General features: G+C 69.4%; 161 protein-coding genes, 2 pseudogenes and 1 riboswitch (2 of these 164 cut by a window edge). Of the genes and pseudogenes, 95 read left to right on the forward strand and 68 right to left on the reverse strand.

Annotated elements, in window-relative coordinates:
- A protein-coding gene (locus IG04_RS0110110; protein ID WP_030476312.1) for a helix-turn-helix transcriptional regulator crosses the window boundary here: on the forward strand, positions 1 to 10 show its 3' portion. Its footprint begins 962 nt before the window's first position; 10 of the gene's 972 nt are visible here — the last part of the coding sequence; its start codon lies off the left edge, out of view; the stop codon is at positions 8 to 10.
- Positions 1 to 813: the 3' portion of an aldo/keto reductase gene (locus tag IG04_RS0110115; RefSeq protein WP_030476313.1), read on the forward strand. 3 nt of this gene lie to the left of the window's left edge; the window shows 813 of its 816 coding nt (coding positions 4–816); its start codon lies off the left edge, out of view; the stop codon is at positions 811 to 813. The genes IG04_RS0110110 and IG04_RS0110115 overlap by 13 nt, the downstream gene beginning before the upstream one ends.
- A gap of 18 nt (positions 814 to 831) precedes the next feature.
- Here IG04_RS0110115 and IG04_RS0110120 read toward each other — a convergent pair whose 3' ends face one another.
- From IG04_RS0110120 to IG04_RS0110135, 4 genes are all read right to left on the reverse strand, one after another.
- A complete protein-coding gene (locus tag IG04_RS0110120; protein ID WP_030476314.1) occupies positions 832 to 2,538 on the reverse strand; it encodes a vWA domain-containing protein in 1,707 nt (568 codons plus the stop codon).
- A gap of 63 nt (positions 2,539 to 2,601) precedes the next feature.
- Positions 2,602 to 3,474: a hypothetical protein gene (locus tag IG04_RS0110125; protein ID WP_030476315.1), complete on the reverse strand. Its 873-nt coding sequence runs from the start codon at positions 3,472 to 3,474 to the stop codon at positions 2,602 to 2,604.
- A 19-nt stretch (positions 3,475 to 3,493) separates the two neighbouring features.
- On the reverse strand, positions 3,494 to 3,739 hold the full coding sequence (locus IG04_RS0110130) for a hypothetical protein (RefSeq protein WP_084401880.1): 246 nt from the start codon (positions 3,737 to 3,739) through the stop codon (positions 3,494 to 3,496).
- 10 nt (positions 3,740 to 3,749) lie between these two features.
- The gene (locus tag IG04_RS0110135; protein WP_030476317.1) at positions 3,750 to 4,178 is read right to left on the reverse strand and encodes a winged helix-turn-helix transcriptional regulator; all 429 of its coding nucleotides are present in this window, start codon (positions 4,176 to 4,178) and stop codon (positions 3,750 to 3,752) included.
- 82 nt (positions 4,179 to 4,260) lie between these two features.
- Here IG04_RS0110135 and IG04_RS0110140 point away from each other — a divergent pair, with 82 nt between their 5' ends.
- A complete protein-coding gene (locus IG04_RS0110140; RefSeq protein ID WP_030476318.1) occupies positions 4,261 to 4,917 on the forward strand; it encodes an SDR family oxidoreductase in 657 nt (218 codons plus the stop codon).
- Positions 4,918 to 5,001: 84 nt separating this feature from the next.
- Here IG04_RS0110140 and IG04_RS0110145 read toward each other — a convergent pair whose 3' ends face one another.
- The 4 genes from IG04_RS0110145 to IG04_RS0110160 all read right to left on the reverse strand — a co-directional run bounded on the left by IG04_RS0110145 (position 5,002) and on the right by IG04_RS0110160 (position 9,174).
- Positions 5,002 to 5,598, reverse strand: a complete 597-nt coding sequence (locus IG04_RS0110145; RefSeq protein WP_030476319.1) for a dihydrofolate reductase family protein — start codon at positions 5,596 to 5,598, stop codon at positions 5,002 to 5,004.
- Between the two features lie 118 nt (positions 5,599 to 5,716).
- Positions 5,717 to 6,742, reverse strand: coding sequence for a hemolysin family protein (locus tag IG04_RS0110150; protein ID WP_030476320.1), 1,026 nt, complete (start codon positions 6,740 to 6,742; stop codon positions 5,717 to 5,719).
- Positions 6,739 to 8,049: a hemolysin family protein gene (locus IG04_RS0110155; RefSeq protein WP_030476321.1), complete on the reverse strand. Its 1,311-nt coding sequence runs from the start codon at positions 8,047 to 8,049 to the stop codon at positions 6,739 to 6,741. Before IG04_RS0110155 ends, IG04_RS0110150 begins: the two co-directional genes overlap by 4 nt.
- A gap of 108 nt (positions 8,050 to 8,157) precedes the next feature.
- Positions 8,158 to 9,174, reverse strand: coding sequence for a LacI family DNA-binding transcriptional regulator (locus IG04_RS0110160; RefSeq protein ID WP_030476322.1), 1,017 nt, complete (start codon positions 9,172 to 9,174; stop codon positions 8,158 to 8,160).
- 123 nt (positions 9,175 to 9,297) lie between these two features.
- On the opposite strand from IG04_RS0110160, the gene IG04_RS0110165 reads away from it, so the two are divergent.
- Positions 9,298 to 10,440, forward strand: coding sequence for a Gfo/Idh/MocA family protein (locus IG04_RS0110165; protein WP_030476323.1), 1,143 nt, complete (start codon positions 9,298 to 9,300; stop codon positions 10,438 to 10,440).
- A 152-nt stretch (positions 10,441 to 10,592) separates the two neighbouring features.
- Here the strand turns inward: IG04_RS0110165 and IG04_RS0110170 are convergent, their stop codons facing one another.
- Entirely contained in the window at positions 10,593 to 11,627 is a 1,035-nt protein-coding gene (locus tag IG04_RS0110170) for a serine hydrolase (protein ID WP_030476324.1), read from the reverse strand.
- Positions 11,628 to 11,677: 50 nt separating this feature from the next.
- Here IG04_RS0110170 and IG04_RS0110175 point away from each other — a divergent pair, with 50 nt between their 5' ends.
- Positions 11,678 to 12,361, forward strand: coding sequence for an SDR family oxidoreductase (locus IG04_RS0110175; RefSeq protein WP_030476325.1), 684 nt, complete (start codon positions 11,678 to 11,680; stop codon positions 12,359 to 12,361).
- A gap of 18 nt (positions 12,362 to 12,379) precedes the next feature.
- Here the strand turns inward: IG04_RS0110175 and IG04_RS0110180 are convergent, their stop codons facing one another.
- On the reverse strand, positions 12,380 to 12,805 hold the full coding sequence (locus IG04_RS0110180) for a MarR family winged helix-turn-helix transcriptional regulator (RefSeq protein ID WP_030476326.1): 426 nt from the start codon (positions 12,803 to 12,805) through the stop codon (positions 12,380 to 12,382).
- Between the two features lie 83 nt (positions 12,806 to 12,888).
- On the opposite strand from IG04_RS0110180, the gene IG04_RS0110185 reads away from it, so the two are divergent.
- The gene (locus IG04_RS0110185; protein WP_051769468.1) at positions 12,889 to 13,764 is read left to right on the forward strand and encodes a hypothetical protein; all 876 of its coding nucleotides are present in this window, start codon (positions 12,889 to 12,891) and stop codon (positions 13,762 to 13,764) included.
- Positions 13,765 to 13,792: 28 nt separating this feature from the next.
- On the opposite strand, the gene IG04_RS0110190 is transcribed toward IG04_RS0110185, so the two are convergent.
- From IG04_RS0110190 to IG04_RS0110200, 3 genes are read right to left on the reverse strand one after another with little or no spacing between them, the layout of a single operon-like run.
- Positions 13,793 to 14,596 (reverse strand): alpha/beta fold hydrolase, encoded by an 804-nt coding sequence (locus IG04_RS0110190; protein ID WP_030476328.1) that lies wholly within the window; start codon positions 14,594 to 14,596, stop codon positions 13,793 to 13,795.
- 19 nt (positions 14,597 to 14,615) lie between these two features.
- Entirely contained in the window at positions 14,616 to 15,047 is a 432-nt protein-coding gene (locus tag IG04_RS0110195) for a cupin domain-containing protein (RefSeq protein ID WP_030476329.1), read from the reverse strand.
- Positions 15,044 to 16,528: a GGDEF domain-containing protein gene (locus tag IG04_RS0110200; protein ID WP_030476330.1), complete on the reverse strand. Its 1,485-nt coding sequence runs from the start codon at positions 16,526 to 16,528 to the stop codon at positions 15,044 to 15,046. Before IG04_RS0110200 ends, IG04_RS0110195 begins: the two co-directional genes overlap by 4 nt.
- Before the next feature lie 137 nt (positions 16,529 to 16,665).
- Between IG04_RS0110200 and ruvC the strand changes: the two genes are divergently transcribed.
- The 7 genes from ruvC to IG04_RS0110235 all read left to right on the forward strand — a co-directional run bounded on the left by ruvC (position 16,666) and on the right by IG04_RS0110235 (position 22,945).
- The gene (ruvC, locus tag IG04_RS0110205; protein ID WP_030476331.1) at positions 16,666 to 17,235 is read left to right on the forward strand and encodes a crossover junction endodeoxyribonuclease RuvC; all 570 of its coding nucleotides are present in this window, start codon (positions 16,666 to 16,668) and stop codon (positions 17,233 to 17,235) included.
- A 106-nt stretch (positions 17,236 to 17,341) separates the two neighbouring features.
- Complete coding sequence (ruvA, locus tag IG04_RS0110210; RefSeq protein WP_030476332.1) at positions 17,342 to 17,923, forward strand: Holliday junction branch migration protein RuvA; 582 nt, start codon at positions 17,342 to 17,344, stop codon at positions 17,921 to 17,923.
- Complete coding sequence (ruvB, locus tag IG04_RS0110215) at positions 17,920 to 18,933, forward strand: Holliday junction branch migration DNA helicase RuvB (RefSeq protein WP_030476333.1); 1,014 nt, start codon at positions 17,920 to 17,922, stop codon at positions 18,931 to 18,933. The genes ruvA and ruvB overlap by 4 nt, the downstream gene beginning before the upstream one ends.
- A 94-nt stretch (positions 18,934 to 19,027) precedes the next feature.
- Complete coding sequence (gene yajC, locus IG04_RS0110220) at positions 19,028 to 19,378, forward strand: preprotein translocase subunit YajC (protein ID WP_030476334.1); 351 nt, start codon at positions 19,028 to 19,030, stop codon at positions 19,376 to 19,378.
- Positions 19,379 to 19,507: 129 nt separating this feature from the next.
- Positions 19,508 to 21,274 (forward strand): protein translocase subunit SecD, encoded by a 1,767-nt coding sequence (secD, locus tag IG04_RS0110225; RefSeq protein WP_030476335.1) that lies wholly within the window; start codon positions 19,508 to 19,510, stop codon positions 21,272 to 21,274.
- Between the two features lies 1 nt (position 21,275).
- On the forward strand, positions 21,276 to 22,430 hold the full coding sequence (gene secF, locus IG04_RS0110230) for a protein translocase subunit SecF (RefSeq protein ID WP_030476336.1): 1,155 nt from the start codon (positions 21,276 to 21,278) through the stop codon (positions 22,428 to 22,430).
- Between the two features lie 23 nt (positions 22,431 to 22,453).
- Positions 22,454 to 22,945: an adenine phosphoribosyltransferase gene (locus IG04_RS0110235; protein ID WP_144065519.1), complete on the forward strand. Its 492-nt coding sequence runs from the start codon at positions 22,454 to 22,456 to the stop codon at positions 22,943 to 22,945.
- A gap of 21 nt (positions 22,946 to 22,966) precedes the next feature.
- On the opposite strand, the gene IG04_RS0110240 is transcribed toward IG04_RS0110235, so the two are convergent.
- Positions 22,967 to 23,248, reverse strand: coding sequence for a hypothetical protein (locus IG04_RS0110240; protein ID WP_030476338.1), 282 nt, complete (start codon positions 23,246 to 23,248; stop codon positions 22,967 to 22,969).
- 43 nt (positions 23,249 to 23,291) lie between these two features.
- A complete protein-coding gene (locus tag IG04_RS0110245; RefSeq protein WP_144065520.1) occupies positions 23,292 to 23,567 on the reverse strand; it encodes a hypothetical protein in 276 nt (91 codons plus the stop codon).
- A gap of 281 nt (positions 23,568 to 23,848) precedes the next feature.
- Between IG04_RS0110245 and IG04_RS42440 the strand changes: the two genes are divergently transcribed.
- The 4 genes from IG04_RS42440 to IG04_RS0110265 all read left to right on the forward strand — a co-directional run bounded on the left by IG04_RS42440 (position 23,849) and on the right by IG04_RS0110265 (position 28,546).
- Positions 23,849 to 25,069, forward strand: a complete 1,221-nt coding sequence (locus tag IG04_RS42440; protein WP_051769471.1) for an HNH endonuclease signature motif containing protein — start codon at positions 23,849 to 23,851, stop codon at positions 25,067 to 25,069.
- A 66-nt stretch (positions 25,070 to 25,135) separates the two neighbouring features.
- The gene (locus IG04_RS43865) at positions 25,136 to 25,987 is read left to right on the forward strand and encodes a helix-turn-helix domain-containing protein (protein WP_030476341.1); all 852 of its coding nucleotides are present in this window, start codon (positions 25,136 to 25,138) and stop codon (positions 25,985 to 25,987) included.
- Entirely contained in the window at positions 25,962 to 26,138 is a 177-nt protein-coding gene (locus IG04_RS45105; protein ID WP_084401810.1) for a DUF397 domain-containing protein, read from the forward strand. Before IG04_RS43865 ends, IG04_RS45105 begins: the two co-directional genes overlap by 26 nt.
- A gap of 122 nt (positions 26,139 to 26,260) precedes the next feature.
- Positions 26,261 to 28,546 (forward strand): RelA/SpoT family protein, encoded by a 2,286-nt coding sequence (locus tag IG04_RS0110265; protein WP_030476342.1) that lies wholly within the window; start codon positions 26,261 to 26,263, stop codon positions 28,544 to 28,546.
- Positions 28,547 to 28,618: 72 nt separating this feature from the next.
- Here the strand turns inward: IG04_RS0110265 and IG04_RS0110270 are convergent, their stop codons facing one another.
- Complete coding sequence (locus IG04_RS0110270; RefSeq protein WP_030476343.1) at positions 28,619 to 29,476, reverse strand: peptidylprolyl isomerase; 858 nt, start codon at positions 29,474 to 29,476, stop codon at positions 28,619 to 28,621.
- A gap of 114 nt (positions 29,477 to 29,590) precedes the next feature.
- On the opposite strand from IG04_RS0110270, the gene IG04_RS0110275 reads away from it, so the two are divergent.
- The 3 genes from IG04_RS0110275 to IG04_RS0110285 are packed head-to-tail and all read left to right on the forward strand — an operon-like array spanning position 29,591 to position 32,180.
- Positions 29,591 to 30,304, forward strand: a complete 714-nt coding sequence (locus tag IG04_RS0110275) for an MBL fold metallo-hydrolase (RefSeq protein WP_030476344.1) — start codon at positions 29,591 to 29,593, stop codon at positions 30,302 to 30,304.
- Positions 30,301 to 31,557, forward strand: coding sequence for a histidine--tRNA ligase (hisS, locus tag IG04_RS0110280; RefSeq protein WP_030476345.1), 1,257 nt, complete (start codon positions 30,301 to 30,303; stop codon positions 31,555 to 31,557). The genes IG04_RS0110275 and hisS overlap by 4 nt, the downstream gene beginning before the upstream one ends.
- The gene (locus IG04_RS0110285) at positions 31,554 to 32,180 is read left to right on the forward strand and encodes a hypothetical protein (protein WP_030476346.1); all 627 of its coding nucleotides are present in this window, start codon (positions 31,554 to 31,556) and stop codon (positions 32,178 to 32,180) included. The genes hisS and IG04_RS0110285 overlap by 4 nt, the downstream gene beginning before the upstream one ends.
- A 6-nt stretch (positions 32,181 to 32,186) precedes the next feature.
- Here the strand turns inward: IG04_RS0110285 and IG04_RS0110290 are convergent, their stop codons facing one another.
- Positions 32,187 to 33,023: a spermidine synthase gene (locus IG04_RS0110290; RefSeq protein WP_030476347.1), complete on the reverse strand. Its 837-nt coding sequence runs from the start codon at positions 33,021 to 33,023 to the stop codon at positions 32,187 to 32,189.
- 46 nt (positions 33,024 to 33,069) lie between these two features.
- Here IG04_RS0110290 and IG04_RS0110295 point away from each other — a divergent pair, with 46 nt between their 5' ends.
- Complete coding sequence (locus tag IG04_RS0110295) at positions 33,070 to 33,423, forward strand: DUF1304 domain-containing protein (protein ID WP_030476348.1); 354 nt, start codon at positions 33,070 to 33,072, stop codon at positions 33,421 to 33,423.
- Here IG04_RS0110295 and IG04_RS42450 read toward each other — a convergent pair.
- Positions 33,344 to 34,666, reverse strand: a complete 1,323-nt coding sequence (locus IG04_RS42450; RefSeq protein WP_063758240.1) for a YibE/F family protein — start codon at positions 34,664 to 34,666, stop codon at positions 33,344 to 33,346. The two genes, IG04_RS0110295 and IG04_RS42450, sit on opposite strands and share 80 nt — an antisense overlap.
- Before the next feature lie 171 nt (positions 34,667 to 34,837).
- Here IG04_RS42450 and IG04_RS0110305 point away from each other — a divergent pair, with 171 nt between their 5' ends.
- Entirely contained in the window at positions 34,838 to 36,814 is a 1,977-nt protein-coding gene (locus IG04_RS0110305; RefSeq protein WP_036014253.1) for an intein-containing Rv2578c family radical SAM protein, read from the forward strand.
- Between the two features lie 35 nt (positions 36,815 to 36,849).
- On the opposite strand, the gene IG04_RS0110310 is transcribed toward IG04_RS0110305, so the two are convergent.
- Both IG04_RS0110310 and IG04_RS0110315 read right to left on the reverse strand, forming a co-directional pair.
- On the reverse strand, positions 36,850 to 37,197 hold the full coding sequence (locus tag IG04_RS0110310; protein WP_051769478.1) for a hypothetical protein: 348 nt from the start codon (positions 37,195 to 37,197) through the stop codon (positions 36,850 to 36,852).
- A 19-nt stretch (positions 37,198 to 37,216) separates the two neighbouring features.
- Positions 37,217 to 37,948: a putative protein N(5)-glutamine methyltransferase gene (locus IG04_RS0110315; protein WP_030476352.1), complete on the reverse strand. Its 732-nt coding sequence runs from the start codon at positions 37,946 to 37,948 to the stop codon at positions 37,217 to 37,219.
- A 126-nt stretch (positions 37,949 to 38,074) separates the two neighbouring features.
- On the opposite strand from IG04_RS0110315, the gene IG04_RS0110320 reads away from it, so the two are divergent.
- The 8 genes and pseudogenes from IG04_RS0110320 to IG04_RS0110355 all read left to right on the forward strand — a co-directional run bounded on the left by IG04_RS0110320 (position 38,075) and on the right by IG04_RS0110355 (position 47,317).
- Complete coding sequence (locus IG04_RS0110320) at positions 38,075 to 38,602, forward strand: TetR/AcrR family transcriptional regulator (protein WP_084401882.1); 528 nt, start codon at positions 38,075 to 38,077, stop codon at positions 38,600 to 38,602.
- Positions 38,599 to 39,333: a TIGR03084 family metal-binding protein gene (locus tag IG04_RS0110325; RefSeq protein WP_030476354.1), complete on the forward strand. Its 735-nt coding sequence runs from the start codon at positions 38,599 to 38,601 to the stop codon at positions 39,331 to 39,333. Before IG04_RS0110320 ends, IG04_RS0110325 begins: the two co-directional genes overlap by 4 nt.
- Before the next feature lie 47 nt (positions 39,334 to 39,380).
- Positions 39,381 to 40,867: pseudogene (locus IG04_RS42455) on the forward strand (acyclic terpene utilization AtuA family protein).
- Positions 40,864 to 41,976: an acyl-CoA dehydrogenase family protein gene (locus IG04_RS0110335; RefSeq protein ID WP_030476355.1), complete on the forward strand. Its 1,113-nt coding sequence runs from the start codon at positions 40,864 to 40,866 to the stop codon at positions 41,974 to 41,976. Before IG04_RS42455 ends, IG04_RS0110335 begins: the two are co-directional and overlap by 4 nt.
- Complete coding sequence (locus IG04_RS0110340; RefSeq protein WP_051769481.1) at positions 41,976 to 43,526, forward strand: acyl-CoA carboxylase subunit beta; 1,551 nt, start codon at positions 41,976 to 41,978, stop codon at positions 43,524 to 43,526. The genes IG04_RS0110335 and IG04_RS0110340 overlap by 1 nt, the downstream gene beginning before the upstream one ends.
- 5 nt (positions 43,527 to 43,531) lie before the next feature.
- Positions 43,532 to 45,364, forward strand: a complete 1,833-nt coding sequence (locus IG04_RS0110345; protein WP_030476357.1) for an acetyl/propionyl/methylcrotonyl-CoA carboxylase subunit alpha — start codon at positions 43,532 to 43,534, stop codon at positions 45,362 to 45,364.
- Complete coding sequence (locus tag IG04_RS0110350) at positions 45,361 to 46,500, forward strand: acyl-CoA dehydrogenase family protein (RefSeq protein ID WP_030476358.1); 1,140 nt, start codon at positions 45,361 to 45,363, stop codon at positions 46,498 to 46,500. The genes IG04_RS0110345 and IG04_RS0110350 overlap by 4 nt, the downstream gene beginning before the upstream one ends.
- 13 nt (positions 46,501 to 46,513) lie before the next feature.
- Positions 46,514 to 47,317, forward strand: a complete 804-nt coding sequence (locus IG04_RS0110355; RefSeq protein WP_030476359.1) for an alpha/beta fold hydrolase — start codon at positions 46,514 to 46,516, stop codon at positions 47,315 to 47,317.
- Here IG04_RS0110355 and IG04_RS0110360 read toward each other — a convergent pair.
- On the reverse strand, positions 47,257 to 48,162 hold the full coding sequence (locus tag IG04_RS0110360; RefSeq protein ID WP_051769484.1) for a helix-turn-helix domain-containing protein: 906 nt from the start codon (positions 48,160 to 48,162) through the stop codon (positions 47,257 to 47,259). The genes IG04_RS0110355 and IG04_RS0110360 overlap by 61 nt on opposite strands.
- A 180-nt stretch (positions 48,163 to 48,342) precedes the next feature.
- Here IG04_RS0110360 and IG04_RS0110365 point away from each other — a divergent pair, with 180 nt between their 5' ends.
- The 7 genes from IG04_RS0110365 (at position 48,343) to IG04_RS0110395 (ending at position 57,232) form a co-directional block, all read left to right on the forward strand.
- Positions 48,343 to 49,503, forward strand: a complete 1,161-nt coding sequence (locus IG04_RS0110365) for a S8 family peptidase (protein ID WP_084401812.1) — start codon at positions 48,343 to 48,345, stop codon at positions 49,501 to 49,503.
- A 77-nt stretch (positions 49,504 to 49,580) separates the two neighbouring features.
- Complete coding sequence (locus IG04_RS0110370; protein WP_338043519.1) at positions 49,581 to 50,654, forward strand: S8 family peptidase; 1,074 nt, start codon at positions 49,581 to 49,583, stop codon at positions 50,652 to 50,654.
- Between the two features lie 119 nt (positions 50,655 to 50,773).
- On the forward strand, positions 50,774 to 51,943 hold the full coding sequence (locus IG04_RS0110375) for a S8 family peptidase (RefSeq protein WP_420843983.1): 1,170 nt from the start codon (positions 50,774 to 50,776) through the stop codon (positions 51,941 to 51,943).
- A gap of 73 nt (positions 51,944 to 52,016) precedes the next feature.
- Positions 52,017 to 53,060 carry a hypothetical protein gene (locus tag IG04_RS0110380; RefSeq protein ID WP_030476364.1) on the forward strand — a complete coding sequence of 348 codons (1,044 nt, stop codon included), beginning with the start codon at positions 52,017 to 52,019 and terminating at the stop codon, positions 53,058 to 53,060.
- Positions 53,061 to 53,126: 66 nt separating this feature from the next.
- A complete protein-coding gene (aspS, locus tag IG04_RS0110385) occupies positions 53,127 to 54,926 on the forward strand; it encodes an aspartate--tRNA ligase (protein WP_030476365.1) in 1,800 nt (599 codons plus the stop codon).
- 468 nt (positions 54,927 to 55,394) lie between these two features.
- The gene (locus IG04_RS0110390; protein WP_338043520.1) at positions 55,395 to 56,405 is read left to right on the forward strand and encodes a hypothetical protein; all 1,011 of its coding nucleotides are present in this window, start codon (positions 55,395 to 55,397) and stop codon (positions 56,403 to 56,405) included.
- A 53-nt stretch (positions 56,406 to 56,458) separates the two neighbouring features.
- Entirely contained in the window at positions 56,459 to 57,232 is a 774-nt protein-coding gene (locus IG04_RS0110395; RefSeq protein ID WP_245816436.1) for an SGNH/GDSL hydrolase family protein, read from the forward strand.
- 3 nt (positions 57,233 to 57,235) lie between these two features.
- On the opposite strand, the gene IG04_RS0110400 is transcribed toward IG04_RS0110395, so the two are convergent.
- From IG04_RS0110400 to IG04_RS0110415, 4 genes are read right to left on the reverse strand one after another with little or no spacing between them, the layout of a single operon-like run.
- A complete protein-coding gene (locus IG04_RS0110400) occupies positions 57,236 to 59,035 on the reverse strand; it encodes an ArnT family glycosyltransferase (RefSeq protein WP_030476368.1) in 1,800 nt (599 codons plus the stop codon).
- Positions 59,032 to 60,753 carry a glycosyltransferase family 39 protein gene (locus IG04_RS0110405; protein ID WP_030476369.1) on the reverse strand — a complete coding sequence of 574 codons (1,722 nt, stop codon included), beginning with the start codon at positions 60,751 to 60,753 and terminating at the stop codon, positions 59,032 to 59,034. The genes IG04_RS0110400 and IG04_RS0110405 overlap by 4 nt, the downstream gene beginning before the upstream one ends.
- Positions 60,754 to 60,771: 18 nt before the next feature.
- Positions 60,772 to 62,166: a sensor histidine kinase gene (locus tag IG04_RS0110410; RefSeq protein WP_030476370.1), complete on the reverse strand. Its 1,395-nt coding sequence runs from the start codon at positions 62,164 to 62,166 to the stop codon at positions 60,772 to 60,774.
- Complete coding sequence (locus IG04_RS0110415) at positions 62,144 to 62,869, reverse strand: response regulator transcription factor (protein ID WP_276326666.1); 726 nt, start codon at positions 62,867 to 62,869, stop codon at positions 62,144 to 62,146. The genes IG04_RS0110410 and IG04_RS0110415 overlap by 23 nt, the downstream gene beginning before the upstream one ends.
- A 109-nt stretch (positions 62,870 to 62,978) precedes the next feature.
- On the opposite strand from IG04_RS0110415, the gene IG04_RS0110420 reads away from it, so the two are divergent.
- From IG04_RS0110420 to IG04_RS0110445, 6 genes are all read left to right on the forward strand, one after another.
- The gene (locus tag IG04_RS0110420) at positions 62,979 to 63,461 is read left to right on the forward strand and encodes a hypothetical protein (RefSeq protein WP_030476372.1); all 483 of its coding nucleotides are present in this window, start codon (positions 62,979 to 62,981) and stop codon (positions 63,459 to 63,461) included.
- A 65-nt stretch (positions 63,462 to 63,526) separates the two neighbouring features.
- On the forward strand, positions 63,527 to 65,203 hold the full coding sequence (locus tag IG04_RS0110425) for a bifunctional metallophosphatase/5'-nucleotidase (protein WP_245816437.1): 1,677 nt from the start codon (positions 63,527 to 63,529) through the stop codon (positions 65,201 to 65,203).
- Between the two features lie 56 nt (positions 65,204 to 65,259).
- Positions 65,260 to 65,736, forward strand: a complete 477-nt coding sequence (locus tag IG04_RS0110430; RefSeq protein WP_030476374.1) for a hypothetical protein — start codon at positions 65,260 to 65,262, stop codon at positions 65,734 to 65,736.
- 10 nt (positions 65,737 to 65,746) lie between these two features.
- Positions 65,747 to 66,058 (forward strand): sunset domain-containing protein, encoded by a 312-nt coding sequence (locus IG04_RS0110435; protein WP_030476375.1) that lies wholly within the window; start codon positions 65,747 to 65,749, stop codon positions 66,056 to 66,058.
- Positions 66,059 to 66,083: 25 nt separating this feature from the next.
- Entirely contained in the window at positions 66,084 to 66,578 is a 495-nt protein-coding gene (gene mug, locus IG04_RS0110440) for a G/U mismatch-specific DNA glycosylase (protein ID WP_211257728.1), read from the forward strand.
- Between the two features lie 193 nt (positions 66,579 to 66,771).
- Positions 66,772 to 69,606, forward strand: coding sequence for an AfsR/SARP family transcriptional regulator (locus IG04_RS0110445; protein WP_030476377.1), 2,835 nt, complete (start codon positions 66,772 to 66,774; stop codon positions 69,604 to 69,606).
- Here IG04_RS0110445 and IG04_RS42460 read toward each other — a convergent pair.
- Positions 69,596 to 70,147 (reverse strand): NlpC/P60 family protein, encoded by a 552-nt coding sequence (locus IG04_RS42460; RefSeq protein WP_051769495.1) that lies wholly within the window; start codon positions 70,145 to 70,147, stop codon positions 69,596 to 69,598. The two genes, IG04_RS0110445 and IG04_RS42460, sit on opposite strands and share 11 nt — an antisense overlap.
- Before the next feature lie 138 nt (positions 70,148 to 70,285).
- Here IG04_RS42460 and IG04_RS0110455 point away from each other — a divergent pair, with 138 nt between their 5' ends.
- The 4 genes from IG04_RS0110455 to IG04_RS0110470 all read left to right on the forward strand — a co-directional run bounded on the left by IG04_RS0110455 (position 70,286) and on the right by IG04_RS0110470 (position 72,732).
- Positions 70,286 to 70,756, forward strand: a complete 471-nt coding sequence (locus IG04_RS0110455) for a hypothetical protein (protein ID WP_030476379.1) — start codon at positions 70,286 to 70,288, stop codon at positions 70,754 to 70,756.
- A 41-nt stretch (positions 70,757 to 70,797) separates the two neighbouring features.
- The gene (locus tag IG04_RS0110460; RefSeq protein ID WP_030476380.1) at positions 70,798 to 71,556 is read left to right on the forward strand and encodes an LLM class flavin-dependent oxidoreductase; all 759 of its coding nucleotides are present in this window, start codon (positions 70,798 to 70,800) and stop codon (positions 71,554 to 71,556) included.
- A 75-nt stretch (positions 71,557 to 71,631) separates the two neighbouring features.
- Positions 71,632 to 72,261, forward strand: a complete 630-nt coding sequence (locus tag IG04_RS43870) for an SNIPE associated domain-containing protein (RefSeq protein ID WP_159460491.1) — start codon at positions 71,632 to 71,634, stop codon at positions 72,259 to 72,261.
- A 21-nt stretch (positions 72,262 to 72,282) separates the two neighbouring features.
- On the forward strand, positions 72,283 to 72,732 hold the full coding sequence (locus IG04_RS0110470) for an SRPBCC family protein (RefSeq protein WP_030476382.1): 450 nt from the start codon (positions 72,283 to 72,285) through the stop codon (positions 72,730 to 72,732).
- Positions 72,733 to 72,756: 24 nt separating this feature from the next.
- Here the strand turns inward: IG04_RS0110470 and IG04_RS0110475 are convergent, their stop codons facing one another.
- A complete protein-coding gene (locus tag IG04_RS0110475) occupies positions 72,757 to 74,295 on the reverse strand; it encodes a phytoene desaturase family protein (RefSeq protein ID WP_030476383.1) in 1,539 nt (512 codons plus the stop codon).
- A complete protein-coding gene (locus IG04_RS0110480; protein ID WP_051769501.1) occupies positions 74,292 to 75,161 on the reverse strand; it encodes an NAD-dependent epimerase/dehydratase family protein in 870 nt (289 codons plus the stop codon). The genes IG04_RS0110475 and IG04_RS0110480 overlap by 4 nt, the downstream gene beginning before the upstream one ends.
- 198 nt (positions 75,162 to 75,359) lie before the next feature.
- On the opposite strand from IG04_RS0110480, the gene IG04_RS0110485 reads away from it, so the two are divergent.
- Positions 75,360 to 76,598 (forward strand): ABC transporter substrate-binding protein, encoded by a 1,239-nt coding sequence (locus IG04_RS0110485; protein WP_051769504.1) that lies wholly within the window; start codon positions 75,360 to 75,362, stop codon positions 76,596 to 76,598.
- A 54-nt stretch (positions 76,599 to 76,652) separates the two neighbouring features.
- Here IG04_RS0110485 and IG04_RS0110490 read toward each other — a convergent pair whose 3' ends face one another.
- A complete protein-coding gene (locus IG04_RS0110490) occupies positions 76,653 to 78,986 on the reverse strand; it encodes a Tex family protein (protein ID WP_030476386.1) in 2,334 nt (777 codons plus the stop codon).
- A gap of 49 nt (positions 78,987 to 79,035) precedes the next feature.
- Between IG04_RS0110490 and IG04_RS0110495 the strand changes: the two genes are divergently transcribed.
- Together IG04_RS0110495 and IG04_RS0110500 are read left to right on the forward strand one after the other, a co-directional pair.
- The gene (locus IG04_RS0110495) at positions 79,036 to 80,133 is read left to right on the forward strand and encodes an alkaline phosphatase family protein (protein ID WP_051769506.1); all 1,098 of its coding nucleotides are present in this window, start codon (positions 79,036 to 79,038) and stop codon (positions 80,131 to 80,133) included.
- A 45-nt stretch (positions 80,134 to 80,178) separates the two neighbouring features.
- The gene (locus IG04_RS0110500) at positions 80,179 to 81,039 is read left to right on the forward strand and encodes a patatin-like phospholipase family protein (RefSeq protein ID WP_030476388.1); all 861 of its coding nucleotides are present in this window, start codon (positions 80,179 to 80,181) and stop codon (positions 81,037 to 81,039) included.
- Here IG04_RS0110500 and IG04_RS0110505 read toward each other — a convergent pair.
- Positions 81,028 to 81,951, reverse strand: a complete 924-nt coding sequence (locus tag IG04_RS0110505) for a phosphotransferase (protein WP_030476389.1) — start codon at positions 81,949 to 81,951, stop codon at positions 81,028 to 81,030. The two genes, IG04_RS0110500 and IG04_RS0110505, sit on opposite strands and share 12 nt — an antisense overlap.
- Before the next feature lie 108 nt (positions 81,952 to 82,059).
- On the opposite strand from IG04_RS0110505, the gene IG04_RS0110510 reads away from it, so the two are divergent.
- On the forward strand, positions 82,060 to 82,974 hold the full coding sequence (locus IG04_RS0110510; RefSeq protein WP_051769508.1) for an alpha/beta fold hydrolase: 915 nt from the start codon (positions 82,060 to 82,062) through the stop codon (positions 82,972 to 82,974).
- Here the strand turns inward: IG04_RS0110510 and IG04_RS43875 are convergent.
- Both IG04_RS43875 and IG04_RS0110520 read right to left on the reverse strand, forming a co-directional pair.
- Positions 82,884 to 83,387, reverse strand: coding sequence for a hypothetical protein (locus IG04_RS43875; RefSeq protein ID WP_144065521.1), 504 nt, complete (start codon positions 83,385 to 83,387; stop codon positions 82,884 to 82,886). The two genes, IG04_RS0110510 and IG04_RS43875, sit on opposite strands and share 91 nt — an antisense overlap.
- A gap of 50 nt (positions 83,388 to 83,437) precedes the next feature.
- Positions 83,438 to 84,835, reverse strand: a complete 1,398-nt coding sequence (locus tag IG04_RS0110520; RefSeq protein WP_036014262.1) for a WS/DGAT/MGAT family O-acyltransferase — start codon at positions 84,833 to 84,835, stop codon at positions 83,438 to 83,440.
- Between the two features lie 221 nt (positions 84,836 to 85,056).
- Here IG04_RS0110520 and IG04_RS0110525 point away from each other — a divergent pair, with 221 nt between their 5' ends.
- Entirely contained in the window at positions 85,057 to 85,875 is an 819-nt protein-coding gene (locus IG04_RS0110525; RefSeq protein ID WP_030476393.1) for an esterase/lipase family protein, read from the forward strand.
- Positions 85,876 to 85,959: 84 nt separating this feature from the next.
- Here the strand turns inward: IG04_RS0110525 and IG04_RS0110530 are convergent, their stop codons facing one another.
- Both IG04_RS0110530 and IG04_RS0110535 read right to left on the reverse strand, forming a co-directional pair.
- Complete coding sequence (locus IG04_RS0110530; protein ID WP_030476394.1) at positions 85,960 to 87,234, reverse strand: hypothetical protein; 1,275 nt, start codon at positions 87,232 to 87,234, stop codon at positions 85,960 to 85,962.
- A gap of 433 nt (positions 87,235 to 87,667) precedes the next feature.
- The gene (locus IG04_RS0110535) at positions 87,668 to 88,636 is read right to left on the reverse strand and encodes a DUF2332 family protein (protein WP_051769516.1); all 969 of its coding nucleotides are present in this window, start codon (positions 88,634 to 88,636) and stop codon (positions 87,668 to 87,670) included.
- Between the two features lie 102 nt (positions 88,637 to 88,738).
- Between IG04_RS0110535 and IG04_RS0110540 the strand changes: the two genes are divergently transcribed.
- Positions 88,739 to 89,497, forward strand: coding sequence for an enoyl-CoA hydratase/isomerase family protein (locus tag IG04_RS0110540; RefSeq protein WP_030476396.1), 759 nt, complete (start codon positions 88,739 to 88,741; stop codon positions 89,495 to 89,497).
- Between the two features lie 4 nt (positions 89,498 to 89,501).
- On the opposite strand, the gene IG04_RS0110545 is transcribed toward IG04_RS0110540, so the two are convergent.
- The 7 genes from IG04_RS0110545 to trxA form a co-directional block, all read right to left on the reverse strand.
- Positions 89,502 to 90,101, reverse strand: a complete 600-nt coding sequence (locus tag IG04_RS0110545; protein WP_030476397.1) for an MBL fold metallo-hydrolase — start codon at positions 90,099 to 90,101, stop codon at positions 89,502 to 89,504.
- On the reverse strand, positions 90,101 to 91,189 hold the full coding sequence (locus IG04_RS0110550; protein WP_030476398.1) for an S-(hydroxymethyl)mycothiol dehydrogenase: 1,089 nt from the start codon (positions 91,187 to 91,189) through the stop codon (positions 90,101 to 90,103). Before IG04_RS0110550 ends, IG04_RS0110545 begins: the two co-directional genes overlap by 1 nt.
- Before the next feature lie 12 nt (positions 91,190 to 91,201).
- Entirely contained in the window at positions 91,202 to 91,720 is a 519-nt protein-coding gene (locus IG04_RS0110555) for a VOC family protein (protein ID WP_030476399.1), read from the reverse strand.
- Between the two features lie 89 nt (positions 91,721 to 91,809).
- Positions 91,810 to 92,079 (reverse strand): DUF4235 domain-containing protein, encoded by a 270-nt coding sequence (locus IG04_RS0110560; protein ID WP_030476400.1) that lies wholly within the window; start codon positions 92,077 to 92,079, stop codon positions 91,810 to 91,812.
- The gene (locus IG04_RS42475) at positions 92,076 to 92,396 is read right to left on the reverse strand and encodes a DUF3618 domain-containing protein (RefSeq protein WP_036014264.1); all 321 of its coding nucleotides are present in this window, start codon (positions 92,394 to 92,396) and stop codon (positions 92,076 to 92,078) included. The genes IG04_RS0110560 and IG04_RS42475 overlap by 4 nt, the downstream gene beginning before the upstream one ends.
- Positions 92,393 to 92,782 carry a phage holin family protein gene (locus IG04_RS0110570; protein WP_030476402.1) on the reverse strand — a complete coding sequence of 130 codons (390 nt, stop codon included), beginning with the start codon at positions 92,780 to 92,782 and terminating at the stop codon, positions 92,393 to 92,395. The genes IG04_RS42475 and IG04_RS0110570 overlap by 4 nt, the downstream gene beginning before the upstream one ends.
- Before the next feature lie 33 nt (positions 92,783 to 92,815).
- Positions 92,816 to 93,196, reverse strand: a complete 381-nt coding sequence (gene trxA / locus IG04_RS0110575; protein ID WP_030476403.1) for a thioredoxin — start codon at positions 93,194 to 93,196, stop codon at positions 92,816 to 92,818.
- A gap of 134 nt (positions 93,197 to 93,330) precedes the next feature.
- Here trxA and IG04_RS0110580 point away from each other — a divergent pair, with 134 nt between their 5' ends.
- The 4 genes from IG04_RS0110580 to IG04_RS0110595 are packed head-to-tail and all read left to right on the forward strand — an operon-like array spanning position 93,331 to position 97,464.
- The gene (locus IG04_RS0110580) at positions 93,331 to 94,233 is read left to right on the forward strand and encodes an ABC transporter substrate-binding protein (RefSeq protein WP_030476404.1); all 903 of its coding nucleotides are present in this window, start codon (positions 93,331 to 93,333) and stop codon (positions 94,231 to 94,233) included.
- Positions 94,223 to 95,053, forward strand: a complete 831-nt coding sequence (locus tag IG04_RS0110585; protein WP_030476405.1) for an amino acid ABC transporter permease — start codon at positions 94,223 to 94,225, stop codon at positions 95,051 to 95,053. The genes IG04_RS0110580 and IG04_RS0110585 overlap by 11 nt, the downstream gene beginning before the upstream one ends.
- Positions 95,040 to 95,798 (forward strand): amino acid ABC transporter ATP-binding protein, encoded by a 759-nt coding sequence (locus IG04_RS0110590; protein ID WP_030476406.1) that lies wholly within the window; start codon positions 95,040 to 95,042, stop codon positions 95,796 to 95,798. The genes IG04_RS0110585 and IG04_RS0110590 overlap by 14 nt, the downstream gene beginning before the upstream one ends.
- 1 nt (position 95,799) lies before the next feature.
- Complete coding sequence (locus tag IG04_RS0110595; protein WP_030476407.1) at positions 95,800 to 97,464, forward strand: aminotransferase class V-fold PLP-dependent enzyme; 1,665 nt, start codon at positions 95,800 to 95,802, stop codon at positions 97,462 to 97,464.
- On the opposite strand, the gene IG04_RS48890 is transcribed toward IG04_RS0110595, so the two are convergent.
- Together IG04_RS48890 and IG04_RS0110600 are read right to left on the reverse strand one after the other, a co-directional pair.
- On the reverse strand, positions 97,442 to 97,501 hold the full coding sequence (locus tag IG04_RS48890) for a hypothetical protein (protein WP_084401885.1): 60 nt from the start codon (positions 97,499 to 97,501) through the stop codon (positions 97,442 to 97,444). The genes IG04_RS0110595 and IG04_RS48890 overlap by 23 nt on opposite strands.
- A gap of 53 nt (positions 97,502 to 97,554) precedes the next feature.
- Positions 97,555 to 98,370, reverse strand: a complete 816-nt coding sequence (locus IG04_RS0110600) for a helix-turn-helix domain-containing protein (protein ID WP_030476408.1) — start codon at positions 98,368 to 98,370, stop codon at positions 97,555 to 97,557.
- Between the two features lie 216 nt (positions 98,371 to 98,586).
- Here IG04_RS0110600 and IG04_RS0110605 point away from each other — a divergent pair, with 216 nt between their 5' ends.
- The 5 genes from IG04_RS0110605 to IG04_RS0110625 all read left to right on the forward strand — a co-directional run bounded on the left by IG04_RS0110605 (position 98,587) and on the right by IG04_RS0110625 (position 104,090).
- On the forward strand, positions 98,587 to 101,070 hold the full coding sequence (locus IG04_RS0110605) for a chitobiase/beta-hexosaminidase C-terminal domain-containing protein (RefSeq protein ID WP_159460492.1): 2,484 nt from the start codon (positions 98,587 to 98,589) through the stop codon (positions 101,068 to 101,070).
- A gap of 69 nt (positions 101,071 to 101,139) precedes the next feature.
- Positions 101,140 to 101,529 carry a TIGR03618 family F420-dependent PPOX class oxidoreductase gene (locus tag IG04_RS0110610; protein WP_144065523.1) on the forward strand — a complete coding sequence of 130 codons (390 nt, stop codon included), beginning with the start codon at positions 101,140 to 101,142 and terminating at the stop codon, positions 101,527 to 101,529.
- Complete coding sequence (locus IG04_RS0110615) at positions 101,510 to 102,655, forward strand: bifunctional cobalt-precorrin-7 (C(5))-methyltransferase/cobalt-precorrin-6B (C(15))-methyltransferase (protein ID WP_030476411.1); 1,146 nt, start codon at positions 101,510 to 101,512, stop codon at positions 102,653 to 102,655. Before IG04_RS0110610 ends, IG04_RS0110615 begins: the two co-directional genes overlap by 20 nt.
- Positions 102,652 to 103,392, forward strand: coding sequence for a precorrin-4 C(11)-methyltransferase (gene cobM, locus IG04_RS0110620; RefSeq protein ID WP_030476412.1), 741 nt, complete (start codon positions 102,652 to 102,654; stop codon positions 103,390 to 103,392). Before IG04_RS0110615 ends, cobM begins: the two co-directional genes overlap by 4 nt.
- Positions 103,389 to 104,090, forward strand: coding sequence for a cobalt-precorrin-6A reductase (locus IG04_RS0110625; RefSeq protein ID WP_030476413.1), 702 nt, complete (start codon positions 103,389 to 103,391; stop codon positions 104,088 to 104,090). The genes cobM and IG04_RS0110625 overlap by 4 nt, the downstream gene beginning before the upstream one ends.
- Here IG04_RS0110625 and IG04_RS0110630 read toward each other — a convergent pair.
- The 3 genes from IG04_RS0110630 to IG04_RS0110640 are packed head-to-tail and all read right to left on the reverse strand — an operon-like array spanning position 104,062 to position 107,203.
- On the reverse strand, positions 104,062 to 105,513 hold the full coding sequence (locus IG04_RS0110630; RefSeq protein WP_030476414.1) for a precorrin-2 C(20)-methyltransferase: 1,452 nt from the start codon (positions 105,511 to 105,513) through the stop codon (positions 104,062 to 104,064). The genes IG04_RS0110625 and IG04_RS0110630 overlap by 29 nt on opposite strands.
- Positions 105,510 to 106,130, reverse strand: coding sequence for a precorrin-8X methylmutase (locus IG04_RS0110635; RefSeq protein ID WP_030476415.1), 621 nt, complete (start codon positions 106,128 to 106,130; stop codon positions 105,510 to 105,512). Before IG04_RS0110635 ends, IG04_RS0110630 begins: the two co-directional genes overlap by 4 nt.
- Positions 106,127 to 107,203 carry a hypothetical protein gene (locus IG04_RS0110640; RefSeq protein WP_030476416.1) on the reverse strand — a complete coding sequence of 359 codons (1,077 nt, stop codon included), beginning with the start codon at positions 107,201 to 107,203 and terminating at the stop codon, positions 106,127 to 106,129. The genes IG04_RS0110635 and IG04_RS0110640 overlap by 4 nt, the downstream gene beginning before the upstream one ends.
- A gap of 8 nt (positions 107,204 to 107,211) precedes the next feature.
- Positions 107,212 to 107,346, forward strand: a riboswitch (cobalamin riboswitch).
- A gap of 35 nt (positions 107,347 to 107,381) precedes the next feature.
- On the opposite strand from IG04_RS0110640, the gene cobN reads away from it, so the two are divergent.
- Positions 107,382 to 110,945 carry a cobaltochelatase subunit CobN gene (cobN, locus tag IG04_RS0110645; RefSeq protein WP_030476417.1) on the forward strand — a complete coding sequence of 1,188 codons (3,564 nt, stop codon included), beginning with the start codon at positions 107,382 to 107,384 and terminating at the stop codon, positions 110,943 to 110,945.
- On the opposite strand, the gene IG04_RS0110650 is transcribed toward cobN, so the two are convergent.
- Positions 110,906 to 111,583 (reverse strand): helix-turn-helix transcriptional regulator, encoded by a 678-nt coding sequence (locus tag IG04_RS0110650; RefSeq protein ID WP_030476418.1) that lies wholly within the window; start codon positions 111,581 to 111,583, stop codon positions 110,906 to 110,908. The genes cobN and IG04_RS0110650 overlap by 40 nt on opposite strands.
- A 54-nt stretch (positions 111,584 to 111,637) precedes the next feature.
- On the opposite strand from IG04_RS0110650, the gene folE reads away from it, so the two are divergent.
- The gene (gene folE / locus IG04_RS0110655; protein ID WP_051769518.1) at positions 111,638 to 112,186 is read left to right on the forward strand and encodes a GTP cyclohydrolase I FolE; all 549 of its coding nucleotides are present in this window, start codon (positions 111,638 to 111,640) and stop codon (positions 112,184 to 112,186) included.
- Here folE and IG04_RS0110660 read toward each other — a convergent pair.
- Together IG04_RS0110660 and IG04_RS0110665 are read right to left on the reverse strand one after the other, a co-directional pair.
- Positions 112,174 to 112,689, reverse strand: coding sequence for an EF-hand domain-containing protein (locus tag IG04_RS0110660; RefSeq protein ID WP_030476420.1), 516 nt, complete (start codon positions 112,687 to 112,689; stop codon positions 112,174 to 112,176). The genes folE and IG04_RS0110660 overlap by 13 nt on opposite strands.
- Before the next feature lie 57 nt (positions 112,690 to 112,746).
- Positions 112,747 to 115,302 carry an AAA family ATPase gene (locus IG04_RS0110665; protein ID WP_030476421.1) on the reverse strand — a complete coding sequence of 852 codons (2,556 nt, stop codon included), beginning with the start codon at positions 115,300 to 115,302 and terminating at the stop codon, positions 112,747 to 112,749.
- Positions 115,303 to 115,582: 280 nt separating this feature from the next.
- On the opposite strand from IG04_RS0110665, the gene IG04_RS0110670 reads away from it, so the two are divergent.
- A complete protein-coding gene (locus tag IG04_RS0110670) occupies positions 115,583 to 118,207 on the forward strand; it encodes a helix-turn-helix transcriptional regulator (RefSeq protein ID WP_144065524.1) in 2,625 nt (874 codons plus the stop codon).
- Here IG04_RS0110670 and IG04_RS0110675 read toward each other — a convergent pair.
- The 3 genes from IG04_RS0110675 to IG04_RS0110685 all read right to left on the reverse strand — a co-directional run bounded on the left by IG04_RS0110675 (position 118,161) and on the right by IG04_RS0110685 (position 120,099).
- Positions 118,161 to 118,559 (reverse strand): LapA family protein, encoded by a 399-nt coding sequence (locus tag IG04_RS0110675; RefSeq protein WP_084401824.1) that lies wholly within the window; start codon positions 118,557 to 118,559, stop codon positions 118,161 to 118,163. The genes IG04_RS0110670 and IG04_RS0110675 overlap by 47 nt on opposite strands.
- Before the next feature lie 49 nt (positions 118,560 to 118,608).
- On the reverse strand, positions 118,609 to 118,959 hold the full coding sequence (locus IG04_RS0110680; RefSeq protein WP_030476424.1) for a DUF742 domain-containing protein: 351 nt from the start codon (positions 118,957 to 118,959) through the stop codon (positions 118,609 to 118,611).
- 216 nt (positions 118,960 to 119,175) lie between these two features.
- Positions 119,176 to 120,099: an anti-sigma factor RsbA family regulatory protein gene (locus IG04_RS0110685; protein WP_030476425.1), complete on the reverse strand. Its 924-nt coding sequence runs from the start codon at positions 120,097 to 120,099 to the stop codon at positions 119,176 to 119,178.
- A 101-nt stretch (positions 120,100 to 120,200) separates the two neighbouring features.
- On the opposite strand from IG04_RS0110685, the gene IG04_RS0110690 reads away from it, so the two are divergent.
- Complete coding sequence (locus tag IG04_RS0110690; protein ID WP_030476426.1) at positions 120,201 to 121,022, forward strand: MerR family transcriptional regulator; 822 nt, start codon at positions 120,201 to 120,203, stop codon at positions 121,020 to 121,022.
- Positions 121,023 to 121,030: 8 nt separating this feature from the next.
- On the opposite strand, the gene IG04_RS0110695 is transcribed toward IG04_RS0110690, so the two are convergent.
- Genes IG04_RS0110695 through IG04_RS0110705 form a run of 3 tightly spaced genes read right to left on the reverse strand, consistent with a single transcriptional unit; the run spans position 121,031 to position 123,216 of the window.
- The gene (locus IG04_RS0110695) at positions 121,031 to 121,660 is read right to left on the reverse strand and encodes a GTP pyrophosphokinase (protein WP_030476427.1); all 630 of its coding nucleotides are present in this window, start codon (positions 121,658 to 121,660) and stop codon (positions 121,031 to 121,033) included.
- 22 nt (positions 121,661 to 121,682) lie between these two features.
- Positions 121,683 to 122,654 (reverse strand): D-cysteine desulfhydrase family protein, encoded by a 972-nt coding sequence (locus tag IG04_RS0110700; RefSeq protein WP_030476428.1) that lies wholly within the window; start codon positions 122,652 to 122,654, stop codon positions 121,683 to 121,685.
- 31 nt (positions 122,655 to 122,685) lie between these two features.
- Complete coding sequence (locus IG04_RS0110705) at positions 122,686 to 123,216, reverse strand: NUDIX domain-containing protein (protein WP_030476429.1); 531 nt, start codon at positions 123,214 to 123,216, stop codon at positions 122,686 to 122,688.
- A 177-nt stretch (positions 123,217 to 123,393) separates the two neighbouring features.
- Here IG04_RS0110705 and IG04_RS0110710 point away from each other — a divergent pair, with 177 nt between their 5' ends.
- Both IG04_RS0110710 and IG04_RS0110715 read left to right on the forward strand, forming a co-directional pair.
- Positions 123,394 to 123,744 carry a hypothetical protein gene (locus IG04_RS0110710; RefSeq protein ID WP_144065525.1) on the forward strand — a complete coding sequence of 117 codons (351 nt, stop codon included), beginning with the start codon at positions 123,394 to 123,396 and terminating at the stop codon, positions 123,742 to 123,744.
- Between the two features lie 83 nt (positions 123,745 to 123,827).
- Positions 123,828 to 124,841 (forward strand): hypothetical protein, encoded by a 1,014-nt coding sequence (locus IG04_RS0110715; RefSeq protein ID WP_036014269.1) that lies wholly within the window; start codon positions 123,828 to 123,830, stop codon positions 124,839 to 124,841.
- On the opposite strand, the gene IG04_RS0110720 is transcribed toward IG04_RS0110715, so the two are convergent.
- Positions 124,831 to 126,174, reverse strand: coding sequence for an IucA/IucC family protein (locus IG04_RS0110720; RefSeq protein ID WP_030476432.1), 1,344 nt, complete (start codon positions 126,172 to 126,174; stop codon positions 124,831 to 124,833). The genes IG04_RS0110715 and IG04_RS0110720 overlap by 11 nt on opposite strands.
- 22 nt (positions 126,175 to 126,196) lie before the next feature.
- On the opposite strand from IG04_RS0110720, the gene IG04_RS0110725 reads away from it, so the two are divergent.
- Together IG04_RS0110725 and IG04_RS0110730 are read left to right on the forward strand one after the other, a co-directional pair.
- Positions 126,197 to 127,636, forward strand: a complete 1,440-nt coding sequence (locus IG04_RS0110725) for an IucA/IucC family protein (protein ID WP_211257729.1) — start codon at positions 126,197 to 126,199, stop codon at positions 127,634 to 127,636.
- Positions 127,637 to 127,703: 67 nt separating this feature from the next.
- The gene (locus IG04_RS0110730) at positions 127,704 to 130,379 is read left to right on the forward strand and encodes an AfsR/SARP family transcriptional regulator (protein WP_211257735.1); all 2,676 of its coding nucleotides are present in this window, start codon (positions 127,704 to 127,706) and stop codon (positions 130,377 to 130,379) included.
- A 60-nt stretch (positions 130,380 to 130,439) separates the two neighbouring features.
- Here the strand turns inward: IG04_RS0110730 and IG04_RS0110735 are convergent, their stop codons facing one another.
- From IG04_RS0110735 to IG04_RS0110750, 4 genes are all read right to left on the reverse strand, one after another.
- Positions 130,440 to 131,873 carry a WGR domain-containing protein gene (locus tag IG04_RS0110735; RefSeq protein ID WP_030476435.1) on the reverse strand — a complete coding sequence of 478 codons (1,434 nt, stop codon included), beginning with the start codon at positions 131,871 to 131,873 and terminating at the stop codon, positions 130,440 to 130,442.
- 62 nt (positions 131,874 to 131,935) lie between these two features.
- A complete protein-coding gene (locus IG04_RS0110740; RefSeq protein ID WP_030476436.1) occupies positions 131,936 to 132,373 on the reverse strand; it encodes a hypothetical protein in 438 nt (145 codons plus the stop codon).
- 42 nt (positions 132,374 to 132,415) lie between these two features.
- Positions 132,416 to 132,874: an antitoxin YezG family protein gene (locus IG04_RS0110745; RefSeq protein ID WP_036014270.1), complete on the reverse strand. Its 459-nt coding sequence runs from the start codon at positions 132,872 to 132,874 to the stop codon at positions 132,416 to 132,418.
- Positions 132,843 to 136,913 carry a hypothetical protein gene (locus tag IG04_RS0110750; protein ID WP_157512898.1) on the reverse strand — a complete coding sequence of 1,357 codons (4,071 nt, stop codon included), beginning with the start codon at positions 136,911 to 136,913 and terminating at the stop codon, positions 132,843 to 132,845. Before IG04_RS0110750 ends, IG04_RS0110745 begins: the two co-directional genes overlap by 32 nt.
- Before the next feature lie 258 nt (positions 136,914 to 137,171).
- Between IG04_RS0110750 and IG04_RS0110755 the strand changes: the two genes are divergently transcribed.
- The 3 genes from IG04_RS0110755 (at position 137,172) to ligD (ending at position 139,714) form a co-directional block, all read left to right on the forward strand.
- On the forward strand, positions 137,172 to 137,864 hold the full coding sequence (locus IG04_RS0110755; RefSeq protein ID WP_030476439.1) for a GAF and ANTAR domain-containing protein: 693 nt from the start codon (positions 137,172 to 137,174) through the stop codon (positions 137,862 to 137,864).
- 36 nt (positions 137,865 to 137,900) lie between these two features.
- Complete coding sequence (locus tag IG04_RS0110760; protein ID WP_063758247.1) at positions 137,901 to 138,626, forward strand: GAF domain-containing protein; 726 nt, start codon at positions 137,901 to 137,903, stop codon at positions 138,624 to 138,626.
- Positions 138,627 to 138,718: 92 nt separating this feature from the next.
- A complete protein-coding gene (gene ligD, locus IG04_RS0110765; protein ID WP_245816438.1) occupies positions 138,719 to 139,714 on the forward strand; it encodes a non-homologous end-joining DNA ligase in 996 nt (331 codons plus the stop codon).
- A gap of 40 nt (positions 139,715 to 139,754) precedes the next feature.
- Here ligD and IG04_RS0110770 read toward each other — a convergent pair whose 3' ends face one another.
- The gene (locus tag IG04_RS0110770; protein ID WP_245816439.1) at positions 139,755 to 141,911 is read right to left on the reverse strand and encodes a transglycosylase domain-containing protein; all 2,157 of its coding nucleotides are present in this window, start codon (positions 141,909 to 141,911) and stop codon (positions 139,755 to 139,757) included.
- A gap of 284 nt (positions 141,912 to 142,195) precedes the next feature.
- Between IG04_RS0110770 and IG04_RS0110775 the strand changes: the two genes are divergently transcribed.
- Entirely contained in the window at positions 142,196 to 142,936 is a 741-nt protein-coding gene (locus IG04_RS0110775) for a lysozyme (protein ID WP_051769566.1), read from the forward strand.
- 423 nt (positions 142,937 to 143,359) lie between these two features.
- On the opposite strand, the gene IG04_RS46395 is transcribed toward IG04_RS0110775, so the two are convergent.
- Entirely contained in the window at positions 143,360 to 143,728 is a 369-nt protein-coding gene (locus IG04_RS46395) for a hypothetical protein (RefSeq protein ID WP_084401830.1), read from the reverse strand.
- Positions 143,729 to 143,892: 164 nt separating this feature from the next.
- Here IG04_RS46395 and IG04_RS0110785 point away from each other — a divergent pair, with 164 nt between their 5' ends.
- Genes IG04_RS0110785 through IG04_RS0110800 form a run of 4 tightly spaced genes read left to right on the forward strand, consistent with a single transcriptional unit; the run spans position 143,893 to position 147,287 of the window.
- Positions 143,893 to 144,513 carry an SPFH domain-containing protein gene (locus tag IG04_RS0110785; protein WP_144065526.1) on the forward strand — a complete coding sequence of 207 codons (621 nt, stop codon included), beginning with the start codon at positions 143,893 to 143,895 and terminating at the stop codon, positions 144,511 to 144,513.
- On the forward strand, positions 144,510 to 145,220 hold the full coding sequence (locus IG04_RS0110790; RefSeq protein WP_030476446.1) for a hypothetical protein: 711 nt from the start codon (positions 144,510 to 144,512) through the stop codon (positions 145,218 to 145,220). Before IG04_RS0110785 ends, IG04_RS0110790 begins: the two co-directional genes overlap by 4 nt.
- A 16-nt stretch (positions 145,221 to 145,236) precedes the next feature.
- Positions 145,237 to 146,115 (forward strand): DUF3152 domain-containing protein, encoded by an 879-nt coding sequence (locus IG04_RS42480; RefSeq protein ID WP_051769537.1) that lies wholly within the window; start codon positions 145,237 to 145,239, stop codon positions 146,113 to 146,115.
- Complete coding sequence (locus IG04_RS0110800) at positions 146,112 to 147,287, forward strand: glycosyltransferase (protein ID WP_030476448.1); 1,176 nt, start codon at positions 146,112 to 146,114, stop codon at positions 147,285 to 147,287. Before IG04_RS42480 ends, IG04_RS0110800 begins: the two co-directional genes overlap by 4 nt.
- A gap of 82 nt (positions 147,288 to 147,369) precedes the next feature.
- On the opposite strand, the gene IG04_RS0110805 is transcribed toward IG04_RS0110800, so the two are convergent.
- Positions 147,370 to 147,936, reverse strand: coding sequence for an RDD family protein (locus IG04_RS0110805; protein ID WP_030476449.1), 567 nt, complete (start codon positions 147,934 to 147,936; stop codon positions 147,370 to 147,372).
- A gap of 363 nt (positions 147,937 to 148,299) precedes the next feature.
- Between IG04_RS0110805 and IG04_RS0110810 the strand changes: the two genes are divergently transcribed.
- Positions 148,300 to 149,526, forward strand: coding sequence for an acyltransferase family protein (locus IG04_RS0110810; protein WP_084401833.1), 1,227 nt, complete (start codon positions 148,300 to 148,302; stop codon positions 149,524 to 149,526).
- A gap of 10 nt (positions 149,527 to 149,536) precedes the next feature.
- Here the strand turns inward: IG04_RS0110810 and IG04_RS0110815 are convergent, their stop codons facing one another.
- Positions 149,537 to 150,028 (reverse strand): NAD(P)-binding protein, encoded by a 492-nt coding sequence (locus IG04_RS0110815; protein WP_084401835.1) that lies wholly within the window; start codon positions 150,026 to 150,028, stop codon positions 149,537 to 149,539.
- A 340-nt stretch (positions 150,029 to 150,368) separates the two neighbouring features.
- On the opposite strand from IG04_RS0110815, the gene IG04_RS46400 reads away from it, so the two are divergent.
- The 9 genes from IG04_RS46400 to IG04_RS0110860 are packed head-to-tail and all read left to right on the forward strand — an operon-like array spanning position 150,369 to position 160,385.
- Positions 150,369 to 150,518 (forward strand): hypothetical protein, encoded by a 150-nt coding sequence (locus IG04_RS46400; RefSeq protein WP_157512900.1) that lies wholly within the window; start codon positions 150,369 to 150,371, stop codon positions 150,516 to 150,518.
- Positions 150,515 to 150,616 carry a K(+)-transporting ATPase subunit F gene (gene kdpF / locus IG04_RS0110825; protein WP_030476452.1) on the forward strand — a complete coding sequence of 34 codons (102 nt, stop codon included), beginning with the start codon at positions 150,515 to 150,517 and terminating at the stop codon, positions 150,614 to 150,616. The genes IG04_RS46400 and kdpF overlap by 4 nt, the downstream gene beginning before the upstream one ends.
- Complete coding sequence (gene kdpA / locus IG04_RS0110830) at positions 150,616 to 152,238, forward strand: potassium-transporting ATPase subunit KdpA (RefSeq protein WP_030476453.1); 1,623 nt, start codon at positions 150,616 to 150,618, stop codon at positions 152,236 to 152,238. Before kdpF ends, kdpA begins: the two co-directional genes overlap by 1 nt.
- Entirely contained in the window at positions 152,235 to 154,292 is a 2,058-nt protein-coding gene (kdpB, locus tag IG04_RS0110835) for a potassium-transporting ATPase subunit KdpB (RefSeq protein ID WP_030476454.1), read from the forward strand. The genes kdpA and kdpB overlap by 4 nt, the downstream gene beginning before the upstream one ends.
- A 5-nt stretch (positions 154,293 to 154,297) precedes the next feature.
- The gene (locus IG04_RS0110840) at positions 154,298 to 154,825 is read left to right on the forward strand and encodes a potassium-transporting ATPase subunit C (protein WP_030476455.1); all 528 of its coding nucleotides are present in this window, start codon (positions 154,298 to 154,300) and stop codon (positions 154,823 to 154,825) included.
- Positions 154,803 to 157,352: a sensor histidine kinase gene (locus tag IG04_RS0110845; protein WP_030476456.1), complete on the forward strand. Its 2,550-nt coding sequence runs from the start codon at positions 154,803 to 154,805 to the stop codon at positions 157,350 to 157,352. Before IG04_RS0110840 ends, IG04_RS0110845 begins: the two co-directional genes overlap by 23 nt.
- Positions 157,349 to 158,026 carry a response regulator gene (locus IG04_RS0110850; protein WP_030476457.1) on the forward strand — a complete coding sequence of 226 codons (678 nt, stop codon included), beginning with the start codon at positions 157,349 to 157,351 and terminating at the stop codon, positions 158,024 to 158,026. Before IG04_RS0110845 ends, IG04_RS0110850 begins: the two co-directional genes overlap by 4 nt.
- A gap of 53 nt (positions 158,027 to 158,079) precedes the next feature.
- Positions 158,080 to 158,457 carry an ArsR/SmtB family transcription factor gene (locus IG04_RS0110855; RefSeq protein ID WP_030476458.1) on the forward strand — a complete coding sequence of 126 codons (378 nt, stop codon included), beginning with the start codon at positions 158,080 to 158,082 and terminating at the stop codon, positions 158,455 to 158,457.
- Positions 158,458 to 158,459: 2 nt separating this feature from the next.
- On the forward strand, positions 158,460 to 160,385 hold the full coding sequence (locus tag IG04_RS0110860; protein ID WP_084401840.1) for a heavy metal translocating P-type ATPase: 1,926 nt from the start codon (positions 158,460 to 158,462) through the stop codon (positions 160,383 to 160,385).
- Here IG04_RS0110860 and IG04_RS0110865 read toward each other — a convergent pair.
- From IG04_RS0110865 to IG04_RS0110880, 4 genes are all read right to left on the reverse strand, one after another.
- A complete protein-coding gene (locus IG04_RS0110865; RefSeq protein ID WP_030476460.1) occupies positions 160,369 to 162,732 on the reverse strand; it encodes a non-ribosomal peptide synthetase in 2,364 nt (787 codons plus the stop codon). The genes IG04_RS0110860 and IG04_RS0110865 overlap by 17 nt on opposite strands.
- Positions 162,729 to 163,730 carry an ABC transporter ATP-binding protein gene (locus IG04_RS0110870; protein ID WP_030476461.1) on the reverse strand — a complete coding sequence of 334 codons (1,002 nt, stop codon included), beginning with the start codon at positions 163,728 to 163,730 and terminating at the stop codon, positions 162,729 to 162,731. The genes IG04_RS0110865 and IG04_RS0110870 overlap by 4 nt, the downstream gene beginning before the upstream one ends.
- Before the next feature lie 3 nt (positions 163,731 to 163,733).
- On the reverse strand, positions 163,734 to 165,158 hold the full coding sequence (locus IG04_RS0110875) for an ABC transporter permease (RefSeq protein ID WP_245816440.1): 1,425 nt from the start codon (positions 165,156 to 165,158) through the stop codon (positions 163,734 to 163,736).
- Positions 165,159 to 165,244: 86 nt separating this feature from the next.
- Entirely contained in the window at positions 165,245 to 166,255 is a 1,011-nt protein-coding gene (locus IG04_RS0110880) for an iron ABC transporter substrate-binding protein (RefSeq protein ID WP_245816442.1), read from the reverse strand.
- A gap of 398 nt (positions 166,256 to 166,653) precedes the next feature.
- On the opposite strand from IG04_RS0110880, the gene IG04_RS0110885 reads away from it, so the two are divergent.
- From IG04_RS0110885 to IG04_RS0110915, 7 genes and pseudogenes are all read left to right on the forward strand, one after another.
- On the forward strand, positions 166,654 to 168,177 hold the full coding sequence (locus tag IG04_RS0110885; protein WP_245816443.1) for a DUF4331 domain-containing protein: 1,524 nt from the start codon (positions 166,654 to 166,656) through the stop codon (positions 168,175 to 168,177).
- Between the two features lie 83 nt (positions 168,178 to 168,260).
- Entirely contained in the window at positions 168,261 to 169,556 is a 1,296-nt protein-coding gene (locus tag IG04_RS0110890; RefSeq protein WP_030476465.1) for a tetratricopeptide repeat protein, read from the forward strand.
- The gene (locus tag IG04_RS0110895) at positions 169,553 to 170,953 is read left to right on the forward strand and encodes a nickel transporter (protein WP_030476466.1); all 1,401 of its coding nucleotides are present in this window, start codon (positions 169,553 to 169,555) and stop codon (positions 170,951 to 170,953) included. The genes IG04_RS0110890 and IG04_RS0110895 overlap by 4 nt, the downstream gene beginning before the upstream one ends.
- 8 nt (positions 170,954 to 170,961) lie before the next feature.
- The gene (locus tag IG04_RS0110900; protein ID WP_030476467.1) at positions 170,962 to 171,285 is read left to right on the forward strand and encodes a hypothetical protein; all 324 of its coding nucleotides are present in this window, start codon (positions 170,962 to 170,964) and stop codon (positions 171,283 to 171,285) included.
- A gap of 77 nt (positions 171,286 to 171,362) precedes the next feature.
- Positions 171,363 to 171,968, forward strand: a complete 606-nt coding sequence (locus IG04_RS0110905) for a sigma-70 family RNA polymerase sigma factor (protein WP_084401845.1) — start codon at positions 171,363 to 171,365, stop codon at positions 171,966 to 171,968.
- Positions 171,965 to 172,702 carry an anti-sigma factor gene (locus IG04_RS0110910; protein WP_030476469.1) on the forward strand — a complete coding sequence of 246 codons (738 nt, stop codon included), beginning with the start codon at positions 171,965 to 171,967 and terminating at the stop codon, positions 172,700 to 172,702. Before IG04_RS0110905 ends, IG04_RS0110910 begins: the two co-directional genes overlap by 4 nt.
- Positions 172,703 to 172,959: 257 nt before the next feature.
- A pseudogene (locus IG04_RS0110915) lies at positions 172,960 to 173,322 on the forward strand (fasciclin domain-containing protein); the annotation flags it as partial.

Consider the following 173,322-nt stretch of genomic DNA (forward strand, 5'->3'; position numbering starts at 1 on the left):
GTTCCGCTGATTGCGTTGAACAACGGAGTACGGATCCCCCAACTCGGCTTCGGCGTCTACCAGGTGCCGGAGGACCAGGTGGCCGGTGCGGTCACGACGGCCATCGAGGCCGGCTACCGCAGCATCGACACGGCCGCGGCCTACGGCAACGAGTCCGGCGTCGGCGACGCGATCGCCGGCGTGCCGGACCTGTTCATCACGACCAAGCTGTGGAACGCCGACCAGGGCCACGACGCCACGCTGCGCGCGTTCGACGAGAGCATGCGCCGCCTGCGCCTCGACGTGCTCGACCTCTACCTCATCCACTGGCCGACGCCCAAGCGCGACCTCTACGCCGACTCGTGGCGCGCCTTGGAGAAGCTCTACGCCGACGGCCGCGTGCGCGCGATCGGCGTCTCGAACTTCCACACACCACACCTGCAGCGCCTGTTCGACGAGTTCCCGACCACCCCGGCGGTGAACCAGATCGAGCTGCATCCGTTGCTGCAGCAGGAAGAGATGCGCAAGGTGCACGCGACGCACCGCATCGTCACCGAGGCGTGGTCACCGCTGGCGCAGGGCGGAGCGTTGCTGCGAGAGCCCGACATCGCGGGCCTCGCCGACAAGTACGGCAAGACCCCGGCGCAGATCGTGCTGCGCTGGCACGTCCAGCTCGGCAACGTCGTGATCCCGAAGTCCGTCACGCCGTACCGGGTCAAGGAGAACATCGACATCTTCGACTTCGAGCTGGCGCAGGACGACATGCTCGTGATCACCGAGCTCGACAACGGGACCCGCACCGGTCCGGACCCCGACCGCTTCAACGCCGCCTGAGCGACCGGTCGCGCTCGGTCAGGCCTTCGTCGACAGCACCTGACCGAGCGCCGCCTCCACGCCGTCCACGTTCTCCACCACCGACACCGACCCGCCGGTCGTCTGCGCGATGTCCGTCAGCGCCGCCTTGTCCACCTCGCCGCCGATGGCGATGAAGCTGACCGGCAGGTCCGTCCCGTGCAGCTGCGCCTTCAGCGCCGCCAGGTCGATCCCGCCGTCCGAGGTGCCGTCGGTGATCACCACGACCCGGTTGACCCGCCCGGCCACGAACCCGTCGTGCGCCGTCTCGTAGCAGGCCGCCAGCGCGCTGTAGAGCTGCGAGCCGTCCGCCGTCTTGAGCGCGTCGATCGACCTGCGCAACGCCTCGCGCTTCTCGCTGACGGGACCGGTCGCGACGAGCTGCTTGTGCGGCTTCGACCCGTCGAGGTCCCGGGCGAACTCCCACAGCCCGAACGACCCCGACACCGACCTGTCGACCTGGCCGAGCAGGGCCGCCTTCACCTTGTCCAGCCTGGGTTTCATCGACGTCGAGACGTCCGTCAGCACCGTGACGACCTGCCCGCCGCGGTCTGCCGACGCCCACGCCGAGGAGATCTGCTGCGTGGTCGTCGCGTCGGCGGCGACCAGGTTCTCCGTGACGGGAGACCAGGACACGCCCGGCGAAGGCGACGGACGGTCCTGAGTGGACTCCACCCGCAAGCCGCCGCGCGCCAGGATCGCCTGCTGCGGGGGATCGGTCATGAAGTCGCGGAACGCCTGCGCCGCACGCACTTCCGCCTCGCCGACCTCGCTGCCGCCCAGTGCGACGTACGGGAAGTCCGCCATCGGAGCCGGTCCGGTGGGCAGCACGCCCACCAACGGCTTCGACGGGGCTTCCTTGCCCGTGTTGTGCTTGAACAGGTCCACTTCGGACACCGGCGTGGCGGAGAAGCCCGCCGCGTTGACCGTCGCGCTGTCTCCCAGGCGCCGCAACGCGTCCCGTGTCGTCGGCGGAACCTCCGGCGGCACCGTGGCGGCGAGCTTGGACAGCGCGGCCTTCGCGGCGTCCGATCCGAGCGACTCCGCGGTGACCGGACCCTTGCCGCCGGCCAGCGCCGCCTGGATCGCGAGCGCGGACGCCGTGTTCGCGGCCGGATCGGGCATCGCGACGCTGAACCGGCCCCAGGACTGGCCGTACTTCGTCCAGTCCGTCACCTCGGGCAGGTCCGACCAGCGGAAGTCCTTCAGCACCGGCGCGGCGGCCTCGGGAGCCGCGAGCAGCACCGGCGACGTGCCGACGGACTTCGGCGCGGAGCCGACCAGCTTCGCGTTCAGCGCGGACAGCCGGTTCGCCCAGAGCGTCGAGTCGGGCAGCCACGCGTGCGGGCGCTTGCCGAGCTTCTGCTCGTCCCACGCCGTCGTCAGGCCTTCCAGCACCGCGGAGGAGTCCGCGGAAGTCACTTCGATCGCGATGCAGTGGTCGTACACAACGGGCCGTGTCGCGCTGTACGCGTGTGCGACGTCCCGCACGGCCTCCGCGACGCTGGGCGTCACGGAGATGCGCAGCACGGAGTCGCCCTCGCTGCAGTTCTCGGCCAAGGCCTGCGAGCGCTTGTCGAGCACGCCGCCGGCCCACGACAGGGCCAGCCAGCTGAGACCAAGCAGCACCACGAGCACGACGATGAGCACGGGCCATTTGGCGATTCCGCGCTTCACCTTCGCCCGCAGAGCGCGGTGTCGAGACATCGATCCCTCACAACTACTCAGCGGCCCCCGACGACCGCCAATCACGCTAACAGGTGAACTTCGTCAGCGAAGTGAAGTCACTCCATGTATCGACTGGCAAACGAAGATGAGCCGTTCTCGCAACGGTCGTGCCTGCTCAGCGAACTCGGCCTGCCGCCGGACGTACTCCGCGCGCCCCTCCGGCGTCTCGATCCGCACCGGGGAGTACCCGAGCCCGGCCAGGTCGTACGGGGAGGCCTGCATGTCGAGTTCGCGCACGTCAGCGGCCAGTTCGAAGCAGTCGGCGACGAGATCGGACGGCGTCGCCGGTTCCAGTTTATAGGCCCACTTGAACAGGTCCATGTTCGCGTGCAGGCACCCTGGCTGTTCGTTCAGCAACTGCTCGTCACGAGTGGGCTGCAGAGCGTTACGCGGCCGAGCGGGTGGCGTGAAGAACCGGAACGCGTCGAAGTGCCCGCACTGGATCCGGCTCGCCTCGACCACCTGGTCCGTGCCGTCGCTGTCGAGCCTGAGCGGCCACGCGTTGTGCCGGACCTCCTCGGGCTGCTGCCGGTAGACCATCGCCCACTCGTGCAGTCCGAAACAGCCGAGGCGGGCAGGCCTGCTCAGCGTCGCCGTGAGCAACCCCTGGACGAACTCCAGCGTCTTCGCCCGCTGTCCCACGAAGCTGTCGACGTCGAGCGTGACGCCCTCGGACGTGGCTTTGTAGTGCGGGAACTCCAGGTACTCCGCCGCGTCCTCGAGAACGACGCCGGGCCCCGGATGCCAGCGTTCGAGCCGCACGGGCCGATGGCTGTAATAGGTGAAGAGGAAGTCCATGACCGGGTGCTTCTCTTTGCGAAGCTTCCGCTCCTGATGCGGCCCGGTGAACCTGCGCATGCGTGCCACGTGCGAGTCGCGCAGATGGTGCCATTCGGCTCGGGTCAGGACTTCCACGGGCGGTTACCGTACAGGGCTAAAGCGGCGGCACGAGCCCGGTGAACGTCCGCGCGCCGTTGCAGTGCGGGCACTCCCGCCCGTTGTCGACGGTCCGCGGCGCACCACCGATGATCGCCAGCGTCGGCGCGGCGATGTAGCTCGCGCCCCCGCACAGGTGGCACACCGTGCGCGGCTCGGGCGTGACGGCGAAGAGGTCGTCCGGGTCTTCCTCGTCCTCGAAGTCGTCGTCCTCGGCGAACTCGTCCTCGTCGTCCTCACTCATGCCGCCCAACTTAGTGGGTCAGCTCCGGCGCACGAGTCAGTGACTCGGATGTGGCTTCCTCGCCGCACGCCGCGCACACCACCCGTGGCTCCAGTACGGCGCCGCACGAGTGTTCCCACACGAGGGGGAGAGGCCCCTCCGTCACGTACGCGTCGCCCCACTCCTTGAGCATGAGCATCACGTTGTGCAGCGCGCGCCCCGAGTCCGTGAGCAGGTACTCGTGCCGTGGCGGGTGCTCGGAGTACTGGTGCTTCTCCAGCACCCCGGCGGCGACCAGCTTCTTCAGCCGCACGGTCAGCACATCGCGTGAGGCGCCGGTGTTCGCGGCGATCTGGTCGAAGCGGGTGACACCGAGGAAGACCTCGCGCAACGCCAGCAGCGACCAGCGTTCGCCCACGACTTCGAGTGCGTTCGCGACGGAGCAGCTTCGAGGTGCCATGTGACCATCCTATCAGTGAGTTGGAAAATCAAACTTACGTCGCTAACGTGAGTTGGGAAAGCCAACTTAGGAGGTAGGGGTCATGGACTTCAACGGTGTGGCAGTGCTGGTGACCGGAGCCAACCGCGGGCTCGGCCGGGCGTTCGCGCAGGAGTTCGCGAAGCGCGGGGCGAAGGTCTACGCCGGTGCGCGCAACCCGGCGTCCGTCGTGGACGAGGGCGTCGTCCCGGTCCAGCTGGACGTGACCGACGACGCCTCCGTAGCGGCCGCGGCGAAGGAGCTCGGAGACGTCTCCATCGTCATCAACAACGCCGGCGTGCTCGTCGCGGGCGAGGACGTGGACAGCATCAAGGCGGAGTTCGAGGTCAACTTCTACGGCCTCGTCCGCACGACGGACGCGTTCGCGCCCATCCTGAAGGCCAACGGCGGCGGCACCCTCGTCAACGTCCTGAGCATCCTGTCGTGGTTCGGCCACCCGGCCTGGCGCGGCTACGCGGCGTCGAAGGCGGCGGGCTGGTCGCTCACGAAGTCGACGCGGGAAGCGTTGCGGGAGCAGGGAACCAACGTCATCGGGGTGCACGTGGGCTTCATCGACACCGACATGACGGACGGCCTCGACGCACCCAAGATCGCGCCGGAGGACGTCGTCTCCCAGGTGCTGCAGGCTATTGAGAACGGTGACGAGGAAGTGCTCGCCGACGACGGCACTCGCGCGGTGAAGGCTTCACTGGCCTCTTGAGGCGTAGGTGCTCAAGATCCCGAGGAGGGCAGGGCCCCGTCCTCCTCGGGGGCAGACCACATCAGCCTGTTCGCGAGATCGGCGTCACGAGCTCTCCGGAGCTTCGTACTTGACTTTGTAGCGCAGGTGCGTGACCGAAGCGCTCTCGATCACCGAGAGCGGACCCTCCAGCTCGTACCCCTTGCCGGGCGCGAAGAACGGCGTTCCCCCGCCGAGGATCACCGGCACCAGGTCGAGGAAGATCTCGTCCACCAGGCCCGCGTCGATGGCCTGCCGCGCGATCTCGCCCGAGTTCAGGCCGACGGCTTTCTCTCCGGCGTGCTTCTGTGCCACCGCAACGGCTTCCTCGATGCCGCCGCTGACGAACGTGAAGTGTTCGTTGTCCTCCAACGGCCGATGGGTGAGCACGACGGTGTGCACGCCCATCGGATGCTGGCCATCCCAGCCGTTGGTGAAGTCGTAGAGCCTGCGCCCCACGACCAACGCGCCGGTCGTCTGGATCAGCCCGGCGAAGTAGGCGGCGCTGGCCGGCGTGAGGTTGACGGTCATGGCGCCGGTCGGGACCGTGAACGCCACGTCGCCCGCGTCGTACCAGGCGAACAGCTTGTCGAAGCCGGAGAAGTCCGGGCCCGAGACGTAGCCGTCGATCGAGGTGCTGGCGCCCGTGTAGACCTTGCTCATCTTGTGCCTCCCTGTTGTGGTCCTTCGCAGGGACGTCGAACGCCGCCGTCCCCGGATCGACATGGGTCGGAGAGGCACATACCGGGGCTCGGGCAGGACGCCTGCTCGACGCCCTCGTCTAGACCCAGCGCACGTGCGTGCCGTCCCGCACCGTGCCCACGTACTCCTCCAACAGGTCCTCCATCGCGACGACACCGAGCACGGTGCCGTCCGCGCTCACCGCGCGCGCGAGGTGCGACTGGGCCCGGCGCAACGCGGTCAGCGCCTCGTCCAGACGGGCCTCGGCAGGCACCTCGGGCAGCCCGCGCACCCGGTCACGCGGCACCGACGTCTCCGCGCCCTCCAGGTCCAGCACGTCCTTGACGTGCAGGTACCCGATCAGCCCGGCGTCGGCGAGCACGGGGAACCGCGAGAACCCGGTCTCCGCGACGGCGGCCTCGATCTCGCCCACGGTCGGCGACGCGGACACCGTCGTCAGCCGGTCCAGCGGAACCAGCACGTCGGCCACCGTGCGCGCGGCGGACGACAACGTCTGCGCCAGCCGCCGGTGTTCCGAGTCCTCCAGCAGGCCCTCGGAGCGGGACTGGGCGATCAGCAACGCCAGTTCGTCCGGCGTGTAGGCCGACTCCAGCTCGTCGACCGGCTCCACGTCGAACCGGCGCAGCACCCACCGTCCCACGGCCGTGAACAGGGCCAGCGCGGGCGCGATCATCCGCGAGAACCCGTAGTGCACCGGGACCAGCCACACCGCGGCCCGCTCGGGACCGGCGATCGCCAGGTTCTTCGGCACCATCTCACCGAGGATCGTGTGCAGCGCGACGACGATGACCAACGCCACCGCGAACGCCACACCGTGCACCACGGCCAACGGCAGCCCAACGGCTCTGAGGGGCCCCTCAAGAACGGAAGCCAGCGCGGGTTCGGCGATCGCGCCGAGCCCGAGAGAGCACAGCGTGATGCCCAGCTGCGCGCCCGCGATCAGCAACGGCAGCTCCTGCGACGCCTTGATCGCGGTACGGGCGCGGGCGGACCCCTTGTCCGCCAGCGACTCCAGCCGGTCCCGGCGCGCGGTGATCACCGCGAACTCGGCACCGACGAAGAACGCGTTGCCGGCCAGCAGGAAGGCGATGATGAGGAAGTTCACGAGGACGCCACCACCCGAAGCTCGGCCACGCGGTGCTTGTCCATCCGCATGACGGTCACCCTCCACCCGTCGACGCGAATCTCGTCGCCGACGTCCGGAATCCGGCCGAGCCGCGCCAGCACCAGGCCGGCCAGCGTCTCGTAGTCGCCCTCGGGCATCTGGAACCCGGTCGCGTCGGCCACCTCGTCGTCGCGCAGCAGCCCGGACACGATCCAGCTGTCCGAACCCAGCGACCGCACCGGTGCGGCCTCACCGCGGTCGTGCTCGTCGCGCACGTCGCCGACGATCTCCTCGATCACGTCCTCCAGCGTCACCATCCCGGCCGTGCCGCCGTACTCGTCGACGACCAGCGCCGTCTGCAGCCCGGAGGCCCGCAGCCGGTCCAGCAGGGCATCGCCCTCCAGCGACTCCGGCACTGAGTACACGGGCCGCGTCACCGCCGACAGCGGCGTGGACGTGCGCAGAGCGGCAGGCACCGCGAACGCCTGCTTCACGTGCACGATCCCGCTCACCTCGTCCAGGGAGCCGTTGTGCACGGGGAACCGGGAGAAACCGGTCTCCCGAGCCTTCAGCACGAGGTCCGCGACCGTCGCGTCGCCCCGCAACGCCTCGAGCCGCACGCGCGGCGTCATCAGCTCGCCGGCCGTCCGGTCACCGAAGCGCAGCGACCGGTCCAGCAGCACCGCGGTGCTCCGGTCCAGCGTGCCGTGCTCGGCCGACGTGCGCACCAGCGCGCCCAGCTCCTCGGGTGACCGCGCGGACGCCAGCTCCTCGACCGGCTCGACACCCATGCGCCGCACCAGCCAGTTCGCAGAGTTGTTCATCCAGCTGATCAGCCAGCGGAAGACCGTGGAGAACCCGGCCTGGAGGCCGACCACGCTCCGCGCCGTCTCCAGCGGCCTCGCGATCGCCAGGTTCTTGGGCACGAGCTCGCCGAACACCATCGACAACGCCGTGGCGATCGCCAGCGCCAGGGCCAGCGACACACCGTCGGCCACGGTCGCGGACGCGCCGAGCGCCGTGAGTCCGGGCTCGATCAGGTTCGCGATCGCGGGCTCCGCGATGTAACCGGTGATCAGCGTGGTCAGCGTGATGGCGAGCTGTGCGCCGGAGAGCTGGAACGAGAGAGTGCGATGCGCACGGTCGATGGTGTGCGCCTTGGCGTCGCCCACCTCGGCCACGTGACGTTCGACGGTGCTTCGTTCCAGCGCGGTCAGCGAGAACTCCGCCGCCACCGCGATGAAGGTGCCCGCGGTCAGTGCCACGACGGCGACCAGACCGAGCACGCTCAGAAGTATTCCGGTCACCTACGCGCTCCAAGCGAGCGGATGACCGGGTTGGTATGCCAGCCAGGGCCAGACCCCATGGGGACGGCTCAACTCCTCATGACTAAGTACGTGAACAGCCAGATGAGTCTAATTGTGAGCAGTGGAGGCCCTGAGCACCACCTCACCCGCCACCCGGACGGTGCGTGCCTCGTCACCCCCGGCGTCCAGCACGAGACCTGCGGCGATCTCGCCCATCTCCTCCAGCGGGAGTCGCACCGTGGACAGCGCCGGAACCGTGTCGCGCAGCGTCGGGATGTCGTCGAACCCGGCGATCGAGATGTCCTCCGGAATGCGCACGCCACGTTCGCGCAGCGCGGCCATGGCCCCCATCGCCATGACGTCCGTCACGGCGAACACGCAGGTGGAACGCGACTTCGACGCCAGCAGCTCCATCGCCGCGGCGTACCCGCCGTCACGGGTGAAGGCGCCGTTGATCACCACGGGCGGCGCGATCCCGACGTCGGCGAGACCCGCCTTGAACCCCGCGAGCCGGTCGCGGGCCACCACGAGTTCGGAAGGACCACCCAATACGGCGAACTTCCTGTGGCCGAGCTCGGCCAGCGCACGGGCCAGGGCGCGACCACCCGCGCGGTTGCCCGGAACGACCGTGTCGGTGCCGAGCTTCGCCTGCGACACGCACGCGACACGCCCGCCCTGCTCGCTGAACGCGTCGATCTCGGCCGCCAGCCGGGACTGCGCGGCGCGGTCCGTGGTGCGGGATCCGGCCAGCACCACCGCACGGGCCCGATGCGCACGCAAGGTAGAGAGCAGCTCCGCCTCACGCTCGGGACGGCGCCCGGTCGTGCCGAGGACGACCGAGAGCCCGGCGGCCTCGGCCACCCGCGTCACCCCCGCCGCGATGCAGGAGAAGTACGGGTCGGTGATGTCGTGGACCACCAGCCCGACCAGCGAGCTGGAGTTGCGGGCCAGCGCCTGCGCGGACGCGTTCGCCACGTAGCCGAGCTCCTCCGCGGTGCGCAGGACGCGTTCGCTCAGGTCCTCGCTCACCTGCCGCGTGCTGCCGTTGAGCACGCGAGAAGCGGTCGCCAACGACACACCCGCCTGCTTCGCCACCTCGGCGAGCGTCACCTGTCGGGCGGACACGACCACCTCCGTCAAACCTGCTTGTGAGCGCTGAGACTAACTCGCGAGGAGGTTGACGTCCGTCAAGCGCCGCGATTAGCGTGGCGGGAAAGCGCTTTCCGGCGCTGCTGTCAGGGAGGTGCGATGGCGGAACGGAGCATTGGCGTGGCGGTCAACGGCGTCACCGGGCGGATGGGATACCGCCAGCACCTGGTCCGTTCGCTGCTGCCGTTGCGCGAGGAGGGCGTGCGGTTGCGGGACGGGACCGTCCTGAAGGTGGAACCGGTCCTCGTGGGCCGCAACGCCGACAAGCTCAAGGAGATCGCCGAGCGCCACGACCTCGCGCGCTGGACGACGGACCTCGACGGGGCGCTCGCCGACCCGTCGGTCGAGATCTACTTCGACTCGCAGGTCACGTCGAAGCACGTCGAGTCGATCACCAAGGCGATCGAGGCCGGCAAGCACGTCTACACCGAGAAGCCGGTCAGCGAGACGGTCGAGGAAGCGCTGGGGCTCGCGCGGCTGGCCGAGACAAAGGGTGCGAAGCACGGTGTGGTGGCGGACAAGCTGTACCTGCCGGGCATCCGCAAGCTCAAGCGGCTGATCGACGGTGGCTTCTTCGGCCGGATCCTCAGCGTGCGCGGCGAGTTCGGGTACTGGGTCTTCGAAGGCGACTGGCAGTCCGCGCAGCGCCCGAGCTGGAACTACCGGGCGGAGGACGGCGGCGGCATCGTCTCGGACATGTTCTGCCACTGGAGCTACCTGCTGCACGACCTGTTCGGCCGGGTCGACGCCGTCACCGCGAAGGCCGTGACGCACATTCCAACCCGGTGGGACGAGCAGGACAACGCCTACGAGGCGACCGCGGACGACGCCGCGTACGGGATCTTCGAGATCGCCGGCGGCGTCATCGCCCAGATCAACTCGTCCTGGTGCGTGCGGGTGCGCCGCGACGAGCTCGTCGAGTTCCAAGTGGACGGCACCGAGGGGAGTGCGGTCGCGGGGCTGCGCGAGTGCTTCGTGCAGCCCCGCGCCGTCACGCCGAAACCCGTGTGGAACCCGGATCTGCCGGTCACGCACCCGTTCCGCGACCAGTGGCAGCAGGTGCCGGACAACGAGGAGTTCGACAACGGCTTCAAGGTGCAGTGGGCGGAGTTCCTGCGCCACGTCTACGAGGGCGCGCCGTTCCCGCACGACTTCCGCGCCGGGGCACGGGGCGTCGCGCTGGCGGCGGCCGGCCTGCAGTCCTCTTCGGAGGGTCGCCGGGTGGAGATCGCCGATGTCTGACACGCGGGGACCACGACGTTGTGGAACCGGCGGTCTGACTCCGGCGCGGGGAAGCCGGTCGTCGACGGCGGCGACGACCGACCCCGGCGTTGCTGTCTGTATATCCGAAAACCAGTGCCGGTTGCTCGATGTTTCAGGCAAATCTCAGGAAATCAGCCACCGTTGAAGAACCTGTAAACCTTTGCGCGGTGCTTCGGGCGCGTGGTCGTGATCTTGATGACCGCGTCGAACATCGACCGTCCGAGCTCCGCGCGGGCCGCGACGGCCGGGTGCGTGGCGCTGAAGTCCTCGTCGTTCACGGCCTTGTCGCCGGAGAACTCACCGGACGCGAAGATCGAGTAGATCAGGATCGCCCGGTTGTCCGCGCTGAACATGATCCCGGCCTCGTTGCGGCCGTCGGAGAACCAACCGGCCTTCGTGGCGACGCGCAGGCGCTCGTTCGTCGTGAGGTTGAGCCGCACGCCGTCGGTGAAGCTGGCCGTGGCGCGCAGGATGTTCAGCAGGTACGCGGTGGACGCGGCCGAGAGCAGCTGACCATCGACCAGCTTCTGCAGCAACGTGTGCGTCTCGCGCGCCGTCGTGGTGCCGAGGAAGAACCGGTTCGGGTTCGCGACCGGGACGACCTGGGTGTGCACGAAGCCCTTGGACCGCAGGATCTCGTTGAGCTCCAGCGCCGGCACGACCAGCCCGCACAGGCGGACCGCGGTGTTGTCCGACACGGTCAGCAGGTTCGCGAGCGCGTGGCCGACCGTGACCTCGCTCGGGTACGCGCCGTCGAGCGCGAAGATGCCGTCGGTGTCCTGGATGACGATCGCGGACGACACCGTGACCGTCTGGTCGAGCTTGATCAGCCCGCGGTCCACCTTGTCCAGCACAGCGACGGCGACGGCGATCTTGTTGACGCTGTAGGCCTCGACGACCGTGTCCGCGTTCTCGTCGACGGCGGGCTTCGTCGCCCCGTCGAGGTCGGCGACCGTGATCAGCGACGACCAGCTGCCCCGGGCCTTGCGGGTCTGCCGCCGGTAGATCTGGGCCACGCGCTTGCGCGACCGGTCGGCCGTCGCCGGGGAGCGTTCGATCTCTGCCTCCGCGTCTTCCTGCGCTTGCGCTGCGCCGTTGGAGCCGAGCACGGCCGTCGCGGCCGCGACGGTTCCCAGCCCGAACACGGACCTGCGGTTCAAAGTCATGCGCGACATCAAAACAGGCGGCACTGACGTTTCTCTGACTAGGGTTCCGGATCATGGAAAACGTCTTCGTGGTGACCGGTGCTTCCCGCGGAATCGGGGCGGCGACCGCGTCCCTGGCCGCCCAGGCGGGGTATCGCGTGGTCAGGGCCTCGCGTTCGGCCGAAGAATCCGTCGGTGATCGCGGCTGGGACGCCCGATGCGACGTTTCTTCCTGGGATTCCGTGCAGGATCTCATGTCACGAGTGGAGTCCCGCTGGGGCCGGATCGACGTCGTCTTCGCCAACGCGGGCGTTTCGGTGGACACGTCGTTCATCTCTTCGGCGGGCGCCGAGCCTTCCGAGTGGACCGACATGGTCGTCACGAACGTCTGCGGACCGGCCTTCACGGCCCGTGCCGCGATGCCCGCGCTGATCCGCACCGGCGGCCACCTGGTGATGACCGGGTCCGCGGCCGGCCGCGGCGTCCGCCCCGGCAACCTGTACTCGGCGACGAAGTGGGCGATCACCGGCCTGGCACAGGCGATCCGAGCCGAAGCCGTGGGCACCGGCGTCAGGGTGACGGTGGTGCAGCCGGGACTCGTCGACACCGACGCCATTCCGGCGTCGCGGGCGGATGACCCGAAGCTGGCACCGGAAGACGTGGGCAGGGCGGTGCTCTACGCCGTGTCCCAGCCATCCACTGTGGACGTGAACGAGATCCTGCTGCGGCCGACCGGACAGGCCGCGCATCGCTGAGGGAGAACTACGAGTTCGTCACTTCTCGTTGAGCACGTCCGAACATCGCTGCAGGAGTGCGCGCAGCTGTGCGCGCTCCTCCTCGGTGAACGCGTCCGCCAGCCTCTGCTCCACCGCCACGGCGGCCCTGTCCGCCTGGTGGAACCTCGCCTGCCCCGCCTCGGTCAGCCGGTTCTCCAGGACGTTGCGCTGCCAATGGTGGGACGTGCGCTCCACGAGACCCAGCGCGACCAGGTTCTGCAGGATGGTCGTCATCGTCTGAGGTGTGGTCAGGCACAACCGCGCGAGCGTCGCCGCGGGCGCACCGGGGTGCTCGCTCAGGGCCAGTAGCGCCGAGTACTGAGGCACGGTCAGCCCCGCGGGCTTCACGGCCGCCGACTTCGCGGCCACCAGGTCCAGCTCGGCGCGCTTGATGTCTCCGCCGATCCGATCACCGCTGCGCATCCCTCCAGCATAGGAGTATGATAAGACTATGGATGGATATCAGAGCTCTGATATCCATCAGTGCTCGTACTGGAGGGAAGTAGATGCGCGTCCTGCTCGCCGCCATGGCGGTGTTGGTGCTGTTCACGGGCACGGCCCAGGCCAAGCCGAGGCACATCGAGGCACGCTCACCGTCACTGCACCCCGAGGGCGTGGCCTGGGACCTGAGTCGCGGCCAGTTCCTCGTCAGCTCGCTGCGCCACGGCACCGTGTCACTGGTCGGCACGAACGGCCGAGTCCGCCCGCTCGTCACCGGAACCCACATGGTGTCCACGTTCGGCCTCCAGGTGGACGGCGGCCGGCTGCTGGTCGCCTACGGGGACATCGGCTTCGGCGAACGATCGGTACCCGGCCAGTCCGGTCTCGGCATCTTCGACCTGCGCACCGGCCGCGCGCTGAAGTACGTCGACATCCCCAACGGCGCCAACGACATCGCGGTCGACCCACGCGGCAACGCCTACGTCACCGGCGCGCTGGGCGACACGATCTGGAAGGTCGGCCGCGACGGCACCGTGACACCGTTCGCCCGAGACTCCCGGCTGGGCGGGCCGTCGATCGGCAACAACGGAATCGCCTGGGACCCCAGGGGATTCCTGGTCACCGGCCACTACACCGACGGCACCCTGTTCAAGGTCACGCAGAACCATGTCGAGGAACTGCCCGCACCGAAACTGCCGGGCGCGGACGGCCTCACCCTCACCCCGCAGGGTCTGGTCGTCGTGACGAACGGACTGGCCGCGCCGGGCAGGAACGCCGTGACGCTGCTGGACACCCGCACGTGGCAGGTGAAGTCCCAGCGGGACTGGAAGACGGCCCCGACCACGGCGGCCCGCACACCGCACGGCACCTACGTGCTCAGCGGCCGCGTGGACCTGCTGGTGAGGGGGGAGACGACGGACGAGTTCAGCCTCGACCGGTAGCCACCGCTCGTGCGGGACTCCCGCGGAGTCACGCGCCGCCCAGGAACTCGACCAGCAGCCGGTTCACCTCGGCCGGCCGCTCCAGGTACCCGACGTGCCCGGCACCCGCGACCTCGGCGTACCGCGCGCCGGGGATCGCGTCCGCCACCTCGCGCGACAACCGCGGCGGCAGCACGACGTCGTCGGCGAACCCGATCACCAGCGACCGCACGGCGATGTCGCGGTAGGCGTCCAGGCGCGTGTCGTACTCGCCGAGGCCGAGCTGGATGCGTTCGCCCGCACCGAGCGTGGCACCGGCGAACTCGTACATCTGCAGCCAGTCGCGGGCGACCACCGGGTCGGCCAGCGTCGTCTGCGACAGGTTCCTGACCACCGACGCCACCGAGTAGAACTGCAGCGGGATCTCGACGCCCTTGTCGTGCAGGTCGCACACCGCCTGCGACCACGCCTGCGACACAGGTTCGGGCCGGCCGGCGGTCGCCATCATCACCGCCGACCGCACCAGCGCCGGACGTGTCAGCGCGAGTTCCTGGGTGATGCGGCCGCCCAGCGACGTGCCGATCACGTGCGCCGGGCCGCCCAGGTGCTCGATCAGGGCGGCGGTGTCGGCGACCATGTCGTCGAGCGTGAAGCCCTCCGCGCACTCGGACGACGGCCTGATGCCGCGGTTGTCGAAGTACGCGACGCGGTAACCGGCCTTGACCAGCGCGGGCACCTGGTAGGAGCGCCAGACCCTGCCGGGACTGCCGGTACCCATCACGAGCACGACGAGATCGCCGGAACCCTCGGTCTGGACGTTCAGCTCGATGCCGTTGAGCGGGACAAGCGCCATTCCGAAGATCTTAGAGAGGCTAGAACCTGCACAGGGGCCGAATGAGAGCAGCGTGTGAGGGATAACGCGCACACAGGTCGTCCGCGTGCCCGAACTCCACGATGTCGTCGGTGTACGGCGGCACCACCACCGTGCCGACCAACGACCAGTCGCCGGCCGGCGTGCTGCCCTGCCACACGCCCGCGGGCACCACGACCTGCGGGTTCGACGCGCTCAGCATCGGCTCGGTCACCGTGCCGTCCGGGTGCAGCAGCAGCATCCGCAACGGCGCCCCGGCGTGGAAGTGGTAGATCTCCAGGTGCTTCAGCACGTGCATGCCGGAGAAGTCCGGGTGGCGCAGCAGGTACGCGATCGCGGACACCTCGTCCGACCGGTGTGTCTGCGCGAAGTACCCGCCCTCGACGGGCAGCTCCTGCAGGCCGAGGTCGCTGATCAACTGCTCAGGGGTCACGTCATCTCCGGAAGCGGTGAACCGTGCACGACGACCATGCCCTTGCCGAGCCGCTTCGCCGTGTACATCGCGGCGTCCGCGGCACCGAGCACGTCGTCGGCGGTGATCATGGGATCGTACGAGAACCGTTGCGCCACACCGATGCTGGCGTGCACCCGGTGCACCCGGCCGTGCACCTCGTGCGGATGTCCCAGCACCGTCAGCAGCCGGTCGCCGATCTCGTCGGCGTCACCGCCGTCGACCAGCACACCGAACTCGTCACCGCCGAGCCGCGCCACGGTGTCCTCCGGCCGCACGCTGTTCACCAGCCGTGCGGCGACGTTGCGCAGCACCATGTCGCCCTCGGCGTGCCCGTTGTTGTCGTTGACCGCCTTGAACCCGTCCACGTCGATGAACAGCAGGATCAACGGCGTGGAGCGGTCACGGACCGAAAGCGCGCGCTCCAGCCGTTCGCGGAAGAGCGACCGATTCGCGACGCCGGTCAACGGGTCGTGCGTCGCCTCGTGCCGTAGCTGTTCGCGAGAGACGCGCAGCTGATCCATCAGCCGGATGTTGTCCATCATCGTGAACAGCTGACGCATGATCACGAGACACACGATCAGAAGCCCGACGTAGATCTCGACCGGGTTCAGCCGCCCGCCCGTCGCGGTGTTCCAGCTGACGAACAGCCCGGTGATCGCGAGCGGCAGGTACGGCACGAGCAGGTGCAGCAGGTCGGCCATGCGCATGCGGCCGGGCGTGGGGTCGAGGTTGCGGACCGGGGCGAGCGCGCTCAGCAGGAAGAACGCCGGGCACAGCATGAAGCCGATGTCCGCGGTCGCCGGGATCGCCGTGTTGCCCTTGGAGATGTAGAACGCGAACACCCAGCCCGACGACGACTGCGCGATACCGGCCAGTGCCACGAAAAGCATCGGCCACTGACGCACGGCCTGGTGCGTCCACGACATCACCACGATCGCCACGAGCAGCACCAGGTACGCGGCGGGATGCGCGACGACCGTGGCGAACCCGGGACCTTCGGTGGCCCACGCGCGGGTCAGCGACTCCAGCGCCGACACCCACGTCAGCACGAACAGCGACCCGATCACGATCAGTCCGTCGAGCACGATCACCGTGCGGCTGCGGTAGTTCGGCAGCAGGTCGTCGGAGCGCCGCTTCTGCGCCTTCGCGATCACGGCGGCCAGGCAGAGCACCGGCACCATCGTGAAGCCGATCGGCGCGATCGTGGACGACGGCAGTTGCACGCCCATGATCTGCTGGCCCCAGATCCACGCGGACAACCCGATGCTGAGGCTGACCATCGCCGCCGTCATCCACCGGTCCCGCGACCGCGCGTAGGCGATCAACGCCGCGACGGCGAAGACGAGCTGCACGACCTTGTCGATTGCGATACCGATATCGCGGGGCGCGGCCAGGGCGGTGAGGATGGCGATCGCCATGAAGACGCCGACGCATCCCGCAACGGCCCAGAACCTCTTCACCCGTCACTCCCGTGATCGAAACCCGACCACCGTAGTAACGGTGGAGTGGCCTTGTCGAACCGTGTCGGTGACTGTCACCTATAGGTGCACCGGATATGGTTCGAACTGTTGTTCGTTCGGCGATGCGGGGAGCTGTTGTGCGGGTGTTCGGGGTCGACCCCGGTCTGACCAGGTGCGGCTTCGGTGTGGTGGACGGCGGGCCGGGCCGGGTCGTGCGCGCCGTGGCCGTCGATGTCCTGCGTACCCCCGTTGACGCTCCGCTGTCCGTGCGCCTGCACGAGCTGTACGACGGCGTTTGTGTGTGGCTGGACCGTTACGAACCACAGGTCGTGGCCATCGAACGCGTCTTCGCGCAACACAACGTCCGCACCGCGATGGGAGTCGCGCAGGCGTCGGGCGTCATCGCTTTGGCTGCCGCGCAACGAAACCTGCCGGTCGAGTTCCACACGCCGTCCGAGGTGAAGGCCGCCGTCACGGGATCGGGCCGCGCGGACAAGGCCCAGGTGACCGCCATGGTCACCAAGCTGCTCGGCCTGAAGGTCGCGCCGAAGCCGGCCGACGCGGCGGACGCGCTGGCCCTCGCGATCTGCCACCACTGGCGCGCGCCGATGCGCAACCGGCTCGAGGAGGCGCAGGCCCGCGCCGCCGAGCTCGCCCGCGTGCACAAGGCGAAGCTGGCCGAGGCGGCGCGGCGGAGCGGGTCATGACGGCTTCAGTGCGCGCCGAAATTGTCAGGGTCGGCTGGAAGAATGAAATCAAGGGGTCCCCTTCGCGAGGGGACGCCTGCGTGAGCGTGAAGTCCGGAGGACAAAGGTGATCTCGTCACTGCGCGGCCAGGTGCAGCACGTCGGCCTCGACCACGCCGTCGTCGAGGTGGGCGGCGTCGGGTTCGCCGTCCAGACGACCCCGGCGACGCTCGCCACGCTGCGCCGCGGCGAGGAGGCGAGCCTCGCCACCACCCTGATCGTCCGCGAGGACAGCCTCACCCTGTTCGGGTTCGCCGACACCGAGGCCCGCGAGCTGTTCGGCCTGCTCCTGACGGTCAGCGGCATCGGCCCGCGGATCGCGCTGGCCACCCTCGCCGTCCTGGAGCCGGACAAGCTGCGCCACGCGCTCGCCGAAGGCAACATCACCGTGCTCACGCAGGTTCCGGGCATCGGCAAGAAGGGCGCGGAACGCCTCATCATCGAGCTGCGCGACAAGGTCGGTCAGCTGCCCTCGCCCACGACGCCCGTGCACAGCCAGACGCGCGACCACGTCGTCGAGGCGCTCCTCGGCCTCGGCTTCCCGGCCAAGTCCGCGGAGGCCACGGTCGACGGCGTGCTCGCCGCGAACCCCGACCAGTCCACGTCCGCCGTCCTGCGCCGAGCGCTCGCGACCCTGGGGCGCAAGTGACCGAGGACGAGCTCAGCCCGTACGTCGCGCCCGCCGAGCGCGACCTCGAGACCAGCCTGCGCCCGGCCGACCTGCACGAGTTCGTCGGCCAGCAGCGCGTCCGCGAGCAGCTCGAACTCGTCCTGCAAGGCGCGATGAGGCGAGGAACGGCCCCGGACCACGTCCTGCTCAGCGGCCCGCCCGGTCTGGGCAAGACCTCCCTCGCCATGATCATCGCGAAGGAGCTCGGCGCGGCCATCCGCATCACCAGCGGCCCGGCTCTGGAGCGCGCGGGCGACCTGGCCTCGATGCTGTCCAACCTGGTCGAGGGCGACGTCCTGTTCATCGACGAGATCCACCGCATGGCCAGGCCGGCGGAGGAGATGCTCTACCTCGCGATGGAGGACTTCCGCGTCGACGTGATGGTCGGCAAGGGCCCCGGCGCGACCAGCATCCCGCTCGACATCGCGCCGTTCACACTGGTCGGAGCCACGACGAGGTCCGGAGCGCTGACCGGCCCGCTGCGTGACCGCTTCGGCTTCACCGGCCACATGGAGTTCTACAGCGCCGACGAGCTCGACCTCATCGTGAAACGCAGCGCGAAGATCCTCGGCGTCGACATCGCCGAGGACGCCTCCGTCGAGATCGCCGGCCGCTCCAGGGGCACCCCCCGCATCGCGAACCGCCTGCTGCGCCGCGTCCGCGACTTCGCCGAGGTCAGGGCCGACGGCAGGGTCACCGAGGACATAGCCAAGCAGGCCCTGGCGGTCTACGACGTCGACGAGCTCGGCCTCGACCGGCTCGACCGCGCGGTGCTGAACGCCCTGGTCAAGAGCTTCAACGGCGGCCCGGTCGGCGTCTCCACCCTCGCGGTCGCCGTCGGTGAGGAACCGACCACCGTGGAAGAGGTGTGCGAACCGTATTTGGTGCGGGCTGGCATGCTGGCCAGGACACCGCGCGGCAGAGTGGCGACACCCGCCGCGTGGTACCACCTGGGGCTGGAGCCGCCCGCCGGTGATCAACTGTGGTGACCTGGCACAATTCGGTGAAAGCACCTGGACATATCGGACGTGCGTCGAGGCATGTCCACCTGATCGGAGAATGATGGGCAACCTTTCGTCTTTGATGTTCCCGTTGCTTCTGGTTCTGCTGGCGGTGCCGCTGTTCCTCAGCGCGCGCAAGCAGAAGCGGGCGATGGCCGAGCAGAAGAACCTGCAGGACTCGCTCGCCCCTGGTGACAAGGTGATGACGACGTCCGGCCTGTACGGCACCGTTGCCGACGCGAGCCACGAGACCACCATCGACATCGAGATCTCCGAGGGTGTCGTCACGCGCTGGCTGCGTGCCGCCATCCGCGAGAAGGTCGCCGAGACCGATGAGGCCGTGGCCGAGGACAGGGCCGACGACGCCGGGGAAGAGGTGCCCGCGACGACCGCACAGGTCGCCGAGCCCCTGGACCACAGCGCCAAGAAGTAACCGACAGGCTCGTGACACCTGGAGTTGGCAACTGTGAACACCGCCAACTCCAGGTAGTGACGCGCAGCTCACGCGGCGCGCGTTACGCTGCGCGCTCGGAAACCATAGCTACTAGGAGACGGACGGATCGTGGCACCTCCGGCCGGGCAAATTCGCCCTGCGAAGTATCTGGCGAGTTTTGTCCTCATCGTGGTCGCGCTCTACGCCCTGGTGTTCTTGACCGGGAACGGTTCGGCCAAACCCAAGCTCGGAATCGACCTCCAGGGCGGCACGCTCGTCACCCTGACGGCTCGGCAGGAAGACGGCGCACAGCCGAGCGAGGAAGCGCTCATCCGCGCACGTGACCTCATCGAGGTCCGCGTGAACGGTCTCGGCGTCTCCGGTGCCGAGGTCGTGCGAGACGGCAACAACCTGGTGATCACGGTCCCGGGCGCGGACGGCGAAGGCGCGAAGGGCCTCGGCCAGACCGCTCGCCTCGCGTTCCGCAAGGTCATCGGCCAGCCGGTTCCCGCGGGCGCCGTGCCGCAGACCCAGACGAGCACGCCGCCGTCCGGTGACGCGAGCACGCCTCCGTCGACGCCCCCGAGCCAGAGCGCCGGCAGCACGCCGCCGTCGAGTGGTGCCCCGCAGGGCCGTCCCGCGCCGAACCTGGCCGCGCAGCCCTCCAGCACCCCGCCGTCGAGCACCGCGCCGAGCACGCCGTCCGCCCCCTCCAACGTCGACCCGAGGGTCGCGAAGGAGATCCAGGAGGCGAAGGCACTCCGCCAGAGCACGGACCCGCAGGTCCTGCAGCAGGCCGCTCTCCTGCTCGACTGCACGAAGGCCGACCCGCTGCGCGGCAACGACGACCTGGACAAGCCTCTCGTCACCTGTGACGAGAAGGGCGAGTTCAAGTACACGCTGGCCCCGGTCAACCCTCCCAAGGAGGACACCCAGACCAAGGCCGACGACTATGCGAACTACTCCCGCCTGACCGGTGAGGACATCAGCAACGCCGCCGCGAACAGCAACCCGAACGGCACCGGCTACGTCGTCAACCTCGACTTCAAGTCCGAGGGCGGCACCAAGTGGGGCGCTTTCACCGCGGCCAACGTCCAGCAGGCCGTCGCGGTCGTGCTCGACGGCGAGGTCATGTCCGCGCCGACCATCCAGGCGGCCATCTCGGGTGGTTCCACCGAGATCAGCGGCAAGTTCACGCTGAAGGAAGCCCAGAACCTCGCGAACACGCTGAAGTACGGCGCATTGCCGCTGTCCTTCGACGCGTCCGAGGCGCAGACGATCTCCCCGACGCTCGGCCTGCAGTCGCTCAAGGCGGGTCTCATCGCCGGCGGCATCGGCCTCGCGCTGGTCTTCGTCTACTGCATGTTCTACTACCGCCTGATGGGCGTCCTGACGATCCTGTCGCTGGCCCTGTCCGCGCTCGTCATCTACGCCGTGCTGATCCTGCTCGGCCGGGTCATCGGCTTCACGCTCGACCTCGCCGGCATCGCGGGCTTCATCGTCGCGATCGGTATCACAGCCGACTCGTTCATCGTCTTCTTCGAACGATTGAAGGACGAGGTGCGTGAGGGCCGCACGTTCCGTTCGGCCGTGCCACGTGCGTGGGTTCGTTCCCGCCGCACGATCCTCTCCGCCGACGCGGTCAGCTTCATCGCCGCCGCCGTGCTGTACGTCATCGCGATCGGCCAGGTGAAGGGCTTCGCGTTCACCCTGGGCATGTCGACGGTCCTCGACCTCGTGGTCGTGTTCCTCGTGACGCACCCGCTGGTCGCGATGGCGTCGAAGTCCAAGTTCCTGTCCAACCCGCGCCTGTCGGGTCTGGGTGGTGCCGCCCGCGAGGGTGCCGCGCACCGCGCGACCACGACCGGCAAGACCACCGCCGTGAAGGAGGCCTGACGTGAGCAGCGTGTTCTCGCGCCTTTACGTGGGCAACGGCGCCTTCGGCATCGTCGGCAAGCGCGTCCGCTGGTACATCGTGTCGGCCATCATCCTGCTGGTCTGCATCGGCTCGATGGTGTTCAACGGCTTCAACCTGGGCATCGACTTCAAGGGCGGTACGAAGGTCTCGATGCCGTCCGTCTCGGCGAGTGGGCAGAACATCACTACGAACACCGTCGAGGACGTGTTCGCCAAGGCCCTGCCCGGCAAGAAGCCGAACGCCGTGCAGGCCGTGGGCTCCGGTGCCAGCGCGACGATCCAGATCAAGTCGCCCGCGCTGACCATCCTGGAGGTCGCGACCCTCAAGACCACGCTCGCGCAGGACCTCCAGCCGCAGGGCGGTCAGACGGCGATCTCCGACAGCGCCGTCTCCGCGTCCTGGGGCGGTGAGATCAGCGTCAAGGCTCTGTGGGCCCTGTTCTGGTTCTTCGTCGCGGTGACGCTGTTCCTGACGTTCTACTTCGAGTGGCGAATGGCCGTCGGTGCGCTCGTCGCCGTGTTCCACGACATCATCATCACCGCGGGCGTGTACTCGCTCATCGGCTTCGAGGTCACGCCGGCCACGGTGATCGGTCTGCTCACCATCCTCGGCTTCTCCCTGTACGACACGGTCGTCGTGTTCGACAAGGTCAAGGAGAACACCCGAGGCCTGCTGGGCCTGACCCGCCGCACGTACGCCGAGGCAGCGAACCTGGCGCTGAACCAGACCCTGATGCGCTCGATCAACACTTCGCTGATCGCGTTGCTCCCGGTGATCGGCCTGCTGGTCGTCGGCGTCGGCGTCCTGGGCGTCGGCACGCTGCAGGACCTGGCGCTCGTGCAGCTCGTCGGTATCTTCATCGGCGCCCTGTCCTCGATCTTCATCGCCACCCCGGTGCTGGTGGACCTGAAGATGCGCGACCCGAAGTACATCGCGCAGGCCAGGCGCGTGGCCGCCCGCCGTGCCAAGGCCGCGGGCCCGCAGATCGCCGAGGGCATCGAGTCGGTGGACGACGACGCGCTCTCCGCCGACCTGCGCAAGGAGGAGGCGTACGCCGCCGCCGCGTCGGTGCCCCACCGCACCGCCAAGGCAGGCGACGCCCGCCGCCGTCCGACCGGAAAGCGCCAGCGTTGAAACTGGATCGTGCTCTGGGACTGATGCGTGAAGTCCCGGACTTCCCCCAGCCGGGGGTCGTCTTCCGGGACTTCACGCCGGTTCTCGCCGATCCCGACGCCCTGCGCGCCGTGGTCGACGCTCTCCAGGACAAGATCGACGACAGCACCCAGGTGATCGCCGCCATCGAGTCGCGCGGCTTCCTCCTGGGTGCTGCCCTGGGTTACGGCTGGCGCTACGGCGTCGTGCCGCTGCGCAAGCCGGGCAAGCTCCCGGTCGTGGCCGACTCGGTGTCCTACGCGCTCGAGTACGGCGAGGCCTCCCTGGAGCTTCCCGCGGACGCCATCCAGCCGGGCCAGCGCGTGGTCGTGGTGGACGACGTGCTCGCCACCGGCGGCACCGCCGAAGCCGCGTGCACGCTCGTCGAACGGGCCGGCGGCATCGTGACGGGTGTGTCGGTGGTGCTGGAGATCCAGGCTCTCGGTGGCCGTACGCGCCTCGCGGGCCGTGACGTACAGGCACTGATGACCGTGTGACTGCGTCTCCTTGCCTCCAGGTCAGCCGGTGACCGGCACGATGAACCGGTAGGCGACCACGACGGTGATCGCCCACAGGAAGTAGAAGATCGGCAGCCCCAGCAGGATCAGCTGCCAGGCCTTCATGTCACCGTGCCCGACCCGCATCAGGGCAGCAGAGGCACCGAACCACGGCACCACCCCGAGCATGGCCGCGCGGGCACCCTCGTCGCCGCCGTTGGTGACGAGGTTGAGCAGGACGATCGCGGCGTACCAGATGCCCGCGAACGCCAGGCAGTGCCAGATCGGCCGGTGTGAGTGCATGGGTTCAGCTTGTCAGCCTGCGATCAGCATCCGGAACAGGGCGTCAGGCGATCGGCGGGGGCGCCACGAAGGCGGCACCGACGCTGACGAAGACCAGCGTGACCAGCGACGCCGGGGCCGTCACGACCGCGATCTCCCACAGCTTCGGCGCCTTCGCACGGCGCAGCACCAGCCAGCTCAGGGTGGTCGCGACCACCCAGCCGACCGACGAGCCGATGATCGACCGCGGGTCGATGTAGCCGGGGTCGTCGAGGGCGAGGTACGCCATCGTGCCGAGCCACACGAACGTCATGGCGGCGCACCAGAACAGAGTCCTCACGTGGCCGAGTCTGTCAGGCGTCCTCGGCCGCGCCGATCCGGCACATGTCTCCTTCGTCGGGCGTGCGCCGGAACGAATTTCTGTGGCCCTTTGTGTGGGTGGTTGCGGGGCGCGGTTGTTGTGCCTTATTCGCGTTTTGTTGCGTGCGTGGTTGCTCGTGGTTGCGTTGCGTCTAGAGAGATGTGCACTAACGACACCTATGGCTCCTGTCCAGTTCAATCACCCGAACGTGTGACCGCTGACGTGCATTTATCAGGTGATCCTGCGGTACTGTCGAACGCATGAGCGAACCGGACTTCCGCCTCCTGGCTACCGACGAACTGCTTGCCGCAGTCGTCGGAGACGTGGTGGAAATTCGCGTTCTTGAGAATGTGATGATGCACAAGATCGCCGAGCTGGAGCGGCGCGGTGCGGCGTCCGAGCTGGGTTATCGGAATGTGGCGCACGTGCTGCGCCATGCGGTGCGGTGGGACTTGAAGACCGCGCGTCAGTGGGTCGCCCGCGCCGAGTTGCTGGCGCGTGAGCTCACGCCGACCGGCTCGCTCCTGGAGCCGGAGCTGCCGATCGCCGCCGCCGCGATGGCGGAGGGGGCGCTCTCGGGCGACCACATCTCGGCGGTGGCCGAGGTGATGAAGGCGCTGCCGCCCGAAGCGGAGCAGCCCGTGGTGGAGTTCGCCCAGGCTCATGAACCCAGCGCGGTGCGCGCGTTCGGCAAGGAGCTGGCGTACCGGCTCTACCAGCAGGACGCGGAGCCGAGCGATTTCATCGAGCCGGTGCGCCCGGCCAACCGTCTCCGCATGGAGTGGAGGGGCGACCAGCTGGAGGTCTCGGCGAGGCTCGACAAGATCGCCGGCGCGAAGTTCGAAGCGATGATCGACCCGCTGGCGAAACCCCGCCCGACCACACCCGAGGAAGGCCCGGACGTCCGCTCCCGGGCCGAACGCGAGGGCGACGCCTTCGCCGACCTGATCGACCTGATGCTGCGAGCCGACCGCCTCCCCGAGCACGGCGGCGAGCCGGTCACCCTCACCCTGACGATGTCGTACGCCGACCTGGCCGCTCAGACGGGCGTGGCGGTGCTCGACAACCACGCTCGCGTCCCCGCCACCCTGGTCCGCCGCCTCGCCTGCAACGCGGGCGTGATCCCGGTGGTCCTGGGAGGCCGTTCCGAACCGATGGACATAGGCCGCAAGGCAAGAACCTTCCCCGCGGCCATCCGCCGCCTGCTGGTGGCCAGAGACCAGGGCTGCACCTTCCCGGGCTGCGACCGCCCGCCGAAGCACTGCGACGCCCACCACCTCAGATTCTGGTCGGCGGGCGGCGAGACCTCAGTGAGCAACGCCGCCCTGCTGTGCCGCCACCACCACACCTTGATCCACCAAAGCGATTGGGAGGTAAAGCTCCACGATGGGACCCCGACCTTCATCCCGCCGGCATGGCTCGACCCCGCCCGCACTCCGAGAACCAACACCAGGCTCCACACCGGCCGCCACGTCGCCTAGCAGCGCTCCCGTTTTCATCCGAACGAGCTGGTTCGTGGAGGAGGGGCAATGCCTACCGTCGGACGAATGACTGCGATCACCTCCACCGCGTACAGCCGCGACCTGGGCGACGAACTGCGCCGCCTCCGCGAGAAGTTCACCGGCCTCACCGGGCACGCCTTCGCGGAACAACTGGGCTGGGACCCGAGCAAGGTCTCCAACATCGAGAAGGGCAAGGCGCGCGCGAGCGAGATCGACCTCGTGCAGTACCTGATGACGTGCGGCCGCGACAGCCACCACTTCGAGGCGTTCCGCGAGCGCTACCGCTACGCCTTCGACCCGTACGTCGTGACGGTGCCAGACAACCTGCGCACCCTCGCCCTGGCGGAGGCACAGGCCGCGAAGATCACCTGCTACGACGTGGTGAACGTGCCCGGCCTCATCCAGACGCCGGAGTACGCCCGAGCCTTGCTCATCACCTTCGGAAACACGCCGGAAGACGTCGAAAGGTTTCTCCGGTGGCGCATGGACCGGCAGGCCATTTTGAAGCGGCAGAACCGGCCGGAGTGTCTGTTCTACGTGCATGAGCTCGCACTGAAGCTTCGTGTCGGCGACGACAAGATCATGGAAGAGCAGTACCTGCGCATGCTGTTCCACACGCACATCCTTCGGATCGTGCCGATGTCGGCCGGGCCGGCGCCTGCCATGAAGTCCGCACGAATGTTGTTCAGCTTCGAGAAGATGGTTCCGGTGGCCTACAGCGAGACCGATCTCGCCAAAGTCTTCGCGCACGACGGCCAGGCGATCGCCCGCAGCCGGGAACACTTCAAGTGGTTGGATGCCTGCGCTTTGGATGAGGGACAATCTCGGAGCCTGCTGGCGAACTACGTCAGCGGACTGCGAGAGGACTCTCATGACCGCCGAGCGGACCTGGCGTAAGAGCACCTGCAGCAGCGGCGAGGGTGACAGCGCCTGTGTCGAGGTGTCACTCTCCGTAGATGCGCTCGTGCGTGATTCGAAGGCCGCCGGCGGTGACGTCCTGGCGTTCTCCGTCTCCGCCTGGCGGGCGTTCGTGGTGAGCGTCGCCTGATCGGCCCAGCGGTAGTTTGCGCGGCGTTCACCGTGTGAGCTGTGCCGCTCAGCGCGCCACCGGAAGTTTCCGCATCGTAAACGCGTTATCCTCGGTACTCGCGAGACCCGAGGAGCGTGGGGTTGAGTCAAGACACCGAACCCGCTGCGACGGTTGTTCAACCGTCGGCGACCCGGCGTGTGCGCGCCCGCCTTGCGCGGCGTATCACCGCCCAACGTGCGGCCCCGGTGAAGCAGGTCCTCGAACCTCTCGCCGCCGTGCACCGTGACCTCCATCCCAAGGCCGATCTGGCGCTTCTGCAGCACGCGTACGACGTTGCCGAGGAGAAGCACCGCCCGCAGCGCCGCAAGTCCGGCGACCCGTACATCACGCATCCGCTCGCCGTGGCGACCATCCTCGCCGAGCTGGGCATGGACACCACGACGCTGGTGGCAGCGCTGCTGCACGACACCGTGGAAGACACCGACTACTCGCTCAACCAGCTCAAGGAAGACTTCGGTGAAGAAGTCGCCCGGCTGGTCGACGGGGTCACGAAGCTCGACAAGGTCAAGCTGGGGGCAGCGGCCGAGGCAGAGACCATTCGCAAGATGGTCATCGCGATGGCGAAGGACCCGCGGGTCCTGGTCATCAAGCTCGCCGACCGGCTGCACAACATGCGCACCATGCGGTTCCTGCCGCCGGAGAAGCAGGCCCGCAAGGCCCGTGAAACGCTCGAAGTGCTCGCGCCGCTCGCTCACCGGCTGGGCATGGCGACGGTCAAGTGGGAGCTGGAGGACCTCGCGTTCGCGATCCTGCAGCCCAAGAAGTACGACGAGATCGTGCGCCTGGTCGCGAAGCGCGCGCCGAGTCGCGACACGTACCTGAGGTCCGTCGTCTCCGAGCTGAACACCCAGCTGGAGAGCGCGCGGATCGTCGCGAAGGTCGAGGGCAGGCCGAAGCACTACTACTCGATCAACCAGAAGATGATCGTCCGCGGCCGGGACTTCGACGACATCCACGACCTCGTGGGCGTCCGGATCCTCGTGGACGAGGTGCGTGACTGCTACGCCGCGATGGGCGTCGTGCACGCCGCCTGGCAGCCCATGCCCGGGCGGTTCAAGGACTACATCGCGCAGCCCCGGTTCGGCGTGTACCAGTCGCTGCACACGACCGTCATCGGTCCCGACGGCAAGCCTCTCGAGGTGCAGATCCGCACCTCGGAGATGCACCAGCGGGCCGAGTACGGCATCGCGGCGCACTGGCGCTACAAGGAGACCAAGGGCACGCACAACGGCAAGTCCGTCGAGATCGACGAGATGGCGTGGATGCGTCAGCTCCTCGACTGGCAGCGGGAAGCCGCGGACCCCGGTGAGTTCCTGGAGGGGCTGCGCTGGGATCTTGCCGCGCGCGAGATCTTCGTTTTCACCCCCAAGGGTGACGTCGAGACGTTGCCGACGGGCTCCACGCCTGTCGACTTCGCCTACTCGGTGCACACCGAGGTCGGTCACCGCTGCATCGGCGCCCGGGTGAACGGTCGTCTCGTCGCTCTGGAGCGCAAGCTCGAGAACGGCGAGGTCGTCGAGATCTTCACCTCCAAGGCGGAGGGTGCGGGCCCGTCCCGCGACTGGCTGAGCTTCGTGGCGTCCCCGCGCGCCAAGGCGAAGATCAAGCAGTGGTTCGCCAAGGAGCGCAAGGAAGAGGCGATCGAGCAGGGCAAGGACTCGATCACCAAGGAGGTCCGGCGCGTCGGGCTGCCGATCCAGCGCCTGGTCAGCGTCGACTCGATGCAGGCCCTCGCGAAGGAACTGCACTACCCGGACATGAGCGCGCTGTACGCGGCGGTCGGCGAGGGGCACACCTCGGCCCGCCACGTCGTGCAACGGCTCGTCGCGCAGCTCGGCGGTGTCGACCACGCCGAGGAGGAACTGGCCGACCGCGCCACCCCGTCCACGGTCACCCGGCGCCGCCCCACCGGCGACGCGGGCGTGATCGTCAAGGACGCGGGCGACGTGTGGGTGAAGCTCGCCCGGTGCTGCACTCCGGTGCCGGGCGACGACATCCTCGGCTTCGTCACGCGTGGCGGTGGCGTCTCGGTGCACCGCACCGACTGCACGAACGCGGAGGAGCTGCTGAAGTCGCCGGAACGGCTCCTCGACGTCGAGTGGGCGCCGTCGTCCTCCAGCGTCTTCCTGGTCGCCATCCAGGTGGAGGCGCTCGACCGGCACCGGCTGCTCTCGGACGTCACGAAGGTGCTGGCCGACGAGCGCGTGAACATCCTGTCGGCGTCGGTGACGACGTCGCGCGACAGGGTGGCCGTCAGCCGGTTCTCGTTCGAGATGGGCGACCCGAAGCACCTCGGCCACGTTCTGAAGGCCGTGCGCGGCATTGAGGGCGTCTACGACGTGTACCGAGTGACGTCGGCGTCGTAACTGGGGCAAGTCGCACGAAAGGGCCCCCGGAGCGAACGCTGCGGGGGCCCTCTCACGTGGTGCGGGTGGCGACTAGTTCGCGACCAGTGCCGACTTGATGTCGACCGGGGTCTTCGGCTTGCCGTCGCCCTGGCCGGGCTGCTGGGAGATCGTGCCGGTCTTGGCGACCTCGTCGACCTTCTTCAGCGACTCCTCGTCGACCGTGCCGAAGATGTTGTACTTCGCCTGCAGGTTCGAGGCGTCGCCGTAGACGATGAAGAACTGCGAGCCGTTGGTGTCCGGGCCCGAGTTCGCCATGGCGAGCACGCCGCGGCCGTAGGTGAGCTCCGGGTAGACCTCGTCCTTGAACGAGTAGCCGGGGCCGCCCATGCCGTTGCCGCCGGGGTCGCCGCACTGCAGGACCTGGATGCCGGTCACCGTGAGGCGGTGGCAGGTCGTGTTGTCGAAGTACTTCTGCTTCGCCAGTTCCACGAAGTTGTGAACGGTGCACGGCGCGAGCGAGCGGTCCAGGTTCAGCTTCAGGTCACCGATCGAGGTGCCGAGCGTGACGCCGACCGTGCCGGTGGTGGGCTGTTCGCCGTTCGCGGGAGGAGTGTTCGGCTTGGCCGCCGGCTCCTGGCCCTTCGTGTATTCACAATTCACTGTCGCCGGAAGCGCGGCGGTGCGCTTCGGGATCTGGTGCATCGCGGTGGGGATGTTCTCCGCCTTGTCCACCGACTCCTGGGCAGGAGTCTCCGACGCGGCGGCGTCGCCATTGCCGAAGACGTTGTTGGTCGCGAGGAACCACACGCCACCTCCGACGAGCGCAACAACGACGACCGTCGACACGACGGCGATGATGCGACGCTTCTTGGCCCGCTCATGGCGGTAGACCATCTGACGCTCAAGCTTGCGCTTGGCTGCCGCGCGTCGCTGCTCGTTGGTGGGCACGTGCTCCCTCCCCAGGGACTCATGCGAATAGGGCGGTCGGCTCGGCAGTCTAGGGCCTGGGCATATGAGCTTTGTGTGGTGGTTAGGCTGTCGTTGAACAGGGAGGTCATTTTCGTGCTCGTGATCGGGTTCCCGACTGGTGCGCTCCAGGCGAACTGCTTCGTCCTGGCGGCCGGTGAGGGCGAGCCCTGCGTGATCATCGACCCCGGTCAGGACGCGGTCGAGCCGATCGAACAGGCCCTGCGCCAGCACCGTCTCGCGCCGGTCGCCGTGCTGCTCACGCACGGGCACTTCGACCACACGTTCTCCGTCACCCCGGTCTGCGACGGCAACGACATCCCCGCGTACATCCACCCGGATGACGTAGCGATGCTCGCCGACCCGTTGAAGGGCATCAGCCGCGAGTCCGCCGCGTTCTTCGGGGGCAACCTGGAGATGCGGGAGCCCTCCGAGGTCCGCGAGCTGGCCGACGGCGCCGCGCTCGACCTCGCCGGGCTGCAGATCACCGTCGACCACACGCCGGGCCATACCGGCGGGTCGGTGATGTTCCGGTCCGGTGTGCAGGAAGGCGGTCGCCTGGTGATCTCGGGTGACACGCTCTTCGCCGGTTCCATCGGACGCACCGACCTGCCCGGCGGTGACCACTCCCGAATGCTGTCGTCTCTGCAGAACAAGGTCATGACCTTGCCCGATGACACAGTGGTGCTGCCCGGCCACGGCCCGACGACGACCATAGGCCGCGAACGTGCGACGAACCCCTACCTGCTCCAGCTGCAGGATGCTGTTCAGACGAACGACGCGCCGGCCGCCCCGCACCGAGGACTTTGAGAAACGTGTTTTCCGCACCCAAAGGCGTTCCCGACTACATCCCGCCGACGTCCGCCGCGTTCGCGCACGTCCGGTCGACGCTGACCCGTGCCGCCGAGCTCGCGGGCTACGGCTACATCGAGCTGCCGGTCTTCGAGGACACGGCGTTGTTCTCGCGCGGCGTCGGCGAGTCGACCGACGTCGTGACGAAGGAGATGTACACCTTCCTCGACCGAGGTGACCGCTCCATCACGCTGCGCCCCGAGGGCACCGCGGGCGTCATGCGGGCCGTGATCGAGCACAGCCTCGACCGCGGCTCGTTGCCGGCGAAGCTCTACTACGCCGGCCAGTTCTTCCGTGCCGAGGCGCCGCAGGCCGGCCGGTACCGGCAGTTCCACCAGGTCGGCATCGAGGCGATCGGCATCGACGACCCGGCCCTGGACGCCGAGGTCATCGCCGTCGGCGACGCGGGGTTCCGCGCGATCGGCCTCACCGGCTACCGCCTGGAGCTCACGTCGCTGGGCGACGCGAACTGCCGCCCGGCGTACCGGGAGCTGCTGCAGGCGTTCCTCGCGAAGCTGCCGCTGGACGAGGCGACGCAGCAGCGGGCCGAGCTGAACCCGCTGCGCGTGCTGGACGACAAGCGCCCCGAGGTGCGCGCGCTCGTCGCCGAGGCGCCGCTGATGGTGGACCACCTGTGCGACGCATGCCGTGAGCACTACGAGCTCGTCAAGGGGTACTTGACCGAGCTGGGCGTGAAGTTCGTCGAGAATCCGCGCATGGTCCGCGGTCTCGACTACTACACGAAGACGACGTTCGAGTTCGTCCACGACGGCCTCGGTGCCCAGTCGGGCATCGGCGGCGGCGGTCGCTACGACGGCCTGATGGCGCAGCTCGGCGGTCAGGAGCTGTCCGGTGTCGGGTTCGGTCTCGGCGTCGACCGCGCGCTGCTCGCGGCGCAGGCCGAGGGCGTGCTGCCGGAGTTCAGCAGGGTCGACGTGATCGGCGTGCCGCTGGGCGAGGCCGCACGGGCCCGTCTGGTCGCGATCGCCGGTGAGCTGCGCGCCGCGGGCGTCCGGACCGACCTGGTCTACGGCGGCCGCTCGATGAAGGCGGGCTTCAAGGCCGCCGACAAGTCGGGCGCGAAGCTGGCGCTGGTGCTCGGTGAGCGCGACCTGGAGGCCGGCAACATCGGGGTCAAGACCCTTGCGACCGGCGAGCAGGTCACGGTGCCGCTGGCGGACGTGGTCGAAGAGGTGCGGAAGGCGCTGTGAGCGACGACAAGCTCGTTCTCGACCTGCTCGACAAGGCGACGGTCCGCAAGCGTGCGCGCATGGTGGCGATCGGCGGCATCATGGTGGCCCTCGCCTTCGGCGCGATCGTGGGTCTGATCGGTGGCCGCTGGCCCGGTGTCATCGCCGGGGCGATCGTGTCGGTGCCGGTGATCCTGCTGGCGATGTCCGAGGCGCGCCGCACGGTGTGGCTGGCGGGCACGACGGTGTACGTGCGGGCGTTCGGCACGCGCAAGGTCGACCTTGCGGTGGCGGACGGCCTGGACCTGCTGGTCACGGACCTGCGCGGCGCCCGGACCGTCGGCCTGTTCGTGCGCGGCGGCAAGAAGGCGATCAACATCGCCCTGTCGATGTACGCGGGCACGGGCGGCCGCGAGCTGGGCGTCTACCAGCTCCGCCGGCTCGCTGACGCGCTGGCCGCACGCGGGGACACACCCGGGCTGGTGTTCTCGGAGCTGCTCGTCGCCCAGCTGCGCGCCGAGGCGCGCGGGATGGCGGCGGCGGAACGGCCGCTGTACCGGCTCGGCTCGCTGGCCCCGGCCGGGCGGATGGCGCAGAAGCTCCATCCGGATGCCGTCTCGAAGTTCGTCACGTCGCTGGACTGAAGCGGCTCAGGTGCCCCAGAGCCCCGAGGGCGGGGCGGGGGAGAGGGTCGCGGTCGCATCGGTGGTGACCGGCGCGCCACCGATGAACTTCGTCAGCCCCGTCCCGTGCTCCACCCGGCCCGGGAACGGGTCGCCGGCCGTCGCGCGGGTCAGCTGCTGCATCGGCAGGCCGTTGTGCGAGGCCATGATCACGAAGTTGCCGAAGCGCCTGCCGCGGAACACGCCCGGCTCGGCCATCACACAGACGTGTTCGAACACCGAGCGCACGGTCGCGCACTGGGCGCGGGCGAACTGCAGGCCGTTGCCGTCGCCGATGTTCGCCGCGTAGATGCCGTCGCCGGCCAGCGCGGCCGACGCCTGCTCCACGAACTCGACCGACGTCAGGTGCGCGGGCGTGCGGGCTCCGGCGAAGCAGTCGGTGATGATCAGGTCGAACGAGCCGGGGCGGGCCTTGACGAGCACGGCGCGGGCGTCGCCTGTGGTGATCTTCACCCGTGGAGGTGGCGGAAGCTCGCGGCGGACGAACGCGATCAGCCCCGCGTCGATCTCGGCCACCTGCTGAGACGCCCGGGGGAGTAGGCCGGCCACGTAGCGCGCTAGCGTGAGAGCGCCACCACCCAGGTGGAGCACACGCGAAGGCGCGGTGAGATCGACGATGTGACCCAGCCGGCGGACGTACTCGAACTCCAGGTAGGTCGGGTCGTCGAGGTCCACATGCGACTGTGGGGTTCCGTTGACCCGCAACGTCCAGGAGTTCCGTCCACCGAGATCGGGGACCAGTTCTGCGACGCCGGAGTCGATCGACTCGGTGATCGCCTCTGTGTCGGGCCGCTGTCTTCCCACTGCTCTATTGTCCCATCGCGTGTGTCAGCTCTGAGGAGGAACCCAAGTGCAGGTCATCGCAGGCGTTCTGCTCGCCCTCGTGGCGTTGATCCATCTCTACATCGTGGTGCTGGAGATGTTCCTCTGGACGACGCCGCGCGGCCAGAAGGCGTTCGGCCTCACGCCCGAGTTCGCGCAGGCGTCGAAGGCCCTCGCTGCGAACCAGGGTCTCTACAACGGGTTCCTCGCCGCCGGCCTGATCTACGCGCTGATCCGCCAGGACTTCGGCGCGTCCGTGCTGTTCACGGTGTTCGTGATCGTCGCCGGTGTCTACGGCACGTTCACGGCGAGCCGGAAGATCTTCTTCGTGCAGGTGGTGCCGGGCGTGCTGACCCTGCTCTTCGTGCTCTTGGCTCACTAGGACGTTCCCACGGCCCCTTGTCGGGGTCGTAGCCGATGAAGAGGTCGCCCTCGATGCGCGCCGGCCGTGGCTTCACGGGCTTCGCGGCGCGCTTCTCGGTCTTCGGTTCGGGCTCCGGCTCGGGGGCCGGTGCGGCGATGGGGGTGACCTCCTGGCGTGCCGCGACCAGGGCGGCCAGCGCGGTGGTCACCGGGATCGCCGCCACCAGGCCGATGCTGCCCACGAGCGTGCGGACGATCTCCTGCGCGATCTGCTGCGACGTCAGGATCTCGCCCATCGACCGCCCGGCCAGCGAGATCGCCAGCAGCAACGGCAGCGCCGCGCCCGCGTAGGCCATCACGAGCGTGTTCACGACGGACGACATGTGGTCGCGCCCGATCCGCGAGCCCGCCGCGAAGAGCTCGCGCCACGTCAGTTCCTCGTTGGCCCGGCGAAGCTCCCACACCGCACTCGTCTGCGTGACCGTCACGTCGTCCAGCACGCCCAGCGCGCCGATCAGCGTGCCCGCGAGCAGCAGTCCGCGGGTGTCGATGTCGGTGCCGAGCAGCGTGACGAGGTTCGTCGTGTCCTCGTCCAGGCCGGTCAGCTTCGACACGGCCGAGAACAACGCGCCCAGCACACCGATCAGCGCGAGGCTGACCAGCGTTCCGAGCACCGCTGTCGACGTGCGCGCCGATATGCCGTGCGTCAGGTACAGCACCATGAACATGATCAGTCCGGCGCCGACCACCGCGACCATCAACGGGTTCTCGCCCGCGAGGATCGAGGGCATCACGAACAGCACCAGCACCACGAAGCTCAGCAGCAACGCGCCCAAGGCGGCGAGTCCCTGCCATCGGCCGAGCAGCAGCACGGCGCCCGCGAACAGCAGCGCCAGCACGGCGAGCGACCAGCCGCGCTGGAAGTCGACGATCTGGTACGACTCGGCGGCCTGGGGCTGGCTGCCCGCGTAGGACAGCACCACCTCGTCGCCGATCTGGAAGCTCGGCGCTCCGGGGCCCTTCACGGTCGGGATCGTGATGCTCTGCCCGCTCGCGGCGCCGTCGCTCATCTGCACGGTCACCGCGACGCACTTCTCACCGCAGTCCTGGGCCAGGCCGGTGACGACGGCCTCGACCGGCGTCTGGTGCAGGCCGATCTCCGCGCCGGTCTTCTGCTCGTGCCCGAAGGGGTACAGCAGCGCCGCGCCGACGATGGTGGCCAGCGCGAACGGCACCAGCAGCCACATCAGCAACGTGCGCACGCGCTGTGATGCCGGTTCCTCGTTCAGCGCGTGGCTATGCCCGTGACCGTGACCCACGCGCGACATCCTGCCCCATGAGGTGTTCGACGGCGGTTACAGCCCAGTAGCTACCCCACTGGGTGACCCGTGTGCTCCTTGACCGCTGTTCGAACATGTGTTCGAATCGACGGTGTGCGATGGGACGGACAGAAACTCGAGGCAGAGCCGCAGCAGGCGCTACCGGGGCTACCGGGACTGGTGCGCAGCGTACGAACTCCTGAGTTCGCGGACGTGGTGTTCCACGAGGTCCGCGCCAAATCCGTGCTCAACGGGGTACCGGGTTCGTCGTTGCCGTTCTCGTGGACGGTGAACCCGTATCGCGGCTGCTCACACGCCTGCACCTACTGCCTGGCCGGTGACACGCCGATCCTCATGGGCAACGGTCGCACGAAGCCGTTGTCGGAGCTGCGTGAAGGCGACGAGATCTACGGCACCGAGCTCGTCGGCAACTACCGGCGCTACAAGCTCACGACCGTTCTCGCCCACTGGGAGACCCGCAAGACCGCGTACCGGCTGACGCTGGAGGACGGCACGACCGTCGTCGCGTCCGGCGATCACCGGTTCCTCACCGACCGCGGCTGGAAGCACGTGACGGGCGAAACCGCGGGCGTCGGCCGGCGTCCGCACCTGACGACCGGCAACAAGCTGATGGGCACGGGGGCGTTCGTCGAGCAGCCCTCCGTGACCGACGACTACCGCCGCGGCTACCTGCGCGGCATGGTGGACGACGAGACCGAGTTCCACATCCCCCTGGCCGACATCGAGGCCATGGACCGCACACAGGAGTATCTCGACTACTTCGGTGTGCGAGAAGGGAGGGGATTTCTGCACCAGGTGCGCGAGCTCGCGCACTGGCAGATAGCCCCGAACCCTGACTGGCTCAAGGGATTCCTGGCCGGCGCGTTCGACTACCTCGGGACCTGCTCGCGCAGCATCCTGCGGATGTCGACGCGCAACGCCACCGTGCTGGAAGCGATCTGCCTGGCGCTCAAGCACTTCGACTTCGACTTCGCGATCGAGGAGCTGCGCCGCCGGCGTGGCGTGCGGGTCGTGCGGCTGCGCGGCGGGCTGCGGGAGAACCTGCGCTTCTTCCACACCGTCGACCCGTCGATCACCCGCAAGCGCGACATCGACGGCGTGGCGATCAAGTCGCGGCAGCCGCTGGGTGTCGTGTCCGTGGAACCGCTGGGGGAGATGACCCTCTACGACATCTCGACCGGCACCGCGGACTTCATCGCGAACGGGATCGTGTCCCACAACTGCTTCGCCCGCAAGACACACTCCTATTTGGACCTCGACACCGGCAAGGACTTCGACAACCAGCTGATCGTCAAGGTCAACGCGGGGGAGGTGCTGTCGCGCCAGCTGCGTTCCGCCCGCTGGAAGCAGGAGCACGTGGCGCTGGGCACGAACACCGATCCGTACCAGCGGGCGGAGGGGCGGTACGCCTTGATGCCAGGGATCATCGAGGCGCTGACCGCCTCCCGCACGCCCTTCTCGATCCTCACGAAGGGCACGCTGCTGGCACGTGATCTGCCGTTGCTGACGGCGGCCGCCGAGGTCGTGCCGGTCGGGATCGCGGTGTCGCTCGCGTTGATGGACCGGGACCTGCACAAGTCGCTGGAGCCCGGCACGCCGACGCCCGCCGCCCGGCTCGACCTGGTGCGCAAGGTGCGCGAGGCGGGCCTGCCGTGCGGGGTGTTCGTGGCCCCGGTGTTACCGGAGCTGACGGATTCCACCGAGCAGCTGGACTTCCTGCTGGAGCAGATCGCGGCCGCCGGTGCGACGGGCGTGACCGTGCTGCCGCTGCACCTGCGTCCGGGTGCGAAGGAGTGGTTCGCGGCCTGGCTCCGGCGCGAGCACCCGGACCTGGTCGAGACGTACCGGTACCTGTACGGCAACCGGTCCTATGTGGACAAGCGGTATCGCGCCCGGCTCGCGGCGCGCGTGGTCCCGTTGATCGAGAAGCACGGCCTCGCACCACGCGGCCGTTCCACCGACGCCGTCACCGGTGTGCCCGGTGACGACGAAGGTGTGTGGCCCGACGGCAGCCTGCCGGTGGGTGTGCCGGCGCCGCGCGTCGATCAGGAACAACTCACACTGCTGTGATCCTCAGTGGGACGCCCTCTTCCCCAGGGTGTCCTTCACTCGGCCCACCCGCCCTGGGCCATCGTCTGGAACTTCCACTCGCCGCCGACCTTCGTGAGCAGGTCGCCGTAGCGCACCGTGATCCCGTTGATCGTGCCGTCCGTGATCACGAAGACCAGGTTGTCGTTGATGAAGTGCGGCGTCCTGGTGGACTCCATCTGCACCTCACCGCCCAGCTGGGCCCCCATCTCCTTCAGGAACGTCTCGCGGTCCCACGACGTGGCCGAACCGTCGGTGACCGTGTTGACCGGGAACAGCGCCATGTCGGCCATCGCCTCGACGTCGCCCTTGACCGCGAGCTCGTCCCACTTCGCAAACCACTGCATGACCTCGTCGTACGACATACCGTACATTGTACGGAACTTAGCGCCTGCCGACCACTGCGGTGGTGTCTTCGCTGGTCACGAGCTTGGCGTTGAGTCCGGCGGCGGTGAAAGCGACGAGCGCGGCCGGTGCCTGGCGTTCGCTGGTCTCCGACAGCAGGTGGCCGCCAGGGCGTAGCCAGGTCGCTGCCTGGGCCGCCACGCGGCGCATGATCTCGAGACCGTCCTGGCCGCCGTCGAGCGCCACCCGTGCCTCGTGGTCGCGGGCTTCTGGCGGCATGAACCGGATGTCGTCGGTCGGCACGTACGGGACGTTGGCCACCACGACATCGATGCGTCCGCGCAGGTGTGTGGGGAGGGCGTCGAACAGGTCGCCTTCGAACACGTTGGTGAGGTTTTCCCGCGCGCAGGCGACCGCTGCCGGATCGATGTCGGCGGCGTAGACCGTCGCGGACGGCAGACGGTGTTGCAGGACCGCGCCCACCGCGCCGGAGCCGCAGCACAGGTCGACGACGGTGGCGGGCTTCAGTTCGGTGGCGAGGTCCACCAGCAGTTCGGTGCGGTGGCGGGGGACGAAGACACCCCTGGTGACCACGATCCGCTGCCCGCAGAACAGCGCCCAGCCCACGGCGTGCTCCAGCGGCAGACCGTCGGCCCGTTGCCTGACCAGGTCTTCCAGGTGCTCGGCGTCGCGAGCGGCTTCTTGCAGCAGTGCGGCCTCTTCTTCGGCGAAAACGCAGCCGGCGGCCCGCAGTCGTTCCACGATGCTCATCGCTCGCGGACGCTAGCAGCGTGATTTACAAGCAGGCTTGACTGTTTGTTTGTTCGCCGGAACACTCGGGGCGTGGAGACGAGGCAGCGCCAGGCCGACCGCACGCGCGAGACGAAGCGGAAGCTGATGGAGGCGACCGTCGAGTGTCTGGTGGAACGCGGCTGGTCAGGCACGACGACGACCGAGGTGGCCGAGCGGGCAGGGGTGTCGCGCGGCGCGCAGCTGCACCACTTCCGCACACGCGGTGAGCTGGTCGCGGCGGCCGTGGAGCACGTGGGCGCGGAGAGCGTCGAGGTGCTCAAGCGGCGCGCCGATGTCGCCGAGAAGACCACGCACGCCGTGGTGGAGCTGATCGCGGACTTCCACGCCAGTGACCTGTTCACCGCCGCACTCGAGCTGTGGGTGGCCGCGCGCACCGACCCGGAACTGCGCGAGCAGGTGCTGGAACTGCAGGCACGGCTGGGCCGCGAGGTGTACGGGCTGGCGCTGGAACTGCTCGACGTGGACGACTCGAAGCCGGGGGTGAGGGACGCGGTGCAGGCAACCCTTGATCTTGTGCGCGGGCTGGCGCTCGCCAACCAGCTCGCCGACGACGCCAAGCGCCGGGCGCACGTCGTGCGCTACTGGGCGCGGATGCTGGAGGAACAGCTGTGATCACGGAACTGCTGGCCGACCTCGACGCCGAGTCGCGCTCGCTGGACGAGATCGTCGCGGCGGCGGACGACTGGTCGGTACCCACTCCCGCCGAGGGGTGGACCGTGGCGCACCAGATCGGCCATCTCATGTGGACGGACAAGGCGTCGATCCTCGCCATCACCGACCCCGAGGCGTTCCAGGCGCAGCCGCTGACCGCCGACATCGTCGACCGCACCGCGGCGGAGGCGGCGGCGTCGCCGAACCTGCTGGAGCTGTGGCGGGACGGCCGGAAGTCGTTGCTGGAGCACCTCGCCCAGGCGTCCGGGAAGATCCTGTGGTTCGGGCCGCCGATGAGTCCGGCGTCGATGGCCACCGCGCGGATCATGGAGACCTGGGCGCACGGGCAGGACGTGGCGGACGCGCTCGGGGTGGTGAGGGAGCCCACCGCGCGGATCAGGCACGTGTGCCACATCGGCGTGCGGACGATGGGGTTCGCGTTCCTGCTCAACGGGCTGGCGCAGCCGGAGGCCGAGGTGCGGGTCGAGCTGACCGGCCCCGGCGGTGAGTCGTGGACCTGGGGGCCGGAGGACGCGGAGAACCGGGTTTCCGGGCCGGCGCTGGACTTCGCGTGGCTGGTGACGCAGCGCCGCAACCGCAAGGAGCTCGCGATCGAGGCCTCCGGCCCAGTGGCGCAGGAGTGGGTGCCGATCGCGCAGGCGTTCGCGGGACCGCCCGGAGGTGGCCGTTGATCAGGATCGGCAACGCGTCCGGGTTCTACGGCGATCGGCTGTCCGCGATGCGCGAACAGCTGGAAGGCGGCGAGCTCGACGTCCTGACCGGCGACTACCTCGCCGAGCTGACCATGCTCATCCTCGGGCGCGACCGCATGAAGGACTCGTCGCTGGGATACGCGAAGACGTTCCTGCGGCAGATGGAGGACTGTCTGGCGCTGGCGCTCGACAAGGGCGTCAGGATCGTGGTCAACGCCGGTGGCCTGAACCCCGAGGGGCTGGCGCGCAAGCTCGGCGCCAAGGTCGGCTACGTCACGGGTGACGACCTCAAGACGCGGTTCCCCGAGGCGTTGACCGCCAACGCCTACCTCGGCGCATGGGAGATCGCGGAGTGCCTGGACCAGGGCGCGCAGGTCGTGGTCACCGGGCGCGTCACCGACGCGAGCCTCGTGGTCGGGCCTGCAGCGGCGCACTTCGGGTGGGCGCGCGACGACTGGGACCGGCTGGCCGGGGCCACGGTCGCCGGGCACGTGCTGGAGTGCGGGACGCAGGCCACGGGCGGCAACTACTCGTTCTTCACCGAGATCGACGTGACCCGGCCCGGGTTCCCGATCGCGGAGATCGACGAGGACGGCTCGTGCCTGATCACCAAGCACGACGGCACGGGTGGCGCGGTCACCGTCGACACCGTGACGGCGCAGCTGTTGTACGAGATCGGGGCGCCCGAGTACCTGGGGCCGGACGTCACCACGCACTTCGACACGATCAGGCTCGACGCGCACGAGCGCGGGGTCAGGATCAGCGGCACCAAGGGCAGTCCGCCTCCCGGCACGCTCAAGGTCTGCCTGAACACGCTGGGAGGGTTCAGGAACTCCACGACGTTCGTCCTCACCGGACTTGACGTCGACGCCAAGGCCGACCTCGTCCGGCGGCAGCTCCACGACGCCATCGGTGAGGAAGGTCTGACGTGGACGCTGGCGCGGACCGATCAGCGCGACGCGACCACCGAAGAGCAGGCGAGCGCGTTGCTGCACGTCACCATCAAGACGGCGGACCCCAAGCGGGCCAAGGGGTTCAGCCGGGCGGCCATCGAGCTGGCGCTGGCGAGCTATCCAGGGTTCCACGTCACGGCGCCGCCCGGCGACGGAACGCCGTTCGGGGTCTACCGGGCGGCTTACGTGAATCGTGACGAGGTCAGTGCGAAGGCGGTGTTGCTGTGAGCCGTGTTTGTCGAAAGAGGCCGCTGGGAACGATCGTCGGCGCGCGCAGCGGTGACAAGGGCGGGGACGCGAACCTCGGTGTGTGGGTGCGCGGCGACGAGGCCTTCGCGTGGCTGAACGGCTTTCTCACCACCGAGAAGCTCAGGGAGCTGCTGCCGGAGGCGACCGAGGTCAGCAGGTACGAACTGCCGAACCTCAGGGCGCTCAACTTCGTGCTGCACGGCCTTCTCGGTGACGGGGTGGCGAGCAGCACGCGGTTCGACCCGCAGGCCAAGGCACTGGGCGAGTGGCTGCGCAGCAGGGAAGTAGAGATCCCGGAGGAGCTCCTGTGATCACCAAGGATCTGTACGAGCGGAAAGAGCTGCGGCAACTCGTCCGCGACTTCACCCGCAGGGAGATCGCGCCGCACCTCGACCAGTGGGAACGCGACGGCGAAGTTCCGCGTGAGTTGCACAAGAATGCGGCGGAACTCGACCTGCTCGGCATCGGGTTCGAGCACGGTGACCTGCTCGACTCGGTCGCGCTGACCGAGGAGATCATCCAGAACGGCGGGTCGTCGGGTCTGATGGCGGCGCTGTTCACGCTCGGCATCGCGATCCCGCACATCTGGCAGAGCGGGAACGAAGACCTGATCGAGAGGTTCGCCAAGCCCGCGATCCGGGGCGAGAAGATCGGCAGCCTCGCGGTCACCGAACCCGGAGCGGGGTCCGACGTCGCGGCGATCAGGACCAAAGCGGTCAGGGACGGCGACCACTATGTCGTCACCGGCGAGAAGACGTTCATCACCTCGGGCTGCCGGGCGGACTTCGTCACGACCGCGGTGCGGACCGGTGGCGACGGCTACCAGGGCATCTCGCTGCTGGTCATCGAGGACGGGTTCACGCGGCGCAAGCTCGACAAGATGGGCTGGCACTGCAGCGACACCGCCGAACTGCACTTCGACGGCGTGCGCGTGCCGGTGGCGAACCTGGTGGGCGAGGAGAACCAGGGGTTCGCGCTGATCATGCAGCAGTTCCAGGTGGAACGCGTGACGATGGCGGTCGAGGCGTACGCGACGGCGCAACGGGCGCTGGACCTGACCGTCGAGTGGACCCGTAACCGCGAGACGTTCGGCAAACCGCTGATCAAGAACCAGGTGGTGCGCCACAAGCTGGCCGCGATGGCGCAGAAGATCGACCTGGCGCGGACCTACACGCGTGAGGTCGCGGCCAGGATCAACCGCGGCGAGGACTGCGTCACCGAGGTCTGCTTCGCGAAGAACGCCGCCGTGGACGCCTGCTCCGAGGTGGTCGACGCGGCGGTGCAGTTGCACGGAGGCATGGGCTACATGCGGGAGTCCGAAGTGGAGCGTCACTACCGGGACGCCCGCATCCTCGGCATCGGGGGCGGGGCGAGTGAAGTGATGACCGAGCTCGCGGCACGACGATTGGGGTTCGCCTGATGGGCAACAGGGAGGCGCTGCTCGCGAAGATCGCGGGACTGGACGCCGAGCACGCCAAGGCGCTCGCGGGAGGTGGGCCGAAGTACGTCGAGCGGCACCACAAGCGCGGCAAGCTGCTCGCCCGCGAACGGGTCGAGCTGCTCGTCGACGAGGACAGCCCGTTCCTGGAGCTGTCCCCGCTCGCGGCGTGGGGCACCGACTTCCCGGTCGGCGCGTCGGTGGTCACCGGCATCGGGCGCATCGAGGGCGTCGAGTGCGTGATCGTCGCGAACGACCCGACGGTGCGCGGTGGCTCGTCGAACCCGTACACGCTGCGCAAGTCGCTGCGGGCCAACGACATCGCGCTGCAGAACCGGCTGCCGCTGGTCAGCCTCGTCGAGTCGGGCGGCGCGGACCTGCCGACACAGAGCGAGATCTTCATCCCCGGCGGCCGGGCGTTCCGCGACCTGACCCGGCTGAGCGCGGCCGGGATCCCGACGATCACGGCGGTGTTCGGCAACGCGACGGCCGGTGGCGCGTACGTACCGGGCATGTCCGACTACGTGATCATGATCAAGGACCGCTCCAAGGTGTTCCTGGGCGGTCCGCCACTGGTCAAGATGGCGACCGGCGAGGACTCCGACGACGAGTCGCTGGGCGGCGCGACCATGCACGGCGCGACGTCCGGGCTCGCGGACTTCGTGGCGGAGGACGAGACCGACGCGATCCGGCTGGCGCGCAGGGTCGTCGCCCGGCTGAACTGGCGCAAGCAGGGGCCGGAGCCGGCACCGGTGGAAGAGCCGCTGTTCGACGCCGAGAGCATCCTCGACATCGTCTCCGAGGACCAGCGGGTGCCGTTCGATCCTCGTGACGTCATCGCGCGACTCGTCGACGGGTCGCACTTCGACGAGTTCAAGCCGTTGTACGGCAACAGCCTCGTCACCGGGTGGGCCCGCGTCCACGGCTACCCGGTCGGCATCCTCGCCAACGCGCGCGGCGTGCTGTTCAGCGAGGAGTCGCAGAAGGCCACGCAGTTCATCCAGCTCGCGAACCAGAGCGACACCCCCTTGGTGTTCCTGCAGAACACCACCGGCTACATGGTCGGCGCCCAGTACGAGCAGGGCGGCATCGTCAAGCACGGCTCGATGATGATCAACGCGGTCTCCAACAGCCGGGTCCCGCACCTGACGATCACGATGGGCGCCTCATACGGCGCGGGCAACTACGGCATGTGCGGCAGGGCGTACGACCCGAGGTTCCTGTTCACCTGGCCCAACGCCAAGTCGGCCGTGATGGGCCCGGCGCAGCTCGCCGGTGTGCTCTCGATCGTCGGACGGCAGGCCGCGATGGCCAAGGGGCAGGAGTACAACGAGGAGCACGACGCCGCCATGCGCAAGATGGTGGAGGCGCAGATCGAGGAGCAGTCGCTCGCGCCGTTCCTGTCCGGGAAGCTCTACGACGACGGCGTGATCGACCCTCGCGACACCAGGACCGTGCTCGCCCTCTGCCTCTCCGCTGTCCACAGCGGACCGATCAAGGGCGCCGACGGCTTCGGCGTCTTCCGGATGTGAGCCCCGTGATCAAGACTCTCCTGATCGCCAACCGCGGCGAGATCGCCCGCCGGATCATCCGCACCTGTCGTGACAACGGAATCCGCACGGTCGCGGTGTTCTCCGACCCGGACGCCGATTCGCCGCATGTTCGCGAGGCCGACTTCGCGGTGCGGTTGCCCGGCGCGTCACCGTCCGAGACCTACCTCCGTGCCGGCCTGCTGGTCGAGGCAGCGGTCAAGGCGGGCGCGGACGCCGTGCACCCCGGCTACGGATTCCTGTCCGAGAACGCCGATTTCGCGCGGAAGGTCCAGGCCGCGGGCCTGGCCTGGGTCGGCCCGGAACCGGACTCCATCGAGGCGATGGGCTCCAAGGTCGCCGCGAAGAAGCGAATGGCCGCCGCGGGTGTGCCGACGCTGCCGGAACTGGACCCGGAGACCGTCACCGAGTTCCCGGTGCTGATCAAGGCGTCGGCCGGCGGTGGTGGCCGCGGCATGCGGATCGTGCGCGAGAAGGCCGAGTTCGCCGACGCGCTGGCGAGTGCGCGGCGCGAGGCCGAGTCGGCGTTCGGCGACCCGACGGTGTTCTGCGAGCCGTTGCTGGAGCACGCTCGGCACGTCGAGGTGCAGATCCTCGCCGATACGCACGGCACGGTCTGGGCGCTCGGTGAACGCGAGTGCTCGATCCAGCGCAGGCACCAGAAGATCGTCGAGGAGTCGCCCAGCCCGGCGGTCACCGACGACGTGCGCAAGCGTTTGTTCGCCGCGGCGACGGCGGCGGCCGAGTCGATCGGGTACGTCGGCGCGGGCACCGTCGAGTTCATGCTGAAGGGCGAGGACTTCCACTTCCTGGAGGTCAACACGCGGCTGCAGGTCGAGCACCCGGTCACGGAGTTCGTCTACGGCGTCGACCTGGTCGAGTGGCAGCTGCGGATCGCCGAGGGTGCCAAGCTTCCGGTGGACGTGCCGGAACCGCGCGGTCACGCGATCGAGGTCCGCCTCTACGCCGAGGACCCGGCGAACGACTGGCGCCCGGCGAGCGGCACGCTGCACCGGTTCCACGTGCCCGGCGACGTCCGGCTCGACAGCGGTGTCGAGGACGGGTCCGTGGTCTCCGTGCACTACGACCCGATGCTGGCCAAGGTGATCGCGTACGCGCCGACGCGCCGCGCGGCCGCCCGCAAGCTCGCGACGGCGTTGCAGAGCGCTCAGATCCACGGCCTGGTCACGAACCGCGCACTGCTCGTGGACATCCTCGGCAACGAGGCTTTCCTCAACGGTGACACGCACACCGGCTTCCTGACCGAGCACGACTTCACCAGGACCGTTGACCCGCAACCGTTTGCGCTCGCGGCGGCACTGGCGAGCGCGGCCGGTCGCAGGATCGGGCACCTGCCGCTCGGCTGGCGCAACGTGCGTTCTCAGCAGCCGAAGGCGAAGTTCCTGTTCGGTGAGGAGCTGATCGAGGTCGAATACGACCCGAAGCAGGCGACTCCCGGAGTGGTCACGCTCGACTTGGACGGCGTGCGCACGCCGTTCAGCGTTGCCCGGTACGGCGATCTGGTCGAGGTCGACTCGCCGCGCGGCTCGGTATCGCTGAAGGTCGTGCCGCGCTTCCCCGAACCGGAGACCAAGCTCGCGCCCGGTGCGACCGTCGCCCCGATGCCAGGAACTGTTGTCAGGGTGTCGGTCCAGCAGGGCGATGTGGTCGAAGCCGGTGCCGAACTCCTGGTACTGGAGGCCATGAAGATGGAACACCGTGTGCTCGCGACCAGTGCGGGCACCGTCACCGAACTCCTCGTCTCGCAGGCACAGCAGGTCAACGCCGGCGACGTCCTGGCCGTAGTGGAGGAACTGTGAGCTTCGTCGAGTCCGAAGAGCGGATCGCGCTGCGCAAGGCCGTCGCCGAGTTCGGCGCCCAGTACGGCCACGACTACTTCATCGCCAAGTCCAGGGCGGGGGAGAAGACCACCGAACTGTGGGAGGAGGCCGGCAAGCTCGGCTACCTCGGCGTGGCCGTGCCGGAGGAGTACGGCGGCGGTGGCGGCGGCATCGGTGACCTGGCGGCGGTGTGCGAGGAGCTGGCGGCGGCGGGATGTCCGTTGCTGCTCATGGTGGTCTCGCCCGCGATCTGCGCCACGGTGATCGCGCGGTTCGGCACCGAGGAGCAGAAGTCGAAGTGGCTGCCCGGTTTCGCTGCCGGCACGCTCAAGATGGCGTTCGCGATCACCGAGCCGGACGCGGGTTCCAACTCGCACAAGCTGAAGACCCACGTCAAGCGCGACGGTGAGGACTGGATCCTCAAGGGCACCAAGACCTACATCTCCGGCGTCGACGAGGTCGACGCCGTGCTCGTGGTCGCGATCCAGAAGACCGGGCCGGTGCTCGTGGTCGTGCCGACGAACTCCGAGGGCTTTACCTGGCACCAGATCGAGATGGACCTGGTGGCGCCGGAGAAGCAGTTCACGTTGTTCTTCGACGATGTCAGGCTGCCCTCGGACGCTGTGGTCGGCTCCCCGGACCAGGGGCTGCTGCAGGTCTTCGCCGGCCTCAACCCCGAACGGATCATGGGCGCGAGCATGGCGACGGGCTCCGCCCGCCTCGCGATCGGCAAGGCCGTCTCCTACGCCCAGCAGCGTCAGGTGTGGGACAGCCCGATCGGCGCGCACCAGGGCCTCTCGCACCCCCTGGCGAAGATCCACATCGAGATCGAGCTGGCCAGGCTGATGACGCAGAAGGCCGCCGCGCTCTACGACTCCGGCCGTGACAAGGAGTCAGGTGAGGCCGCGAACATGGCCAAGTACGCGGCGGGCGAGGCCATCGCGGCCGCGGTCGACCAGGCCATCCAGACGCACGGCGGCAACGGGCTGAGCTCCGAGTTCGGACTGGCGTCGATGCTCGGCATGTCCCGGTTGTCCCGGATCGCGCCGGTCTCGCGGGAGATGGTGCTCAACTTCGTCGCACAAAACTCGCTGAAGCTCCCGCGCTCGTACTGACACACTGCGGGACATGGGGACTTTCACGAACGCGGACGGGCTCGGCCTCGCCTACCACGGTGGGGCCGGGGACCCGCTGATCTGCCTGCCGGGCGGGCCGATGCAGGATTCGTCGTACCTGGGCGGGTTGCCGCTGGACGACGTGATCAGGCTGGACCTGCGCGGCACGGGCGAGTCGGAGAAAGCGGACGACTACCGCGTCGATCATCAGGTCGGCGACGTCGAGGCGCTCCGGCGGCACCTGGGCCTGGAGAAGATGCGGCTGCTCGGCCACTCCGCCGGTGGCACCCTGGCGATCCTCTACGCGGCGCGCTTTCCCCGGCATGTCGAGGAACTCGTGCTCGTCGCGCCCAGTCCGCGAGTGGTGGGCATCGACGTCACCGACGACGATCGCCGCGAAGTCGCTCTGCGGCGCAGTGGGGAACCCTGGTACGCCGAGGCAATCAAGGGGTTCGAGGAGATCTGGGCCGGCGACTTCTCCGACGAGGCGTTCGCGAAGATCGCCCCGTTCCACCACGGGCGCTGGGATGACGCGGCGCGGGCGCTGGAGGACCACCCGTCCAACGACGACGCCGCCCGCGAGTACTACGCCGAGGGTGCGTTCGACACCGGGCAGGTGCGGGCCGGGCTCGCGAACCTCGACGTGCCAACGCTTTTCGTCGTGGGCGAGCACGACGTGGCTCTGCCGCCCAAGCGCGCGCGGGAGTATGCGGACCTGTTCCCACGCACGCGGTTCGTGGTGCAGCCCGGTGCCGGTCACTTCCCCTGGGTGGACGACCCCGAGGCGTTCGCGGCGACGGTCCAGCGCATCCCGTAGAGACCGGGACCGAAGTCGAGCGCGGCGGCGTGCGCGTAGCCCCCGTCGTCCACCGGGGCGGGGCGGGCGCCGCCGTGCATTTCCGTTCCGGCCGGGCCGGACGAGAATTGTTCGCAGGAGGCGGGCGGGGACCCGTCCGCGAATTTGATCTCCAGCACGTAGTCGTGCACGCGGTCGCCGAACCGCCGGAAATGCGTGTGCTCGACAGTCGGATGTGGATAGATCAATTCGTACTCGATCGCGATCGAGTCGCCGGCGGAGATCGGTTCGTCGAACAACATCTCCGCGACGAGCACGCCGTTCGTGCGTTCCCTGGCGATCCGGCCGACCCGGCAGGAACGGACGGCCGTGAGCGCGGGCTGTGCGGAACCCGTTTCCTGGCAAAGGATCCAGCGGTCCACACCGGCGGTGCTCGCCTGCATGACCTGCCGTGACCGGATGCCGCGCACGCCGCCGCAGGGCGCGACGTCGACCCGGTCGTGCTGGGCGGTCAGCACCAGCCCGGAACCGTCCCACGCGGCCCGTGAGTCCTGCTCCCGCCTGCGGGAACGGCCACGCGGCCGGGGCGGCCCCAGCAGGCGGCTCAGGGCGGCCGGGGGCAGCCCGAGCACGTCCTCCAGGTGCGCCAGCGCCATCAGCGACTCGGGTCGCTCGGGTCTGCGCCGGCCCGACTGCCAGTAGCTCAGCGCCGTCACGCTGATCGGCGCGCCCCGCACCTTCAGGCGGTGCTGCAGCCGTTCCAGACTGAGTCCCCGAACCTGGATCGCGACCCGCAACGCGTCCGCGAACGGACCCGTCACGAGAAGGTCGGCGAGCTCCTCGCGCGGTGGGTAAATCGTGAGCATCCACTCCTCCGTTTCACGGAGTCAAGCTCGGAAGGCTATCGGCAGCAAAGGGAACGCGGTACAGCCGATCGGCGGTTTTGTCCCGGTTCGAAACTCGGCAGGTTCAGATCTCGGGACTATTACGCCGCCAATAGCCCCGGTCAGGTTCCTGAGCATCCCTGCGACGAACAGGACTGCACAATGCGCAAGACTGCAACTCTGCTGGGCTCGGCGGTCATGATCGCCGCGTTCGCGGCACCGGCCACCGCCGCGGCAGGCGAGATCCGCGTCTCGCCCGGTGAGAACATCGCCGGCAGCTTCATCGTGAAGCTGAAGGACAACGGGGTCACCGCGAGCGCGCAGACTCTCGGTTCCCGGTTCGGCGGTCAGGTCGGGCACGTCTACGACACGGTCTTCCAGGGCTTCTCGGTCAGGATGAGCGACGCGCAGGCGCGCAGACTGGCCGCTGACCCCTCGGTCGAGTACGTCGAACGCGACCAGGTCGTCAGCATCCAGGCCACGCAGGTCAACCCGCCGTCGTGGGGGCTCGACCGGATCGACCAGCGCAACCTGCCGCTCGACCGGCGCTACACCTACAACAGCACCGGCTCCGGCGTGAACGCCTACATCATCGACACCGGTGTCCGCATCACGCACCGCGACTTCGGCGGCCGTGCGAAGAACGGCTACGACTTCGTGGACAACGACGCCGTCGCGCAGGACGGCAACGGGCACGGCACGCACGTCGCCGGCACCGTCGCGGGCACGCTGCACGGTGTCGCGAAGCAGGCGAACATCATCGGCGTCCGCGTGCTGAACAACTCCGGCTCCGGCACCATCGCCGGTGTCGTCGCCGGCGTGAACTGGGTGGCGTCGAACCACGTCAAGCCCGCTGTCGCCAACATGTCGCTCGGCGGCGGCGCCAACACCTCGCTCGACAACGCCGTGTCCGGCGCGATCACGCGCGGCGTGACGTTCGCCGTCGCGGCGGGCAACTCCAACACGAACGCGGCGAACACCTCGCCCGCGCGCGTGGCGGCGGCGCTGACCGTGGGCTCCACCGAGCGCACCGACGCCCGCTCCTCCTTCTCCAACTACGGCCCCGTGGTGGACGTCTTCGCGCCCGGCGGTGGCATCACATCCACGTGGCACACCAGTGACACGGCCACGAACACCATCTCCGGCACCTCGATGGCGGCGCCGCACGTCGCCGGCGTGGTGGCCCGCTACCTGCAGGGCAACCGGAACGTGACGCCCGCGCAGGTAGCGACCGCGATCACGACCAACGCCACCAACGGCAAGGTGACCAACCCCGGACCGAACACGACCACGAGGCTCCTGTACTGGGCCCCGACCAGCTGAGCGCAGCCCTGAGATGTGCGGCCCCGGTTCCCTGCGAGCCGGGGCCGTTTTCCCTGCGAAAGAAAGGAAGTCTGCCCGTGAGAGCCCTGCTGGCAGTCGCCGCACTCGCGGCAACGGTCGTGGTCGCCCCGGCGTCCGCGGCCACGTCGTCGTACATCGTCGTGCTGAAGGACGGCACGGTGTCATCGTTCAACGTCGCCGTCGAGCACAGGTATTCGAGTGTCTTGAACGGTTTCAGTGCCCGGCTGACATCGGCACAGGTCAAGGCCCTGAAGGCCGACTCGAACGTGTCCTTTGTGGAGCGTGACGGCATCGTGCACGCCAACAGCGTCCAGCTCAACCCGCCGTGGGGCCTGGACCGCATCGACCAGCGCGCGTTGCCGCTCGACCAGCGCTACGCGTACACCACCACCGGCCGTGGTGTGAACATCTATGTGATCGACACCGGCCTCCGCGTGACGCATGCGGACTTCGGCGGCCGGGCGCGCAACGGCTGGGACACCGTCGACAACGACGCGGTCGCCCAGGACGACAACGGCCACGGCACGCACGTCGCCGGCATCGCGGCGGGCACGAAGCACGGCGTCGCCAAGCAGGCGACGGTGTGGGGCGTGCGTGTGCTGAACGGGTCGGGTTCCGGCACGATCTCCGGTGTCATCGCGGGCGTCGACTGGGTGACGCGCAATGCCGTGAAACCCGCGGTGGCGAACATGTCGTTGGGCGGCGGTGCTTCCGTTGCGCTGGACACGGCGGTGAAGAAGTCGATCGACTCCGGTGTCTCGTACACCGTCGCGGCGGGAGGCAGCAACACCGACCCGGTGAACTCGTCGCCGCAACGGGTTTCGGCCGCGATCTGCGTGGGCGCGTTGACGCAGAACGACACCAAGGCCTCGTCGTCGAACTTCGGGCCCCTGGTGGACATCTGGGCTCCGGGCGTGAGCATTCCCTCGGCCTGGAACACTTCCGACACGGCGACCGCGACGCTGAGCGGTTCGTCCATGGCCGCACCGCACGCGGCCGGTGTCGCGGCCCGGTTCCTGGAACGCAACCGCGCCGCCACGCCCGCGCAGGTCGAGCGCGCGCTGGTTACCACGGGCACTCCGGGGACGCCACCCGTCAGTCGTATCCTCTACTGGCCGCCATTCCTGTGAAAGGTCAATTGTTCGGCAATACAAGTGCGTCCTAATCCGTAGGACACCCTTGGCAGGAACCGGATCTCTCCATAACGTCGAAAGCGCTTCGTTCCCCTGCAAAGAACGGAATGCACATCATGACGCGAAAGATCCGGTTCCTGGCCGGTGCCGGCGCGGCGACTCTCGCCATGTCGGTTCTGATGGTTCCCAACGCCTCCGCAGCGGTTGGCGAGGTGCTGTCGCTCAACTCCCCGGAGAAGATCGCCGGCAGCTTCATCGTGAAGCTGAAGGAAGGCAAGACGAACGGGCACGCCCTCGCTTCCCGTTTCGGCGGCTCGGTAGAGCGCGAGTACAAGACCTTCGGCGGCTTCAACGTGAAGCTGACCGAGAAGCAGGCCAAGCGCCTGGCCGCCGACCCGTCGGTGGACTTCGTGGAGGCCGACCAGGTCGTCCACACGCAGGCGACGCAGACGAACCCGCCGTCGTGGGGTCTCGACCGCATCGACCAGCGCAACCTGCCGCTGAACCAGTCCTACAGCTACACCTCGACCGGTTCCGGCGTGACGGCGTACGTCATCGACACCGGCGTCCGCGTCAGCCACTCGACGTTCGGTGGCCGCGCCACCAACGGCCGTGACTTCGTGGACAATGACAACGTTGCCCAGGACGGCAACGGCCACGGCACGCACGTCGCCGGCACCATCGCGGGCTCGCAGTACGGCGTCGCGAAGGCCGCGAGGATCGTCGCCGTCCGCGTGCTCGACAACAACGGCTCCGGCACCCTCGCCGGTGTCGCGGCCGGCATCGACTGGGTGGGCGCCAACGCCGTCAAGCCGGCCGTCGCCAACCTGTCGCTGGGCGGCGGCGCCAACGCCACCCTCGACACGGCCGTCCGCAACGCCGTCGCCAAGGGCGTCACGTTCGCCGTGGCCGCGGGCAACTCCAACGCCAACGCGTCCGGCTTCTCGCCGGCCCGCGTGACCGAGGCGATCACGGTCGGCTCCACCGACCGCAACGACGCCCGCTCGTCGTTCTCGAACTACGGCTCGGTGCTCGACATCTTCGCCCCGGGCCGCGACATCACGTCGTCCTGGCACACCTCCGACAGCGCCACCAGCACCATCTCGGGCACGTCGATGGCCGCCCCGCACGTCGCGGGTGCCGCCGCTCGCTACCTCTCGACGAACCGCGCGGCGACGCCGGCCCAGGTCGCCTCGTACCTGGTCGGGCAGTCGACGCCGGCGAAGGTGACGAACCCGGGCACCGGTTCGCCGAACCGCCTGCTGTACCTCGCGCCGTCCGCGTGAGCTGAGCACTGAGTACAGCGCCTGATCGATCGGGCCGCGACTCCGGTCGCGGCCCTTTCCTATTGTTGGGTACATGGTGGAGGGTCTGAAGAGCATCGACTGGTACCGGTTGCGCGGTCACGACGGGTACGCCGACGACCTTCCCAGGTTGCTGAGGCAGGCCCGGACCTCCGTCGAGCCGCACGAGGAGCTGGTACGCCACCTGTGCGCCGACGAGTCCGCCGTCAGCGAGGCGACGGCGGCGGCGTGGCCGTTCCTGCTGGACCTGGTCGCCCACGACAACACTCCCGGCCGCGAGTGGCTGCTCGAGAACCTGTGCGGCGGCATCGCGGCCGCCGCCGGCAGCCTCCCCGACGGCGTCCACCCGAGCTGGCCACCCGCGTGGGAGGCGTCGAAACCGGCTCTGCTGGCATTGCTCGACCACAGCTCGGCGACGGTGCGGCGGGGTGTGTTGTTCGTGCTCGGGCAAGGGCGCGGGGACAGTGCGCCGGTGCTGCCCGCCCTGACGCGGCGGTGGGAACTGGAAACCGATCCGGCCACGCGGTTGTGCCTCGTGCTCGTCGCGACGGAGTTCGCCGGGCGGGGCGACGAGGCCGCGGCCTCGTGGCTGCTGGAGTTGCCGGTTACCGGCGACGAGCCGCAGGCGCGGCTCCTGGTGTCCGCGGCGACCAGGCCGGACGCCGACGTGATCCTGCGCGGGCTGACCGGGGACCTGGAGCTGTTCCTGAGTACCGGGTCGTTCGAGATGGGCTACGAAGAGGTGCTGGAGCACGTGCTCTGGCTGGTGGGGCCCAAGGACTTCGAGGGCATGGACCTCGTGCTGGCGCTGGTGGACGTGCTGCCGTGGCGGACCGAAGCGCTCGACCACCTGCGCCGGCTCTTCGAACGCGACACGACGGACGTGGGCCTGGTCGTGCCGTTCGTGCCGGTGTGGGCGGCCGACCCGGACGTGCGGCTGCGGGCCTTCGCGGTGTGGCTGGTCGGCGTCGCGAGGGCCCGGGAGTACACCGATGTCGTCGCCGCGGCGGTGCACGACCACGCCGTGACCTCGTTGGGCCAGCGGGTGTCGACGCTGGCCACGTCGGTGCTGCTGGAGCTGCGAGAAAGCCCTGCCTGAAAATCTGTCGGTGGCTGCAGCTAGCCTTGACGGCAAAGATGACTTCGTCTACAAGGAGCCACCACCGTGTTGCGCACGCACGAGGCCGGATCACTCCGGGCCGAGCACGCCGGGCAGTCCGTCACCCTCACCGGGTGGGTCGCTCGCCGGCGGGATCACGGCGGTGTCATCTTCATCGACCTCCGCGACGCCAGTGGTGTCGCCCAGGTCGTGTTCCGCGAGGGCGAGATGGCCGAGCGCGCGCACCGGTTGCGCAGCGAGTACGTCATCAAGGTCACCGGTGAGGTGAGCAAGCGTCCCGAGGGCAGCGACAACCCCGAGCTGGCCACCGGTGCCATCGAGGTCTACGTGAGCGAGCTCGAGGTCCTCAACGAGGCCGCGCCGCTGCCGTTCCAGGTCGAGAGCGACGTGGAGCCCGGCGAGGAGGCCCGCCTCAAGCACCGCTACCTCGACCTGCGCCGGTCCGGTCCGGCCACGGCCATCCGGCTGCGCAGCGAGGTCAGCCGCATCGCCCGCGAGGTGCTGCACGGCGAGAAGTTCGTCGAGATCGAGACGCCGACGCTGACCCGTTCCACGCCCGAGGGCGCGCGTGACTTCCTGGTGCCGGCGCGGCTGCGTCCGGGCAGCTGGTACGCGCTGCCGCAGTCGCCGCAGCTGTTCAAGCAGCTGCTCATGGTCGGTGGCATGGAGCGCTACTACCAGATCGCGCGCTGCTACCGCGACGAGGACTTCCGCGCCGACCGCCAGCCGGAGTTCACCCAGCTCGACCTCGAGATGAGCTTCGTCGAGCAGGACGACGTCATCGGCCTGACCGAGAAGCTGCTCGCCGCGATCTGGAAGGAGACCAAGGGCGTCGACCTGCAGTTGCCGTTCCGCCGGATCTCCTACGCCGACGCGATGGCCAAGTACGGCTCGGACAAGCCGGACCTGCGCTTCGAGCTCGAGCTCACCGACCTGACCGAGTACTTCAAGGACACGACGTTCCGCGTGTTCCAGGCGCCGTACGTCGGTGCCGTCGTCATGCCGGGTGGTGCCTCGCAGCCGCGCCGCACGCTCGACGCGTGGCAGGAGTTCGCCAAGCAGCGCGGCCACAAGGGGCTCGCGTACGTGCTGGTCGGTGAGGACGGCACGCTGGGCGGCCCGGTCGCGAAGAACCTCACCGACGCCGAGCGCGAGGGTCTCGCGAAGGCCGCCGGCGCCAACGCGGGCGACTGCATCTTCTTCGGCGCGGGCGACCCGCGTGACGCGCGTGCCCTGCTGGGCGCGGCCCGGGTCGAGATCGCGCACCGCGTCGGCCTGATCGACGAGAACGCCTGGGCGTTCGGCTGGGTCGTCGACTTCCCGATGTTCGAGTCGGTCGACAAGCTCGAGGCCGGCGACGTCGCCGTCGGCGGCAGCAACTGGACGGCGCTGCACCACGCGTTCACCTCGCCGACCCCGGAGTGGATCGACACCTTCGAGGAGAACCCCGGCAACGCGCTGGCCTACGCCTACGACGTGATCCTCAACGGCAACGAGCTCGGCGGTGGCTCGATCCGTATCCACCGCGCGGACGTGCAGCAGCGCGCGTTCAACGTCATGGGCATCGGTGCCGAGGAGGCGCAGGAGAAGTTCGGCTTCCTGCTCGACGCGTTCAAGTTCGGCGCGCCGCCCCACGGCGGCATCGCGCTCGGCTGGGACCGCCTCTGCATGCTGCTCGCGGGTGCCGACTCGATCCGCGAGGTCATCGCGTTCCCGAAGTCGGGCGGCGGCTACGACCCGCTGACGGCCGCTCCGGCGCCCATCACGGCGCTGCAGCGCAAGGAGGCCGGTGTGGACGCGAAGCCCCAGGAGAAGGCGGAGCAGAAGGCCGAGCCGAAGGCCTGACGATCTTTCGGCGGCGTGTCCCGGAACGTGGCCGGCGCGGAGGCAACCTGCCGGACGCCTCCGCGCGTCCCAGAACATGAGACCGGTTCGCCCGATCGAGCAACTACTTGATCGGTATTGAGGAGCGCGGGCCGATCGATCCGCTTGATCGGCCCGTAGCGGGCAACGGAAGGTGTTTCCACACGTCCACACCTCGGAGGGGTCTCCGGGAACAGTGCGAGCCGTTACCAACGAGTGGTGGTGGTCGAGGCCTGGCCCGGTTAGCGTCGGTCCGGCTCACGGACATGGGGAGTAGGGTCGGAGGGGATGAGCGTGGAGATCACCGCGGGCCCTCCTGACACGACTTCACCTGAGATCGCAGACGCTGTCGTGGCGGCTGAGCGGGTACTGACCAAGCGACTGGGCGCACAGGTGCGCCTCGCTGACCCCGAGGCTCTCGGGGGTACCGGTCGTTCCGTCGTCATTCGCGTGAGAGTCGCTTCCTCGCCGTTCTCGATGCCACGCACGCTGGTCGTGAAGCGCTATCCCGCCGGTACCGGCGACCGCGATCCGTGGGCGCACGAGGCCGTGAGCCACCAGCTGCTGACGGCCCTGCCGGCCGAAGAACGCGCCACCCCCGAACTCTTCGCCCACGACGCGGCGTCGCGTCTCGTCGTGCTGGAAGACCTCGGTCGTGCGCCGAGGCTGTCCGAGAAGCTGCACGCCAAGGACGCGCGCGCCGCCGAACGTGGCCTGCTCTCGTGGGCACACGCCATGGGCCGCCTGCACGCCACGACGGCGGGCCGTGACGCGGACTTCGACGCGTTGATGCGCCGCGCCGGTGCGCAGTGCTGCCAGGACCCGATCGCGGTCGACGTGCACGCGGCGATCGCGGGCTTACCGGCGCTGCTCGAGTCCACTGTGGGCGTCGGCACGTCCACGCAGGCCATCGAGTACGCCGCCGGCGCCGCACGGGCGTTCAGCACCTCGCGGCGGCGTGCGTTCAGTCCGTCGTCGTCGTGCCCGGACAACCACCTGGTCACCTCGCGCGGCGTCCGGTTCGTCGACTTCGAGGGCGGTTGCGTCCGCGACATCGTGTTCGACGCCGCCGCGTTGCGCGTGCCGTTCCCGTCCTGCTGGTGCGGCTGGGGCCTGCCACCGGGGATGTCCGAGGCCATGGTCGCCGCCTGGCGCGCGGAGGTCGGGTCGGTGTGGCCCGAGATGGACGACGACGCGGTGTTCTTACCGCGGCTGCTGGAGGCCCAGCTGCTGTGGGTGTGGCTCGCGACGTGGCGGGCGCTGTCCAAGCCCATGCCGATCGTCGCCGACGCTCCGCCGCGCAGCGTCGTGCTGACGGGCCGGTGGATCCGGTTGCGGTCCGACGCGTTGCTGCTGGGCGAGAAGACGGTTGCGTCGCACGCCGACGCGGTGATCGGCGCCCTGGCCGACCGCTACGGCCCCGAGGTGCTCGAACTCCCGCTTTACCCTGCATTTCGCTGAACCGTTCCCGCACGGTCATTCGCGGATCACCGGGCCAGCTGATGCTGTTTCGCGTGCTGGTGTTACTCGGTGACTCGACAGCGGTCGGGATCGGCGACCTCGTGCCCGGCGGGTGGCGCGGCTTCGGCCCGATCCTCTCCTCCGCCTACTCGGACAGCGGCTATCGCAACCACGCCGTCTCCGGCGCGCGGCTGGCGGACGTCAGACGCACCCAGCTGCCGCGGGCGTTGCGGGACAGGCCCAGTGCCGCCGTGGTCATCGCCGGTGTCAACGACACGCTGAGGTCGGACTTCTCCGTGCGGCGCATGCACGAGGACCTCGACCACGTCTGCCGCGAGCTGACCGAGGCCGGGGTCTCCGTCGTCACCGTGCGGTTCCACGACCAGGGCCGCGTGTTCAAGCTGCCCGGCAAGCTGCGGCGGGTCCTGAAGGACCGCATCGACGAGTACAACCGCGTGGTCGACGTGGTGGTGGCGCGGCACGGCGTGCGGTGCGTCGACCTGCACACGATGCCCGGCGCCTATGAGCTGGAGACGTGGGCGGTCGATCGGCTGCACCCGTCGGAGCGTGGTCACCGGATGCTGGCGCGGGCGTTCGCGACGGAGCTGCGCGCGCTGGGGCACCAGTTCGGCGAGATCAGCCTGGAGTGCTCCGGCGGGCGCGAGCTGACGGTGTGGCACCACATGGCGTGGTTGGTGCTCAAGGGGATTCCGTGGGTGTTCCGGCGGGGCACCGACCTGGTTCCGTTGCTGTGGAACGACGAGACGCCGGCCGAGGCGTGGCCGGTGCCGGGGGAGGTGTTCCCCGCCGACACCGGCCGCCTCTGACGATCAACCCAGGTCGTAGAGCGTCTGGCCGCCGGCCGTGGTGGCCTCGAAGTTCGCCGCGACCCACTCGCTGATGTCGCTGCCGCCACCGCCCCGGCCGCCCTCGACGTAGTAGCGCACCTTGCCGGCCGCGACGAGCGCCTTGAACTGGTCGAGCGTGGGCGCGGGATCGCTGCCGTTCCAGCCGCCGATCGCGATCACCGAACGGCCGGACGCCAGCTGGAGCGACGCCGCGTTCTGGGCGCCGGTCGTCGCGGCCGCCCACTCGGTGCCGGTGGCCTTGAGCAGCTGCACGACCTCCGTGGACGACGTGCCCTCCCGCATGCCACCGCCCTGCTGGGAACGCGGGCCGGACAACGGGATCGAGCCGCTGTGCGTGACCGACGCGGTCGCCACGGCGTAGCCGGAGCTGCCGAGGAGCGCCGCCACGACCAGAACGCCCGCGAGCCGGCGCCGGTTCAGGCCGAACAGCAGCGCTGCTACGGCGATCGCGGTGACGGCCAGCAGGGCCCACCGCAGCCACGGCGTCCAGTCCGGGGTGCGGTCGAGCAGGATGAAGCCCCACACGCCGGTCGCCGCAACCATCGCTGTCAGCGCCATCCGTACCGGGAAGTGGCCGCGGCCACGCCACAGTTCGCTTCCCGCGATGCCGGCGACCGCCGCGATCGCGGGGGCGAGCGCCACCGTGTAGTAGGGGTGCGTGATGCCGCTCATGAAGCTGAACACCGCGCCGCTCACGAGCAGCCAGCCACCCCAGACCACCAGCGCCGCACGGGTGCGGTCGGTGCGGGGTGCGCGGCGCAGGAACCACAGCCCGGCGCCGAGTCCGATCAGCGCGGCGGGCAGCAGCCAGGAGATCTCCGGGCCCATGCTGGCGCCGAACAGCCGTCCGATGCCCGTTTCGCCGCCGAAGCCGATGTTCCCGTTGCCACCGCCCATTCCTCCGCCGCCGGGCCCACCACCCGAACTGCCGAAGATGCGGCCGAGACCGTTGTAGCCGATGGCGAGTTCCCACAGCGAGTTGTTGGTGGAGCCGCCGATGTACGGGCGGCTGTCCGCCGGCCACAGCTCGACCAGCGCGATGAACCACCCGGCCGAGACGACGACCGCGACACCGGCACCGAGCAGGTGCAGCAGCCGCCTGAGCGGCGAGGTCGGGGCCGCGATCAGGTAGGCCAGCGCGAGGGCGGGCAGCACCAGGAACGCCTGCAGCATCTTGGTGAGGAACGCGAAACCGATCGCCGAGCCCGCGAGCGCCAGCCACAGCGGGCTCGCCTTCTCCAGCGCCCGCACCGTGCAGTACGCGGCCGCGACCATCAGCAGCACCAGCAGCGCGTCCGGCAGGTTGAACCGGAACATCAGCGTGGCGACGGGGGTGAGGGCGAAGGCCGCGCCGGCGAACAACGCCGCCGCCGGGCCGGAGGTGCGTTTGACCGTCGCGTACAGCAGTCCTACCGCCGCAACGCCTTCCAGCGCCTGCGGGGCGAGCACGGCCCAGCTGGAGAAGCCGAACACCTTCGCGAACAGGCCGCTCACCCAGAGGAACGCGGGCGGCTTGTCGACCGTGATCGTGTTGCCGGGGTCGAGCGAACCGAACAGCAGCGCCTTCCAGCTCTGCGACGCCGCCTGCGTCGCCGCCGCGTAGAACTCGTTGCCGTAGCCGGAAGCGGTGAGGTTCCACAGGTACAGCACGGCGGTCGCCGCGAGCAGGCCGAAGAAGGCGAGGCGGTGCAACGTCTTCGTGTCCCGGCGCTGCTGAGGCTTCGGTGGAGTGACGGAAGCGGGGGCGAGCGTGGCGGTCATGACGCGTCCAGTTCGTAGAGGGTGGCACCGGCGACGGTGGTCGCGGTGTAGTTCTCGGCGACCCACGCGGCGATGTCGTGGGCGGCGTCGCTGCCGGTCTCGCCCTGCATCATCCGGCCGGCGGCGACGTAATAGTGGATCTGTCCACTTCGGACCAACTCCTGGAACTCAGCCAGGGTCGGTGCGGGATCGGTGCCGTTGAAGCCGCCGAGCGCCATGACCGGCTGCCCGCTGGCGAGTTGGAGCCCGGCGGCGTTGTTGGAGCCGATCGTCGCGGCGGCCCACATGTAGGTGCTCGCGTTGTCCTGCAGGAGGGTCACGACCTCGGTGTCCGGTGTCGTGGCGTCGAGGAGTCCGCCGCCCATGCCGCCCATCCGGCCGTTCGACGGGCCCGCGACGGGCAGCGCGCCGGTGTGCGGGGTGCTGACGGTGGCGAAGGAGTACGTGGTGGGACCGAGCAACGCGGCGATGAGCGCGACCGGGACGGCCCAGCGCATCGACAGCACCAGGCCGACCGCGGCGATCAGTCCCGCCATGAGCACCAGCACCGCGACGGGCGTGGAGAACTCGTTGATCAGCACGTAGCACTGCAGCGCGCTCAGCGCGACGGAGCCCGAGAGCACCGCTGCCGCAACGGGTTCGCTGCGACGCTCCCAGAGCTCGGTGGCCGCGATGCCGACGACGGCGGCGATCGCGGGAGCCAGCGCCACGGTGTAGTAGGAGTGGATGATCCCGTTCATGAAGCTGAACACCCCGGCGGTGACGACGAGCCAGCCGCCCCACAGCGCGAGTGCGGTGCGGGCGCGTCCCTTCGTCAGCCACAGCCCGGCGACCAGCAGCACCACGGCGGCCGGCAGCAGCCACGCGATCTGACTGCCCATCTCGGCGCTCAACAGGCGGCTCCACCCGGCGGAACCCCAGCCGCGCCCGCCGCCGACGCTGCCCACCTCGTCACCGGTGAGGCGCCCGAAACCGTTGTAGCCCAAGGTCAGTTCGAGGACGCTGTTCGTCTGCGAGCCGCCGATGTAGGGGCGGTCCGGCGTCAGTTCGACGGCGGCGATCCACCAGCCGCCCGCGACGATCATGGCGCCCAGCGCACCGGTCAGGTGCAGGATCCTCCTGCCGACCGTGGCGGGTGCGAAGATCAGGTACACCAGCGCGAACGCGGGCAGCACCAGGAACGCCTGCAGCATCTTGGTGAGGAAGCCGAATCCGATCGCCACGCCGGCGAGCGCGAGCCAGAACGGGCCGGCGTTCTCCACGGCGCGGGTCACGCAGTAGGCGCCCGCGATGAGCAGCAGCACCAGCAGAGCGTCCGGGTTGTTGAAGCGGAACATCAGCACCGCGACCGGGGTCAGCGCGAGCACGGCGCCGGAGATCAGCGCGGCCGCGGGGGAGAACCAGCGGCGCACCGTCGCGTACAGCAGCCAGACGCTGCCGACGCCCATCAACGCCTGCGGTACCAGGATGCTCCACGCGTTCACGCCGAACAGCCGCGCGGACAGGCCCATCACCCACAGCGAGGCGGGCGTCTTGTCGACGGTGATCGCGTTCGAGGCGTCCGAGGAGCCGAAGAACCACGCCTTCCAGCTCGTCGCACCGGCCTGTGCGGCGGCGGAGTAGTAGGCGTTGGCCCAGCCCGAGTCCCCCAGCCGCCACAGGTACAGCGCGCCGGTCGCGATCAGCAGGACCGCCAGCGCCAGGCGTTCTCGTCTCATGGGGACGAGAATCGCGGCCTAGTCTGGGTCGGTCGTGTGCTCCCGCTGTGAACGAGCTGTGTGCAGCGAGACGGTGAACGTGGTGTTGCCCGGCTTGCTCGTGACGGACACGTCGCCGTCGTGCGCGCCGACCACGGCCGCCACGATCGACAGCCCCAGCCCGGTGCTTCCCGCCGCACGCGAGCGCGAGGAGTCGCCACGCGCGAACCGTTCGAAGACCTCCAGGCCTTCGGGGACGCCCGGACCGTCGTCGGTGACGCTCAGGTCGACGCGTCCGTTGTGGACGGACAGGCCGGTCGTCACGGTGGTGCCCGGCGGGGTGTGCGCGCGGGCGTTGGACAGCAGGTTGCCGATGACCTGGTGCAACCGTTGCACGTCACCGGGAACGACCACGGGATCCGCCGGCAGCGCGAGCTTCCAGCTGTGGTCAGGGCCCGCGATCCGGGCGTCGCCGACCACGTCCAGCACCAGCCGCGACAGGTCGACGTCCTTGCTCTCCAGCGGCCGGCCCGCGTCGAGGCGGGCCAGCAGCAGCAGGTCCTCCACCAGCGACGTCATCCGCACCGCTTCGGACTCGACGCGGCCCATCGCGTGCGTGACCTCGGGCGGCAGGTCCGCGCCGGTCCTGCGGGTCAGTTCCGCGTAGCCGCGGATGGCGGCAAGGGGTGTTCTGAGCTCGTGCGAGGCGTCGGCGACGAACTGCCGGACCCTGGTCTCGCTGTCGTGCCTGGCTTTCAGCGCCTCGCCGACGTGACCGAGCAGCTTGTTCAGCGCGAGGCCGACCTTGCCGACCTCCGTGGCCGGATCGGTGTCCTCCTCCGGCACGCGTTCGGCGAGCGCGACCTCGCCCTCGTGCAACGGGAGCTCGGAGACACGGGTCGCGGTGCCGGCGACCCGGTCGAGCGGCACGAGTGCGCGCCGCACGATCACCCTGCCCGCCAACGCGACCGCCGCCGCTCCAGCGACGATGAGCCCGCCGAGGATCCAGACCATCTGCCAGACGATGTCCGTGACAGGCGCGAGCGGCAGGCCCTTGATGCCCATCCGGTCGGTGACCACACGGAACTCGCCGGCCTCACCCAGGTCGACGGTGTGCGGCGTCGACGGTGCGGCCGCCAGCACCTCGATCTCGTCGGCGGTGAGCCGGCGCGGCGCCTGCCAGCCGGGCAGCTCGACCGTGCCGCTGATGCTGCCGTCGGGGAAGATCCTCGCGTTGATGCCGGGGGGACCGTACGGCGAACCGGGCGGCGCCGGCCGCAGCGTCGTGACCTCGCGGTCGAGGTTGCTCATCAGGAACGAGTGCAGCGCGAGCACCGAGATCCCGCCGATCACCAGGCACAGCGCGGTGAGCAGGACGATCTGGCCCGAGACCAGCTTCGCCCGCAGCGTTCTAGGTCGCAGGCTTGAGGACATATCCGGCGCCTCGCATCGTGTGGATCATCGGGGTGCGCCCGGCGTCGATCTTCTTGCGCAGGTACGAGATGTAGAGCTCGACGATGTTCGCCTGACCACCGAAGTCGTAGCTCCACACGCGATCCAGGATCTGGGCCTTGCTCAGCACGCGCTTCGGGTTGCGCATCAGGTAGCGCAGCAGCTCGAACTCCGTCGCGGTCAGGTCGATCGAGGTGCCGGCGCGTTCGACCTCGCGGGTCTCCTCGTTCAGCGACAGGTCGCCGACGATCAGCCGGGTGCCCGCGTCCGCGTCGGTCACGCCGGTGCGGCGCAGCAGTGCGCGCAGCCGCAGCACGACCTCCTCCAGCGAGAACGGCTTGGTGACGTAGTCGTCGCCGCCCGCGGTGAGTCCGGCGATGCGGTCCTCCACCGCGTCCTTCGCCGTCAGGAACAGCACCGGCAGAACCGGTGCCTCCGCGCGCATCCGGCGCAGCACCTCGAAGCCGTCGAAGTCGGGCAGCATCACGTCGAGCACCACGACGTCCGGGCGGAACTCGCGCGCGGTCCGCACCGCCGTCGTGCCGTCGAGCGCCGTGCGCACGTCCCACTTCTCCATGCGCAGCGCCATCGACATCAGCTCCGCGAGAGTGGACTCGTCGTCGACGACGAGCACCCGGACGGGCTGCCCGTCCGGCCTGCGGAGTTCGGTCTTCATCGCGCGCATGGCTCCCATCGTGAACGCGGACCCTGTGTACCAGCTGTGAACGATGCGCACAGCTCAGGCCTACTGCGCTCACAGGTTCGGCACAGCGGGCACCGGCACGGTGGCTCTCATGACCGAACAACAGTCCCCGGAGTGGGGCGCAGCCCAGCCCGCCGAACCTGCCGGGCGCCCGGCATGGACCGTGAAGAAGACGGTGGCGGCCGTGGCCATCGCCGTCGCGATCGCCGGTGCCGGTGGCGTCGCGATCTACGCCGCCAGCGGCACGAACCAGCAGACCGGCGCCGGCGGCATGGGACCCGGCGGCATGGGCGGCATGCGCGGCGGCTTCGGACTTGGAACCGGCACCACGACGCACGGCGAGTTCCAGACCGGTGAGGTCACCGCGATCAGCGACTCGTCCGTCGAGGTGAAGTCCACCGACGGCTACACGAAGGCCTACGTGATCGACGCCGACACCGTGGCCGAAGGTGTCGAGAAGGGGGACACCGTGACGGTGATCGCCACCACAGAAGACGGCAGGTCCGTCGCTTCCAGCGTCGTCGAACCTGGTCAGCGTGGTCAGCGGGACGGACAGGCCCCTCCCACGAGGTGATTTGGGGTCAAGTGTGAGCGGTTATGGTCGGGTGATCAGCCCGACCACAACCGGAGGTGAGCGGCGTGCGCACGTTCACACTGACTGTGATGGGGTCGACCGACCTGCACGGCAACCTGTTCAACTGGGACTACTACCTCAACCGCGAGTACGACGACTTCGCGCACAACGACGTCGGGCTCGCGAAGATCTCGACTCTGGTGAACGACGTTCGTGCGGCTGTGGGGCGCCATCGCACGTTGCTGCTCGACGCCGGTGACACCATCCAGGGCACGCCGCTCGCGCACTACTACGCGAAGGTCGAGCCGATCACGCGCGGCGCGCACACGCACCCGATGGCCGCCGCGATGAACGCCATCGGCTACACCGCCGCCGCGTTGGGCAACCACGAGTTCAACTACGGGCTGTCCGTGCTGCGGACCTTCGAGCGGCAGCTGGAGTTCCCGCTGCTGGCGGCCAACGCGCTGGACGTGGCGACCGGCCTGCCCGCGTTCCAGCCGTACGTGGTGAAGACGCTGTGGCGGACGGGCGGGCCGCCGTTGCGGGTCGGCATTCTCGGGCTGACGAACCCCGGCATCGCCGTGTGGGACCGCGCCCACGTCGACGGGGTGCTGACGTTCCCGGGGCTGGTCGAGCAGGCGCTGCACTGGGTGCCGGAGCTCCGGCAGAAGTCCGACCTGGTGATCGTGGTGGCGCACTCCGGGGCCGACCTGTCGTCGTCGCTGGGCGACCAGGTGCCGTTCCCGGAGAACTGCTCCGAACTCCTCGCCGAGACCGTGCCGGGCATCGACGCGATCCTCGTCGGGCACGCGCACGTGGAGATCCCCTCGCGGTTCGTGACGAACAAGGTGACCGGGCGGCCGGTGCTGCTCACCGAGCCGTTGTTCTCGGGCAAGCGGTTGTCGGTCATGGAGTTCGACCTGCGCCACGACGAGCACTGGGAGCTGGTGACGTCGCGGTCGTCCGTGCTGTCGTCGGCGTCGGTGGAGGAAGACCCGCGGATCGTGCGGCTGCTGCGGCACGACCACGAGCGGGTCGTGTCGTACGTCAACGCGCGGATCGGGACCTGCGCCACGGCGATGTCGGCCGCGCGGTCGCGGTTCGAGGACACGCCCGCGCTGCGGTTCATCAACCACGTGCAGGCGCTGGAGGTCGCGAAGTCCACCTCGCTGCCCGTGCTGTCGCTGTGCGCGCCCTTCAACCGGGCGGCGGCGATTCCGGCGGGAGAGGTGTCCATCCGGGACGTCGCCGGGCTCTACATCTTCGACAACACGCTGGTGGGCGTGCGGATGACCGGCGGGCAGGTGCGCGACCTGCTGGAGGAGTCGGCGCGGTACTTCCGGCAGGTGTCCTCGGCCGGACCGTTCTCCGCGGCCGAGATCTCGAACGACGTGCCCGACTACAACTTCGACATCGCCTACGGGCTGACCGAGCCGCTGACCTACGACATCGACATCTCGCGGCCGGCCGGGTCGCGGATCTTGGGGTTGTCGTACGGCGGCGTGCCGGTCGCGGACTCGTTCGAGTTCGCCGTGGCCGTGAACAACTACCGGCAGGCGGGCGGCGGCGACTTCCCGCACATCGCCTCGGCGCCCGTACTGCACAACCAGCAGCAGGAGGTCCGGGAGCTGCTGATCGACTGGGTCAAGGCAGCGGGCGTGCTGGACCCCGCCTCGTTCGCGGGTGCGGACTGGTGCCTCGTGGCCGGTGGCGAGCCGGTCATGGTGTCCACGAACGAGTGAATTCGGGCGTGGTGTCCTGGGAGTTCCGGCAGAGGCGGTAGCACGCGATCGGCCGGATGGGATACTCCAAGCGCGTGCAGTTGCCGCAACGCGTTGTCGTCGGCGCATTCGTCGTGTCGGCCTTGCTCGCCTCGGTGGGTCTGGCGGTGCGTCCCGCACCCGCCGTGCCACCCGGCCGGCTGGTGTTCGCGGTGCGGGCGTCGGAGATCATGCTGGCGGGCACGGCGTTCTCCGCCGGGGAACGGCAGGAGGTCGTGGACGCCGTGCGCGCGCTGACCGCCGCCCACCGCATCACCGACGTGATCACCCCCGACGCGGGCGAACACCTGCCCGTCTCCCCGGCCGCGGCCGCGTCGCTGCTCGCGGCGGTGCTCGACCACGACGTCACCGACTTCACCGGTGTCGTCCACAAAGGACACCTGACCGCGTCGGCACGCGTCGCGGACCCGGAGCGCGCGGGCTCCCTGAGCGACGCCCTGCGCTCGGCCGCTCCAGGACTGCGCGTCGACGAGGACTTCACGACTACGGGCTAGGAGCTGTTCGGTGTTCGGGTTCTTCTTCCAGATGTTCGTGCTGTGCGCGGGAGCCTTCCTCGCCGGCGTCCTGCTGACCTGGCTGACCATGCGCCCGCGCGAGTCCCCGGCCGTCGAGGTCCAGCCCCTGTCGATCATGGAGGAGCCCGCCGCCGCCGCGCCCGCGATCAAGGCGAACTCGCGCACGATGATGTTCCACACCCCCGAATCGCCGTACTACAAGCGCATGAAGGGTGACGCGTTCTTCCACTCGCCGGAGGACGCCCGCCGGGCGGGCTACACGATGTGGACGCCACGCCCGCGCGTGCCGGCCAACGCCTAGTGGCGTGGCTCGTAGGCTTGGCCACGTGATTGTGGACGTGATCAAGCCCGGCCTCGAAGTGCTCTTCTGCGGCATCAACCCGGGCCTCGTGTCGGAGGCGACGGGACACCACTTCGCGCGGCCCGGAAACCGCTTCTGGCCCGCACTTCATTTGTCCGGCTTCACTCCGTCTCAGTTCGCGCCCGCCGAGCAGGAGAAGCTGCTCGAACTGGGGCTCGGCATCACGAACGTCGTCGCGCGGCCCAGTGCCAGGGCCGACGAATTAACAATTGACGAAATGCGGCAAGGTGCGATCGAGCTCGCGGAAAAGGTCGAGCGGTATTCACCGAAGGTTCTCGCGGTACTCGGGGTGACGGTGTACCGGGCGGCCTTCGGCCGCAAGAAGGCGCAGGTGGGGGCGCAGGAGGACACCGTGGGCGGCGCGCGGCTGTGGATCCTGCCCAATCCGAGCGGCTTGAACGCGCACTGGCAGTTGCCGGCGCTGGCCGAGGAGTTCGGGCGGCTCAAAGCCAGCGTCTAGAAACCGCGACGAAAGTTCACATTCATGCCCACTGAAAGTGGGCTGGACGGAGTGAGCCGGGGTCTGGTTGCATCCAGATCTGCGTCCGTTCGAGTGCATTCACCCAGAAGTGGAACCCGGGAAAGCCGCGCTGCGTCAATATTTGGCAACGCCGTGCAGAACTCGGTGAATCTTCAACACTGGTGGGGGCACAGTGGAGATCAGGATTCTCGGGCCGGTCGAGCCTTCGGTGCCGCCGAAGCCCGCGCAGGTCCTGGCTGTCTTGGCGGTCGAATGCGGGAAGATCGTGCCCGTCGAACGGCTCATCGACCTCATCTGGGGCGAGGAGCCGCCGCCGCAGGCGCGCAAGTCGCTGCAGGTGCACATCTCCAGCCTGCGCCGGGCCGGGCTGCCGGTCGAGCACCGCGCGGCGGGGTACGTGCTCAGCGCCGAGCCCGGGAGCGTCGACCTGCACGCGTTCCGCAAGCTCGTGAGCAGAGCGGGCGACGAGCCCGACCTCAGGGTGAAGGCCGACCTCCTCGGGCAGGCCCTGCAGCTCTGGCGCGGCACGCCGGTGGTGTTCGCGCAGACGCTCGACGTGCAACGGCTCGCGGCCGCCGAGGCGTGGGTCGACGCCGAACTGGCGCTCGGCCGGCACGCCGGGCTGATCGACCGGCTCGGCACGTTCGTCACCGAATACCCGCTGGCCGAACGGCTGCGCGGGCAGCTCATGACGGCGCTCGCCAGGGCCGGGCGCCGGGCGGACGCCATGCGGGTGTTCCGCGAGACGCGCAAGGTGCTCGTCGACGAGCTCGGGGTCGAGCCGGGCGAGCAGCTGCAGCAGCTCTACCGCGACGTCCTGGAGGGTTCGCGGGACAGCCGCCGCAACTACCTGCCGCGCGACGCGGGCGACTTCACCGGGCGCGACCGGGAGCTCGGCAGGCTGCTCGACAGCGACGGCGGCGTGTGGTGGATCGAGGGGCCGGCGGGTGTCGGCAAGTCGGCGCTCGCGGTGCACGCGGCGCACCGGCTGGCCGACCGGTATCCGGACGGGCAGCTGTTCGTGGACCTGCACTCGCCGTCCGGCGCGCTGGACGCCTTGCTGCGCGCGATGGACGTGCCGAGCGAACGGATCCCGGAGTCCGTCGAGGAACGGGCGGCGCTCTGGCGCGCGAGGGTCAGCGGGCGGCGGGTGGTGATCGTGCTGGACGGCGTCACGAGCGTCTCGCAGGTCAGGTCGCTGCTGCCGGGCAGTCCCGGCTGCCTGACGCTGATCACCAGCCGCAGCAGGCTGTGCGGGCTCGAAGGCGTGCGCCGCGTCCCGCTGGACGTGCTGAGCAGCGACGAGGCCGTCACCCTGCTCCAGCGCATCCTCGGCGACGACCGGGTCTCCGCGGAGCCCGACCAGGCCCAGGAGGTGGCGCGGCTGTGCGGGTACCTGCCGCTCGCTGTGCGGATCACCGGCGCGCGGCTGGCCGGGCGGGCGCACTGGCCGGTGTCAAAGCTGGTCAGGAGGCTGTCCGACGAACGGTCCCGGCTCGACGAGCTCGTCGCGGACGACCTCGCGGTGCGAGCCGGGCTGGAGCTGACCTACCGGGCGCTCGACGAGAACGCCCGCCGCGCGTACCGGATCTTCGGGTTCCTCGGGCTGCCCGAGGTGCCGAGCTTCCTGTGGGCGCACCTGCTGGACGAGGACGTGCTCGACCAGCTCGTCGACGCACGGCTGCTCGACGTCATCGGCAGCGCGCGGTACCGGATGCACGAACTGGTGCGGCTGCACGCCCGCGAGCTCGCCGAGGCGGAAGACCAGGAGCAGGAACGCGAGGACGTGGTCAGAAGGGCCGTGGTCGCCGCACTGTCCACTGTGGACGGGCTGACCGAGCAGCTCTTCCTGGCCGTGCCGCGCATGCAGGATTCGCTGGGCATAGTCACGTCCGCGGCGCGCCCGACCGACAAGGACGCCTGGTTCGCGCGCGAGGAGTCGTTGCTGACCAGGCTCGTGGAACGCGCCGCCGAGCTGGGGCTCGCAGAGATCGCGTCACAGCTGGCCGAGGTGCTGGTGTTCGCGTGGTTCGGGCTCAGGAACCGTTACGAGGCTTGGGAACGAACACACACAGCGGCACTGGAAGCCGTCTGGAAAACCGGGGACGTGCGGCTGGAGGCGGTGCTGCGGTGCAGCCTCGGCCAGATGCACTACAAGCGGGACAACCTGGCGCAGGCGCGGTCGTGGTTCGACACCGCGCTGACGCTGTTCGTGGACCTGGGCGACAAGCGCGGCGAGGCCGTCGCGATGAACGGCATCGGCATGGTGTGCCGCGATCTGGGCGAGTACCCGTGCGCGCTGGAGGCCCTCGGCCGGGCCCGTGAACTGCTGGAGTCCCAGGACCTCGAAGGCGAAGCGCACGCGCTGTACGGAATCGGCTCCGTCAAACGGGAACTCGGCGACGACGAGGGCGCGTTCGGCACGCTGCGGCTCGCCGAGACCGTCTACCGCCGGGCGCGCAGCCGGCGGGGTGAGGCGCTGGCCGCCCGTGGGATCGGGCTGGTCCACCGCGCTCGCGGTGAGCTCGACCTCGCCGAGGACCACATCCGGCGCGCCCACGAGATGGTCGCGGGCATCGGCGACGAACTGCTCGGCTGCTACACCGCGCAGGCGTGGGCGAAGGTGCTGCTGCGCAAGGGTTCTCTCGATCCCGCCGCGGAACTGATCCAGCAGGCACTGGACGGCTGCCGTGACGTCGGCGACCGGTTCGGCGAGGCCCTCGTGCGCCGCACGCTGGGCGAGTGGCGGCTCGCGGCGGGCGACCACGCCGGCGCGCGGGTGGTGCTGACCGACCTGCTGCCGGTGTGGAACGACCTGACCCTGCCGCTGTGGCGGGCCAGGACGCTCCGGGACCTGGGAGCGGTCCACGCCAGTCTGGGGGACGTCGAAGGCGCGGACCGCTCCTGGCGCGAGGCCGCCGGCCTGTTCACGCGACTGGGCACCAGGGAGAGGGAGGAGGTGCGCCAGTGGCCGGCTCAATGGGCCCCGCCGGCACTCAGCCGGTGATCTTCTTGTACTTCCACGGGGCGTAGCCACCGCTCTTCAGCGAGGAGATGCTGACGGTCTCGTGGTCCATGTCCGTCGCGGTGCTGCCCTGTTCGTAGATCCACGCCGACGTCTTCGCCGAGTTGGCCCACTTCTCGAACAGCTTCACGTGGCCGTTGCGCAGGATCATGTCGCCCGGCTTGAGGTTCGCCCAGGAGATCTTCGTGGCGACCTCGTCCAAAGTGGACGTGTTGCGGCTCGTCGTGAGCTTCCACGCCATGGACACGAAGCCGGAGCAGTCCGTGCGGTACTTCTTGCCCTTGTTGATGTCCCAGGCGTAGGCGGACTGGCTGTAGGGAACCTTGCGGTCCCACCAGTTCTTGGCGCGCTTGATGACCTCGGTGCGGCTGATCGAACCGCCGTACCCGGCCGCCGCCTCGACCTGCGAGATGGCGGTCTCCTGCTGGGCAGGACCCTCCGGTGCGGCCTGGGCGATGCCACTCAGGCCACCCAGCAGGCCCAGCGAGATCGCGGTCGCCGCGACTGCGTGGCGAATGCGCATGGTGTAGCTCCGATCGACTTGCAGTTGGTGATGACCGGAACTGTCCACGGTGGCGCCAAAGAACGGCCTAAGGCCGATTTAGGCCTTCCTTTACCGCTCCTTCCTAGCGTCGCCGCACCTTGGGCATAAGGAGAGAGCATGTTCGTTCGCACGATCGCAGCCGTGGTCGCGATGTTCGCCGCTCTGATCATGGGCGCGTCCGTCGCGTCGGCGGCCCCGGCGAAGTACACCCACTCGCAGGCGACCGCACAGCTGCGCGCGGCCGGCATCACCTGGACGTCGAGCGGCGGCTGCAGTGACCGCAACCGTCCGAACTGCACGTCGTTCGAGCAGATCAACCGGACGACCATCGCGGGTGCCAAGACGTTCAAGAGCGCGTCGGGCTGTGCGCTGACCATCACCGGTGGCACGGAGACCGGCCACGCGTCGGGCACGTACTCGCACTGGAACGGCTACAAGGTGGACTACCGGCTGTCCAGCTGCGTCACCAACTACATCAAGCGCAGCTTCGCGTCCATCGGCGGCAACAAGTGGAAGTCGAACGCGGGCAACATCTACTACCTCGAGTCGAACCACTGGGACGTCACGTACCACAACTGCGGTTGCTGAGGTTGTTGCTGATCTGAGGTGAGGCCGGTAGTAGTTGACGGGTGATCACACTCGGCGCCGTCTACCGGCCCCAGCTCCCTCCCGAGAACCTTCGTTCCGTCGTCCTCGCGGCCGAGGAGTCCGGTGTGGACTCGCTGTGGCTGTGGGAGGACTGCTTCCTGGAGAGCGGTATCGCCTGCGCCTCGGCGGCCCTGGCCTGGACCTCGCGGTTGAAGGTCGGCGTCGGCCTGCTGCCGGTGCCGTTGCGCAACGTCGCCCTGACGGCGATGGAGGCGGCGACGCTCGACCGGTTGTTCCCCGGTCGCGTCATGATCGGCGTCGGGCACGGCGTGCAGGACTGGATGGGGCAGGTCGGCGCGCGGGTGGCGTCGCCGCTGACGTTGCTGCGCGAGTACACCGACGCGCTGAAGGCGCTGCTGGCCGGTGAGCGGGTCACGGTCGAAGGCCGGTACGTGAAGCTGACCGGCGTCGCGCTGGACTGGCCGCCGTCCGCGCCGATGCCCGTCTACGTGGGCGGGCTGGGTGCCAAGACCCTGGACCTGGCGGGCGAGGTCGGCGACGGCACGATCCTCGACGCGTCGGCCGACCTCGACCGCGTCCGGGCCGTCAGCGCCACCCGCGAGCACCCCGTGATCGTCTACGTGGAGACGGACTCGCGGGACCGCGCGTTCGTCACGGACCTGGTCACCTCGGTGGCCGCCGCGGGCGCTACCAGCGTGATCCTGCAACAGTCAGCCACGAGCGAGGACCCGGAAGGGTTCGTTCGTTTCGTGGGATCACTCGATGGAGTGAGTGCATAGCGTCGTAGATAACGGCGGATTCCTCCTTGCGATGGAACGGTCATGGGCCTTTTGTCGCCGATCGGGGAGGTAAGCATGCTCGGGCGCAAAGACCGCCGGATCGCTGAGCTGGAGCGGGCCGTGGAAGGCCTGCAGGAACTCCTCGCCCGGATCGGTGACGCCCGATCGGCGCAGACCGAGGCGCTGGAAGAGGTCGACAGAGCCGGTGCCGAACTCGTAGCGCTGCGGCACCGGATCAACAACGCACGCGCCGAACTGCAACCGTTGAAGGACGAACTGACCTTGCAACGGGCAGGCGTGTTCCGCACCGACGCCACCGCGGACCACCAGGCGCAGCTGGACCTCATCCACGACGAGATGAAGACCCTGATCAAGACCGGCGCGGCGATCGAGGGTGGCGGGCAGGTCACCTACAACGGATCGGACGCGACCGGTCGCAGGCTCGTCGAGGACTGGTCTGCGCTGATGCTCCGCTCGTACAACTGCGAGGCCGAGAACTGCCTGCGCATGCTGCGAGCCGGTGGCCTGGACGCGGCGAGGAGGCGGCTCGATCGCTCGGCGTCGGCGATCGACCGCCTCAGCGGGACGTTCGCGCTCCGCATCTCGCCGCGTTACCAGGCTTTGCGCGCGTACGAGCTCGAACTGACCGCCGATCACCTGCAGCGCAGGGCCGAGAGCCGCCGGACTCGCCGGATTGCTTCCTGACCCACTGGGTATCTGTCAGGTGTGGCCGAAGTTTCTCTGAACGTCGAAGCACCCCTCGAAGCCGTGTGGGCGGTACTCGCCGACGGCTGGTCGTACGCGGGCTGGGTGGTGGGCGCGTCGCACATCCGCGACGTGGACACCGGCTGGCCCGAGCCGGGCACGCGCATCCACCACAGCGTGGGGCCGTGGCCGATGGTCGTCCAGGACGTCACCGAGGTGGTCCGCTGCGAGCCGTCCCACCTGCTCGAACTCGACGCACGGCTGTGGCCGGCGGGGGCGGCGCGGATCACCTTCACGCTGCGTCCGCGTTCCGAGTCGCTCACCGAGGTGCGGATGGTCGAGAGCGTGGTGCGCGGCCCTTCGGCCGTGCTGCCGAACGTCGTGCAGGACCTCATGCTGACCCCGCGCAACAAGGAGACGCTGCAACGCCTGAACGCGCTGGCCAGGGGACGTGCAGCACCCTTTGACTAGGTAACGCACCCGAAGGCTGGCCCGTCAGTAGATGGCTTTCTGGGCTCCCTGGATCAGAGCCCGGTACAGGCCGCCCGCCACGCCCCAGCGCGCCAGCGCCGCCCGTGCCGCGTTCGCACCCGCCGCACCGTGCACGCCGCCGCCCGGCCACGCCGACGAACCCGTGAGGTAGAGCCGGTCGAACGGGGTGTCCGCGCGGCCGAGACCGGGCACGGGCCGGAAGACGAGCTGCTGGTGGATCGCCGCCGTGCCGCCGTTGACCGAACCGATGTCGTCAGGGCCGAGCACCGAGCGTCCGAGGATGCGCGAGCGGAAGCCGGGCGCGCGTTCCTCGATCATCAGCTCGAGGCGGTCGGCGCGGCGCTTCAACCGGTCCGGTGTCCAGTTCCCGCCCAGCGGCACGTGGGTGTAGGCCCAGGCGGCCTCGGTGCCGGCGGGGGAGCGGGTCGGGTCGGTCGTCGTCATCTGGCCCAGGATCATGAACGGGTTGCGCGGCACCTTGCCGCACGCCAGTTCGTGGGCCACGCCGGCCAGGCCGTTGACGTCGCCGCCGAGGTGGATCGTGCCCGCCTGCGAGGCTTCCGTGTTGCGCCAAGGGATCGGGCCGGACAGCGCCCAGTCGACCTTGATCGTGTCGCCGTCCCACTGGAACCTCTTCAGGTCCTGCGCGAGCTTGGCCGGCAGCGCGTTGCCGCCGATCAGGTCGAGGTAGAGGCTGGGCGCGGGTACGTCTGCCAGGACGGCGCGTCGTGCGCGCACAACGGAACCGTCTGCCAGACGCACGCCAACGGCGACACCGCGCGCGTGCAGCACTTCGGTGACGCGAGCACCGGTCTCGATGCGTCCGCCGAACCTGCGGACCAGGGACGCGGTCAGCTCGCCCGCTCCGCCCCGTGGCACGGGGTTGCCGACGTCCTGGGCGAGCATCGCCAGCAGCCAGCCGAAGCCCGCGCCGCCGGCCTGGTCCGGACCGAGGTCCGAGTGCATCGTGTTGCCCGCCAGCAACAACCGGGCGCCCTCACCGGCGAAGAGCTCCTCGCCGAGGCGGCGCACGGGCAGTGTCAGCAACCGCGTCAGCCGCAGCGCGTCACCGGCGCCGAGCGTCCTGAGTAACGACAGACCGCCGCGCACGGGCGGGAAGGGCCGAAGCAGGCTGTCCAGCACGGCGCCGCGCACCTGCCGCCAGCGGGCGTACTCGGACTGCCAGGCGTCGGCATCCGAATGGGCGAAGGAGCCGACGGACTTCGCGGTGACGTCCACGTCACGGGAGAGGAGCGCGACACGGTCGTCCGGCAGCACATGGGCCAGCACGGCAGGTGCGTGTTGCCACTGCACGTCGAGGTTCAACGCGCCGATGACGGGCGAACCGAGGCCGAGGGGGTAGAACGCGCTGTAGACGTCGTTCGTGAAGCCCGGAGCGGTGATCTCGGCCGATGTCACGGCGCCACCGGCCTTCTCGCGCTGCTCCAGCACGACCACGTCCCAGCCCGCGTCCGCCAGCAGGGTCGCGGCGACCAGCCCGTTCGGGCCGGAGCCGATGACGACCGCGTCGACCTCGTTCACGCACGCCCTCCCATTGCAACGATGACCTCGCGCAGCACATCACGCGCGTCGTGTTCGGGCCACCATTCCAGATCTTCATGTGCTCGTGTGGCGTGCACGAGAGGCGCCTGATCGGCCATCTGGACCCACTCGGGCGTCAGGGGCTGCAGCCCGAGCCGCGCCGTGGCGCCCGCGAGCTTCTTGATCACCGGGTACGGCACCGGCACCCGGACGGCGCCGACGCGTCCGGCGATCATCGGCGCGGTCAGCACCGGTTCGGCGGCGAGGTTGAAGGCGCCCAGCGCGGTGCGGCGGATGATCTCGACGATCGCGCGCGCCACGTCGTCCGCGTGCACGAGCTGCAGGCGCAGGTCGTTCCACAGCGGAACCGGCAGGAACGGCAGCAGCCCCGGCGGGAGCAACGGGCTGAGCAGCCAGCGGCGGATCTTCTCCGCGGCGGACGCCTGCCCGATGCCGCACGGCCGGATCACCGTGCACGGCAACGGATAGCGCTGGACCATCTCCTCCAGCCGCACCTTGTGCGCGCTGTACGTGCTGCCGGCGATGCCCGTCAGCGCCCACGACTCGTCGACCCTCGACCAGCGTTCCGCCGGGCCGTAGGCCGCGACCGAAGAGGCGAGGACGAGGTGACCGACTGCTTCTTTGGCGCACGCGGCGAGCACGTGCTCGCTGCCGTCGACGTTCGTCTCGTGATTCGTCGGCTTGATCGCCCACGCGAGGTGCACCACGACGTCGGCACCCCGGAACGCGTCGCACAGGGACGAGAGTGCGCGCACATCGACACCGGCGTCTTCGAAGTCCAAGTGGCGGCGCAGCGCGGTGCCGACGTTGCCGGACGCGCCGGTGACGACGATTTTCACCCTCACCGGATACCCGTGATGTGACCGATCACGCGTATCTCATTTCGTTCGGTACCGAAGAGCTAGCACACTCCGTAGTCGAGCGGTAGTCACATGAACCCGATGAGGCTGTGTTCCGTAGCACATAAGGGGCCATTCGTCAGGGCTCCGCCCAATACTGAGCTACCGCTTAGTATGGCTCGATCTTCCGGACAAGGACCCTGCATGCCCCTTCGCCGTGTACTGCCCACCGCCGCTTTGGCGCTCGCCGTCCTGGTGGCCGGCTGCGGTGCCAAGACAGACGAGAAGGCCCAGGTCAAGACCGGTCCGGGCGTTACCGGCGACACGATCTCGCTCGGCATCCTCACGGACATGACAGGCCCGTTCAAAGCCTCCGCGCTGACCCGCATGAAGGGCTACGAGCTGTACCTGAAGCAGGTCAACGACCGCGGCGGCATCTGCGGCCGCCGGGTCGAGCTCAAGCTGAAGGACCACGCGTACGACGTGCAGAAGGCACTCGACGCCTACTTCGACCTGGAGCCGCAGGTCCTCGGCCTGCTGGAGCTCGCGGGCACGCCGATGACCGCCGCGATCGAGCCCGACATCATGCAGACCCGCACGCTGACCGCTCCCGCCTCGTGGGCCGCGTCGCTGCTCGGCAACCCGCACATGATGATCGTCGGCACCACGTACGACCTCGACGTCATCAACGGGCTTGACCACTACAAGCGCAAGGGCGTGATCAAGGAAGGCGACACCGTCGGCCACGTCTACGTCCAGGGCAGCTACGGCGACAACGCCGTGGAGGGCAGCCGGTTCGTCGGCACGCAGTGGAACATGAGGATCGCCGAGCAGCCGATCAGCGAGACCACGGCCGACCTCGCGCAGCAGATCGGCGCGCTCAAGGCGGCGGGCGCCAAGGCCGTCGTGCTCAGCACCACCCCCGCCCAGACCGCCGCCGCCGTCGGCGTGGCCGCGGCGCTGAAGTGGGAGGTGCCGTTCATGGTCAACGTGGTCGGCTTCGACACCGCGATCCTCGACTCGCCGGTCGGCCCGGCCGTCGAGAAGCAGGTGTCCGTGGTGACGTCGGTGGCGCCGTTCACCGGCACGCAGCCCGGCCCGCGCGAAGTGGCGGCGGCGTTCAACAAGTACTACCCGAACGACAAGCCCGCGATCTACGTCGACCACGGCTACACCGTCGCGAAGGTGTTCCTGTCCGTTGTGGAGAAGGCCTGCCAGGAGGGCGACCTCACGCGGGACGGCGTGCTGAAGGCGTTCCACAGCACCAACGGCCTGGACACCCAGGGCCTGACCAGCGCGCTGCACTACTCGCTCGTCGGACGGCCGTCCGCGACGCAGTCGTACATCACCAAGGTCGACTCGAAGGCGCCCGGCGGTCTCACGACCGTCGAGGAACTGTTCGAGTCGGAGCTGGTGAAGATCAAGGGCACCCGAGCCAAGTAGCGGCCAAATGAGAAATGGCTCCTCCCGGCTTCGGGAGGAGCCATTTTCTCTTGTCTACTTGCCGAAGCCGGCCTTGCGGAGCGCTTCCGCCATCGAGCCGCTCGCGGGCGGCGCGGCGGTGCGCTGCTGGCCACCACGCTGCGGCTGCCCGCCGCGCTGCTGCGGACGACCGCCGCGGTCACGGCCTCCGCCGCCACCGCCCTGCTGCTTCGGAGCGGGCTTGCCCGGCTCGTCGGTCAGGCGCAGCGTCAGGCCGATGCGCTTGCGGGCCTCGTCCACCTCCAGCACCTTCACCCGCACCACGTCACCGGACTTCACGACGTCGCGCGGGTCCTTCACGTAGGTGTTGGACAGGGCCGAGATGTGCACGAGACCGTCCTGGTGCACGCCGATGTCCACGAACGCGCCGAACGCGGCCACGTTCGTCACGACGCCCTCCAGCACCATGCCGGGCTTGAGGTCGGCGATCTTCTCGACGCCGTCCGCGAAGGTCGCCGTCTTGAACGCCGGGCGCGGGTCGCGGCCGGGCTTCTCCAGCTCGCGCAGGATGTCCGTGACGGTCGGCAGGCCGAACTGCTCGTCCACGAACTTCTCCGGCCGCAGCTTCGTCAGCACGGCCGAGTTGCCGATCAGCTCGGCGCCCGCCTCGATCTGCATCTTCCGCACGACCGGGTACGCCTCGGGGTGCACCGAGGAGGCGTCCAGCGGCTCGTCGCCACCGCGGATCTTGAGGAAGCCCGCGCACTGCTCGAACGCCTTCGGGCCGAGCCGCGTCACGTCCTTCAACGCCTTGCGGGACTTGAACGGACCGTTGGCGTCGCGGTGCAGCACGATGTTCTCCGCGAGACCGGCGGTGATGCCGGAGACGCGGCTCAGCAGCGGCACCGAGGCGGTGTTCAGGTCGACGCCGACCGCGTTCACACAGTCCTCGACCACCGCGTCCAGCGACCGCGAGAGCTTCGACTCGGCCAGGTCGTGCTGGTACTGGCCGACACCGATCGACTTCGGGTCGATCTTCACGAGCTCGGCCAGCGGGTCCTGCAGACGGCGGGCGATCGACACCGCGCCGCGGATCGACACGTCCAGCTCGGGCAGTTCCGAGGACGCGTAGGCCGAGGCCGAGTACACCGAAGCGCCCGCCTCGGACACCACGATCTTGGTCAGGCCGAGCTCGGGGTGGCGCTTGATCAGGTCGGCGGCCAGCTTGTCGGTCTCGCGCGAGGCCGTGCCGTTGCCGATCGCGATCAGGTCGACGTTGTGCTGCTTGGCCCACACCGCGAGCTTCGCGATCGACTCGTCCCAGCGGTTCGCGGGCACGTGCGGCTGGATGACGCCGTGCGCGACGACCTTGCCGGTGGCGTCGACGATCGCGACCTTCACGCCCGTGCGGTAGCCGGGGTCGAGGCCCATCGTGGCGCGCGTGCCGGCCGGGGCGGCCAGCAGCAGGTCACGCAGGTTCGAGGCGAACACCTTCACGGCCTCGTCCTCGGCGAACGAGCGCAGCCGGCCGCGCAGGTCGATGCCCAGGTGCACGAGGATCCGGGTCCGCCACGCCCAGCGGACGGTGTCGGTGAGCCACTTGTCGCCGGGACGGCCCCGGTCGTCGATGCCGAAGCGGGAGGCGATCCGCACCTCGAACGTCGAGGGACCCTCCTCACGCGGCTCCTCCGGCTCCAGGACGAGGTCGAGGACCTCCTCCTTCTCGCCGCGGAACAGCGCCAGGATGCGGTGCGACGGCAGCTTCGCGAAGGGCTCGTCGAACTCGAAGTAGTCGGAGAACTTGGCGCCCTCCGTCTCCTTGCCCTCGCGGACCTTGGAGACCACGCGGCCGCGCGTCCACATCTGCTCGCGCAGGTCGCCGATCAGGTCGCTGTCCTCGCCGAACCGCTCGACCAGGATCGACCGCGCGCCCTGCAGCGCGGCCGCGGCGTCCGCGACCTCCTTCGCGGGGTCGACGAACTTCGCGGCCTCCTCCTGCGGGTTCAGCCCGGGATCACCCAGAAGTGCGTCGGCCAGCGGTTCGAGACCGGCCTCCTTCGCGATCTGGGCCTTCGTGCGGCGCTTCTGCTTGTAGGGCAGGTAGAGATCCTCGAGCCGCGCCTTGGACTCGGCGGCGAGGATCTGCGCTTCGAGGGTGTCGTTGAGCTTGCCCTGCTCTCGGATGGAGTTGAGGACGGCAGCCCGGCGCTCTTCCAGTTCGCGCAGGTAGCCGAGGCGTTCCTCGAGCGTGCGCAGCTGGGTGTCGTCGAGACCGCCGGTCGCCTCCTTGCGGTAGCGGGCGACGAACGGGACGGTCGCGCCACCGTCGAGCAGTTCGACAGCAGAGCCGACCTGGCCTGCGGCCACTCCGAGCTCGTCAGCGATCTTCTGGTGGATGAGCGTTGTCACAGCGCGCCATTCTGCCCGTTGTCCGATCCGGCGTGGCACGGTGTCCGTCATGACCATCGCCGAGGTCGTCCCATCACTGCTGTCGGGCCTGGACGTGCCGGGTGCCGACAACACGCTCGGCCTGCCACGGGCCCGGCGTGTCGTACTGCTGCTCGTCGACGGTCTGGGCCACGAACTGCTGCGCGCGCACGCCTCGCACGCGCCGTTCCTGTCCTCGTTGCCGGACCGCACGATAGATGCCGGGTTCCCGTCCTCGACGGCCACGAGCCTCGCCTCGATCGGCACCGGGATGCAGTCCGGTGAGCACGGCATCGTCGGGTACACGTTCGAGGTCGGGGACGAGGTGCTCAACTCGCTGACCTGGACGCGGGCGAGCGAACGCGACCACGACCTGCGCAGGACGCTCGTGCCGGAGGTCGTGCAGCCGCACCCGACGCTGTTCGAGCGCGCGGCGGCGGCCGGGGTCGCGGTCAGCACGGTCGCGCCGTTGCTCCAGCGGTCCTCCGGCCTGACGCGGGCGGTGCTGCGCGGTTCGTGGTTCCGCGGCGCCGCCGGGTTCGGCGACCTGGCGCTGGGCGCGGTGGCGGCCGTCGAGCAGGACCGTTCGTTCTGCTACGCCTACCACGCCGACCTCGACACGATCGGGCACATCTACGGGCCCGATTCCGAGGAGTGGTTGCTGCAGCTGGAGTTCGTGGACTCGCTGGCCGCCCGGATCGCGTCGCGCATGCCCGCCGGCTCGCTGCTCGCCGTCACGGCGGACCACGGCATGGTCACCGCGGGCGAGCGGATCGACTTCGACACCGAACCGCTGCTGTGGCAGGGAGTCCGGGTGATCGCCGGTGAGCCCAGGGTGCGTTACCTGCACACCGAGAGCGACGAGGTGCTGTCCGTGTGGCGGGAGTTCCTCGGCGGCCGCGCGGACGTGCTGACGCGGGACGAGGCGGTGGACGCCGGGTGGTTCGGCCCGGTCAGCCCTCTCGCCGTCGACCGCATCGGGGACGTCGTGGTGGCGATGAAGGACGCCCACGTGGTGGTGCGCAGTCAGGCGGAACCGGTGCTGAGCAGCCTGACCGGGTTCCACGGGTCACGCACCCGCGCGGAACTGGCGATCCCGTTGCTCGTTCACTCAGTACCTTCAGTGTAGATTGAAGTCAGCCCTTTCCATTGCCTCGCTTTAGGATCACCGGACGTGACGATCGAACTGCCAGGACCAGTCGGGTTCGTGCTCGGAGGCGGGGGAAGCCTCGGCGCCGCGCAGGTCGGCATGCTGCGCGCCCTGCGCGAGCACGGGGTCCGGCCGGACCTCGTCGTCGGCACCTCGGTCGGCTCGGTCAACGGCTCGCTGCTCGCGCTGGACCCCGACAAGGCGGCCGAGCGGCTGGGCGTGTTGTGGGAGGGCATGACGCGGCAGCGGGTGTTCCCCGGCGGGCCGATCGCGCAGCTGAGATCGTTGCGCACCAACAAGACCTACCTCTTCCCGAACACCGGTCTCGCGCACGTGCTGGCCGAGGGCCTCGGCGGCTGTTCGTCCTTTGAGGACCTCACGCTGCCGTTCGGCGCGGTGTCGGTGAACGGCGTGACCGGCGAGGCCGTGAACATCACCGAGGGCGAGCTGGTTCCCGCGATCCTCGCCAGCGCGGCGATTCCGGGCGTCTATCCGCCGGTGCGCATCGGTGACCAGGTGCTCTACGACGGCGGCGTGCTGGCGAACGTGCCGATCCGGCAGGCCCTGGCGATGGGCGCGAAGTCGTTGGTGGTGCTGGACTGCGCGTTCCCCGGCCATCTGCCGACCGTGCCGGAGACGCTCGCCGAGACCCTGCTGTTCTGGGCGACCCTGGGCATGCGCAACCAGGCCGTGCTGGAGGTGGAGCTCGCCTCGCAGAGCGCTCCGGTGCTCTACCTGCCGGGCCCGCCCGTGCAGGCCGTGACACCGCTGGACTTCTCGCACACCGCGGAACTGGTCGAGGCCTCCTATCAGGCCTCGGCCACGTTCCTCACGACGCTGGAGGTTGCCGGCGTGGGGCTCTACGGGCACCCGTCACACGGATAGCCCGGACAGACAGTCCAGCACCCGCCCGATGTTGTGCTCGGCGATCTCCTTCATTGCGTCCCGGTGCGGGAAGTCGCCGTCCAGCAGCCGGAGCGGACCCTCCACAAGGGACAGGTGCTGGGCGAGCCGGTACAGCGACATCCGTGCCGGGTCGAGGCCGGGGACCGGCCGGTAGTGCGGGCCGAAGCGCAGTTCCAGGAACACGTGCTCCCACTCGACGTCGAAGAACATCACGCCCTCGATGTCGATCAGCACCGGCCGTCCGTCTGCCACGAGCACGTGGTCGGGGCCCAGTTCGCCGTGGATCAGCCCGTACTCCGCGCGCGGCTCGACCGCGGCATGTCGTTGCCGCAGCTCGGCTTCCAGGCGGTCGCGCTCGGCGGCGATGCGCGGCACCCGTTCGCAGCAGGCGTCGAGGTGCCCGAGGGCCCGTTGCAGCACCACGTCCGGCACCGGCGGCGCGTCCACGGGTTGCAGTGCGCTCGGGCGGCCGTAGCGCGGGCTGGTGTGCTGGTGCACGGCGGCCAGGTCTTCCCAGAGTCGTTCCAGGGCCTCGGTGTCGCGGTCGAGCAGCTTTTCGAGGAACTCGCCCCCGAGGTCCTCGACCACGATGACGTCGTTGTCGACCAGCACCAGCCTTGGCACGCCGGCCCCTGCCTCGGACAGCGCGGTGTGCGCGGTGAGGAACAGGTCGCGCCCGCTCGCGTTGCCGAACAACGGGTCCTGTTCGTGCGCGGGCCAGTAGTCCTCGCTCGTGCGCCACACGTAGGCGATGCCCGTCGTGCCGTCGTCGAGCGTCAGGCGGTAGACGCCCTTCTTGCTGCCGCCGTGCAGACGGACCACGTCGCGCAGTTCACGGCCGTACGCCGCCTGCGCGATGTCCGCGAGGTCGGCCACCCCCAGATGTGCCACGTTCCGCGACGTTAGTGGTGGGCGCGTGAAACTGGTGCCAACACTTCTGGGCTGAGCGGACACGAACGTCACTACCGACCGGTCGCTCCAAGCGACATACTGGTTGGTATGACGACTGTGGCGAACTTCGGCGGCATCAGTCACCACGCGGACCTCGGCGGGCCCGTGCACTGGGTCGACTTCGGCGGACCGGCGGACGGTCCGCGCATCGTGCTCGTGCACGGGCTCGGCGGCTCGCACCTCAACTGGGTGCTGCTGGCACCGTTGCTCGCGAGCAGGGCCCGCGTCACGGCCGTCGACCTTGCCGGACACGGCCTGACGAACCCCGAGGGGCGGCAGACCACGGTCCAGGCCAACACGCGGCTCCTGGGCCGGTTCCTGCGGGAGGTCGTGGGGGAGCCGGCGATCCTGGCCGGCAACTCGATGGGCGGGCTGATCTCGCTCTTCCAGAGCGCCTACGACCCCGAGCTGGTCAGGGGCCTGGTGCTGGTCGACCCCGCGCTGCCGATGGTGTTCGGGACCCGGCCGGACCCGACGATGCTCAGCACGTTCTTCCTGTACTCGGTGCCGGGCCTGGGGGAGCGGTTCCTGGCCAGGTCGAGGACTGTTCCCGCGCGCCGGCAGGTCGAACGTCTGCTGGAGCTGGTCTGCGCGGACCCGTCGGGCATCCCCGAGGAGCTCAAGCAGGCCAGCGAGCACCTGATCGGCGAGCGCGCCAAGGTCGAGGGCCTGGACAAGGCGTTCCTCGCGGCCGCGCGCAGCGTCGTCTTCACGACGTCGAAGCGCGGCGCCTACTACGCGGCGATGGCCAAGGTCCGGGTGCCGGTGTTCCTGATGAGCGGCGACCGCGACCGGCTGGTCAACGTCGCCGCCGCACGGTCCGTGGCGCGCCGGTTCCCGCACTGGCGCTACGACGAGTACGCGAACGTCGGTCACGTGCCCCAGATGGAGATCCCCGAGGTCGTGTCGGAGCGGGTCCTGGACTGGATGGACGCCAACCGCCTGAGCACGTCCGCGAGCTGACCCAGGGTGAGCCGCTCCCGCAGCACGGGGGCGGCGCCGGTCAGGACGAAGTGGTCGTCGCACTGCTCGACGCCCGTCAGTTCGATGCCGCGCGGCAGTTCCGGCACCGCGAACACGCGCGCCGGCAACCATTTGTGCAGCCGCACGTGCAGTTCCGTGCCGACCAGCCGGACGGTCAACGGCATCCAGCTGACCGGTTGTAGTTCCGGAATGTCCGCGAAGTCCACTTCCACGCGGAACTCGACCGGCGAGGCCACCAGGACCGCGGGCGGGTTCACGTGCACGTCGTGACAGACGACGGTCGCGCGGCGAGCACGCCAGCGCGACCACCGCACGTCCTCCAGTTCGACGCGGACGTCGTCGAGCTGGCCGAGAGCCAGTCCCAGGGCGCCCAGCCGTGCGTCGAGTCCCACCACGGTCAGGCTCAGGTCGTGCGCGCCTGCCTGGACCGTCAGGTCGTGTCTCAGACCGTCCTCTCCGCCGCCTCGGCGGCCAGCGCCACCATCTCGTCGAAGCCCGCGCGGATGCCGTCCGCGAGCAGCTGGACGTCCGGCACGCCGTCGAAGTCGGCGTTGATGCCGAAGGTGAACCTGTCGAGGTAGGAGAAGATGCCGACGGTGATCCGGATCGTCGAGGCGATCGGCACGTACGGGAACATCTCGACCAGCGGGCGGCCGAGCATGTAGAGCGGGATGCGCGGGCCGGGCACGTTGGTGGTGACGGTTTGCAGGATCTGCTGCGGGAACCGCATCGCGGTCCGCGAACCCAGCGCCATCAGCGTCGGCGCGGCGAAGTTCGACAGGTTCGTGAGGACGTCGGCACCGGCGGCCTGGCGCGAGCTCTTCAGGTCGTCCATCTGCGCGCGGATCGACGCGAGGCGCTTCACCGGGTCGGCCTCGCCCACGGGCAGGTTCACGAGCACGGCGCTGACGCGGTTGTTCAGCTCGTTGTGCTGATCGGCCTTGCGCATCGACACCGGAACCATGGTCCGCACGACCATGCCCTCGGTCAGTTCGCCGCGCTTCTCCAGCAGATCCCGGAAACCACGCGTGATCGCCGCCAGGATGACGTCGTTGACGGTGCCACCCGCCGCGGTGCGGATCTGTTTGATCTCAGCCAGGTTCGCGCGCGCCCACACCCAGCGGCGGTGTGGCCCGATAGGACCGTTCAGGGACGTCGCCGCACGCGTGGCCAAACGCCGTGCCGTAGCAGGAAGAGAACCGAGAACGGACTTGCCGAAGTCCACGATCTCGCTGAAGGAACGCACGTTCCGCGCGACGGCGGGCAACGCGGACAGGTGCTGCACCGGCGTCACGATGGCGTCACGCACGCCGTCGACGACCAGGTCGAGCGTGGAGGGCTGCGGCTGCGGCTTCCACTCCTTCGGCTCCGGCAGCACACTCTCCTGCCTGAAGTCCAGGATGAGCTGCAGCATGTCCGAACCGGACACTCCGTCGATCATGCAGTGGTGGACCTTGGAGATGATCGCCCAGCGGCCGCCTTCGAGGCCCTCGACCAGCCAGGCCTCCCACATCGGCTTGGAGTCGTCGAGCTTCTGCGCGAAGATCCGGCCCGCGAGGTTGCGCAGCTGGTCCTCCCCGCCCGGCGACGGCACCGCGGTGTGGCGCACGTGGTAGAGGATGTTGAAGTGGTCGTCGTCGACCCAGACCGGACGCCCGACGTGGAACGGCAGCGCCTTCACCTTCTGCCGGTAGCGCGGAACCTGGTCCATGCGCGCCAGGAAGAGGCGGATCACGTCTCCGTAGGACGGGGCCGGCCCGTCGAAAACCAGGACGGAACCGACGTGCATGGGCACGTTCTCGTCCTCGATGAAGTAGAAGCTGGCGTCCAGAGAGCTCATCCGATCCACTCGAAAAAGAGTAGAGGAACCGAGCGTCTCAATCGACGTCCATGCAGGTGAGAGGCACTGCACAGCTGTGAGGTTGCCAACGTGTTACCTGTAGGTGGCGAATCGAGACTCGAAAGTACTGGCGAAAAGATCGTTCACGAAACATCATGGACTCACTGGGCAACGCTGCCCAGGGCGCCGGCTCGGGGTTGTCGACGTGTGGGGAGGCTCCTATGTCTGCCGTACCTTCGGACGAAGTCTTCGAAGTGCCTGCCGCTTCGCCCCTTCACCTCGTCAGAGGCTCCGCGCCCGGTTTGTTCTGGTACCTCACCGAGCCCACCCGCTGCGCGCTCGACGTCAGCGAGTTCGTGGCCACCCGCTCGATGTTGCGCGGCGCGCCGTCGGGTGACGGCCATCCGGTGCTCGTCTTTCCCGGCCTCGGAGCCGCCGACTCGTCCACGGTGATGCTGCGCCGTTTCCTGTCCGGTCTGGGCTATCAGGTGAACCCGTGGGGCCTGGGCCGCAACATCGGGCCCACGCGCAAGGCAGTGGACGGCATGCACGCCTTGGTGAAAAAGGTTTCCGACGCCCATGGCGGGCCGATCTCCATCGTCGGCTGGTCGCTGGGCGGGATCTTCGCGCGCGAGATGGCACGCGACCACCCGCACCGCGTCCGCCAGGTGATCACGATGGGTTCGCCGTACAACATGAGCGATCCCGTGCAGTCACGGGCGATGCCCGCTTTCGCGTTGTTCTCCCGGCTGCACATCCCGAAGGACGAGTTCCCGCCGCTGGAGTCGACGCGGCCGCCGATCCCGGTGCCCGCCACGTCGATCTACTCCAGGACGGACGGCATCGTCTCGTGGGAGTCGTGCGTCGAGGAACCGGGGCCGCGCAAGGAGAACGTCCAGGTGTCGTCCTCACACCTGGGATATGGCTTCAACTCGAGCGTGCTGTGGGTCGTCGCGGATCGGCTGGCACAGGCGGAGGGCACGTGGGCGCCCTTCGCCGCGCCACCGGGGATGGCCCGCCTCTACCCGCGCGCGGCCTAGAACCCTTTACCGCACCCGGAAAGCGGGTGGAATCGGCAACCCGATCCCACCCGCTCAGCGGATGATCGCCCTACCGGGCTTCGGTCAGTCGTCCTCCCCCTCGTTCAGGTCCGTGGCCATCGCGTCGGCGTCGCCGCCGTTGCCGCCGTGGCCGGTGTCGCCACCGTTGGTGCTGCTGTTGTTGGTCGCGTTGCCGGTGTCGCCTGTAGACGTGTCGCCGGAGTCGCCGGAATCGGTGCTGGTAAGGCAAATGGAGTGGGCGCACATCACCCATGCGGAGTTGTGGCCGGTGTTGCCGGAGTCGCCCGAGTCGCCGCTGTCGCCGGTCGTGGCGGTGTTGACACTGACGGCGTCGCCGCCCGCACCGGAAGATCCGCCGTTGCCGGCGGTGGCGGCAGCCGTGGCTTCGCTGTCACCGTGCGCGGCGTTCTCGTCGTCATCCCACTCGACTGCGGTGGAGGTTCCTGCTGCTGCGTCGGCGTCGCCACCGTTGCCGCCGTGGCCGGTGTCGCCACCGTTGGTGCTGCTGTTGTTGGCGGCGTTGCCGGTGTCGCCTGTGGACGTGTCGCCGGAGTCGCCGGAGTCCGTGCCGACCTCGCAGTCGGAGTGGACGCACATCACCCATGCGGAGTTGTGGCCCGTGTCGCCGGAGTCGCCCGAGTCGCCGCTGTCGCCGGAGGTGGCGGTGTTGCTGCTGACGGCGTCACCGCCGTCGCCGGAATCCCCGCCGTGCCCGGCCGTGGCAGAGGCCGTGGCCTCGTTGTCGCCGTGGTGCGTCGAGTCGCCGTGGTGCGTCGAGTCGCCGTGGTGCGTCGAGTCGTCGCCGTGGGTGGAGTCCTCGCTGTGGGCCGAGCTGTTGTCCTCGTCCCCGTGTTCGCCGTCCTCGTCCCAGATGGTCGCGACCGCGTTCTCCGCGTCGGCGTCGGCGTCGCCACCATTGCCGCCGTGGCCGGTGTCGCCACCGTTGGTGCTGCTGTTGTTGGCGGCGTTGCCGGTGTCGCCTGTGGACGTGTCACCGGAGTCGCCGGAGTCCGCGTCGGCCTCGCAGTGGGAGTGGACGCACATCACCCATGCGGAGTTGTGGCCGGTGTCGCCGGAATCTCCGGAGTCGCCGGAGTCGCCCGTCGTGGCGGTGTTGGCGCTGCCGGCATCGCCACCGTCGCCGGAATGCCCGCCGTGTCCGGCCGCGGCGTAGGCCGCGGCCTGATGACTGAACCACTCCCAGGCCATCTGATGTTCAGTGCCGCCCATCCCGAAGGGGTGGAACGCACTGGTGTTCGCGCTGGCGGTCGGCCCCGCCAGCACGAGGCCAGTGGCCACGGCTGCGGCCAGGAGGCCGGTTTTGACGTTCTTGCGCATGTTCTTCCTTCCTTGACGACAACTTCTCTCGAACGTGGACTCACGTCGGCGGCCGGAGGCGCTGCCGTGGGCCACGCCCATCCGAGGCGGACTGTCGTGGTGGATGCCCTGCCGTCTCGTTCCTCCACGGGCCGGAGTACGCCGGCATCCGGGCCGCGGGGTTGACGTTCGAGCTGGGGAACAGGACTTGCCGCCTACGTCGCGCCGGCGTTCCGGACCCAAGCACCTCCCTCAGCGGAACGCCCTCGTTGCGCCGTTTGGAGTAGCCGGAGTCGGCGGCGAAAAACCTGCCGGACGTCTGCTAGCTGATCGGGCGACATCCGGTGCGTCTGCGCCGATGCCGGCGGCCACCTGACGGGGGAAGCACACCTCGGACAGGGGATGCGCAAACGGATGACCCGTCACCGGCAGGTACCGGGGCCCCGCCACAGCGCTAGCTGTAGATGGTGACCGTCAGGCGGGGGTTGGAGCGAAAATCCGTCGACTCGTAGGCAACGCGCGCGAGTGGCATCGAGCCGGCCGCCGCGGTCAGCGTCGTCTCGATCTCGTTGCGCTCGTCCTCGGTCAGGTACGCCCAGAACGAGCTGTGCCAGATCACCGTGTACGTGCCGCGGTCGTCAGGTGGCACGAGGTTCTCCCGCAGCCACCGCCCGGCGGGGGAGCGCGCGACCTTCACGCCGACCTTGGTGGCGAGCTCGACGGCGTCGTCGAGGTCCCACCGCAGCGCGTCGTGCTCCGGCGGGATGAACGAGTGCAGGATCATCGCGTGCTTGGGGTCGGCGGGGTCGCGCGGCTGCAGGTCGCAGCCGGCCCTGCCGACGATCTCGAGGTTCGGCGGCTGCGGCCCGACGGCGGCCAGGCGCACCGGCGAGTCCTTGTCGCCCCATTCCCAGCCGAGGCCGAACCAGCGGTAGTGGTCGAGGATCAGGTTGAGTCCCGCGCAGGCGCCGAGTTCGAGCAGCCGGACCTTCGGTGCGCCGATCATCGTGAGGCCCCGCAGCAGGAACGCGGCCGTCTTCGGCTGGTGCTGCTGCACCGTCCGGTCGAGCGCCGCGAGGATCTCGCCCGCGTTCTCCACGATCGCGCGTCGTGCCGCCAGCCATGCCAGCAGCGCCGTCGAGTCGGACTCGCCGGCCATCGCGGCCGCGTGTGCGCTGGCGAACCGCTGGCTGAGCTCCGGGGCCTTCCCCGACAGCATCAGCAGCCGCACGCCCGCGAGCGCCTGGACGCCGAACAACGGGCTGTGCACGGCGCTGTGCGAACACAGCAGGTCCGCCACCGGCCCGCCCTTGTCGAGTTCGCTGGCGAGTTCGGAGAGGATGCGCGCGGACACCGGCGCGCTGGTGCGCAACCGCACCGAGAGCGTGCGCAGCGTGGAAGCACCGATGGCAGCCGCCGTCACGTTTCCTCCCCTCTTCGGCACCGGACTTTACAAGGAGGTGAACGCATTGCTACCCATCCGATACCGCGCGTGCCGCAGGAGGCGGTGGGTATCGTGCGGCGGGTGAGCGAGTTCCTGGAGCTGTCCGCGGCCGGTCCGGTCGCCACGTTGACGATCAACCGCCCGGCCAAGCGCAACGCGATGTCGTACGACATGTGGTCCGCGCTCCCAGGACTCCTGGCTCAGGTTTCCGCAGATGAGGACGTGCGGGTGCTCGTGATCCGGGGCGGGGATCACTTCTCCGCCGGTGCCGACATCGCCGAGTTCTCGACGCTGCGCCGGGGTGCCGAGGGCGCTGCCCATTACGGCGAAGCTGTCCACAACGGTGAACGTGCGATCGCACAACTGGACAAACCGACGATCGCCGCGGTCTCCGGGTTCTGCGTCGGCGGCGGCTGTGAGATCGCCCTCGCCTGCGACATCCGGGTGGCGGCCGCGGACGCCCGCTTCGGCATCACCCCGGCGAAACTCGGCATCGTCTACAACTTCACCTCCACCAAGGCGCTGGTGGACGCGGTGGGGCCGGCGTGGGCGAAGCAGATCCTGTTCTCGGCCGACCTGATCGATGCCGCGACGGCCCTGCGGATCGGCCTCGTGAACGAGGTCGTCGAGTCGCTGGACGCCCGCGTGAAGGAGCTTTCCGAGCAGATCGCGGGCCGCGCGCAGGTCTCCGTGCGGGGCGCCAAGAAGATCATCAACTCGATCACGGACGGCGGCCGCGAGGACGACTTCGTGCGCGCGCTGTACGCGGAGGCCGCCTCCAGCGCCGACTACGCCGAGGGCGTGACGGCGTTCCTGGAGAAGCGGCCTCCGCGGTTTTGACGTCCTAGAACACCTCGGCGGCGATCGTGGTGTCGGCGCCGTGGCCCGTGTGCACCACCGTGTCCCCAGGCAGCGTCAGCAGTTTCGCCCGGATCGATGCCTCGATCGTCGGCCGGTCCGAGAACGACCGGCCCGTCGCACCCGGCCCGCCCTGGAACAGCGTGTCGCCGGTGAACACCGCGCCCAGTGACGGCACGTAGAAGCACACGGCGCCAGGGGAGTGCCCTGGCGTGTGCAGCACGTGGATCTCCTCGCCGGCGACGGTGAGCACCTGGCCGTCTTCCAGCGACTGGTGCGGGATCACGCCGGTGTGCGTCAGGTTCCACACCACGTGGTCGGCCTGGTGCAACGCCATCGGCGCGCCCGTCGCGTGGGCCAGGTCCGGTGCTACGCGGACGTGGTCGTCGTGCGCGTGGGTCAGGAGGATCGCCACGACACGACGGCCGTCGACGGCCTTCAGGATCGCGTCCACGTCGTGCGGCGCGTCGATGACGACGCACTCCGAGGAGTCGCCGACGACCCAGACGTTGTTGTCGACGTCGAAGGTCTCGCCGTCCAGCGAGAAGGTGCCGGAGGTGACCGTGTGGTCTACGCGCAGCGGCATCAGAACACCACCACCGATCGCAGCACTTCGCCGTGGTGCATCTTCTCGAACGCGCCCTCGACGCCGTCCAGCGGGATCTCCTCGCTGACGAACGCGTCCAGGTCGAAGCGGCCCTGCTGGTACAGGTCCACGAGCATCGGGAAGTCGCGCGTCGGCAGGCAGTCGCCGTACCACGAGGACTTGAGCGAGCCGCCGCGCGAGAAGAAGTCGATCAGCGGCATGTCGAGCCGCATGTCCGGCGTCGGAACACCCACCAGGACAACGGTTCCGGCGAGGTCGCGGGCGTAGAACGCCTGCTTCCACGTCTCCGGGCGGCCGACCGCGTCGATCACGACGTCCGCGCCGAACGAGTCCGTCAGGTCCTGGATCGCCGTGACGACGTCGTCGACCTCGCGGGCGTTGATGGTGTGCGTGGCGCCGAAACCCTTGGCCCACTCCAGCTTCCGCGGGTCCGTGTCGACGGCGATGATCTTCGCGGCACCGGCGAGGCGGGCGCCCGCGATGGCGCCGTCACCGACACCGCCGCAGCCGATCACGGCCACCGAGTCGCCGCGGCCGACGCCACCGGTGTTCATCGCGGCACCGACGCCGGCCATGACACCGCAGCCCAGCAGACCCACGGCCGCGGCACGGGCGGACGGGTCGACCTTCGTGCACTGTCCGGAGTGGACGAGCGTCTTCTCTGCGAACGCGCCGATGCCCAGCGCGGGCGAGAGCTTGGTGCCGTCCACCAAAGTCATCGGCTGCGACGCGTTGAACGTCGAGAAGCAGTACCAGGGCTTGCCTCGGCGGCACGCGCGGCACGTGCCGCAGACCGCGCGCCAGTTCAGCACGACGAAGTCGCCGGGCTCCAGGTCCGTGACGCCGGAACCGACCGACTCCACGACACCCGCGGCCTCGTGACCCAGCAGGAACGGGAAGTCGTCGTTGATGCCGCCCTCGCGGTAGTGCAGGTCGGTGTGGCAGACACCGCACGCCTGGATCTTCACCACTGCCTCGCCGGGACCGGGATCGGGGACCAGCACCGAGGTCAGCTCGACCGGTTGTCCCTTGCCCCGGGCGACGATGCCCTTGACCTCTTGCGCCACTGCGACTCCGTCCTAGTTGATCAGTGTCGTGCCTTCGAACTCGCCGAGTTCTTCCCGGTAGAACTCAATCCCTACACCGTTGGGGTCGCGGATGTACAGGCTGTCCTCGACGCCGCGGTCGGGGCCCAGGTACTCCATCCCGGCCTCGTCCAGCTTGGACCGAATCTCGTCGAACCGCTCGGGGGAGGTCGAGAGGGCCAGGTGCTGAACGGCACCGATCGTCTCGGAGAACGCCGGGTGGTCGTGGCCCGGGAAGTCGAAGAACCCCAGCAGGTTCTTCGCGCCGAGGTCGAAGAAGAAGTGGCTGGAGCCGTTGTAGTCGCGGTTCTCCACGAGCTCGACCAGCGGGAAGCCGAGGAACTCCTGGTAGAACCGGATGGTCTCCTCGACGTCCTTGCAGATCAACGCGATGTGGTGAACTCCGCGCGTCGGCGACCCGCCTCGCTCGGCGAGTGGCTTCACGTACTGCTCGCGCAGCTCGTCGCGCTTGGCGCGGATGGCGGCGAGCTCTTCACCCTCTGGCTGTGGCATGGGGTCAGAGTAGTTGAGGATTCAAACGTTCGCAGGTACGGACGCCGATGCCCGGCCCGCGTACGGGCCGGGCGTCCGGATCGGCTCTGTCAGTCTTCCTCGTCGCCGGGCCATTCACCGGTGAGCTTCTGGAAGCCCTTGGCGCCACCGCGGTCGATGGCGGCCTTGACCAGGCCGAAGATGGCGCCCTGGATGGCCGCGGCCATCAGTACCTCGGTCCAGGCGCGGTTGCGCATGGTGGCGCTGGGCGCTTCCTTGTCGCCCGCCACGAGCTTCCAGATCTGACCGAAGATCGCGGTCGCGAGGAAGCCTCCGAGCGCACCGAACAGCATTCCCAGCGGGCGGTACAGGAGCTTCATCGGTTCCTCCTCGAGATCGCCCAGATCGCGACGATCAGTGCGATCAGCGCGGCCGCGAGGGCACCGGGATGCCGGCGCGCCTTCTCGACCTGCTCGGCGACGGGCTCGGGCAGCGAGCCGATCGCCTGGTCGGTCGCGGCGGTCATCTTCGCGGCCGTCTCGTGTGCCTGTTCCCTGACCCGCCCGGCCGTCTCGTGCGCCTGCTCCTTCACGCGCCCGGGCACGTCTGTCTTGTGCGCCAACGCTTCCACCGTCTCGCCCAGCTCACGCCGCGTGCGTTCGACATCGCGCTGCAGCTGGTCCTTGGGTTCGGTCATCGGTGCGCACTCTCCTTGATCGTCGCGACGTCCCGCTGGACGTTGTCCATCGCCTGCCTCGGTACCGGCGGAGTGGCCTGCTTGACCTGGCCCTTGCCCACGAGCGCGAAGATGCCCGCGAACAGCAGAAGGGCGGCCGCGACGATCAACGCGGCCGCCCACGGCGGTACTACGAGTGCCAGCAGCAGGATCAGGCCCGCGACGACGCTGAGCCCGCCCCACCACGCGAACACGCCGGCCGCGCCGAACATCCCGGCGCCGACACCGGCGTGCTTGCCCTTGTCCTTCAGCTCCGCGACGGCGAGACGGATCTCATCGCGCGCGAGCCTGCTCACCTGCTCGGACAGCTGGTGCACCAGCTGTGCGGTCGACGTGTCGGTGTTCATGCACGTCAGGTACCCACAGGTGTGGTGGACCAATCAGCTCTGCTGTGCCTGGGCCTCCGCGACCTTCGCGTGGACCTCTTCCATGTTCACCTCGCGCGCCTGCTGGATCAGGTCGTTCAGCGCGGGGGCGGGCAGCGCGCCCGGCTGCGAGAACAGCACCACACCTTCGCGCACGATCATCAACGTCGGGATCGACCGGATGCCGAACGTGGCCGCGAGCTCCTGCTGCGCCTCCGTGTCGACCTTGCCGAACACGATGTCCTCGTTCTTGTCCGACGCGGCCTCGTAGGTCGGTCCGAACGCGCGGCACGGACCGCACCACTCGGCCCAGAAGTCGACCAGGACGATGCCGGAGCCGTCGGAGTCACCGACCACCTCGTCGAAGTTCTCCTTGGTCAGCTCGACCGTCGCCATGTTGGTCCTCCTCGTTCGCTGGGGTCACCCCGCCCAACGGAGCAGACCCCGATGGAATTCCCCGCGTGCCCCCGGTCACGCTGGATTTCAACTTTTTGTGGACGTCTTCAACTCGACGTTGTACGGTCCCCGCCATGAAGCCGCGCCTGCTCGTGACCTCGTTGCTCGTACTGGGGCTCGCTGCCTGCGGGTCCACGCCTGAGTCCACTCAGACGTCCACTCCGCCGTCGTCCGACCTGTCCTCGGTCAAGAAGGACGACGCGCTCGCCGCGCTGCTGCCGCCCGAGATCGCCTCGGCCGGCACGTTGAAGGTCGGGTCGAACATCCAGAACCCGCCGAACAACTTCTACGACCAGGACGGCAAGACCCCGATGGGGTCCGAGGTCGACCTGATCAAGGCGATCGCCGCCAAGCTGGGGCTCAAGGCCGAGCACAGCGACATGGCCTTCAGCTCGCTGATCACGAGCCTCGAGACCGGGCGCGTCGACGTGACGATGGCCGCGATGAACGACACCGCCGAGCGCCAGCAGAAGATCGACTTCGTCGACTACTTCACCTCCGGCATCACGATCATGGTGCAGAAGGGCAACCCGCAGGGCGTCAAGTCGGTCGACGACCTGTGCGGCAAGGGCATCGCGGTGAACCTGGGCAGCTCGCAGGAGCAGTTCGGCAAGGAGCAGAGCCAGAAGTGCCTGGCCGCGGGCAAGCCGGAGGTCACGCTCAGCGTCACCGACAGCGACACCGGCAACCAGAACCAGCTGCGCACCGGCCGCGTCGCCGCGATCCTCAACGACCTGCCGACCGCCGTCTACGTCGCGAAGACCGCCGGTGACGGCAAGTACTTCGAGGTCGTGCCGCTCGCGCCGATCAACGGCGGCCCGTACGGCATCGGCGTCGCGAAGAAGAACGCCAAGCTGTCCGAGGCGATCAAGGGCGCGCTGCAGTCGCTGATCGACGACGGCACCTACGACAAGATCGTTACCACCTGGGACATCAAGCAGGGTGCGATCACGAAGGCCACCATCAATGGCAAGTGACACCGCCGTGAACGACGTCCGCGAGGAACTGGTCGTCGTGCCGCTGCGCCACCCCTGGCGGTGGTTCAGCGGCGCGGTGATCCTGCTGGTCATCGCGGGTCTGGGCTGGTCGATGTCCGAGGCCCAGATCCAGTGGGAGCACGTGCCGGGGTTCTTCACGCACCCCGTGATGCTCGAAGGCCTGCTCAACACCATCGTGCTCGCCGTCGCCGCGCAGGGCGGCGCGATCGTCCTCGGCGTGGTCGTCGCGCTGATGAGGCTGTCGGCGAACCCCGTCGCGCGGTGGTTCGCGGTCGGCTACATCTGGCTGTTCCGCGGCCTGCCGGTGCTGCTGCAGATCCTGATCTGGTTCAACCTCGCGCTGGTGTTCCAGGAGATCAGCATCCCGATGCTGTTCTCGGTGCCCACCAACGTGGTCATGACCGCGTTCGTCGCGGCGCTGCTGGGACTCGGTCTGAACGAGAGCGCCTACATGGCCGAGATCGTCCGCGCCGGTCTGAGCAGTGTCGACGAGGGGCAGACCGAGGCGGCCAAGTCGATCGGCATGACGCCGTTGACGACGCTGCGCCGAGTCGTGCTGCCGCAGGCGATGCGTGTGATCATCCCGCCGACGGGCAACAACTTCATCAACATGATCAAGGGCACCTCGATGGCGTCGGTGATCGCCTTCCTGGAGCTCATCCACGCCGCGAACAACATCTCGTCGCGCAACCTGGAGATCATGGAAACCCTGTTCGCCGCCGCGGCCTGGTACCTCGTGATGGTGTCCGTCGCGTCGATCGGGCAGCACTACCTGGAGCGTGCTTATGGCCCTCGTTGAGGCGATTGGGGTCCGCAAGTCGTTCGGCCACACCGAGGTCCTCAAGGGCATCGACATGGAGGTCGAGCGCGGCGAGGTCGTGTGCCTGCTCGGTCCGTCCGGTGCCGGCAAGTCGACGTTCCTGCGCTGCGTGAACCACCTGGAGACCATCGACGCCGGCAGCATCTGGGTCGACGGCGTGCCCGTCGGCTTCCGTGCCGCGGGCGGCAAGCTGTACGAACTGCGCGAACGCGACGCCGCCCACCAGCGGCGCGACGTCGGCATGGTGTTCCAGCGGTTCAACCTGTTCCCGCACCGCACGGCGCTGGAGAACATCATGGAGGGCCCGGTCCAGGTCCTCGGGCGCGGCCGGGCCGAGGTGCGCGCGGAGGCGCTGACGTTGCTGGAACGAGTGGGGCTCACCGAGAAGGCGTCGGCCTACCCCGGGCAGCTCTCCGGTGGTCAGCAGCAGCGTGTTGCGATCGCGCGCGCTCTGGCGATGAAGCCCAAGCTGATGCTGTTCGACGAGCCCACGTCCGCGTTGGACCCGGAGCTGGTCGGCGAGGTGCTCGACGTGATGACCTCGCTGGCCCGCGACGGCATGACGATGATCGTGGTCACCCACGAGATCGGCTTCGCCCGCTCGGTCGCCGACCGCGTGGTGTTCCTCGTCGACGGCGCGGTGGTGGAGTCCGGCACACCGTCCGACGTGCTGGACAATCCGCAGCAGCCGCGCACGCAACAGTTCCTCGCAAAGGTGCTCTGACTTGATCGACGCCTCGTACCTCGCCCAGTTCCGCGAACCGGAGGGGTATCTCGACTTCGCCCGCTTCGGCCCGCCTTCCCTGCCGGTGGTCACGGCCACCGCGCGGTTGATGGAACAGGCCTCGCTCGCCGGTCCATCCACTGTGGACACCCTGATGCGCGAGGAACAACGGGTGAAGGCCGCCGTCGCGCGGCTCTGCCGTTCGGACACCGACCATGTGGCTTTGGTGCCGAACACCTCGATCGGCCTGTTCCAGGCGGCCTTCGGGCTGTCGGGCTCGGTCATGTACTCGGCGGCGGAGTTCCCGTCCAACACCTACCCGTGGGTGCGGGCGGGCCTCCCTTCTGTTCTCTTGGACGGCCCGGTGCACCCAGCGGCTGTGGCAACCCACCTGACCGGTGACGTATCGGCCCTGTCGGTGTCCGCTGTGGACTTCCGCACCGGCTACCGCGCGGACCTGGCGGCGTTGCGCGAGGTCGTCGGCGACCGCCTGCTGGTCGTGGACGGCATCCAGGGCTTCGGCGTGGTCGACGAACCGTGGGAACTCGCCGACGTTCTCGTGGTCGGCGGCCAGAAGTGGTTGCGCGCCGGGTGGAGCACCGGTTTCGTCGTCCTGTCGGACCGCGCCCTGGAACGCCTTTCGCCGGTGCTGTCGGGCTGGACGGGTGCGGTGGACGCCGGCCTGTTCGACGACTCGGTCCACGACGCCGCCCCGGACGCCGCCTCCTGGAGCATCACCAACCTCTCGCCGGTCGTGTCGGGCGCCTTCGCGGAGGCGCTGGAACTGGTGGAGCTGGCCGGAGTCGCCGCGCTGGACTCGGCGGTGGGCGAGATCGTCGCCGAGGTAGAGGAGATCGTGCTGTCGAGCGGCGGCAAGATCGTCTCCGCGCGCGAACGCCGGGCCGGCATCCTGGCGTTCACCATGCCCGAGGCCGCCTCGGTCGTCGGAGAAGCGTTGAACGCCTTCGGGATCACCGCCACGGTCCGCCCGGAGCACGTCCGCCTGTCACCGCACGCCACCACGTCGCGGGGGACGTTGGAACGCCTGCGCGCAGCCCTGAAGTCGTTGTCCGGCACAGCTTCCTCGCCGATCCCGGCCGCACTGTCGGCGCTGGTACCGACCATCGACAGCCTCGCCTCCGCACTGGGCCAGGACACCGAGGTCGTCGTGCACGACCTGACCAGGCTGCCGAACTCGATCATCGCGATCGCCGGTTCACTCACCGGCCGTCAGGTGGGCGGCCCGATGACGGACCTGTTGCTGGGCCTGGTGAGGCGCGGCACGACCACCGACATGCCCGGCTACGAGACGTATGCGCCGGACGGGCGGGCGATCTGGTCGTCGACGACATTCGTGCGCGACGCGGCGGGTGTCGCCGTGGGTTGCTTGTGCGTCAACAAGCTTGCCGCGCACGAGGCTTCCGGTCCGGTGGAGTCGTTTCCACAGGACGTGGACACGCTGCAGCGCGTGCTCGTGGAGAAGGCGATCGCCGACGTGGGCGTGCCGGTCGAGCTGATGAAGAAGGTGCACAAGTCGCAGGTCGTCCGAGTGCTGGACGAGGCCGGGTTCTTCCTCATCCGCGACTCGGTCGACCACCTGGCGGGTGTCCTGGAGGTCACCCGGTACACGATCTACAACTACCTCAACGAGAACCGAGGGACCTGAGCAGGTCCTGCCAGGCGGGGGACGAGAACGCGAGCACGCCGCCGCTCGCGTTCTTCGAGTCCCGGCGCGTCTAGCCGAGAGGAGTCGGACTCATCCCACTCCGATCGGTTCGGTGAGGTACTGCGTCAGCCGGTGGCGCGTCTGCTCATGGTCCAGGGCGACCCTGGCCAGTTGCTTGAAGTGCTGTCGCGCCCTGGCGATCGCGCCGAGGTCCTGGACGAACACGCGCGCGAACTCCGACTCGCTGTATGCGACCGGGTTCGCCTTCTCGTACTCCCACAGTATGAAGCCGGCCGACAGCACGGGGATGTCCGCGGGCACGAGCCGGATCAGGTGTGCCTTGGAGTGCAGCCGCCTGTACTGGGCCTGCATGACCTCGTCGTCGCCCATCGGCTGCTGCAGCGCTAGCTCATGGATGAAGAACACGCAATCCGGCCGGTCGTGTCGCCGCAGCAACGCTTGACGGTCGGTTCGGCACTGCACGAGTTCAGGAATTCGCTCCTCCGAGACGGTTCCGTGCGCGTGGTACACAGCCTCTGCGTATTCCGGGATCTGGAACATGCCCGGCACGATCATCGTGTCGTAGTTGGTGAGGCGCCTCGCCGTCGACTCGGCCATGCCGACGGTCCGCAGATTGCCGGGCATCTGAACGAAGTACTCGTCGAAGGCCCGCTCGTAGCGCCGTTTGAAGTCGTTCAGGAAGTCGATGTCCTTGCCGCACATGGACAGGAACTGGATGAGGTCGACTTCGCTGGCGCGTGCCTTGCCGTGCTCGATGGTCGAGATCTTGCTCGGGTCCCAGCCCAGCTTCACGGCAAGCTTGTTGCCGCTCAGGCCCGTGCAGGTCTCGCGCAGGCTGCGGAGCTCGTCACCCAGGTCCCTGCTGTACGCGGTGGAGGGAGTCATAGGCCGACGTTATGGCTTGTATTCAATCCAAGCATCTGCTCGTTCGGGTGAAAACGATAAGCGTGCTCCGTTCGGGTCTCGCTGGAGCCGGGTACCTTTCCTGAAACTTTCCCCTTCCCTCCTCGTCATCTCACCTTTACCGTTCCAGGTGTGAGAGCGCTCTCAAGGATGAGATGGCGGCGCGGACTGGCCGCCGTAGCGATTGCCCTGTCGTCATTGGCGACGGTCGAGGCCGCCTACGCGGCCGACGACTACACGCAGAACGTGACCGCGATCGACGCGACTCAAGCCCGGATCAACTTCACGCCGACGACCCCTGCTGTCTACGTCGACGTGCACTACCTGATCTCCGGCCAAGGTCAGCAGAACTTCCGGATGACCAACAACGCCGGGACCTGGCAGAAGACCGTCGGGTCGCTGTCGGCCGGCACGGTGATCGATTATTGGTTCACCTACGAGAAGTCCGGGCCGCAGTACGACACTCCGCACTTCAGCTACACGCACAACAGCGCGCCGCAACCGGTCGCGACGCCTACGTTCAGCCCACCTGGCGGTACGTACTCGACGGCCCAGACGGTGACGATCTCCACGGCCACCTCGGGTGCGACGATCCGCTACACGATCGACGGGTCGACGCCGACCAGCAGTTCGCCGGTCTACAGTGGCCCGATCTCGGTGCCTGGCAACAGGACCATCAACGCGATCGGTATCAGGTCGGGGCAGGCGAACTCGTCTGTCGGCAGCGCGTCGTACGTGATCGGCACGCCGGTCGCGACGCCGACGTTCAGTCCGCCGGGTGGTGCCTACGCGTCCGCGCAGACGGTGACGATCTCGACGGCGACCTCCGGATCGACGATCCGGTACACAGTGGACGGGTCGACGCCCACGGCGAGTTCGCCGGTCTACAGCGGGCCGATCTCCGTGCCCAGCAACAGGACGATCAGTGCGATCGGGATCAAGTCCGGTCTCGCGAACTCGGCTGTGGCCAGCGCGACGTACACGATCGGTACGCAGCAAGGGTGTGTGCAGTCCGACAACCCGAACTTCGGGCCGAACACGCGCATCTTCGACCCGGGCATGTCCGCCACGAGCATCCAGGCGCAGCTCGACACGGACTTCAACAACCAGAAGGACACGATCACCGCGCAGATGGCGCCCCGCCGGGTCGCGCACCTGTTCAAGCCGGGTACCTACAACGGCATCCACGACGACGTCGGCTACTACACGTCCGTCTCCGGCCTCGGCCGCAACCCCGGTGACGTGCTGATCAATGGCGACATCACCGTGGACGCGTTCAACGAGTCCGACAAGGGCGTGGCGCTGCAGAACTTCTGGCGCTCCGCCGAGAACATGGCGGTCAACCCCAGCAGCGGCACCAACCGCTGGGCCGTCGCGCAGGCGGCGCCGTTCCGGCGCATGGACGTCCGCGGCAACCTGGCGCTGTACCCGGCTTCGTACGGGTTCGCGTCCGGTGGCTACACGGCCGACACCCGCGTGTCCGGCCAGACGGCGTCGGTCTCGCAGCAGCAGTGGTACACGCGCGATTCCAACTACGGCAGCTGGAACGGCGGCGTGTGGAACATGGTGTTCTCCGGAACGCCGGGCGCACCCGCGACCACGTTCCCGAACCCGCCGTCGACGAACCTCGCGACGACGCCGATCTCGCGCGACGTGCCCTACCTCTACCTCGACGGCAACCAGTACAGGGTGTTCCTGCCTTCGCTGCGCACCAACGCTTCCGGTGCGTCGTGGATCAACGGCGGCACGCCCGGCACCTCGTTGCCGATGAGCCAGTTCTACGTCGTGAAGTCCGGCGACACCGCCGCGACGATCAACGCGGCGCTGGGCCAGGGCTGCAACCTGTTCTTCACGCCCGGCATCTACAACGTCAACCAGACGATCAACATCACGCGGCCCAACACCGTCGTGCTGGGCATCGGCTACGCGACGATCGTGCCGCAGAACGGCGTCACCGCGATGCAGGTCGCGGACGTCGACGGCGTGCGGATCAAGGGCATCCTGTTCGACGCGGGCACGACCCTGTCGAACTCGCTGCTGACCGTCGGCCCGGCGGGTTCGTCGGCGTCGCACGCGTCCAACCCGACCACCCTGCAGGACGTGTTCTTCCGCGTCGGCGGGGCGATCGCGGGCAAGGCGACCAACAGTCTCGTGGTCAACAGCAACAACACGATCATCGACCACAGCTGGATCTGGCGCGCCGACCACGGCAACGCCGGCACCTGGGGCTGGGACGAGGCGATCGGTGACACCGGCCTGGTGGTGAACGGCAACGACGTGCTGGCCACCGGCCTGTTCGTCGAGCACTACCAGAAGTACCAGACCATCTGGAACGGCGAGCGCGGGCGGACCATCTTCTACCAGAACGAGATGCCGTACGACGTGCCGAACCAGGCGATCTGGAACAGGCCGAACGGGCAGGCCGGATACGCGGCCTACAAGGTCGGCGACAACGTCACCACGCACGAGGCGTGGGGGCTCGGCAGCTACTGCTTCTTCAACGTCAACCCGTCCGTGCGGGCCGAGAACGCGTTCGAGGTGCCCAACCGGCCCGGTGTGAGGATGCACAACCTGCTGACCGTGTCGCTCAACTACCAGGGCACGATCACCCACGTGATCAACAACGTGGGGGCGGTGACGCCACCTGGCACCGTGCCGGTGAACGTCGTCAACTACCCGTAGTAGTACTGCTCTGAAGTGCGGCCCGTCACCTCCTCCAGGTGACGGGCCGCATCGCTGCCGCCACCTATGATGCGTGCCATGTCGATCGACCGGGGTGCCGAGTTCGCCGAGTTCTGGGCTGAACGGCACCTGTGCACGTTGTCCACCGTCCGTCCCGACGGAACTCCGCACGTGGTGCCTGTCGGCGTCACGCTCGACGCCGGGACCGGCATCGCGCGGATCATCACGTCCGGCGCGTCGTGGAAGGTCAAGCACGTCCGCAAGGCCGGGTATGCCGCTGTGTGCCAGGTGGACGGTCGGCGCTGGTCCACGTTGGAGGGTCCGGTCGTCGTGCGCGACGACGTGGAATCCGTGCGGGAGGCCGAGCGGCGGTACGCGTTGCGTTACAAGCAGCCGCGGGTCAACCCGGAGCGGGTCGTGATCGAGATCCAGGTGCGGCGTGTCACCGGCACCGTCTGACGTCGTGGTCGTCGGCATCGGTGCCGACGGGTGGGACGGGCTTTCTTCCGCCGCTCAGCAGGCGGTTTCCCGCTCACGTGTGCTGATGGGCTCGCGCCGGCAACTCGACCTGGTGCCGGGGGAGTTCGAGCGGGTCGCGTGGCCGTCGCCGCTGGTACCGGCGTTGCCCGAGCTGTTCGAGAAGTACCGCGACGTGTGCGTGCTGGCGTCCGGTGACCCCATGTTCCACGGCATCGGCACGACGCTGGTGCGGCTGCTGGGCGACCGGGTGACGGTGCTCCCGCACCCGTCCTCCGTGTCGCTCGCCTGCGCCCGCCTCGGCTGGGCGTTGAACGAGGTCGAGGTCGTGTCGCTGGTGGCACGATCCGCCGACCTGCTACGCCCCGTGTTGACGCCGGGACAGCGCGTGCTCGTGCTCGGCGGGGACCCGGCAACCGTTGCGGCACTGGCCGGAGACATCACGGTCCTCGAACAGCTAGGTGGGCCCGCCGAGCGGGTTTACCCTTGGTCCGGGCAGGACGCGGACCCGCTGTGTGTGATCGCGATCGAGTCGGGCGGGAGCGCTCTCTCGCGGGTTCCCGGACTGCCTGATGACGTGTACGAATCCGATGGCCAGCTGACGAAGCGAGAGGTGCGGGCTATTTCGCTGTCGAGATTGGCGCCGCTGCCCGGGCAGCTGCTGTGGGATGTCGGGGCGGGGTCGGGTTCGATCGCGATCGAGTGGGCGCGAACGCATCCGACGTGCCGGGCGATCGCCGTCGAGCAGTCGGTCGAACGCGCAGAGCGAATCGCCGGTAACGCTGCGTCTCTGGGCGTGCCCGGCGTGGAGGTCCACATCGGACGGGCGCCGGACGCGTTGGAGGGGCTGGAGAAGCCCGACGCGATCTTCATCGGCGGCGGCGTGACGGTGCCCGGCGTGCTGCAGGCCTGCTGGGACGCTTTGGCGGCAGGCGGTCGTTTGGTGGTCAACGCGGTGACGCTGGAGTCCGAGGCTGTGGTCGCGCAGTGGTATGCGAGGCTCGGCGGTGACCTGGTGCGGATCTCGGTGAACCGCGGCTCCTCGGTCGGCAAGTTCACCGGGTGGCGGCCGCACATGCCCGTGACGACGTGGAGCGTGACGAAGTGACCGTGCACTTCATCGGGGCCGGGCCCGGAGCGGCCGACCTGATCACGGTGCGGGGGCGTTCGCTGATCGAGTCGTCGCCGGTGTGCCTGTACGCGGGTGCACTGGTGCCGGTCGAGCTGCTGGACTTCTGCCCCGCGGGCGCGCGCAAGATCGACACGGCGCTGCTGACGCTGGACGAGATCGTCGCCGAACTGGTCGCCGCCTCGGAGCAGGGGCTGGACGTGGCCCGGCTGCATTCCGGGGACCCTTCGGTGTTCAGCGCGATGGCCGAGCAGATGCGCCGGTTGGACGCGCTGGGCATCACCTACGACGTGACTCCCGGCGTGCCTGCTTTCGCGGCCGCCGCGGCATCGTTGCAGCGCGAGCTGACCGTGCCGGGGGTCGGGCAGACGGTCATCCTGACGCGGACCTCGCAGCGCGCCACACCGATGCCCGAGGGTGAGGACCTGGACACGCTGGGTCGCAGTCACGCGACTCTCGTGCTGCACCTCGCCGTGCAACGGATCTCGGACGTGGTCGCGGAGCTGGTGCCGAACTACGGGCTGGACTGCCCGGTCGCGGTCGTCGCCTACGCGTCACGTGAGGACGAGGTCGTGTTGCGGGGGACGCTGGACGACATCGCCGCGCAGGTCGAGGCCGCCGGGATCAAGCGGACCGCGGTGATCATCGTCGGGCAGACGCTCGGGGCCACGCAGTTTCCGGACAGCCACCTGTACTCGGCCACTCGGGTTCGATGATCCTGATCCTCGGCGGCACGGGGGAAGCGCGAGCGCTGGCCTCCCGCGTGCCCGCCGTTTCTTCGCTGGCCGGCCGGGTGAGCAATCCCGCCCTTCCCGTCGGTGAGGTGCGGATCGGCGGGTTCGGCGGTGTCGACGGGCTCACGCAGTGGTTGCGGGACAACGACGTCCACGCCGTGGTCGACGCGACCCACCCCTTCGCTCGGCAGATCACCGCGAACGCCTTCGAGGCCTGTTCGCGGGTCGGCGTGCCGTTTCTGATCCTGCGACGGCCCGGGTTCACGCCGCAGCCCGGATGGCGGTGGGTGGACAGCGTGGCCGACGCCGCGCGGGACCTGCCTGGCTCCAGGGTGTTCCTGACTACCGGGCGGCAGGACCTCGCGGAGTTCGCCGAGTGCCCGCAGTGGTTCCTGGCACGGATGGTCGAACCTCCGGAACCGCCGATGCCGCACCGGATCGAGGTGCTGCTGTCGCGCGGTCCGTTCACTGTGGACGGTGAGCTGGAGCTGATGCGGTCACGCGAGATCGACGTGCTCGTCACCAAGGACAGCGGCGGCTCGATGACGTCGGCCAAACTTGAAGCCGCGCGTCGACTCAGTGTGCCGGTCGTGATCGTGCGCCGGCCACCGCTCCCACCCGCGGAGACGGTGGCCGACGTGGATGCCGCCGTCAGCTGGTTGGGTACCGCCGGGGCGTGAAGACGACGCCCTGGGACGTCACGATCGTCTGCGACGAGCCGATGATCAGCAGGCAGCGCATGTCGATCGTGGCCGGGTCGAGGGCGCCGAGCGTGAGGACACGGATCTCCTCCTCCGGACCGCCGACGTCGCGTCCGACGACGATCGGGGTGTCCGGGGCGCGGTGCTTCAGCAGCAGGTCGCGCATGTCCGCCACCTGGTGCGTGCGGGCCTTGGACGCCGGGTTGTAGATCGCGATCACCAGGTCGGCCTTGGCGGTGGCTTCGAGCCGTTCGGCGATGACGTCCCACGGCTTGAGCCTGTCGCTCAGGGAGATCACCGCGTAGTCGTGGCCGAGCGGCGCGCCCGCCTTGGCCGCCACGGCGTTCGCCGCCGTGACGCCGGGGATGACGCGGACCGGCACGTCCGGGGACTCCGCGGCGACCTCCAGCACGGCGGTGGCCATCGCGAAGACGCCCGGATCGCCCGACGACACGACGGCGACCCGCGAGCCCTTCCGCGCCAGGTCCAGGGCGAAGGCCGCGCGTTCGGACTCGACCTGGTTGTGCGAGGAGTGCCGCTTCTGGCCAGGACGTTCCGGAACGCGGTCGAGGTAGGTGCTGTAACCGACCAGCTCGTCGGCGGCCTCGAGTTCCTGACGGGCCTCCGGGGTGAGCCACGCGCGGGCTCCGGGACCGAGGCCGACGACGACGACCTCGCCCTTCGGCTTGGCGGGCCGGGACTGGCTTGGCAACAGGGCCAGCGAGAAGTACGGGACGGATTCGGGGTCGACGTCGGCCAGCGGCGACATCTTCTGGCGGCCGGTCGTGGCGCGCTCGACGTACCAGGCGCCGTCGAGCCGCCCAGCCGCCTCCAGTGCCTCGCGGACGTTGCCGAAAGTGCGGCCCAGCTTGAGGATCGCTGCGCTGTCGGTGTCGGCGAGGCGGGCCGCGAGCTCGGCGGGCGGCAGCGTGCCGGGCAGGATCGTGAGCACCTCGTCGCGTTCCACCAGCGGAGTGCCGAGGACGGCTGACGCGCCGCTCACCGACGTGACGCCGGGGACGACCTCCCACTCGTAGCGGTCGGCGAGGCGCTTGTGCATGTGCATGTAGGAGCCGTAGAAGAACGGGTCTCCCGCTGCCAGCACGACGACGTCACGTCCGGCGTCGAGGTGCGCGGCCAGCTTGCCGGCGGCCTCCTCGTAGAAGGCGTCGATCTCGCCCTGGTAGTCGTCCGTGTCCTCGGTCGTGACCGGGTAGACGAGCTGTTCCATGATCTGGCCGTCGCGCAGGTACGGCGCCGCGATCGTCCTGGCGACCGACTTGCCGTGCCGGGCGCTGTGGAACGCCACCACGCCGGCCTCGCTGATGAGTCGTGCGGCCTTGACCGTCACGAGTTCCGGGTCGCCGGGACCCAGGCCGACGCCGTAGAGCTTGCCCGTCATTCTTCTTCGCTCGCAATCGCGTTGATGGCCGCCGCCGTCATGGCACTGCCGCCGCGCCGGCCGCGCACCACGAGGTGCTCCAGATCCGTTGCGGCCAAAGCTTCCTTGGACTCCGCCGCCCCGATGAACCCGACCGGGATGCCGAGGATCGCGGCGGGCCGCGGTGCTCCGGCGGCGATCAGGTCGAGGAGGTGGAACAACGCGGTGGGGGCGTTGCCGATCGCGATCACCGCGCCGTCGAACCGGTCCGCGAGGAGTTCCAGGGCAGCGGCGCTGCGGGTGTTACCGATGGCTTTCGCCAGCTCCGGTGTGCGCGGATCCTGCAGGTAGCACAGGACTTCGTTGTCCTTCGGCAGGCGGCGGCGGGTCACGCCGGACGCGACCATGTTGGCGTCGCACAGGATCGGGGCACCCGCCCGCAAGGCCGCGCGGGCGTCGCGCACTACGTTCGGGGAGAACGCGACGTCCTCCGGCAGGTCGGTCATGCCGCACGCGTGGATCATGCGGACGACGACTTTCGCGACGTCGCCGGGGAACCTGGTGAGGTCCGACTCCGCGCGGATGGTGGCGAAGGACTGGCGGTAGATCTCCGCCCCGTCCCTGATGTACTGCGTCAACGGATCTCCTCGTAGCCGTCGCCGGTCGCGACGAACTCGATCACAACGCCTGCGGGACGACCGCACCGGCGGGCACAGCCCGACCAGTGCACCGCGCCGGGCCTGTCGGACCTGCTCCCTAGAATAGAAATTGGGGGTACCCGGCCTGGCGCGTGTGTGTGGTGCGACGCATCGGTCCGTGCGGGCGCATCGGTCTGTGCGGGTGCATCGACCCAAGCCTGCACATCGGCCCGTACGTCGGAGAGCGACTTCGCGCAGCCGGGGCGGCCGGTGCAGGCGCTGACGCCGTGCCAGGGGGAGTCGGGGTCGGTGATCAGGCCGGTGACGTCGGTGCCGGCGGGCACGACCAGGCTGCGCCACGGGGTCAGGCGGAGCGCGACGCCGGGAAGTTGTGAGGCGTCCAAGCGGCCCAGCGGAACACCTGGCGTCAAAGGTGAAGGTGCGACAGGCGTCACAACCGGGGTGAACGCGGCGCCGGACGAGACGCCGAAGTGCGCGGTGATCTTTCGCACACCGTCGTCCACTTCGGACAGGCGCCAGGCGGGTCCGCGCATCGACTGGAACAGGCGGGCGGCGGTCACGACGGCGTCGACGGGGTCGGACACGCGGATACCTGTATCGGTACCGGCGAGCAGCAGCACGTCCCCGGCGAGGCCGAGGTCGCCGCCCAGGCCGCTCACCGCGGCGCCGACCGTGACCAGGAAACGCCCTGGTAGCGAGGCCAGTCCGGGGTTCGCGCACAGGGCCGCGTCCAGCGCGTCGACCAGGTCCTGGTTGTCGTCCAGGGGCGCCGCGATGATGTTGCGGATGCGTTCGTGCGACCAGGAGGGCAGCAGGCCCGCCGCACGCAGGCGCTCGCCCAGCTCCGCGCCGTCCGCGAGCCCTCTGATCTGGAGGTTCGCGCGCGAGGTCAGCTCGATCGAGCCGTTGCCCAGTTCGGCGGCGGCAAGACGGACGACATCCCACTGAGCAGCGGAAAGAGTGCCGCCCGGCACCCGGATGCGCGCCAGCCCGCCGTCGGCCGCGGCATGCAGCTCGACGGCGCCGGGGCAGGCGTCCGGGTGACTACGCATAGGTCGGACTGTAACCCGCCGGTTAGGGTGAGCCCGAACGACGAAGCGCAGGAGGAAGCCGGTGTGAATCCGGCGCGGTCCCGCCACTGTGACCAGCGAACACCGCTGGGAGTCAGGAACTCCGCTTCGCCAGTCACCCGCACTTTGGGGCGAGGACCCCACGAGGGATGGAGCCTGCGTGATCCTGCTGCTGTCGACCTCCGACACCGACCTGCTGTCGGCGCGTGCGAGCGGTGCCGAATACCGGCTCGGCAACCCCGCCCGCCTCACCGTCGACGACCTGCCCGCGCTGGTCGACGGCGTCGAGCTCGTCCTCGTGCGCATTCTCGGCGGCCGCCGGATGTGGGAGGAAGGCCTCGACTGGCTGCTGGCCGGCGGGCTGCCCGTCGTCGTGCTCGGTGGTGAGCAACAGCCCGACGCGGCGCTGATGGAGCTGTCGACGGTGCCCGGTGGCGTCTGCGCGGAGGCGCACCTCTACCTCGCGCACGGCGGCCCGGCGAACCTCACCGAGCTGCACAAGTTCCTGTCCGACACCGTGCTGCTGACCGGCCACGGCTTCGAGGCCCCCGCCGCCACCCCCTCGTGGGGTGTGCTGGAGCGGGAGACCGAGGGCACCGGTCCGACGGTCGCGGTGCTCTACTACCGCGCACACCACGTGGCCGGGAACACGGCGTTCGTGCACGCCCTGTGCGACGCGATCGAGGCCAAGGGCGGCAGGCCGCTGCCGGTCTACTGCTCCTCGCTGCGCACCGCCGAACCCGAGCTGCTCGACACGCTGCGCCAGGCCGACGCGCTGGTCGTGACGGTGCTCGCGGCCGGCGGCACGAACCCCGCCAAGGCGTCCGCCGGTGGCGACGACGACGCGTGGGACGTCGGTGCGCTGGCCGCGCTCGACGTGCCGATCCTGCAGGGCCTGTGCCTCACGTCGAGCCGCGAGTCGTGGGACTCCAACGACGACGGACTGTCTCCTTTGGACACCGCGACCCAGGTCGCGATCCCCGAGTTCGACGGCCGGATCATCACGGTTCCGTTCTCCTTCAAGGAGATCGACTCCGACGGCCTCACCGTCTACGTCGCCGACCCGGAACGGGCGCTGCGCGTCGCGGGCATCGCGGTCCGGCACGGCCGTCTGCGCCACATCCCGGTCGCGGAGCGCAAGGTCGTCGTGATGCTGTCGGCGTACCCGACGAAGCACTCCCGCATCGGCAACGCGGTCGGGCTCGACACACCTGCGTCGACCGTACGGCTGCTGAAGGCCATGCAGGAGCACGGTTACGACATCGGCGACGCGCTGCCGGGGGTGCAGGAGCTCGACGGCGACAAGCTGATCCACGCGCTGATCGCCGCCGGTGGCCAGGACGCCGACTGGCTGACGCAGGAGCAGTTCGAGAGCAACCCGATCCGCATCGCGGCGGCCGACTACCGCGAGTTCCACGAGACGCTGCCCGACGAGTTCCGCGCGTCAATGCGCGAGCACTGGGGCGAGGCGCCGGGCTCGTTGTTCGTCGACTTCTCGAAGTCGAAGGACGGCGAGATCGTGCTGGCCGCGCTGCGGTCCGGCAACGTCGCGGTGATCGTCCAGCCGCCGCGCGGGTTCGGTGAGAACCCGATCGCGATCTACCACGACCCCGACCTGCCGCCGTCGCACCACTACCTCGCGGCGTACCGGTGGATCGAGTCGAACTTCGGCGCCGACGCCGTCGTGCACGTCGGCAAGCACGGCAACCTGGAGTGGTTGCCGGGCAAGACGGTCGGCATGTCGGCGTCCTGCGGCACGGACGCGGCGCTCGGCGACCTGCCGCTGATCTACCCGTTCCTCGTCAACGACCCCGGCGAGGGCACGCAGGCCAAGCGGCGTGCGCACGCCACGCTGGTCGACCACCTCGTGCCGCCGATGGCCCGCGCCGACAGCTACGGCGACATCGCGCGCCTGGAGCAGTTGCTCGACGAGTACGGGAACATCTCCGCGATGGACCCGGCCAAGGTACCGGCGATCCGCGCGCAGATCTGGACGCTGATCAAGGCCGCGAAGCTCGACCACGACCTGGGACTCGACGACCGGCCCCACGACGCGGAGTTCGACGAGTTCATCCTGCACGTCGACGGCTGGCTGTGCGAGGTCAAGGACGTCCAGATCCGCGACGGCCTGCACATCCTCGGAGAAGCGCCGACGGGTTCGGTCCGCGTCAACCTCGTGCTCGCGATGCTGCAGGCACGGCAGATGTGGGGCGGTCAGGTCGCCGCGCTGCCCGGCCTGCGCGAGGCTCTGGGACTCACGACCACGGGCCGCGAAGACGTTGACGCCGTGGAGGAACAGGCTCGCGTACTCGTCCAGGCGATGGAGGACGCGGGCTGGGATCGTTCCGCCGCAGCGGGTCTGCACGAGTCCGAGGACGTGCGGAAGATCCTGGAGTTCGCGGCGGTCGAGGTCGTGCCCCGGCTCGCGCGCACCACGGACGAGATGACGAACGTCCTGCACGCGCTGGACGGCGGCTACATCCCGGCCGGCCCGTCCGGTTCTCCGTTGCGCGGCCTGGTGAACGTGCTGCCGACCGGCCGCAACTTCTACTCGGTCGACCCGAAGGCCATCCCGTCGCGCCTGGCGTGGGAGACCGGCCAGGCGATGGCCGACTCGCTGCTGGAGCGCTACCGCTCCGAGAACGACGGTGAGTGGCCGCCGTCGGTCGGCCTCTCGGTCTGGGGCACGTCCGCGATGCGCACCGCCGGCGACGACATCGCCGAGGTGTTCTCGCTGCTCGGCGTCCGGCCGGTGTGGGACGACCAGTCGCGCCGTGTCACCGGTCTCGAAGTCATTCCGCTGGAGGAGTTGGGCCGGCCGCGCGTCGACGTCACGATCCGGATCTCCGGCTTCTTCCGCGACGCCTTCCCGCACGTCGTGTCCATGTTGGACGATGCCGTGCAGCTGGTGGCCGCGCTGGACGAGCCCGCGGAGCACAACTTCGTGCGGGCACACATGCTCAAGGACCTGGAGGAGCACGGCGACCAGCGCCGGGCCACGTTGCGCGTCTTCGGTTCCAAGCCCGGCGCGTACGGCGCGGGCGTGCTGCCGTTGATCGACAGCCGCAACTGGCGCGACTCGTCCGACATCGCCGAGGTCTACGCGGTGTGGGGCGGCTACGCGTACGGGCGCGGGGTCGACGGTGTGGCGGCACGGGCGGACATGGAGTCGGCGTACCGGCGGATCGCGGTGGCGGCCAAGAACATCGACACGCGCGAGCACGACATCGCCGACTCGGACGACTACTTCCAGTACCACGGCGGCATGGTCACGATGGTGAAGGCGTTGACGGGCAAGGCACCCGCCGCGTACGTCGGTGACAGCACGCGCCCCGAGGCCGTCCGCACGCGCACGCTGACCGAGGAGACCTCACGGATCTTCCGGGCCCGCGTGGTGAACCCGCGCTGGATCGGCGCGATGCGCAACCACGGGTACAAGGGCGCGTTCGAGCTGCAGGCGACGGTCGAGTACCTGTTCGGCTACGACGCCACGACCGGCGTCGTAGCGGACTGGATGTACGAGAAGCTGACCGAGAGCTACGTGCTCGATCCGGAGACCCGGAAGTTCCTGCAGACGTCGAACCCCTGGGCGTTGCACGGCATCGCCGAGCGTCTGCTGGAGGCGGCCGAGCGCAAGATGTGGGAGCACCCGGAGGAGTCCACTCTGGACGCGCTGCGGGCGGCCTACCTGGAGACCGAGGGCGACCTGGAGGACGGCGTCTGATCGAGCCGGACGCAGCAGTGACCCGGTGACGGATCGAGGCGGGCGGACACGCCGTTCGCCCCGATACCGTCCAGCAGACCGCTGACCATGCACAGGTTCATCCCGCACACGAGCTCCGTGTGCCGGTGCGCCAGGCTGTGGAACGGGCAGTTGCCCAGCAGGATCGAGCCGCCGTCCTCGCGCGGTTCGAAACCGAAGTCCGCCAACGCTTCCGTCACGCCGCCCGGGGCCTGCGCCGCCAGGTCCGCGCCCCACTCGTAGGCGCGCCGGTTCAGGACCTCGCGCGCCGGTTCCCCCGTGGTCTCGGCTTCCACCAACGCGTCCGTGAGCAGATGACTCGCGGCCTCGTACCGGCGATCGGGCAGCGACACCTCGATCTGCTCCTCGGAACGCTGGTAGAGCTTCGCCGGACGACCGGCCCCAGGCCCGCTGCGCCCGGTTCGCCGCTGGTGCACCACTGTGAGAAGGCCCATCTCGACCAGCTTGTCGAGGTGGAACGCGGCCGTCGTGCGCGGCAGTTCGACGGCCTGCGCCGCCTCGTCCTTGCTGATGGGGGAGGTTTGCCGCGCCACGAAGTCGTAGAGCCTGCGGCGGTTCGGTTCGTCGAGGGCCGCTACGGCGGCGACGGGGTCGGCCATCTCTAAAATCTACTCCTGTTGACTAAATTCGGCCAGCGACTCTACCGTGGCGGCATGGACCTCGAAGCGGCGCAGCAGGCGGTCACGGACCTGCTCAAGGCTCTGGGCAAGGACCCGTACTCGGTGCATCTCGCCGACACTCCGCGCCGCGTCGCCGAGGCGTACGCGGAGATGCTGACCCCGCGCGAGTTCACCATGACGACGTTCCCCAACGACGAGGGCTACGACGAGCTCGTGCTCGCGCGCAGCATTCCCGTGCAGTCGTTGTGCGAGCACCACATGCTGCCGTTCCATGGTGTCGCGCACGTCGGATACCTGCCGGGAGAACGGATCCTGGGCCTGTCGAAGCTCGCGCGCGTCGTGGAGATGTTCGCGCGCGACCTCCAGGTGCAGGAACGGCTCACCAAGCAGGTCGCCGACTGGCTGCAGGACCAGCTGCAGCCTTTGGGGGTCGGTGTCGTGATCGAGGCCGAGCACATGTGCATGGCGCACCGGGGTGTGCGGGTCAGCGGATCCCGCACGATCACGTCGGCGTTGAAAGGCGTGCTGCGGAAGGATCCCGCGTCACGTCAGGAGTTCTTCACCCTCGTTCACGCGGCCTGAACGGGCCCGAACACGTAGGAGCCGGCGGCGTCCGCGTCGTCGCCCGCCCAGAACTCCGCCCACAGCGTGGCGAACTCGGCCCGCGACAGCCTGCCGTCCCCGTCGAGGTCCAGCACCGTGAAGTCGGTCGAGGCCTCGCGCCCGAGCCAGGCCTCGACCATCACCCGGTACTCGGCCTCGGACACGTAGTCGTCGCCGTCCGCGTCCACGGCACCGAACATCGCGTCCGCCGTTCCGAGAACGGGCTCGATGTTGTCCGGCAGCACGTCGACGACGTTCAGCACGTCGTCCAGGGTCACCCTGTCCGCGCCGCCCGCTGCCGACCGAAGCATCGTCCACCAGCCCAGCATCACCTGGGACAGCAGCTTCTCGTCGCTGCCGCCCAGGTCGGCCCAGCGCGTGGCGAGGAGCCGGAAGTCCTCCTCGGTCAGATAGCCGTCACCGGTGGCGTCCATGGCCCCGAAGACCAGAACGACCTTGCTGCGCTGAAATTCGCTCGCCATGCGCAGGGACGATAGGCCGAATGCCGCAATCAGGACTATCGGCCGAATGGGTCCGAACTAGTCCACGAACAGAGCATCGGCCAGCTGCAAACGGCCGGATACCCCCAGCTTCCGGTAGATGCCCGAGAGCACGCCTTCTACCGCAGCCGGGGCCATGAGCAGCGTGGATGCGATCTCGTCGTTCGAACGGCCACGTGCCGCCAGCTCCGCCACCTGGTGCTCCGTCGGGGTGAGCGCGGTCGGCCCGGTCTGCCGCATCCGCCGAGGTCCGGCGCTCGTCGCCACCAGTTCGGAGTAGGCCCGCGCGGCCATCGCGACTGATCCGCACTTCTGCGCCAGGTCGACGGCGTCACGCAGGCACGTCCGCGCGAACGCGGTGTCGCCCTGGCGCCGCACCACGACGCCGAGGTCCACCAACGCGCGTGCCAGCTCCAGGCGGGCGGGGGAGGCGCGGAGCACCCGTACGGCCTCCTCCAGCAACGTCCGCCCGGCCGTTCCCGCCGTCACGCGGCCCTCCGCGCGCAACGCCATGCCCAACGCCCTGGGCGCGCCCCAGACGCGGGCGAGCGCCACCTCTTCCTGGGCCAGGTCGCGCGCCCGTTCGCCGTCGCCCATCGCCGCGCAGGCCAGGGCCGCTCCGGAGCGCCACGACAGCGCCGCCGGGTTGCGGTACGGCCAGGCGGCGCAGTGCCGTCCGGCGGCCAGGAACGCTTCCAGGGCATCGTGATCGTCGCCTCGCGCCGTCAGCACGCGGCCCCGCACGGTCAGCACGCCGCCGAACGACCACGTGCGCCGCGCCTCGTCCGTCGAGGCCTCGGCGATCACCGCGGCGGCCTCGTCGAGACGGCCCTCCTCGAGCAGGATGTCGGCGAGCAACGCGGCGTGCCAGGTGGAGACGGCGTGCCAGCGCCGGTCCTGCCGCAGGTGGTCGGCCGCCACCAGCAGGTCGGCGCGGGCGGAGGCGAGATCTCCCTTGCGGCGCTGGACGTTCGCGCGCATCACGTTCGTCAGCGCGCGCAACGCCGGTGCCTGCGCCCGGTCGACCTCGTCCAGCACGGCCAGTGCCTCGTCCAGCGAGTCGGCCAGGTTCAGCGTCATCGCGGACGTCAGCGCGGCGAGCACCCCGTCGGGCGAGACGAGCCGGACGGCCTCGGTGGCGCTGATGTCCCCGACCATCACGCGGTGCAGCACCCCGGCGGGCGTGTCGAGCGAGACGGCCGACGGCACGGCCTCCTGCCACACCAGTCCGTGCACCGCCAGATGTGCTTGTGCGCAAGAGGATTCGCGCGACAGGACCGCCGGGATCTCGGCGGGACTGCCTTCGGCGTGCAGGGCGTAGGACAACGCGATCGCGGACTCGACATCGTCCACATCGGACTGCAGCGCTTCGCGCAACCGGGCCGTCGCGTCGGGCAGGTTGCCGACCAGCTCGGCGATTCCCAGCAGCCGCAACGCCCGCGACGGGTTCGCCACCGGTTCGCGCAACGCCCGCCACAGCAACCGCGCGGCACCGGGCGTGTCGCCGTGGCTCACCGCCTCCTGCGCGGCCCGGTCGAGCACCTCGCCCGCCCACGGTTCCAGGCCCGGCGCGGTCTCCAGCAGGTGGTCGGCCACCGCCCGGTCCGAGGCGCCGTGCGTCCGCAACGAGCGCGCGGCCCGCAGGTGCAACTCGGCCCGTGCCGCAGCGGGCATGTCGCTGAGCACCGCGGGCCCGGCCACGCCGAGCAGTTCGACGGTGTGCACGGCCTCGGCGAGCTCCACCGGGCTCAGCCGCGTCAGTTCGGCGAGCACGCCGGGATGCGGGGACGGCCCGAGCGCGGCCAGGCAGTGTGCCGTGGTCACGACGGGAGCGGACCGGCGGCGCAGCCTGGCCGCCATGATCTCGCCGGACACCTCCGCGCCGTGCCGGGCCACCCGCCAGGCGGCCTCAGCGGTCGGCGGGACCCCGTCCTCCGCCAGGGCCCTGACGAGCCGGGTCACCGCCAGCGGGTTGCCGCCGGTCGCGTCGAAGCAGGCGGCCGTGAACTCGGGCGCGGCCTCGCCCAGTTCCGCCGAGACGAGACGGTCCGTCTCGGCGGAGGTGAGGTTGTCCAGCGTCACCCGCCGGCACGAAGCCATGATCTCGCCGAACGACGGGTCGTCACACCGTTCGCCCAGGCCCACGGCCAGCACGACGGCGATGCGCAACCGCTGCACCCTCAACGCCAGATAGGCGAGCCAGCGAAGGGACGCGGCATCGGCCCAGTGTGCGTCGTCCACGACGACGAGCAGGTCGCCACGTGCGGCCAGTGCCGCGGCCAGCCGGTAAACGCCGTGCAGCACGGGGAAATCAGCCGTCATCGCGGTGAGCTGCAGCGCGCCCGTCGCTTCCGCGGGCACGAGATCTGAATCGACCAGGTCGAACAGCTGGGCCACGATCCCGAACGGAAGATCGCTTTCCAATGCACTTCCGCGCGCTCGCACGACCTGCCTGCCGGATGTTTCCCAGCGCGCGGCGAGGTCGTCCAGGGTCGCCGTCTTCCCCGTGCCGGGTGCGCCTTCCACCACCGTGGTCGTGCCCGGCGCCGCCTGATCGCCGATTCCGGCGCACCATACTTTCAGCCGGTTTTCCAAGATCTCTCCACAATCCGCCGCTGAAAGCTCAGCGGAATTGATGCTAGGAGAAAGCGCTCCACTTGCCCAGGTAAAGCTTCCTGCACTATGGGCGTCTCAACAGGATGGCGGCACGTATGATCCCGCGGGCTACTACTCGAATGGGTAGCGTCAGGCCTGGAGACTGCGCTTCGAGGTCGTCCCGACGGCGTAGAAGGGCCGCTCGGGGCTGGTCGTGGTGCTGGTCGTTGTGGTAATGCAGCGCTTGTTCTCCGCCGCCGCGGAGCGAAAGGAATAATGGGTGTCGGGGAATCGGGACGGGATGTTCCGCGGCCGTGAGGGAGAACGGGAGCTCCTGAACGGCGTGCTGGACGCGGGCACCGGTGTGGTGCTGATCGACGGCGCGGCGGGCACCGGCAAGACGCGGTTGCTGGCCGAGATCGCCGCCGTCGCCGCCGGCCGCGGCTTCGAGGTCGCCACCGCGCAGGACGAACTCGATCAGCCGTTCCTGTTGGCCCGCCTGGCAGAACGCCGTCCGGGCGGTCCCGCGCTCGTCGTGCTGGACGATCTCCACCTGGCCGAGCCGGGCACCCTGGCCGCACTGCGCGGTCTGTTACCCGCCTCCACCGACGAAAAGGTGGTGTGGCTGCTCGCTCGCCGCCGCGGTGAGGGCACCGACCGCCTGTTCGGTGCCGCCGCCCAGGGCGGTGCCATCAGGATCGAGCTGCGGCCGTTGGCGGACGACGTGGTCGCGGACCTCGTCGCCGACCTCGCGGGCGGAGTCCCCGACGACGACCTGAAAGCGCTTGCTTCCACCGCCCAGGGCATTCCCGCCGGGTTGGTCGCGCTCTTCGGGGCCCTGCACGAGGACGGTCTGGTGCTGACCAGCGCCGGGCACGCCTCGATCAGGGCCGATCGGCCGCCGCACCGCACCGAGGCGTTGCTGCGCGACCGCGTGGGTGCGTTGAGCGGCGGGGCAAGACACCTCCTGCAGGTCGCCGCCGTGCTCGGGCCGCGCTTCGAACCCGGTGACGTCGCGGAGATGCTGGCGTCGAGGACCGCGATCCTGCTGCCCGCCCTGGACGAGGTCATCCGCGCGGGCGTCGTGACGGCCCGGGACGACAGGCTGGCGTTCCGGCACGAACTGCTCTGGCGCCTGGTCGCCGACTCCGTGCCCCCTCCCGTGCGGCGCGCGCTGCACCGCGAGGCCGGCGAGATGCTGCTGGGGCGCGGGGACTCCGCCGTCGTCGCCGCGAAGCACCTGTTGCACGGTGCCCAGCGCGGCGACGCCCGGTCGATCGACGGACTGGTCGCGGCCGCGAAAGCCGTGCTGTGGAACGCTCCCGAGGCCGCCGCCGAGCTGGCGGTGCGCGCGCTCGAACTGACCGACCAAGCGTCTGCTTTGCTGGTCCACCGCACGGTCATGGCGGTGCGAGCGCTCACCGCGGCCGGCCGGCTCACCGCCGCACAGGCGCTGGCACAGGAGGCCCTGTCCCGTCAGGTCGCCCCGGAGCCCGCCGCCGAACTCCGGCACTGCGTGGCCACGACGACGTTGCTGGGGGCCCGGTACGCGGAGTCGCTGGAGATCTCCGAGGCGTTGCTGCGCGAACCCGACCTGGCGCCGGAACTCGCACCCTGGGTGGAGATCACCCGGCTGATGGCGTTGCTCGGCCACGACCGTCGCCGCGCGCAGGAGCTGGCCGAGTCCGTCGTGCGCACCCGCCAGGGCGCACCGGACGACGTGCTGGCAACGGCTTTGGCCGTGCTGGCGGCGATCGCGCGTGACACCGGCCGGCCCGGCGACGCGCTGGAACTGGCCCGTGAGGCCTCGCGGTCGAGCACCTCGCACGACCTCGGCGCGTATCCGCAACTGCTGCTCGCGACGCTGCTCGCGGGACTGCGGGAGTTCGCCGACGCCGGCAACGTGGTGCGGCGGGTCCGCGGTGGGCCGTCCGCGGTGGTCACCAGGGAGGTCATGACCGCGGTCGTCCAGGCCCGGATCCTGTTGCAGGCGGGGCGGATCGAGGAGGCCGCGGCCGAGGCGCGCAGCGCGCTGGCGGTGGCGGAGGAGACCGGGCACGAGGCGGTGGTCGCCCCGGCGCTGGCGGTGCTGGCGATGGTCGCGATCCACACCGGCGACCTGCCCGCGGCGCTCGAGCACGTCGAACGCTGCCGCGACCGGGCCCCGGCCGACGGCGTCATCTTCTCGCGCGCCTACTACCAGTGGACCGACGTGCTCGTCACCTACGTCGGGTCCGGGCTCGACAAGGCGCTGGCGCTGCTCACCGGCGAGTACCCGGGCCTGGTGTCGTCGGGACTGTTCGCGGAGGAACCCCGCGCCGCCGGGTGGTTCCTGCGCCGGGCGCTGGAGGCGGGGGACGAGCGGCTGGCGAAGGCCGTCGTGGACCACGCGGAACGGCTGGCGCGGGACCATCCGGGGTTCCCGGCGATCTGCGCGGCCGCGGTGCACGCGCGCGGCCTGCTCGACGGCGACGCGAAGTCGCTGGAACTGGCCGTGCGGGAACACCGGGACCTGTGGGCGCGGGCGAACGCCGCCGAGGACCTCGGCGTGCTGCTCACGGGCTCGCCGGACCGGTCGGAGTCGGTGAAGGCACTGGAGGACGCGCTCGGGCTCTACCGGGAGATCGGTGCGTCACGGGACAGCGCGCGGGTCCTGGGCCGGTTGCGCAAGCTCGGCCGGCGCCGCAGGGCCGCTCCGGCGCGGCCGGAGTCCGGATGGTCCAGTCTGGACGACACCGAACGGGCGATCGCCAACCTGGTGGCCAAGGGCCAGACGAACCGGCAGATCTCCACGCAGCTGTTCATGTCGCCGCACACGGTGAACTTCCACCTGCGCAAGATCTTCCGCAAGCTCGGGATCAGTTCACGCGTCGAGCTGGTGATGAGGTCGAGGGACGACCAGTGACCGGCACGGTGCGCTTGGCCTGACGCCGCAACTGCAGGATCCGGGCGGCGCCGACGACGGCGACCAGCAGCGCGCCGCCGATCGCGCCGAACAGCAGCGCCACGCCCAGGGGCAGGCTGAACTGGCCCCACAGGAAGTGGATCGTGGCGTTGTCGCCGTTCTGCAGGATGAAGACCAGCAGGAAGATCAGCACGACGATCGCCACCAGCACGGCGACCCAGGTGCCGCTGATCCGGGTGGGCCGCAGCTTCTTCGGTGCAGCCACCGGCGCGGACGGTGCGGCGGTCGGCGGAGCGGCCGGGATGGGTTCCGTGACCGGTGTCTTCGGGGTCTCGTCGCTGGAGGTCGCCACGTTCGGAATTATCGGCGACCGGGCGTGATCTCGCGCGCTGGCGAACGGGTTACAACTTGCGCAACCCGGACAGCACGCGTTCGAGCAGCGTGATGTTCGGCTGGGCGCTCGGCTCGTGCACCACGACCAGGTTCAGCGTGATCAGGTCGCTCAGCAGCACCCGCGTGACACCGAGCGGGATCTTCATGAGCGCCGAGATCTCGGCGACCGAACGCGGCTGCAGACACAACCGCATCATCGCGGCCTGGTCGTTGGTCGCGAGGTAGAGCCGGTCCTCCTCGGTGGAGAGCAGCGTTTCCAGGCGCAGGTCGTGGCGGGCCGTCGTGCGGCCGCCGGTGCGGGTGTAGGGACGGATGAGCGAGCTGTCCCTGGCGGGGCGGTTGGTCGGGTCTTCTTGCACAGGCCACTCCGGTGGCGGTTCCGGTGGGCGTTGGCGCAACGGTTGCTGACGAGGCAGTTGTTGCGTCTCCGCGCCGTTGAAGTCTTCACTTCCGTCGGCGCGCAGCCGTCTACGGGTCGCCGGAGACCCGAAACGCGCCCCCGTGTATCCGATTTCCGTCGCTTCCTCGTCGTGCACGTGCCCAAGCTATAACGAAGTCGCCCAAATGTATGTGGATCACGTTGCCTTTTTGTCAGTCAGGTCGAATCTGACTTGGATTGCCGTCCCCGACGGCGTCGTTTGGGTGCGGACGAGATCCGCCAAACGGTTGACGAGCAACAGACCGCGACCGCCCGGTTCGTTTGCGTGAACAGGGGTCCGGCCAGCCAGAACATCCGTGATGTGCCCGTTGTCGTTGACTTGGCAAACAATACTTTTGCTTTCCGCCCAGACGCGGACCGTGCTCTCGCCGCCTCCGTGCCGCACGCTGTTCGTGGCGAGCTCGGTCACCGCGAGCGTGAAGTCGTCGACCCGATCATGAGCCAGCCCCAGCTTGACGGCCTGCTCACGCGCGAACGCCCGCACCGCCGCCATCGCCCCGGCACCGACGGACGTGCTCGCCGCGTCGGACGGGATGGTCAGCGGTAGTGAGTGGGCGGCGACGACCACCCGCGCGGGGTGGAAGTGGTCGCTGGGGCGGTGGCCGCTCGCGTCGATTACGACCGGATGGGTCTTCTCGGCGTCGGCCAGGATGTCATGGGTGAGGGTGGTGGTGCTGTAGGGGCACAGGATGCTCAGGTCACGTCCGCTGAACGCGTAGTTGACCAGCGCCTCGTGCAGCGTGCACGCCGGGTACTCGACGTCGGTGCGCAGGTCCCACACCGGCTCGCTGATGATGCGGACGGCCCCGCGGTGCCGGTCGGCGAACGCGCGGAGCTCGGGGATGATCCGGCCGGGGTTGCGGCCGGTGTCCGTCATGTCGAGGAACGTGACCAGGTGGGCGAAGCCGCTGAGCGCCTCCTTGAGCAGCTGGAGGTTCCTGCCCGGTACCGCCACCGCGACGGGTTCGGCGCTCGCGAGGCCCTCGACCACGAACGGGACGGTTCCGTCGATGTAGGACTCCTCGTCGGAGTAGAACAGCGCCGGATGTGCGAACGTCATGTGCCACCTCTCGTCAACGTCCCAGGATGCGCACCCGGCACGTTGCTCAAACCATCATTTCTTGACCCTCACACCGTGTCAGCCCCTACACAGGAGCAGTCATGTTCACGATCGGAGACTTCGCCCATCTGGGGCGTGTGTCGGTGCGGATGCTGCGCCATTACGACGCCGTCGGCCTGCTCCTGCCGGCGCACGTCGACCCGGCCAGCGGCTACCGCTTCTACACCGCCGCCCAGCTGCAACGACTGAACCGCGTGGTCGCGTTGAAGGACCTCGGTCTGACGCTCGACCAGGTGCGTGTGGTGCTCGACGAAAAGCTTTCCGCCGAACAGTTGCACGGCATGCTTTCGTTGCGGCGGGCCGAGCTGCGGCAGCAGATCCTCGCGGACGAGTCGCGGCTGCGCCGGGTCGAGGCGCGTCTCCGTGCCATAGAAAGAGAAGGCGCCATGCCCACCGACGAGATCGTCGTGAAGCCCGTCCCCGCCGTCCGGATCGCCCGCCTGACCGCGACCGCCGCGTCGTACCAGTCCGAGGACATCGGCCCGGTCATCCAGCCGCTGTACCCGGAGCTCTTCGAACGCCTGGGCCGTGCGGGGGTCACGCCGTCCGGGCACGGCATCGCGACCTACGAGTCCGCCGAGGGCGACCAGGTGGTCGTGCGGGCCGGCGTGACCGTGGCCGTCGAACCGTCCGCCGCCTACGACTTCGAGGTCGTCGACCTGCCCGCGCTGGCCGAGGCGGCGTCCATCGTGCACCGCGGCACGATGGACGGCGTCGACACCTCGTACCAGGCCGTGGCGGCGTGGATCGAGGCGCACGGGTACAAGCAGAACGGGTTCGCCCGCGAGGTGTACCTGAACTACGGCGAGGGTGACCCGGCGGACTGGGTGACCGAGCTGCAGCTGGAGATCACCAAGCCGTAAGCCCACCACTAGTCCTGGTGGATGCGGCGGTGGAGGGACTCCATCCGTTCGTCCAGCTGCGCCGCGATCATCGCGGTCGACATCAGCTCGCCCACGAAGTCCGCGGGCGGGCTGTCGTCGTACTTGTAGAACAGCTTGTGCTCCAGCGTGGCCCAGAAGTCCATGGCGATGGTCCGCAGCTGCACCTCGACCTTCACGTGCTCGACCCGGTCCGACAGGAACACCGGGATGCGCACGATCAGGTGCAGGCTGCGGTAGCCGTTCGGCTTCGGTGCGGCGATGTAGTCCTTGGTGTGCAGGATCTCCACGTCGTGCTGGCGCGCGAGCATCGCCTTGACCCGGTAGACGTCCGAGACGAACGGGCAGATCACCCGCACGCCCGCGATGTCGTCGAGCCAGTCGCCGATGGAGTCGAGGTCGAGCGGAAAACCCTTGCGCCGCAGCTTCTCCAGGATGCCTTCCGGCTTCTTCACCCGATTGGTGATGTGCTCGATCGGGTCGTGCTGATGGACCGAGTCGAACTCCTCGCTCAAGATGCGGAGCTTCGTCATGAGCTCCTCGATCGCGAACTTGTAGACGAGCAGCCGCCGTTCGAGGTCGCGCAGCAGGCCCAGGTCGTGGGCGAGGTCGGTCACCACACCAGAGTACTGATCACGCTCGTCAGAACTGCGCGACCGCCTCGGGTGCGTAGCCGTAGAAGCCGGGAAGACCACCTGTGTGGAGGAACACGACGGGCACGTGGCTGCGCGGCGCGATCTCGCGGAACTTCACCGCGGCCTTGCCGGTGTAGACCGGGTCGAGGATCACGCCCTCGGTCTCCGCGAAGAGTTTCAGCACGTTCCACATCTCCGGCGTGGGCACGCCGTAGCCCGGCCCGATCGTGTCGTCGGTGACGGTGACGTGGCCGAGTTCCGGGGCCGGCTCGCCGAGGAGTGCCGCGGCGTCCGTGGCGAGGGTGCGGAGTTCCTGCTCGGCGTCCGCGGCGGTGTGCGAGACGCTCGCGGCGTGGACGGTGCCGCGCCAGCCCAGGAGTTCGGTGCCGAGTGCGATGCCGGCCGCCGTGGCGCCGCTGCCGTCCGGCACGACGATGGTGGCGTTGTCGATGCCGCGCTCGTTCAGCTGCCCGACGAGCTCGACGGCCGCCGCGACGTAACCCAGTGTCCCCAGCCCGTTCGAGCCGCCCACGGGCAGCGTGACGGCCTTGTCGTGGTTGACCTTCTCGTAGGCCAGGACGGTCTCGTCGGCGTCCGCGCAGACGTGCACGTTCGCCCCGAACATGTGGTCCAGCACGACGTTGCCGGACCGCTCGTACGAGGCGCCCGTCATCGGCACCTTGGCCGTCAGCACGAGCTCGCAGCGCAGGCCGAGCTTCGCGCACGCCGCCGCGGTCTGGCGGCCGTGGTTGGTCTGCAGCGCACCGAACGTGATGATCGTGTCCGCGCCCTGCTCGATCGCCTGGCCGAGCAGGAACTCGAGTTTGCGCAGCTTGTTGCCGCCCGCGCCGAGGCCGTTGACGTCGTCGCGCTTGATCAGGACCGGCGGGGCGCCGAGCGTGGCCGCGAGCCTCGGGGCGTCCTCCAGCGGGGTCGGCCAGGTGCCCAGGGAGACTCGGGGGAACGCGCTCAGGTCCATGGGCCGAGTTTAAAGCGAGAGGCGATCCGGATCAGACCTCCCTGCCGAACTCCGCGTACCGCGTGGAACCGCTCTCAAGGGCCGCCACGGCGAGCGTGAGGCGCCGGTGCAGTGACGGGTAGATGCGTGGCTTCGCCTCGTCCAGCGTCAGGTACAGCACGCCTTCCAGTTCGGGATCACACGCCATGGCACCGTCCACGACGCCACCGTCGAACACGAACTGGTGGCAGTCGCTCCAGACCCCGTTGCGCGGCGTCCAGTCCACCACCAGCAGCGGCCCCAGAGCCACCGAGAGACCGAGTTCCTCGTGGATCTCCCGCAGTGCCGCGGCCTTCGGGGACTCGTCGGCCTCGGTCATGCCGCCGGGGATGTCCAGCACCGCCTTGTACGCCGGCACGACGAACAGCACGCGTCCGGTGGAATCACGGATCAACGCGCCGCCCGCGCATGTCTTGGTGGGCTGCCGGGACGCCACTCCGGGCACGTACTCCAGTTCGGCCGGACCCTCGTCGAGAACATCGGCGGCGAATGATGCGGGGTCCCCCGCGTGCAGTGCGGACACGAGCCGATGATCACACCACAGAGTGAATAGTGCACGCCCTGCACACCGGTTTCGCGCTGGTGAGCGGACGTCCGGAAGATGACGGTCTGCAACCAAACGATCGGGGAGTACGCTTACCCCTGTAACTCCGTGCGATCAATCGCCGATGTCCAGGCAACATCGGTGGAGGTGACGCCAATGGGGGCAACCGGTGCCGCCAAGCGCAGACATGACGGTGGATCGGCCCCGTGGTCGGTGGTCGGACTGACTGTCGTGTTCGTCGTTGTGGCCCAGGTCCAGTTCGCCATCGCGGTCGCGGAATCGGTCTGGTGGCCGGCCGTGGTCGGGGTGCTGCTGCTGGCAGCGGCGGTCGCGTTCGTCAAGGCGGCACGCAGGCTGCGTTGGGAAGACAGCGACTCGTACGAGGCACCGCCCGAGGTGGCCATGCCGCTTCCGGCAGAGCACTACGAGAGCCGCGTCGATGCCGACGGAAGCCTGGCACGCGCGGTCGGCGACGTCGTCCACGCGTCACGGCGCTGGCGGGCCTGACAGCCTCATAACGCGGAGACCGGGCCAGCGGGTGGCTCGGTCATGTCGTCGTGTCCGGGGGTCCGTACCCGCAGAATGGGGCCATGCCGACGTCAGCCGAGTGGCTCGAAGTGCGCGCTCACCTGCTCTTATGCCGCCACGCGCTGGCGCTCGCGGCCGTCTCCGAGTACCCGGACGTGCCCAGGGTCGCCGGCACACCGCTGCTCACGTCGCCGGACTGGATGCCTCCCGGTCCGCTCCCGCTGGCCGATCTCTCGCTGGAACTGAAGGCCTCCGCCGCGCTGCCCGAGGTGCCGGTCTCGGCGCTCCCCGACGGGTTCGGCAGCTACTCGGAGGCGATGGCGGCGCTCGCCGCGCCGGCCGTGTTCCAGAACCGCGAGACCTACCGGCTGCTCGGCTTCACCGGGCGGCACCTGACGTTCGGGCTCGGCAGCTACTTCGACGGCATCGACGTGGGCGAGGCCTGCGCGCACGAGTACGCGGCGCGCGAGATGGGGCGGATCGACGCGCTGCCGTCGCGCTCGGGGGTCGGTGATCCGTGCGATCCCCGGCGGCGGCCCGTCAACGTCGCCATCAGCACGCTCACTCTGCGGCACGACGAGGTCTCCGGGGAGGCGACGTTCTTCCTGCACTGGCGGGACCCGAAGCGCGTCGGGCACGCGGGTGGCATGTTCCAGGTGCTGCCGGTCGGGGTGTTCCAGGGTTCGTCCGAGGCCGACTTCTCGTTGTGGCACTGCATGATCCGCGAGTTCGCCGAGGAGATGCTCGGAGCGGAGGAGATCCACGACGCCGACTACGCGGCCTGGCCGTTCGCCCGGCGGCTCACGGAGGCGGCCCGCGTGTTCTACCTCGGCATGGGCGTGGACCCCCTGACGTTCGCCACCGACATGCTGACCGTGGCGGTGATCGAGGCTTCGCGGTTCGACGACTTGTTCGGCGATCTGGTGTCGCACAACGAAGAGGGCGAGGTGCTGCGCGGACTCCCGTTCACCGCTTCGAACATCGAGCGGTTCGTGCATCACGAACCGACGCAGGCCGCCGGTGCCGCGCTGCTGTCGCTGGCCTGGCAGCACCGGGCGGAGCTGCTCAAGGCCTGAACGGGTTCGGCAGGAAGGCCCACTTCGTCGTGCGCGGGTCGAGCCGCATCAGCGTGAGTGGCTTGGCGGGCAACGGATCGTGCAGCAGCGCGTGCCGGTCCGGGGTGTCCGGGACCGTGCGCGCCACCACGTCCCACAGGTCGGCGTCCGGGGCGTCGAGCGCCTCGACCAGTCCGGTCAGCGCGGTCGCGAAGAACGTCGCGAAGGTCTTGGCGCGCAAGGCCTCCGGGCTCGCGTGCAGGCGTCCGGGCAGGCCGGCGCGCGGGCTGACGCGGATGTCGGCGAGGTCGCGGTAGATCACCCGGCTCGGCCTGCCGCCGACCAGGCCGACCAGCAGGTTCTGTTCGTGCGCCTCCAGGGCCACCCCGCGCGCGAGCAGCGTCATCAGCGGCGGCACGGTCAGCTCGGCGAACTCCGCGAGCCAGCCGATCGGGTCGGCGATCGGCCTGCCTCTCAATGCGGCCAGGGGCAGCAGCGTCTCGCCCTCGCGCGGCACGGGTTTGTCGCGCAGGATCACGCCGAGCCGCCGGTCGGGTTCGCCGTCGGTGAGCACGGCGGCCGATGCCCGGTTGTGCTGCAGTTCGATGCCCTCGACAGCCACGTCCAGGAAGTCGGAGACCGTTGTCGCCGTGGCGATCGAGCCGCCGGAGATGTCCCGCACGGCCGAGGTGATTTGCGCGCTCAGCGTCGTTTTGACGTGCCACGCGCCGGCCGAGAGCGTGCGCAGCGCCATCAGCGGGCTCGCGTCGAGGGTGCCGGCGGTGATCACGCCCAGCCGGTCCGCCTGCCAGGGGTGCACCGGGAGCAGGATCCGCTCGCCGTCGCGCAGCTCGTCCGGCCAGTCGCCGAACACCACGTGCTGTGCCGCGGGGTGCAGCCGCAGCGGCACGACCGGGCGGTGCTCGGGGCCGTACGCGAGGTGGTCGGCGGCGGTGAACCCGGTGCGGTTGCGGCAGCACGGGTGCAGCGGATGGCCGTCGACCACGCTCTGCTCGTGCTCCTCCAGCGACCTGTCCAGGAATGGAGTCGTGAGCGGGCTCGTTGTGCGCGACAGGGCCAGTCCGGCCACGCTGTGGGCGACCTCGGCGATCAGGTCCTCCGAGCGGGGCCAGCGCAGTGCGGTGAGGAGGTCGACCGGGTGGGAGTACTCGGTCGGGTCGACGCTGACCTGCGGCAACGGCTCGATCGCGAACGCCCGGCGCAGGCGCGCGAGGATCGCCGCACGGGCTCCGGGCAGCGCCGCGACGAACCTTTCGGCGCGTCTTTCGTCCAGCGCGGCGGCGAACTCGGACTCGACAGGTGTTTGCGTCAGAATGATCTGATCCTGACACATCGCCGGAGAGAAGCGGACACCGGTGGAATCGATCACTGCCCCCGACGGCATCACGACGACGGCCCTGCTGAACTGCCTGCGCCGGGAGGTGGGGGAGTGGGCGGACGGCACGCTCCGGCTGCCGCGCACCGGCACGCTGCTGCGCGTGCGGGAGGGGCGCTGGCTGTCGGACCCCGAGGTGTTCACCGGTTCGTGGCAGCCGTTGTCGTGGCACGAACTCGCCGTGCTCATCACCAAGGAGCTCGGTGACCCGCCGGTCGGCTTCCTGGACGAGATCGCGGGGTCGCGGTCGGCCATCGCCGCCGTGCTCGACGCCCGCACCGCTCCGCCCGCCGATCTCTACCGGCGCTCCGAGCAGGCGTTGGTCGCCGGCCACCGCTACCACCCCGCGCCGAAGGGCCGCGGCGGCCTGCCCGCGCCGGAGTGGCTGCCGTACGCGCCCGAGGTGCACGCGAGTTTTTCGTTGGCGCACCTGGAAGGCTCGTTCGTCGACGACGGCGAGGTGCCGTTGCCCGCCGGGCTCCTCCCCGCGCATCCGTGGCAGCTGACGTTACTGGGGCTCGAAGGTCCGGTGTCCGGGCCCGAGGTGTGGCCGACGTCCTCGGTGCGCACGGTGTACGACCCGGCGGCAGATCTGTTCTACAAGTTCAGCCTCGACGTGCAGATCACCAACGACGTGCGCCGGTTGTGGGCGCACGACCTGCGGTGGATCCCGCCGCTCGCGCGCCTGCTGAGACCGGTGTTCGCGGACATCGCCTCGGTCTTCCCCGGCGCGGCCTTTCTGATCGACCGCGGTTACCGGACGTCGCCGGATGCCTTCGAAGGCCTGGCGGTCGTGGTGCGTGACGGCATCCGGCAGCACGCGCTTCCCGGCGTGACCCCGTTGCTGGCAGCAGGGATCAGCGAGGGCTTCGAGGGAAACCCGTTGGACGGCTTGGATTCCGGCGGTGCGCTGCGTTGGTTCCGGCGGTACGTCTCGGTCGTCGTTCCTCCTGTGCTGCACGCGTTCTTCGCGCACGGTGTCGTGATGGAGTGCCACCTGCAGAACGTCGTGGTGGGCGTCGACGCCGAGGGCATGCCGGTCCAGGCGATCTACCGCGATCCCGAAGGCATGCGGCTGCTGCCCCGGCACGCCGAGCTGCTGTCCTCAATGGACGGATCGGACGGTTCGCGGGGAGTGTCCGAGGCGAAGGGGTGGGAGCGGCTGCGGTACTGCCTCGTCGTCAACCACCTGATCGAGATCGCGGGTGCCGTGCTGGACCGGCACCCCGGCCTGGACGTGTGGGCGGAGGCACGGTCCGTGTTCGTCGCCTATGCGCGAGACCACGGATGTGAACAGGTCATGTCGTTGCTGGACAACCGGTTCGTGCCCGCGAAGGCGAACCTGCTGTTGCGCTGGACGCGTGCGGAGGGCGCGGCGAGCCGGTACGTCGACTGCCCGAACCCGTTGTACCGGAATTAGCTCACCGGCACGGCAACCTGAACGCCGACTGCCGCGTGAAGGTTCCGTGCTGTGTCTTCTGGGAGAAGTGAGTGCGGGAGCGGTGGACCTGGGCGCGCCCAGGCAGCGGTGCGTCCTCGCCGCGCTCGCGGTCGACGCCGGCAAGGTCGTGCCGGTCGACCGGCTGGTCGAACGGGTCTGGGGTGCCGACGCGGCACCGCGGGCGCGCACGACCCTGCACAGCTACGTGTCACGGCTGCGCCGGGCGGTGGCGGCGATCGGCGGGCTGGCGATCGAGCACCGGTCCGGCGGGTACGTCCTGCTCGGTGACGAGATCGACCTGCTGAAGTTCCACGACCTGCGCGCGCGTGCCCGATCCGGGGACGCGGCCGGGTTGCTGACCGAGGCGCTGGCGTTGTGGCGGGCGGAGGCGCTGACCGGCCTCGACGGCGAGTGGGCGCGCGAGGAACGCGACCGGCTGGAACAGGAACGACTGGCGGCCTCGCACGAGCTGGTCGACGCGCGGCTGGCGGCCGGCGGGGGCGGGGAACTGGTGGCCGAGCTGGCCGCACGGGTCGCGAGCCACCCGTTGAACGAGCATGTGGCGCGCCAGTACCTGCTGGCACTGCACCGGGCCGGGCGCGGCACCGATGCGCTGGAGCACTACCGGCGGATCCGTGAGCGGCTGCAGGCGGAGCTGGGCACCGAGCCCTCGGTCGCCTTGCGCGAGCTGCACCAGCGGATCCTCGCCGCCGACCCCCGGCTCACCGCCGCGCCGCCGCTTCCGGTGGTGCCGCGGCAGCTGCCTTCGGAACCCATCACGTTCGTCGGCCGTCACGAGGAACTGGACCGTCTCGACGCCGCCGTCGCCGGCACCGTGCTCATCTCGGCGATCGCGGGCACCGGCGGGATCGGCAAGACCAGCCTCGCGTTGCGCTGGGCGCACCGCAACGCCGGCCGGTTCGCCGACGGCCAGCTGTACATCGACCTGCGCGGCTTCTCGCCGGCCGAGGAGCCGATGGACGCCGGCGAGGCGCTGGGAGGCCTGCTGCACGCGCTGGCCGTCGAACCGGGCCGCATCCCCGCCGACGTCCAGTCCCGTTCGGCGTTGTTCCGCTCGCTGGTCGCGGGCAGGCGGATGGTGCTGGTGCTCGACAACGCGGCGAGCACCGACCAGGTCGTGCCGCTGCTGCCCGGCTCCGAGCTGTGCACCGTGCTCGTCACGAGCCGCAACCGGTTGCCCGGCCTGGTCACCCGGTACGCGGCCGAGCACCTCGTGCTGACCGAGCTCAACGACGCCGACGCCCGCGCGCTGCTCGCCGGCCGGCTCGGCACCGGTCGCCTGGAGGCCGAACCGCGGGCCGTCGACCAGCTGATCGCGATGTGCGGCGGGTTCCCGCTGGCGCTGAGCATCGTCATCGCCCATGCCCAGATCCGGCGAGGCCTGCCGCTGGCCGTCCTCGCCGCCGAACTGAGTGACGCCGTCATCGACGTGCTCGACAACGAGGAGCCCTCCGCCAGCCTGCCCGCCGTGCTGTCGTGGTCGTTGCGCGCCCTGTGCCCGTGGCAGCGCGACGCGTTCGCTCTCCTCGGTACCTCTCCGGGCCCTGACATCGGCCTGGCCGCCGCGGCCTGCCTCCTCGGCATCGAACGGGCACCGGCCAGACAGGTGCTGAGGGCGTTGGAAGAGGCTTCCCTGCTGTACCAGGACGTTCCGGGCCGGTGGCGGATGCACGGCCTGGTCCGTGCCTACGCCGCCGCGGTCGCCCAGGACCTGCCGGCCGTGGTGCGGGAGGAGGCGACCCGGCGGGTGCTCGGCCACTACCTCGAAGCCGCACGGGCGGCGGACCGGACCATGGACCGGCTCCGCTTCCCGCCCCCGATCGACCACGTCGTCCACGACGCGCACGTCGACCCGGTGCCGGACGACCAGGCGGCGCAGGAGTGGTTCGAGGCCGAGTTCGCGTGCCTGGTCGCCGCCCAGCAGTCCGCGCTCGACCAGCAGAGCCACGCCGTCGCCTGGCTGCTGGCGTGGAACACCACCACGTTCATGGCGCGGAGCGGCCTCGTGCACGCCCGCCTCGCGATGTGGCGGATCGCCGCCGATGCCGCCACGCACCTGCGGAACACGGCCGTCCTCGCGAGCACCGAACACATGACCGGTGCCGCCCTCGTCGTGCTGGGGCACCACGAGACCGCCGTCGAACACCTCCACCGCGCACTGGCTTTGGCCGATCCCGTTCACCTGGCCGGAGTCCACTACTCGCTCGGCGTCGCCTGGGGCCCGAAGGACGCGCGGCAGGCGTTCAAGCACGCCCGCCGCGCGCTTGCCGTCTACCGCGTGATGGGTGCGCGGGAGTGGGAAGCGCGCACACTCGCCCAGATAAGCTGGCTCACGGCGTTCCTGGGAAGGCTTGACGCAGCCAGGAGTTTCAGCCGTGTCGCGCTCGCCATGCACCGCGAGCAGGGGTATCGCACGGGGGAGGCGACCATGCTCGCGTGCCTCGGTTTCGTCGCGCACGAAAGCGACTGCTACGAGGAATCCGTTGAGCACTATGAACAAGCCATCGCCGTGGTGCGGGAACTAGGACACCTGCACGGACTCGCGGACGGCCTCGAACGCATGGGCCACACCCTCGTGGCGCTCGGCCGGCACTCGTGCGCCGAGGCCGCCTGGCGGGAGGCGCTCGGCATCTACCTCCAGCGTGGCATGGAGGCAGAAACCGAACGCGTACAACGACTTCTCACCCGAACTCGAAGTTGACCCAGGTGGCCCTGCGCCTTTACGGGGCGAACCAGGACAAGCCGCGAACTTTCCGGCCGCTCAGAGGAGGCGCTTGATCTCTCCCCTCGCCCGGTAGAAGCCGCCGCTCGCCGAGGTGTGGATCTCGGTCACCAGGTACCGCGCGCCGGGCACCCGGATGTCCTTCGGGAACTGCACGGCGCGGGAGCGGTCGTAGCCGTCGGAGATCACGCGGACGCGCATGCGGCCGCCTTCCTGCACGCACTCCACCACGACGCCGCCGGACGGGATCGCGCTGGCCACAACGGTTTCCACCTCGGCCGTCGCCTCGACGCGCTGCCAGTGGTCGGCCTTGATGTCGCTGCGCTGCGGCAGTTCGCCCTGCTCCGCCGCGTGGATCGCGGCTGGGCTGGCGTCGATGCACGCCAGTGAGCCGTCGGTCGTGACAATGTAGAGGCGCTCGTCGCGGTACTGCATGGAGAACGCGGAACCGCAGCCCGTGCCCAGCTTCCACAGGCGCGTGCCGTCCGCCGCGAAGCAGTACACCGACGAGTGGTTGTCGCCGGCGAACACGTAGTCGCCGCCCGGCGAGGTGGCGCACGAGAAAACCGCCGCGTCGCAACGGTAGCGCGCGGTCTCGGCCCCGGTGGCACGGGACAGCCGGTGCACCCACCCGCGGCTGGTGCCCGCGAACACCTCGGTCGGCTCCTGCCAGCCGAACAGCACCGCACCCGTCGTCTCGGCGTGCCACACGGGATCGCCGGTGCGCGCCGCGTAGTGCGTGACGCCCCGGGAGTGCCCGTGGAACGCGCCCTCCGGCGCACACCGCACCATCCACGCGCTGTCGCCCGCGCTGCGGCGGGACCACTGGAACTCGTCCTCGTGGTCGACGATCGTGATGCCGCCCTGACGATCGGACACGCCGAGCACGCCGTCGTCGATGTCGAGCCAGTAGATGTCGACGTCGGTGGCGATCTCGTACGCGACGCGCGGAACCTTGCCGCCCAGGTCGTACACGCGCCCGTCGTCACAGCCCGCGTAGATCCAGAAGTCGTCGGCGACGATGCACTTCACGCCGTCAGGTAGGCCGTAGCGCCCGGTGACCTGGCCGTCGTGCGTGAGCGTGAAGACGTCGCCGCGCTCGTTGCCGACCCACGCCTCGTCCTCGCCGATGAAGATGCCGAACGCGGGCGCACCGGAGTGGAACCGCCACAGCACAGGGGCTTGCCGCGCACTGGACCGCACGCTGGTGATCTCGCGCCGGGTGATCGCCCGCCGCTGCCGCCCGCCCTTGACCGCGGGCGCGTAGCCCTTGCGGACCTTCTCGCCGATCTTCTTCTCGGCCGCGCTCACCGCCTTGGCCTCGTCGGCGAACGTGGACTCGCGCGTCGAGCCCCGCTCGCCGATGCGGCCGAACGTGATGCTCACCCTCGTGCCGTCGACGACGACCTCGTAGAACTTGTGCGCGCTCCCGCTCGCCTCGGACAGCTCCAGGTACGTGGTGGCAGCAGCCACGGTCTCCCCCTCGCGTTGATCAGCTGGAACGACCGTAGCAAGGGGGTCTGACAATTCCGGTGTCAGGCGTTCGCGAGCCCGTTGCGGAACCAGTCCGGCATCTGCTCGTCGTTGCGCGGGAACCACTTCTGCTCGGTGGCGAAGTTCTCCGGGGACGGCGCGGCGTCGAACTTCGGTGCCTCGTCGCGGTTGTAGCGGATGGAGAACGTGCCGGGAGGGTCCAGGATGTACTCGAACTCGATCCACGAACCGAGGCCCTCGGCGTACATGCCCTTGCGCAGCTGCTGGAACTTCCGCCACACCTCCGGCGGGAACGACCAGCCGCGCACCGAACCGTCCGTCATCTTCAGACCCGTGTCGGCCTCGCTGTGCGGGCCGATCATCTTGGCGCGCAGCACCAGGCGCGACCACCCCTGCGGCAGGGTCGGCAGGATCTCCTGGGTGATCTCCGCGAGCTTCTCCTGCTGCTCGATCGGGCTGAGCGCCGGCCAGTTCGCCATGGTTGTTCGCTTTCTCCTAGATCGCGGTCGGGCCCGGTCAGCCTACTGATCGGCCAGGCTCACCTCGTGTGCGCGCTGCAGTTCCAGCCCGCGCTCGACGGTCTCGCGCAGCCAGCCCCGCAGGTGCTCGTCCGCGCGCGGGAACGCCTCCAGATCGCGCACGAACATCATCGGGTGCAGCTCCGGCGACCACCGCGGGTCCTCGTCGTAGTTGAACGTCACCTCGGGCGCGGCTTCGCGGCGCAGCACGAACCGCGCCGACAACCACGTGCCGCGGTCCTCCTCGTACATCTGCTCGCGGAGTTCCTGCAGCCGGTCGGTGATCTCCGCCGGCCGCACCTCGCCCGCGAACCGGCCCTGGGCGTCCTGCGCGGACGTGGCGAGCTCGTACGCCATGACGTTCGCCCAGACGTCCAGGGTGACGCGGTTCCACCCGGCCGGGGCACCCGCCTCCAGCAGCGCGCAGATCTCAGCGACCCTTGTACCGGTCCTGGGGTCCATAGTTCACCTCCGGCCGGTTCGGGAACACGCGTTCCTTGGTGACCACGTTCTCCACGACCGGCTTGTTGTCCGGGCCGAGCTGGACCGTACCGTCCGCGTTGCGCGCGTACGTGACCTCCTGCCAGCGCATGGTCACCTCGGACGGCACGCCGTCCGCCTCGCGGGTCGCCCGCACCTGGTAGTTCTGGACGTCCTGGTGCGGCTGCTTGGAGAACTCGACGAGCTCCGTCTCCTTGTTGCGCCACGACGGCTCGTGGAACCAGCCGTCCTTGGCGTTGCCGGAGTTGGATCCCGCCATCTGCCCGTGCATGTTGAGGTACTCACCGAAGCCGCCGAGCTCGTTGGCCAGCAGGTGGCCACCCGCCCACTTGACGCGCGAGTCCTTCAGCTCCTGGTCGGTGAGCGTGCGGTCCGGCGGGTTGTTCGGATACGCGGCCTCGCCCTCCTGGTAGGCGCGCTGCTGGGCACCCTTGCCGCCGTCGTCGTCGCGGAAGTTCTTGTTCTGGCCGCCCGCCTCGACGTCGCCGGTCATCGAGTCGGTCTGACCGTGCTGGTCCGTGTGGAACGCCAGCATCTTGTCGTTGTTGTGGTAGTTCGGCACCTGGTACTTGGCGTCCGGCAGCAACGGGTGGCTGAGGTCGGGGTTGAACCCGGACCACTTGCCCTTGCCGTCCACCTGCAGGTCCTGCCGGCCGGGCGTGGCCTCGACCCACTTGACGTCGCCGTCGCCGTCGGTGACGAACGTCGTGCGCGTGCCGTTCTGGTTGGTCACCGGGTACTCGGTCCACGGCTGCAACGGCTGGTGGTCCCGCAGCGGGACCGGCACCGGGTCGGGGTTCTCGATCGGCTGGAGCCGGTCGGGCTCGGTGTTGCCGTCCGGCACGGTCTCGCGATCGCGGTGCGGCGCCTGGATCTCCTCGTGCCGGTTGAGCGGCTGCCGCGGCGCGTCCGGGTTGTTCGGGTCGACCGGCTGGTGCGTGGGCCGGTCGAAGTCGACGAACCGCTCGTTGAACGCGGGGTCGTCCGCCGGGATGATCCGGTCCTTCGGCGGCGGCGTGTACTCGGGGTCGGCGTCGGGGTCGTTGCCCTGCGTGCCGTCCCCGCGGTCCACGGCGTCGGCGCCGTCGGTGTCCCGATCGCTGCCGGGCGCGTAACCGTCGTCGCTCGCCCTGGTCCTGGAACCGTCCGGGTGGTGCGTCTCCCACTCGCCGTTGGGCGGGATTTTGGGCGAGCGCGTGCCGTCGGGCGAGATTTCCGGGTCACTGGTGAAGACCCGGCCGCTGCTGTCCGTCCACGCGGGCTTGGTGGGCGCCACCACCGGCGCGTCGAGGTGCCGGGACAACTGCTGCGCGAAGTCGTTGCTGCCCGCGTCGCAGCCGATCAGCCGGACGGGCCTGCTGCCGTCGTAACCGCTGTGCCGCAACATGTCCGCGTACTCGGCGGGCGTGTAGTCGTGCCCGCCGACGCGGGCCCGGCCGTCCGGCGTGACGTGCACGTCGGCCGTGAAGAACCGCGGGTCCTCCGGCACCCGGTGGGGGAGGTCGCCCATGTCGGTGTCGCCACCGTGGTGCGACACACCGGCAGGGGTCTGCTCGGCATGGCGCTCGTGCGCCTGCTGCGGGGAGGGCCGCTCTTCCGCGTGTGACTGCGGCGTGTCGTTGTCCGGCCGGTTGTCGGCGTCGTGGTGGCCGGGGCCGTCGGTGTCGCGGTGGGGACTGGTGGGTCCGTGGCCGGGACCGTCCGGTCGCGCGGCGTCAGGTCGGTTGGCGTCCGGTCGATTGCTGTCGGGTCGTGAGTTGTCGGGCCGGTTGCTGTCCGGTCGGTTGCTGTCCGGGCGTGAGGTGTCAGGGCGCGAGCCGTCGGGACGGTTGTGCGGCTGACCGGGCGCGTCGGGACGCTGACCGGGGTGCGTGACGGGGCCGTCTGCACCACGCGGGCGGGGGCCGTCGGGCCGGTTGGCGTCCGGACGCTGGTGCGGCGCGGGGGAGTCCGGCCTGCTGGGTCCGCCGGGGCCATGACCGCCGGGCGTGTGCGGGCCGGGACCACCGGCGTGTGGCGCTCCCGGACCCGGCCCGAAGCCGGGCTGCTGTGGCGGGTGCGGGTTGGTACCAGGGCCACTCGGGCCGGAGCGCGGGGTGTCCGCGTGAGTCGGCGAGGTGGTCGACTGTGGACGGGTCGGGGCGTCTGTCCGTGCGGACGGCGACGTGGTCCCAGGACCACCGTGCGACCCGTCCGGCGAGTGCGGTGCGCCGGGGCCGCCGGGACCGGACGGCGTGTTGGGGCCGCCGTGTGGTGCGCCGGGACCGCCGTGCGGTGCTGACGGTGCGTTGGGGCTGTGGGGTGCGCCAGGACCACCGTGTGGGCTGGGCGCCGAAGGACCGCCATGCGGCGCGTGCGGTGCGCTTGGACCGTGCGGCGCGGAAGGCGCGTTCGGGGAGCCGGACGGGCCGAAGTTCGGCTGCGAGGGAGCCGACGGCCGGGCCGGCGACGGCGACATGTCCGGGGTGCGCTGCGAAGGCATGCCCGAGCCCAGGTCACCGCGTGCGCCCGGCGTGCCGGTCCAGCCTCCGCCGGAACCCGGACGTGCGCCGCCTGCTGCCGGCGAACCACCTGCGGGGCTGCCGGCGGGACCTCCCGCGGGACCGCCCATCGGACCCTGCTGCGGGGTGGTCGCGGAGCCGGACGGCGGTCCGCCGTCCCGTGGCGCGGACGGGGCGTGCTGCGACGGTGCTTCCGGCGCCGTGACGCCGGCCTGGGTGGTCTGGCCCGTGTTGCGCGGCGGGGCCGCCGGTGCGTCGGGGGACGACGCCGGTCCGTGCGTACTCGGGCCCGACGGGCCACCTGACGGTGACGGCCCGCCCGACGGCCCGCCGCTCGACGGCGAACCCGGCGACGGGGCGTTCGAGGTGCTGGGGCCGTCCGGGCCCGGCGAGGACGAAGGCCCGTTCGGTGAGGACGAGGGTCCGTTCGGCGACGGTGCGTTCGGGGAGGACGAAGGTGAAGGTCCGCCCGGCGAAGGCGAAGAAGGCGACGACGGGCTCGGACCGTCCGGAGAGGACGGTGAAGATGGAGAGGACGGCGAGGACGGCGAAGGTGACGGGCCAGACGGGGCCGAAGGCGACGAAGTCGTTGGCGCGTCAGGGGAGGAGGACGTCGGCGGGCCGCTGGTGGGCGTGCCGCCGGCGTTCGGGAGGTCCGGCGTGTTCGTGGACTGGAAGAGACCACCGGGCTTGATGGACTTCGTCGAGATCACGTCGAGGCCGGTCACCTTGCCGACCAGCTTGCCGACGACCTTCATGATCTTCGTGAAGATCTCGACGATCTTGCCGAGCAGCGGCGAGACCTTCTTGATGGTCTTGATGAGCTTCTGGATGAGCTCGCCGATGCGGGTGGCCCACTTCGAGATCGCGGTGACGGCCTGCGCGACGATCACCGGCGTGCCGAACCCGAGCGTGAACACTGCCTCGAGCACCCACGTGATCAGCTTCGCGACCAGGTCGGCGATCAGGTCGCGCACCATCTCGCGGACGAAGGCGACGACCATGCCCATGATGCCGACGACGGTGCCGACGGAACCGGCGGCGGACGCGGCCCCGGTGATCGCGTCGCCCTGGGCGCCCGCGGCGGCCCGGTACGCGTCCGCGGCGGGGCCCTGCCACTCGGCGGTGCCCTGAACGGCCTGCTGGTACTCCTGCGCGATCTTGCCGAGCTCCTCGGCGACCTTGTTCCACGTGGCCGAGTACGACTCGATCACCGGCGGGTCGCCCGCCAGCCAGTCGAGCGCCTCTTTCAACGGCTGCATGTGTTCCATCAGGAACGACGCCGCGGACGACAGCAGCGTGCCGAACGGGTCGATCGCCATCGACGCGGCGTCCGCGACGAGGCCCACCATGCCCAGGCCGCCCTCGACCCAGTTGCCGTCCTTGATGCCGTTGAACGTGTCCATTGCGGACTCGGCGATGGGGATGCCCGTCGCCCAGCCGTTGTCGCCCGTCCCGGCGTTCATGAACCCCGACGGCTCGGCGTCTGGCTTGACCACCAGAGGATTCGACATCACGTGCCTCCGATGATCTTGGTGATGTCCTCCGGCACGTGCCGTCCTTCCCCCGAAACGCAGCGGAACGCAGTGGTTCCCCAGGATGACGCAGCGTCGGACGCGCTGGTTCCACGAGGCGTCCAAATGGTCCGGACAGCGCAACCGCGTTGCTCCGGCGGGACGCGGATCCGCGAGGTGCGCGCAGGTGGCAGAGGTTCGTATTCTGGTGCTTCACGACAGCGTCGGTGCGAGGGGCCGAGAGTGGACGGGCAACGTCGAGACCGGCTCGAGCGGATGATCGCGGAACGCACCACAGGTTCCGAGTGGCCGCTGGCGCTGTGCGCGGTGTGCGTGCAGGTGCTGCCCGGGGTGGACGCCGCGGCGTTGGTGCTGCGTGGCGACGCGCGGGCGCAGGAGATGGTCAGCGCCAGCGACGGGTGGGCGGCGGTGATCGAGGAACTCCAGTACACGCTGGGCGAGGGTCCCGCGGTGGAGGCCTGTCGCGGTGGCGGTCCGGTGCTGGTCGGGGACGTGCGCGCGGAGCAGGGCAGGTGGCCCGGGTTCGCCGACGCGGCCGCGGAGGAGGGCCTCGCCGCGATGTTCGCGTTTCCCCTGCAGGTCGGTGGCATCCGGCTCGGCACCCTGGACCTGTACCGGCGCCGTCCCGGCGGGCTGTCCGGGGAGGCGGTCACGGACGCCGCCCTGCTGGCCGACCTGGCGACGCTCGCGTTGCTGGAGAACGAGCTCGCGGACGACGAGGACAAGCTGCGGATGGAAGTGTCCTATCAGGACGTTCACATGGCGACCGGTGTGCTGGCGGCGAAGCTGCGCATCAGCCTCGAGGACGCCTTCGCCCGGTTGCGGGCGCACGCCTTCGCCGAGCGGCGGTCGGTGCTGGAGGTCTCGCGCGACGTGCTCGACCAGCGGATTTCCCTCGATCGGCTGGCGGACTGAACCGTGTCGCACCTCGACGGGTCGTATGCTGTGAACGTGTCCGATGTCCGAGACGAGGTTGTTCCCGCGCTGAGCGACCTCACCGCGAGTCTCATCGACCACGACGACCCGGACACCGTGTTGCGCCTGGTCACTGCCGCGTGCACGAGGTTGCTCGGTGCGTCCGCCACCGGCGTGCTGCTGAGCGACCCGCGGGGCGGCATGAGCGTCGTGTCCGCCTCCGACGAGCGGTCGCGGTTCGTGGAACTCCTGCAGACCCAGGCCGACGAAGGTCCCTGTGTCGACTGCATCAGGGACGGGGTGGCCGTGACCACCACCGATCTTGCCGCCGAGGACCGGTGGCCCACGTTCCGGCCGGCCGCGCTCGCCGCCGGTTACCGTGCGGTGCACGCCAGCCCCATGCGACTGGACGGCCAGGTGCTCGGTGGCCTGAACCTGCTCTACCTCGAGCCCGCCTCCCTGGAATCCTGGCAGCAGCGGCTGGCTCAGGTGCTCGCCGACCTGGCGGTGCTGGGACTGTCCCAGGAAACCGGACCAGCGCGCGTGCACCGGCTGACCGAGCGCACGCTGACCACGCTGAACGACCGCGTGCAACTCGCGCACGCCGTCGGCCTGGTCGCGGGCACGCTCGACGTCGGTGTCGACGTCGCGCGGACCCGGATCCTCGACCACGCCCGCGAGGCCGGCAGGCCGGTGCGCGATGTCGCCAGGGCCCTCACCAACGGCGAGATCGAGCCTGCCGCAGTGGCCGCGGCCCGTTAGCCGCAGGAGAGCTCGGCGGCGAGCTTCGTGTCGCGACCTCGCCGATTCTCAGTGACCATGACTGGGAGGGGCGCACGGAGGAGGGCTGCCTGGTGGAAAGCGCGGCACCAGCGGGCCGTCCGCTCGACCTCGTCCGGCCCATGCTCGCCACTCCGGGCAGCGCGCCACAGGACGACGGCTGGGCCGTCGAGTTCAAATGGGACGGTTACCGGGGCGTCGCGCACTGCCAGGGCGGCAACGTGCAGCTGATCAGCCGCAACGACCTCGACTTCATGCAGCGCTTCCCCGAGCTGAACGTCCTGCCCGACCTGCTGCACCACCGGACCGCCGTGCTCGACGGCGAGATCGTGGCCCTGGACCAGGAAGGACGGCCGAACTTCGGACTGCTGCAGCAACGCGACAAGCTCGCTCCCGGCGTGCGGGAGCTGCGGCCGAGCCGGCCGCGCATCGCCTACTTCGTGTTCGACCTGCTGCACCTGGACGGGCGGTCGCTGTTGTCGACGCCCTACGACGCGCGGCGGGCGATGCTCGTCGAGCTGGGCCTGCCCGGTGAACACGCGGTTCAGGTGCCTCCGGCGTTCCTGAGCACCGATCCGGCGGACGTCCTGCACGTGGCGAGCCAGTACGGGTTCGAGGGGATCGTCTCGAAGCGCGCCAAGTCCCGCTACGAGCCGGGTCGCCGGTCACCTGCCTGGGTGAAAACGCCGTTCCGGCACACCCAGGAGGTCGTGATCGGGGGATGGCGCGTCGGGCAGGGCAACCGCGCGGGCAGGCTCGGGTCCCTGCTCCTCGGCGCCCACGACGGCCAGGGCGGCCTGGCGTACGTCGGCCACGTCGGTACGGGCTTCAGCCGGACCGTGCTCGCCGACCTCCAGCGGGAGCTGGAAAGGCTGGAGCGGCCCACCAGTCCGTTCGCCGTCGAGGTGCCGCGCGAGCACGCCCGCAACGCCCGCTGGGTCGAGCCCGAACTGGTGGGCGAGGTCGAGTATCGACAGTGGACATCGGACGGCCGGTTGCGGCATCCGGCCTGGCGTGGCATGCGTCCCGACCGAGATCCGTCCGGCGTGGTACTTCCTCCATCGCCGTGAAGGACGGCGGTTCAGCGCGCGGCGACCACCCGGATGGTCGTCACCTCGCCTGGGCGGCGTCACCGCGCAGGTAGCGTTCCTCGACCTGCGGCAGGGGCTTCTCCGGCAGGTCGGCGTGCACCTTCGTCATCGTGTCGAACCAGGTCGTCGCCGGCACGGTGCCGCCGTAGATGTTGCCCTCGGGGCACAGCCGCGGCGGTCCCGAGCCGACGCAGATGCCCTTCGGCGACGTGCTGTCGTTGAACACCTGGACGGCGCCGGCGTAGTCGGGGGTGGCTCCCATGTACGCCGCGGACTTGTACTCCTCGGTCGTCCCGGTCTTGCCCATCATCGGACGCTTCCAGCCCGCCTTGCGCGCGGTGAACGCCGCGGTGCCCATGCCCTTGCTGTCCTCACTGAGACCGACGGCGAGCGCGTTGGCGAGAGGTTCGGGCACCGCCTGCTCGCACGGGGGCTTGATCAGCTCGATCTCCTTGCCGTTCCTGTCGACGACCCGCCGGATCGGGGTGGGTTCGCACCACACGCCGCCGCTCATGATCGTCGCGGCCACGTTCGCGAGTTCGAGGGTGCTCGACGGCGCGGGGCCCAGGGTGAAGGAGGCGTTGCCGTTGCCCGCGTAGAACTCCGCCTGGCTGACGCGCAGGTCCTTGGGGCCCTTCGGATCCGGCGGCACGCCGGCGATGTTCGTGGCCATCGTCCTGCGCATGCCGAGCCGCGACGCCATGTTCACCACGGCCTCCAGGCCCGTCTTCTCCTCCAGTATGACGAACGCCGTGTTGGGAGAGGTCGAAAGCGCCTGTCGCAGCGGCATCTGCGGTGGGTAGCGGTCGTTGTGGTTGGAGAGGCAGTACCAGTAGGTGTTCGGTTCACCCGTGGCAGGACAGGAAGCGGCTCCGCCCTTGAAGACCTTCGAGGTGTGGGAGTTGGGGGAGGGGATCACCGTTTCGATGCCGAATCCCTTCTCCAGGGCGGCGGCCGCGGTGAAGACCTTGTAGACAGAGCCCGTGCCGAACTTGTTCTCCACGCCGCTCGGCAGGTCGAACTGCGTCTCGAACTCCTCCTTGTTCAGGCCGTAGTCGCGGTTGGCCACCAGCGCCACGACCTCGTGCGCGTCCTTTCCCGGTCGCACGACGGCCATGGTGTTGGCCACACCAGGGGTGTTCTTCGGCGCCTGCGCCTCGACCGCCTGCTTCGCGTGCCCGGTGATCTTCGGGTCCAGTGTGGTCTCCACGCGGTAGCCGCCGATCTTCAGCTCCTCCAGGTTGAAGCCGGCCTCGGTGAGGTACCCCACCAGGAACGAGCAGAAGAACCCGTACGACGGGCCGGCGCCGACGCACCCGGTCTGCAGCGGGCGGACAGGCTTGCTGAGGCCGAGTGGACCGGCCTTGTGGCGTTCTGCCTCGTCCTTGGACAGCTTCTTCTCGGCCACCATCGCGTCGATCACGAGGTTCCTGCGCTCCAAAGCCGCGTCGGGCCGTGCTTCCGGATCCAGTGCGGTCGGGCTGTTCACCATGCCCGCGAGCGTCGCCGCCTGGGGGATGGTCAGCTTGTCCGGTGTGGTCTCGAAGTAGGCCTGTGCGGCGGCGGCGACACCGAAGATCGTCGAACCGAACGGCACGACGTCGAGGTACCGCGCGAGGATCTCGTCCTTGCTCAGCGCCGTTTCCAGGCCCACCGCGATGCGCGCCTCCCGCAGCTTGCGGGTGATGCTTTGTTCCTGGGCCTCGCGCTGTGCGTTTTTGTCCGTACGAGCCAGCACGTGCACGAGGTAGTTCTTCACGTACTGCTGGGTGATGGTGGACGCGCCCTGCTGCACCGATCCGCTGGCGTTGTTGCGGGCGGCGGCGCGGAGGCTGGCCAGCCAGTCGACACCGTTGTGGTCGTAGAAGCGTTGGTCCTCGATCGCGAGCAACGCGGTCTTCATGTTCGGCGAGATCCTGTCCGGCGGAGTGCGCACCCGGTACTGGTCGTACAGGTACGCGATCGCCGTCCCGTCCTTGTCCGTCACCGTAGTCATCAGCGGCGGGTCCGTGTTCAGCATCTGGGCCAAGGTGGACTTCACCTGGTCGCCGATGGTGTTGGACAACGCTCCCAGCGTCGCGGTGGCGGGGAAGAGAAGCCCGGCGACCAGCGCACCGGCGAGCAGGCAGAGTCCGGCGAGCTTGCCGACACAGAACGCGATCGACTTGCGTTTCACGGTCAAACTCCCCTCGCTGAATGCGGCTTTCGACGGTTACCCGGCGCACCGTTGAACACGCGCCCACATCGAATGAACCAGCCGCCGGGAATTCGTCACGCAGCGTGCCGAAAGGGGGTTTCGCTCACCCTCTCGTGCCAACAAACGCGTGTCCGGTTTTTCCGTTCCTGGCGCGGGTAGCTGGCCATCAGGAACATTCACGCACGGGGAGGAAACCAATGCCGTCGCAACAAAGTGCAGGCTCTCATGTTGTTCGCACCGCTGCGATCGCGTTGGTCGCGAGCATGCTGAGTCCCGTCAACGTCCATGCGTCCGAAGGCTCGGAAGACCACTCGGCCGGCTCGCAGATCGCCAAGCACGAAGGTACTGGCGAGATGCTCATGACACCGCCCGATCTCGGCGTGGGCCGGGTGGACGGCATCGACGTCAGCAGCCACCAGGGCAACGTCGACTGGGGACACTGGTGGCGTTCGGGCAAGCGCTTCGTCTACATCAAGGCGACCGAGGGCACCGCCTACCTCAACCCCAAGTTCACCCAGCAGTACAACGGTTCCGCGGCCGTGGGCATGATCAGGGGCTCCTATCACTTCGCGCTGCCGAACCGTTCCGACGGCGCGACGCAGGCCCGGTTCTTCGTGCGGAACGGCGGCGGCTGGTCGCGGGACGGGCGAACGCTGCCCGGAACGCTCGACATCGAGTACAACCCGTACGGCGGCGACACCTGCTACGGCCTGAGCCATGCCGCGATGGTGGGCTGGATTCGCAGCTTCAGCGACACCTACCACGCACTGACCAAGCGTTGGCCGGTGATCTACACATCCACGCAGTGGTGGGACAAGTGCACGGGACGCAGCGGCGACTTCAGTTCCACCAACCCGTTGTGGCTCGCCAGGTACTCGGCGTCGGTCGGTCCCATGCCCTTCAAATGGCCGGTCCACACCATCTGGCAGTACACCTCGTCGCCGATCGACCAGAACGTCTTCAACGGGGGTGCCGACCGGCTCGCCTCCCTGGCGTCGGGATGAGTCGTGCGCGCCCCGGTTCGCAGGTCCGAACTCCTCCTGCTGGTCTTCCTCGGCATGGTGTTCGCGGTGTCGTCGACCCTCGTCGTGGCCTCCGTGACGCACATGGAGAAGATCGGCCTGAGCATCGACGGTCTCGAGGACGGCGCGGTGCTGAGGGCGGCGGCTTTTCGCGACGTCCGCATCAGCACGGGTGATCCGGCCGTCCTGGGACGGGTCGAAGTTCTCGTGGACGACACCGTGATCGCGACGAGCCGTGACGGAGACCGGCTGACCCTGGAGAGCTTCACGCCGGCCGAGGGGAACCATGCGCTGACAGCTCGCGTCCGCAGCACCACGCCGTTGGTCATGGACGCCGTCGTGGATCACGAGTTCACCGTGGACAACACCGCGCCACCCGGTGACCGCGGAGCCGGCAGAACTGACCTACACGTCGTTCAGGTCACCGGCGACCGCCCGCGCGAGCTCCGCTGCGCGTTGCATGGCTTCGGCGCACAACGCCATGTGCCCCAACGACTCCACCTCGTCCGACAGGTCGTCCGCACCGGTCACGGGTGCCAGCCGCGTATCCGCGATCGCGCGCACGATCGTCGCCGTCGCCGTGGCCATCCGCCGCGTGAGAGCGGCCATCGCCAGCATGACGTTCTCGGCCTGACCGGGGCTGATCGGTGTGCGCTGCTCGCCGCCCGGAGATCGCCCGAGGCCGGCGTCCCAGGTGGAGGCTGCCACGCACAGCGCGTCGACGAACGGTTGCCAGGCCTCGTCCGTCTCGGCAGCGGGTTCATGTTCGTTCACGGGACACCTCCGATCAGGGTCCTCACCGGATACCCGCCGCGATGACGGTCCGTGAGGAATTCACTAGACAGGGTGTTTGCCAGGTCGTGATGTCTGGCGGGTCGGTCCATGGGTACCTGCCATGTACCACAACAACCACCCACGTTCAGGAAAGGGACACGGGCATGGCTATGGACGATCTCCTGAACGCGGGGCCCAAGATCTTCCGCACCCGATGGCTCGGTTACGACCGGATCCAGGTCGACGAGGAGTACGCCCGGCTGGAGGCGCAACTCGACCTGGCCTGCACCGACCGTGACGCCGCCCTCGCAACGGCCGAGGACCTCGCCCGTCATCTGGAGGAAGCACGGTCGGAGCTCGCGGAGTACCGGACGCTCCACGCCGGGCACACCAAGGACAACGCCGTCTCCGGGTGCATCCGCTACCTGCTGCACGTGGCCAGGCGCAAGGCGGACGAGATCGAGGACGAGGCTCGCGCCCGCACCGAAGACGCCGTGCACCGTGCCGAGGAATCCGCCGGACGCCATGCCGTCCTGCTGGACGAGGCCGAGCAGGAGAGCCAGCGCAGGCTGGCCGAGGCGAGCCGGCGCGCCCAGGAGATCGTCGGTGAGGCGTTGGAGCGGTCCCGCGCCATGCTCGCCGAGCTCGCGGAGCGGCAGCGGCTGCTGGACCAGTGGTACGCCGAGGTCACCACCGCGCCGAACATGCCGTCGCAGCGAAGCCCCGAGCCGGCATCGGCCGACACGACGCTTGCCACGGCCGACACGTCGAGCGTGACGCGATGACCGCGCTCGCGAACGAGTCCGTACGCATCACGGCGACCTGCGTGCTGGTGGACGTTCGCGACTCGGGTACCACCGGCGTTCGATGGGCTGCCGCGTGCGCCGAGGCACTGGGCGTCGGCCTGGTCGTGCATGCGGGCCCGAAGAACGACCCCGCGCACGCCGACATCGCGGCAGTGCTCGCCGAGCACCCCGGTCTCACCGTCCACGTCGAACACTCAGAGTGCACGCCCGGCCGCTGGGAAGGCGGGCTGGTGGTCATCTCCCGCGCTCGTGCCCACGCCGCGCCACCACTCGCGGGCCGCGACCTCCGTGATGTCGTCGTCGTGGGCGGCTCTCCCGCCGCGGTCGCCTGCCGCTTCGGCGTGGTCACGGCTGTCCTCGACGCGGTGGGTAGCGAGGGCGTCCTGCGGCGTGCGATGGCTTTCTGCCGTGCGCGAGGAGCCACTCGCCTGCGCGTGCTGATGCGTCCGTACATCAAGGCCGCCGACTCGCTGGACGCCGCCGCGGATCGCGTCCACGCCGCCTGCCCCGACGTCATCGTCGAACTGGTGCGCGCAGTCAGGTCGGTCCAGGAGGAGACGCGACTGTTCCCGAGCGACCTGCTCGTGGTGTCCGGCCGTGAGCGTGGTCCCGCGGAAGGCCTGCAGCCCGCCGCGAGGGCGGCGTTGCACCACGCGCTGTGCCCAGTGCTGTTCAGCTGCTCGTGATGGGGGGAGGGACCTCGTGACCGTCGGAAGAATCGTCATGTACGTCTTCGCCGCGATGCTGGCCGGGGTGACGATCGGCATGCTGAAGAGCCTGCAGCCGGACGCGCCCGCGCAGCACGGGGCGCAGCCGGAGATTCCGGCCGTGGGCAGCATCTCGGTGAGGCCGGCACCTTCGTCCTCCACGTCTTCGCCCCCGGAGCCGTCCTCGTCCACCGCGGCGACGTCGCCACTCGCACTGGCCGGCAAGGACGTGGTTCGCCCGGGACCTGAGCTTCCGCCGGGGGTTCCGGTGCGGCAGCAGGGCGAAGGATGGTGGCGCACCGTCCCCGGCACGACCGCGCAGGTCGGTACCGGAAGGGTGCGCACCTACTCCGTCGAGGTCGAACAGGGTGCCGTGGTGCCGCAGGCCCAGCTCCCGTTCGCCGCGGCCGTGGACCAGGCCCTCGCCGACCCGCGGGGCTGGACCGCGTCGGGCGACGTCGCCTTCCGCCGCGTCGACGTCGCCCAGCCGGACGTGCGAATCCGGCTCACCGCGACGGAAACCGCCCGAGCCATCTGCGGGTTCGACATTCCCTACGACACTTCCTGTTACGTCAACGGTGTGGTGTACGTGAGTGCGCCGCGCTGGTTCCGGGGCGCCCAGTCGTTCAAGGGCGACCTGGCGGGATACCGGAAGTACCTCGTCAACCACGAGATCGGGCACTTCCTCGGCCACGGGCACGAGCCCTGTCCCGCGGACGGCGCCCCCGCGCCCGTGATGATGCAGCAGACCTTCTCGGTGTCGAACGACAGGCTCGCCGAGATCACCGCCACCGCACCTCAGGGGGCGGCGGTGGCCAAGGATGGGAAGACCTGCGTGGCGAACCCGTGGCCCAACCCGGGGGTGGCCAGGTGAAGATCGCGATGGTCTTGATGCGGGCGAACCCGCTGACCGCACTGCGCGACCAGGACGTGACCGGGCAGAGCCTGCACGTCGCCAAGCTCTCCGAAGCGTTGCGCCTGCAGGGACACGACCTGACGATCTACACCCGCCGGACCGAGGCGCGTCTGCCGGACCGGATGCGGGTCGCGGACGGGCTCGAGGTGGTGCAGGTGCCCGCCGGACCGGCTCGGCAGCTCGACGTCACCCCGCACGTCGGCGAGTTCGCGCGGTCACTTCAGGATCTCTGGAGCAGCGATGTTCCAGATCTGATCCACGCACACCACTGGACCTCCGGCTTGGCGGCGGTGCTCGGCGCACGCCACAGTGGAATCCCCGTTGTGCAGAGCTACCACACGCTCCAGGGAGGCGACTCCACCGCGCACGAGCGGCTGGTCGGCCGGGCGGCGACGTGCGTGATCGCCACGTCGGGCCACGAAACGAACGAGCTCGCCAGGCTGGGGGTGCGCCGATCCAAGATCTCGGCCGTTCCATGGGGAGTGGACCTGCAAACGTTCACACCGAACGGCCCGAGCGCACCACGCAACGGGATGCCGCGCATCCTCACGGTGGGAGGTCTCGCACCGCACGACGGAGTCGACGACCTGATCGGCGCCCTCACCACGGTGAGCTGGACCGAGCTCGTGATCGCCGGTGGTCCGAGCAGCTCTCGACCGGACGCGAACCTGGTGCGGCTGCGGGAGTTGGCGGACCGGTGCGGCGTAGCGCACCGCGTCACGTTCCTCGGACGTGTGCCGCACGCGGACGTACCCCCTCTCATCCGTTCCGCGGACGTTGTGGCATGCCCGCAGCGGCACGAACCGTTCGGAATCGTGCCGATTGAGGCCATGGCATGCGGGGTGCCGGTGGTGGCGACGGCGGTGGGCGGCCTGGCCGAGACCGTGGTGCACGGCGTGACCGGCCTGCACGTTCCACCTCGGGAGCCCGCCGCGCTGGGGCGGGCGCTGCGATCACTGCTGGCGAACGACGTCCGGCGCCAGGAGATGAGCTGTGCCGCGGAGGACCGTGCGCGCGTCCGGTACGACTGGCAACGTATCGCGCTCGAAATGGACCTGGCCTACCAGCGCGTGGGTGGACCGGCCGCCGGCCGCACGGCCGGCAGGGAAGTGATCGCCTCGGTGCGGTGACGCCGTTGCCTCCGGCGGCGGTGCCGGACGGAGGCAGAACCACCCTCCACGACCGCGCCTGACGAGCTCGCGGCCGCCGGTCTCATCGGCGCTGGTCGACCGGGCTGGGCGCGTCGAGGCGCAGGAAACCGGCAGCGTGCAGCCGCCGGGTGGCGCCGTCGTCGATGCTGATCCTGCTGAGCGAGCCGGCGACCGTCCCGCCGACTGTGAAAGCGATGAGCAGCAACGGGAACAGCACGGTGCGCACGAGCATGGCCCAGCAGGCTCCGGCACCGATCCGGCGGCCGTTCTTGACTCGGACGAGGCGGGTCCCGGTGAGCATCGCGCCGAGCGCGCGGCCGTTACCGAAGACCAGGCCGCAGAGGACCGGCGTGCCGGCCAGCAGACCGAGCATGGTCAGCGCCGCCACGCTGTCGGAGACCCCACTGTCACGGGTGGCGAGCACGAACGCGACGAAACCGGCGAACGCGCAGAACAGGTAGACGACGAAGTCCACCAACCACGACAGCAGTCGCGCCCACCCGCCTGCCGTGACGTAGAAGGTCCCGTCCTCGAACATGTCGAGTCGCTTCGCGACCTGCGCACCGAAAGCGTGTTCGACGTGCTGCCTGACGACGTCCAACCGGCTCGGCCGCGCGGCGACGGTCATGGTGCTCTCCCACGTGTCTTCTCTTCGCTGGTCAGCCGTTGCCACCACGGTAGGGCGTGCACCCCTCGTTCTCGCTCGGCCAGCGAATGACGTTGCGGGTCCCTGGGCCGTACGCACCGTCCTCGTGGATCCCGGTGCCCGGGTCATAGCCCAGCCAGCAGTAGAACGGGCTTCCGTATGCACCCGAACGTAGCCCAAACGTCCTCGGCCCGATGTGGGTCGATCAACCGGTTGACGGCACCGGGGAGCCTGTGCCCGGCCGCACCCTGCTGATCACTCCGTTGCTGATTGATCGAACCGGTGCTGGGCCGTTCGCTGTGGGCGCTACGCTGCTAGGCCTATGACACCGGTCAGGCAAGAACCGTGGACGGGGTGCTGAGGCGGGCGGACAGCTCGCTCACCGAGGGGAAGCGCTATGCGAAGATCGAGACGGGTTTCGCCTGGCTGCGCCTGATAGGCGCGGTGCTGGTCGTTGTCGAGCACAGCTTCCCGCTGATCGACCCCAGCCGCATCGGCATGTTCCCGAAGAGCTGGAACCTCTCACCGGGCTACTTCGCGCTGATGGCGTTCTTCGCCATGAGCGGCTACCAGATCGCGGACAGCTGGCACCGCGACGCGTCCTGGTGGCGTTACCTGCTCAAGCGCACTCTGCGCATCTGGCCACCGCTGCTCGTGGTCGTGATGATCACCGCCTTCGTGATCGGCCCTCTCGTCACCGTGATCGGTCAGGCCGACTACTGGCGCGACCACCAGACGTGGGGCTACGTCATCAACAACGCGGGCCTGTACACGTTGCAGCACAAGCTCCCCGGCGTATTCGCCGAGAACCCGTATCCCTTCTCCGTCAACGGTTCCATCTGGACCCTGCCGATGGAGACCACCGGCTACCTGATCGTCCTCGCCGCCGGCCTCCTCGGCGTGCTCGGCCGGTTCCGCCTCGCCCTCTTCCCCCTGCTCGCCGCGTTCCTCGTCCTGGACGGCTTCGGCCAGGCCCACGTCGGCGACAACGGCGACCTCGGCGGCTTCCTCAGCGTCCCGCTGGCCCCGCTGGTCGCCTACATGGTCCCGTTCGTGCTCGGCATGGTGTTCTTCGTCTACCGCGACAGCCTCCCGTTGAAGCCTTGGGTGGCCTGCGCTCTTCTGGCCGTCTACCTCATCGCGAACTTCGCTCCGCTCCTGGAGCCGGCCGCGAGGTTCGTGCTGCCCCTGGCCGCCGGTTACGGCGCGGTCACCTTGGCGCACCACTGGCCGCGGCGGTTCGCCGGGTACGACGAGTGGGTTTACGGCAGCTATGGGCTCTACATCTGGGGCATGCCGCTGCAGCAGCTCGTCGTGCTGGCCGGGGTACGCGACCCGTGGCTGCTGATGGCGCTGGGGGTGCCGTTGTCCTATGTCGCCGGGGTCCTGTCGTGGCAGCTGGTGGAGAAGCCGACGCAGTCGCTGCGGCGCTACCTGAGGCCGCCTGCGAAGCCGCGCCCCGTTTCCGGGCATCGGATGATGCGGCCGGTGGCTGTCGAACGCATGCCGGAGCGGCAGATGCGGCAGCGCCGGCGGTTCAGCGGTGACCTGCGGGACACCGAAATCCGATAAGCGGCCGAGTTCACCTGTGCCGTGCGTGACCAGCAAGGCTTTCAACCAGCTCTCCTTTGAACGGCCGTAGGGTTTCTTCCCACCAGCGCAACGCCTCGTCCGTGTCGCGGAAGATGTCCAGCGCGTCGCCGAGCATCTCGGCTGCGACGAGGGCGAGCGACGAATCGAAGTCAGGGTCGGGTTCGGTGACGAGGTCGAACCACTCGTCGTCGCCGTTCGAGAAGGTCACCGTGGCACCGCAGTCGTCGGGGCGGAGAGTGCCTACTTCGTCGATGCGGTAGGTCACCGCGTTGCCGAGGCTGCGCCGCAGCACGGCCGCGACATCCGGGTTGAGCCGCAGCCCAAGGCGTCGTGCGGCGTCGAGGCCGGCAGCGGTGCGGGTGAAGGCGCATTGTGCGGGTTCGCCCACCAGTACGACGTCCCAGTCGCTGCGACGCAGGCGGTAAGCGGTTGCCAGACCAGCGAGGCCTGTGCCGATGACGAGTGCTCTCCTGGTGAGCATGACCGGTCTCTTTTCCCACGGCGGATACGTCACGCCGACCAGGCTTCCCGGCACACCAGTCCACGAAGGGTAGGCCCTTCCGGTGCGGCGCGAAAGACCCAGCGGGTCACGACCGGCCGGAGCGCGACCAGACGAGCCAGGTCGCCCATGGCGGTGAGCACGCCAGACAGAATGCGCCCGAATCAGGTGAAAATCGCGGTCTGAATGACATCTCGACGTCTCGCGGATCACATTCAGTTACCCGCGAATGCCGCGTTGGAGTGAGACGCAGTTCTCACGGCATCAAGAATGCGTAAAGGAAGCCGCCAAGGGTGTCAAATTGCCGTCAGACACTCCTGACGTGCGGGTTTTCGCCATGCACGCTTCTCGCGTCAAGACCACCTCGTTGTCGGGAAGGGAGCGCGTCATGGCCGATTTGGCCTACGCGTTGCTGCTGATCGGAAGTTTCCTCGTGCTGGGTCTCACCGTGCGTGGACTGGAGAAGTTGTGAGCGGCATCGGTCTGCTCGCGAACGCCGTCGGCGGCGTGCTCGCGTTGCTGTTGATCGTCTACCTGTTCATCGCTCTCGTCAGGCCGGAGAAGTTCTGATGTCACCCACTGTGGCCGGCCTGCTCCAGGTCGGCATCCTCGTCGTGGCAGTGGCTGCGGCCTATCGGCCGCTCGGCGACTACATGGCGCGTGTGTACAGCGCCACCAGGCACTCCAAGCTGGAGCTGGCGATCTACCGGCTCGGCCGGATCAACCCGGACAGCGAGCAGAAGTGGAGCACCTACGCCTACGGCGTGCTCGGTTTCTCGTTCGTCGGCGTCGTGCTTCTCTATGTGCTGCAACGCATCCAGGGCTGGTTGCCGTTCAACTTCGACCGCGGCAACGTGCCGTCCGGCATGGCGTTCAACACGGCGGTCAGCTTCGTGACGAACACGAACTGGCAGTCGTACGTGCCGGAGACGGTCATGGGTCACTCGGTCCAGATGGCCGGCTTGACCGTGCAGAACTTCGTGTCCGCCGCGGTCGGCATGGCCGTCGCGATGGCGCTGGTGCGCGGGTTCGTGCGGCACCGGACCGACCGGCTCGGCAACTTCTGGGTCGACCTGGTGCGCGGCATCGTCCGGATCCTGCTGCCGATCGCGTTCGTGTTCGCGATCGTGCTGATCGCGCTCGGTGTCACGATGTCGCTCAAGTCCGGTGTGGACGTTGACGGCCAGGTCGTCGCCAACGCGCCCGTTGCCGCGCAGGAAGCCATCAAGGAACTCGGCACCAACGGTGGCGGCGTTCTCAACGCGAACTCCGCGCACCCGTTCGAGAACCCGAACTCGTGGACGAACCTCATCGAGATCTTCCTGATCCTGGTGATCCCGGTCGCGCTGACCCGGACGTTCGGTCAGCTGGTGGGCAACAGGAAGCAGGGCTACGTCCTGCTCGGCGTGATGGGCCTGATCTGGTCCGCGATGCTCACCGTCATCTGGGTCGCGGAAGCCACCGGCCTGCGTCCGTTGGAGGGTAAGGAACTCCGCTTCGGCATTCCCGCGAGCGCCTTGTTCGCGAACTCGACCACGAGCACGTCGACCGGCGCGGTGAACTCGATGCACGACAGTTTCACCGGGCTCGGCGGTGGCGGCGCGATGCTGAACATGCTGTTCGGCGAGATGACGCCGGGCGGTGTCGGCACCGGTCTGTACAGCATCCTGGTGATGGCGATCATCGCGATGTTCCTGGCCGGTCTGATGGTCGGCCGCACGCCGGAGTACCTGGGCAAGAAGCTGGGCCGCAAGGAAGTCACGGCTGCGGCGGTGTCGATTCTGGCGATGCCGACGGTGTTGCTGATCGGTGCCGGTATCGCGGCGATCCTGCCGAGCACGCAGGGCGCACTCAACAACCCTGGGGAGCACGGTCTTTCGGAGATCCTCTACGCCTACGCGTCAGCGTCGAACAACAACGGGTCCGCGTTCGCCGGCATCACGGTGACCAACGACTGGTTCCAGGCCTCTCTGGGCGTCTGCATGGCTTTCGGCCGGTTCATCCCGATCATCGCCGTGCTGGCGCTGGCCGGTTCTCTTGCGGCGCAGAGGAAGGTGCCGGTCACGGCGGGCACGTTGCCGACGACCGGGCCGCTGTTCGCCACCCTGCTCGGCGGCAGCATCGTGCTGGTCGCCGCGCTCACGTTCGTTCCCGCCCTTGCCCTTGGTCCCATCGCGGAGGCTCTGCTGTGACCAGCACACTTCAGCGGACTCCCGAGGAGATCCGTGACCGGCACGCGGAGAACCTGGGTCGCCAGGTCGGCGCGGGCATCTTCAACCCCAGGCAACTGCTGACGTCGTTCCCGGACGCGCTGCGCAAGTTCGACCCGCGCTACCAGCTGCGCAACCCGGTCATGTTCGTGGTCTGGGCCGGTTCGCTTCTGGTCACCGTGTTCGCCGTCAGCGACCCGAGCGTGTTCACCGTCGCGGTGGCGGTGTGGTTGTGGTTCACCGTGCTGTTCGCGAACCTCGCCGAGGCCGTCGCGGAAGGGCGCGGCAAGGCGCAGGCCGACTCGTTGCGCAGGACCAAGAAGGACGCGGTAGCGCGCAGGCTGACCGAGGACGGTTCCGAAGAGTGCGTGCCCGGCACCGATCTCCGGATCGGCGACCTGGTCGTCGTCGAGGCGGGCGAGGTCATCCCCGGCGACGGTGACGTCGTCGAGGGCATTGCCACCGTGGACGAGTCGGCCATCACCGGTGAGTCCGCGCCGGTGATCCGCGAGTCCGGCGGTGACAGGTCTGCGGTGACCGGTGGCACGACCGTGCTGTCGGACCGGATCGTCGTGCAGATCACGACGAAACCTGGGGAGACGTTCGTCGACCGCATGATCGCTCTCGTCGAGGGTGCGGAACGGCAGAAGACCCCGAATGAGATCGCGCTGACGATCCTGCTGTCCACACTGACGATCATCTTCCTGCTCGCGGTCGTGGCGCTGCAGCCGTTCGCGATCTACTCCGGCGGCGAGCAGTCGGTGGTCGTGCTGACGGCGTTGCTGGTCTGCCTGATCCCGACGACCATCGGCGCGCTGCTGTCCGCCATCGGCATCGCGGGCATGGACCGGCTGGTGCAGCGCAACGTCCTCGCCACCTCCGGCAAGGCCGTCGAGGCCGCCGGTGACATCGACACGTTGCTGCTGGACAAGACCGGCACCATCACATGGGGCAACCGCCGCGCGACCGAGTTCATCGCGGCCAACGGCAGCGACGAACGCCGGCTCGTCGAGGCTGTCCGGCTGTCGAGCCTGGCGGACGGCACACCTGAAGGTCGCAGCATCGTCGAGCTCTGCGCGGAGAAGTACGGGCTGCCGGCCGTGCCGACCGAGCACGAGAAGACCGGTGAGTTCGTGCCGTTCACCGCGCAGACGCGGATGAGTGGCATCGACCTGGGTGGTCGCAGCATCCGCAAGGGCGCTGCCAGCGGGTTTCAGACTTCGGACGAGGTCCGCGCGATCGTCGACAGGATCAGCGAGGACGGCGGCACGCCGCTCGTCGTCGCCGAGAACGACGAGGTGCTCGGCGTCATCCGGCTGTCCGACGTCGTGAAGCCCGGCATGAAGGAACGGTTCGCCGAACTGCGGGCGATGGGCATCCGGACGGTCATGGTCACGGGTGACAACCCGTTGACGGCCAAGGCGATCGCTGCCGAGGCCGGTGTGGACGACTTCCTCGCGGAGGCCAAGCCCGAGGACAAGATGGCCCTGATCCGCAAGGAACAGGAGGGTGGCCGGCTGGTCGCGATGACCGGTGACGGCACGAACGACGCTCCGGCGCTCGCGCAGGCCGACGTCGGCGTTGCGATGAACACCGGTACGTCGGCCGCGAAGGAGGCCGGCAACATGGTCGACCTCGACTCGGACCCGACCAAGCTCATCGAGATCGTGGAGATCGGCAAGCAGTTGCTGATCACGCGCGGTGCGCTGACGACGTTCTCGGTGGCGAACGACCTGGCGAAGTACTTCGCGATCCTGCCCGCCATGTTCGCGGCGATCTATCCGGCGCTGGACAGGCTCAACATCATGCACCTGGCCACGCCCCAGTCCGCGATCCTGTCGGCGGTGATCTTCAACGCGCTGGTCATCGTGGCGCTGATCCCGTTGGCGCTCAAGGGTGTGCGGTACCGGCCGTCCAGCGCGTCGGCGCTGCTGCGGCGCAACCTGCTGATCTACGGCCTGGGTGGCGTCGTGACGCCGTTCGCCGGGATCTGGCTGATCGACCTGCTCGTCCGTTTGATTCCTGGAATCGGGTGACCTCGGTGGAGAACTTCTTCAAGCAGGCGTGGGCAGGGTTGCGAATCCTGCTCGTTCTGACGGTGGTCTGCGGGGTGCTCTACCCGATGGCGGTGTGGGGCGTGTCCCGGATTCCCGGTCTGCACGGCAACGCCGAAGCCACGGACACCACGTCGGTCGCGGTCGTCCGCGAGGGTGACCAGTACTTCGTGCCGCGGCCTTCCGCCGCGACGCTGCCCGCGTCCGGTGGCTCGAACAAGGGAGAGCTGAACGAGGACTACGACAAGGTGATCGCCGAGCGGCGCACGGAGATCGCGCAGCGCGAAGGCGTTGCCGAGGACCAGGTGCCGCAGGACGCCGTCACGGCGTCAGCGTCCGGTCTCGACCCGCACATCAGCCCGGAGTACGCGACGATCCAGGTACCACGGGTGGCTCGGGCCAGCGGCCTGTCCGAGGAGAAGGTGCGTGAACTCGTGTCGGTCAGCACCGGCGGCACCTTCACCACCACGGTCAACGTGACGGCGCTCAACCGTGCCATCGACGCAGCGAGCTGAGAAGCGCCGCGGCGAGCTGAGGATCTACCTCGGTGCCGCTCCCGGTGTCGGCAAGACCTTCGCCATGCTCGGCGAAGCTCACCGGCGCCGGGAGCGCGGCACCGACGTGGTCGTCGGCCTCGTCGAGACGCACGGGCGGCAGAAAACCCAGCACCTGCTCGACGGCCTGGAGATTCTGCCCCGCAGGGAGATCCACCACCGCGGCGTCGACTTCAGCGAGATGGACGTCGACGCGTTGCTGGCTCGCACGCCCGAGGTCGCGGTCGTCGACGAACTCGCGCACACCAACGTGCCCGGCTCGCGCAACGACAAGCGCTGGCAGGACGTCGAGGAACTGCTCGACGCGGGCATCGACGTCCTGTCCACCGTCAACGTCCAGCACCTGGAGTCGCTCAACGACGTGGTCGAGCGGATCACCGGTGTCCAGCAACGGGAAACCGTGCCGGACGAGGTCGTCCGCCGCGCCGAACAGGTCGAGCTCGTCGACATCACGCCGGAGGCGCTCAGACGGCGCCTGGCACACGGCAACGTCTACGCCGCCCACAAGATCGACGCCGCGCTCGGCAACTACTTCCGCGTCGGCAACCTGACCGCACTGCGCGAACTGGCGTTGCTGTGGGTGGCCGACCAGGTCGACGTCGCGTTGCAGCGGTATCGCCACGACCGGCAGATCACCGACACCTGGGAGACCCGCGAACGCGTGGTCGCGGCGATCACCGGCGGGCCGGAGAGCGAGACGCTCATCCGCCGCGCCCGCCGGATCGCACTGCGCGCGGGCGCGGAACTCCTTGTGGTGCATGTGATGCGCGGCGACGGGCTCACCGGTGCGTCACCCGAGATCGTGGCGAAGTGCCGCAAGATCGCCGAGGATCTCGGCGCCACGTTCCACTCGGTGGTCGGCGACGACGTGCCGACCGCACTGCTGGAGTTCGCCCGCGGCGTCAACGCCACCCAGCTCGTGCTGGGGACGTCACGACGATCCCGGCTCGCGCGGGCGGTCGACGAGGGCATCGGCGCCGCCGTGATCCACGACTCCGGTCCGATCGACGTGCACATGGTCACGCACGATGCGGCACGCCGTGGCCTGCGCTGGAAGATCGGCCGCAACGCGCTGAGCCGCGGCCGGCAACTCGCGGGCTGGCTGGGGTCCGTCGTGCTGCCAGGCCTGACCACCGTGCTGGGCCTGTTCTGGCGCGACGGCATCGACTACTCCACCGACCTGGTCGGCTTCCTGCTCGCCACCTGCGTGGTGGCCCTGGTCGGGGGACTGGGGCCGGCGCTCGTCAGCGCGTTCCTCGGAGCGGGCCTGCTCAACTTCTTCTTCACCGAGCCGTACCACAGCCTCGCCGTGAACTCGCCCGAGAACGTGATCACGTTGGTGGCCATGGTGATCGTGGCGACGATCGTGGCCCTGGTCGTGGACCGCGCCGCACGGCTGGGCGAGCAGGGCGCGCGGGCTCGGACGGAGGCCGCGCTGCTCGCCTCCTACTCCCGTACGGTGCTGACCAATCCGTACCCGTTGTCGCGGTTGCTGGAGAAGATCCGCGAGAACTTCGGCCTCGACTCGGTCGCCCTGCTGGAACGTCACAACGGCGGGTGGGAACGCGTTGCGTGCGTGGGTCCGCGGCCGTGCGACGAGCCGGACGACGCCGACGCCGACATCGCGGTCACCTCCGACATCCACCTCGCGTTGCGGGGAAGGACGGTGCCGGCGAGCGACCAGCGGGTGCTGGAGGCCGCGGCGGGCCAGGCGTTGATGGCACTGCGCCAGCAACGCATGGCGGCGGAGACGGCGGACGCGCAACGCAAGGTGGAGACGACCGAGTTGCGTACCGCTCTGCTGTCCGCGGTCGGGCACGACCTGCGCACGCCGCTGACGTCCATCAAGGCCGCGATCGGCAGCCTCCGCGACCGTGAGCTTCGACTGTCCGAAGAGGACACGGGTGAGCTCATGGCCACCGTGGAGGAGTCGGCGGATCGGCTCAACGCTCTGGTGGACAACCTGCTCGACTCCTCCCGGCTCGCCACCGGATCGGTGGCTCCGCTGCTGCGCCCGGTCGGCTACTACGAGGTGGTCGCGAGGGCGTTGTCCGGCATCGACGAACGCAACACGATCTCGGTGAGCGTCGACGAACACCTGCCACCGGTGCGAGCGGACCTGGGACTGCTGGAGCGGGTGGTGGCCAACGTCATCGACAACGCGCTGCGGCACGGCCGGATGTCCCCGCGCCGGCCGGTCGACGCCGACGAGCCGGAGATCGCGGTGCGGGCCAGCACCCACGGTGACCATGTCGAGCTGCGGGTCGTGGACCACGGCCCCGGCCTGCACAAGAAGGTCGTGGACCGGATCTTCACGCCGTTCCAGCGACTCGGCGACCGCGACGCGACACCCGGAGTCGGGCTGGGTCTGAGCGTGGCCAAGGGATTCACCGACGCCATGGACGGTCAGATCAGCGCGGAGGACACACCGGGCGGCGGACTCACGATCGTGATCGCGCTGCCTGTGCACAAGGAGATGGCGGAATGACGTCAGTGCTTGTAGTCGATGACGAGCCGCAGATCGTGAAGGCGCTGCGGATCAACCTCAGTGCTCGTGGGTATCACGTCCTGACGGCGTATGACGGGAAGACCGCGCTCAGCGTCGCGGTGGAAGGCAAACCGGACGTCGTGGTGCTGGACCTCGGACTGCCGGACATCGACGGCGTGGATGTCATCGCAGGACTGCGGGGCTGGTCGACGATACCGATCATCGTGCTGTCCGCACGCACCGACTCGGCGGCCAAGGTCGAGGCGCTGGACGCCGGCGCGGACGACTACGTCACCAAACCGTTCGGAATGGACGAACTGCTGGCGCGCCTGCGAGCCGCCGTCCGCAGGAAGACCGCGTTGGTGGCGGACGAGCCGATCGTGCGGACGTCGACCTTCACCGTCGACCTCACGGTCAAGAAGGTGCACCGCGACGACCGCGAGGTGCACCTGACGCCGACCGAGTGGGGACTGCTGGAGATCCTCGCCCGCAACCCGGACCGCCTGGTGTCTCAGAAGCAACTGCTGTCCGAGGTGTGGGGACCTATGTCGGTCGGTGAGTCGCAGTACCTGCGGGTGTACATGGCGCAGTTGCGGCGCAAGCTGGAGGCCGATCCCGCACATCCCAAGCACCTGATCACGGAGCCCGGCATGGGCTACCGGTTCCAGCTTTGAGCCTTCCGCGACCGTGCATGTTCCAACGTATCAACGTACGTTAGGATATGCATGTGACTGACGAGCGCCGGGACACCTGTGACCTGTTGTGCCTGGACCTGCCGCACGCCGAGGAGATCCGGACGGGTCTGCCGGAGCTGTCCGCGGTGGAGTCCGCCGCGGCGGCGGCGCGGGCATTGGGCGATCCGACCCGGTTGCGGATCGCGGCGGCGTTGCTGACCGGCGGGGAGTTGTGCGTGTGCGACGCCTCGTGGGTTGCCGGCGCGGCGCAGAACCTGACCTCGCACCACCTGCGGCAGCTCAAGATCGGCGGGCTGGTGTCGTCGCGGCGTGACGGCCGGTTGGTCATGTACGCGCTGACCGGTCGTGGGCGGGCGTTGGTCGCCGCAGTCCTGGACGAGTCCGCGGTCGCGGGCGCACTGGAGGCGTAGCTGTGGCTGACGAGTGCTGCGGGCCGCAGGAACCGCGCCCGACCACCACACAAACCGATCAGGGGCCGAGTAGCTGGTGGCGGGTTCGCGAGCTGCAGCTGGCGGCGGTCGCGGCCGTCCTGCTCGCGGTGGGCTGGTGGATCGGTTCCACGGGCGCCGAACTGGTGGGCACCGGGCTGATGCTGGCCTCGGCGGTGGTGGGCGCGGCCTCGTTCGTACCGGGCGCGGTACGCGGCCTGCTGCGGCGCCGGGTCGGCGTGGCCACCCTGATGACCATCGCGGCCATCGGCGCGGTCGCGTTGGGGCAGATCACCGAGGCCGCCATGCTCGGCGTGCTGTTCTCCATTGCCGAAGGCCTGGAGCACTACGCCATCGCCCGCACCCGTCGCGGCCTGCGCGCATTGCTCGGTTTGGTGCCGCCCACCGCGTCGGTGCTGCGCGACGGGACCGAACTGCAGATCGCGCCCGACGAGCTTGTGGTCGGCGACCGGATGGTGCTGCGACCCGGCGAACGCGCCGCGACCGACGGGATCATCCGCACCGGCCACACCAACCTGGACCTGTCCGCGATCACCGGTGAGTCGGTTCCGGTCGAGGCCGGGCCTGGCGACACGGTGCACGCCGGCGCGATCAACGGTGGTGGCGCGATCGAGGTCGAGGTCACCGCACGAGCGTCGGACTCCTCGCTGGCCCGCATCGTGCACATCGTCGAAGAGGCCCAGGACCGCAAGGGCGTCGGCCAGCGCCTCGCCGACCGCATCGCCCGTCCGCTGGTCCCGGCGATCATGATCCTGGCCGTGCTCATCGCCGGGCTCGGGGCGCTGCTGGGCGACCCGATGGTGTGGCTCGAACGCGCGCTGGTCGTGCTGGTGGCCGCGTCCCCGTGTGCGCTGGCGATCTCCATCCCGCTCACCGTCGTCGCCGCGGTCGGAGCGGCGAGCAGGCAGGGCGCGCTGGTCAAGGGTGGTGCCGCGCTGGAAGAACTCGGTCGCATCGGCATCGTCGCACTGGACAAGACCGGCACGCTGACCCGCAACGCTCCGCGCGTCGTGGAGGTGCTGCCGGCCGGAGATGCCACGCGTGATCAGGTGCTGACCGCCGCCGCCGCGCTCGAAGCACGCAGCGAGCACCCATTGGCCCGCGCGATCCTGGAGGCTGCGGAGAACGCACCGGTCGCCGACGACGTGACTGCCGTGCCGGGCCACGGGCTGACCGGAAGTCTGGACGGCGCCCAGGTGCGGCTGGGCAAGCCGGGTTGGGTCGATCCCGGCTCCCTGCGTGGCGAGGTCGACCGTTTGCAACGGGCGGGCGCCACCGTCGTGCTCGTCGAACGGGACGGAACGCTGCTCGGAGCCGTCGCGGTCCGCGACGAACTGCGTGACGAGGCACCTGAGGTGATCAGCAGGCTGCGTGGCCTGAACATCGACACCGCGATGCTCACCGGCGACAACACCGCCACCGCAACGGCTTTGGCCGGCCAGGCGGGTATCACGACCGTCCACGCCGAACTCCTGCCCGAGGACAAGGCCGCGCTGGTCGGCAAGCTGCGCAACGGACGCAAGATCGCCATGGTCGGCGACGGCGTCAACGACGCCCCGGCGCTGGCCACCGCCGACGTCGGCATCGCCATGGGCGCCATGGGAACCGACGTGGCGATCGAGACCGCCGACGTGGCGCTGATGGGGGAGGACCTGCGCCACCTGCCCCAGGTCCTGGCACACGCCCGGCACGCCCGCCGGGTGATGTTGCAGAACGTCGGCCTGTCGCTGGCGATCATCGGCGTGCTGATCCCGTTGGCAGCTTTCGGTTTCATGGGCCTGGCGACCGTCGTGTTCGTGCATGAGACGGCTGAGATCCTGGTCATCCTCAACGCCATTCGCGCGGCCAAGAGCACCCCGCTGCTACAGCGCGTCAGCGAGCCATTTTGACCGCTCGGTCGATTCCCAGCCACACCACGCACCCCACCACGATGCACGCGGCCCACACGATCGGCGACGGCACCTGTGGTTGCAGGTGCGGGAACACGGCGTAGTGCGTGAGGTAGATGGCGAGTGACGCGCTGGCCAGCAGGCTTACCGGGGTGAGCAGTCCGCGTGGCACCGGCACGCGGGCCAGCGACAGCAGCAGGATCACGCCGGCGATCACGATGATCTCGCGCGAGAGGTCCTCCATCCGGCCGGGAACCATCGTGACCATCACCACCACGACGAGGCACTTCTGCCACAGTGCGGGGGAGCGCTGGGCGAGCCAGCCGAGGGCGACGAACCAGGCCGCGCCGAGCGTGGTCATGTTGCGAGCGAAGAAGTCGCCGTCGACGGTGAACCTCAGCGCGAGCGTCAGGCCGAGCAACGCCAGTGCGAACGCGTAGCGGTGCCGTTGTTCCCAGCGGCGGATCGCCGGTACGGCGAAGACCAGGGCGCACAGGACAAGGACGTGCACGACGACCTCGACGAACCAGTAGCCGGCCGCGCCGACGCGGGTGAAGTTGTTGACGAGCAACACGTTGTCGATCGTGACGTCATCGGTGGCCGCGACGCGGTAGACGAGCCAGAGCGAGGTGGGGACCGCGATGAACGCCGCCGCCCGCAGGATCCGCAGCGGATCGGCGGGCAGCAGGAAGCGGGCGAGGTTCCAGCCCGCGACCACGAGCAGCAGGTGCGCGCCGCCGAGCAGCTTGAAGAAACCGACGTGCGAGCCCACGATGAGCAGGATCGCCAACGCCCGCAGCACGATCGTGGTGTCGATCAGCGGGACGCGGCGGTGCCTGGCGCGGAGTTCTTCCAGTGACGACACCGGCATCGTCGGCCAGCAGGACGGCAGGTCACCGAGCAACCGTTGCAGCTGAACGGTCATCTGGACGTAGCGCAGCGAGTCGCCGCCCAGCGAGTTGAAGGTCGCGTCGGACGGCACCGACCGCATACCGAGAACCGAGCCGAACACCTCGCGCACGGAGTTCGAGTCGCGCCCGGAAGGTGCCGCGACGGCCCGGTAGTCGACTTTGCCGTTGGACAGCAACGGAATGGACGTCGCGGCGTAGGCGCGAACGGCGGTCGCGGGCAGGCCGGTCTGGGCGCGAATCAGCCTCGCCGCGCGGTCCGCGTCGCCGAGCACCGCGACGACCAGGCCGCTGTCGTCACCCGTGCAGGCCGCGCGGAGGCCGTCGGCGGCGAGTGAGCGTTCGACCTGGTCCAGATCGACGCGCAGCCCGAACGGCTTCACGAACCGGTTCTTGCGGCCGGTCACCGAGAACAGGCCGTGGGATTCGACTCCCAGATCACCGGTCCGCAGCTCGAAGGTCGTGCGCCCCAGTGCCAGGTCTTCGGGCGCGTGGGCGTAGCCGAGCATGACGTTGGGGCCGCTGTAGACGAGTTCGCCGTCGTCGATGCGCAGCTTTCCGCCGGGGATCGCGACACCGATCGCGGACGGGTGTGAGGCGGCGAGTTCAGGCGGAAGGTAGGCCATGCGCGCGGTGGCCTCCGTCTGGCCGTACATCACGAAGAACCGCCAGCCGCGCGCGGCGCCGAGTTCGGCGTACCGGACCACGTCCTCGGGGGCCAGCCGGCCGCCGGCCTGCGTCACGTAGCGCAGGCTCGGAAGGTCCATGGACTCGAAGCCGATGCCGTCCAGCAGCCTGAACGTGTGCGGCACTCCGTGCAGGCTCGTCACTCCCTGGGAACGCACGAGATCCCAGAACTCCGGCTCGATCACCGATCGTCCGGTGAGCACCAGCCCGGCGCCGCGCGCGAGGTTGCTGTTCACGACCGACAGGCCGTAGCAGTAGTGCAGCGGCAAGGACGTGACGGCGCGGTCCGTCTCCCGGATGTCGAGGTACGAGCCGATCGAGGCGGCGTTCGCGGCGAGGTTGTCCGCGCTCAGCCGCACCAGTTTCGGTGACCCGGTCGTGCCGGACGTCGACAGCAGCAGCGCGAGCTCGGCGTGCAGCGCGTGCACGGTGCCCACATGCCGTTCCGTCCACGAGCCCGAGATCACCACATCCGGGTCGTAGGCGGAGGTCAGAGCGGGAATCTGCGCGGTGGACGCGAGCACGACCGGGTGCCTGCCGCGCAACGCGGCCAGGTATGCCACGACCGAGTCGATGTCGTTCTCCGCGGCGAGCAGCACCAACCGCCGCGTCGTGCCGAGCCGCTCCGCCGCCGAGGTCACCCGCTGGTCCAGCTCGTGATAGGTCAGCGAGCCGCCGGGTGTCACCAGGGCGAGCCGGTCGCCGTGCTCCGCGAGACGATCAGCGAACCCGAGGTCCGCCGTGGCCGTCACGGCGTGCCCTCGAAGAACAGGGCGGCCCCGTCGACCGACACGGAGACCACGTCTCCGGCCCGCACCGAGATTCGGCCCTGCACGCGTGACCGAACCCGGGTGCCGTCGGCGAGCCGCAGCAGAACCGTAGCGTCGTGCCCGTGGAACAGCACGTCGTCCACAATGGACGGAACACCGGTGCTGCCGAGGATCAGCTGCTCGGGCCGCAACAACACCGTGCCGGGACCGTCACCGGACGTCGGCAGGGTCCCGAGCGGTGTCTCCACCAGGCCGGAGCGGGCGACGCCGGCGAACGTCACCGCCTCGCCCACGAACAACGCCACCCCGAGATCGGCGGGCGAGGTGTAGATCGTCTGCGGTCTGGCGAACTGTGCCACGACGCCGTCTCGCAGCACCACCACGTGGTCCGCGATACCCAGTGCTTCTTCCTGGTCGTGCGTCACGAGCAACGCCGTCGCGCCGGCCGCCTTCAACGTCGCGCGCACGTCAGCCCTCAGCTCCTCGCGCAGACCGGCGTCCAACGCCGAGAACGGCTCGTCGAGCAGCACGACCTCGGGACGCGGTGCCAAAGCGCGGGCCAGCGCCACCCGCTGCGCCTGCCCGCCGGAGAGCTGTGCGGGCATCCGCGAGCCGAACCCGCCCAGGCCCACCAGGTCGAGCAGCTCTTCGACCCGGTCACCGCGTTCAGCCCGGCCGATCCCGAACCCGACGTTTCCCGCCACGCTCAGGTGCGGGAACAACGCGCCCTCCTGCGGCACGATCCCGATCCCGCGCCGCTCCGGCGGCACGTCGGAGGTCAGCTGCCGCTCGCCCAGCCACACCTCGCCCGAGGCGATCGGGTGGAAGCCGGCGAGGACCCGCAGCAGCGTCGTCTTGCCGCACCCGGAAGGCCCGAGCACGGCGAGCAACCCGCCTTCCGGCACCTCGAAGTCGACCTCGCGCAGCACGGGTTCTCCGCCGTAGCCCGCGACCAGTCGCTTCACCGTCAAGCCGCTCATCGCTCACCTCACCGAATCGTCTTGGCGCAGAAACCGGTCCAGCACCACCGCGGGAATCGCCGCCACCACCAGCAGCACCGCCGCATAGGGCGCTGCCGCGGCATAAGCGGCGACTTCGGTGCGGGTCCACAGCTCGGTCGCCAGGGTGTCGACGCCGGTCGGCCGCAGTAGCAACGTCGCCGGCAACTCCTTGGCACACGTCAGGAACACCAGCGCGGTGCCGGCCAGGATGCCCGGCGCGGACAGCGGCACGGTGACCCGCAACGTTGTCCGCCAACGCCCGTGGCCGAGCGACCGCGAGACGTCCTCCAGCACCGGCGGTGCGTGCGCCACGCCGGTGCGCACGGCTCCCACGGCCAAGGGCAGGAACAGCACCGCGTACGCGAACGCCAGCATGGGGATGGTCTGGTACAGCGCCGGAGCGAACCTGATGCCGAAGAACACCAGCGCCAGCCCGACGGTGATGCCGGGCAGCGCGTGCCCCGCGAAGCTGGCGAGCTCGACACCTCTGGCGAGCCGGCCCTGGTGCCGCGCCGCCAGGACTCCCACGGGCAGCGCCAGCAGCAGCGTCAGCACCGCGCCGAACGCCGACACCGCGACGGTGTTCCCGGTGGTCACCAGCAGGTCGGACACCTCGAACGTCGAGGTGCCCGCCACCAGCCACCACACCAGGCTGACGACCGGCACCCCGAGCGTCAGCACGAGCAACGCCACCGTCCCGGCCAGCGCGGGCACCCGAGCCCGCCCCAGCGGCACGGTCAGCGGCTGCCGACGCCCACGCAGCGCGACCACCCCGCGCGCCCGGCGTTCACCAATGGTCAACGCGACCGCCAGCACCACCAGGACCAGCCCGAGGATCGCGGCCGGTGTGCGGTCGAACGTCGCCCGGTAGCTCGTGTAGATGCCGAGCGTGAACGCCTCGTACCGCATCAGCGAGACCGCACCGAAGTCGCTCAGCACGTACAACGCCACCAGCAACCCGCCGGCGAGCGCGGCGGGCCGGATCTGCCTCAGCGTCACGGAGAGGAACACCTGGCGACCGGTCCTGCCGAGTGACCTCGCGACCTCCTCCACCGCCGGATCGGCCGTGCGCAACGCGGCCGCGACCGGCAGCAGCACGTACGGGTACGACACCAGCGTCAGCACCACGAACGCGCCCGTGAACCCGGTGAGCTGTGGCGCCACGGAGATCCAGGTGAACCCGGCGACGTACGACGGCACCGCGAGCGGCAGCACGAGCAGCACTCCGAAAGCCCGCCGCCCGAGCAGATCCGAGCGTGTCACGAGCCACGCGCTGAGCACGCCCAGCACGATGCACGCGGCCGTCACCGCTACCGCGAGCGAAAGACTGCGCAGTGCCAGTTCCGCGGTCCGGGTCCGGGCCAGCACGTCCCACACGACACCTCCGCCGCGTTCGAACGAACGCACGGCCAGGTACGCCAGCGGCAGCAGGGCCGCCGCGGCGACGAGGAGCGAAAGCGTGGTGAGAGCTGGAGCGGCCCGGTGTCCGGGCCTCAGGACAACCCCGCTTCCTGCAACAGCTTCACCGTCTCCTGCAGCGACGACAGCTTGGAGAGGTCGATGTCGGGCGCCTGCAGGTCCGTGATCGGCGGCAGCTGGTGCTTGCCCGGCTGCACGCCCGGATTGGCCGGATACTCGGCGGTCACGTCGGCGAAGTGCCGCTGTGCCTGCTCGGAGAGCAGGAACCGCACGGCCTTCTGCGCGGCCTCGCTCTGGTTGGAGCCCTGGATCACCGCGACACCGGCCACGTTGACCAGCGAGAGCGGATCACCACCGCCGGCCCGGTGCAGCCTGGCCTTGACGTTGGCCTCGCCGCCCTTCTCCGCGACCATGGCGTACCAGTAGTAGTGGTTGATCAGTCCGAAGGGGAGCTGACCGTCGTCGACCGCCTTCAGGATGTTGATGTTGTTGTCAAAGCGCTTCGGTTCGTTGGCGGCGAACTTCTTCAGCCAGTCCCTGGCGAAGTCCTCGCCCTTGAGGACGCGCACCGACGTCACGAACGCCTGCCAGGACCCGTTGGCGGGCGCGTAGCCGATCTTGCCCTTCCACTTCGGGTCGACGATCTCCTCGATCGACCTGGGCAGCTCGTCCGCGTCGACCACACGTGGGTCGAAGGCGATCACGCGGGCTCGTGCGCTCGTCGCCACCCAACGCCTGTCACGCGCCTGGTAGTTCTCCGGCACCATGCCGAGCACGTCCGCGGGGAGCTCGGCCAGCCTGCCCTGCGCCGCGACCGCGCCCAGCGCGCCGGCGTCCTGCGAGAAGAACAGGTCCGCCTCGGTGCCCTGGCCTTCTTCCAGCAGCTGCGCGGCCATTTCTCCGCTGCCGCCGTAGCGGACCTCGACGTCGATTCCGACAGCTTCCTCGAGCTGGTCCAGGAGGGCTCCGACCAATTGTTCGTTGCGGCCGGAGTAAATGATCAGGTCGTCTGCTGAACTGCAAGCAGTCAACGTCGACGCCAGCAGTGCTGCCACCAGCGTCACGGTGCGTGCACGACGCCTCACCAGCGGTCCTCCTCAGCTCACCCCCAGGTCAGAACGGGCGTCGACAAGGTAAAGCTAACCTAAGGCGCCAATCAAGATGTGGATGCCATTACGTGATGCGACGGCGGACACATCACCTGTTCGGCCCGGTATCTCGGAGAGTTCTTCCTCGGCGCTGAATTGTGGTTGCGGATTTGACCACCTGTCCGCCAGGCGCCGCTTGGTGCCTGCAATGTGCAAGAGGGCATTCGAGTGAAGCGGGCAAGCCTTCGCGGCCTTCGCGCCGAATCAACGCGGTCCTGTCCGTGTGGCGGCTGTCGCCCCGGACGGACGTTGAACCGAAGGGATGGAGCATGTCAGCACCCCCTCCCGCGCGTCGTCGACGACGCGCGGCGGTAAGTCTGATAGCAGTCGGGAGCATGGTGCTCGCGGCCGGTCTGATCGGCGGGTCCGGTCCGGCCGGGGCGTCGAGTCACCGTGAAGCGCCGTTGATCGCGGGTGATCCGGCGGTGGACAACACCGACGTCTACGCGTTCGTCAGTCCTGACAAACCGGACACGGTGACGCTCGTGGCGAGTTGGTCGCCGTTCCAGGAACCGCACGGCGGGCCGAACTTCTACCCGTGGGCCACCGATGCCCGCTACGACATCAACATCGACAACGACGGGGATGCCAAGGCGGACCTGACCTACCGGTGGACCTTCCGCACCGAGGACCGCCGGGGCAAGTCAACGTTCCTGTACAACAACGGGCCGGTCACGTCGCTGGACGACGAGAACCTGTTGTTCCGGCAGACCTACACGCTGGAACTGATCGACCGCGACGGCCGTGATCGCAAGCTGATCCGCTCGGGCAAGGTCGCGCCGTCCAACACCGGCCCGGCCTCGATGCCGGACTACGGCGCGCTGCGCGCCCAGGCGATCACCGACGTGCCCGGTGGCGGCAAGAGCTACGTCGGGCAGTCCGACGACGCGTTCTTCCTCGACCTGCGGGTGTTCGACCTGCTCTACGGCGGCAACCTGTCCGAGGTCGGCCAGGACACGCTGCGCGGCTACAACGTCAACACCATCGCGTTGCAGGTGCCCAAGTCGCAGCTGGCGCTCAAGGGTGACGCGACCCGCAACCCGGTCATCGGGGTGTGGAGCGACACCGAGCGGCAGTCGATGATCCTCACTCCGGGTGAGTCGCGGGCGGTCGGCCCGTTCGTGCAGGTCTCACGTCTGGGCAACCCGCTGGTCAACGAGGTCGTGGTCCCGGCGGGGCTGAAGGACAAGTTCAACGCCCTGACGCCCGACCAGGACGGCAAGACGCCCGCACTGGTCAACCGGGTCACCGACCCCGAGGTGCCCAAGCTGATCCAGGCGATCTACGGCCTGCCGGCCCCGGCGACGCCGCGCAACGACCTGGTGGAGATCTTCCTGACCGGCATCACCACCAAGCTCGGCGGGCCGATCAAGGCCGACCTGAACTCGCAGCTGAACAACGCCGACGTGAACCCGAAGCGGTTCACGCCGTCGGAACAGTTGCGGCTCAACACTTCCGTGCCGCCGGCGGCGTCGCCGAACCGGCTGGGTGTGCTCGGCGGTGACCTGCAGGGCTTCCCGAACGGGCGCCGGCTCGCCGATGACGTGCTCGACATCGGCGTGCAGGCACTGCAAGGCGCCGCGGTGAGCGGGATCGTGCCCGCGCTCGCGGCCGGGGACAAGGTCAACGCCAACGACAGGGCGTTCGGCACCTCGTTCCCGTACGTGGCGCTGCCCAACAACGCTGCGGTCAACTCCGGCGCTGCCGGTGCGGTGGCACCTGCCGCCGGCGGCGGTGGCGGTGGTGGTCTGCCGGACGGGCTGATCCTCAACGGCGTCCTCGCGGCGTTGCTGATCGGCTCGGGCGTGTGGCTGCTCAATCGCCGTCCACTGCGGACCGCGGTCCCTGCGGTCGCATGACAGCGTGCCGGGGGACGGGCGCATCCGCCCGTCCCCCGGCACGGTCCCGTGATCTGACACCGCAGCAACCCACGGAGCGCGCCATGAACCGCCGCAAGATCATCGCAGTGCTGGCGATCACCGCCGGCGTCGCGCTGCTCGCCACGACCGCGACCGCGCTGAGCCGCGGCGACGACCCGCCCCCTTCCGGCCCAGGTGCCGCTGTCGTGCGCAGCGACGTGCAGCGCACCATCACCGCTGCCCAGGACCGGCTGCGGCGTCTCCCCGGCGACGCCGACACGTGGGCTTTGCTCGGCTCCGCCTACGTCGAGCAGGCCCGGATCACCGGCGACCCGGCCTACTACGGCAAGGCCCAGGGCGCGCTCGAGACGTCGCTGCGCCACCAGCCAGACGGAAACGGCCCCGCCCACATGGGCCTCGGCGCCTTGGCCAACGCCCGCCACGACTTCGCCGCCGCCCGCGCACAGGCCGAACTCGCCCGGACCGCGTTGCCCGACACCGCCGAGGTCTACGGCGTGCTCGCCGACGCCCTCACCCAGCTCGGTGCGACCGACGAGGCGCGAGCCGCCGTGCAGCGGATGCTCGACCTCGAACCCGGTGTGCCCGCGTTCACCCGCGCCGCCTACGACTTCGAACAACGCGGCGACGTCGACTCCGCCCGCCAGGCCCTCACCCGTGCACTCGACGCCTCCTCCGCACCGGCCGACACGGTGTTCTGCCGCTACCACCTCGGCGAACTGGCCTTCGACAACGGCGACCTCGACAAAGCCTCCGCCCAGTACGAGCAGGGCCTCCTGGTCGACCCACTCGACCCCGCCCTGCTGCAGGGCCGCGCCAAGATCGCCGCCGCTCGCGGCAACCTGGACGACGCGCTCACCGGCTACGCCGATCTCGTGGCACGCGTGCCCTCACCGCAGTACCTGCACGAGCACGCCGTTCTCCTGCGGGCAGGGGGCCGCACCGAGGACGCCGCCCGCCAGTTCGACCTCCTCGCCCAGCAGGAGCGGCTGTTCGCCGCAGCGGGCAGCACCGACGACCTGGCCGCCTCCGTCGCCGCCGCCGACCGCGGCGATCCCGCCACCGCACTGGCCGCCGCCGAACGCGAATGGAACCGCCGGCAGCACCCGCTCGTCGCGGACGCACTCGCCTGGGCACTGCACCTGACCGGACGCGACGCCGAGGCCCTTCAGTACGCCGACCGCGCCGCCGCCACCGGCTGGCGCAACGCGACGTTCGCTTACCACCGAGGCATGATCCTGCGCGCACTCGGCCGCACCGCCGATGCTTCCGACGCGCTCGGCACGGCGCTGCGGACCAACCCGCACTTCTCACCCGTGGACGCCCCTGCCGCCCGAGCCGCGCTGGACGGCCTGCGGTGAAAGCACTGGCCGTGTTCGTCCTCGCCGCGCTGGCCATGCTGGCGGTCCCAGCGAGTGCAGGAGCCCACCCGCTGGGCAACTTCACCATCAACCACCACCACGCCATCACCGTCCACTCCGACCGCGTCGACCTCGTCTCGGTCATCGACCTCGCCGAGATCCCGACCCTGCAAGAGCAGCCCGCTCGCCAGAACGACTACGCCGGCCGTGAGTGCGACAGCGTGCTCGGCGGCGTTGACGTGACCGTCAACGGCACGCGCACGGCCGTGGCCCTGCGGTCGGCATCGGTCGAGTTCCCGCCCGGCGAAGCCGGACTGGCCACCACCCGCCTCACCTGCCGGCTCACCGCGCCCGCGGACCTCAGCTCCGCCGCCACCATCGACGTGCGCGACACCTACCGGCCAGGCCGCGTCGGCTGGCACGAGATGACCGCCACCGGCGACGGCATCGCGCTGCTCGACCCGCCCGTGCCGACGACGAGCGCGAGTGACGAGCTCCGCGCCTATCCCGACGACCTGCTGTCCGATCCCCTGGACATCCGCGCGGTGAGCCTGCGCGTCGAACCCGGCGCCACCGCGACCTCGGACACCGCCGCGGCCCAAGGCGGCAGCACGTTGCTCGGTACGGCCACCCGCGCCTTCACCGACTTCGCCGGCAAGCAGGACCTCACTCCGTTGATCGGAGTGCTCGCTGTGCTGCTGTCGCTGCTGCTCGGCGCTTCCCACGCCGCGTTGCCCGGACACGGCAAGACCGTCATCGCCGCCTACCTCGCGGGCCGTGACGGCACTGCTCGTGACGCTGTCGTCGTCGGCGCCACCGTCACCCTCACCCACACCCTCGGCGTGCTGCTCATAGGTCTGGCGATCAGCGCCTCCAGCGCGTTGGCCGGCGAGTCCCTGCTGCGGGTGCTCGGCGTCGCCAGCGGTGTACTCGTCACCGCCATCGGGGCGTTCCTGCTGCGCTCCGCGCTGCAGCGGCAACCAGTCGCCGTAGGGCATGGCCACGGGCACGGGCACGGGCACGGACATGGCCACGGGCACGGGCACGGGCACGGACATGGCCACGGGCATGGGCATGGGCATGGGCACCGTGTGGGTCGTGGCGGCCTGATCGGTATGGGCGTGGCGGGCGGCCTGGTGCCCAGCCCGTCGGCACTGGTCGTGTTGCTCGGCGCGATCGCCCTGGGCCGCACCTGGTTCGGTGTCCTGCTCGTCGTCGGCTATGGCCTCGGCATGGCCGCCACGCTCACCGCCGTCGGCCTGCTCCTGGTCCGCCTGCGCGACCGGCTGGCCGCCGTCGAACGCTTCCGAGACCGCTTCACCGCCCTGCCCGCCATCACCGCTGGGCTCGTCCTCGTCGTCGGCCTCGGACTCACCGCCCGAGCCCTGTTCGAATAGGAGGCGCGATGCGCGTCCCGATCCTGCTCCTGTGCACCGCCACCGTTCTGATCGCCTGCACCGGCACTCCCGATCCCGGACCGGTCTTCGACAACGAGAGCGGCTCCGACCTCACCTGCCTGCGCCACCAAACCCAGCCGCCGGGCCCCCGCTACACCGACGAAGCGATGCGCAGCACCAGCGAAACCCTCTCGCTGCTGCGCTACTACACCGCGCACGGCCGCAAGCCCTTCTGTGACGGCCAGGCGTCCACCGAAGCCGACAAACAGTGGGCCCAGCTCTACGTGACGCTCGGAGCCGACCGCGCCAACGTCACGGCGTTGCTCGGCTGATGTGACGCACGCCTCACCCATCCGAGTGGGCCTCGGCTCCGAATAGAGGTTCGGTCAGGTGAACGAAGAGGAGCGCGATGCGGGAACGAGATCAGGCGCAGTCGACCTTCCCGCGTGATTCCGCGGACCACGGGGAGGCTGTGGGCGTGGAGGACCTGTTGCTGCGGGTGGCACGTGGTGACGAGACGGCGTTCGAGCAGCTGTACGACCAGGTGTCGGGCATGGTCTTCGGGCTCGCGCGCCGGGTGCTGCGGGATCAGGCGCAGTCCGAGGAGGTGTTCCAGGAGGTCATGCTGGAGGTGTGGCGGACCGCCAGCCGGTTCGATCCGGACCGCGGCAAGGCCACGACCTGGATCCTCACCATGACGCACCGGCGTGCGGTCGACCGGGTGCGGTCCGCGCAGGCGGCGGCCAACCGGGACGAACGAGTTGCTCTGATGGGCGTGACGACTCCGTTCGACGAGGTCGTCGAACAGGTCACCGAACGCCTGGAACAGCGCAAGGTCCGGCGGTGCCTGTCGTCGCTGACCGATCTGCAGCGCGAGTCCGTGCTGCTGGCCTACTACCAGGGCTACAGCTATCCGGAGGTGTCCAGCCTGCTCGGCGTTCCGCTGGGCACGGTGAAGACCCGGATGCGCGACGGCCTGATCAGACTCAGGGACTGCTTGGGGGTGACGGTATGAGCTCGTCGTCAGATCTGCACACGCTGACTGGCGTTTACGCGATGAACGCCTTGTCCGACTCCGAACGCGCGGAGTTCGAAGCACACCTGCCGCGCTGTCCGTCGTGTGCCCAGGAAGTCGCCGAGCTGCAGGCCACCGCGGCCTCCCTCGGCACGGCGGCGGAGGTCGCGCCGCCGGCGCGACTGCGGGCACAGGTGCTGACGGGCGTGCAGGCCACACGCCAGCTGCCGCCGGAGGCCACTGCTCCGGAAGCGGCTGTGTTCGTGCTTCCCACGCGGAACCGGTGGCTGGTCCGGACGAGCGTGCTCGCCGCGGCCGCCAGTGTGCTCGTCGCCGTCGTGGTCGGCGTTCAGGGTGTGCAGGCCCGTAGTGAACTCGACGCGTTGAGTCAGACGGCTGCTGGGAACAGCCAGGTTCTGGATCTGCTGAGAGCTCCCGACGCGAAGCTGCTGAGCGACCCGGGAACCGACGGCGGCCACGGAACCGTCGTGATGTCGCCGAGTCGCGGCAAGGCGGCGTTCCTCGCCGACGGGTTGCCGTCGCTGCCCGCGGACCGCACGTACCAGCTGTGGGCCGTCGGACCGGATGGGCCGCGCTCGGCCGGACTGTGGAAGGACAAGCCCGTGCTGGCCGACGGCCTGGCTGACGCGAGGGCGTTCGCGTTGACCGTCGAACCGGACGGTGGCTCGCCCGCCCCGACGACGATCCCGGTTGTCACGATCTCCATGGCCTGACCCGCACACGACGCGACCCCGACGGCCTGGTGGCTGTCGGGGTCGCGTCGTCTCTGCTGGTGTTCAGAGCCAGGAGGTAGCGGATGCCGAGTTGATCGTCCACTATGGACTGCGGGCTGCGGGTGGATCATTTGTCCTGGTCAGGCGAGATCTGCGGACTCGTTGGTAACAGGTCGATAACCGCACCCATCCGTTCCTTGAGGGGTGGCGAATCACGAGTAGCAACTTCCCCGTTCAGTACTTGGAGATGTCTCGTCATGAACAAGACCGTCCGCAACACTGTCCTGGCCATCGGCGCCGCCTCGCTCGCCCTGTTCGGCGCAGCGTGCGGCTCGGGCGACATGGCCGGCAGTTCCAGCACCGCCCCGACCGCCGCCACCTCGTCCGCGCCGTCCTCGGCTGCGATGGCAGATCCGGCCAAGGACCTCGTAGGTTCCGGTTGTGCCGACTACGCGAAGCAGGTTCCGTCCGGTGCCGGTTCGGTGTCGGGCATGGCCGCTGACCCGGTCGCCGTGGCCGCGAGCAACAACCCGCTGCTCACCACGCTCGTCAGCGCGGTGTCGGGCAAGCTGAACCCGAAGGTGAACCTGGTCTCGACGCTCAACGGCGCCGAGTTCACG

The sequence above is a fragment of the Lentzea albidocapillata genome (genome assembly GCF_000719115.1).
Classification (GTDB): Bacteria; Actinomycetota; Actinomycetes; order Mycobacteriales; family Pseudonocardiaceae; genus Lentzea; species Lentzea albidocapillata.

Bases quoted from the DNA above. Each gene is read 5' to 3' on its own strand.
- IG04_RS0110120 (WP_030476314.1), bottom strand. From the start codon at position 2,538: ATGTCTCGACACCGCGCTCTGCGGGCGAAGGTGAAGCGCGGAATCGCC.
- IG04_RS0110130 (WP_084401880.1), bottom strand. From the start codon at position 3,739: ATGAGTGAGGACGACGAGGACGAGTTCGCCGAGGACGACGACTTCGAG.
- IG04_RS0110135 (WP_030476317.1), bottom strand. From the start codon at position 4,178: ATGGCACCTCGAAGCTGCTCCGTCGCGAACGCACTCGAAGTCGTGGGC.
- IG04_RS0110140 (WP_030476318.1), top strand. From the start codon at position 4,261: ATGGACTTCAACGGTGTGGCAGTGCTGGTGACCGGAGCCAACCGCGGG.
- IG04_RS0110145 (WP_030476319.1), bottom strand. From the start codon at position 5,598: ATGAGCAAGGTCTACACGGGCGCCAGCACCTCGATCGACGGCTACGTC.
- IG04_RS0110165 (WP_030476323.1), top strand. From the start codon at position 9,298: ATGGCGGAACGGAGCATTGGCGTGGCGGTCAACGGCGTCACCGGGCGG.
- IG04_RS0110170 (WP_030476324.1), bottom strand. From the start codon at position 11,627: ATGACTTTGAACCGCAGGTCCGTGTTCGGGCTGGGAACCGTCGCGGCC.
- IG04_RS0110180 (WP_030476326.1), bottom strand. From the start codon at position 12,805: ATGCGCAGCGGTGATCGGATCGGCGGAGACATCAAGCGCGCCGAGCTG.
- IG04_RS0110185 (WP_051769468.1), top strand. From the start codon at position 12,889: ATGCGCGTCCTGCTCGCCGCCATGGCGGTGTTGGTGCTGTTCACGGGC.
- IG04_RS0110190 (WP_030476328.1), bottom strand. From the start codon at position 14,596: ATGGCGCTTGTCCCGCTCAACGGCATCGAGCTGAACGTCCAGACCGAG.
- yajC (WP_030476334.1), top strand. From the start codon at position 19,028: ATGTTCCCGTTGCTTCTGGTTCTGCTGGCGGTGCCGCTGTTCCTCAGC.
- IG04_RS0110235 (WP_144065519.1), top strand. From the start codon at position 22,454: ATGCGTGAAGTCCCGGACTTCCCCCAGCCGGGGGTCGTCTTCCGGGAC.
- IG04_RS0110240 (WP_030476338.1), bottom strand. From the start codon at position 23,248: ATGCACTCACACCGGCCGATCTGGCACTGCCTGGCGTTCGCGGGCATC.
- IG04_RS42440 (WP_051769471.1), top strand. From the start codon at position 23,849: ATGAGCGAACCGGACTTCCGCCTCCTGGCTACCGACGAACTGCTTGCC.
- IG04_RS43865 (WP_030476341.1), top strand. From the start codon at position 25,136: ATGACTGCGATCACCTCCACCGCGTACAGCCGCGACCTGGGCGACGAA.
- IG04_RS45105 (WP_084401810.1), top strand. From the start codon at position 25,962: ATGACCGCCGAGCGGACCTGGCGTAAGAGCACCTGCAGCAGCGGCGAG.
- IG04_RS0110310 (WP_051769478.1), bottom strand. From the start codon at position 37,197: ATGTCGTACGACGAGGTCATGCAGTGGTTTGCGAAGTGGGACGAGCTC.
- IG04_RS0110315 (WP_030476352.1), bottom strand. From the start codon at position 37,948: ATGAGCATCGTGGAACGACTGCGGGCCGCCGGCTGCGTTTTCGCCGAA.
- IG04_RS0110320 (WP_084401882.1), top strand. From the start codon at position 38,075: ATGGAGGCGACCGTCGAGTGTCTGGTGGAACGCGGCTGGTCAGGCACG.
- IG04_RS0110340 (WP_051769481.1), top strand. From the start codon at position 41,976: ATGGGCAACAGGGAGGCGCTGCTCGCGAAGATCGCGGGACTGGACGCC.
- IG04_RS0110355 (WP_030476359.1), top strand. From the start codon at position 46,514: ATGGGGACTTTCACGAACGCGGACGGGCTCGGCCTCGCCTACCACGGT.
- IG04_RS0110360 (WP_051769484.1), bottom strand. From the start codon at position 48,162: ATGCTCACGATTTACCCACCGCGCGAGGAGCTCGCCGACCTTCTCGTG.
- IG04_RS0110365 (WP_084401812.1), top strand. From the start codon at position 48,343: ATGCGCAAGACTGCAACTCTGCTGGGCTCGGCGGTCATGATCGCCGCG.
- IG04_RS0110375 (WP_420843983.1), top strand. From the start codon at position 50,774: ATGACGCGAAAGATCCGGTTCCTGGCCGGTGCCGGCGCGGCGACTCTC.
- IG04_RS0110380 (WP_030476364.1), top strand. From the start codon at position 52,017: ATGGTGGAGGGTCTGAAGAGCATCGACTGGTACCGGTTGCGCGGTCAC.
- IG04_RS0110400 (WP_030476368.1), bottom strand. From the start codon at position 59,035: ATGACCGCCACGCTCGCCCCCGCTTCCGTCACTCCACCGAAGCCTCAG.
- IG04_RS0110405 (WP_030476369.1), bottom strand. From the start codon at position 60,753: ATGAGACGAGAACGCCTGGCGCTGGCGGTCCTGCTGATCGCGACCGGC.
- IG04_RS0110410 (WP_030476370.1), bottom strand. From the start codon at position 62,166: ATGTCCTCAAGCCTGCGACCTAGAACGCTGCGGGCGAAGCTGGTCTCG.
- IG04_RS0110415 (WP_276326666.1), bottom strand. From the start codon at position 62,869: ATGCGCGCGATGAAGACCGAACTCCGCAGGCCGGACGGGCAGCCCGTC.
- IG04_RS0110420 (WP_030476372.1), top strand. From the start codon at position 62,979: ATGACCGAACAACAGTCCCCGGAGTGGGGCGCAGCCCAGCCCGCCGAA.
- IG04_RS0110430 (WP_030476374.1), top strand. From the start codon at position 65,260: ATGGGATACTCCAAGCGCGTGCAGTTGCCGCAACGCGTTGTCGTCGGC.
- IG04_RS42460 (WP_051769495.1), bottom strand. From the start codon at position 70,147: ATGCGCATTCGCCACGCAGTCGCGGCGACCGCGATCTCGCTGGGCCTG.
- IG04_RS0110455 (WP_030476379.1), top strand. From the start codon at position 70,286: ATGTTCGTTCGCACGATCGCAGCCGTGGTCGCGATGTTCGCCGCTCTG.
- IG04_RS43870 (WP_159460491.1), top strand. From the start codon at position 71,632: ATGCTCGGGCGCAAAGACCGCCGGATCGCTGAGCTGGAGCGGGCCGTG.
- IG04_RS0110485 (WP_051769504.1), top strand. From the start codon at position 75,360: ATGCCCCTTCGCCGTGTACTGCCCACCGCCGCTTTGGCGCTCGCCGTC.
- IG04_RS0110495 (WP_051769506.1), top strand. From the start codon at position 79,036: ATGACCATCGCCGAGGTCGTCCCATCACTGCTGTCGGGCCTGGACGTG.
- IG04_RS0110510 (WP_051769508.1), top strand. From the start codon at position 82,060: ATGACGACTGTGGCGAACTTCGGCGGCATCAGTCACCACGCGGACCTC.
- IG04_RS0110520 (WP_036014262.1), bottom strand. From the start codon at position 84,835: ATGAGCTCTCTGGACGCCAGCTTCTACTTCATCGAGGACGAGAACGTG.
- IG04_RS0110525 (WP_030476393.1), top strand. From the start codon at position 85,057: ATGTCTGCCGTACCTTCGGACGAAGTCTTCGAAGTGCCTGCCGCTTCG.
- IG04_RS0110530 (WP_030476394.1), bottom strand. From the start codon at position 87,234: ATGCGCAAGAACGTCAAAACCGGCCTCCTGGCCGCAGCCGTGGCCACT.
- IG04_RS0110545 (WP_030476397.1), bottom strand. From the start codon at position 90,101: ATGCCGCTGCGCGTAGACCACACGGTCACCTCCGGCACCTTCTCGCTG.
- IG04_RS0110555 (WP_030476399.1), bottom strand. From the start codon at position 91,720: ATGCCACAGCCAGAGGGTGAAGAGCTCGCCGCCATCCGCGCCAAGCGC.
- IG04_RS0110560 (WP_030476400.1), bottom strand. From the start codon at position 92,079: ATGAAGCTCCTGTACCGCCCGCTGGGAATGCTGTTCGGTGCGCTCGGA.
- IG04_RS42475 (WP_036014264.1), bottom strand. From the start codon at position 92,396: ATGACCGAACCCAAGGACCAGCTGCAGCGCGATGTCGAACGCACGCGG.
- IG04_RS0110570 (WP_030476402.1), bottom strand. From the start codon at position 92,782: ATGAACACCGACACGTCGACCGCACAGCTGGTGCACCAGCTGTCCGAG.
- trxA (WP_030476403.1), bottom strand. From the start codon at position 93,196: ATGGCGACGGTCGAGCTGACCAAGGAGAACTTCGACGAGGTGGTCGGT.
- IG04_RS0110580 (WP_030476404.1), top strand. From the start codon at position 93,331: ATGAAGCCGCGCCTGCTCGTGACCTCGTTGCTCGTACTGGGGCTCGCT.
- IG04_RS0110585 (WP_030476405.1), top strand. From the start codon at position 94,223: ATGGCAAGTGACACCGCCGTGAACGACGTCCGCGAGGAACTGGTCGTC.
- IG04_RS0110590 (WP_030476406.1), top strand. From the start codon at position 95,040: ATGGCCCTCGTTGAGGCGATTGGGGTCCGCAAGTCGTTCGGCCACACC.
- IG04_RS0110600 (WP_030476408.1), bottom strand. From the start codon at position 98,370: ATGACTCCCTCCACCGCGTACAGCAGGGACCTGGGTGACGAGCTCCGC.
- IG04_RS0110610 (WP_144065523.1), top strand. From the start codon at position 101,140: ATGCGTGCCATGTCGATCGACCGGGGTGCCGAGTTCGCCGAGTTCTGG.
- IG04_RS0110625 (WP_030476413.1), top strand. From the start codon at position 103,389: ATGATCCTGATCCTCGGCGGCACGGGGGAAGCGCGAGCGCTGGCCTCC.
- IG04_RS0110630 (WP_030476414.1), bottom strand. From the start codon at position 105,513: ATGACGGGCAAGCTCTACGGCGTCGGCCTGGGTCCCGGCGACCCGGAA.
- IG04_RS0110640 (WP_030476416.1), bottom strand. From the start codon at position 107,203: ATGCGTAGTCACCCGGACGCCTGCCCCGGCGCCGTCGAGCTGCATGCC.
- IG04_RS0110650 (WP_030476418.1), bottom strand. From the start codon at position 111,583: ATGGCCGACCCCGTCGCCGCCGTAGCGGCCCTCGACGAACCGAACCGC.
- folE (WP_051769518.1), top strand. From the start codon at position 111,638: ATGGACCTCGAAGCGGCGCAGCAGGCGGTCACGGACCTGCTCAAGGCT.
- IG04_RS0110660 (WP_030476420.1), bottom strand. From the start codon at position 112,689: ATGGCGAGCGAATTTCAGCGCAGCAAGGTCGTTCTGGTCTTCGGGGCC.
- IG04_RS0110685 (WP_030476425.1), bottom strand. From the start codon at position 120,099: ATGACGTTCGCACATCCGGCGCTGTTCTACTCCGACGAGGAGTCCTAC.
- IG04_RS0110690 (WP_030476426.1), top strand. From the start codon at position 120,201: ATGTTCACGATCGGAGACTTCGCCCATCTGGGGCGTGTGTCGGTGCGG.
- IG04_RS0110700 (WP_030476428.1), bottom strand. From the start codon at position 122,654: ATGGACCTGAGCGCGTTCCCCCGAGTCTCCCTGGGCACCTGGCCGACC.
- IG04_RS0110710 (WP_144065525.1), top strand. From the start codon at position 123,394: ATGGGGGCAACCGGTGCCGCCAAGCGCAGACATGACGGTGGATCGGCC.
- IG04_RS0110715 (WP_036014269.1), top strand. From the start codon at position 123,828: ATGCCGACGTCAGCCGAGTGGCTCGAAGTGCGCGCTCACCTGCTCTTA.
- IG04_RS0110720 (WP_030476432.1), bottom strand. From the start codon at position 126,174: ATGTGTCAGGATCAGATCATTCTGACGCAAACACCTGTCGAGTCCGAG.
- IG04_RS0110740 (WP_030476436.1), bottom strand. From the start codon at position 132,373: ATGGCGAACTGGCCGGCGCTCAGCCCGATCGAGCAGCAGGAGAAGCTC.
- IG04_RS0110745 (WP_036014270.1), bottom strand. From the start codon at position 132,874: ATGGACCCCAGGACCGGTACAAGGGTCGCTGAGATCTGCGCGCTGCTG.
- IG04_RS0110775 (WP_051769566.1), top strand. From the start codon at position 142,196: ATGCTGAGTCCCGTCAACGTCCATGCGTCCGAAGGCTCGGAAGACCAC.
- IG04_RS0110785 (WP_144065526.1), top strand. From the start codon at position 143,893: ATGGCTATGGACGATCTCCTGAACGCGGGGCCCAAGATCTTCCGCACC.
- IG04_RS0110790 (WP_030476446.1), top strand. From the start codon at position 144,510: ATGACCGCGCTCGCGAACGAGTCCGTACGCATCACGGCGACCTGCGTG.
- IG04_RS0110805 (WP_030476449.1), bottom strand. From the start codon at position 147,936: ATGACCGTCGCCGCGCGGCCGAGCCGGTTGGACGTCGTCAGGCAGCAC.
- IG04_RS0110815 (WP_084401835.1), bottom strand. From the start codon at position 150,028: ATGCTCACCAGGAGAGCACTCGTCATCGGCACAGGCCTCGCTGGTCTG.
- kdpA (WP_030476453.1), top strand. From the start codon at position 150,616: ATGTCACCCACTGTGGCCGGCCTGCTCCAGGTCGGCATCCTCGTCGTG.
- IG04_RS0110850 (WP_030476457.1), top strand. From the start codon at position 157,349: ATGACGTCAGTGCTTGTAGTCGATGACGAGCCGCAGATCGTGAAGGCG.
- IG04_RS0110870 (WP_030476461.1), bottom strand. From the start codon at position 163,730: ATGAGCGGCTTGACGGTGAAGCGACTGGTCGCGGGCTACGGCGGAGAA.
- IG04_RS0110885 (WP_245816443.1), top strand. From the start codon at position 166,654: ATGGTGCTCGCGGCCGGTCTGATCGGCGGGTCCGGTCCGGCCGGGGCG.
- IG04_RS0110890 (WP_030476465.1), top strand. From the start codon at position 168,261: ATGAACCGCCGCAAGATCATCGCAGTGCTGGCGATCACCGCCGGCGTC.
- IG04_RS0110900 (WP_030476467.1), top strand. From the start codon at position 170,962: ATGCGCGTCCCGATCCTGCTCCTGTGCACCGCCACCGTTCTGATCGCC.
- IG04_RS0110905 (WP_084401845.1), top strand. From the start codon at position 171,363: ATGCGGGAACGAGATCAGGCGCAGTCGACCTTCCCGCGTGATTCCGCG.
- IG04_RS0110910 (WP_030476469.1), top strand. From the start codon at position 171,965: ATGAGCTCGTCGTCAGATCTGCACACGCTGACTGGCGTTTACGCGATG.